This window comes from Pseudoalteromonas sp. D15MCD-2 (assembly GCF_038562745.1).
In the GTDB taxonomy this organism is placed as follows: Bacteria; Pseudomonadota; Gammaproteobacteria; order Enterobacterales; family Alteromonadaceae; genus Pseudoalteromonas.
Map to the genome: position 1 here is coordinate 2,855,001 of NZ_JBCFQE010000001.1, position 212,500 is coordinate 3,067,500.

The window sequence follows — 212,500 nt, forward strand, 5'->3', positions numbered from 1 at the left end:
TACGTTAATGATGGTCGCACAACCTGCAGAGGAAGTAGGCGGTGGTGCAAAAGCAATGCTTAAAGAAGGGCTTTTTACTAAGTACCCTACTCCAGACCATGTTATTGGTTTACATGTAAGTGCGAGTGTTCCTGCTGGTAAAGTTAGCATGAAAACTGAGTATACGATGGCAAGTGTTGACTCTGTTGATATTACTGTAAAGGGTAAAGGCGGTCACGGTGCCTATCCACATACAACAATAGACCCTGTTGTGATTGCTTCACGTATTGTATTGGCACTGCAAACTATTACTAGTCGCGAATTGTCACCACTTGAACCGTCAGTGGTCACTGTTGGCTCAATTCATGGTGGCTCTAAACACAATGTCATTTCTGATGAAGTAAAACTACAGCTCACACTTCGCAGTTATAACCCTGAAGTACGTTTGCAACAAATCGCGGCGATTAAACGAATTTCTAAAGGTATCGCATTAAGTGCTGGCCTTGATGAAAGCTTAGCGCCTGAAGTATATGTACATGAAGATGAGTCAATTCCTTCGACTTACAATAACCCTGCACAAACCAATGTAGTGCGTTCAGCAATTGCTAATGCTATTGGTGAAGACAATGTTCTTGAAACTGAAGCTGTAATGGCTGGCGAAGACTTTGGTCTATACGGTCGTACAGAGCAGCACGTGCCAATTACTTTGTTTTGGTTAGGCGGTGTTGAACCGAGTCAATATGATGCAGCAATGCAATCTGGCGCAACATTACCTTCTTTACACTCAAGCAAGTTTGCACCTGATTACAAGAAGGCTCTTCCTACAGGGATTACAGCGATGAGTAATGCTGCGGTTGCCCTATTCAACAAAAAATAGTTTAGGCTGACTTAGCTCTAGGCTTAGTTTTTCTTTTAAAACGTCGCTTTTGCGGCGTTTTTGGTAACTGAGCAAAGACTTGGCTGTCGCACTGCTTGGCTTGCTCAACTAAAGCATGTAACTCTGCCAACAATGGCGTTAAAAATTGCTGATAACTCATGTGTTGCTCAGCTATATTCCCTAACGATGCTTCCCACTTAGCTGTTAAGTCAGGGCTAGCAAGCTGCTCTGGTAATGTACTTATAAGAGCTTTGCCTGTTGCGGTAGCTAGAATGTTTTTACCCTGACGCTCTAAAAAGCGTCGTTTAAATAAAAGCTCAAGAATACCAGCCCTTGTAGCCTCAGTGCCTAAGCCATCAGTTTCTTTGAGGATCTTTTTAATTTCTGGGTCTTTCACATAGCGGCTGATGCCTGTCATAGCACTCAATAAGGTAGCATCAGTAAAATGCGCTGGCGGTGTCGTCATTTTGTCTACCACTTCACCTTGATTGCAATGTAGCGGCTGACCTTTTTCAAGTGGCGGTAAGGTTTGCTCATCTTTTAACTCTGTTTTGCCCATTAATGTTTTAAAGCCTAAGCTAACATCTTGCTTAGCAGCAGCTTTAAAAAGCCCACCCGCAATTTCAACCGTTACTTTAGTTTCGTTAAATATATAGTCTGGATAAAACTGAATTAAATAATGACGGCAGATCAACCGATAGATTTTTTGTTCATCACTATTTAATGATGCTGAGCGAAGCTGTTTTTCGGTAGGAACAATAGCGTGGTGAGCTGCAACCTTGCTGTCATTAAAACATTTACTCCGCTTATTGGTATCAGCTTGCTTGCAAGCTTCACTTACTTGACCTTCATTATTAGTGATGGCGGCAATAATACTCGCTGCATCTTTATGATGCTCTTTTGGTAAATAGCGGTTATCTGAACGAGGGTACGTAATTAACTTATGACGCTCATACAAGCTTTGACAGGTATCTAGCACCTTTTGTGCTGGCATTGAAAACGCCTTTGCCGCATCAATTTGTAAAGCCGACAAGTTATAAGGCAGTGGCGCTTGTTGCTTTTTTTGCTTTTGTTCAAGCTCAACTACTTTCGCTGGCTGATTAGTTATGCGTGACACAACATTTTCAGCAAGCCCTCTATGTAATACCCGCCCTTCTTCATCTTGATAAGGTTCACATGCTTTACTTGGCTGCCACTTTGCAGAAAATACTTGCTGCTGCTGAGTTTCAAGATGAGCTAATACTTCATAAAAAGGTTTCGCTACAAAGTTAGCTATTTCATTATCACGATTTACAACTAGACCTAAAATAGGAGTTTGAACACGCCCAACAGATAACACATTACCAAACCCAGCTTTTTGCCCAGCAAGCGTATAAGCGCGAGTTAAATTCATGCCAAATAGCCAATCGGCACGTGAGCGAGCTAAAGCAGATACACTCAATGGAATAAAATCGCGATTCGATTTTAAATTATTCAGCGCTTTTTTAACTGCACCTAAGTTTAAGTCGCTGATCAAGAGTCGTTGAATTTGCTGTTTTTTAACTTGGCTAAGTTTAACCTGTTCGATCACTTCATCAACCAATAGCTGGCCTTCCCTATCAGGGTCGCCGGCATGAACAATTATATTTGCCTGCTTGATTAGCTTTTTTAATACAGTGAGTTGTTTACGTGTTTTTGATTTAGGCTTTAATTGCCACTGTTCAGGCACGATAGGTAAATGCTCAAACCGCCACTTTTTAAAACTTGCATCGTAGTCATCGGGTTCTGCTTGTTCAAGCAAATGACCAATACACCATGAGACACAATCACCATTACCTAGCTCTATATAGCCATCATGCTTTTTTTGTGGTTTTGGCAGTGCATCTGCAATGGCTCGCGCCAAGGATGGTTTTTCGGCAATGTAAAGTTTCATAACGCAACACTAAATACTGTTTTTATAAACAGTAGTCTAGCACAGGATTTTTAACGAAGAAACGCCTTATGCTTGCTGGCTTCGTCGAGTAAAGAGGTAGATAAGCGGTAGGTAACATACGACCACAGTACCAATATTGATTAGCGGTAGCAGGGTCTTGTACATGTAGGTGCTGTAAGACAAATCCCAAAGGTGGCGGTCAACTAAACGGAACAACTGTAGAATGGGCGCCATTATCACAACCAACTGCCCTAAAACACTTTGCCATAAGTAGACTTTATCTTTAATACCCAAGTAAGCAATGATTGCCATCCAAGCAATATCATTAAAAGCCCAGACTACATAGCGCCAGATATAGATATCATCAAACTCTCTTAAAGCAGAATAAATAAGAGTTCCATAAAGGAAAAAAGCAGCAGTAATGATAGAGAAATAAAAAGCGGGCCAATCTTTACGAAGGTAAAAAATAATAATAGCCGGGCTCAAAATGAACACCCAGCTATTGCTTAATATAACTCTAATTTCTACAAACCAATCAGGCAAAATGCAGTGCCTTAATCAGTTTTATCATCATCACCGCCATCACCATTGCCTGGCATATAGCTATATTTATCAACTTTTTTCATTTTTATACTCCATTACATGTGTTAATGAAGTTTCACTTTAATTGATTTATTGCCTTACATCAATAGGGTCAGACTCGTGTGCTTTACCTTGCATAATAGAGATTTCAACACGGCGATTACGCTTGCGATCTTCATCGGTCACATTCGGTACAAGAGGCCTTGTTTCTGCGTGACCTACCACCATCATACGAGATTTATCAAAACCGGGCGCTTTTTCCATTTCACTGGCAACTGCCACCGCACGTTTTGATGATAAATCCCAATTATTAGTATAAAGTTCATTCGATACTTGGAAGTCATCAGTGTGACCTGACACGGTTATTTCACCCGGCACATCTTTTAACAGCGTAGCAATATCACGAATAATAGGTTTAAATTTTGGCTGTAAAAAAGCACTACCTGATGGGAATGAGCCATTCTCACGGATACGAATAATAATTTGCTGGCCTAATGACTCGAGCTCAATCGCACCATCCATAATTTGCTGTTCTAGTTGCTGAGCAATTTTCTTCACAAGTTCATTTGTTTGTTCTTGATCAGCTGCTGAAATTGACTGTTCTAAAGCTTGTTGCTGAGCCGTACTTTGCGATTCACCACCTCGTTTATTACCGCGCTGTTCTTGTCGACCACCGGCAGAGCTTTCGTCGCCAGCCTGAAACTCAAGCATTTGTTGCGTCATTTCTACGGTTTGTTGTTGAATCGTTTCAATAGGTGTGGGTTCAGGTTTACCCGGAGTGAACTCCATGGCAATGACCGAGGTTCCCTTTGGAATATCTTTTACTTCAATTTTATTTTGTACACCGAAAGCAAACTTCATGGAGCCGGCAATTTGCTTAAACTTCAGTACGTCCATTTCTGAGAAAGCAAGCAAGAGTACAAAGAAGCACATTAATAATGACATTAAATCTGCGAAGGTTCCCATCCAGGCGGGTAAACCCGGTGGTGGACATTTGCACTCTTGATCTGACATGCCCTACTCCTCGGTATCAACTTTACGTTTTGATTCAGCTAAGTAGTTTTTCAAGATACCTTCAATTACTTTCGGGTTTTGACCATCTTGAATACCTAGTACCGCGTCGAGAATTAAACGTTGATTAAGCGCTTCCTCGTCTTTACGTAGCTCTAGTTTTACCTGAATTGGAATAGCAACAACGTTTGCTAAGAACGCACCATAGAGAGTAGTTAAAAGTGCAACCGCCATTGCAGGGCCGATTGCTTTTGGGTCATCCATGTTTGATAACATAGCAACCAAACCGATTAGCGTACCGATCATACCCATCGCAGGGGCAATATCGGCAAGTGATTTAAATAAACCAGCCCCTAGTTCATGACGGTTAGCTGTAAGAGAAATATCTTTTTGTAGGGTGGCACGAACAACATCAGCATCATGACCATCCACTAACATATCGACCCCTTTGCGCATAAAACCGTTGGGGATTTCGGCTTCTTCTAATGCTAAGAAACCACCTTTACGTGCTGAATCAGCTAATTCTACTGCTTTTTCAATTAATTCTTCTGGAGATTCGATTTTGAACATAAAGGCTTTTGCAGCGACTTTACCTATGCCCAAAAATTGCCCCATAGTGAAATTCGATAATACGATAAAAATCGAACCACCAAATACAATGACCACCGAAGGCGTGTTGTAAAACATTGCAACTTGGCCGTCACTACTTAACACCATCGACATAGCAATTAAGCCTATGGCACCAAGAATACCTATTATGGTTGCTAAATCCACATACCCCTCCAGAGGAACAATTACACGACACCCTCAGGTATCAAATTTTTATTATTAACTGCTTATCGGCAAGCAGTTGAAATACTTAAATCATTAAATGAATTAATTTTATTTTAATGTAAGATTTTTAAGCTACAAGTTTAAGCTGTATCTAAAACCGTAAAAATAGCATATTGAAAATGGATTATGCGTAAAAAAACACATCATTCTTTGACCTAGTTTAGCATTCCACCTAAAATTGGCCTCACTTTCTAACAGCTATCGAGGCCACAATGGCAACAAAGAAACCAGAAAACTTAAGCTTTGAAGAAGCGCTGGATGAATTATCTCAAATTGTTGCACAAATGGAGCAAGGTGAATTGTCACTAGAACAATCGCTAAAACAATTTGAACGCGGCATTGCACTGGCGAATGCTTCGTCTGGTAAGTTACAGCAAGCCGAACAAAAGGTTGCCATTTTAATGGGTAACGATAGCCAAGCTCCTCTTAGCAATTTTGATTCAAACTTGGACTAATTAAGTGCAATTAAAAGAACAACTACAACGCGCTCGTGAAGACGTTGAAGCACATTTAAATCGCTATTTCGAACTACCACTTAATACCGAAAAAACCATCAAAGAAGCCACCCATTACGGTGTTTTAAATGGTGGTAAGCGCTTACGTCCATACCTTGTATACGCAACGGGTCGAATGATGGGCGCAGACAAGACCGATCTTGATATTCTTGCTGCCGCTATTGAGTGTATTCATAGCTACTCTTTAGTCCATGATGACTTACCTGCCATGGATGATGATGACTTAAGACGTGGCCGCCCTACCTGTCATATTGTTTATGGCGAAGCGCAAGCCATACTCGCGGGCGATGCATTACAAACGCTGGCATTTGATTTAATTGCCAACCATCAATTTGCCGTTCCTGCGAGCCAGCAAGTAAAAATGATTGCCTCATTAAGCAAAGCCTCAGGTATTGAAGGTATGGTAGGTGGGCAAGCACTGGATATTGAAGCGACCGATAAAGAAATTACCGTTGCGCAGTTAGAGCGCATTCATCAGCTAAAAACGGGCGCCTTGCTTAATTGTGCTATTACACTCGGTGCATTGAGTGCAAAAAGCTGTGATGAACATACTCTCGCGCAATTAAACCTATTTGGCCAAGCAATAGGGCTAGCTTTTCAGGTACAAGACGATATCCTTGATGTAGAAGCTGATACTGAAACATTAGGTAAGCCACAAGGCTCAGATATTGCGGCTAATAAAGCAACTTACCCTGCTTTATTAGGTATGGCTGGTGCAAAGCAAAAAGCACAAGATTTACTAGCTCAAGCTCATCAAGCTCTTGAGGCAATTGATTACGACACCAGCGAACTGGCGAGCCTTGCTAGCTATATCGTTGAACGTAATTATTAATGCCTAAAAAAGAAAGACAAAATAACTAAAAAATCAGAGCAGCAATGGGCTATAATGCACTCTGGTTAGCGAAGGATGTATAAAAAATCATGACACTTGATAGTAGCAAGTATCCATTATTAAGTTTGGTTGACGAACCAGCACAGCTGCGTGATTTAGCGCAAGACAAGTTACCTGCGTTTAGTAAAGAGTTACGCGAATACCTACTTAATTCAGTTTCGCAAAGTAGTGGTCATCTAGCATCAGGTTTAGGCACTGTTGAACTAACCGTTGCGCTGCATTATGTTTATAACACTCCTGAAGATCGTTTAGTATGGGATGTGGGTCATCAAGCATATCCGCACAAAATCTTAACGGGTCGTCGTGACCAAATGCATACTATTCGTCAAAAAGACGGTTTGCACCCTTTCCCATACCGTGAAGAAAGCCCTTACGATACATTTAGTGTTGGCCATTCGAGCACCTCTATTTCAGCAGCCTTAGGCATGGCCATTGCTGCCGAAAAAGAAGGTAAAGATCGTAAAACAGTTGCTGTTATTGGCGATGGTGCGATCACTGCTGGTATGGCATTTGAAGCGATGAACCACATGGGTGATGTTAACCCTAACGTGTTAATTATCTTAAACGATAATGAAATGTCGATTTCAGAAAACGTAGGTGCACTAAACAATCACTTTGCCCGTATTTTATCTGGCAGCTTCTACACCAATATTCGTGAAGGCAGTAAAAAGCTTCTTTCTGGTTTACCGCCAGTGAAAGAACTTGCCAGCCGAATGGAAGAACATTTAAAAGGTATGGTCATTCCGGGCACTTTCTTTGAAGAGTTAGGCCTAAACTACATCGGCCCAATTGATGGCCACGATGTTAATATGATGGTTGATACCTTACGTAATATGCGCAACCTTAAAGGCCCGCAATTACTACATATTAAAACGCAAAAAGGTAAAGGTTATAAGCCTGCTGAAGCAGATCCAATTGGCTACCACGGCGTACCAAAATTTGATCCGAGCATGTCGAAATTACCAAAATCAAAACCGGGCGCTGCCACATTCTCAAATGTGTTCGGTGACTGGTTATGCGATATGGCAGCTCAAGACGACAAGCTAATGGCAATTACCCCTGCCATGCGTGAAGGCTCAGGCATGGTACGTTTTTCTAAAGAGTACCCAGCGCAATACTTTGATGTAGCAATTGCTGAGCAACATGCTGTAACGCTTGCAGCTGGTCTTGCTTGTGATGGGTTGAAGCCTGTTGTTGCTATTTATTCAAGCTTTTTACAACGTGCGTACGACCAACTTATCCACGATGTAGCATTACAAAACTTACCTGTTCTATTTGCTATTGACCGTGCCGGTATTGTTGGTGCTGATGGTGAAACTCACCAAGGCGCCTATGACTTAAGCTTTATGCGCTGTATTCCTAACATGATTATCATGGCGCCTAGCGACACTAACGAGTGCCGCCAAATGCTTTACACTGGCTACCAATGCAATCAACCTGTTGCTGTTCGTTACCCACGTGGTAGTGCCGGTAATTGTGAGGTTGAATCAACCATGAGTGCAATTGAAATTGGTAAAGCGCGTAATATCAAACAAGGTAATAAAGTGGCCATATTGTCGTTTGGTACGCTGCTAGAGAACGCCAAGGTAGCTGCAGAAGAGCTTAACGCAACAGTGATTGATATGCGCTTTATTAAGCCTCTTGATACTGACGCTATCAGTGAATTACTCGGCAGTCATGATGTCATTGTTACCCTAGAAGACAACGCCATTGCAGGCGGTGCGGGTTCTGCTGTAAATGAATACTTAGCTGCAATCAAAGCGGATGTGACTATCTTAAATTTAGGTATTCCAGATGAGTTCATTAAGCATGGTACGCAAGATGAAATGCACGCCGAAATGGGCCTAGATGCAAGTGGTATCTTAACTAGCATCAAAGAGTTCATGGCTTAAGCCAAACAGCATTCACAAAAAAGGAGCCTTAAGGCTCCTTTTTTAATACCAATAGAAACGCTAACGCATCCAAATTTTAATATCGGCTAAGCCATTAGCTTGAAGTGCACTAAGCTGCTGATCAACATTGTGGCTCTGCTCGAATTCAAAGGCATCTAATTGCTCGTCAAAGGTAATGTTTGCTACACCATCACCACCGCGCTTTTTAACTTGATGCAATGCAATATCAGCAAGGTTAACTGAGGTTTCCCAACCAATAACTTGGCCACCTAATAAAGGTAAAGGATAGAAAGACCAGCCAACCGACGCAGTAATCGTGGTCGATTCTCCATTCGGTAATCTAAATGGGTTTGCTGCAATTGCTTCACATAAATCGGCCACATAATTGTCTATTGCTGTGCGTTTGAAATCACGTAGTAAGAGTAAAAACTCATCGCCACTCCAGCGTGCAACATAGTCAGAACCTTGAGTACGACTATTCAATAAAGTCGCCATTTGCTGTAAGCAGCTATCGCCGGCAAGCGGGCCATATGCATCATTAATGCGACTGAAGTTATCAAAGTTAATTATCAATAGCACGAGCGACTTACCCTGCGCTTGCAATGATTGCGAGTTACGCTGGAAGTGTTCGATATCTTTAGGGAGCTGATCAAACAAGAAGCGGCGGCTACGTAGGCCTGTAAGCTCATCTGAGTGACTAACTAACTTAAGCTGTGAGTTCACTTGGTTAAGTTTATCGTTAGCTTCTCGAAGCTCTACGGTACGTTCTGTTACTAAGCTTTCAAGGGCTAATTGCTTACGTTTCTCTTGCGCTCTAAATACCCAAAATACAAGGTAGAACAGTAAAATAAAGCTACTAGTGATCAAGAGTCTAAAATAAATAGTCTCATCAAAACGGCGCGGCACTACAAAGCTGTACTCAGTACGACGTGCTTTTTGCCAATCTTCACCACGGCGTTTTGCTTCAAGTTGGAATAAAAACGAACCCGGCGGTAAGTTGGTATAGATTGCCTCACGACGAGTATTGGCATAACGCCAGTCACTGTCTAAGCCACTTAAACGGTAACGGAACTCAATACTTGAAGGAGCATAATAATCAATCGCAGTGTATTTTAACGTTACATCGCGTTCATCAATTTGCAGCTCTGGTTTATTACCTAAAGTTGCGGTACTTAAATGACGAAGCGGCGTGATCAAGCTTTCAATGCGAGGCTTAAGAGCTTGAACACCAAAAAGCTCAACGCTCTTTGGTATTTCTACCACACCTTGTAGGCTTGGGTACCAAATAGAGTTACCGGTATCTGCTACAGCGTCATGACCCAGACCAGCACAACACTGACTTGCTTTACCATCAAGTTGACGGTCGAACGATGAGATCACTTGTTCTACTTTTAAGCTCTCGATATCAGTACCAAACTGCTCTACTGGCATGCGGTATACACCTTTCATGGTACTAACCCAGATACGTTTTAATTGCTTATCGTAAACAAGACTAAAAATAGAGCCATACGGCAGACCATCTGTCGCATCTAACTGACGCCACTGACCTTTGGTACTGCGATAAAATAAACCATCGTTAAGTGAGCCAATTAATATCCCCACCCCTTCAATATTCAAAATACTAGTAACGTAGGCACTTTCTAAGCTGGTTTGGTCGCCAATTTTTTCAATCCCGCGGTCGGTAAAGTAATAAGCCCCTTTACTGGTGCCAATTAAGCCAAAGTTTTGCTCATCCAGAACATAGGTAATAAATTTACTGCTTAAGAATGCATTGTATGCAAAGGGTGTTAAACCACCGTAGCTTAAGCGGTACATACCACGGCCAGTACCGAGCCAAAAACCGCCTTTGCTAGAACGGCTAATTGCGAATACTGGGTTATCGCGCAGCGCTCGCCCCGGTACCGTATACAAGTTTTGATTTTCGTAATAAAACACACCGCGGCCTGTTGCGATGTACAAACGATCACCATCAAATTGTAAGTCGTGCACTGCAGCTAGACCAAACTGGTTACTCGGAATTTGATTTACAAAATTCTTGTTGTAATCAAAGTAGCCAACACCGCTGCGGTTAGCCACCCATAGTTTGCCATCAGGTGCTTGGCTAATCGCCATCACCGCTTCGGTCATATTTGAGATAGCTGAGTGACGTTCAATACGTCCTTCGTGAGCAAGCCATAAGCCTTCACTGAAACTTGCCAGCCAAATATTATTTTGATTGTCACGGAAAATATCGGCAAACCAAATGCTTTGATCGAGCTGGCTTGGCTCAACCCATTGCCAATCCCCTGAATTATCACGAAATAACAGTCGGCCATAGGTCGAAATCCAAAGCGCCCCATCTGAGTCGCTCATAAACTTATAAACGGCAGAGTTACTGGCATTTGGCAGTGGGAATGGGCGCAGCTCGTCATCTAAATCAAGAAAGTAAGCACCCAGCTCTGAAGCTAGGTATAAGTTCCCTTCAAGCCAAGCCATATCATGAATAATGGTTTGTGCTAAACGCTCAGGTAATGAAACTTTGGCAGTCAGCTCTAATCGTAACTTTGCAAAGTCAGAAGAGGTATTGGTTAAACGCAATAAATGACGCTCATTGACCAGCCAAATGCCTTCTGGCGACAACGCCATTTGGCTCACTGAACCAACAATTTGCGTAATTGCTGTGGCATTAGATACAGGTACAATTAACGCTGAGTTTTGATTGAGTGTGACTTGATTTCGAGCAACGTAATAAAGGCCATTCGCTGCAATCCATATACTGCCTTTGGAGTCTTCAAGAATATCGCGAACCGGACCTTTGACGTTAAAGGTTTGCGACATCATGGTTTTAGGATCAAGTGTTACCAAGCCATTTTTGGTACCAACCCAAAGTAACCCAGTACTATCGACTAATAGCTTATTAATACCATTACTTGGTAGGAAATCGCTGTTTTGCGTATTGAAGTTAGTGAAGGTGTTACCATCAAAGCGGCTTAAGCCAAACTGAGTACCTAGCCACATATAACCTTGCTCATCTTGAGCAATGCTTTTTAAAGATTGCGATGGCAAGCCATTTTGGATGTTCCACTGTTTGACGACATAGTCAGTAATAGATGCAAACGCAGACGTGCTGCAAAGCATCAACAAACAGACAACTAGAAATCGCATCATATACTTGCCACCAAGTAACACTTAACTCATCGTTTAAAAAGGCAAATAGCCTGCTTTAAACAAGGCTTGAACACAAATTAATGAAAATATACCTGCTAAAATATCATCAGCCATGATGCCCAAGCCACCGTGTAAACGTCTATCTAGAATTCGGATAGGGCCTGGTTTAGCGATATCAAAAAAGCGGAACAATAAAAAACCAACCAACAGTGACTGCCAACTCAGTGCAGCACCAATCATGGTGATATAATAACCAGCAACTTCATCCCAAACAATGGCTGGATGATCATGTACCCCTAAGTCATCTGCTGTTTTACCACATGCCCAAATACCAAATACACTGATCACGATGGCAAACACAATCTGTAACCACAGTGGAAAGTACATAGTAGTAAAAATAAATGGCAAGGCAGCAAAGGTACCAAAGGTGCCAGGTGCTTTAGGGGCAAGGCCTAAGCCAAAACCCAAACCAAAAAATTGGTGTGGGCGTTTTAAATTGAATAATCGGTTACTGCTCAAACCGGCTCCTTCGTAAAGTGCTGAAAGCCCTTACCTTGATAATTAAATTGCTCACCATCAAGTAATAGCTCAATCTCACCTTCGCCACTTTTAATTTGACCTACACAACTTGCTTCAACACCATATTGGCGTAGCTTCATATCAACCATGCTTTTATTGCTTTCTGGCACAGTAAACAGCAGCTCGTAGTCGTCACCGTAATTTAAGATATAGTCAAATTGCTCTGCTCGTGGAATCGACGAGTTTAATGCATCAGAAACAGGCACTTTATCAACATTGATCACCGCACTAACTTGCGATAGCGCTAAAATATGGCCCAAGTCAGCTAATAAGCCATCGGAAATATCAATTGCTGCAGAGGCAGCGCCTCGCAGAACCTGACCAGCTGCAACACGTGGAGTCGGATAATCAAAGCGATTATTTAAATAGCTTAAGTGTTCAGGGGCGATATCGAGGCCTTGTTTACGGGCTTCAATGGCTACACCAGCATCTCCTAATGGACCTGTTACATAAATCCAATCGCCAACTTTAGCACCGCTACGGCGCAGTGCTTTGCCTTCAGGCACGATGCCTTTAGCACAAATCGTAATAGTTAAAGGGCCTTGAGTGGTATCACCACCAATGATTTGCACATTGAAGTACTCTGCAATTTCATGCATGCCTTCAGTGAACTCTTCAAGCCACTCGATATTTGCTTCAGGCAACGTAAGGCCTACCGAAATCCACGTAGGTTCAGCGCCCATTGCCGCAAGGTCACTTAAGTTAACAGCTAAAGCTCGATGCCCAAGGGCACGCGCAGAGATGTCATCAAAAAAGTGTACGCCCGCAACTAAGGTGTCTGTTGTTACCGCCAATTGACAGTTTTCAGGCACAGTTACTAAGGCACAATCGTCACCAATACCTAGGTTCACATCACGGCGAATAATGCCACGCCCCTTAAAGTAACGATTGATTAGTTCAAATTCCTTCATACACAAAAAAGCCGGCCCAAGCCGGCTCTCCTTTACGGGGTTACTTACTTACGCAGTTCTTTCACTGCTTTATCAAGTACACCGTTGACAAACTTATGGCTGTCTTCAGCACCAAACATCTTAGCAAGCTCAATGCCTTCATTGATTGCCACTTTGTAAGGTACGTCTTCACGGAATTTCAGCTCATAGCCAGACAGACGTAAAATTGCTTTTTCGACCATGTCTAACTCATCAGCTGGGCGTGCTAAATGTGGTGCAACGATTTCATCTAATTGCTTACAGTTAACAACAACACCGCGTGCTAGGTCTTTGAAATATTCGACGTCGATCTTAGTCACATCATTTTCAATTAACATTTGCTGTTCAATATCAGCAATTGGGTTACCGCTTAACTGCCAAGAGTATACGGCTTGAAGTGCTAAGATACGTGCTTTACGTCTTGCTGCTGGTTTCACAGAGATTCCTTAAACTTAAATTTTGTCTAACACATTAACCATTTCAAGCGCACCTAAAGCAGCTTCGCCGCCTTTGTTACCCATTTTGGTACCTGCGCGCTCAATTGCTTGCTCAATGCTTTCAGTGGTTAATACGCCAAATGCAACCGGGATATCATACTCAAGAGATACTTGCGCAAGACCTTTGTTTGATTCGCCAGCGACTAAATCAAAGTGTGGTGTACCACCTCTGATCACTACGCCTAGAGCGATGATTGCATCGTGTTCTTTCTTTGCTGCAACGCGTTTCGCTGCTAAAGGTAATTCAACGGCACCTGGTACGTAAACAACTGTAATGTCGTCTTCAGATACGCCACCTGTGCGCTTAAGCTCATCAACAGCACCTGCTAATAGGCTGCTACCAATAAAGTCATTAAAGCGAGAAATGACAATGGCAAATTTTTTGCCCGGTGCGTATTTGTTACCTTCAATAATTTTCATTTAATAACCCTAAAAAATAAGTTTAAGCGGTTGCGATTGCGCAAAAATTACGGCGCATAATACCACAAAAATATAAAAGTAGCCTAGTAAATCTGTTTTCCCTAATTAAGAGCTAGGCTCAACGTAGTCAACCACTTCTAAGTGGAAACCAGATAACGCATGGTACTTCTTAGGACGGCTCATTAAGCGCATCTTTTCAATACCTAAATCAGCCAAAATCTGCGAGCCCACACCCACAGTACGCGATGTACCTTGGAATTTACGATGACTCACATTTTCGCCAGCATCTTCAGCGGCAAAGGCTTTAACGGTTGCTTCTAGGTCTTCAGTTGATTCTTGTTTACCCAAGATAACCAGCACACCGTTGTGCTCAGCGATATAAGCCATCGCATCTGATAAGCCCCAGCTACGATCAGCACTTCTATCTGATAATAGAATATCGTTAAAGGTACTTTGTAAGTGAACACGTACTAACGTTGGCTCGTCTTTCGATACTTCACCTTTTTGTAAAACATAGTGAAGCTGACCATCAATGGTGTCTTTGTAGGTCACTAAATCAAACTCACCGTGATCTGTTGGCAGTTTACATTTAGCAACGCGCTCAATGGTGGTTTCGTTTAGGTTTCGGTATTCGATTAAATCTGCAATGGTGCCAATCTTTAAGTCATGCTCTTTAGCAAATACTTCAAGATCAGGGCGACGCGCCATGGTGCCATCTGGGTTTAAGATTTCAACAATCACAGATGACGCCTCAAGACCCGCTAAACGCGCTAAATCACAACCTGCTTCAGTATGACCTGCACGTGTTAACACGCCACCAGGCTGCGCCATAATTGGGAAAATATGCCCTGGCTGTACGATATCGCTCGGCACGGCACCTTTAGCGATTGCGGCTTGAACGGTACGTGCACGGTCGGCCGCTGAAATACCTGTAGTTACACCTTTCGCCGCTTCAATCGACATAGTGAAGTTAGTTGAAAAAGCTGCACCGTTATTTTTCACCATCAGTGGTAATTCTAACTGCTGACAACGCTCTTGTGTCATTGTTAAACAAATTAAACCACGGCCATGTGTTGCCATAAAGTTGATAGCATCAGCACTAATGTGCTCTGCTGCGATGATTAAATCGCCTTCATTTTCTCGGTCTTCATCGTCCATTAAAATAACCATTTTACCGGCTTTAATGTCATCGATAATTTCTTGCGCGCTGTGTAAATTCATAATGTGCCCATGAGAGTATGATTAATAGTGACGTATCTTTGCTTATTTAATAAAGCCAGCTTGTGCTAGCAAGCTCATTGATATGTCTGAACGGGAAGGTTGTTCAGCCCCTTTAATTAGGCGCTCTAAATAGCGAGCAATCTGGTCAACTTCTAAGTTCACCTGAGTCCCCACCTGAAATTCTGCAATCGTTGTTTGCTCTGCAGTATGCGGAACAATCGTCAGCTTAAAGCGATTTTGCTCAACCTCGTTGACGGTTAGGCTAATGCCATCAATACACACAGAACCTTTGTACGGAATGTACTTCATTAAATCATTGTCTGTGCTTAACCAGTACTCGGTTGCACGAGCATTGGGACTAATACTTTCGACAGTCGCAATACCATCAACATGCCCTGACACTAAGTGCCCTCCTAAGCGAGAAACCGGTTGCATGGCTTTTTCGAGGTTAACTGTTTGACCTTTTTTATAATGTGCAAACCCAGTTAAGCTAATTGTTTCGTTTGATAAGTCAGCACTAAAACCATCGCTATGTTTAGCGACAACCGTTAAACACACACCATTGGTGGCAATACTGTCACCGAGCTTGACGTCTTTCATATCCAAATTAGCGCTTTGAATACGAATAGCTAGATCACCTTGCTTTTGTGTTAGTTCAACAATTTTACCTGTTGCTTCAATAATTCCAGTAAACATAGTGCTACTCTTTATTTTCAATGTCTGTGGCTTGCTTTGCTTTTATCGCTGTTAAGCGAATATCGTCGCCAATCACCACTGTATCAGTAAAGTTCAGTTCAGTGATATCATTCATCATGGTGACTTCTGCAAAGTTTAGTAAGCTTTTGCCCATATCACCTATTAACTTAGGGGCAATATAAACAATGTATTCGTCAATTAAATCTTGCTCTGCGAACACCCCAGCAAGGGTTGCCCCCGCTTCGAGCCAAATATGATTAAATTGTAGTTCAGCAAGACGCTTTAAAACCGCCGATAAATCAACTTTATTGTTAATTGCTGGTACTACTTCGTGTTTAACAAAGTGAGGCCATTTGGTGTGATTATCAAGCGAAGTGGTAAAAATTATCACCGGGCTCTCGATGCTGAATAACGCAAGCTCAGGCGTTAACCTGTTTTGTGAGTCAATAATGATTCGGGTTGGTTGGCGCAAAGGCAAAGAGGTTGGCATGGTAAATGGCAACTCATCAACACGAACATTAAGTTTGGCATTATCAGTAATAACGGTGTCTGCACCGGTTAAGATAGCACAGCTTTGCGCACGAAATGCTTGCACATCTTGGCGCGCCTTAGGGCCTGTTATCCATTTACTTTGGCCGTTATTTAGCGCAGTTTTACCATCTAAACTACATGCCATTTTACAAGTCACATATGGCAATCCAGTTTCCATACGCTTTAAAAAGCCTTTATTTAAATCGCGCGCTTGTTGTTCAAGTAAACCTGATGCAACGCTAATACCGGCGTCAGCTAAAATTTGTAGGCCGCGACCACTCACCGCAGGGTTTGGGTCAACCATAGCGGCAATCACCTTGCTAACACCCGCGGCTTTTAAACCTTCGGCACAAGGTGGAGTTCGTCCATAATGACTACATGGCTCTAAAGTCACATATGCAGTGGCGCCTTTCGCGTTGTCGCCAGCTACAGCCAAGGCATTCACTTCAGCATGGCCCTGCCCTGCTAATTGATGAAACCCTTCACCGACTATTTCGCCATCTTTAACCAAAACACAGCCAACATTCGGGTTTGGCGTCGTAGTAAAACGACCTAGTTTAGCAAGCTCAATGGCACGCTCCATATAAGCCGTATCAAGCTCTGTAAACGACATGATTAATCACCTAAACGAGCGATTTCTTCACCAAACTCGCGAATATCTTCAAATGAACGATAAACCGATGCAAAGCGCACATAGGCTACTTTGTCGAGTTTCTTTAGTGACTCCATGATGCATTCGCCAATTAAATGGCTAGAGATTTCACGCTCACCCGTAGCACGAAGTTGAGATTTAATGATGTTAACGACTTCGTCGACCTGCTCAGTGCTCACTGGGCGTTTCTCTAAAGCGCGATGCAAGCCATTCAGTAACTTGTCTTCATTGAATGGTTCACGGCTACCGTCTTGCTTGATGACTCTTGGCATCACAAGTTCAGCGCCCTCAAAGGTGGTAAAGCGCTCATGGCATTCGTTACATTCACGTCGACGTCTCACTTGGTGACCACCGCCAACTAGTCGAGAATCAATTACTTTAGTATCTTTTGCGGTGCAAAAAGGGCAATGCATAGGGTTCAACTTCCGTTTATAAAAAACAAAAAAAGGCCGCTTAGTAAGCGGCCTTTATAATAGCAAAAAACAACGCTATTGTTATCTTAATTACGGTTTAACTAGTAATTAAGCGTAAACTGGTAATTTTTTACAGATAGCTTTAACTTTCTCTTTTACTTCTGCTTGTACAGACTCATCGTTGATGTTGTCTAGTACGTCACAGATCCAGCCAGCAAGCTCTTTTGACTCAGCTTCTTTGAAACCACGGCGAGTAATAGCCGGAGAACCAATACGAAGACCAGACGTTACAAACGGTGAACGAGGGTCGTTTGGTACTGAGTTTTTGTTTACAGTGATGTTTGCGTTACCTAGTGCAGCGTCAGCATCTTTACCTGTGATATCTTTATCGATTAGGTCAAGAAGGAATAAGTGGTTGTCTGTTTTACCAGAAACAACTTTATAGCCACGCTCTTGCAGTACTTCAACCATTGCTTGTGCGTTCTTAACAACTTGTGCTTGGTACGCTTTGAATTCTGGTTGTAATGCTTCTTTGAAAGCAACCGCTTTAGCAGCGATGATGTGACATAAAGGACCACCTTGACCGCCAGGGAAAACAGCGCTGTTTAGCTTTTTGTAGATCTCTTCATCACCACATGCAGAAACGATTAGACCGCCACGAGGACCTGCTAATGTTTTGTGAGTTGTTGTTGTAACAACGTGTGCGTGAGGGATTGGGCTTGGGTATACACCAGCCGCGATAAGACCAGCAACGTGAGCCATATCTACGAATAAGTATGCACCTACTTTATCAGCGATTTCACGGAATTTAGCCCAGTCAACAACGCCTGAGTATGCAGAGAAACCAGCGATGATCATTTTTGGCTTGTGCTCTAATGCAAGTGCTTCAACTTGAGCATAATCAATTTCGCCTGTTTCGTCGTTTAGGCCGTATTGAATTGCATTGTACGTTTTACCAGAAAAGTTAACGTGTGAGCCGTGAGTTAAGTGACCACCATGAGCTAAGCTCATACCTAGTACTGTATCGTGCGGCTGAAGAAGAGCTTGGAAAACAGCTGCGTTTGCTTGTGAACCCGCATGTGGTTGAACGTTAGCGTAATCTGTGCCGAATAATTCGTTTGCACGGTCAATTGCTAATTGCTCAACAACGTCAACATGCTCACAACCGCCATAGTAACGTTTGCCTGGGTAACCTTCAGCATATTTGTTGGTAAGCTGAGAACCCTGCGCTTCAAGTACGCGTGGGCTACAGTAGTTTTCAGACGCGATCAGTTCGATGTGCTCTTCTTGACGAGCCGTCTCTTTATTGATGGCTGCAAATAACTCTGGATCGAAATCCGAAATATTCATGCTACGTTCTAACATGGGGTCTCCTAAGGCAACGTGTATGGTGTTTTTTAAAGGCTGTATTGTACGCTTAAAACGCACTTTTGCCTATCTTGTAAAGATGAACATATTTAAACAGGGATTGAATTTATTTCACAGTGTTTTAATAATGATATTTTTTTATTGATACATAACAAAAATTTATAAATTTAAAATATTTCATAGATATTTAAAATGTTACTTAAACAAAAATCGCTCTGTTAAATTGCGTTTTTATTAGGGCAAACTAAGCTTATAAGACTGGTCAATATCAAGGATGGTATAAGTACATGTTAGCTAAACCAATATACGAATTAGTCCCCTACGGATACTTTTTTCTCGGCATCAGTTGTATCACATTAGCCAATAATTATGTGCCTACATTAATCGGTGTAATCTTATTTTTATTAGGTGCTAACATTTGGCGGATGCGTTCTGAAGCCAGAAGAACCGATCATTCAAGCCAGCGAGTCAAGCAAAGAAAACGTCGCTATTACTATGAATTTAAACCTTTTATCATTTTTATTTCGGCATTCACCTTGATGCAATGGACGCAAAATGAACTCGTTTCGGTGATCAGTATTTTGCTGTGTATCTCGGCAGGGGTCATTCTAAGCATGCGGATTTTAAACCGTCATAGCCATTCGTTACTTCATTGAGGGCTTTATTAAAAGACTGCATAAAAAAGAGCGGCTTAGCCGCTCTATAATCAAGGTTATGCTAATTTATTTAACAGCTCAGTTCGAAGCAATTGATAATCAAAGTTAATATCTTCAGCCAAACACTCATTTGCTAGCGCATCAGCAAGTGGTTTCGGCATAGGTAGTTCGATGTCTAAAATTTCTTCTACACTGTCTTTAAATTTTGCTGGGTGTGCAGTCGCTAAAAAGATACCTGCACTGCCATCTGCTAGATTTTCTTTCAAGCCTTGATAAGCAATTGCAGTATGAGGCTCTGCGATGTAACCCGTTTGATGAATTTTTTTCATCACCTCTTTTGTTTCTTCTTCGCCAACACAGCTTGAATAAAAATCATCATAGCTAAACCATTTGTTATCCAACATAAACTGAACACGTGGCCAGTTATTTGGTTTACTCACATCCATGGCGTTCGATAACGACTCAAGTGTGTCATTCGGCGCCCACTCTTTGCTTTGTAAGAAACGTGGCACCGTGTCGTTTTGGTTAGTTGTAGCACTTAGTTTCGCTACTGGCATACCAAGCACAGCACCGATCATCGCAGCGCACACATTACCAAAGTTACCACTTGGTACTGAGATATGCGCTTTACTACGCTGCTCTTTAGGTAATTGAGCAATGGCTTCAAAGTAATAGCAAACCTGTGCAACTAAACGACTGATGTTGATTGAATTAGCAGAATTTAGACCTAGCTTTTGTTTAACTTCATCGTCTAAGAAAGCTTGCTTTACCATGCTTTGGCAATCATCAAAGCTACCATCAACAGCATAGCAGTGAATGTTATTGCCTAATGTTGTAAATAGCTTTTGCTGCGCTAGTGAAATTTTACCTTTCGGGTATAAAATCACGACATCGATATTTGGCTTATTATAAAATGCATGGGCAACCGCAGCCCCCGTGTCGCCCGATGTTGCAGTTAAAATTGTTACTTTTTCGCCTTGGTTAAATTGTGCAAGACACTCAGCCATAAAACGGCCACCAAAGTCTTTAAACGCAAGCGTTGGACCATGAAATAGCTCTAAGCAATAAATATCTTTTTCTACTTCAACCAGTTTCACATCAAAGTTAAAAGCATTTTGTACCATCTGTGCAACGGTATCGGCAGGTAGTTCATCGCCAATTAGGTGCGATAAAATCTTGCTGCTACGACTAACAAAGTCTAAATCAAGTAACGCATCAATGTCTTGAATTGGCGAAAGGCTTTCTGGGAAGAATACCCCTTGGTTACGTCCTAACCCCGTTTTTACCGCTTCAACAAACGACACCTGTTGTGTTTCATCTTTTAAATTATGTAATTGCATGTTTATTCCTTAAATTCTTTAAAGCTGTCGTGTGCCAAGCTGATCAAGTTTACAGATGTGGCTGAAACCTTGTTCATTTACGTAATTATCATTCAGCCAAGCTGCACACTTTTGAGCAGCTTCAAGACTCTTACACACGGTAAATAATGTTGGGCCAGCACCAGAAATACTGATAATCTCTGCGCCAAGCTCTGGCAAGGCACTTTTAGCTTCAGCAAAACCTTGGATTAATGGTGCGCGATGTGGCTCAGCGATTTCATCTGTCATAATTGATAACGCAGCATCAAAGCGACCAGTAAGCAATAAGCTGCTAAATGCAGACAGTCGCTGTGCAAACTCAACACTGTCGTGCATTGATAATTGCGCTGGCAATACCGAACGCGCTTTTGCAGTATTCAGTGAAAAACCTGGAAAAGCTGCTACGTAATACCATTGATTATCAACGGGTAACGAAATTGACTTGTTCGGAATCAGTTCACCAGTTAATTGCAAACCACCTAAATAACAGGGTGTGATGTTATCGTAATGACGGCCGCCACTAACAATGGCTTCAAAATCAGCCATCAACTCGATAAGTTGCTCTTGAGATAAGTTGGTTTCGGCAAATTTATCAAGGGCAGCAAATGCTGCCACCACAGAACAAGCACTTGAACCTAAACCTGAGCCAATTGGTAGGTTCTTTTTAAGCTCAAGTTTTACCGCTGGCATAGCCGGCGCAACGTGTTCTTTAAAATGAATTAAACATTGATAAGCCAAGTTTTCTTCAGCATTAGCAGGCAGTTTATGGGCATAGTCGCCAGAGCAGACAAAAGTATCTTGCTCAGCGGCACTCACCTCTACAACATCGCCTAATAAAGTGCCATCGATAGGTGCCAGCGCAGCACCTAGTGCATCAAAGCCGACAGCAAAATTCCCGATTGAAGCGGGTGCATATACACGGATCATGACCAGCTCCTAACGTGTTAATGTTTTTAAGATATCAGCAAATACGCCTGCAGCCGTTACTTCAGCACCTGCGCCATAACCACGAATCACAAACGGACGTGGTTGATAATATTGACTTAAGATTGCCAATGCATTTTCACCGTCACGGATATCGTAAAGAGCATGGCTACTATCTACGGCTTCAATGCCTACTTTACATTGACCGTTTTCAATAGTGCCCACATAACGAAGTACTTTACCTTCACTTGCAGCACTTTGAATGCGGTCGTTAAACTGTGCATCAAGTGATGGTAGTTTTGCCATGAAATCTGCTACAGAATCATCTTCTGCAAACCCTTTTGGTAAAACTGATTCAACTTCAATATCGCTTAGTTCTAACTCAAGACCCGATTCACGAGCAATGATCAGTAGTTTTCGAGCAACATCAGTGCCTGATAAATCATCACGTGGATCTGGCTCTGTAAAACCACTTTCTTTTGCTTTTAACGTTGCTTCGCTAAGAGATAAACCATCTTGTAGCGCACCAAACATATACGATAATGAACCCGACAAGATACCGCTGAACTTAATAAGCTCATCACCGGCACCAAATAGTGATTTCAAGTTATCAAGTACTGGTAAGCCTGCACCTACGTTTGTTTCGTATAAAAACTTACGGTTATTCTTTTGTGTTGCTGCTACTAAATCTTGGTAGTAAGCATACGAGCTAGTATTGGCTTTTTTGTTTGCCGCAACCACATGGAAACCGGCATTCAAGAAATCAACATATTGCGCAGCAAGCTTATCGGCTGAGCTACAATCTACGATCACAGGGTTAATTAAATGGTTTTGTTTAACAAATTGCTCAACCAGATTTAAATCAAATGCTTGTTCTGACTCGGCTAGTTTGTCTTGCCAGCCATCAAAAGCGATGCCTTCGCTATCTAGATAAAGCTGTCTTGAGTTAGCAACACCGTACAAGTTCAGCTTGATGTTACGTTTTTCAAGCCATGCTTGCTGACGCTCTAACTGCTGAATAAGCTCTTGGCCCACTAAGCCACAGCCAAGCAAAAACACATCGATTGAAGGAATGTGAGTAAAGAAGTTCTCATGGCACACTTTTACTGCGTCGTTGCATAGTTCACCGTCGATAACCGCTGAAATGGCGCTTTCAGTCGAATCTTGTGCAATGGCAACAATGTTAACCTGCGCTTGAGCTAATGAAGCAAAGAACTTAGCCGCTAAACCTTTGTGCGCACGCATGTTATCGCCAACTAGAGTAACAATCGCAAGGTTACGCTGCACTTGTACTGGTTCGATTAAGCCGGCTTGTGATTCTAATTCGAAAGCAGTTTGTAATGCTTCTAAAGCAAGAGATAGGTCACTCTCATGCACACAGAAACTGATGCTAAATTCACACGAAGATTGAGTGATTAGTACAATTGAAACATTGTCGTGCGCCAGTGCATTAAATACTTTTGACGCCATGCCAACTTTGCCTTTCATACCTGGGCCAGACACCGTTAACATAGCGAGGTTTTGTAAACTTGATAATGCTTTAACTGGATCGTTCGACACACTGTCGTTACTGATCACAGAACCTTCTGCACGTGGGTTATGAGTATTTTTGATCTCGCACGGCACACCCGCTTTGGCACAAGGTAAAATCGTTTTCGGGTGCAATACTTTCGCACCAAAGTAAGACAGCTCCATTGCTTCTTTATAAGATAACGAATCAACCTTAGATGCTTTTTTGATATAACGCGGGTCTGCATTGTAAACACCGTCAACATCAGTCCAGATTTGGCATACTTCAGCTTCTAGGCATGCTGCCGCAATAGCTGCTGAGTAATCGGAACCATTGCGACCAAGTGTTGTTAGCTCACCTTGCTCATTGGCAGCAGTAAAACCCGGCATGATATAAATAGTGCTCGGTGCCGCTTTTAATGCTGCTTGAAAACGTAACTTACTTGCAGCCAAGTCAGCTTCAGCATCAATATAGCCACCCACTGAAGCTATGCAATCTGTCGCTTCTAAATAACGAGCATTACTTTCTTTAAGCATACACTCCATTAAGGCTACACTTACGCGCTCACCAAAACTGATTGCATAAGCACGTACTTGGTCTGGGCAGCACTTTAAAAGTGCAACACCATCTAGTTTATTCTTAAGTTCGCTCAAATCAGGCCAACTTGCTACCTGACCAAAGTCAGCTTCAACAGCAGCTTTTAGTTGTTCACAGCGCGCAACCAATGCTTGCCATAACTCACTAAAATCTTGTCCCTGCTCTGCAGCGCTTGCTAATGCTACTAATGAATCTGTCATACCACCCGGTGCTGACAGTACTAACAGCATTTCATCGCGTAATTCTTCTTTGACTAACTGAGCTACCTGTTGCAAACATGCGTAGTCGGCCAAGGACGACCCACCAAATTTTAATACTCGCATTATTTATGTTTCCTCATTCCATAAACGAAAAAGGCCTGTGTTCTAGTGAACACAGGCCTATAATTTTGTTGCACCGACCTATGCCACTATCCCGTAAGGATGATGGTTGTAATAATAATGGTCGTTGCGCGATTAAATGTTTTCATAGCCTGTAGACTGCCTTAAATATAGCCAGCCTGTCAACCCTTAAAGAAAAGATAAATTATGCGTTTGTGTTATATAAAAGATTAGTGAATACCAAATTTATGCAAAGTTGCTTTTAGTCGCACAAGATCTATCGGTTTATCAATGAAGTCAATAGCACCCAATTTTACTACTCTTTGTTTCATTTCAGCCTGAATATCAGCCGAAATTACTATAACAAAGCACTCAATTTTCTCTGCTTTGATCGTTTCGAGCACTGCAACACCATCCAATTCTGGCATGGTTAAATCTAAGCACAATAGATCAAAGTTTTGCTCGCGCAATAAGGCAAGAGCTTCGCGGCCATTTGTGGCTTGTTGAACATCTGCATCCAAGCAATCCCCTAAACAGCGTACTACCTGCTTTCGGGCAATATTTGAATCATCACAGACCAGTACTGAAAAATTAGGATTATTCATGAAATAAAAATCTTCGCTGTAGCAAATACAACATCAAAAAAGGCTAAATTAAAGATGGAATAAATTTATAACACACTTTTTCAAGCGCAGTAAGGGCAAGTTTTTTCAAAATTTACTAACAATTTATAAATGTTCCAGTAAAAAAGGATATATTTATTTCTTTTTAACCATTTATTAGCTAACTTTAGAACTAGCTGAATGTATTACAATTGTCACCAAGGAGCTATGGATATTCCATGCTACAAAAAAGCCTGTCCAAAGAATTATTAACAAATGTACTCTCAGTCTACTTTTTACTTACTTTTGTAGTGACCTGTGGACAAGTTATTGCTGAGTACGTTAATACCAAAGATTATATTCGCGACGAGTTAACGACTTTACAAAAAACATTTAGCCGTAGTTTAACCCGCGCTATTTGGGAACTGAACGATAAACAAACCATCACCACGGCTGAGGGCTTACTGGCAATCCCTATGATCGAGGGTATTATTGTGCGTGATGATAGCGGCGAGGTACTCTCTCAGTTAGGTCGCTCGTTAGATATTCACGAGCTATACAGTCAACAGTTAGTGCAAGAAGAAGCGATTATCGAAGATACGCCATCAGGCTTATTCGGTTACACATTCCCACTCATTTTTGAATTTTCGGGTAAAACAACCCAAGTAGGTGATGTAACCCTGTTCTCAAGTCGTGAAGTGGTATTTAGCCGCATCATGATTTCTATCTACTTTTTAATTGGTAATGCAATGATCAAAACCACCTTTTTGATCATTCTTTTCTTACTTGCATTTAGAAAGCGCTTAACCGAGCCATTGGCACAATTCACAGAACAAATTGAAGATCTTGAACTAAACGACCTAGAAGGCCGCCATATCGAGATCAAAACTGTTGAGCACAACGAATTAAAAGTAATGGAAGAGTCTTTCAACCGCTTAATAGATAAGGTAGTACTTTACCGTGAAGAGCTCGAACATACGCAAAAAGAGCTTTTAATAAGCAACGAAAAGCTCGACCAACATAACTTACAGTTAGAGCAAGAAGTAGCGCGCAAAACATCAAACCTAAGCCAAGCGATGATGGACTTGCAGCAACAAAAATACGAGCTTGAAAAACAAAAGCTGACACTAACTGAAGAAATTGATTTACGTAAACAAACTGAACAAGAGCTCATTACCAAGCAAACTGAATTACAACGCTACCTTGATGAACTAAATATGGCGCAAGAGCGCTTAGTTGGCTCAGAAAAAATGGCAGCATTAGGTGGCTTAGTGGCGGGTATTACTCATGATGTTAATACACCTATTGGGATTGGTGTTACCGCAACGTCATTTTTACAAGAACGCTTGGACCAAATTGAAGCGGCATATAAAGAAAAAACCCTATCGCCAAAAGCGCTTGAAGAGTTTATTAATGACGCCAAGCAAAGTACTAGCCTACTCACTAGTAACCTAGACCGAGCTTCTGAGCTGGTTGCAAGCTTTAAGCAAATTGCAGTGGACCAAGCCAGTGAAGCGGTACGTACCATTAACTTTAAAGAGTATTTAGGTGAAGTGATCCGCTCACTCCATCCAAAGCTAAAGAAAACATCGCATCATATTAATTTAGATTGCCCTGATGATTTAACACTTAACCTGCCTGCGGGTGCGATTAGTCAAATTTTCACAAACTTGATTATGAACTCACTCATTCATGGTTTCGAAGGGATTGAAAGTGGCATCATTGATATTGTTATCAAAGAAGAAGATGACGAAGTCGTTATCGACTTTAAAGACAATGGTAATGGCGTATCAAAAGAGCAGTTAGAAAAGCTATTCGACCCATTCTTTACAACCAAGCGCGACCAAGGCGGCAGTGGCTTAGGCACACATATTACTTTTAACCTCGTTAAACAAACCCTAAGTGGCGATATTGAGGTATCTAGCGAAGTCGGTAAAGGCTTGCACTACCATATTAGTTTTCCGAAAAACATGCCAAAACCACTTTCAATGTTTAACTCATAAGCAATTAGCGTTGATGCCGAAATGATTCATTTCGGCATCAGTTTTTTATTGCTATGATTGGGCAAATTTATTGAAAGGATTAGCCTAATTATGTGGTTTAGTAACCTTATCTGTTACCGTTTTAAACAAGACGTTTCATACTCTCAAGAAGACTTCGACAAAGCCCTAGAACAAGACTTGTTCCGCTCATGTACAGGCCAAGAGCTTTCAACATTTGGTTGGACAAAAGCCTTTGGTAAGCATGGTCAAACCCTATCTCATTTCTCTCAAGACAGCATTTTAGTATGTGCTAAACGTGAAGAAAAAGTACTGCCAGCTGCCGTTATCAACGAATTAGTTGCAGAGAAAGTTGAGCAAATCGAAGCGGAAGAAAACCGTCCAGTAAAGAAAAAAGAAAAAGACGAACTAAAAGAAAATATTCTGCACACTTTACTGCCTCAAGCATTCAAAAAATCGAGCCTACAGTTTGCGTTTATTGATCAAAAGAATGGCTGGGTTGTGGTTAACAGCGCAAGCTTTAATAAAGCAGAAGAGCTTTTAGCCCTATTACGTAAATCACTTGGCACGTTACCTGTCGTACCTGCATTTGCGAATTACGATTTAGATGTATTTTTAACTGACTGGTTAACTAATTTCAGTACCCCTGAAGGCTTTTCTATCGGTAATGATGCAGAGCTTGAAGAAGCCGATGACAGTGGCGCTCAGGTTAAATTAAAAGGCCATGACTTATCATGCGACGAAGTAAAGTCACACTTAGAAAATGGTAAGCGCGTAACTAAGCTGGCTCTTGATTGGCAAGAACGCGTTAAGTTCATGCTTCAAAACGATGGTTCAATTAAGCGTTTAAGCTACTCAGAAACATTAAAAGAAGAAAACGCCGACATTCCAAAAGAAGATATGGCAGTAAAACTTGATGCTGACTTTATCTTAGCGTCAGAAGAAATTAAACAGCTGCTAGAAGAGCTAACTCAAGGCTTAGGCGACGCAGAAGATTTATAAATTTAACCCAGATAATGGTTAACATTAAAAGCGCGACTTAGTCGCGCTTTTTGTTGCTGTTATTCAGTAAAAATCGCTTTTACTTCGTTAAGCATATCGTTATATTCATCGTCACTGAACATATCAAGTGATTCAATCACGCCTTTGTCAATGTAAGTTTGCAATGCCGCAGACTTATCAGAAACCTGTAAGATCCCTTCTAAAATCGCGCCAATACGAATGAAGTCAACATAGCAAATATGTTCTGGACGATAGTTTGGATTTGCCCAGCTTTCAGCTACTTCTACAAACTCATCAGTGAAGCCCCAAGCTCGCATAATTGCGCCACCTACTTTACCACCCAGCTTTTGAATGGCATGAGCAAGGAAGCTTGGGTTTGCGAACACCTCAGGGTGCTTTTCAGCTTCTGTTAAAATGGGCAGTACGCCAATGTTATAAACTAATGCCGCTAAGGTAATTGTGTCGCGATTAAGCGAGGTTTGCTTATTTCTGCGTAAGAAGAAATCCATTAAGGTAATTGAGTGGCACGCTACTTTAAGGGTTTTTTGCCATGCCTTGTCCATATAGCCTTTGATAAGCTCATTATGCGATACAAACAGCTGTTCCATTGCCATTGCAGTTGCAATGTTCTTAATTTGACGTAGGCCAATTCGTGTTACAGCTTGGTGTAGATTTGTAACTTTAACTGAGCGCCCCATAAATGCACTGTTGGCGACTTTGATCATTCGTGCTGATAATGCCGGATCATGAGAGATGACATCTGCCATATCCATCAAGTTTACCTCGGGGTTATCCGCGGCTTGCCTTACCTTCACTGCAACTTCTGGTAAGGTAGGTAACACTAAAGTGTCATTATTTATTCTGTCGACCAATATGGTCAGTAATGCATTTTCTGTTGACATATGTGTGCCATCCTCTTGGGTTAGCCCGCCCAAACAAAGACAGACTAATGACTGACATTATTAGATTAGTTATAGTTTTAGTATTGTCTAACTTAGCGCTAAAGTTAAGAAATTCACAGAAATTATCTATTTTTTATATTTTTTAACTTCTTAACTCATAAATAAATATTGCTTCTAGTGCTGTAAACTTGCCATATATATGTCAGGTTTGCTTTAATGCATAGACTTTTTGTTTTCTAAGCAATGACTCTCACTTTTTTAACGGGCAAAAAAATGACATTAAATAAAATTAGCCAAGCACTTATCTTATCAGGTGCTGTTTTCCTTGGTGCATGTTCTGACCAGCAAGCTACCACTTCTCAAACTAAGCCTGCTGCAGAGCAAACAAAGCAAACTACTGAACAAAACAATCCACAACTTATCAATGCTGAGAAAAGCCGCTTAGACATTTACACTGACTTTACGCTTACTTCTGATCTTAGCCACTTAAGCGATAACCAGAAGCAAATGATTGGCAAGTTAATCGATGCTTCAAAAATCATGGATGAGCTATTTTGGCGCCAAGCATTTGGTGAGAGCAAAGACGCTTTCTTAGCAAAAATTAATGATGAAAAAGTTCAGAAGTTTGCAGATATCAACTACGGCCCTTGGGATCGCTTAAACGGTGACCAAGTATTCTTGTCAGGCTATGAAGAAAAGCCTTTAGGCGCTGAATTTTACCCGAGCGATATCACTAAAGAAGAATTAAACAACGCAACCGTGGATGACAAAACCGGTCTTTACTCGGTAATCAAGCGCGATGAAAAAGGCCTTCTTTATAGCGTGGCTTACTCAGTTGAGTACGCACAAGAACTAGAAAAAGCAGCTAATTTATTACGCGAAGCAAGTAAACTGGCTGATGATAAAGAATTTGCTAACTACCTAAGCATGCGCGCAGACGCACTAGTAAGTGATGATTTCCAACCATCTGATTTTGCATGGATGGATATGAAAAATAACCCAATTGACGTGGTTATTGGCCCTATCGAAACCTATGAAGATCAATTATTTGGCTACCGTGCAGCGTATGAATCTTATGTACTAATTAAAGATTTAGCATGGAGCGAGCGTTTAGCTAAATTTGCCGCTTTCTTACCTGAGCTACAAAAAGGTTTACCTGTAGACGAAAAATACAAACAAGAAGTCCCTGGTTCTGATGCTGACCTAAATGCTTACGATGTTGTTTATTACGCAGGCCACTCAAATGCAGGTAGTAAAACAATTGCTATCAACCTACCAAATGATGAGCAAGTACAACTGGAAAAAGGCACACGTCGATTACAGCTTAAAAACGCAATGCGCGCTAAATTCGATAAAATCTTAGTGCCAATTTCAGAGCAGCTAATTGTTCCTGAGCAGCGTAAACACATTACCTTTGATGCTTTCTTCGCAAACACAATGTTCCACGAAGTAGCGCACGGTTTAGGTATTAAAAACACCATTACTGGTAAAGGAACTGTTCGCCAATCATTGCAAGAGCATGCAAGTGCCCTTGAAGAAGGTAAAGCGGATATCTTAGGTCTTTACATGGTTGAACAATTGCTTAAGAAAGGCGAGATCACAGAGGGCACATTAGAAGATTACTACATCACTTTTATGGCTGGTATCTTCCGCTCAGTGCGTTTTGGTGCATCAAGCGCACACGGTAAAGCGAACATGATCCGCTTTAACTTCTTCGCTGAAGAAGGTGCATTCTCTAAAAATGCTGACGGCTTATACAGCGTTAACATGGAGAAAATGAGCCAAGCAATGGAGAAACTATCTAACCTAATCCTTACTATTCAAGGTGACGGTGATTACCAAAAAGTTGATCAGCTAATCGCAACTCATGGCGAAATCAAAGCTGAACTAGCTAAAGACTTAGAAAAACTAAGCCAAGCTAATATCCCTGTTGATGTTACTTTCAAACAAGGTAAAGAAGTATTAGGTCTTTAAGCCTTATTCTCCTTTAATAAAAAAACGCTGCAATTGCAGCGTTTTTTATTGCCTGAAGTCGAGTAAATCACGACTAGTGTGCAACGAAGTTCAAACCATATTTGGAGTTTAGTTCTACAATATCCCCGTTGATCAGCATTTTTTGAAACTCGGCATTAAAAGCATCAATAAATTCATCGAGTTCGCGTTGTTTACTAAAGCCATAGTAGCCCTGATTAACCGTCACCGGCGGCGATAACATAATCACTTTATCTGCAATAGCTAAACTGTCGATGACAGGCTTTGCTGCCCGAGGGTGGGTGAGAATTAAGTCAACTCGGTTATACATCAGCTGTAAAAAACTAGCCCGCACATTGCCCACTTCAGATAGCGATAAATTTGCCTCGTTACGTTTAAATTCAGGGCCATAGTTCCAGCCTCGAATGGTACCAATAATATCTTTTCGTAAACTAGCAAAATTACCAACCCAGGTCACATCATTGTTCTTTTTGGTATATAAAACAATCGGGTCTTCGTAAAAGGGCAAGTCACTAAATTGCATATACTGCTGACGCATAGGGGATTTGTAAGGACCGATAATGGCATCAGCGTGACCTTGCTCTACCATTTTTAGAGCGCGTTTTAGTGGCATGATATCTATAACCAACTCATGCCCTAAACGCCTGCAAATTTCGTGTGCGATATCGGCACCTAAGCCGACCACTGTGCCTTGTTGGTCTTGCTCTAAAATCGCTGGAAAGTGACTACCAACAAAGTAATAACTTTTTGCTAAACAAGAAAAAGAGCTCAGAATAAGCAACACGGCAAACACTGTGTGTTTCATTTATTCCGTACCCCTTCGCGCATCATCCATTTTAGCTTAGTCCAATCTTAGTAGAACAAACAGTTTAAAAGTGCGCTTTTAATACGGCAATTTGTTCGTCTGTATAAGGCACTGCAGGTAATTTCCCCCAGATTGGTGTTGGCCAAGCTGCATCAGTTGTAAAACGCGCAATATGATGAACATGTAATTGCGGTACCATATTCCCTAGTGCTGCTACATTGAGTTTGTCTGGGTTGAATACCTGTTGTAATAATTTACTCAGTTTGCCCGACTCTTGTAATAAGGTAATTTGTAGCTCTTCAGAAAGGTCGATTATCTCTTTAACGCCAGCGACTCTTGGCACTAAAATAAACCAAGGATATTGGCTATCATTCATCAGCAATACTTTACACAATGGCCAATCAGCAAGCTCAATGCAGTCGCGTTGTAGTTCTGGGGCCAAAGAAAACGGCGTATCAGTATTTTTCATCAATAAATCCTTTGATATTGGGTAAACAACCCCTACTTTATAGCATTTTGTTGCAGTTGCCTAAGCTTACCATTACCATCGTGGCAGTTTTTATTCGAGCGAAGGTACTCCTGTGCTAAAAAAAATTAAATCTCTCTCACTTGCTTTGCCAGTGGTGGCAACAGCATTCAGTGTGACCGCTGAACCTCTTACTCTTGAGCGTATTTTTGACGATCCAAGCTTAGCAGGCAAAGCGCCTGTACAACTTAAATTCTCTCCAGACGGAAGTCGTGTTACTTACCTGCAAGGTAAAACCGATGATTACAACCGTTACGACTTATGGGAATACAACTTAAAAGATAACAAAAACCGCTTATTAGTTGACTCTGCTGCGCTATTTTCTGGTCCAGAAAACTTATCTGACGAAGAAAAAGCACGCCGTGAGCGCCAGCGTATTTTTGGTAAAGGGATCTTAGAATATAAATGGTCTAAAGATGGTAAAGCGCTTTTATTCCCACTTAATGGCGACCTTTACTATTATGAGCTTGCTTCAGCTAAAAGCCGCAAATTAACCGACACAGAAGCATTTGAAACCGATGCACGTTTCTCACCTAAAGGGCACTTTGTGTCGTTTATTCGTGAGCAAAACTTGTATGCACTTAACTTAAAAACGGGTCAAGAAATCCAATTAAGTAAAGATGGTGGCGGCGTTATTAAAAACGGTATGGCCGAATTTGTTGCGCAAGAAGAAATGGGCCGTATGACTGGCTACTGGTGGTCTGGTGATGAGTCTAAAATCGCTTATACCCGTGTTGATGAAAGCCCAGTAAAAGAAGCGATCCGTAATGAGATTTACGCGGATGAAGTAAAGCTATTTAATCAACGCTACCCGTTTACAGGTACCGACAACGTTAAAATTCAGTTAGGTGTTGTAAGCATCAACAATCAAAAAACTGACTGGGTTGATTTAGGCGACGAGCAAGATATTTATATCGCTCGCGCAAAATGGTTAAAAGATAACAAAACACTTTCTTATCAGTGGCAAGACCGCTCGCAACATAACTTAGAGTTACGTTTTTATAATAGCGACACTAAAAAACAAACGGTTGCCCTAACAGAAACCAGTGATACTTGGATTAACCTGCACTTTGATTTGCAGTTCTTAAACGATAAAAAACATTTTGTTTGGGCATCTGAGCGCGACGGTTTTAAACACCTTTATTTATACCGCACAAATGGTGAAATGATCCGTCAAATCACCCAAGGTGAATGGGTTGTAGATAGCTTAAAAGGTATCGACGAGAAAAAAGGCATCGTTTATTTTGCAGGTCGCAAAGATACAGCACTTGAGAGCCACCTTTACAGCGTACCGCTATTCAAAAAAGGCGAAATTAAACGCGTAACAGAGCTAGGTGCTTACCACAATGTGGTGATTGCTAAAGATAACAAAACCTTTATCGATAACAGCTCATCAGTGAATAAGCCTGGTTCTGCGGCATTACGTAAAATTAATGGCGAATTTATCACTTGGCTTGAAGAAAACAAGTTAGATAAGTCACATCCATTAACGCCTTACCTAGCTGATTTGATCACGCCTGAATACGGCACGTTAAAGGCTGAAGACGGACAAATCATGCATTACCGTTTATTCAAGCCAACTAATTACCAAGATGGTAAAAAGCATCCAGTTATTGTTAACGTGTATGGCGGCCCTCATGCTCAGCGCGTAACGAACAGCTGGCGTAGTAAAAACTTATACTTCCAGTACATGGCACAACAAGGCTATGTTATTTTCCAACTTGATAACCGTGGTTCATACAACCGTGGTAAAAAGTTTGAAGACGTGATTTATAAGCACTTAGGTGTTGCTGAAGTGGCAGACCAAATCAAGGGGGTTGAGTTCTTACGTACCCTTGATTACGTTGACCCTGAACGTATTGGTATTTATGGCCACAGCTACGGTGGTTACATGGCGCTTATGACTATGTTTAAAGCGGGCGACTACTTCAAAGCCGGTGTTTCTGGTGCGCCAGTAACTGATTGGGCACTTTACGATACTCACTACACTGAGCGTTATGTAGGTCACCCTGCAACTAACGCGAAAGGTTACGAAGCAAGTGCAGTTTTCCCATATGCCGAAGGCTTAAAAGGCCCACTGATGATTTACCACGGTATGGCAGATGATAACGTGTTATTCACTCACGCCACAAAGTTATTCAAACAACTGCAAGATCAAGAAAAGCAGTTCGAAATGATGACTTACCCGGGTTCAAAACACAGTTTACGTGGCAAGAGCGTACAAACGCACTTACACCAAACCATCACAAGTTTCTTCAACCGACACTTTAACGTTGAGTAATCACGTTTAATTTCGGTGACTTAGACTAAAGGCTGATTGTTAAATCAGCCTTTTTTTTGTCTCAATGTATTCTACTATTTAACTAGATTTTCGACCTATTTTAGCTACGCTTAATACATTGCTCCTATGAGCATGACGAAGGAATACACATGAATTTACGCCGTTTTACAATTTTTCAGCGCCTCGCCATGTTAGTGAGTGTGGTCGTGATAGGGCTGATATTTTTGAGCGTCTCGAGCTTAACGCAGCAATACAGCTCGCTAAAGCAAGAGCAATACATTAAGACCCAAAACCTTGTTGAGTCTGCTTACTCTATTATTGAGCATAATTATGAGTTGTTTGAGCAAGGTAAGTTGAGTGAGCAACAAGCCAAACAAGCAGCCCTCGAAACAATTTCTGCACTTCGTTACGACAACAGCAATTACTTTTGGATCAACGATTATCAACCCGTGATGGTCATGCACCCATTTAAGCCCGAATTAAATGGTAAATCGCTAGCGGGCAGTAAAGATCCAGATGGCGTGTTGTTATTTGTCGATATGGTTAATATCGTCAAAAAACAAGGTGAAGGCTTTATTCCCTACAAGTGGCCAAAGCCAGGTAAAGATAAGCCTGTTGATAAAATTGCCTACGTAAAAGGCTTTGATAAATGGCAATGGATTGTAGGTTCTGGTGTCTATATTGATACTATTGAAGAGGCATTCTCTTCGCTACGTAACCATGTGATTATTACCGCGGTAGTGATCATTGCCCTACTGGTTGCGCTAAGCTACCTAATTGCCAATAGCATTCTTCGCCCGACCCAACTTGCCGCAAACATGATGAAAGACATCTCGCAAGGGGAAGGCGATTTAACCCAAAAGCTTGATGAAAATGGTAATGATGAAGTATCTCGTCTATCGCGCTACTTTAACTTGTACACCGCAAAAATGCGTGAGTCACTCAAACATGTTGCCCACAATGCAGAGCAAGTAAATCAGTTTGCCCATAGCGTTGATGATGCGAGTAAAACAAATCACTCTTTTATTGAGCTACAGAACGACAGCTCGACTCAAGTTGCAACCGCAATGGAACAGATGACTCATCAAATTCACGATGTTAGTCAAAATGCCGACCAAGCAGAACATGCCGCCAATGAAGCGGCGCAAAATGCCGAAGCGGGCAAGCAGGTTCTCAACAAGACCATCACCGCCATTGAGACCCTGTCGCATAATATTGAACAAGTGAGTAAGGTAACGGCGGATCTTGCTGCAGAGAGTAACAACATAGGCTCAGTACTTGATGTTATCCGTAGCATTGCTGAGCAGACCAACTTACTGGCACTCAATGCTGCCATTGAAGCGGCTCGTGCTGGTGAACAAGGGCGAGGCTTTGCCGTAGTGGCTGACGAAGTGCGTACATTAGCAAGCCGTACAGGTAAAAGTACCGACGAAATTCAAGCCATGATCAGTAAACTACAAACCGGCGCACAAGCTGCTGTTGATGCTGTATCGGCAAGCCAACAGTTATCAACTGAAACGGTTTCACAAGCAGGTGAAGCAAATAGCTCGCTGAGTGAGATTGAGCGACTTGTCTCTATTATTAAAGATATGAACAGCCAAATCGCCCGCGCTACCGAGCAACAAACTAGCGCAGCAGATGAGGTTAATTTACGGATTAATGAGCTTTCACAATCAACTGAGCAATCACTGTCGAATACCGAAGGGCTTTCGACCGCCAGTGAAAACTTAAAGCAAAGCTCACAAGCGTTAAGTGATGTCGTTAACCGCTTCAAGCTCGATTAACGCCACAAAAAAGCCCCGCACTGCTGTGCGGGGCTTTTCAAACTAAAAACTTATAGCTTTTAGCTTATAAACAATAACGAGCGAATAAGCTGCTTACTGTTGCTGCGGTAGGCTTACCATGTTGCCAATCACCGCCTTCTACGCCGCTACCTGCGATGTCCATATGAACATACGGTAATGGTTGCGCTGATTCAGTACCATGTTTATCTAAACCACCTACAATCGCTAAGAATGCCATTGGGAACTGGTGACCACGAGCTGTCACTGCAGAAGCAGCATTGTTACTTGATAAAACATCGTCAGCTAACGTGCGAGGACGAATGAAGTCATAATCTTCACGACGGCTACGAGATACTTCGGCGCCATCTGCCCATAAATCGCCTAAGTCAGCAATTTGGCGCGAAATTTTCGCTTCGCGAGCTGGACCATTTTCAACATACGCACTGTAAGGACCCATCGCACGTGCTGCGTGGCCTGTTAGTGTTGCAACAGTGAATAGCTCTGGATTCACTTCGTTTAAAGCACGATCTTTCATTTCGCTTAATAGGTCACCCATTGCTAAACGGCCTTCAGCATCGGTATTACCGATACGTACACGTACACCTTCACGGCTGGTAATGATTTCATCAGGAACAAAACAATCAGAACCAATTGAGTTACGAACTACGGCTAAGTAAGCAATCACTTTTACGCCTTTTGGTGCAAAGTCAGCCACTGATTTCATAAAGCCAGCAACAGAAGCTGCACCGCCTTTATCGCGGCTCATACCTGCCATAAAGCCACCCACTTTAAGGTCTGCACCACCGGTATCGTAAACTAAACCTTTACCAACAAACATTAAGGTACGCTCAACGTCGCCTTCAGGCACGTATTCTAGTTTCACAACACGTGGGTGATGACGCTCAACAGCGTAAGATGCGCGCGCTACGGTGCTCATCATTGGGTAATCTTTATCGATAGTGTTGATATCTGAAATCACTTCAACAGACACCTTGCTACCCGCAAATAACTCAACGCAGTAATCAGCAAAACGTGGTGGTGCCATACGCTCAGGTTCTGTACCACATAAATCACGTGCAGCGTATTGACCCGCAGCAATAGCATTAAGCGCTTTGCTCATTGCCTCATCTGCACCCACTAGGCTAATTTGGCTAATTGGTTCAATCGCTTGGCCGTGGAACTCACGTGCCTCAAGTGGTTGCCAAAGCGCTTGGCAAGCACCTAAATAAGCCACTTCAAGGGCATGCTTGTAACGGCTATCTTGATTTACGTTAGCAAGTAAAATTGCAGGCTGAGTGCTACCCGATGCTTTCGCCTCTAGTACACCTTGCTTCGCTGCATCAAAGTAACGACGTACATCATCATAATCACGATTTAGAGGGCCTGTAGGCGCTAAAATAACGCGTTTAGAATCAATAACAAGTAATGTCACTTGTTTGCCAATACGTGCGTCTACAGCTTGTTGAGCGCTAATAGCTTGGCTTAAGCTTGCATCTGCTAAAGAAGAAAAATCATCACCGATAATAATCAATGCATCGTGATTTGCATCCGCTAATTGCGGGGCTGCAACTGCATGAGGGTATGCCATAAAAAAGGTCCTGCTGTTAGAAACATAGGACCTTATTATCATTGATTTAGAGCGCTATTGCCAGCCAAGTAAGACAGCTTACGATATGGCTGGCAAGCTAAGTTTACTGCTCTGTAATGTGTGCTGAGTCTTTACGATGCTTAACAATCACAGACCAAGCTTCAAGCATAACCAGTACGCTCACAACCAGTACTAACAAATCAAGTGTCACCAGTAACCAGTTACCTTGTTGGTAGTACTCGCCCAGTTTAATAACCCCAGCAAAGAACGCCATAACTAATACAAAACTCATTGGGATCAAGGTGTATTTAGCTGGGCGATTCGCTTTAATTAGCATTACCGAGATAACCAGTAGGGTTAAGCTGGCTAAGATTTGGTTAGTCGAACCGAATAATGGCCAAATGATCATACCGCCGCTACCGTCAGCGCCACCAGCACCAAAGGCAAGCAGTAAACAGCTAAGCACTGCAATGAGTGTAGCTACAATACCATTACGAATGATGCTGATATTATAAATATCACCCCACTCTTGGATGATATAACGCTGCAGGCGTACGCCAGAGTCCATGGTAGTCCCCGCAAACAATACCACCATTACGGCAAGTAAGGTTGATGCCACCTCTTGTGAGATACCCCAGCCACTTTCAATTAAGTTAGCGCCACCATTAATAAAGGCACTCACACTACCGGCGCCTAAGTGACTGTAAATTTCGTGCCATTCTTCAGGTGATACTGCAAGTGCAACACCACTTACTGCAACTAGTGTAATAAGCGCAAGCATACCTTCACCTACCGCACCTAAGTAACCCACAAAGCGACCATCAGTTTCTTTGTTCAACTGCTTAGAGCTGGTACCTGAAGACACAATACCGTGGAAACCCGATACCGCACCACAGGCTATGGTCACAAATAGCAATGGAATAATACTTGGTGTATCTACCGCAGTTTGAGTATTAAACGCAGGGGCTGTGATATCCGGCATTGACACAAACACCGCACCATAAAGCAGTACTAATCCCACTAATAACTGCATACCGTTGATGAAATCGCGAGGCTGTAACAGCATCCACACAGGCAATAATGAAGCAATGGCTGCGTAGATAAATAAGATGATGATCCAGTTCGCATTCGCACTTAGACCAAACATTTCATCTGGTAATGAAATTGGCATACCACTACCAAGGTAAATGGTGTAATAAAGAATTCCCACACCAACTAAACAAAGCGGAATTAACGACACTTTACGGCGTAGTAACTGGCCAATAACTAAGGCCACAACAATCGCTGACCAAGCAGGGAATACCGCGTTAGGTTGCGATACAAATGATTTGGCAATCACCACACCAAATACCGCATTCACCATCAACAATACTAAGAACACCACAATCATAAATAATGCACGGGTGCGTTTACCAATTACGCTTTCAGACAAAGCGCCCATTGATTTGCCTTTGTTACGCGCACTGGCCCATAGAGCGCCCATGTCGTGAACACCAGCAAAAAAGATAGTACCAAATACCACCCACAGTACCGCAGGCACCCAGCCCCAATATACGGCAATGGCAGGGCCAACAATTGGCGCAGCACCTGCAACAGAGGTGAAATGGTGGCCCCATAACACAACTTTGTTAGTTGGCACATAATCCACACCATCCTCAAGTTCATGAGCGGGTGTGACAAAATTATCATCCATTTTAAATATTTTTTCGGCGATGAATTTCGAATAAAAGAACCATCCGAACAACATACCGACTATTCCGAGCAGCACGATTACGACCGATTGCATAGTCATCTCTCTTATTAAGTTATAATGTTGTCTAAGGTGTTGAACTAGGCAGGCCTAGCACCCCAACTAGACACTAACAAACTTTCAAGCACCAAGGTGTTAACCTTTAGTCTAATATACTTAGCTGAAAATGCTCGTGAGCCTGACTCTTTATTCCGACACCTATTCCTAACAGGCGTACGGGCTGGTTGTTACCGCGCTCATAAGCTTTACTCATTAACTCAGTAAAAATGCGTTCGTCTAATTGATGGTGGCTTTGATCGGCACTGGTCACGACAAAATTGGCAAACTTGACCTTCACAGATAACTTATTGATGCGGTTGTTTAATTGCTGTTTATCAAGACGGCGAGTTAATTCATCCATCAAGCGGGGTAACTGGCTTAAACACTCATCTAAATTATTTTTGTTGTATTCATAGGTGTGCTCAACACTGAGCGACTTTCGTACTCGCTCAGTTGACACTTTGCCAACGTACTCGCCTGCACACTTTTGATATAAAGACACGCCAAAATTACCAATATGCTGCTGCATCCAATTTACCCCTTTCGCGCGCACATCAGCCCCTGTGTAAAGCCCTTTAAGTTGCAGCTTTTCTAATGTCACCTTGCCAACGCCAGGGATTTTGCCAAGCGGTAAACTCGCCAAAAAGTCATCAACTTGATCGGGCAATACCACAAACTGACCATTAGGCTTGTTTTCATCGCTGGCAATTTTGGCAATAAACTTAATTGGCGCGACGCCTGCTGAGGCTGTTAGTCCGGTGGTGTCATAGATTTCTTGGCGGATTTGCTCCGCCATCAGTGTTGCACTGCCTTTGCACGCAGTACTGTCGGTTACATCAAGGTAGGCTTCATCTAACGATAACGGCTCAATAAGGTCGGTGTACTTTGCAAAAATGGCGCGAATTTGCGTGGAGATTTCTTTATAAACCTGCATTCGTCCGGGAACGATAACCAGATCGGGGCACAGTTGTTTGGCGTGATAGTTCGACATCGCCGAGCGCACACCATATTTACGGGCAATATAATTAGCAGTTGAAAGCACCCCGCGACGACTATTACCACCTATAGCCAGTGGCACATTGGCAAGCGCGGGGTTATCACGCATCTCAACGGCTGCATAAAAGCAGTCCATATCGATGTGAATGAATTTTTTCATCAGGAATACAACAACTGTTTATATATACAGTTATTATATTTAAACTTCCTGAGAGTGCAAGCTAAGAGGTTTGGCTTGTTTGTTGGTTTGGTTTTTTACGGCTAATAAGCCGTGAACCAAATAACCAAAACGCGGCTTCGAATAACAAGCCCACGACAATTAAAGCGATAAATCCTGACATTGTGCCCATGCTATAACAGAGCAAAGCTAGAGCTAGCAAGATGAAAAGTGCAATCCACTTTATCACCCTCAAGGTTAGTTGCTGCATAATTAAGGTCCTTTAATGTGTGTTCATTTTGCTCACACTTTACGTAAGCGTGAACTTATAAATCTAGCACAATCTACTGAGTTTTCTAATTTCCTTGAGCTAAAAGCAGCATATTGCTAACCTAAGTTTTCTCACAATCAACGAAGATTTACTATGCAATCGTTTATAGAACAACACCCTATCAGAACAAAAATTAATGTTGCATGGGGTGAAATGGATGCCCTGCAGCACGTCAATAATGTGGTGTATTTTCGCTACTTTGAAACAGCCCGTATCGATTTCTTTACTCAACTGGGTTTCCTTAAAGATTTACAAGTAACAGGTGTTGGTCCGGTGATCAGCGAAAACAATGCCCGCTATAAACGCCCTGTAACATTTCCTGATACTGTGCATGTTGGTGTAAAGATTAGTGACATTGAACAAGATCGTTTTATGATGCATTACACTGTATTTAGTGAAAGCCAGGACGCAGTAACAACCATTGGCTCATCACAAGTGGTTATGTTTAATTTTAAAACGGGTAAAAAAGCTCAGTTAAATAATGAGTTATTAACTGCACTTAGAGCCCATTCTAGCGATTAACAAGGATCTATTATGCTTTATAGCCCACTTGGTCGAAGTGGTATTGAAGTATCTCGTGTCTGCTTAGGTAGCATGACATGGGGTATGCAAAACAACCAAGCCGATGCCGATGAACAAATCGCCTATGCATTAGATAAAGGCGTTAACTTTATTGATACTGCCGAAATGTATGCCGTTCCCCCTTCTCCAGACACCTACGGTAAGACAGAAGAGATCATCGGTAATTGGTTAGCGCGTAATAAAGACAAACGCGATGATCTTGTCATTGCCACTAAAATTGCGGGTAACGGCTTACCTTGGGTACGCGATGCAGGCGATATTACTCGCCAAGCAGTGGTTGAAGCCGTTGATGCATCTCTTAAGCGCTTACAAACTGATGTTATCGATTTATACCAATTACATTGGCCTAACCGTACATCACCACACTTTGGTAAACAGTGGCCAGGTAAAGTGTGCTTCTCTGAGACTGATACTGAGCAAAATATTGCTGGCATGTTAGATATTCTTGAAGGTCTGAATGACTGTATCAAGGCTGGTAAAATTAAGCACTGTGGTTTATCAGACGATACACCTTGGGGCATCAGCCAGTACCTGCGCTTAAGTGAGCAGCATAACCTTCCGCGCATGGTATCGATTCAAAACGAATTTAGTTTATTGCACGCCAAAGATTGGCCCTATTTGATTGAACAATGTATTCATGAAGATATTGCTTACCTACCTTGGTCACCGCTAGGTGGCGGCATGCTAAGTGGTAAGTACTTAAATGGTGCTCGCCCTGAAGGTAGCCGTTGGACGCTAGTGCAGCGTAATGGCCTATTTAGAGACACAGCACAATCACGTGCTGCGATTGCTGAATATGTTGAAATTGCTAACGCCTTTAATTTAACACCTTCACAACTTGCATTGGCTTGGTGTGATCAAGTGGATGGAGTAAGCTCAACAATTATTGGGGCAACATCAATGGCGCAGTTAAAAGAAAATATCGATGCTTTCTCAGTGCAATTAAGCGATGAAGCCAACGATAAAATCGCTGACGTATTTACCCGCTATCCTATGCCTTTCTAGTTAATCTTCGAAAGTATAAGTGAGTCTACCCTCAGTAGGCTCACTAACACTAATTCATCATTTTTCCGTTCCACCTACAAGTTTACCCATACTTTGGTGTATAGTTATTCATAACATTTCACTATGTAGGTTGTTAATGAGTAAATACATAAAACAAGTATTATGTGTGGTTGCAGGGATGTTGCTAGCCCCAATTACTCATGCCTCCGACCAGCTCTCTATTACCTGGCTTGAAAATGATGGTAAGCCATTCTTTATCGAGAAAAGTAGCACCACCTCTCATGGTGGGCTATGCAATGAAATTACCGATATGTTGATTGAAGCATTACCTGACATTAACCACAGCAAAGTGATGTTGCCGCAAAAACGTGGCAGTAAATATCTCGATGACGGACATATGGCATGCTATGCATGTATGATCCATCGTGATAAAAAAACCAACCGTGCTACTTACTCAATCCCAACCACAGTGTACCCCCCGTTTAGCGTATTAAGTACCGAAGAAAAAACACTAAAAATTAAGCAAAAACACGGTAATCCTGTATCACTGATTTCTTTATTCACAGATGCCAACTTTATTTATGGTCAAAACGATGCACGTAAATTTGGCAGTAAATTGGATAAGATAGCGAAAAATACCAAGCTTTACGAAAGTGCAGCACTAAGTGGTAATGGCAGTAGTCCAAATTTTGCTTTGCTATCACAGCTAGAGCATGGCTACATTGATTACACCATTGATTACCCATTTGTAGCTGATTATTACAACCAACAACACCAAAAGAATATTCAAAAGCTTACTATTGTTAACCCAGCCCAGAATGTGGTTTTTGGTGCCATAGGCTGCTCGACAAGCGCACCTAATAATTATGCCGAAAAAGTGCTAGCAGAAATTAATGAAGCACTGAAAAACAAGGTATTACCAAGTGAGAGATACCAGCAAAGCCAACGAGTTTGGCTCAAACAAAGCTTTCCTGAGTTTTCATCGTATTATCAGCGCTACATTTTAGACCCGCTTAAAGAGCCTGCCATTGATGAGATAACAACTCCTGCTGACCATCCATAAGTGTTACAGCAAAGGTTGAATTAGCGACAACCTTCCCTACTCCTTCAGGCGTGCCAGTCATAATGATGTCGCCATCTTCTAGGTCCATAAATTCACTGATTTCAGCTAAGATTTGCTCTGCGTTATGCAGCATTAACTTTGTATCGCCTAGTTGGGTGTCTTTACCATCAATCTTTAGACTAAATTGATAGTGTAAGTTGGAATTAACGACAACAAACTCAGTAAAAAGCGCAGAACCATTAAATGCTTTTGCGCGCTCCCAAGGTAGGCCTTTTTCTTTAAGCGTGCTTTGTAGGCCTCGCTTGGTTAAATCAAGCCCAAGCCCGACCGCAGCCAGTTGCTTATTTTTAACTAAAAAACAAAGCTCAGTTTCGAAGTGGAGTGCCTCACCTAAGTGTTCACTATTGAGGGAATCGGTGATAGCACTATTTGGTTTTGCAAACAGCACCATACTTGTAGGCGTTTCGTTGTTAAGCTCTGCAATATGCGCTGCATAATTACGGCCAACACAAATGATTTTGCTTGGGGTAAACAGACCTTCATTCCATTTCACTGATTGCACGAAAATACCTCTTGTTTTAACAAATGTAAAAAACTCTCATTTTCTAATTTTAGCTGAAAGACGTTGCTTTTGTACCTAAAAAAATAGAAAGTTTTTGATGAAATATTTCCCATAATAACATAAACATAGATATTACCTCTGATCTTGAACCGTTATTTATGTTGACGATTGTTTTACTTTCTAATAACTTAATGTAAGCGGTTACATTTATAAAATCGGGTTCGGCGATTTTTTTTGAAAGAAAATGTAAGCGCTTACAAAAATAGACAACAACATAAAATAAAACCAAATCTGGAGATTTGCATGAACCACACACTTTTCAAGAAAAAGCAGCTTGCTATTAGCCTGTCTATGGCAATGGGTCTAAGCGCGCTAGTTCCTCACTCAGCTGTCGCCGAAGAACAGCCCGACAAAGCAAGTGATATTGAAGTAATACAAGTATCAGGTATTCGCGGAAGCCTAGTAAAATCAATGGATATCAAACGTCAATCTGCGGGTGTTGTAGATGCAATTACCTCTGAAGACATTGGTAAATTCCCTGATACCAACCTAGCTGAATCTTTACAACGTATTACCGGTGTGTCTATTGACCGTAGTAATGGTGAAGGTAGCAAAATTACGGTTCGTGGTTTTGGTCCTGAATTTAACTTAGTAACCCTTAACAATCGCCAAATGCCAACAACTGGCGGTCGTTCATTTGATTTTGGCGACATCGCAACAGAAAGTGTAAGCGGTGTTGAAGTATATAAAACAGCGCGTTCTGATATCCCTAGCGGTGGTATTGGTGCAACAGTTAATATCACCACAGCTAAACCTCTTTCTAACCCTGGTTTACACGCTTCGATTGGTGCAAAAGCAGTTCACGACACATCAAACGAAACAGGTGATGATGTAACGCCTGAGTTATCAGGTATCTACAGCAATACATTCAACGATGACAAATTCGGTATTTTAATTTCAGGCTCAGTTCAAGAGCGTGACAACCGCGAACAATCAATGGCGGTTGATAACTGGATCCCAAATGTTGATATTTCATCGTCTCCTGATTTAGCACTGACAGATAACAACCAACGCGCTGATGGCGCAACCTGGTATCCGCAAAATGCTGGTTATGCATTTTCAGACAATTCACGTAAACGTACCAATGGTCAACTTGTGCTGCAATACGCACCGAATGACCGCATTACTGCAACCGTTGATTACACTTACTCAAAGCTAGAGTTTGAAAAAGATGGCCGTAGCTTTGGTGTGTGGTTCAACAATGGTGGTAATGTTAGTGCAGCAACTATCAATGAAAACGGTACTTACACGCAAGTAACTGAAATTGGTGGTGACTACTCAACAAACTTAAACCGCGGTGCAACAACTAACGAAAATAAATCACTTGGTTTAAACATTGATTGGCAGGTAACAGACAATTTAAACATCGAGTTTGATGCTCACAACTCATCAGCTGAAAGTGCCGGTGTGGGTATCGGCCATGATGCGTTTATGATTATTGGTAACACATCATGTTCATGGTGTGAGAACCCAACAGTTAATATCGACGAAAAAATGGCTGACTTCAGCAAAGGCGAAATTCCGCTTATCGATATGACATTAACCAATGGCCAAGCAGAAATTTTACCGAGCGACATGGGGACCCTTTTCGCCGGTGTAAACAAAGACACTAACACCAACGATCTTGACCAATATCAGCTAAAAGGTACGTGGTATAACGAAGACAGCGGCGCCCTATCAAGCATTAACTTTGGCGTATCACACACAAAAATTGATTTCCGTACAACAACAGCCTACTCAGGTCAGCTTGCTGCTGGTTGGTGGTTAAACTCTGCGGATTGGTACGATGACAGCATGTTCACTCGTGTCGATAGCTCAGGTTTACTTGATGGCTTCTCTGGTGGTGGTAGTGATAAGCTATTGAATTACTACTACGATGCTGATTTTGATGACATTGTCGCGATTGCCGAAAGTATTGACTGTGATCACCCAGATGGCGGTATTGGCGCATGTAGCTGGCCTGCTGATGTAAACGGCATGGTGCAAGCGGGTCCAATCGATGACGATCACCGTGTAAGCGAAGAAACAACTGCGGTATACGCACAAGCTAACTTCGAAACAGAATTTAACGGTATGCCAGTGAACATCACTGCGGGTTTACGTTACGAATCAACAGATGTTACAGCAAACAGCTTAGAGCGTCCTGCTGTTGCAATGGAGTGGGTTAACGGTAACGAATGGTCTTACATTTACGCTGATGAACGTTCATTCTCAAACGGTGAAGGTAGCAGCAAAGAGTTTTTACCTAGCATTGATATGAACATCGAAGTAGTTGAAGACGTTATTGCACGTTTCTCTTACAGCCGCAGCCTTGCTCGTCCTCCTGTTGGCGCGCTTCGCTCAACAACGTCATTCTTAGGTAACCCGAAAGTGGGTCAACGTAAAGTGGCTGTGGGTAACCCGAACTTAAAACCTTATACTTCAGATAATATCGACCTGTCACTTGAATACTACTACGGTGAAGGCAGCTATGTGTCTGCTGGTTACTACCGTAAGCAAGTTGATAACTTCCTTGTAAATATCACAACCGAAGAAACGATTGACGGTATTACAGACCCATTTATTGGTGATCGTGCAGAGCAAGCGCGTGAAGATTTAGCAGCAGCGGGTGAGCAACCATCTGACCAAGCTATTCACGATAAGATCAACGAAAACCAAGGCACAGAAGAAGGCACGCCTATCGTTGGTAACGATACAGATCCACTGGCAAGCTTCTTCGTATCGCGTGATAACAACGTTGAAACAGCAAACCTATGGGGCTGGGAACTAGCAGCGCAACATATGTTTGGTGAAACAGGCTTTGGTATTGCCGCTAACGCGACATTCGTATTTGGTGATGTTGAAGCAGACCGAGATGCTATCGGCTATCAATTTGCCCTACCGGGTTTAAGTGATTCAGCTAACTTCTCTGCGATTTATGATTTAAATGGTTTATCGGCTCGTATTTCTTATAACTGGCGTGATGAGTTCTTAACTGGCTTTGACCAACATGCTTCACCTATCTTTACTGAGTCTTATGGCCAGTGGGATATCAACGTGAACTATTCTGTTAATGAGAACCTAACGGTGTTTGTTGAAGGTCTAAACCTGACTGATGAAACGCAACGTACTTACGTTCGTTACTCTGAGCAGCTGTTACGTGCAAACCAATACGGTGCGCGCTACAACATCGGCTTCCGCTACTCGTTCTAGCATTTTGTTGTCAAAAAAAGCCGCTCAACAGCGGCTTTTTTTTTCGTATTTATGCTAGTTTGTCTACATAGCATTTGAGATGGCCTTAAACATGCAAAAGAATGAAGTAAAAAAAGTCGTCATTTTAGGTGGTGGAACTGCAGGTTGGTTGTCTGCAGGTTTAATTGCTGCCCAGCCCCATTTAACTCACAACGCACAGATCACCCTGATTGAGTCGCCCGATATTGCCACCATTGGTGTCGGTGAAGGTACTTGGCCAACCATGCGACAAACCTTAAAAACCATCGGCATTAGCGAAAGTGAATTTATTCAACGCTGTGATGCATCTTTTAAACAAGGCTCACGCTTTGATGGCTGGTGCGACGATGAAGGCGACGCACATTATTACCACCCGTTCAGCTTACCGGTGGCATATCAGCAATTAAATATTGCACCTTACTGGTTTGCCAACAAAGATGCCGTGAGTTTCAGCCACGCAGTGGCAAGCCAAACCTACTTATGCGATCACCATAAAGCACCGAAAAACCACTTGCATAGCGCCTATCAAGGTGAAGCAAACTATGGCTATCATTTAGATGCCGGTAAGTTTGCCATGCTGCTACAACAGCACTGCACGACCAATCTAAACGTTGAGCATATAGTCAGTCATGTTGAAAGTATCAATAGTGATGAAGATGGCTATATTAGTTCATTGCAAACCCGCGATCATGGCACTATTGCGGGTGATTTATTTATTGATTGCTCTGGCACCCACGCAAAGCTGTTACATCAACATTACGGGATAGAGCTAATTGAGCAACACGATGTGTTATTTAACGATCGAGCCGTTGCCGTACAGGTGCCCTATTTAAACCCGCAGCAAGAGCTCCTTTCTTATACCAAAGCCACTGCGCAAGATGCCGGTTGGATTTGGGATATCGGCTTACAAAGCCGCCGTGGTCTAGGTATGGTGTACTCAAGTCGTTTTGCCAGCAGCGAAGATGCGAAACAAGCGCTTAGCCACTACATTGCAAAAACCCAGCCCGGCACCGCGCAAAATGAACTGACATTTCGTGAAATCAGTTTTACGCCCGGCTATAGACGCCGTTTTTGGTATAAAAACTGTTTAGCTATTGGTATGTCTGCAGGCTTTATTGAACCACTTGAAGCCTCAGCGTTAGTCATGGTGGAGCTTGGCCTGAATAACTTACTTGCTAATTTCCCAACACATCGTGCTGCAATGCCGACACTGGCAAAGCGGTTTGATGAGCAGTGCCATTATCGCTGGCAACGTATCATTGAATTTTTAAAGCTGCATTATGTGTTGTCAAAGCGCACTAGCCCCTATTGGCAAGCCCATAAAGAGGCAAACTCAATCCCTCTGCAACTTCAAGAAAACTTAGCACTTTGGCAATATCAAAGTCCGTGGTTAAACGACTTTGACCGCGCTCAAGAGGTCTTCTCTGCAGCCAGTTACCAGTATGTACTTTATGGAATGAAGCAATTGCCACAATTTCCTGTACTTGCAATGCCAGCGGCAATTATTGAGCATTTTAGTGCTAACCAACAACAAGCCAAACGCGGATTACAACAACTACCCACTAACCGCGAGCTGTTAAATCATATTCAGCAATTTGGTATACAACCTATTTAATCTCAGTATTAGGAGGCCCAATGGCCAATCATGTCTTACTTGATAACATCAGCCATAAAGACCTAAAAGTGATCACCACACGCGGTGCTAACTGGGGCGACAATATTAGCTGCGCTACCGTATTTCCAAGTGAGTTTGCTAAAGTTCAAGCAAATCAACCTATCGTATTTCGTAAGCACCCGCAAACAGGTCAATTCGAAGCCCTCGCTTTATTTGGTTTTGAAAATGGCGAGAACTTGCTGCTAAACGAGCAAGGCGAATTACAACTGAGTTACTTACCACTAAGTATGCAGCGCCAGCCATTTTTAATTGGCCAACAAACCCAGTATAACAATGGTATTCCTGAGCAATCTCTGGTGGTACATATTGATTTAGACAGCCCACGCATAAGTACACGTGATGGCGAAGCCATTTTCCTTGAACATGGTGGAAATAGCGAATACTTAAATCATATTGCTCAAGTACTTAACGCATTACATCAAGAACACCAAACAATTAATCAGTTTTTTGAGCGTTTGCTTAGCGTTAATCTACTCGAAGCTTTTAGTCTTGAATATGCAGATAAAAATGGCGAAAAAGTCACAGTGAGCGGCTTTTATACCATTAACCAACAGGTACTCAATGGCTTAACCGCTGAACAACTTAAGCAGTTACAACAGCAAGGTGACCTACAAGCTGTTTATATGGTGCTGGCATCAATGGAGCACATTCCTCATTTGCTTAATAAAAAATGGGCTCAACAGTAATGTTTGCGGCTGCACCAATAAAAGAATGCCAGGCTTCAAGCATTACTGATCTAAAAGCGTTTTTAGCTGAGCTAACTGAGCCACTGGTCATCAGAGATCTCTGCGCTAATTGGCCCCAAGTCATTGCCGCTAAACAAGGTTCTAAAAACGCCTTAGACTATCTTTTAGGGCTTGCTAATACCGCCCCAGTACGCAGTTTTAGCAGCCAAGCAATTCATCAGGGACGCTATTTTTATAACGCTGATTTCTCGGGGCTTAATTTTTCACAGCACGCCGATAACCTACTTTCTGTGCTGCAAAAATTAGCACTAACACTCACACAAACCGACAGTGATTCACTGTATATGGGCTCTACTGCTGTGGAGTATTGCGCTCCGAGCTTTAGTGTTGAAAACCCATTAACAGTGACCGACTATAACTGCCTAACCAGCCTCTGGGTGGGAAATCATAGTCAGATTGCGGCTCACTATGACAACGCCGATAACCTAGCTTGTGTTGCTGCAGGTGAGCGTACGTTTACTCTATTGCCAACTGATCAGGTCAATAATCTTTACGTTGGTCCACTCGAATTTACACCCGCTGGGCAAGCGGTTAGCTTGGTTGATTTTAATAACCCCGATTTCAGCCGCTTTCCACGCTTTAAAGAGGCTATAGCAAAGACGCAATCGGCAACTCTTGGCCCTGGCGATGCTATTTATATTCCAGCGCTTTGGTGGCATCAGGTTAGCGCAACCAGTCCGTTTAATGTGTTGGTGAACTATTGGTGGCGACAGGCCCCAGAGTATTTAGCAAACCCATTTGATGCCATGCTGCACAGTATGCTGGCAATTAAGGACTTGCCAAACGAGCATAAACAGAAATGGCAGCAACTCTTTAATCATTATGTGTTTGCTGATGATGTGGATTTAGCAAGCCACGTTGCTGAGCCTGCGCAAGGGATATTAGCGGATATCGACGAACTAACAGCCAGAAGAATAAGACAGCTATTACTACAAAAGCTCAACCGATAGAATGAACCAAAAGCCAGCGGATGCAACGAGTTCGGCGAAGCATCTGCAGGCTCTTGGTTCATAATTCACTTATAGCAATCCGCTTAATTAAGTACTATTGCGGATTGGTCTTACCCTTTATTTGTACTGCTGATGGCTGCTTTGTTGCACAGCCGATACCTGTCTCACTATTTTTACTACATTGAAAAACACGTACGTAATCCACCAGCATTTGCTTAGGATAACCGGAAAAATCAACGCCTTTATCATTCACATTTGCTGGCCAGTTTCCGCCTACTGCAAAGTTAAGCAGTAAATGAAAACGCTGATCAAACGGAGCAAAGCCGGTATTTTCTATAAACGAGCCGTCTTGTTGTTGTGATGTTGAATACCACTGGTCGTGGCGAAATGTCGCATAGTGAACATCATCAACATACCAACGAATTTCATCTTGCTGCCATTCAAGGGCATAAACATGAAAGTTATCAGCCGGGTTATTAGCTTCGCTGAAACGGTACGGCGTACCGCTGTAAACATTTTTGGGTGCAGGACCACCGTAATGCAAGGTGCCGTGTACCCGCGTTTCAAGGCTGCCAGCTGGCGCTGTTTTGTCATCAGTGAGAGTCTTTAAATTAACTGCTTCCATGATGTCTATTTCGCCTGATGATGCCCAGCGACCATAACGCCAATCAGTCGGTAACATCCAAATTGCTGGCCACGCACCTTGCCCTGCTGGTAATTTAGCGCGAATTTCAAAACGCCCGTATCGCCAATCAGCTAAGTTTTTAGTGCGTAAACGTGCAGAAGTGAACGGCTGAGTCGCTTGTTTTTCTCGCTCAGCATCGCTACTCACTTCATCGCTATTATGCAATGGCCCAGTGTATTGCTCTTGGCGAGCAACAATATGCAATATGCCATCTTTAACAAAACTGTTTTCGCTACGCGCGGTATAGCATTGCAGCTCATCATTACCGCCACCTCGACAATTTACTTCGTGTTGCCACTTAGTTAGGTCGAGATCATTTTGCGAAAATTCGTCTTGCCAAACTAACTGCCAGCCTTCTCCTAGGCTGGCTTTGACAGGCGCTGGGGTTTGCTGACAGGCACTAAGCGCACCTGTTAGCAAAATAACAGCATACGATTTTACAGACATGAGACTGTTGCGTCCTCGGTGTGCGCGCTCGTTACTGATAGTTTAGCAATTGAGACTTGCCATGAACCTTCAGTGGCTAATTGCCAAGGCGAGAATACTTGCCCAAGCTGCACACCTTGCTCTGCAAAGCAGCTCAAATCCACGGTTAGCGTTTGCCAATCATTTGCTGCTTTAAGCTGTTTGCTAATATCAAATTGGCCGTCACAGTTTTCACCACATTGCATACCCAGCATTAGCGGCGCATCAGCAGCTTGGTCTACCTTAATTTGCATTTGCAGTTGACCCGCTTTTTCAACGTATGAACGTAAATCCGATGGGAACGCCGCCATTAAACGAACCGCAGCCGCTTCTTTACCGTTAAAAGTGATTGCACGCGCATCTTCTTGCACGTCTTTATCAAAGGTTTTTACGCTAACAGCGTTAAGTGCTGCACGGCTACTGGTCATGGCTTGTTGCTCAGAACCACTTTGTAGTTGCAGTGACCACGGTGCTTTTACGGCACGTTCAAATAGTACTAAGTCTTCTAATTTAGAGGCAACTTGTGATTTTTCGCTTAAGTCATCTGCTAATGTATTTTTATCTTGGTAAGTTAAACCAAAGCCATAAGGTAATAGTGGTGCGTAATCTTTATCACCACGGTTTTGGTTACCTACAGGGTTATTTGGCCATGAGAACGATAACTTACCTTTAAAGTCATGATTGATAGAACCATCTTGCTTTTTAAAAATAACATCGCTGATTGCATCACCTTCACTGCCTGGTAACCAAGTTGCGACAAACGCATCACTGGCATTCAGCTCTGCATTCACCCACATTGGGCGACCACTAATAAATAGTGACACCACAGGAATATCAGCATCTTTTAGCTTTTTAAGCAGGGCTAAATCAGTTTTATTACCGCGTTGGTATTCAAGGTTATCTAAATCACCATTACCTTCTGCATAAGGCTGCTCACCGAACACCACAATCGCTACATCTGGCTTAGTTTCAAATTCGCCATTCACATTGTATTGAACCTGACCACCGGCTTGCTCAACGGTATTTTTGATACCATCAAAAATTGAAGAGCCACCAGGGAAGTCGCTATTTTCGTTGCCTGTACCCTGCCAAGTGATTGTCCAACCACCTGACTGCATACCAATGTTATCAGCACCTTGACCGGCAACTAATACGTTTGAATTTGCTGATAGCGGTAACAACTGTTGTTTATTTTTCAGAAGAACCAGTGATTCACGGACTGCCTGTTTTGCAACTGCGCGATGTTCTGCACTACCAATGATCTCCGTTTTACCTGACAGCGGACGCTTAGCGGGGCTTGGCTTATCAAACAAACCTGCGCGCATTTTTACACGTAAGATACGTGTTACTGCATCATCGATGCGGCTTTGAGCAATTTCGCCACTTTTAACTTGTTTGATAAGGTTTTCGTAAAGAGGTTTCCATGCATCTGTTGGCACCATGTACACATCAAGACCGGCATTTGCTGCTTGCGCGCAGTTGCCATTAGTACAACCCGGAATTTGACCATGGCCGTTCCAGTCACCAACAACAAAACCATCAAAGCCCATTTTGCCTTTTAGTACGTCGGTAAGAAGATATTTGCTGCCATGAATTTTTTCACCGTTCCAGCTGTTAAATGACGCCATTACAGTTTGTGCTCCAGCACTTAAGCCGCCTACATAACCTTGCGCATGAATATCAAATAACTCTTGCTCAGATGCTGTGTTATTACCTTGGTCATCACCGCCTTCTGTGCCGCCATCACCTAAAAAGTGCTTAACGGTACTTATCACACGCTTATCAGATAAAAAGTCGTCATCAACTGCACCTTGCAATCCTTTAACAATGGCTGCCGAATATGCTTTCACAATTTCAGGATCTTCAGAATAACCTTCATAAGTACGGCCCCAACGGTCGTCACGAACAACCGCAACCGTAGGCGCGAATACCCAATCGATGCCTGTTACCATCACTTCTTGCGCAGTAGCGGCGGCAATTTTTTCGATTAACTCAGGGTTGTTTGTTGCACCTAAACCAATGTTATGAGGGAATAGTGTCGCACCAATAACATTATTGTGACCATGCACGGCATCGGTGCCCCACATAGTCGGAATTGAGCTACCATCGAGCGAGTCATCAATTGAGGCTTGATACATTTTTTCAGCAAGATCAATCCAATCTGCAGCACTGGCATGTTTATCATTATTTGGGAATGCGCCACCGCCATTGAGGTAAGAACCAAAGCCGTATTTACGCATATCTTCAACAGTAATATCTCGGATTTCTGGCTGGATCATTTGCGCAATCTTTTGCTCAAGGGTCATATTTGCCAGCATGTTTGCAATTTTTGCTTCCATCTCTGGATTTGCAGCAATACCCGTTTCAATGTTTGGCCAAATTTCTTGCTCAGCGTTCACGTTGGTCACCTTATCTTGCCCAGTGCAAGCTGTCATGCAGGCGCCTGCCATCATTAACGAGAAGAGTGTGAATGTTTTTTTCAATTTCATTTTTACACCTATGAAGATTGCTGAGTCTGAGTCGATACTTTTGAGCCAACCAGCGCAAAGTAAGTAATATATAAATAACAGGCGATAGGTAAGAATAACGCCATTTGTACGCCAATAGAATCGGCTAACACACCTTGTAGTAATGGAATAATTGCACCACCTACAATCGCTAAACATAAAATACCAGAACCTTTTGATGTGTACTTACCAAGGCCGTGTAAAGCAAGGCTGAAAATGGTTGGGAACATAATCGAGTTACATAAACCCACAAGCAGAATTGCCCACATAGCCAGGCTGCCCTCTCCAGTCATAGCAATCACAACCAGTAAAACAGCCAATAAGCCATGACATGCTAACACCTTACCTGCATTAAATTTTTGCATTACCACTGCGCCAATAAAACGGCCCACCATGGCTCCTGCAAAATAGTAGCTAATATAATGAGCGGCTTCGTTTTCTGGTAAACCCGCAATGTTATCTAGGGTCAAAAAGCCGACTAAAAAGCTACCAATTGCCACCTCTGCGCCTACATACACAAAAATACCAACAGCACCGAGAATTAGGTGGCGATAGCGCCAAACACTGCCTAAATCAACAAAGTCTTCTAAATCTTGGTGTGCGGCTTCGCTATCACTTTCTTTACCTAATTTTGGCAATTTTAAAAACGCAAAGATAACGGCAAGCACAAGTAAGGTTAACGACAACATTAAATAAGGGAGTTTCACTTCCTCTGCTGTAGCTTGGCTAATTTCAGATAGAATTAACCAACCACCAAAAATTGGCGCGACTGTTGTTCCTAAAGAATTAAAAGCCTGCGTCATAGTCAAACGCGAGGACGCTGTTTTTTGTGGACCAAGAACACTTACATAAGGGTTAGCAGATACTTGCAAAATCGTGATACCCGAGGCAAGTACAAACAAAGCCAGTAAAAATAACTCATACACATGAGCAACAGCAGCTGGGTAAAACAGCGCGCAACCAATGGCTGCAACCACTAAGCCAACCACAATACCAAATTGGTAGCCAATACGACTGACCAACTTACCAGCGGGGATCGACATCACAAAATACGCACCAAAGAAGCAAAATTGAATGAGCATAGCCTGCGTATAGTTAAGTGAAAACATACCTTTTAAATAAGGGATTAAAATGTCATTCAGACAGGTGATGAATCCCCACATAAAAAATAATGTGGTCAATGATGCCAGCGCAAAGTGCTGCTTAGGCATATCTGCTTGGCTTGCAGCAGCCGACACAGGGGTTGAAACATGAGCCATAATTTTTCTTCTCTAGTTAATTATATTTATCAGTTTGTTACAGCAACGTTTGGTACTTAATCACTAACAACAAATAGCGAAATATGTTGCAACATTAAATGTAAGCGCTTACATTTATAACATATAAATCATATTTAGCAATTTATTTGCAGAAAAATTGTAAGCGCTTACAGTTGAGCCTAAGCTCTAATTAGCCAAGCCTTACACTTAACCCGAAGGACGAGTATCAACTGTGTATAAATCAATTTCACTGTTACCAGATTCATCTTTACTCAAGCCCGAGTTCACGTTCGGTGTGGCAACAGCCTCATTCCAGATTGAAGGGGCACGCGATAAGCGCCTCGATTGCATCTGGGATACATTTTGCGAAAAGCCTGGCACCATTGCAGATAACAGCCATGGCGATGTAGCTTGTGATCATGTTGCACGCTGGCAACAAGATATCGAGATGATTGCAGATTTGGCTGTCGATGCTTACCGCTTATCTATTTCGTGGCCGAGAGTCATGCAGCAAGATGGCTCGGTTAACGAGCAAGGTATGGCATTTTACGCTCAGCTATTATCGGCGTTAAAAGCACGTAATATTAAGACCTACGTCACCTTATATCACTGGGATTTACCTCAATACCTTGAAGATAATGGCGGTTGGTTAAACCGCGATACGGCCTATAAATTCAAAGAATATACCGAGCTTGTTACTCAACATTTAGGCCATTTGGTTGATTCATTCGCCACCTTGAACGAACCATTTTGTAGTGCTTATTTAGGTTATGAGGTGGGTGTACATGCACCTGGCATAAAATCACAACAAGCTGGCCGACAAGCAGCGCACCACTTATTACTTGCCCACGGCCTTGCTATGCAAGTATTACGTAAAAACTGCCCTGACACAGAAGCGGGTATCGTATTAAACTTCAGTCCAACTTATCCTTTAACCGCCGATGATAAAAAAGCCGCTGAGCTTGCTGATCAATACCATAATCAATGGTATATCAAAGCGGTTTTAGAAGGTGCTTACCCATCGTTACTGGATGATTTAGCAGATGAAGTTAAACCAATTATAATTGCTGGCGATATGGCGATTATTAATCAAGCTGTCGACTTTATTGGCGTTAACTATTATACCCGCATACACTACAAAAATACCGCTGATGGCTGGTTTGAAGAAGCAAACCTTACGGATGTTCGCGTCACCGATATGGGCTGGGAAGTTTACCCACAAGGTTTAACTGAGCTTTTGGTATCACTTCATCAGCAATATGATTTACCAAAAATGTATATTACCGAAAATGGCGCAGCCATGGCCGATACGTTAGAAAATGGTGAAGTGAACGATATAGAACGAGTAGATTATTATCACACTCACTTAAATGCGGTATGTGATGCAATTCGCCAAGGCGTCGATATTCAAGGCTACTTTGCGTGGAGCTTAATGGACAACTTTGAATGGGCGTATGGCTACGAAAAGCGCTTTGGGTTAGTTTATATTGACTATCAAAGCCAACAACGCATTTTAAAAGAAAGCGCAAAACAATATCGCGCGCTGCTCAAACAGCGATAAAAATAACAACAATCGAGAACACACATGCTGACAAAAAGAGAAAAAATAGCCTACGGATTAGGCGACACAGCAAGTAATATCATCTTTCAAACGGTGATGTTATTTTTAACTTTTTTCTATACTGATATTTTTGGTATTTCACCCGCGATTGTTGGCACCTTGTTTTTGGTGGTGAGAATCGTTGACGCAATTACCGACCCATTAATGGGAGCTTTAACTGATTCAACCCGCACTAAGTGGGGAAGCTATCGCCCCTATTTGCTTTGGCTTGCTATACCATTTGGGGTGATCAGCATGATCACCTTCACCACACCAGACCTACCAGAGTCAGGCAAAGTCATTTACGCCTTTGTCACTTACACTTTGCTGATGCTAGTTTACACCGCGATTAATATTCCTTACTCAGCGTTAGGTGGGGTATTAAGTGGCGACCCGAAAGAGCGAGTATCCATTCAATCTTATCGATTTGTGTTTGGTATGCTGGGCGGCTTAATTGTCAGTGCCTGTACTTTACCTTTGGTAAACTGGCTTGGCAAAGGTGATAACGCTACGGGCTACCAACTCACGATGGCCCTGATGAGCGGCTTAGGTGTGATCTTATTCTTAATTTGTTTTCGCTTTACCAAAGAGCGCGTAGCGGCGCATAACAGCTCATCGTTGAGCTGGAAAACCCGCATGAACACGCTATGGCAAAATGGCCCATTTAAAGTATTGTGCTTTGCTGCATTTATGCTGTTAACCAGTATGGTACTGCGCACTACCCTTGCCATTTACTATGTAAAATATGTACTTGGTGAAGCCGAGCTGGTCACCTACTTTGTTACCATCGGCATGATAGGTAATATTTTGGGCTGTGCCTGTGCAAACCCACTCAGCAAACGTGTTGATAAGAAAACCGCCTATATTCGTTTACAATATATCTCTGCAGCTATTAGTTGCGTGGCATTTTGGTTGCCGGGCGAACAGCTGATACTTGCCTTTGCGGTGTATTTTTTATGGTGTTTCTTCACGCAAATGGCAACCCCGCTACTGTGGGCAAAAATGGCCGACACCATAGATTACGGGCAATGGAAAACCGGTGAAAGGCTAACAGGCCTAGTCTACGCAAGCGTGGTCTTTTTTATTAAGCTTGGTCTTGCCCTTGGCGGTGCCATTGCAGGTTGGTTACTGGCATTTTATGGCTATGAAGCTAATACCGAACTCAGTGAACACACGCTTTCAGGTATCTTAATTTCGTTTACCCTTTACCCAGCAATAGGTAGTATGCTTGTCGCTTTCATAATGAAAAGGTATATTCTGGATAACCAAACGGTTGAGCAGATCAGTGCCGATTTATCGTCAAAGCAGCATCCATAATTTTGTTTAAAAAGGAATAACATGGCCACCATTTACGAGGTGTCGAAACTTGCAGGTGTTTCTCTTGCAACCGTTTCACGAGTAATGAACAACAATGCAAATGTCAGTGATGCAACACGTAAAAAAGTCACTGCCGCAATGGATGAACTTGGCTATCGACCTAACTCAATTGCTCAGTCATTGGCATCAAATTGCTCGAACAGTGTTGGCCTACTGGTCTCTGAATTACAGGGTCCGTTTTACGGGCCTATGATGAGCGGCATTGAAAATACCTTTCGTAACCAAGGCAAACATCTGATTATTGCTGCGGGTCACAGTGATGAAGAACGCGAAAAACAAGGGATTGAATTTTTAATTAGCCGTAACTGCGATGGCCTTATTTTGCATGTTGAAGCGGTCAGCGACGACTACCTTATAAAACTCAGTAAAGGTCGCACGCCGTTTGTTTTGATCAACCGCTATATCAGCGAACTCAGTGACCGCTGTATTTTGCTTAACAACATTAAAGGTGGCTATTTAGCGGCGAAGCATGTGTTAGAGCAAGGTCATAAAAATATTGCCTACATCAGCGGGCCGCTTTGGAAACAAGATGCCAAAGACCGTCTAGAAGGACATAAACAGGCCCTTGCTGAGTTTAATCTTGAGTTTGATGAAAACCTATTATTCCAAGGTGACTTCATGGAAGCGAGTGGTTACGAAGGTTTAAAAGCACTTCATCAACAAACGCATCCATTCACAGCGCTCATCTGTGCCAATGATGAAATGGCTGTAGGCGCAATGGCTAGCGCGCGGGATTTAGGGTTAACTTTACCTAAGCAATTGTCGATTATGGGTTACGATAACGTATTTTTCACCCGTCACGTTTACCCACAATTGAGCACCGTTAATTACCCAATAGATGAGATGGGTCGCATGGCAGCAGATTGGGTGTTAAATCATGTTTATCAAAAACAAACCCCACCACTACAAACGCTATTTGAACCAGAGCTGATAGTTAGACATTCAATTAGCCGCCAATCAGCTCAGATAACAAGCCAAGGTTAATCGGCTTTAATAACACTTGTTCAATCTCAAGTTGTTCAATTTTTTCTGGCTCTGGCTCTGCGCCACTAACAATGACAAGATTTAAGTCAGGGTGGCGCTGCTTTATCTCATGGGCTAAATCAAGCCCTTCACCATCCGGCAAATGCATATCGAGTAACACTTTAGCAAAGTTTTGATCGTCACTCAGGGTCGCAAGACATGCAGCACAACTTGGCGCTATAACAGTTTCAACACCTAAGCTTTCAAGCAATAACTGAGTGATTTGCGCCGCATCACTGTCGTCCTCAACCAATAAATAGCGTGTACTCTGTAATGTCACTTCAGGACTGTCGTCTTGCTCAACCACAGGTGCAGTATTGCCTTCGCAAATGTAATGATTGAGCACTTGGTAAAGCAGCCCAGAATCAACCGGTTTTGCAATCATATCGTTAAAACCAAGCGCGCTTAACTCAGTTTTCACCCCTTTCATGGTGGCGGCTGTAAGTGCAATAATCGGCCCTTGATAGCCCATTTTACGTAGCTCTATAGTGGCCTCTTTTCCGCCCATAACCGGCATATGCAAATCAATAAATACAATATCAAAAGGCTTACCCGCTTGCTCTGCATTAGCTACTTTTTCAATCGCTTGTTTACCGTGTTCTGCATACTCCACTTCTGCGCCAGTGCTGGTGATCATATGGCCAACGAGATTACGTAAATCTTTTAGGTCGTCCACCACTAATACTCGCCCTGTGGTTTTTAACGTTGCTAGTTTTTGCTGGCAATCGGGGTTTGAATCAAAGCGCAGCACTTGGCGTTCAATATCTCGAATATTGCCAGGGTAAATCGAAAGAGTAAATTCAGAGCCCACCCCTTGCGTTGATTCAAGTTCAATAGAACCTTGCATACGACTAAGTAACTCTGAACAAATAGCAAGGCCCAATCCTGCTCCACCGACATCTCGTGATTCTACATCGGCAATTTGTTCAAATGGTTTAAAAATCAGTGCTTGTTTTTCAGCTGGAATACCAAGGCCTGTGTCTTTAATACTAAAAAACAGCATTTCTCGTTCATTAACCCAAGCAGTCCAAGCTCGCACTGTGATCTCGCCTTGGTTGGTAAACTTGATTGCGTTGTTGATGATGTTAATGAGGATTTGGCGTAACCGTGTAGCGTCTGTGTTTATAACTAAAGGCAGAGCTTGCTGCGACTCAAACTTAAGAGTTAAGCCTTTATCAAGCGCAGAAACGCGCATTAAGGTATAGACGTCAGCCATTAGGCTATCTAAGTTAACATCACTGCAATTGAGCTCCAGTTTATCGGCAGCAATCTTTGATAGGTCGAGCACATCATTTAGCAAACTCAGTAAGTGTTTACCATTTCGGTAAATCACACCCAACTCATTTTGAGCATGCTGATTTTTATCACTTTGCATGAGTAACTCAGTGTAACCCAAGATAGAAGACAGAGGTGTACGTAACTCATGACTCAAATGGGCCAAAAAGCGGTCTTTAGATCGGTTTTCGGCTTCTGCTTTTAAGCGTTCAACACGCTCATCTTCAACATCTCGGCGAGCTAAAGCGTAGCGTATAGCACGGGCAAAGCGGCTAGAGTTCATCTCGCTTTTAACCAGATAATCAACCGCACCGGCATCGAGCGCTGCAGAATCGAGAGCTTCATCTGATTGCCCGGTAAGCATGATAATCGGGCCGCGAAAGCCATTTGCCACAGCCCGTTTTAGTACTTCGAGGCCATCTGATGCGCCTAAGCGATAATCTAACAAACAAATATCATGTTTGTTTTCGCTAAGCTCACTAATGGCCTCTTCAGGGCAACTTAACCACTCAACATCGAATGTATGGGAACCTAATTGGTCTAGGTAGTCGCAAGTAAGAATATAATCGTCTTCGTCGTCTTCTACTAAGAGTAATCGGGTTACCTTGTCTAACATTCTTATTCCTTATTCCAATTAGCTTAATTAAGTATTTATGCGAATTGGACTTAATCGTTCTGTGAGGGTGGTAGCTCTACAAACTCTACCCAGTATTTCCCTAGTGTTTGCATTAACTCAACTAAACCTTCAAAAGTAACCGGTTTAGTGATGTATGATGCAGCGCCCAAGTCGTAGCCTTTAACCATATCTTCTTCTTGTTTTGATGTGGTTAAAATCACTACTGGAATACCCTTTAAGTTAGGGTTGGCTTTGATGGCTTGTAATGCTTCTCGGCCATCCATACGCGGCATATTTAAATCGAGTAAAATCAAGCCCGGACGAGGCGAGTTTTCTTTTTCACTAAATTTGCCTTTACGCTCAAGGTATTCAAGCAACTCTACACCGTCTTCAACAAAAAACAGCTCGTTCAATACACGGCTTTCGGCCAATGCATCTTGGGTTAATAAACGATCATCTTCGTCGTCATCAGCCATTAAAATGGTAATTGGTTTAACTTTATTAAGTGGCATTACGCCTCTCCTTGTAATGTGAAAAGCGATGCTTCCACGGGTAGTTTAAGGGTGAAGCTTGCACCCTCACCAACGCGACTGCTTGCGGTTATTTCTCCGCCATGACGCTCAACAATACGACGACAAACCGATAAACCTATGCCTGTGCCTTTATATTGAGAACGACCATGCAGTCGCTGAAACGGAACAAATATTTTTTCAAGATACTCTTCAGAAAAGCCGATGCCGTTATCTGAAATGGTAATAACTTCCCACTCCACATCACTATTGTGAGCTTCGCTAAATTCTGACGTTCGCTGGTATATAATATCAATCACAGGCGCAACATTCTCACGTCTAAACTTCACCGCATTTGAAAGAATATTTAAGAACAATTGCAGCATTTGGCTTGGATCGGCTTGAATATGCGGTAAAGTATCAAGATTAACCGTAGTTTCAGATTCTTTTATCGCAATTTCAAGATCATCAAGAACTTCTGCAACAACTTCATTTAAATCAGTATCAGTAAAATCTTTACCACGGGTGGTTACGCGTGAGAACTCAAGCAGGTCATTGATTAAATTAGACATACGCTGAGCCGCATTTTTCATCCGGCTAATATAGTCGATGCCTTTTTCACCTAGTTCATCTTTGAACATCTTTTCAAGGCGGTCACTGAAGGCTTGGATCTTACGCAGTGGCTCTTGTAAATCATGACTTGCAACAAAAGCAAAGTCTTCAAGCTCTCTGTTTGAGCGGCTTAGCTCATCAGAATAGATAGTTAGCTCTTGCGTACGTTCTGCAACTTTTGCCGCTAGATTCTCGTTTTGATTTTCAAGCTCAGCTCTGTATTTAGCTTGGTTACGTAAGTTGATACGTGTTAATACAAACATACCTATAATCAATAAGGTACTGGTCACAGCCGTAATAGCAAATGTAATCTTCGCTTCGTTTTTGATTTGCGAGAGCTTTGCAAACTGCTCTATCTTAAAGTTAAGCTCTCGCATTTGTATTTCATCAACTGCTGTACGAATATCTTTATATAAATCGCGACCTTGGTCAGTTAATAACAAGCGGCGAGCTTTAACGTCTTTATTTGCAAGGGCCAGGTCGGTGGTTTTAGTCATTACCGCCACTTTGTCGTTTACCAAATGTATTAAACGAGCAATGCGGTCTGCTTGACCTTCAATTTCTGAATGCAAACTTTTCACAAGCATGATCTGCGCTTGCATTGAAGCGATTGCATCATTGTAAGGGAGTAAATAATCTTCTCGGTCACTAAGTAAATAACCACGCTGACCTGACTCGGCTTGAACTACAGACAAGTGTAGTCGCTCTATCGCAGTATTCAGTGAATTGGTGTTATCAAGACTACTTTGTGTTTCGGTGAGTGAGCGAATGCTATTAAGAGCTAAAAACGCATTAGCCACCACGATACAGAGCACCACGGCTATAAAGCCTGCCCAATTGACCGCTATCTTTCCTTTTTGTTTTTGCATTTGCTTCCTAATCTATGAGTGCTTAATCTGCAGCGTGAGTGTCACTTATTTCTTGTAAGTGCTCACTACACTGCTGACAATTAGCTATTATTTTATTTAATGCCTCTAATGCTTTTTGTTTTGGCATATCATTTTCTAATACGAGCTTAACTAACTCTGCATTCATTGAGATACGGTTCAGCGGCGCACGGGCATCGTGCACCATTTTTCGTAAAGACTCGTTATTATTCATAGCTATCCTTTTATTTGTATTCGCCAATGCCTCCATAAGCATTTAAACGGTTATAAAGTGTTTTCGTACTGATCCCCAGCATTTGTGCTGCAATCGTCTTGTTACCTTGTACTTTATCTAAAGTAGCGTGGATCAATTCTTTTTCAACTTCTTCAATGGTTTGCCCTGCAACAACTTGGTTTGCTTGGCTCTCTTTATTCACTTTAGAGAATGGCGACTCTAGCGATTCAGGTAAAGTAATAGCTGTGCCTTTAGGGTCACTCATAATAAAGGCGCGGTGAATAGCGTGGCGAAGCTCACGCACGTTACCTGGCCAATCATGGGCTTCAAGCTCTTTGATTTGCACCGCTTGCCATTTAAAGTCGGTGCCGTTTTCTTCATTAAGCTGCTCTAAAAAGGCATTGGCAAGCAGTGGAATATCTTCTTTGCGCTCACGAAGCGGTGGAATATCAATGGGGAATACCGCTAAACGAAAGTAAATGTCTTCACGTATAACATTGTTTTGCGCAAGATCGGTCAAGGTGCGGTTGGTTGCAGAAATAACACGGCAATTTACTGCTTGCTCTTTTGTGCCACCCACTCGGGTTACTTTTTTGCTTTCAAGTACACGTAGTAAGTTTGGCTGCATATCAATTGGCATTTCAGTTACTTCATCTAAAAACAAAGTACCACCAGCAGCTTGTTCAAACACACCCTCTTTACGCGCAATAGCCCCTGTAAACGCGCCCTTTTCATGACCAAAAAGCTCGCTACCAATCAGCTCTTTTGAAAATGCACCACAGTTAGTTGCCACTAAAGGGCCATCACACTCAGTCGCATTGTGTATCGCCTGCGCCACCACTTCTTTACCGGCACCACTTTCACCCATCAACATTACATTGGCAGAAGTGGCTGCAACACGTTCAATCATAGTGTAAAGCTTTTGCATCACCTCAGATTCACCTATTAGAGTGCCGAAGTGGCGTTTAATCGCTGGCGTTGCTTTTTTCTTAGGGGCTGCTTTTTTAGGGTTAAGTACACGCTCAATGTCTTCGCGTTGCAGTGGCTTAACTAGGTGGCCAACATTTGGCTCACACATTTCAGCCAACTTACCTTTTACTGAAGGGTGACCTGAAATTAACGTAACACGAGGCGATTGACCGATAGCTTTTAAGTGCTCTAGTAAATGAAGGCCGCTGCCATCTGGCAACATAAAATCTAAAAAGACATGATCAAACGTGTTGTTTTCAAACCATTGCTCAGCTTCAGCAAGGTTCGCTGCGGTATTTATATTGTGCCCTAGGAACTCAACTATATGACAAACTACATCGCTAAATTCACTGTCATCATCAACTAAAAGTACGTTCAACATATTAATTTCCTAAGCTTTTTCTACCATTCTACGCAAAGTTTTTTCGAAAATAAAACTAAACGTTAGATACCTAAATAGTTCTTAATTCCAATTATCTTACCTTATTAGTTTCAATTTGGGGTAAGCATAATGAATTAAATGCGAAAAAAAGGTTATTATGGCACGTTCAATATTAAGCTAAGCTGTACTTGCATTAATTTAAAGTTGTAATCCTATGAAGTTATTAAGAAAAGTAATTCACCCAAGTTTAAGTAATGACTATGGAACGGTGTTCATTCGTCACACTGCCCGCGCCATTGTTTTAAAAGGTGAACAAATACTACTTTTATATACCGCCCGTTATGATGACTATAGCCTACCTGGCGGTGGCGTTGATGAAGGCGAAAGCATTGAGCAAGGACTCCTGCGAGAGTTACATGAAGAAACGGGTGCACTACAAATTCAAATAAAGCAGCCATTAGGATTATACGAAGAAATCAGGCCTTGGTATAAAGACGACTTTGATTGTGTTCATATCAAATCCTATTGCTACTTCTGTGAAATTAGCGATGAATTTGCAGACCCTAAAATGGAGCATTACGAAGTGCAAAATGGCATGCACCCTAAGTGGGTGAATATTTTTGATGCCATCGCACACAACGAAACCACCACGGCAATGAGTGAAAAACAGGGACTATCGATTCAGCGCGAGACCTTTTTATTAAAGCTCATTGCTGACATTCTTTAAGTTATTTTACATTACTTTACGCAACCATCAGATATTGTGGCAGTCTATACTTATAGTTAAAGCCAATTATGAGAGTAAACCATGAGTAAGGTAGCCCCCCTTTCAAAACCAACCATCCTTTTACATTGGACCGTTGCCATTTTGTTTATCGGCGTATTCGCGATGGGCATTTATGTTGCTGATTTTGCCGAGCCACCCGCTAAATTTACTTATATGGGTTGGCATAAATCAATGGGCTTAGTGGTATTAGTTTTTGCCATTGCAAGGCTTATTTGGCGTATTAAAGAAGGTGCATTACCCGCGACATCTGCAATGCCTAAATGGCAAACAGCGATTGCTCACCTCACTCATGGCTTATTATTACTTGCAACTCTAGCTATGCCGTTATCTGGTTTTATCATGAGCTATGCGGGTGGTCGTGCAATTAGCTTCTTTGAGTTTGAGCTATTGAGCGCACCAGAGAAAACACCTTGGCTTGCTGATGCAGGCAGCTTTGTGCATCACAGTTCAGTGCTTATTATCGTGGTGATTTTAGCCTTACACATTGCCGCAGCACTTAAACACCAGTTTGTTGACAAAGATGGCATGCTTAGTCGCATGCTAGGTAAGTCTTAAATCAAATTTAAGCGGGCTTAGGGTGAGCATAAAAACGCCATAAGCCCACTAAATTACTTATTAAAAATACCGTTTCCATTACCACTGCTAGTGGTGAAAAAACCAAAGTGTTATGGGCTATCCAACCAATCGTGCCAACAATCATCAGTATGCGTAAGGTAAAATCTTTGCCTTGGAATGAAGCATAAGTTTGCAGTAACGTTGCCGACAGCGCGATAAAGCTAACCCAGCTTTGCCAAGTAAATAGTACTGCGCTAATACTCAAAAGTATAAAAGCTATCATCACCCAGGTTTTGCGGGCAAAAATACAATAGCCATAACGTAGTGCTGCAATCAGCATTAAGCTCGCTGCACTGAAGTTATCGAGCAGCATAAAGTGCACAGATGTCAGTAGAACCGAGCTAAACAAACAAGCTAAAATTGCCTGCCTTTGTTTAAACTGAAATGAAGCCAAATCGAGTAATGTGGCAATGGCAACTAAGCACTGAGATAAAATAAACATAACGACTCCTGAAAAATCAACAGTGTAATGTTCACTATTTTGCTGCGCCTTAACTTAAGTTAAGACGCCGTCTAATTCGCGATAAAGAAATCGCAGAGATCCCTAAATACATTGCAATCTCGTTTAAACTCAGTTGTTCAAGCCAATGCGGCTTTTGTTCTAGTAAATATTGGTAACGCTGCTCAGGGGTATTGAGTAATAAAAACGCTTCTTTTGCTTCTTTAAACAATAATTGCTGACTAATTAACTGATGTTTTATTGCTTGCCAGTCGGCACTATCAAGTAAAGCCAAAGGCACCTTAATAAGCTCAGCATCACGTATTACTTTTAGCTGATAAAGCGCTGGGGTTTTAATTAACCAGTTACCATAAAGCAGTGCAAATTCATCTTGAAAGTAAAACTCTTTACACTTTTGCGTACCCTGCGAGGATGCATGAAATGCCCCAAGCACCCCAGATATAATTAAGTAACCTGCATCTTGTTCGTCGCCTTGCTGCAATAAAACATCACCTTTAGCGTACCGCTTTATAGCGCATTGCCCTGCAAGTTTGTTACGAAATTCACCGGCTAGCTGATGATAACTATCACCGAGCGGAAGTAACTGGGTATCAGTCAAGACTGCCAACCTTGCATTAGTAATTCAGTAATTTGCTGGGCGTTAACCCCTTCTCGAACCACAAAGCGCTCACCACACCAAAGCGGAGAAAAACCACTGTCGCCTTTAGTCTCTGCTTTTGCACGTAATGCCGTCATCGCAATCGATGCATATGGAAAGGGCGGCGCTTGCTCTGGCATCGCCCCTAACTCTTGCATCACTCTGTTGCGTATTCCTCGTGCTGGGCGACCAGAGAATAAGGTTGTCAATTCTGTTGAGTCTGGCTTAGCCGTTTTTAATACTTCACGATGTAAAGCACTTGTTGTCGCTTCTTCGCAAAGTAAATAAGCGCTCCCCACCTGCACAGCAGATACATCTAATGCTTGGTACTGAGCTACATCTTCAGCTGAGCAAATTCCACCTGCTGCAATAACCGGTATTTCAAGCTCTACACATTCTCGCACTAATTGCGCTGTGGTTGGTTGCAGCGATAAATCCATCGATAAAAAATGACCTCGGTGACCACCAGCTTCAATCCCTTGTGCAATAACCGCATCGGCACCATTTGCTTGTAACCAGCGCGCTTCGTCAAGCGTTGTGGCTGATGAAAAAACAGCCCCACCCCACGCTTTAATCTGAGAAACAATCTCTTTACTGGGCAGACCGAAGTGAAAACTCACAACAGCGGGCTTATAAGGCGCGATAATATCGATCACTTGTTGATTAATTGGCTGGCGTGAAGCGTTACGGGTAAATTGTGAGGCATCGACAGCAAACTCATCAAAATAAGGCTCAAGCACATTATGCCAAGCAGTTTGCTGAGCCAGTGTATAGTCAGGTGTTTGATGACAAAAGAAATTAAGGTTGTACGGCTTATCAGTATGCTGACTAATGTAATCAAGCTCTGAGGCAAGCTGCTCAGCCGAGAGCATAGCGCAAGGCAACGAACCAAGCCCCCCAGCTTCACACACAGCCACTGTCAGTTTGGCGTTTTGCACACCCGCCATTGGCGCTTGAATAATCGCAAGCTCGGTATTTAACACAGAATTTGTCATTACGTATTCCTTGTAAGTTTTGCAGCCTGTTGCAGTTTTTACAGAAAAAAAAGTGTCTAGCCAAGTTCAAATTAAATAAAATAGAATTAAATCAGATAGCTAGAGCAGCGAAAAATAGGTATTAGCCTTGCAAACCTTTTCCTACAATTTTGTAAGGAGATAATGATGACTGATACTGTTACTACAATCAATCCAGCCAATGAGCAAACCTTAAATACGTATAATTTATTATCATTGCAACAAGCACAGAGTGAAGTTGACCAATGTCATCAAGCTTTTTTAAAGTGGCGCACAACATCCCATGAACAGCGCGCTAAATTACTCAATCAACTTGCACAAGTGATTGAGTCTAATCAACAAGAATTAGCGCAATTGATGACCGATGAAATGGGCAAGTTATATCAGCAAGGTCTACAAGAAGTTGAACTTTGCGCTGCAATTTGTCGCTATACCGCAGAGCAAGGGCCAAAAGTGCTTGCTGATGAAAGCCGTGATATGCAAGACGGCCGTGCAATTATTAGCTACCAACCAATCGGTGTCGTTTTAGGTATCCAACCTTGGAACTTCCCGCTTTATCAAGTCATTCGCTACGCTTGCGCGAATATCATGGCGGGCAATACTACAGTGCTAAAACATGCTGGTAATGTATTTGGCATGGCTGAAAAAATTGAGCAGTTATTTACTCAAGCAGGCTTTGATGACTATTGCTTTAAAAACTTACTGATTGACGGAAAAACCGCAAGCAAACTGATTGAGCACTCAGCTATTCGAGGTGTGACATTTACTGGTAGCGACGAAACAGGCAAAAAAGTTGCTGAGCTTGCAGGTAAACAGGTTAAGAAAACGGTACTTGAGCTTGGCAGTAACGATGCCTATGTTGTACTTGATGATGCTGACTTAAATACGGCGATTACCGCATGTACACAAGGGCGTTTGATCAATAACGGGCAAACCTGTGTTGCCGCAAAACGCTTTATTGTGGTTGATGCTTTATACGATGATTTTAAAGCCTTAATTAAAGATCAATTTGAACAAGTTGTTCTTGGTGACCCGAATGATGAAAAAACCACGCTCGGTCCAATGGCCCGTAAAGATTTGCGCGATAAACTTCATCAGCAAGTGACTGATTCAGTCAATGCAGGTGCGAGCATTGTTACTGGCGGTAAAGTTGCTGAGCACACAGGCTTTTATTACACCCCGACTCTACTTGAAAACATTAAACCGGGCATGCCCGCCTATGATGATGAATTATTTGGACCTGTAGCATCGCTTATCAGGGCAAAAGATAATGATGAGGCAATGCAAATTGCTAATGACTCTCGCTATGGTCTTGGTGGCGGTATTTTCTCAAAAGACGAACAAGCAGCTATTGAGCTTGCAAAGCATCATTTTGATACCGGTATGGTGAATATTAATGGTTATGGCCTTGCGCAACCGAACTTACCATTTGGTGGTGTAAAAGACAGTGGCTATGGCCGTGAACACGGCGGCTTTGGGCTACGTGAATTTGTTAATATCAAAACCATTATGGTCAACGACTAACCACAAAAAAAGGGCTCATTAGAGCCCTTTCTTATATCTAATTGTCCGCCCTGAATAAGGTTATCACTTGTTAAACATTGGCACTTGCTGCTTAGACGCTGCTGGCATTTTTAACTCATCCACTGCTTTTTCTTTATCAATCTGCTCTTGTTGTTTTTGATTGTCAGAATCGGGGTTATAAACAAGTTCAGTAAGTAGTGCAAAATGATCTGAGCCATATTTTGCCAAACGCTCAATACGCTTAACGCTAAACTCATTACTATGAAAAAGGTGATCAAGCGGCCAGCGCATAAAGAAATAACTGGCATGAAACGTATTAAAAAAGCCGCGACCTTTACGTGGATCTAACAAACCACTGATACGCATAAACAAGCGGGTACTACGCGACCATGCAACATCATTTAGATCTCCTGCAACAATACAAGGTCGCTGTCTGTTTTTAAGTGCTTTAGCTAAAATTATCAGCTCAGTATCACGCGGTCGTGAGCTATCTTCTTCTGTGGGGCTCGGAGGAGCAGGATGAATAAAGTGCCCTTGTACTTCTGCGCCATCTGCATCTTCAAACAAAATATGAATTGAGGGGATGTCGCTTTCGATAAGCTCACAAACTTGCTGTTGTTTAATTTTGAACTTGCTGTACAAGTGCATGCCATAACGATTATCTTTTGGGCAGTAGACACGATATGGGTACTCTTTTTCTAAACTGCTCAGTTTATTTTGCCAAGTTTGATCAGACTCTAACGTAATGAGGAAATCAGGTTGGTGCGTTTTGACTAAGCCAATTAGTTTGGCATATTCGGTGTTCGACATCAGTACATTTGCCGACATAATACGAATACTGTGCTTATCGCTTTTATTGCTTGAGGCAACTTCCTTATTAGCTAGTCTTGTGTAAGGATAAATCCAGCCAACTTGTAAAAGCAGCACGATGATACTCGCCAGAGCACAACCAATATAAAGCATTGATCCCGTACGACTGATTAAATAGCTTGCAGCAATTAAACTCGCACAAGCAAGGTAAACCACTTGCAAGCGTACAAAGTCACAACTGCGAATTAAATAATGTTGGGAATATGAAAATGGCAAGATTGAGACCACTAGCAGCATGGCCAATAGTGAACTCAATCCATAAGTCATGATCGATTCAAGCAAAATTAGCGACTCAAAATAGAAATAATTTCTCGGGTATCTTCCACTAAACGCACGACAGTATCGTCGACTTGAATTGAAATTAGACCATCTCTGTCTCGTGATTTAATCACTTTACCGCGGCGGTAAATATCACGGTCAAGAATATCGCCTTTGCGTAATTTCTTCTGCCAACCGGGTGGTAAATCACCACCATTATCAAGTTTCTTTTCAAGGCCAGGTGGCAGACTTTTACCTTTGTCCTTATCCTTGTCTTTTGCAAGTGCGCCAGCCGTCACTAGGCTTAAACCAATCACTGCAACTGTTAACAATGCTTTCATACGAGTGCTCCTTTTGTTAGTCCTAGTTAAGCGTAGCAAGTTTTTCTGAACTGGGTATGAAACAGCTAAAAAAAGCCGCTAAGCGGCTTTTGACAGGATTAACGATGGCGAGTAACGATTGATAAAATCTCTCGCGTATCGTGTACTAGATGAATAAGGCGGTCGTCGATTTCGATGGCAATAATGCCATTTCGGTCGCGACGTTTAATCACTCGACCATGGCGATATATATCTCGGTCAAGAATATCACCATGGTGATAACGCTTATACCAACCTGGTGGTAAGCCACCACCATGCCCTACTTTTTTGTATAAACCGGGTGGTAAATCACGGTAGCTGTAATGGTCGTATCTATCGTAACGATCATATCTGTCATGATGGTGATGTTTGTGGTGTTTTTTATGCTTTTTATGCTTTTTACGTTCGTGTTTATGTTCGTATCTATCATGGTCACGATCATGTTTCGCGTTTGCTTCCATAGGTATCAAACTCAAACCTAAAACGGCAACTGAGATAGTAAGTAATTTATTCATAATAGAGACCCTCAACGTTTGCTCTTGGTAAAAAGCCTAACGTTTTAGCCTGAATCATAGATGAAGGGTTACAATTTAAAAACGTAACTACTTATATACCCAAACCACCTCAAGATGCGAGTTTCAGTTGGAATTAAAAGCGATTTAGGCAAGGCATTGATTGCAAGTAATAGTGGTTCTATTGTTAAAATCAATAACGCAGTATAAATCGCTTTTAAACCAACCCTTTGGGCGCTTCACAGGCACTTACTCTCATCGTTGTTACTTCTTAAAAGGGGATGCCATTCTTGCAAAGTAACGCCTTGATATTAAGCACCTGTGAAACGCTGAATTCTGCATCTTGAGGTGGCTTGGGTATATATCAACACATTAGAAAGCCAACCTTTACATTTCTTTAAACTACTTTGGCACTATTTACGAAAAACCGAGTCTGAGTTACAGTTCCGTTTGGGCGTCTGTCGTTATATTTGCAACATAAACAAACGCTTCTTCACAACATAATAAGGATAATTTATGAATGTACTAAAATGGTGTTTGGTCATTAGCATTACTGCACTAACGGGTTGTAGTGCCATGATGAGCCAATATGGTAATCAAAAAACGCAATCAAGTTCATTGGTTGAGTACCTTTACCCAGACCAGCAAGACAGAGCAGCCCATCAAGCAACGATCCCAACTTTGAACTTACCTGCTACTGTAGGGATTGCCTTTATTCCTAACAAGTACAATGATGGCTTACACCACGGTGACGAAGTGGCACTGCTGAACAAAGTTAAAAAGCAGTTTATGCAATATGACTATATTGACCGCATTGAAGTGATCCCAAGTACTTATTTAAAAGGCGGCGAAGGATTTACCGCATTAGAGCAAGTATCACGATTATATGATGTGGATATTATGGCCCTTGTTTCGTACGACCAAGTGTCGCAAAGCTTAGAAAATAACGCCGCTTTTTTATATCTAACGATTGTTGGTTTATATGTGATTCCGGGCAATGAAAACTCAGTACAAACCTTTGTAGATACCGCCGTATTTGATGTAAAAAGCCGAAAAATGCTGTTTCGCGCTCCAGGTATACATAAAGCAGAGCAACGCAGCACAGCGATTGGCATCGATGAAGTCGCTAAAGAGCAATCGCTGGCAAGCTTTAATGGCGCTGTTGATGACATGATCACAAATCTAGATACTGAATTGGCGCAATTTAAAACCCGCGTTAAAGAAGAAAAAGTAGCTAATGTCACGCACAGAAACGGCAGTAGCGGCAGTAGCTTGTTCTGGTTAGTTGCAGCACTGGCTGGTTTTGCCGTACATCGCCGTAGCGCATAACAGACAAAGTTATTAATCGCGAAAGCTTTTACCCATCCTAAAAAGCAGTTACCCTTTGGTTTTTGTTGTACCTAACCAAAGGGTTTTCATGAAGTTGTCGATACTCTCAGTGCTTGTGAGCACCTCATTGTTTAACCATCAAGCTTTCGCTAATAATGAGCTAGAACATATTACAACGACCGCCTCGCGCAGCGAAGTGTTGGCAGATCCTTTGCCTGTTGTGGTCAGCAGTATTTCACAAAAGCAACTGGCGCTTATCGCTCCTACCCATATTGAACAAGCCCTTAAGCAAGTGGCCGGTGCTAATCTTCAACACGGTAATGGCCAGGAGTATTTACCCGCTTTACGTTCACCTGTACTTTCTGGCGCAGGTGCCTGCGGTGGCTTACTTACTGCTGAAGATGGTATTCCACTTCGCGCAGCTGGTTTTTGCAACATCAATGAGTTATTCGAAGCTCACACTGAAATGGCTGAACGTATCGAAGTACTGAAAGGCCCGGGCTCTGCCCTTTATGGTTCAAATGCAGTGCATGGTGTAGTCAACGTGATCACGCCAGATACAACCTATGACCACAACCAACTTGGTTTTGATTACGGCTCGTTTGGCTACACTCGCTACAAACTTGGTACGGGCCGTGACTTTGGCCAGCAAGGTTTAGGCATTAATGCCACGATCACCCGAGATACGGGTTATCGTGATGACGAAAGTGTTGATCAAGAAAAGCTATCACTGCGTCACCGTTTTGATGGCGAAAAACTAAGTGTAAATACAGGCCTGACTTACACCCATTTAGATCAACAAACGGCTGGCTACATCGAAGGCTTTGAAAGCTATAAGGATGAGCAAATAACTCAGTCTAATTTTGATCCTGATGCATTTCGTAAAGCTCGCTCTTTGCGTGTTTGGTCCAAGCTAAATTGGACACAAGATGAGGCTAACAGCTTTACCCTAACGCCTTATATCCGCGATCAAAACATGACCTTCTTTAAGCACTTTTTACCGGGTACTCCCCTTGAAGAAAATGCTCAGCAAGGTGTTGGCCTTCAATCAAGCTGGCAGCATAAGTTAACAGGCTCTAGCCTCTTAACAGTTGGCTTTGATGGTGAGCTTACGGATGCTGATTTTTTACAATATCAGGATAGCCCAACTGAAGGCTCAGCGTTTTTAGTCGCCACCGTGCCACAAGGCAAACATTATGATTATCAAGTAACAAGCACCCTATTAGCACCGTTTGTGAATCTTGATTGGCAACTTGATGAGTTACTCATCAGCCTTGGTGGTCGATACGAGCGTATGCGTTATGACTACGACAACCATATGTTGGCTGGTCGCACAAAAGAAGATGGTACAGCATGCGCAATGGGCGGATGCCGCTATTCTCGACCAGGCAGCGGCGAAAATCGCTTTACTAACTTTTCGCCTAAGCTTGGTTTAAGCTATCAATATGCTGAAAACCAGTTTATATATGCCAATGCTTCAGAAGGTTATCGAGCACCGCAAGCGGCAGAGCTTTATCAGTTACAACGCGAACAAAATGTCGCAGATCTTAAATCTGAAACAGCTAAAAACCTAGAGCTTGGTTTAAAAGGCCAACAAGCTAAGCTGCATTATGTAGTTAGTATTTATGCAATGAACAAAAAGAACACGATTTTCCGCGACAGTGATTTTTATTACGTCAATGATGGCCAAACCCAGCACCGTGGTGTTGAGCTAGAGTTAGCTTATGCCATTACGCCAAGCTTATCGATGCAGTTAGCCGCGAGCCACGCCAAGCATACATACAGTTATGACCAATTACTCAGTGGGGTTAATATCAATGGCAACCTCATTGATACTGCACCGCGTAACATCGCTAACTTACAACTACTTTGGCAAGCAAACGACATCACGCGTGTTGGGCTTGAGCTACATACCACCAGCAGCTACTTTACTGATCCTGAAAACCAGCATAGCTACGAAGGTCACTCATTAGTAAACTTAAGAGCGGCGTGGCAGCTATCAGCTAACTTTACTGTGACTGCACGTATAAACAATTTAACCGACGAACGTTATGCAGAGCGCGCTGACTACACAACATTTAGTGGCGATCGCTACTTTCCGGGTAGACCGCGCAACGCCATGTTATCAGCAAGTTATCAGTTTTAAATAACCGCATTATTTGGTGAGCTATCTCATAGTTCACCCACGCTGTTTAGTGTTTTGGTATGATAAATGTACCTATTGCTATAGTTCCTAAACAGCGTGTCATCTTCTCAAAATCTAATTCGTAACCTTCTTTTAGTGCTGGGCATTTTTCTTATTGCAGCCAGTTTGCGAGCCCCTATCACTGGTATTGCTCCAGTACTTGAACAGATCATTGATCAATTTAAGTTAAATGCATCACAAGCAGGCATGTTGACGACTTTACCTTTAATTGCATTTGCTATTGCTTCACCTATGGCAGCAAGCCTTGCTAAAAAATGTGGCCTTGAAGTATCACTTTTCATTGCCCTTGTATTAATAGGCATAGGGGTTGTCTCTCGTGTTATTGATTCTGCCACCGTATTATTTATTGGCACTGCAGTGATTGGTGTCGGTATCGCGATTGGTAATGTGTTATTGCCAAGCCTGATAAAACGAGACTTTCCACACAAAGTGGCAGTAATGACGTCTAGTTATGTTTTGGCAATGGGCATATTTGGTGGCAGCTATTCAGCACTCATCATTCCGCTGGCTGAGTATAAAGAACTTGGTTGGCAATTGGCGCTTGCCAGTTATGCCTTATTGGTTGTGCTAGCTATTGTGGTGTGGTTACCACAACTTAAGCAACATACCATGCCAAAACAGGCATCCGTTTCAAACAGTACACAAAGCAAAATTTGGCACTCTGCACTTGCTTGGCAAATTACGTTATTGCTCGGCTTTAACTCATTTTTCACTTATATCATGCTAGGTTGGCTACCTAGCATTTTAATAGAAGGCGGCCACAGTGCGCAGCACGCGGGTGCTTTGCAAGGCGCCTTTCAAGTAGCCTCAGCGCTACCAGGTATTGTGCTTATTCCACTACTTGCCAAATTAAAAGATCAACGCATCTTAACCCTAAGCTTGGCATTACTTGGCGCGCTTTGTTCTGTTGGATTATTAGTTGCGCCTAGCTTTGCGATGCTTTGGTCAGTCACCTTAGGTTTTTGCTCAGGTGCCTGTTTTATATTGGGCTTATCATTTGTAAGCCTGCGCACTCATGACTCAATGCAAGCTGCAGCGTTATCGGGTATGGCACAATGTATCGGGTATTTATTGGCTGCAACAGGCCCTATTATTGCGGGCGCCTTACATAGTTATTTTAATAACTGGGCAGGAGCACTTTGGCTGTGTATTGCATCTAGCCTGTTGTGTGCTTTATTTGGTTACTTAAGCGGCCGAAATATCACCATCGACCAACAAGAGAAATAAAACCGCAGCTACTTAGGTGCGGTTTCAAAGGCACTCATATTACTTAGGTTATCTAGCCAAGGTTTATATGAGCGATACCAAATATGCGCTTTTGGAATAAGCTCATCAGCTTGCTCTACGGCGCCAATACGTAAGCCATAAATACGCTCGCCAGCTCCTACAGAAGTCGCGTACAAGGCTGTACCACAGTTACCACAAAACCCTTGCGCACGCTGATTACCACTCTCGGCAATTTTTATATATTCTTTTGGCTCAGCACCTGTAAAAGTAACCCCATCAGGCACAGACACAACAACAGTACGAAATGGCGCACCCGAGATAATTTGACAGTCAGTGCAGTGACAGTTAATCACTTTATTTTCATCCACTTCTGCGTGATAAGTTACCTCACCACAATGACAACGACCAGTGACCTTCATATTAAACTCCTTGTTGAGATGATTGCCCTTTTACAGGGTAATGATTAGCCTGTTTTAAGCTTTGTAAGTCATTAAAACGTACCCCGTGCTGGGCCATAATAGGACGTATTTTTTTGCTGATCAATTGTCTAATGTAAAAGGGCTGATTCGGCACAAAATGATGGATTGTATGGGTTCGGCCAAAATCAAAACAAAATAGCTGAAACGGTAAAAACCAGCGGCTGGTGATCACATGTGTTTGCTCAAGCAAATTATTTACACCGCCATAGTAATGCATTGAAGATGTCACTAAGTTAAGAGAACTAGAACGAATAATATTAGGCACGATAAGTACCACCATTAAAAACTCTGCCATCGCCAATAACTCAGCTCCCCAATCTGGCAATGTAAATGGCTGCAAAAACTGCACAGCGTAATAAGCAATTACCCCATAAAGAATCGCAAAATATGCGGTTGCAATCGGAAAGCCCGCATTAAATACCCGTAAAAACTTAAAACCGCTAATTTCTTTACTAAATCGCTTGGTATTAACTAGCAAACCTAGCAAGCCATCAGTGATGACCAAGGCTCTCAAAAATGGCGATTTAATGCCATTGCCCACCAAACGCTCTTCTAAGTCTTGCGACGTGCCAGATACTTTATGGTGATGTAAATGAATCTTTCTGCGATACCAAGGATTAACCGTATTTGGCCGCATAAGCCACACGGTTAACATCATAAAGTTATGTATAAAAGGACGATTACTAAAGTACTGCTTGTGGATAAGGTCATGCTCAAGCTCATGCGATACCGAGGTAATAAAGGCAACCAGAATGATACACAGCCACGAGGGAATAACCGCTAAGTAATAAAGTGTTGCAACACCGATTAGTGAGCACAACGACACCAGCAGAATAAACATCGCAAGTGTATTTTGCTGGTTGAGTATAGGGAAACGCGCTCTAAGCGACTGCTCTTCGGCCTTAATGGCTGTAACAATCGCCTTTATGTTTTGCTTTGCGGTTAATTCTGACATCACAAGCTTTGCTAACTGTTTGATGTCAAAATCATACAGTAATTACCTACTGCTCTCGAGAAAATTGCGTTAAAAATGGAATTACATCATTTGCTGGCAATGGTTTAGAAAAGTAATAGCCTTGTATATAGTCACAACCGGCTTCGGTTAGCACAGCCAATTGCTCGCGCTCTTCAACCCCTTCAGCAACGACTTTAATACCCAAAACACGACTCATTTGGATAATCGATTTAACCAGCGCTTCGTCGCCTAAATCAACATGTACTTCATCAATAAATGACTTATCAAGTTTAAGTACATCAACCGGAAAACGACGCAAGTAGCTAAGAGACGAATAACCCGTACCAAAATCATCTAGCGAAATTAAACACCCAGCTTGCTTCAACTGCGTAAGCACGTCTAGGTGGTTGGTATTTTCTGGCGCTAAAACACTCTCGGTTAATTCAAATGAAATTTGCGATGGCTTAACCCCTTGGCTTTTAATGGTTTCAAGCCATGCATTACGCTCTGGATTAAACTCAGTAAACTCAAATAAAGAACGGTTTACGTTAAAAACTAAGTTTTCATATCCTTGTGCTTCTAACGCTTTTATTTGCTGACAGGTTTTAATCAACACAAGCTCACCGAGAGGAATAATCACCCGCGACTCTTCTGCAAGCGGAATAAACTCGGCAGGTGATACCCATTGTCCTTGGTTGTTCCAACGCACTAAACTTTCGAATTTAGCGACCGTGTTATTTTCAATATCAATAATAGGTTGAAAATACACTTCAATATCGTTGTTCTTCACGGCTTGTGTAAGCTGCTCAACCAGTAAGTTGTGCTTTTTAACCTTGTTATCCATCTCTTTGCAGAAAAACAGATATTCATCGCCTGTTTGTTTTGCATTTAAGGTGGCAAGCTCAGCTTGGCGAACTAAGCGACGGGCTATTTTTTCGATTTTTTCTTGTGAAGTCGCCGTTCCAGTTTGCTCAAATTGACTAATGCCCAGCGTAACTGAAACCTGCTGACTAATGCCGCCTATAGAAACAGGCTCAACAAGTAACGCGGTAATTTGCTTGCAAACATGCTCAAGTTCACTGACATGCTGATAAGTTTGTAAGATAGCAAAACTATCACCATCGATACGCGAAAAAGCAGATTCTTTGAAGCTACCGTCGAGGCGTTCTGCAAGCTCACATAAAACCTTATCACCAAAGGTTAAGCCATAAACGGTATTGATATCTTGAAACTTATCAACATCAAAGTAGATCACGGCTAGGTTAGTATTTGCATCGTCTTGGTACGACAAAGACGATATTAGCTTGCACAAATACTCTTTAAAGTAAAAACGGTTAGTTAAGCCGGTAAGTTGGTCGTGGTTTGCGTGAAAATAAATTTTCTCCTCGGCTTCTTTTTTCTCGGTGATATCCAAAATAAACGCCACATAGCAATCTTCACCATTATTTTGCATTTTGGTTATCGATAAAAACTGCGTGTACAACTTACCTTGTTTGGTTTTATTGGTGATTTCACCAGACCACTTTCCCTCAGTATTAATTTGGTGCCACATTGCTTTATAAAAATGCGGGTCATACTTGTTTGAGCTTAAAATTTTTGGATTTTGCCCTAAGACTTCATCCAACGAATAACCCGTCATTTTAGTAAATGCGGTATTCGCGTAGGTAATATGTACATTGTGGTCGCAAATAAAAATCGCTTCGTGACTTTGCTCAATCAGTTGGTTTGAGAAATCTAATTTAGCAATAAAACGGTCTTTTTCGATTTCACGCTGGATAAGGCCAGTAAAGAGCGAAAAGAACGATTCAATCTGTAGTGCATCGCCTATTTCATGCTGAAATAGCGCGACAAGGATAGTATCGGTTTTGCCCGAAATACTTTGTAGTGGAACACCCACATAGGCTTCGATGCCCATATCGACAAGTAGCTGATCATGTGGGAATAGCTGCTGAACACCCGAGCTGTAACTTGAAATACAGCCACAACTAACATCATTACATGGCGTACTACGAATATCGTAGCTGATATTTTCAATGATTTCGTCATGCGCAGCCAAAGCGATGGTCGTCGCATGCAAAGTTGACTCATCAACTTGAGCTAAAAAAACATGAGAAGCACCAAGCACTTCTGATAAAGACAGGCATATTGCATTATAAAAGTTCTCACTTTTAAGATTTGAAATGCTTTCAACAATACGCTTTAAGTCGTATGTACCCACGCTAAGCTACCTTACCCGATAATGTGCACTAAGTGATTGACTTCACTTATACTTAAGGCCACAAATTGTATTATAAGATGTATTCAAACACCATCGTACTCTAGTCTTAAATGATTAATTTTCAACCAAATAAACACACATTTTTCAGGGTTATTTGTAGATTAAGCATAGTTTGAACTTGACCGCTTATAAATAGAACAAAAGTTGCTTTAATAGAGCCTGAATTGGTACTTAGATTTGAGTTATAGGTGTTAGGCTCTGGGTGCTAGGTGCTAGGTGCTAGGTGCTAGGTGCTAGGTGCTAGGTGCTAGGTGCTAGGTGCTAGGCAAAATGTACCCGTAGGAATGGCTTTAGTCATGAATTATGTTTTTCAGCATTGCTGGTTCGGTTTTCTTGGTTCGGCAGTAAACTGCCTCCTACAATGCTTTTACGAATTGAATTGCTGAGGATGGTTTCAAAACACAATAACCGCACCGTTCGGCTAAAAACTGATAGCTGATAGCTGAACTTTTAATTAACTCTGAATATAGAATTGAGTTGTAGGCTTTAGGTGCTAGGAAAATGTACCCGTAGGAATGGCTTTAGCCATGAATTATATTTTTCAGCATTGCTGGTTCGGCAGTAAACTACCTCCTACAATGCTTTTACGAATTAAATTGCTAAGGGTGGTTTCAAAACCCAACAACCGCACCGCTCTAGCTAAAAACTGACAGCTGATAGCTGATGGCTGGGGTTTTTCAGGCATAAAAAAAACCCAGCAAATCTGCTGGGGTCATAAAAGTGGTACCAGTAGGCGGACTTTTACTTATTCCAGTGTCACGCCCTGCGTGGCGCTCAAGTCCGCTAACTACTATTTTCAGGCATAAAAAAACCCTAACCAATTGGCTAGGGTTAAAAAGTGGTACCAGTAGGCGGACTTTTACTTATTCCAGTGCCACGCCCTGCGTGGCGCTCAAGTCCGCTAACTACTTTTTTCAGGCATAAAAAAACCCTAACCAATTGGCTAGGGTTCAAAAGTGGTACCAGTAGGCGGACTTGAACCGCCACGCCCGAAGGCAACGGATTTTGAATCCGTCATGTCTACCAATTCCATCATACTGGCTTCATTTTTCTTTAACCTTCTAAACACGAGAAGATAAAGAAAAACCACTTTAGAGCAAGAGCTTTTTTAATTGCTTTTGTCTCTATGCCAAGCATTATACAAAGAATGGGTAAGGCGGCAAGCGTTTTGTGCGGCGCCAGTGCTCAACCGCACAATAATTAAACAAGTTGTTAACTTTAGAGTTTTGGCATCATTCGCGAAACAATCGCCTGACAATCGATATCATGACTCAGGCAGCCGTACTGACTAAACCCTGCACCACTTAAACGACTTTTTACAAACGCATCGGCAATAAGTGACTCGCCAAATTGTAATAGTGTTGCTGCTTGCCAAAGTAGCGCGAGCTTCTCAATTATGCGCCGAGCATGCATTTCGAGGTTTGCAGTATCTGTAAGCATACCTTTAAGCTCATCGAGTTTTATCGCAAAATCAGGGTGCAAACTGCGCGCTTTTTCAAGCTCATTAATAAGCACCTCAAGTGATTCTGGTTCACGGCTAAACACGCGTAAAAGATCAAGGCATTGCACATTACCAGAGCCTTCCCAGATAGAGTTTACCGGTGCTTCTTTATAAAGTCGGCTGGTAATGTTGTCTTGAACATAACCCACACCACCAATACATTCCATAGCCTCATAAGTGTGCTGCACTGCCCGCTTACAGATCCAATATTTACCGATTGCTGTGGCACTGCGTATTAATGCCACCTCATTACTATTATCTTGTTTATCAAGGGCATGGGCAATACGCATTGAAATGGCGAGTGCAGCTTCGGCCTCGATAGCTAAATCAGCCAATACATTGAGCATGAGCGGCTGTTGATGCAAGTTTTTACCAAATACACTGCGCCCAGATGTATGCCAAATTGCTTCTTTTATTGCTTGTAACATCAGCGAGCTTGAACCCAACATGCAGTCATAACGGGTTAAAGCAACCATTTGAATAATAGTGGCAATGCCTCGCCCCGGCTCACCGAGTAACCAACCATGTGCACCTCTAAATTCAATTTCAGAACTCGCATTTGATTGATTCCCCAATTTACTTTTTAAGCGCTGAATATACATGGCATTTTTCTCGCCAGATTCGAGCCAGCGCGGCACTAAAAAGCAAGATAACTGCTTGTCATCTGTATTAGCGAGTACCAAAAAGGCGTCGCTCATAGGCGCTGAGCAAAACCATTTGTGGCCGGTTAAAGCATATAATTGCCCTGCACCACTTTCATTGATGGCGTCTGCTTTGGTGGTGTTCGCCCGAACATCAGAGCCGCCTTGTTTTTCGGTCATCGCCATACCTATGGTGACACCTTTTTTCTCGGTCCAAGGCTTATTATCTGAATCGTAATGATTTGCCAGTATTTTAGGTAGCCACATAGCCGCTACATTTTCTTGACTCGCAATGGCAGGCACACTGGCAAAGGTCATGGTTAATGGGCAGCCGGAGCCCGGATCAGCATGATTGTGCAGCACCGCCATAACGGCTCTTACAACATGGCTACCGGCTTTTTGTTGCTGCCAAGGCAATGCGCAGTGCCCTTGCTCTATAGCGTGCTGCATTAGCTGATGGTAACTTGGATGATAGTCAACTTGGTCTATGCGCTCGCCAAAGCGGCTGTGAGTGGTTAATTCTGGTAAGTGTTTGTTTGCTAAAAACCCTGCTTGCAGTAATGCTCCACCCACTTGCTCCCCAAACGCTGTTAAGTGCGCAGTTCCCCATTGTCCTGTAAAACGATTTTGCCAATATTGAAGTACCGTGTCGGCCTCATAGGTGTTGTAGTTTTCAAGTGGTTTGGGTTGATTAAATACTTGGTGGGTTTCGCTTTGAGAAACGGCCATAATTGTGTGCTCATTTTTTATTATTTTCTCAACTATAGCAGGTCAGACCTGTTTGTCGACTTGCTAAACAGCCGTTAAGTATTTCTTGTTTGCGAAGGACTTTGCTAAACTACTGCGCAATTTAATTGGACGAGATTGTTTATGTCAGCTGAGTTTCCACGTGCCGGTTTCTGGCGCCGCTTTGCCTCTTTAATCTACGATACCTTGGTTATCATTGCCTTTGCGATGCTGACAACCGTACTGTATTTGTTAGCTGTTCAAGGGCTAATTTCTTTAGACTTACTAAGTATTGGTGACGCTGAAGATGTATCTGCTTTCATTCAAAATTCACCATTATTGTATGGCATTCGTAGTGTGTTATTGGTGATAGTGAGTGTTAGTTTCTTTAGCTATTTTTGGGCTAAGAGCGGTCAAACTATTGGTATGCGTGCATGGCGTTTAAAGGTGCAAACTCTCGATGGTCATTTAATTAGCTGGCATCAAGGCGCACTTAGAGCCATTACTGCACTATTAGGTTTAGGTAACTTAGTGGTGTTGGTCGATTTTAAAAATAAGCGTGCCTTGCAAGATTACATCGCAAAAACTGAAGTGATCACCCTCACCAAAGAAGAAAATAAACGTATTTATCGCTCACTTGATTAAGTGATTAAGCTACACATCAAGCACAAAAAAGCGTGGCTCAACCCACGCTTTTTTTATGCTTTTTAAACGAGCATTACACTCGTTTATTCAATAAATAAGTCGCAAAGCCAATAAACAGCAGGCTTGGTAATACGGCACCAACCACAGCTGGAATTTGGTAAACCATCACCACAGGACCAAATATCTCATTGGTTAAGTGGAAAGTAATACCGGTTATAACACCCATGATGATACGTGCGCCCATAGTTACTGTGCGAAGCGGGCCGAATATAAACGATAAAGCAACTAACAACATAACGGCGATAGATACTGGCTGCATGATCTTACGCCAAAGCGCTAGCTCATAAGTGCTGGTGTCTTGCTCATTTTGCTGCAAATAACCTAAATATGACCAAAGCCCAGTAAACGACAGCGCTTCGGGCTTAACCGACACCACTCCTAATTTTTCGGCGGTCAGCTGCGAGTCGTAAAACTCTTCTTTATGCTGCTCAGTATTGATCTGCTCTGGCGTGATCATTACTTTATTTACATCACGAAGTAACCAACCATCTTTACGGTTTATTGCCTCTTCTGCCTTGGTAATTTGAGTAAGTTGTAACGATTTATCAAAGTGATACATATGCACGCCACGTAAAGTGCCTTGCTGATCGACATCTTCAATATTAATGAAGTTGCTACCATCTTTCGCCCACACACCTTGCTTAGCATTAAATACATCACCACCATAAATCGCTTGGTTACGTATTTCTTTTGCTTTGAGCTGTGCTTCTGGGGCACCCCATTCACCTAGCGCCATCATACAAATCGCCATAAACATCGCGGTTTTCATGACTGATGCAATAATTTGCAGGCGTGACATACCCGCCGCTTGCATAACGACCAGCTCACTGTTTGAGGCCAATGCACCTAAACCTGTTAAGCCACCAATCAAGGCTGCCATTGGGAAGAAGATAACTAAATCACCCGGCATGCTATACAGGGTGTAAATCAGCGCAGTTGCAATATCATAGCTACCACGGCCAACTGATTTTAACTGCTCAATAAACTTAATGAGGGTACTAATACCTACCAGCACCATTAATGCAAAACCGGTGGTTTGAATTATGCTGCGACCTAAATACCAGTCGAGTGTTTTCATCATGCGTTTAACTCCCGCTTAGTCACAACTGCCTTTAACCATGCGCCGAGCGGACGACCTTTAATAATCAAGAAACCACCAATAAACAAGGCTGATAAATGGATCCACCATAAGCCAATTGAAGGTGGAATTTTACCATCTTCAACAGCAAACTTAGCTGCATTCAATAAAATGAAGTACCCTAAATACAAGCTGATTGCAGGCACTAATTTAGCGAATTTACCTTGGCGCGGATTCACCACACTCAGAGGTACTGCAAGTAAAGTTAATAATGGAATTGAAAGCGGAATAGCTAAACGCCACTGCCACTGCGCAATAGCTTCAGAGGTTTTCATTTTGAATAAATCAAACGTTGGTATAGCTTCTAATTTACGACGCTGGTGCTCAATTTCTTGATCTTGAATTTGTACACTGTAACCATCGAACTCTGTTAGGTTTAACGCAGCAGACTCGCCATCTGTTTCGTAGCGCTTACCATCGTTAAGAACAAGTTGCTGCTCACCGTTATCTTGCTCAATCACCACACCACGCTCTGCATACACTAAACGGGCTAAGTCACCTTTTTCACGATCTGGTAGCTGTGCAACAAATACCTTGTGTAGCTCTTTTCCGCTATTTTCAATATTGTGAATAAAAACAACCGCTTTTTCGTTACCCGTTTGCTGAAAACGCCCTGCACGTAGTGCCGATAAGCCGGCATCAGCTTTGGCTTGCTCTTTTAATTGATATTCTTGCTCACTGGCCCATGGCGCAACATAAAGAGTAAGCGCACCGGCTAAAATAGCCATCGCAGTACTTGAGATAAGGGTTACCCGAACCACATACCACTCACTGACACCACAGGCTTTGAAAACTGTCATTTCGCTGTCTGCATAAATGCGACTGTAGGCCAAAATAATCCCTAAGAAAATACTCAAAGGTAAGATAAGTGAAGCAAGTTGAGGAAGTTTTAGTGCAATCATCGAAAGCACAAGTTTAGCTGGAAGACCCCCTTCTGAGGCGTCTCCTAAAATAACAACAAACTTTTGAGACACAAAAATAGTCATCAAAGTTAAAAATACGGCGACCTGCGACTTGAAGACTTCAGTGGTCAAATAACGAAAAATTAGCAATGCTCGCCCCTGTTAAACATCGAGTTTCACTGGAATAGTAAGGAATTTTGAGTAAACTAGTTATTTTACTCACTTTATTATATGCCATCAAAGTTAAATATCATACCTAGCAAGAACATATAATCTTGCATAAATGGTGCAGATGGCGTCTATTATGTGATATTGATATTCACATTAAGATAAAGTTCAAAAACACATAAATAGAGTCATAGTTTATGTACTAAGATTAGTGCTATTAAACTAAAAAATGTAAGAAAGGACTCGAAAAAGAATTTCTTACCCTTATAAACTAAGGTTATACGACTCAATATCAGGAGTAACAATGGAATTTAGCGTAAAAAGTGGTAGTCCAGAAAAGCAACGTAGCGCATGTATTGTAGTAGGCGTTTATGAGCCACGTCGTTTATCCCCCATTGGTGAACAATTAGATAAAATCAGTGACGGTTATATCTCAAACTTACTACGCCGTGGTGACCTTGAAGGTAAACCTGGCCAAGTATTGCTATTGCATCATGTACCTAATGTACTGAGCGAGCGTGTACTACTAGTAGGTTGTGGTAAAGAGCGTGAGCTTGATGACAAACAATATAAACAAATCATCTCAAAAACGATTAACACGCTAAACGAAACAGGTTCGATGGAAGCGGTATGCTTTTTAACTGAGCAACACGTTAAAAGCCGTGACACTTATTGGAAAGTACGCCAAGCAGTTGAAACAACTCAAGACTGCTTGTACACCTTCAATCAACTGAAAAGCAAAAAGAGCGACCCACGTCGCCCACTACGTAAAATTGTTTTCAACGTACCAACGCGTCGCGAGTTAACCATTGGCGAAAGTGCAATTGAGCATGGCTTAGCCATCGCTGCAGGTAGCAAGTTATGTAAAGATGTTGCCAACATGCCGCCAAATATCTGTAACCCTGCTTATTTAGGTGAGCAAGCTCAAGAAATTGCTGATAACTTCGATAATGTAAGCGTTGATATTATCGGCGAAGAAAAAATGGCAGAACTGGGCATGAATTCATACCTAGCAGTTGGCCGTGGTAGTGCTAATGAATCGGTTATGTCAGTGATCAACTATCAAGGTGGCGACAAAGACCAAGCGCCAATCGTGTTAGTGGGTAAAGGCTTAACCTTTGACTCAGGTGGTATTTCGATCAAACCAGGCGAGGCCATGGATGAAATGAAATACGACATGGGTGGTGCAGCAGGTGTTATTGGTACTATGCGCGCTTTAGTGCAAATGCAATTACCAATTAACGTTGTCGGTGTTTTAGCGGGTTGTGAAAACATGCCAGGCTCAAACGCTTATCGCCCGGGTGATATCTTAACAACTATGTCGGGGCAAACAGTAGAAGTGTTAAATACCGACGCTGAAGGCCGTTTAGTACTGTGTGATGCACTCACTTATGTTGAGCGCTTTGAACCTGATACCGTTGTCGACGTAGCAACACTGACTGGTGCGTGTATTATCGCGCTGGGTTCACATGCCACAGGTTTACTATCAAACCACAACCCACTGGCCCATGACCTACTAAAAGCGTCTGAGCAAAGTGGCGACCGCGCATGGCAGTTACCTTTATGGGATGACTATCAAGAGCAACTTGAAAGCCCATTCGCTGATTTCACCAACTTAGGTGGCCGTGCCGCAGGCACCATTACAGCGGCATGCTTCTTATCTAAATTCACCAAAAAATATAACTGGGCGCATTTGGATATCGCAGGTACGGCATGGCGCAGCGGTGGTAAAAACAAAGGTGCAACCGGTCGTCCGGTACCTATGTTGACTCAGTATTTACTAAACCGCGCAGGCGTGAGTGAAGCAAGTCACGATTAAGCCTTATCGCAAGCTTAAAACTATCCCTAAATAAGGCGCCAAATGGCGCCTTATTAATTGAAGCAATTCGCGTTCTATGTCAAAATCCCTGCTTTGATCTGTGTATCTGTGGGGACGAAAGTCACTATGAATATGAACGCACAATTTTACGTTCTAAAACAAGATGATAGTGCCCACCAAACGGCTGGCGCTGTTTTCGATCTGGCAGCTAAAATTGCTGCGGATCAGTATCGTCTAGGTCATCGCGTATTTATTTACGCTGATAACACCGACACGGCCCACACAATCGACGACATCATTTGGTCATTTGAACCAGATAGTTTTGTACCTCACAACTTACAAGGTGAAGGCCCTAAAGGTGGCGCTCCGGTTGAAATTGGTATGACTCCACCTGTCGGCAACAGAAAAATATTAATCAACTTAGCTGAACACCTACCGGATTTTATCCGCCGTTTTCAGCAGGTTTATGATTTCGTACCCGTTGAGCCAAATGCTAAACAAGCCGCCCGTGAGCGGTTTAAAAAGCTTCGCCAACTGGGCGCCCATATTGCAACGCAAGAAATTGACATTTAAGCATTTATTTAAGGTTCTGTGTAATGGATAAAACCTATAATCCGCAAGATATTGAACAGTCTTTATACCAAGGCTGGGAAGAAAATGGCTACTTTAAACCGTCTGGCCAAGGTGACGCATACTCAATTATGATCCCGCCACCAAACGTCACGGGTAGCTTACACATGGGCCACGCATTCCAAGATACCATCATGGATACGCTAACGCGTTTAAAGCGTATGCAAGGCAACAACACTTTATGGCAAGTAGGTACTGACCACGCGGGTATCGCAACGCAAATGCTTGTTGAGCGTAAGCTTGCAGCTGAAGAAGGTAAAACACGTCACGACCTTGGCCGTGAAGCATTTATCGATAAAATCTGGGAGTGGAAAAACCACTCTGGTGGCACGATCACTAAACAATTACGTCGTTTAGGCGCTTCTGTAGATTGGGACCGTGAGCGTTTCACTATGGACGAAGGCCTTTCTGAAGCGGTTAAAGAAGTATTCGTACGTCTTCACAAAGAAGATTTAATCTACCGTGGTAAGCGCCTAGTTAACTGGGATCCTAAGCTACACACTGCGATTTCTGATCTTGAAGTTGAAAACAAAGACAAACAAGGTCACATGTGGAACCTACGTTACCCACTTGCTGATGGCGTAAAAACCAAAGATGGTAAAGACTACATCATTGTTGCGACAACACGTCCTGAAACAATGCTAGGTGATTCAGGTGTTGCTGTTAACCCTGATGATGAGCGTTACCAAGATCTGATCGGTAAAGAAATTTTACTGCCTATCGTAAACCGCCGTATTCCAATTGTTGCCGATGAGCATGCAGACATGGAAAAAGGCACAGGTTGTGTGAAAATCACGCCTGCCCACGACTTTAACGATAACGAAGTAGGTAAACGTCACCAACTACCAATGATCAACATCTTCAATAAAGATGCTGCGGTATTAAGCGAAGGTGAAAGCTACACATTCGACGGTAAAGAGCTTAAATTAGATGCGCCAATTCCTGAACGCCTACATGGCCTTGACCGCTTTGATGCACGAAAAGCGATTGTGAGCGAATTTGAAGAACTTGGTCTATTAGAAAAAATTGAAGATCATAGCCTAACGGTACCTTACGGTGACCGTTCTGGCGTAGTGATTGAGCCACTTCTTACTGATCAGTGGTACGTGCGCGTAGCACCACTTGCTGAGCCTGCAAAAGAAGCCGTTAAAAATGGCGACATTAAGTTCGTGCCTCAACAATACGAGAACATGTACTTCTCGTGGATGAACGACGTACAAGACTGGTGTATTTCACGTCAGCTTTGGTGGGGTCACCGCATCCCAGCTTGGTACGACAACGAAGGCAACGTTTACGTTGGTCGTGACGAAGCTGAAGTACGCCGCGATAACAACCTTGCTGATGATGTTGCACTTAAGCAAGACGAAGACGTTTTAGATACCTGGTTCTCATCTGCGCTTTGGACTTTCTCAACGCAAGGTTGGCCGGCAAACACTGATGATTTAAAAACGTTCCACCCGTCTGACGTATTGGTAACAGGTTTCGATATCATCTTCTTCTGGGTTGCTCGTATGATCATGATGACCATGCACTTCATCAAAGATGAAGACGGCAAGCCACAAGTACCATTTAAAACCGTTTACGTAACTGGCCTTATCCGCGATGAAAACGGCGATAAGATGTCTAAATCGAAAGGTAATGTACTTGATCCTATCGACATGATTGACGGTATCGATCTTGAAAGCCTAGTTGAAAAGCGCACTGGTAACATGATGCAGCCACAACTAGCGAAGAAGATTGAGAAGAACACTCGTAAAACATTCGAAAACGGTATCGAAGCACACGGTACAGACGCACTGCGTTTCACCCTTGCAGCAATGGCTTCAACGGGTCGTGATATCAACTGGGATATGAACCGTCTTGAAGGTTACCGTAACTTCTGTAACAAACTATGGAACGCAAGTCGTTACGTATTAATGAATACAGAAGAGCAAGACTGTGGTTTCGCTACAGATGCTGAGAAACAGTATTCACTCGCTGATCGTTGGATTTTAGGCCAGTTTGAAGCAACTGTTAAAACCTATACTGAGCATCTAGAAAACTACCGTTTTGACCTAGCCGCAAACACTATTTATGAGTTCACTTGGAACCAATTCTGTGACTGGTACCTAGAGCTTACTAAACCAGTATTGTTTAAAGGCAACGAAGCACAGCAACGTGGCACTCGTCATACCTTAATCACGGTATTAGAAAGCCTACTTCGCTTAATGCACCCGTTAATGCCATACATCACAGAAACGATTTGGCAACGTGTTGCACCACTTGCAGGTATCGAAACTGCGGGCACTAGCATCATGGTTCAAGGTTTCCCTGTATACAATGAAGCAAATGTTGATAGCCAAGCGATGGACGACCTAGAGTGGGTTAAACAATTCATTCTTGCTATTCGTAACATCCGTGGTGAAATGGATATCAGCCCAAGCAAACCATTATCGGTATTGCTTGCTAATGCGTCTGACGAAGACAAACGCCGCTTAACGGAAAACGAAGCTTTCTTAGCGTCTCTTGCTAAGCTTGAAGAGTTCACGCTTCTTGATAGCAAAGACGAAGCACCTGCGTGTGCAACATCGTATGTTGGTAACCTTGAGATCATGATCCCAATGGCTGGCCTAATCGATGTTGAAGCTGAACTAGCTCGTATCGCGAAGCAGCTTGAAAAAGCAGAGAAAGGCTTAGCTCAAGTTAATAACAAATTAGCTAACGAGAAGTTCGTAAATAACGCGCCAGAAGCCGTGCTTGCTAAAGAGCATGCTAAGCTGGCTGAGTTTACAGATGCGAAAGACAAACTATTAGCGCAAAAAGCGAAAATCGAAAGTCTATAACAGCATATATAAAGCGCGATTTATTCGCGCTTACAAAAAAGCCGCGCTATAACATTGTTATAGCGCGGCTTTTTAATGCTCTGTAGCAGCGACTTTACGTCGCGTCAAAATTAAAATTTGTAGTTGTACTGAGCACCAATTAGAACTGCGTGACCTTTTGATTCATATTCCCATGAAACATCTTGGCCTAAAGAAGCAGCTAGGCTGTCTTTTTCAGAGAAGTTTTGTGTTTTACCACGAAGGATACTTACACCTAAGTCAACATTTGAGTTTTCGCTGAATGCGTAGTTACCACCAAACGAGAACCAGAAACGATCTGTATCAGGGATAGAGATTGAAAGGTGTGATTGGTCTGCTGGTGACTCATCGTATGCAATACCTGCACGAAGTAAAAGTGCATCGCTGTACTGGTAGTCAGTACCGATAGAGTAACGCATTGAATCTGAGAAGTTCTCTTCTTTAGAGAATACAGGCGTTTCAAGGCTTGGTGTATAAGCTTCTAATTTTTGGAAGCTATCCCAACCAGTCCATAAGATGCTGTAGTGTACGCCTAGCTTCTTATCCAGTTGATGTGAACCAGAAAATTCAGCAATTGCTGGTAAAGTCAATTTTAACTCACCCGGTACTGTAGTACCCGCTAAACCGCCAACTGCAGCTGGAAGTTGGTTTGAGTACTCGCCTTCAAAGTCGATATCTGTTTCGCTGCGGTAGTTAAAACCAAAACGGTTGTTTTCGTCTAACTGATACATCGCACCAATGTTCCAACCAAAGCCGTAGTCGTCACCTTCAAGGTGAGCAATTTGCGTGCTAGCTGGTAAACCAAATGGATTAGTACCTGCATTACGAACAACTTTTGCATCAGCATAAACATAGTTTAAACCAAGACCTAAGCTGAACTGTTCGTTGATTTTATATGAAGCGCTAGCATTCATGTTAACTGTTACGATTTCAGTTTCACCTGCAATAGAGCCTGCCGCGTAGTCATCTTTAAACTCAGTTGAAAGACCGAAGTTTGAAAAAGCACCAAAGCCTAAAGACACTTTATCGTTTAAAGGCATTGTGAAGTAACCTGCAGGGATAAATGCAGATGGTGCGATGCTATCGTCATCGATAGAGCTTTCATCTAAGCCGTATGCAGCACTTTCGCCTTTTAAACTTACATCTGGAATTACAGCAATACCTGCTACTGAGATTTGCTTGTCTTTGAATAAAGACATAAGTGCAGGGTTACGAGCAACAACTGATGCGTCATCTGCAACAGCTGCTTCACCAGCGTATGCGCGACCTAAACCTGAAACGTTTTGCTCTGCTAATTGGAAAGCTGCAGCGAAGCTGTCAGCAGAAACAACAGCAAGTGATGCTGCAATTAGTGTTTTAGTGAACTTCATAAATCTGTGTCCTCTTGCAAACTTGTGCGAAAGCTAATCCAACAATGAGGGCAACCTATTAGTTAAGCATAAAAGATTAGCGCTGTATGTTGGTATTAGATGTTTTATTCTAATGATTACAAACTTTCGAACATTACCTTAATTAAGATCAAAAAACTGTAATTTTTCGTTAGAAATAGGTAAAAAACCCGCATTTTAACAACAAGACAACAACTTATTAAAACTCATCAGAGCTCTGATTACAAAAGCAACAAACAGTAGTAATTATCATTTGCATTGACATCTATTTCTTGTCCCTTTAGACTAAAAATAAAGGTTTTACTGTTGAGTTTGAGTATGGAAATCGCATTGATTATTGCGGCACTGATGTTATGTGGTGTGAGTGTTCATTATTTTTGTAAAGCAAACTATTGCGCGTGCACTAAAGCGGGTGATTGCGATAACCCAGTCAATCACTATTGGCTAGGCGCCATGCTGAGTGCTGTTTTATCACTACTGTTATGTTGTGTGGCCTTACATGTAGAAAAAGGCACATTGCTGTGGTTGGTATTAATGACGAGTTGTTTTAGTGGTGCATTTATATCAGCAAAACGCAGTGCCAAAAAACGCTGTGTTAAGTCTAAACAAGCAGATGCTCTTTTAACAAACGAGCCAAATTAAGCTGATAATCTAGAGGCTTAATACTCGCAATAATTTTTAGTTCTTTTTCTACGCTTAAATCGACATCTTTGGCAGTAATATGATGCTTATGCTTGGCATTATAGAAGATCTTTATTTTCGGCTTAATTGGGTTTTCGTGGTTACCTTCCATCACTAACGCCAAGCGCTCATTATTCAACTTCACAATCGTTCCAACAGGGTGCACCCCTAGGCATTTAATAAAGCGTTGCACCAACTCAGAGTCAAACAATTGCTTATTGGCAAGTAAATAACGCAGCGCTGAGATTGGCTCTTCTCCCATTTGATGCGGCCTGTCTGCTGTCATAGCATCATAAACATCGACGATTGCCATCATACGGGCTGCACGGCTCAGCTTTTCAGCTGCAATACCGCGAGGGTAACCTGTACCATCTAAACGCTCATGGTGATTCACTATCATATCGAGCATTAACGGCGTAATGCCCTTTTCACCTTTCACTAAACCTAAACTCTGCGCCACATGCTTTTTAACAACTTGCATTTCGTTGTCGTTCAAGGCACTTGGTTTAGACAATACACCTTGTGGCATTTTCGCCTGACCGATATCGTGCATCAATGCACCCATTGCCAGCTCTTTAATTGTCTTTTCTTTGTAACCTAGGTACTTAGCAAACACACTCACCAAAATAGCGGTGTTGATCATGTGCCGCCAGTTATAAATATGTTTATCTTTAAGGCGAGTTAAAATAGTTAAGGCATTGTGATTACGAAATACCGAGCTGACTATATCAACGGCGATATCATCAAGCACAGCGACATTCACCTTTAAACCCGATGTGATATCTGAGTAGAAACCTTGCAATTTTCGGCTGTGCTGCTCGTAATGCACGCTGGCTTTTAGAAACTCTTGTTGAACCGTTATCCCTTGTGGTGCTTCGTTAGCTGCAGGCTTTTGTTCAACCTTAGGTTTAGCCGGTTCAGGCTTTGGTTGGTATTTTTTAGGGAGTGCAACATCGCTTTGTGTAAAGTCGATGAGTAGCTCTTCAACCCCCTCAGAGATAAGGCGTTGAATAATCGTTTTATCACGCACTAAACCACGTGTTTTGATCTTAATACTATTTACATGCTCTTGTTGCTTACTGACACTGTCAACAAACATCCCTGGTACAAGTTCGGCAATGGGTAAGGTAATAAGCATATGTGAGCTTAGCGCATAAAAACATCGAGTTTTTTATTATCGCTAATTGATTACAAATGTCTATAGATTGGGTAGCGAATACGAAATAGGTATTAGGGAAGAGTTAGAAAGGGGAAAGTTAGAAAGGGGAAAGCTAGAAAGGGGAAAGTTAGAAAGGGGAAAGTTAGAAAGGGGAAAGTTTCTAGGGGAAAGTTAGAAAGAGTAAAGCTAGAATCGCTTAGCTAACGACTCAAGAAACTCGCTAACTTTACTCTTGAAACTTGCTAACTTCCCATCCCTAGCAACTCGCTAACTTTACTCCTGAAAGTAAGTACCCCAGCCGTCGTATTCAACGTCGGTTTGCTGAGCAAGCGCTTCTAGCTTGTCTACGTCTTCCATAATCGCTTCTACTTCAAGTTCACACTCAACAACCACGTCAAAGCTCCACACTTTCTCGCCGTCTTCTAGCTCAAGTTCTGCAGGTTCTTCAACATCGTAACCTAGTTTAAAAGCGGCTAAAGCGGCTTGCTCTAACTTTTCAAAATTTTCGCTAACAAAGTGGTGTTCCACTTCATAAAGTACTTCAGGATCTGAGCCATCTTCAAGTAATGAAGTAACGATGTCTTCAGTAATTTCGCGCCAATTTTCCATTATTTGTTTCTCACTTGAGCATCTAATTCAGTTATTTTAGCAGCCATAATCTGATGAACATGTGAAGCATGGTCACGAGCAGATACGTCTTTATCAAGATAAATCGGCGCTAACATTTCGAGGTAAATTGTACCATTATCCCAGCGATTTAGCTTAATAGTTTTGTGCGTTGTACTCATACAAACAGGCACAACTGGCACATCAGCACTCATTGCTGTGTGAAATGCCCCAGTTTTGAAGGGTAATAAACCACGACCATAGCTTCGCGTGCCCTCAGGAAACATCCAAACCGATAGACCTTTTTGTTTTATTTTCTCAGCTGATTTAGAAATTGTACCTGCCGCTTTTGAGCGGTTAGCACGGTCAATTAAGATATTTCCCGATAACCAATAAAGTTGACCAAAAAATGGGATCCATTTGAGGCTTTTCTTACCTAGGCTTACGCAATTCTCTGGCACCATGGCAGGTAAAGTGAATAGGTCATAGTTATTTTGATGATTTGCTACATAGACAGCAGGACCAATATTTTTTGGAGCCTCGTGATATTTAAGCTCTAGTTTGACACCTAAAATTTTAGCTACCTTGCAAAACCAACCCGAAATAATATGCACGTTATTAGTATGAAACGGCTTAACGATGCATAAAAGCAGCCCAAAAACACAGCTCAAAACAATGAATAACGCCATGAAAATTATGCGAAAAATAGCTAACAAACGAATTCTCCTCGTACTAATCAGCGCGCATTATAACGTGAAAAATACCATTTCCATAGCTTTAAGCGCACATGTGTACGCTTAAAATTTCATAACGTTTTAACAATAAAAAAGGCCTGCAATTGCAGACCTTTTATTTTTTACTCTGTTACTTCGCTTGGCGACTCATCACTATCATCTGTTTGAGTCACTTCGACTACAGCTTCATCAACACGCTGTAAGCCACGCGGTAATTTATTACCTCGTCTACCACGTTCACCATGATAATGCTCAAGATCAGCCGGTTTAAGTGTCAGTTTTCGTTTCCCTGCATGCAGGGTTACGCTACTGCCCGCAGGCACCACAGCCAGTACTTTTACAAACTCTTCTCGGGCTTGTACTTTCGCACTTGGGATAGAAATAATCTTATTTCCTTTACCCTTACTAAGCTTAGGTAAATCACGCAGTGGGAATAACAACATGCGGCCTTCATTAGAAATTGCCATACAGTAATCTGTTGCTACATCAGTTACTCTAATTGGCGCGAGTAATTCACCGCCTTTAGGAACACTGACCAGCGCTTTACCGTTTTTATTTTTACTCACCAGATCTTTAAAGTCGCTTATAAAGCCATAACCTGCATCTGAGGCCATTAACAACACTTGGTTGTCTTCTGCCATCACCACATGCTCAAAGTTGGCTCCTGCGCTTAAGTTAAAGCGCCCTGTCATTGGCTCACCTTGGCTTCGAGCTGAAGGTAAACTGTGTGCATCAGTAGCAAAAGCACGACCACTTGAGTCTAAGAACACTGCAGGTTGATTGCTCTTACCGCGCGCTGAGGCTTTATAGCTGTCGCCTGACTTGTAACTTAGCCCTTCAACATCTAAATCATGGCCTTTGCCAACACGTGCCCAACCTTTTTCAGATAACACAACGGTCACTGACTCTGAAGGGATAAGGTCTTTTTCACTTAACGCTTTTGCTTCTAAACGTTCAACAACTGGTGAGCGACGATCATCGCCATACATTTCAGCCGCTTCTTGGATTTCTTTTTTCATCAAGGTCGACATACGACGTTCTGAACCAAGCGTTTGCTCTAGCTTGTCACGCTCAAGGGCAAGTTCATCCTGCTCACCTTTAATCTTGAACTCTTCAAGTTTTGCTAAATGACGTAGTTTTAACTCTAAAATCGCTTCCGCTTGAATATCAGTTAAACCAAAACGCTCCATTAATACAGGCTTTGGTTTATCTTCAGTACGGATAATTTCGATAACTTCATCAATATTTAAAAAGGCCGTTAATAAACCTTCTAAAATATGTAAGCGAGCTAATACTTTATCTAAACGGTGCTGTAAGCGGCGGCGAACTGTTTCACGGCGGAACGTTAACCACTCGGTTAAAATACTACGTAAATCTTTAACTTGCGGACGACCATCAAGGCCAAGCATGTTTAAGTTTACGCGGTAGTTCTTTTCTAAATCTGTGGTTGCAAATAGGTGCGCCATTAGTGGCTCAGCTTTAATGCGGTTTGAACGCGGTACAATCACGATACGAGTTGGGTTTTCGTGATCAGATTCGTCACGTAAATCAGCAACCATTGGCAACTTTTTAGCATTCATCTGCGCTGCAATTTGCTCAAGTACTTTTGCACCTGAACACTGATGAGGCAGCGCGGTGATCACTATGTCACCTTGCTCTTCAGTGTAAATTGCACGCATCTTGATAGAACCACGTCCGGTTTGATAAATCTTACGAATATCGTCTTTTGGTGTGATGATTTCAGCTTCTGTTGGGTAGTCAGGCGCATGCACTAACTCAAGCAACTCTTCGATTTCTGTCTTTGGCTTATCAAGTAATAGACAACAGGCACTGGCAACTTCACGCACATTGTGTGGTGGAATATCGGTTGCCATACCTACCGCAATCCCCGTTACACCATTAAGTAAGATGTGTGGTAAACGCGCAGGTAACACCATTGGCTCATCAAGTGTACCGTCAAAGTTTGCGGTCCAATCTACAGTGCCTTGACCCAGCTCTTTTAGCAGAACTTCTGAGAACTTAGATAAACGCGCTTCGGTGTAACGCATTGCAGCAAATGATTTAGGATCATCGGCAGCCCCCCAGTTACCTTGACCGTCCACCAGCGGGTAGCGGTAAGAAAACGGCTGCGCCATTAACACCATCGCTTCGTAACAAGCACTATCGCCATGGGGGTGGTATTTACCCAGTACATCACCCACGGTACGGGCTGATTTTTTATATTTTGCTTGCGCCGATAGCCCCAGCTCGCTCATTGCATAGATGATACGACGCTGTACAGGCTTAAGACCATCACCTACATGAGGTAAAGCACGGTCCATGATGACGTACATTGAGTAGTTTAAGTAGGCGTCTTCAGTAAAGCGCCCCATTGTTTGTTGTTCTACGCCTTGCATCAGCAAGGTATCTGTATCACTCATTAACGCTTACCTATTTTTTCTTAGCACTAACGCGATAGATCACATTAGCAAAGTCGTCTGAGATCAATAAGCTGCCATCTGCAAGCTCTGCAAATGCAACTGGGCGACCAAATGTTTCTTCGTTTTGCATAAAGCCTGTGATGAACGGGGTGTACTTAGTAATACGACCTTGTTCAACATTCGCTAGCATCACTTTATAGCCTGATTTTTTACTACGGTTCCACGAACCATGCTCAGCAACAAAAAGCTGCTCTTTGTATTTAGCAGGAAACTGCTTACCGTTATAAAAATGAATACCTAGAGGAGCAACATGAGCACCAAGTGCAAGGGCTGGCGATTTATAGTCAGCAATACTTTTACCTTTGCCAAACTCAGGATCTAAAATCGCACCAGCGTGAACATAAGGGAAACCATAATGCGCGCCCTCTTCACCTTCACCAACACGGTTAATTTCGCATGGTGGCATGTCATCGCCCATCATGTCACGGCCGTTATCACTAAACCAAAATGCATTCGTTGTAGGGTGATAATCAAAACCAACTGAGTTACGAACACCTTTGGCGATGGTTTTAATTTCTTTTGTATCCACATCTAACGAGAAGATACGGCCGTATTTGTCGTCTTCCGCACAAATGTTACATGGCACACCCACTGGCACAATTAGCTCACCGGTTGGCGCAAAACTAATAAACTTCCAACCATGGTGACGATCAGTTGGAAACTTGTCGTATACCACGTCAAATTTAGGATCTTTTAGGTTTTTGTCTACGTCTTTAAAACGAATGATACGTGACACTTCAGCCACATATAAATCACCATCTTTAATCGCTAAACCTGATGGCATTTCAAGGCCAGTAGCAATGACAATCTTTTTATCTGCAACACCATCACTGTTGTGGTCAATCAGTGCATAAACATTACCTGCTTTACGCGAACCTGCGTAAACAATGCCTCTTTTTGATACCGCAATTTGACGCGCGTTTTCAACATCATCGGCAAACAGGCTTATAGAAAAGCCATCAGCAACTGTTAATTTATCGAGAATATCTTTTGCCATTACAGGCGCTGATAACAAGCTCAGCGATAATAATGAGGTCAGTAGTTTTTTCATTTTTGTCTTGCCCTTTAATTCTTTGCTAGCAACTAAGTTGCTACACCCTTTATTAAACTTCTGCGCGGTTACCGTGATCTTCTAACCATTGGCGACGGTCTGACGAACGTTTCTTCGCAAGTAACATATCCATCATTTCCATGGTTTGTTCTTCTTCGTCTAAAGTTAGTTGCACTAAACGACGCGTATTAGGATCCATGGTGGTTTCGCGTAATTGTAACGGGTTCATTTCACCTAACCCTTTGAAGCGTTGAACATTAACCTTACCGCGTTTTTTCTCAGCTTCAATGCGCGCTAAAATACCGTTCTTTTCGTCTTCATCAAGGGCGTAGTAAACCTCTTTACCAATGTCGATACGAAATAGCGGCGGCATAGCTACATACACATGGCCTTGTTTGATAAGCGATGGAAAGTGACGAACAAAAAGCGCACAAAGCAAGGTAGCAATGTGCAATCCATCCGAGTCAGCATCGGCCAAGATACAAATTTTGTTATAACGCAGACCAGATAAATCACTTGAATCAGGGTCAATACCCAAAGCGACAGAAATATCATGCACCTCTTGCGATGCTAAAATCTGCCCAGATTCAACTTCCCAGGTATTTAAGATTTTACCGCGCAGCGGCATGATTGCTTGGAATTCACGGTCGCGCGCTTGTTTTGCTGAACCACCCGCTGAGTCACCCTCTACTAAAAACAGTTCAGTACGGTCATTATCTTGGGCGCTACAGTCAGTTAATTTACCCGGTAATGCAGGGCCTGAGGTAACACGCTTACGCACGACTTTTTTAGCAGCACGTAAACGGCGCTGCGCATTTGAGATACATAACTCAGCTAATAATTCTGCCGTTTCTGTATGCTCGTTTAACCATAAACTAAATGAGTCTTTCACTACACCAGATACAAACGCAGCACATGAGCGAGATGAAAGCTTTTCTTTTGTTTGGCCTGCAAATTGTGGGTCTTGCATTTTAACCGATAATACGTAGCTACAGCGCTCCCAAATATCATCTGGCGTTAGCTTTACACCGCGTGGTAGTAAGTTTCTGAATTCACAGAATTCACGCATTGCTTCAAGCAAGCCTTGGCGTAAACCATTAACATGCGTACCGCCTTGCGCTGTAGGAATTAAGTTTACATAACTTTCAGCGATTGATTCACCGCCTTCAGGTAGCCATACAACAGCCCAGTCAGCGCCTTCTGTTGAACTTGAAAAGTCACCAATAAACGGCTCTTTTGGTAATACTTCAAAACCTTTAACTGCTTCAACTAGGTAATCTTTTAAGCCAGTTTCGTAATACCATTCTTGGCTTTCTTTGGTTTGCTTATTAGTAAACTTAATGCGCAGGCCTGGGCATAATACCGCTTTGGCTTTTAATAAGTGATTAAGCTTAGTGATAGAAAAGTTAGCTGAGTCAAAATAGCTAGCATCAGGCCAAAAACGCACGGTTGTACCTGTGTTACGTTTACCTACAGTGCCAATGACGTTTAAGTCTTCAACCTTGTCACCGTTTTCAAAGGCCATACGAAATTGCTGCGCATCACGGCGCACAGTGACTTCAACACGAGTCGATAGCGCATTTACAACCGAAATACCTACCCCGTGTAAACCACCCGAAAACTGATAGTTTTTATTAGAGAACTTACCACCGGCGTGCAGCTTGGTAAAAATAAGTTCCACACCAGGAATACCTTCCTCAGGGTGAATATCAATCGGCATACCACGGCCATCATCGATAACCTCAAGGGAGTTATCTTCATGAAGGATGACATCTATTTTAGTGGCATGACCTGCCATTGCTTCATCGACACTGTTATCGATAACTTCTTGACCTAAATGATTAGGTCGAACCGTGTCGGTATACATACCTGGGCGGCGTTTTACGGGCTCTAATCCGTTTAAGACTTCAATTGCTTCGGCGTTATAATTTTGCTGACTCATAGTTTTTATATCTTTTATGCGCTTAGCTATGTTTTACGTGATTTTAAGAAAATCTACAATACTTGCAAAGGTTTGTTCGAAGCCGATAAAACTATGATCGCCTCCAAATTCAACGTGTTGCTTACACTGAGAATAATATTTAACCGCCTGCTGAAACGGCAGTACTTCATCGCCCGTTTGCTGTAGCAAATAAATCAATGAAGGGGTGTCTAATTGCGGCAAATATAAGCTGCGCAATGCATCCATGTGACGAGTATCAAGTTCATAATGACTATCTTGATACTGGTTATAATTTTCCCCTAAATAATTATCGAGTAACTCAAATGGGCGAACCGCAGGGTTAATGACCACTGCAGGGATCGAATAACGTTGCGACAAATAGGTCGCATAAAAACCGCCTAATGAACTACCTAGTAATACAGTATCATCATTTAGCAGTTGTTCTAATTGTAAAATTGCATGTAATGGCTCATGAGTTAATCGCGGCACCTGATAATCAACATCAAATTGCGCCATGTGCTCACCAAAACGAACGGCTTTATAAGACTTCTCTGAGCTATTAAAGCCATGAATATAAATTACTCGTTTAGCCATACTACATCCGTGCTTAACAGTAAGTTTTGTTGCTCATCAATTATTAAGTCGATGATTCGAAATGCGGGGCCCAAATCCTCTTGCTGCCACGCCATAGTGTGTTTGGTAAACTGTATTGAGCTGGCCGGTGTCGCATACACACTAAGATTACGGTAGGTTTGCGTGTACTCATGATGCACATGACCATGAAATACCCCCACACACTGCTCAGTATTAACACAGGTATTTAAAAACTGCGGGCCATTTTCTAGCATATGTTTATCTAGGTAGGCTTGAATAGGCAGCGGGTTATGATGACAAAGCACCACGCTAGGTACCTGCCCTACCGCTTGGCTTAATTCATCTAAATGCGTTTGTGTTACCCAACCTGCTGGCGTCGGGCCTTTTGAGTTTGCCAACAGCAGCTGCCCACCTAAAAAGGTAATGCGTTTATTGTTTAAAATTTGCGGGCTTGTAAGCTTTTCATACTCGGCAAGTTCATCATGATTCCCCGGCAACCAAAACACCGGACAACTCAGCGCTGAGTCTGCTATTAATTTAGCAAAAAGCTGGTAAGATTCAGTGCTGTGATCTTGTGTTAAATCACCACCAAATACCACACAATCCACATCGAGCTCAGCAATAGCCTGTAAACAGCGCCCAAAATACGCTGCCGTATTCACGTTAAAGTATTCACCCGTTGTGTCTTTTGATAAGTGGCAATCAGTGATATGGGCAACTTTCAGTGCTGTTTTATCAAAATGGTAGGCGTTACTAAACCAAGCCATTATTTACATCCCAATTTAAAACTGCTCGGCCGTTTTCAACACAAGCCACCAGCCAGTCATATAAGAAGGCGTTAAGTTGATATTTTTCATCTTTTTGATGCATATTCGGATTCGGGTAAGCATAGGAAGGCTTGATGCGCTGATGAAAATCATGATGCACAATTTCAGCGACTTTCGCATCATGATACATACGTACCGTTAAATACAAAGGCTTAACCGAAGGCAAATTACCGGCTTCTTGTTTGATAGAAATATCTGTGGTGTATTTTGCTGTATCGTCAACTTTAACCGCAAAAGTGCTGTGCCCTAATTGTACCTTTCGCTCCTGACCTATACGGCGCTCATTAGGTAATAGCTTGAGCGCACGCACGTAATTATGCTCACACAAAGTTAAGTACTTAGGTAAGCTTTGAATATAACGCTGCTGGGCACTGACGTACGACAAAATAATCCCCTATGAGTTTTTCCAATCAGACAGTATACGTTGCTTATTCAGTGCTAACCACTGTAATGAGATAACTGTCGCTGCATTGTCTATTTCACCCTGTTCTAGACGCAGCATAGCTTCATCGTATGACATTACATGGGTTTTGATATCTTCATCTTCATTATCAAGGCCAAAAATACCGCCTTGATACCCTGCTAAGTCAGTGCGCGCTAAATATAAATACAAACGCTCAGTGGTGCCGCCGGGGCTTGAAAGATACGACATCATAAATTCTAGCTCGTTAAGCTCAATACCGGCTTCTTCGAATGCTTCGCGCTTAGCTACATCTTCATAATCAGTACTGCCATCTGCCATGCCTGCAATACACTCAAGTAACCAAGGTGACTGCTTTGATGCGAGCGCTCCGATTCTGATTTGTTCGATTAATAAAACTTGGTCAGTCTTAGGGTCATAAGGAAGTACAGCAACAGCATGGCCACGCTCTAAAATTTCGCGTTTAACTTCTACTGATTTACCACCCGCAAACAAGGCATGATGAAAGCGATAAGTATTAATTTTAAAGAAACCATCATAAACACGCTCAATCGGCTTTAACTCTATGTCATCATGATTAAATTGTGAGATTGCTGATATTTTCATTCACTATTTCCTTTGCGTTTTAAGTAAATGTTACGGCCAATTATATTCTGTTACACTTGGACATGCAGATTTACGTAATTTTTTTTTGGTTATTCATTAAAAAAGAGTACCATGGTCACAGTACAAAATTGTCTAAGGACTGAACGAACAATGAAAAAAACACTACTCGCTGCGCTGATCGGGTTTTCAAGCGCACTGACTGCAACAGCTAGTTACGCTGAAGACTTACTACAAGTTTACGAAATTGCGACAGCAAACGATCCTACCGTACTTAAAGCAAAAGCCCAAGCAGATGCACAAGCCTATGAGAGCGATCGCGCGTTAAGTGCACTATTACCACAAATTGGTTTAAGCCTTGGTTACCAATCAACCAAATCAGATCTTTACGAGGGTAATGATGCTACGGGTTATGCAGGTTATGACTATGATCCTGATGAATTTAGCCGTGGTATTAGCTTAAACCAAACGCTGTTTGATTTAGGTGCATGGAATTCACTCGGTATTGCAGATAAACAAGCATTACAAGCAAACGCTCAGTATGATTTTGCACGCCAAGACTTAATTGTTCGTGTTGCTGAAGGTTACTTCAACGTACTAAGCGCAATCGATAACCTTGAGTTTGTTCAAGCAGAAAAACGTGCCATCGAGCGCCAATTACAACAAACTAAAGAGCGTTATGCAGTAGGTTTAACAGCTATCACTGACGTACACGAAGCGCAAGCTCAGTACGATAACTCTGTAGCACAAGAAATCGTTGCTAAGAACAGTGTTGAAACAGCGCGTGAGCAACTTCGCGAAATCACTGGTAAATACCACGCGAAATTAGACATGTTGAATACTGAAACGTTTTCAACTGTTGCACCTAAAAAGCAGTCAACTGACTACATTGAAATTGCAAAAGACCAAAACTTAAATCTGCAAGTTTCAAAAGTAACGGTTGATATTGCTAAAGATCAAATCGATTTAGCAAAAGCAGGTCACTATCCGAAGCTAACATTAAGTGCTTCATACGGTGACAGCCTAACTGATCTAAACAGCAACTCACACCAGCCACGCGAAGATAGTACAAGTATTGGTGTTAACTTCAGCCTACCTATCTACTCAGGTGGTGCAACAACAGCAGCGACAGATCAAGCACGCGCTTTCTATGTTGCGGCAAGTGAAGATTTAGAAGCAAGCTTACGTGCAGTAACTCGTTCGGTTATCACATCGTACAACCAAGTAGTGTCTGACATTGCTACTTATAAAGCGCTACAACAAGCTGTTGTTTCTGCTGAAAGTGCGCTTAAAGCAACTGAAGCAGGCTTTGAAGTTGGTACACGTACTATCGTAGACGTACTGATCAGCACGCAAAACCTTTACAATGCAAAAAGTAATTTAGCAAACGTTCGTTACCGCTATGTTGTTTCAACACTTCGCTTGAAACAAGCTGCTGGTACACTAACTAGCGAAGACCTTGTTGCAATTAACCAAGGTTTAAAAGAAATCTAAGCATTTCTTCTATAAAGTCCTTATTGTAAAGCCAGCCTCGTGCTGGCTTTTTTGTGTTTTTAAGGACATACAGTTAAACTAGCTTTTTTATTTTTAGAGATTTTTTTGTGGTTAGTTCATCTCCTTTTAAAGCGTCTTTTTTAGGCCCTCGTTACTGGTTAACTTGGATTGGCGTGTTCTTTTTATATCTTATCTCTTGGTTACCACATAAATTACAACTAGCGCTTGGAAAACTGCTTGGCCGTTTAGTACACCGTTTTATGAAACGTCGTCGCCATATTGCTGAGGTAAACATTCGTTTATGTTTTCCTGATATGCCAGAGCATGAACAACGCGAACTAGTTCGAAAGAATATGGAAAATACCGGTATTGCAATGATGGAAACCGGCATGGCTTGGTGGTGGCCCCAGTGGCGAATCAATAAAGTGTTTGGTTCTGTTAAAGGCCTAGAGCACTTTGAAAAAGCTCAGCAATCAGGTAAAGGTGTGCTGTTGCTTGTGCCACACTTTTTACACCTAGAAATGGCGAGCCGTATTATGGGTGTTAAACACCAAGGTATTGGCTTTTATCGCCCGCATAACAACCCTTTAATGGAATATTTCACGACTAACGGTCGTCTTCGTTCTAACGAATACTTAATTGGCAAAAAAGATGTTAAAGGCTTGCTGCAAGCGCTTAAAAATAAAAAGGTTTGCTACTATTTGCCAGATCAAGATTACGGCCGTAACCGCTGCGAATTTGCGCCTTTTTATGCGGTAAAAGAAGCAGCAACAACAACAGGAACGCTGTTATTTTCAAGTAGCCGTAACTGCGAAACAGTAAGCTTAACGAGCCGTCGTGATGAAGAGGGTCGCTACCATCTAGAGGTATTACCTGCACTTGAAAACTTCCCAAGTGGCGATGACCTTGCAGACGTTACCCACGTAAATCAGCGTATGGAACAAGCTATCGATTTAGCGCCTGAGCAGTATATGTGGCTTCACCGTCGCTTTAAAACTCGCCCTGATAAGAATGCACCTTCTTATTACAAGTAGAGTGACATTTTACCGTTTGTATGGTTTTATAAAGCTAATCAACAACAAGAGTATTAGAAATGTGGTTTTGGGTTAAGCATTTATCATTAGCTGTTATTTTGATTGCTGCTGCTATTTACTTTTTATTTGGTAGTGGTCCAGTAATGGACATTAAAGATACCAAAAATGCTGCAGCGCAAGGATTATCGCGCTTTTATGCGGCGCTACGTAACCAAGTAAATAACAAGAATAATGAGCGCGATAAATACGTTCTTAAATTACCTACGCCAGAAACCAGCTTAGATGTCGCACTTTTTGAACGCGAAAAAGTCGTAGAGCCTTCATCACCTAACTGGACTGGTGATATTCAACCGCGCCGCTTTGAAAATGGTAACACCTTAAAAGATGTACTCTCTGACTATGCTCGTCACGAAGATATCGTACTGTACTGGTATTTAAGCAAAGACTATGTTGTAAAAGATCATTTTCGCGTTGATAGTAACTTTGTCTCAACCCTTTATCAGGTTGGCCGCGCCATCAACGATGATTTCGAAAATGAGGTTTACACCTATTTTTGCTTTAAGCAAAGAGCCGCAGTTATCACTGAGCTGCCCTCTGCTTATGTGCGCGAAAACTGCCGTCGCTTAAAAAGCTAAAACACCTGTTGCCACGCCTGACTTACTAATTCGATGTGCTGAGTTAACTCAGCACGTTGCGCACAACGCCCTTGCTGATTCAAACTCATTACATGATAACGTGAACGATAGGCAATATACGCAGCCACTAATTCTTGCTGCATTTGCTCAGTAATACAGCCTAAACGTGCAGCATCAGCTAAAATACGCACATTGTCAGACCAGGTCGTTAGCTCAGAGTGCTGCATTGCATTATTCAGCACCAGATACTGAGTGATAAACTCAATATCTGTAATACCGCCCCTATCTTGCTTTAAATCAAACAGATCATCATTACCTTTAGCAAGGTGAGCGCGCATTTTTTCACGCATCTCAACCACATCAGTCTTAAGCTTCTCATTATCGCGGGCTTGGCACAAAACGTCTTTGCGGATTTGTGCAAAACGCTCTCGCAACGAATCTTGCCCATAAATCATGCGTGAACGAACCAAAGCTTGATGTTCCCAGGTCCATGCTTGAGTTTGCTGATAGTGGTAGTAACTTTCTAAATTAATAGCTAGTAAACCCGATGCCCCTTCAGGACGTAAACGAGTATCAAGCTCATACAATATGCCTGACGCAGTTCGGGTGTTGAATAGATGCATTAAGCGCTGCGCAAGCTTTAAGTAAAACTGACGGGAATCAATCGACTTATCACCATCGGTATAACTGCTACCATCGTGGTTATGCACAAATACCAGATCTAAGTCTGAATCGTAGCCAACTTCAAAGCCGCCAGTTTTGCCGTAAGCAATAACCGCAAAGCCCTTTTCTTGATCTGAGGTATTCGCTGGCCGACCAAAGCGCTCAACACATGCATGCCATGCAATATTGACCGCTTGCTCTACAATAGCCTCAGCAAGTGCAGTAAGGTGATCGCTTACCTTCATCACACTCAGTACACCGGTTGCATCGGCTGCAGCAATGCGTAACTGATGCGTTTGTTTAAACTGACGAAGTGCTTCCATTTGCAGCTCTAAGTCGCCATGCTCTATACGCAAGAAATATTGCCTAATTTCATCTTTGTAAGCAGATAAAGGCGTCGGTTTATAAAGCACCTGGGGGTCAATCAGCTCATCAAGTAAAATTGGGTAACGAGAGATATGCTCGCCAATCCATTTACTATGACAGCAAAGTGCCACCAGTTGATTTAAGGCACCTGGGTTTTCATATAACAGCTCTAGGTAGGCAGTTCGTGAGATAATCTTGTTCAGCACTTGGCAGATCATGGTAAAAGCGTCGCTACTGGCTTTTGTAACTGTTAGCTGTTTAAGTAAAAGCGGCATTAATTTATCGAGGATATCACGACCTCGACTGCCAATTTTCGCCTTAGTTAAGCGCGCTTTAAAATCTTCAAGTGCCGCTTGCCAGTCAAGATTTGGCTCACACATCAGGCTAACATCTGTCATTTCCCAAGCGCTAATGTACTCACTTTCACACGGTTCTGCCGTTTCGCTTTCAAAGCCAATCACTTGTTCGAACTCACCATGGACTTGAGACATGGTCTGCTCAATGCTAGTTAAACACTGATCAAAATCATCTTTATTGAGCAAATAGCATAAACGCTGCTGGTTTAACTCGTCATCAGGTAAGGTTTGCGTTTGCTTATCGTCGAAAATCTGTAGGTACTGCTCAATTTGACGTAAGTCTAAATAGTTTTGTGTTAATAACTCAGCTTCTTTATTCGACATCACTTGGTTGTTAACCAGCTCTTTTAAAGCAACCAGTAATGACTGAGTTTGTAGGTTCGCTTCACGGCCGCCTCGAACCATTTGCAGCGCTTGTACTACAAACTCTACTTCTCGAATGCCGCCAGCACCTAATTTGATATTGTTTGTAAGGCGCTTTCGGCGTACCTCTTGAGCAATCATTTGCTTCATCTTGCGCAGCGATTCAATCACCGAAAAATCAATATAGCGGCGGTACACAAACGGCCTTAGCAATTCATAAAACTCATCCCAATACCTATTTTCTGTGCCAATTAATCGCCCTTTTAGCATGGCGTAGCGTTCCCACTCACGTCCTTGCTCTTGGTAATAATCTTCCATTGCATGAAAACTCATTACCAAAGGCCCACTTTCACCAAATGGGCGCAGGCGCATATCAACCCGAAACACTTGGCCATTTACCGTGGTTTGGTTAAGCGCCATAATTAGCTTTTGCGCCACTTTGGTATAAAACACTTGCGCTTCAATGGAGCGGCGCCCCCCTTGTGTTGCAACATCGCGAGGGTAAGAAAAAATTAAATCTATGTCAGATGAGTAGTTAAGCTCTCCCCCACCAAGTTTGCCCATACCTAAAACTAACATTGGCATTGCATTATCGTCATCATCAAGCGGCATGCCACTGACTTTTGCGACCTGCGCAAAGGCCCACTGATTGGCACTATCGATAAGCTGGTTTGCAAGGGCCGAGATATAAGCGATGCTATCGGCAATTGGGTTTGCACAGCACAAATCAAGAAAAGCCACTTTCAACCAGTATTTTTCTCGATACAAACGTAACTTTGCCAGCGCAGCATTGTCATCCAGTTCATTGATTTCAGAATTACTTAACGGAGCTTCAACTGCACGATTAGCAAGCTCCTTATCATCAAGTAACCAGTCTTTTAAATCAGGCTGAGATTGTAAGCAGTTCCACGCAAAGTCACTTAAAGACAGCAAGTTAATAATCTTTTGTTGCTCAGTTTGCCCCTCATACAAGCTCGCGAAGCGGGTTTGGCCTAACTGATGAAGTGACTCGGGAAGCGCGTGTAAATTACTCATTAAATACTCTCTTTTAACTTGCCAATAACCGTACTAGAATGATTATCAAAGAATTATTTAGCAGGGACCTGCATGTCATATTTATCACTATCTAACACTAGTTTAGTCGCGATTGCTATTAGTTTCGCTGTAATTTGCGTCACTATAGTACTGCTACGTATTCTAACGCAAATCAAAGCAAAACAAGCGCTTAAAGAAGAGCTTGCGCAACATGATAACTTTGCCATGGGGATCAGCTTTGCCAGCGAAATTATGGTCGTTATAGCCACTATCGCTTATATATTTGATGAAATTAGCTTAAGTGCAGCCCAATCTAACCCGCTAAAAGTACTTTTACTCATTGTGCTGTTGTTTGCCTTTATAAAAATAGGCCATTTAATTCATCGTAAATGGATTTTGCATCGCTTTAATGAAGAAGCAGCCATTCTAAAGCAAAATGTCTGCGCTGCTTTAGTTGATTCAGGCATGTTAATCGCAAACTGCATTATCGCTCTTGGCCTTTATAACTGGTGCCATACCCAAGGTTACAGCAGCTTATTGATCGCCACTGTGAGCTTTTTTGTGCTGCAAGGTATGTTTGCCCTTGATAGTAAAATTCGTGAATATCGCTTTGCAAAAGCCAACCAAGGTGCATCACTACAAAGTAACTTTAACCTTGAAAATACCTCTATTGGCATTCGCTACGCGGGTAAGTCTATCGGCCTAGCACTTGCGGGCTATGCTGGTCTTGCCAGTGCATCATTTATTAGTGGTAAGATGGTAGAAAATTTATTCACTCTAGTATCTCATTGCGGTGCAATGTGGGTATTGTTATATATTTTGAGCTACATTATTAAATATATCTCTCTACCTAATATCGACACATCGTTAGAAGTAGATCACCAAGATAACATTGGCATAGCCTGTATAGAGTTTGCCGTTTTCGGTGCAATAGGCTATTTACTAATAAGTATGTTTTCAATTTGATACGGAAGTATTTGAATCGTGAGGCATTATGCCCTTTAAAGTTAATAATTATTTATTAGTTGATATAGATGATGAGTTTAGCCGCGCATTTGCTCAGCACTACTTTGCAAATGCCGAAAATTCGACTCTAGTTGTGGCTGGTGCTAATAGCCGCCATATGGTTAAACTCATGTTTGATCAACTCGTTAAGGATTATTGCTATTGCGATTTTAGTAATGAAATTAGTGTCTCAGAACTCGCCAGCTATTTACATGAACACCACGATATTCAAGGTGTACTGATTAATCAGACTGACTATCAACTGGCGAATGATGCACAAAAATTTATTTATAACTCACTTCACAAAATACGTTACTTAGTGCAACAAGATGGACATAGTTTTAGTTTTACACCTTGTCCGGATGCTGCTCACATTAACCACCTTTCTTGCCAGTCTGAGATTGCCGAAACCACTGCACATGTTTTAAGTGCCAAAGACGAATTTAAATAACAAATAAATAATTGCACCTAAGCCGCTGTATACTTACCATATTGCTAAATTTATTGATAAGTGACAGCCATGCGAGTTCCACATATTTACCAACCTTCAGCGATTTCTTTAAACACCCCAGTAGCACTTGATGATGATGCAGCAGGTCATGTTGGCCGTGTATTGCGTATGCAAGTCGGTGATAAGGTTTCGATTTTTAATGGTGAAGGAGGTGAATACCTCAGTAAAATTATTGAAGTCAGCAAAAAAAATGTCGTCGTTGAGCCTCAAGAGTTTGTTGATCATGATGTTGAATCGCCTTTAAAAATTCACTTGGGCCAAGGCATTTCTCGTGGCGATAAAATGGATTTCACTATTCAAAAATCTGTTGAACTGGGTATCACAGAAATCACCCCAATTTTTAGCCAACGTTGTGGCGTAAAACTAAGTGGTGACAGACTGCAGAAAAAACATCAACAATGGCAAAAAATTGCAATTGCTGCCGCAGAACAATCAGGCCGTAATTTTGTGCCTGTTGTACACCCTCCTATCGATATAAAAGACTGGCTTGAACAAGCAAGTGATGCGATTAAACTTACTTTGCACCCGCGTGCTGAGCACAGTATTAAAACTATTCAAGTACCAAACGAAGGAGTGCGCTTTTTAGTCGGCCCAGAAGGTGGATTTACCGATGCAGAAATTGACATTGCTAAACAGCAAAACTTTGTTGATATTCGCTTAGGCCCACGTGTTCTGCGAACAGAAACAGCCGCTCTGACGGTATTGAGCGCATTACAATTACAGTTTGGCGATTTAGCGAATTGAAAACCGTAAAAATACCCATATATCAAAGTAACAAAACATAGTATGGCATACGATTCTAAGGCAAAAATATGGCAATTAAGCTAGGCATAATCTCTGATCCAATTAGTGGCTTTAATATTAAAAAAGACACTGGCTTTGCAATGATGATGGAAGCGCAACAGCGCGGTTACGAAATTTACTACATGGAAATGGATGACCTTTCTCTACGTCAAGGTCAAGGCTTTGCAACAGCCGCCAAAGCCCGTGTGTTTGATGATGTAAATCACTGGTATGAATTAGAAGAAAAAGCCACCATTGCTTTAGCAGATTTAGACGTTATTTTAATGCGTAAAGATCCGCCTTTTGATACTGAGTACATCTACGCTACCTATATTTTAGAGCGTGCTGAGCAAGCTGGCACGCTTATAATCAATAAGCCGCAAAGCTTACGCGATGCTAACGAAAAGCTATTCACAGCTTGGTTTAGCGAACATACGCCAGATACTTTAGTAACACGTAGCCAAGCAGACATTCGTGCATTTTTAGCTGAGCATAAAGATATTATTTTAAAACCGCTAGATGGTATGGGTGGTGCATCTATCTTTAGAGTTAAAGAAGATGATGCCAATATTGGTGTGATCTGCGAAACGCTAACCGAACATGGTAGTCGTTTTGCAATGGCACAAAACTATATTCCTGAAATCAAGCAAGGCGATAAACGCGTACTTGTGGTTGATGGTGAAGTAATGCCGTATTGCCTAGCTCGTATTCCACAAAATGGCGAAACGCGCGGTAACTTGGCAGCAGGTGGTAGAGGTGAAGCACGCCCGATTAGCGATTCAGACCGTAAAATTGCAGAGGCTGTAGCACCTACGCTGAAAGAAAAAGGCCTTATTTTTGTTGGTCTAGATATCATTGGCGACCGTTTAACTGAAATCAATGTCACTGCGCCAACGTGTGTAAAAGAGATTGAAGCCGCTTATGACATTTCAATCACTGGTCACTTATTTGATGCCATTGAAAGAAAACTGAGCCATACTTAAATTAAACAACAAAAGGGGCGACCTATGCAGTCATTAGAGAATCACTTCTTAATCGCAATGCCGAGCATGCAAGACCCTTTTTTTAAGCGTGCTGTCACTTACATTTGTGAGCACAATCAAGATGGTGCGATGGGCTTGGTAATTAACCAGCCTATCAATATCACCGTGGGCGAGCTACTCGATAAAATCGAAATTGATAACGACAAAAGCAAGCAAGCTGCAGGTTTAGCTGTGTACGCAGGCGGACCTGTAAAAACCGATCGCGGATTTGTTTTGCACTCACCAAAGCCAGGTTATGCAGCGAGTCAAAAACTTAGTAGTGATATTATGATCACCACTTCAAAAGATGTGTTAGCAAGCCTAACCACGAGTGAAGCACCTGAACAATTTATTATCACACTGGGTTATGCTGGTTGGGATCAAGGGCAGCTAGAGCAAGAACTGCTAGAGAATTCATGGTTAATTATCAAAGCAGATCCTGAGATCATCTTTAACACACCCGTTGAAAAACGCTGGGAAAAAGCCGTTTCTATGCTGGGTTTTGATATCGGGCAATTAAGCTCTGAAGCTGGCCACGCCTAACATTTATAAATTTTAAGACTATGACAAAACGAACTTTTAAGCCACTCGGTGAACGCACCGTAATGGGTTTTGACTTTGGCACCAAAAGTATTGGTATTGCCATTGGTCAAGAGCTCACAGGAACAGCATCAAGCTTACAAGCTGTAAAAGCGAGAGATGGGATCCCTGATTGGCAACTTATTAAAAAACAAGTGGATGAGTGGCAACCTGATTTAATGGTGGTTGGTTTACCGCTTAATATGGATGGCACCAATCAAGAAGTTACTTTTAAAGCTAAGAAGTTCGCAAACCGCTTACACAACCACTTTGCTATACCGGTTGAAACGCAGGATGAACGACTAACAACAGCAGATGCCAAAGCCCGTTTATTTGAACAAGGTGGCTACCGAAACCTTGGTAAAGGTAATGTGGATAATATGTCAGCGGTGATCATCTTAGAAAGCTTTTTTGAGCAGTTTTATGGCGACTAAGGCGCTTTATTAATCACCGTATAGTTGTTTAAATCTGGAATGAAGCCTGCCTCTCGGTAGGCTTTTTCAATTGCGCCTGTTTTACGAAGCTGCGCAAGCCCTTTTTGAATTGCAACAAAGGCCGCTTTTCCATCGGGGTGACTCTTCGAAATAATAAAATGACGGCTATCATTAAGCTGGAGCACTAGGTTTGGCACAGCTACCAGTTCAATGTTTTCTAATATGTAGCGATTATTGAGGCTAGGCATTAAGGGCATCATCATAAAATCAACCCACTGCATCGATACAGTGCGGACTTGCCCAAGCCACTCATCTTCTCTGAGCAACTCTTTTAAGGGCAGAGCAGATAACGTTTGCCAATCGGTTTGCCAGCGTGGCGTTGACACTGCGGTTAATTGTTTAAAGTCAGCAAGCTGTTTTACTTGCTGCACTTTCTTATTGTTCGGTGAAGTGAATATACCCGCAAAATACTCACCATCTCTAATCACAGGATCAGAGATATATACCGACTCAACTAGCTGCTTTGCATCAACAGACCAAACACTATCGAAGCTTAATAGTAGCTGGCCATCTTCTAACAGCTTGGTATTGCGATAATTAACATTGCCTTTGTGATAACGAAATGGCTTGGTAAAACCGCCTAAACTCAATGCTTGTTGAGCTATGATCATATCGACCACATCACGGCGAATGTAAGCACCACTGAAGTCTTTAACTTCAAGAGGTTTGCGACCATTCAAAAAGCGACTGTAATCGTCATAAACATCATCGCGAATAAAAATAACCACACTTTTATTATCATTGCCATATACCTGAAAGGTACTCAGCAATAAAAATAACCAACCGATTAAATTTACTCGCAAACACATTTATTCGTCACTCTTTCCATCAAGACCATCGATAGTCACGCCTTGTAAGAAGCCCGCACCACTTTGTTCATTGTTTTGCAGCTTAATCATTAGGCGTAAGTCATTTGGCGAGTCAGCATGGTGTAACGCATCAGCGTAGTTAATACGGCGCTGTTTATAAAGCTCAAATAAGGCTTGGTCAAAGGTCTGCATGCCCATTTCTTTCGATTTAGCCATGGTTTCTTTGATAGAGCCAATATCACCACGCTTGATGAGCTCTGCCACCATAGGTGAATTAAGCAAAATCTCGATAGCAGCAACACGCCCTTCCCCATCGGAAGTTGGCACCAACTGCTGAGCAACAATGGCGCGAAGGTTAAGTGCTAAGTCGTACTTTAACTTATCGTGCTTTTCTTTTGGTACTAAGTGCATGATACGGTCAATGGCTTGGTTGGCATTATTCGCATGCAGTGTCGCCACACACAAGTGACCCGTCTCGGCAAAGCTGAGTGCGTATTCCATGGTTTCTTGTGAACGGATCTCACCAATTAAGATCACATCAGGTGCTTGACGTAACGAGCTTTTTAGAGCTGATTCAAAGCTTTCTGTATCTAAGCCTACTTCACGTTGGGTAATGATACTTTTACGATGTTCGTGAACAAACTCTATAGGATCTTCAATAGTAAGAATATGACCACGTTGATTGCGGTTACGATAACCTAAAAGCGCAGCGAGCGAGGTTGATTTACCCGTGCCTGTACCACCTACAAACAGCACTAAACCACGTTTTGCCATAATCACGTCGGTTAATGTTGATGGCAAACCTAGTTCGTTGACATCTGGGATTTGCGTCACGATACGGCGAATAACCATACCCGCTCTATCACGCTGCCAAAAGGCAGAAACACGGAAACGGCCTTCATCAGTCGCAATTGCAAAGTTACACTCTTTACTGTCATGAAATTCTTTGCGCTGTTTGTCGTTCATTGCTGACTCGACCAAAGCGAGTGAATCCTCATCAGAGAGCTTCTCATCGCTTAAAGGTATTAATTCACCGTTTACTTTTGCACTGACAGGCAGCTGGCTCGAAACAAACAAGTCTGAGCCTTTTTTGTCGATCATAACTTGTAAAAAATGATTTAAAGGTAAAGACATTTTAAATAGCTCCGTTAACCACCAAATTGGGTTTTATCTTGCGCTTTAGCTCGCGCATCATTGGTTGTAATAATGCCGTAGTTAACTAAGTTTGCTAAACATTGATCCATGGTCTGCATACCATGCGATGCACCGGTTTGAATTGATGAATACATTTGTGCAATTTTATCTTCACGGATCAGATTTCGAATTGCAGGAATACCTATCATGATCTCGTGAGCTGCAACTCGGCCACCGCCCACTTTTTTTAGTAAAGTTTGCGAGATTACGGCACGTAATGATTCTGACAACATTGAACGTACCATGTCTTTTTCTTCACCTGGGAATACGTCAATGATACGGTCAATGGTTTTTGGTGCTGATGTGGTATGCAAGGTACCAAACACCAAGTGACCTGTTTCTGCTGCGGTCATCGCTAAGCGAATCGTTTCAAGGTCACGCAGCTCACCCACTAAGATTACATCCGGATCTTCACGTAGTGCACTTCTAAGTGCATTAGAGAAGCTATGCGTATCACGGTGAACTTCACGCTGGTTAATAAGGCTCAGCTTATTCTCATGTACGAATTCGATTGGATCTTCAATAGTTAAAATATGGTGATGCTTATTTTGGTTAATATAATCAACCATCGCCGCTAATGTGGTTGATTTACCCGACCCCGTTGGCCCGGTGACTAGCACCAAACCACGAGGATTATCGGAAATGGTTTTAAAAATATCAGGCGCACCTAAATCATCCAGTGTTAAAACATCACTTGGGATAGTACGAAACACCGCCGCAGGGCCACGGTTTGAGTTAAATGCGTTAACACGAAAACGCGCAAGGTTTGGTACTTCGAAAGAAAAATCCACTTCGAGATTTTGTTCGTAGTCCTTACGCTGATTATCGTTCATAATATCGTATACCAGACTATTTACATCTTTTTGTTCTAATGCTGGAATATTAATACGACGCACATCACCATCAACACGTATCATAGGTGATACGCCTGATGACAAGTGTAAATCCGAGGCTTTGTGTTGCACACTAAAGGCCAATAATTCGGTAATATCCATTTATGACTCCACAACCAACTGATAATTATATGGTTACAATAGCAGAACGACTTACATCCGCCTACGCAAGAATTGCTCAAGCTGCAAAAAATAATCACCGCGATGAGCAATCAATCAACCTATTGGCTGTTTCAAAAACAAAACCTGCCGACGATATTATTGCTGCCTATAAGCATGGTCAACGCCAGTTTGGCGAATCATACGTTCAAGAAGCGGTAACAAAAGTCACAGCATTGGCTGATTATAAAGACATTGTTTGGCACTTTATCGGCCCTATTCAATCAAATAAAAGTGCCCAAGTAGCCACGCATTTTGATTGGGTACAAAGTGTTGACCGCACTAAAATTGCAAAACGCCTTAATGAGCAACGACCAGCCGACAAAGCCCCGCTCAATGTATTAATTCAAGTTAATATTAGTTTAGAAGAGGCTAAGTCAGGCTGCCACCCAGACGAGCTAATGGCATTGGCCGAATTCGTCAATCAATGTCCTAATTTATGCCTGCGCGGTGTGATGGCGATTCCTGCCAAAACCGATGATGCCCAGCTACAATTACAATATTTTGAGCAATTAAGCGCTTGCTTTGATAAACTAAAGGCCCAATATCCCCAAGTAGACACCTTGTCGATGGGTATGAGTAATGATGTTGAAGCGGCGATTGCAGCAGGTTCAACCATGGTACGCATTGGCACGGATATATTTGGCCAACGAAATTAAAAGGTGATAACAGACATATGTCAGACAAAAAAATCGCATTTATAGGCACGGGTAACATGAGCTACGCCATCATTGGCGGCATGGTAAAGAACGGTTTTGCAGCAAAAAACATCATTGCAACCAATCGCAACCAAGAAAAATTAGCTAAGGTTGCTGCTGATTTCGGGGTGCAAACTACCGCGGATAACAACGCGGCACTTCGCGATGCAGATGTGATTGTCTTATCTGTTAAACCACAAATGATGGGCGATCTTTGCCAATCATTCCAAGATTCAGGCGTTGATTTTAGCGACAAGCTATTTATTTCAGTGGCCGCTGGCCTTACCGTTAGCCGTTTACGTGAAATGTTAGGTCAAGATGTGAAAATGGTGCGTTGTATGCCAAATACACCATCATTACTAGGCCGTGGTGTTTCTGGTCTATATGGCGCGGATGAAACCGCTGAAGAGCACGAGTTTGTACAACAAGTTTTTGAGTGTACAGGCATTGTTGTTTGGGTTGAGCAAGAGTCACAAATCAACGACATCATTGCTGTTACAGGCTCATCACCTGCTTACTTCTTCTTATTTATGGAAGCTATTGAAGAAAAAGCGAAAGCACTTGGCTTTAGTGATGAAGATGCGCGCCGTTTAGTGCAACAAACCGCACTGGGTGCTGCCGAAATGGCTCTTTCGCAACCAGACATCAGTATTTCTCAGCTACGTGCAAACGTAACCTCTAAAGGGGGTACGACTCACGAAGCTGTTGAGCATCTTAAATCACAAGGTTTAGTCGGCACAGTTGCAGATGCAATGGACGCCTGTATTGCTCGCGCTGAAGCGATGGAAAAAGAACTTTAAGCTTACTTTTTGAAGGTAAAACTATGCAAGCCATGCACTTTTTAGTTGGGATTATTTTTGATCTCTTTTTAATGGTGGTCCTTTTACGCTTTTGGTTACAAGCGGCAAAAGCTGACTTTTACAACCCTATGAGCCAGTTTGTGGTGAAAGCCACTTCGTTCGCAGTGAACCCACTTCGTAAAATCATCCCAGGAGTGGGTGGCTTTGATATTGCTTCGTTAGTGCTTGCTTATTTAGTTGCTGTAGCAAAACTCAGTGTTATTTTTCTGATGTTTTATAACGCTTGGGCGCCAGGTCCGGTATTTATTCAAGCGTTAATTACGGTAGTTAAAGAAGGCCTAAACTTACTATTTTGGGTATTAATTATTCGTGCTTTACTAAGTTGGGTAAGCCAAGGTTACAACCCTATTGAGGCTGTATTCCACCAGCTAACTGAGCCGATGTTACGTCCCATTCGTAAGGTTATCCCACCACTAGGTGGTCTAGACCTATCAATCTTAGTGTTGATTATTGGTCTACAGTTTTTACAGTTTTTAGTAATGGATTTAATTGGCTAAGCGTTTAACGTTAAGCAGTAAGGGGCCGAAAGGCCTCTTTTGTTAAGTGAGATATACCATGAAGCAATTTATTTATTTTTCTTTGATTGTATTGAGTTTATTTACAACCTTTGCCAAAGCTGATGAACAAGCAGGCGCCCAGTACAAGGTTCTTGGCCCTTGGGAAGTTCATTACATTGCATTTCCATCGACTTTTATTCAGCCAAACATTGCTAAAAACTATGATTTAGAGCGTAGCCCTAGCAAAGGGATTATTAATATTTCGGTATTAAAAAACAGCGATAAAACAGCGCAGACTGCAACTTTAACTGGCACTGCACGTAACCTACTTGGTAATAAAAAACAGCTTACATTTAAAGAAGTTGTTGAAGGCGATGCGATTTATTACCTCGCGCAAATCGATTACAGCAACGAAGAAATTTACCGTTTTGATATCGAAATTAATCAAAATGGCAAAGTACAAACGCTGAAGTTTCAGCAAAAATTTTACGTAGATTAGTAGACCTATGAACAACACCTTGGTTTTAGCCACGGGTAACCCTGGCAAAGTAAAAGAGCTGGCAAGTATGCTCAGCCCACTTAATATTAACGTAGTTCCACAAAGCGATTTTCAAGTGCCAGACGTGCCAGAAACAGGCACAACATTTGTTGAAAACGCCATTATTAAAGCGCGCCATGCAGCAAAGATCACAGGCTTGCCTGCCATTGCTGATGACTCAGGTCTTGAAGTAGACGGTCTAAATGGTGCACCAGGAGTGTACTCTGCACGTTTTGCCGGAGCGGGTGCCAGCGATCAAGATAATATCGATAAGCTACTGAAAGAGCTTGCTGATAACCCAGTTCGCAGTGCGCGTTTTTGGTGTGTGTTAGTATTAATGCGCCATGCTGACGACCCTACACCACTTATTTGTAGTGCTAGCTGGGAAGGCGAAATCACTTATAGCCAAGATGGTCAAGGTGGTTTTGGTTATGATCCTGTTTTTTACGTACCGTCTGAGCAACGCACTAGCGCTCAGTTAACTAAAGAGCAAAAAAATGCCCTTAGCCATCGCGGCCAAGCTTTAAAACAACTACTTGCGCAATTGCAGCAAAAAGGCGGCCTGTGAGTTTACCGCCTTTAAGTTTATATGTGCACGTGCCTTGGTGCGTGCAAAAGTGCCCATACTGTGACTTTAATAGCCATGGCCAAAAAGGCACGATCCCCGAAAAAGAATACGTTCAACATCTTATTGATGATCTCAAGGCCGATTTGCACTTAGTGCAAGGGCGTAAAATCCACAGCATTTTTATTGGCGGCGGCACCCCAAGCTTATTAACCGGTGACGCATATACTCGCCTACTTGGTGAAGTCGACAAATTAATTGGCCTAACTGATGACTGTGAAATTACCCTAGAGGCAAACCCAGGTACCGTCGAAACAGGTCGCTTTAAAGAATATGTTGCCGCTGGCATCAATCGTATTTCGATTGGCGTGCAAAGCATGCAAAACGACAAGCTAAAAGCCCTTGGCCGTATTCATGGTGCTGATGAAGCAAGTTATGCGGCTAAACAGGCGCATCAAGCAGGGCTAAACAGCTTTAACCTTGATTTAATGCATGGCTTACCAGGGCAATCTGTTGCAGACGCCTTAAGCGACCTTGAAAAAATTATCGCCCTTAATCCACCTCATATCTCGTGGTATCAGCTAACAATTGAGCCAAATACTCAGTTTGCTTCTAAGCCACCGACCTTACCTCATGACGACACCCTTTGGGATATTCAAGAACAAGGTCAAGCGTTACTCGCAGCAGCAGGTTATGAGCAATACGAGATCTCAGGCTACGCGAAGCCCGGCTACCAATGCCGTCATAACTTGAATTATTGGCGATTTGGCGATTATCTCGGTATCGGCTGCGGTGCCCATGGTAAAATTACTGATGAAAATAAACTCATCACCCGTACGGTGAAAGTAAAACACCCTCGAGGTTATATGGATCTTGCCAAACCGTATTTATACGAACAATGGCAAGTAGCAGAAGACGACTTAGCTTTTGAATTCTTTATGAATCGTTTTCGTTTAGTCGAACCCTGCCCCAAAGCTGATTTACCTTTGCTTACAAGTTTGTCACTGCAAAGTCAGGAACAAGCCTTGACTGATGCAATTGCAAAAGGCTTACTAATTGATGATAAAGATAACTGGCAGGTAAGCCCAAAAGGCCACCGCTTTTTAAATGACCTGCTAGAATTATTCGTTTAAGAATTATAATTAAATTTCTAACAACTACAAAGGAACGATAATGCGTAAACTGACCTTCATCGCTGCGGCGGTAAGTGTTGCATTACTTGGCGGCTGCCAACAAATGCAAGAGCAACCGAAGCCTGCACCAAGTGTACAAAGCCAACCTGTACAAAGTGAAATCGATAAAGCTAATGCCTTCTTCGAAGATACTTTTAACCGTGATGTAATGAAAAGCCCGATCTATCAAACATACATGGGCATCAAAAAAGATTACGACAAATGGGACGATGGCAGCGAAGAGCGCGTTTTAGAAGACTTTGAACAAACTAAAGCTGACCTAGTTGCGCTTAACGCAATTAACCGTGACCTATTAGATGACGCAACAAAAGTAAGCTACGACCTTAAAAAGCAAGATTTAGAAAACGAAATTGCTGATTTCAAATGGCGTCATTACAACTACCCTGTGAACCAAATGTTTGGTGTTCACTCGATGATCCCTGCGTTTTTAATCAACCAACATCAAATTGCCGATGTATCTGATGCTAAAGCGTATATCTCACGTTTAAATGGTGTTACAACGGTTATTGATCAGCTAATCAAAGACCTTGAAGTACGAGCAGATAAAGGCATTATCGCGCCTAAGTTTGTTTTCCCACACGTGATTGATTCAAGCAATAATATCTTACGCGGCGCACCATTCCATGATGGTGAAGACTCAACGTTACTTGCCGACTTTAAACGAAAAGTTAATGCATTAGAGATTGCCGATAGCGAAAAATCTGCACTTATCAGCGACGCTGAAAAAGCCTTAAAAGCAGCAGTAAAACCTTCTTACACTAAGCTAATTAACTTCTTAGCTCAGTTAGAAAAACGCGCTGATGACCGTGATGGTGCTTGGAAATTCCCTGACGGTGAAGCGTTCTACAATAATGCTTTAGCGCGTACCACAACGACTGATTTAACAGCGAAAGAAATCCACACAATTGGTTTAGCTGAAGTCGCGCGTATTCACGACGAAATGCGTGAAATTAAGGACAAAGTAGGCTTTAAAGGTGACCTTAAAGCATTCATGCAATTCATGAAAACTGATAAGCAGTTCTACTACCCTAACACGGCTGAAGGTAAACAACGTTACCTTGATGAGGCAACAGCGCTTATCGATAACATGAAATCTCGTCTAGACGAGCTATTCATTGTTAAGCCAAAAGCTGACCTTAAAGTGAAAGCTGTTGAAGCATTCCGTGAAAAAGCTGCAGGTAAAGCGTTCTACCAACAACCTGCACCAGATGGCTCACGCCCAGGCATTTATTACGCAAACCTTTACGACATGGAAGCAATGCCAACATACCAAATGGAAGCACTTGCGTACCACGAAGGTATTCCTGGTCACCACATGCAAATTGCTATCGCGCAAGAGCTTGAAGATGTACCTAAGTTCCGTAAGTTTGGCGGCTACACAGCGTATGTTGAAGGCTGGGGTTTATACTCAGAGCTAGTACCAAAAGAAATGGGCTTATACGAAGACCCATATTCAGATTTTGGTCGTCTTGCGATGGAATTATGGCGTGCATGTCGCCTAGTAGTAGATACAGGTATCCACGCTATGAAGTGGACACGTCAAGAAGGTATCGACTACTACGTAAATAACACACCAAATGCGACGTCTGATGGCGTTAAAATGGTTGAGCGTCACATTGTAATGCCTTCACAAGCAACGGCATACAAAGTGGGCATGCTGAAAATTTTAGAGCTTCGTGAAGCAGCTAAAGAAAAACTAGGCGATAAATTCGATATTCGTGAATTCCACGATGTAGTACTTAAAAATGGTGCAGTACCATTAAATGTACTAGAGAAGTTTGTTGACCAATGGGTTGCTAAAAAACAAGCAGCCTAACCAATAAAGACTTGAAAAAGGCCGCTCAGCGGCCTTTTTTATTTATTTAAACAACTAGTTGAGCTATAAATGTATAAATAATAAAAAACGAGTATCTCCATGCAAAGCGCGATTGAGCAATTGAACAGCCGGCTTCAACATCATCAGTTAAAAGAACTCATTGCCGATTACCAAAGTTTATCGGGAGTGTTGCAAGCGGCACAATTACAGCACATTTATCAATTAGCTTGCAGTAGTGAAGTTAAATACTTGTTTTTACAAAATGTGGCAGCGCATTTACTCGAAGCAAGCCCGCTGCCAAGTGAAGCTGTAGCCTTAATTGATGATATCGATAAACTGAGCTTTTTCACGCCTGGTCTTAAGTTTCAAAATGCTTTTTGTGTAACAGACAATCAGGGCAATACCTTACTACATCATTTATTTACGCAGTGTCAGGCTGATAACCTACCCTTTAATTACTTGCGTTCGTTAATGTTATTTGAAAGCAACGAAAGCTTAGGCATAGCGTTAAAAACATTAAATAAACAGCAGCTCACTCCTATTGGTTGCTTTATAGCGCAAAACAGCACGACCCAAATGCTAGCCAAACATGAGTTCTCTGCGCTATTAGCCATGATGGAAGTCGACCAAAGCCACAGCCCTAGCGCAGTCAGCGCCTTAATAAATACCCTTAAGCAATTTTATGGTGCCAATCAACCAACGAATAGCGACAGTAAAGTGCTGCTTTGCGCGGCCTATTTGCAAGTGCCAACGGCGCAGTTATTAAACGCGCTCAATCAATAACTCCATGAATAAGGATGTTGTTAAAGCGTTTTTATCGCTCAGTAGTTTTACCGCCCTTAACCATGGTAGCCGTATTGTGCTTACCTTGTGCCTTGCAAGGTTATTAAGTACTGATGAGTTTGGTACTTTCGCCGCGTTACTCGCACTGTGTGAAATTCTGTTATTACCCGCGAGTATGGGTTTTGCATCATCTTTAATGCGTATTAGCTACCCGCTCTACAAAGCTCAGCAACATGACTTACTACGCGGCTTAAAACATGTTTATTTAGCTGCATCGTGTTTATTCGGGGTGATTTTTGTCGCTGCTGTGGTGATTAGCTTTCAGGCTATTTCACCGCACCAAAGCGCTCAAGAGCATGTGGTCTATTTACTATTACTGGTGCCGATTGGCGCCATTATGCAAAGCCAATCGGCTTTTTTAGTGGCTTTGAATAAACCAAAAATTGGCCTAGTAACACAGCAATGTATTTTTGAATTGCTAACCGCGGGGTTTTGCTTTTTCGTGTACTTGATACGTGGCGATTTATCTTTAGTCGAGATTTGTATCTTGTTGTTTTGTAGCATCTTGTGCGTAGTCATTTATCAATATTGGTTAATCAAGAAAATGCTCGTCGCAAGTACAGCCCGATACCAAACCAAGCAATGGTGTAAAGACTCCTTGATCATGCTCGCCAGTGGCGCAGGCACCGTATTAGTAGCAAAACTTGATGTCTTACTGGTGCATCACTGGTTTGGTGCACAAGGCGTGAGTATCTTCTTCCCTGCGGTAGTGATTGCTGGCTTACTGACTATTTTAGGCAATGCCGCCAACCAATATTTAAAACCCATTTTAATGGCAGATGAAACGACCGAGCAGCAACTTAGCGAATTAATGAAAGTGGTATGGCGTTTTAACTTTGCCGCTATTTTGCTACTTGCCCTGCTCGCAAAGCCACTACTCACTCTCTATGGCGAAAGCCAATTGCAGGAAGGGTTTTGGATTTTAATGCTGCTGTTACTCGGGCAACTGTTATTACCAGCAAGAATTTTAGCCAGTAGTATGATCAAATTAAAAGGCAACCCGCTTATTAACTTGTACGTATTACTTGGCGCAACCAGTGTCACGGTTTTAATGGCAATACTGTTAAAAGATCAGTTTGGCTTATTGGGGGTGGCTGTGGCATTTAGTGGTGGCTTTATGCTTGGAGCGCTTTGCCGCATGGTAATTGTATGCACACGCATGCGGCTGCCTTTATCTGTGGTATTGGGTTTAGTCAGATAGATAATATTCAACACTGGTAACAACACGCACTTTTTTCAGCTGAGGTGTGTTTGAATCTCTATCAGAAATTGAAAACTGCCCCTGACGTGCTGTTTTAATTTTACCTAATTTAGACTGTGAATCTTTGGCAAATTTCATTGCCACTTCACGGGCTTTTTCAGTTGCTTCTTGAATCATATTTGGCTTAATTTCATTTAAACCATTAAATAAATATTGAATACGCGTTTCGTAATTGTCTTGTACTATCGCTATGCCTTGCTTGGCTAATTGGCTTACTGCGCCTAACGCATGTTGCACTTTTTCGATGTCATTTGAATAAACAATGACATTATTACGGGCAATATAACGAAACTGCTGATTCTCGCCGCCATATTCGCGGGCTTGTTTATCAATAATTGACTGACTACCAAGACTAATTTCTTCATCACTAAAGCCATGTAGCTTTAAAAAGGCGACGACTGCATCGCTTTTCTCTTCAACCCGACCCACTAATTTTTCAAGGTTGTTATCGGCATCAGAAAACTGCAATGGCCAAATTACGGTGTCGGCAGGCACTTCCATTTCAGCTAACCCTTTAACGTGAACAGTGCGCTCCATGCCTTTCACATCAAGGGCTGCACTTTTCAAAATAAAACCTAATCCGAGCAAACCAACCGCCAATGCACACGCTGCAATAACGATATTAAATGGTTGCGCTTTATTCATGCTTTTCTCCTTGATGTAGGTCACTGTTTTTGACTCGAAAAGTAGTTATAAACAGGTTATCTTATGAGTATAACTTTTAATACTTTAGAAGCGTGTCGATTCTAGTTTGGGTGTATTAAACTTAACAGACCCTGAAGTTTTAACAAACAGCGCAAGCGAAGGAAACAGCATGAGCGTTAAACGTATTAGCCAATTTTTTAACCCTAAATCAGTCGCGGTCATTGGCGCCTCAAATTCCCCTAACCGAGCGGGCTTTGTGGTTATGCGCAACCTTTTACAAGGGGGCTTTAAAGGCCCAATCATGCCTGTTAGTTTAAATCACAGCGCTGTACACGGCGTACTAGCCTATCCGAGCATTGCTGCACTTCCAAAAGTACCTGATCTTGCGGTTATTTGTACTAATAAAAACACCTTAATCAACATCATTAACGAGCTTGGGGAGCTTGGCTGTAAACATGCAGTGGTGATTGCAGCCGGCTTAAACGCCGACCAAAAGTACGCATTAAAAGAAGCAGCTGCTGAGGCAAATGTCTCTTTACTTGGGCCTAATTGTTTGGGCTTACTTATTCCTCATATTGGCTTAAATGCTAGTTTTTCGCATACAGTTGCAAGCCCCGGAAAGCTCGCCTTTGTATCGCAATCAGCGGCTGTTTGCTCAACGATTCTTGATTGGGCGAAGAACAAAGAGATTGGCTTTTCATATTTTGTGTCTGTAGGTGATTGCCTTGATATCGACTTTGATGAGTTACTCGACTTTTTAGGTCGCGATGCTAAAACCAAGGCTATCTTGTTGTATATCGATAATATTGAAGATATTCGCAGCTTTATTTCCGCAGCGCGAGCTGCTGCGTTTAGCAAACCTGTCATTGCCATTAAAACCGGTAAAACCAGCGCCGGTGCCCTTGCTGCAGAAATACACACTGGTGGCAAACAAAGCTCTGATGCGGTCTATGATGCGTTGTTTCAGCGTGCGGGTATGCTAAGGGTAAACGACTTACGAGAGCTTTTTGCAGCAACACAAACGCTGGCAATGCACCCCAAACTACTTAAAGTCGAACAACTGACTATTTTAACCAATGGCGGCGGCCCAGGTGTTATGGCTGTGGATACGCTCTTGCAAAGCTCAGGAAAACTAGCAGAGCTTAGCGACGAGACCAGAGCTGCGCTTAATAAAGTGATTCCGCAATCAGAGATGACCTCGAATCCGGTCGATATTTTTGGTGACTCAGCACCAAGGCGCTATCAACAAGCCTTAGAAATTTTACTGCAAGCCAAAGAAGTTAAAAACCTGCTGATCATTCATACCCCTTCAGCGCTTGCACCGAGTGAAGACTATGCAGAGATCATTGTTGAAACCTTAGAAAAAATCCCGAAGATGGCTCGCCCTTATGTTATGACAAACTTTATGGGTGAAGATGCCGCGTATACCGCGCGAAAGGTCTGCGCTAATAATGCCATTCCGACCTACCGTACACCTGAAGGTGCGGTTGGTGCCTTTATGCACTTGGTAAGTTATCGCCGTAACCAAAAACATTTAACGCAAACGCCAGAATCGAACACCGATGATGCAAAGATAAATAAAGACGCAGCACGCACAGTCGTAAATGAGTTTTTAGCCGAAGAGCAAAGCTATTTATCAACCCATGAAGCAAGCCAAATACTCACTCATTATGGTATTGATTGTATTCAAACTGAGGTTGCTTACACACCAACAGAAGCCAAAGAGCAAGCCATTGAGCTAGGTTTTCCTGTAGCGTTAAAACTAATAAGCCCAAGTATTCCTTCTAAATCAGAAGTCGGTGGTGTGGTCCTTAATTTAAATGATGCACAAGAAGTTGAGCAAACAGCCTTTGCCATGCTGCTACGAATCAAAAACACCTACCCTGACGCCCATATTGAAGGCTTTTCATTGCAAAAGATGGCGCCGCGAGCAGGTGCTAATGAGCTACGAATCGCTATTAAAACAGAGCCGAACTTTGGCCCAGTGATCTTACTGGGTGAAGCAGGCACCGGACTTGAATTCGCTCAAGCTGCAGTGGCATTACCACCACTGAATATGAACTTGGCAAAATACCTGATTGCTGCGGCGCACGATAAAGGCGTACTTAAAGACCGCGTACTACCAGAAAAGGTCGATAAATACCGTTTATGTGCCCTACTCACCCGCATCTCGCAGCTTGTTATCGACCAACCTGACATTACCAGTGTTGAGCTAAACCCTATTTTAGCCAGCAACGGGCAGTTTTTAGTCCTTGATGCGACTATCGGCCTTAGCCGTTACAAAGCAAAAGCGAATCGTAAACGCTTGTGTATTCGCCCCTACCCGATTGAATTGGTTAAAGAAGTAACCCTTAAAAACAATACCCAAGCACAGCTAAGACCAATTAAACCGGAAGATGAGCAAGCTCACTTAGAGTTTGATCAATCATTAAGTAAAGAAGACAGATATAAACGCTTCTTCGGTGAATTACCGCAATTTAACCATGATCAGCTCGCGAAAATGACGCAAATTGATTATGACCGAGAAATGGCGTTTATTGTCAGCCAAGAGCAAAATGGTTCAGCCTGTACATTAGGGGTGTCTCGTGTACTTATGGATCCAGACAAACTCGATGCTGAGTTTGCAATTGTGGTGCGCTCTGATTGCCAAGGTTTAGGACTTGGCACAATATTAATGAATGCGGCAATTGAGCATTGTAAAAACCAAGGCGTAAAACAAATTGCTGGTATTACCTTGCCAGAAAACACCGGCATGATTGAACTGGCACGAAAACTCGGGTTTAAGATCACCCGCGACTTTGAAGAAGGCAGCATTAATATGGTGCTAAAACTTAACTAAAAACTGGATCATTATTTTGCATCGTTTAAGAAATTACACTGCACGAGTTTTTGAAGGTAACGGTAAATATCGACGTATAGGACGCGCTCTCGACGTGTTTTTAATGTCGTTGATCATGATTAATGTGGTGGCGATTGTGTTGGAGTCAGTCGGCCCTTTAGCAAAGCAATATCATCACGAATTTTTAATGATTGAGCTGATTTCTGTCGGTATCTTTACCTTAGAATATGTGCTCAGGCTTTGGTGCTGTGTTGATAAAAGCGTGCATAAAGAAAGTACACTAACAAATTCAAAAATTCGCATTAAGTATTTCTTTTCGCCCATGGCGCTGATTGATCTTATAGCGATTTTACCCACCATTCTGATGGTCTTTGTGAGTGTTGATTTACGCTTCTTACGAGTGCTTAGGTTAATGCGTATCTTTAAGCTGACGCGCTATTCAAGGGCAATGCAGCTGCTATTAAACTCGTTCAAAGAAGAAAGCAGCTCACTGCTTGCGGCTTTTTTTATTATGGCCGTAGTGCTGATCATTGCTTCATGCGGTATTTACTTAATTGAACACGATGTACAGCCAGATAAATTTGGCTCTATCCCTGCTGCAATGTGGTGGGCAATGGTGACATTAACAACCGTTGGTTATGGCGATGTCGTGCCTGTGACTCCCCTTGGTCGCTTATTTGGTGGTGCTATTACACTGGTAAGTATGGGCATGGTGGCTATTCCAACTGGTTTGTTGGCCTCAAGCTTTTCTGAGCAGTTACGTAAACGCAGACAAGTGTTTACCGATGCAGTGCATGAAGCCGTTGAAGATGGGCACTTATCGCCTGTTGAAGAAGAGCACTTAGAAAACTTACGGTATAAACTGGGTTTAAGTCAGCAAGAGGCGAATAAAGCGATTCATAACGAGCTTAAAAACCGCAATCGCAATCTGTATTGCCGCCACTGTGGTAAACGCCAAGATTAACGAAAAGGGTAAAGTTTTCGCTTTACCCTGAAAATTCATCATCCCACTGGGTATCTAAAAGCGCCTTCACCTCATCACCTGCCACAGGTTTGCTAAACAGGTAACCTTGGAAATACTCACAGCCTAAAGAGCGTAAGAACTGCAATTGCGTGCGGTTCTCAACCCCTTCTGCTACACACTCTTTACCCAAGCTTTTTGCCAGAGTAAGCGTTGAATTGATAATCGCTTCATCACCTTTATCAATACCAATGTCATTAACAAAGCTTTTGTCTATTTTCAGCACATCAACCGGAAAACGTTTCAAATAGGTCAGTGACGCATAACCCGTTCCAAAGTCATCCATATAAATACGACAGCCTAAGGCTTTGAGTTTTTCCATACTTTGCTGCGCTTTATCAGAGTCATGCATCATCACTGATTCGGTGATTTCAAACACTAATGCGCTCGCAGGAACTTTAATTGCGCTTATTGATTGATGTATTTTCTCAACCAGATTTTCGCTTTCAAAATCTAGGGCTGAGAGATTAATAGAAATATATAAATCAGGATGCGTGGTACGCCATTGGCGCAGCTCAATCAATGCTCTTGATAAAGTTTGCAGCATAATTTTGGTAATTAGCCCGGAGCTTTCTGCTGCATTTGCAAAGTCTTCTGGTTTATATTCATCATTACTCGGCCAACGTAACAACACTTCAAGCCCCGCCACTTGGCGAGTCTCTGCGCTCACGATTGGCTGATAAAAATTACAAAACTCATGTTCTTGGTAAGCTTTACTTAACTGTGATTCAAGATGCAAAGTACGCTGCACTTGTAAGTTCATTTCTTGCTTATAGAACTGATAACAGCCTTCGACATGACTTTTCGCGTGGTACAGTGCCACATTAGAGGCTTTTAATAAGGCTTTGGTGTCCTTTGCATCATCAGGGTAAACAGCAACACCAACACTAAGGTTCACTTTTACAGCTTGCTGGCTAAGTTCAATATGGGTATCGACACAATCCATCACTTTTGCACATAACAGCAGTAACTCATCAAGCTGTTTAAAATCTTCGGCAAGGATCACAAACTCGTCACCATCGAAACGAGCCACGCTATCTTGTGGACGCAACACGTGTTTTAAACGTTTAGCAACACGCTTAATTAATTCATCAGACTCTTCACGGCCTAGCGAATCATTAAAGTGCTTAAAGCGCTTAATATTAACGTTTAATAACGCCACTTTTGTTTGATGGTAATCAGCTTGTTCAATAGCGTGAACGACTCGGTCGTTGAACAAGGTTTTATTTGGCAGCCCCGTCAAAGCATCGTAGTTGGCCAGTAGATGCAGCTCGTTTTCAGCCAGCTTTTGCGCGCTAATATCAGTAACTATAATCACATAGCTATCAAGTTGGCGATTATTGCCTGCAACCGCACTTATTTTTATTAATACTTGGCGCTTTTCACCGCCAGCAACTTCAACAACATCTTCGGCTGAAAAGTGCTCACCCGACTCAAGCTTTTGCATAATGCGTAAGTAATGGATACGAGTTGATATAGGCATACCAAGTGTGAGCGAGCGACTAGAGCGAGGCTCTGCTGGAAAACCAAAAGCATCTTGGAATGACTTATTGGTAGCGCGAATACGCAGATTCTTATCTAAGATGAACACCCAGTCGCGAGTTTGTTCAAACGCTGCACCAAACAAGCGGGCATTTTCTTCAAATACCAGTTCACGGGTCATATTTGTGTAGGTGCCCGCTACTTTTTCAGGGGCGCTGTCTTGCCACTCAACTACTTTGCCAAAGTCTTTATACCAGCGCCAATTACCATCGGCATGACGCAGTCTGTAAGTGCAATTGAAATAGCCTTTTTGTGTAGATAAAAACTCTAACCACTCTAACCGGAAAGTTTGCTTATCATGAGGGTGAATCTTTGCTAAATAATCATCTAGATTAACGCTGTCTGTTTCATAACCTAACTCATTTTTAAGACGCGGTTGATAAATAATCGGGCTTTGCGATGACCAATCCCATACTCCAGAATGGCTGCCTTCAAGAGCAAGCTTCAATCGTGCTTCACTCTCTTTACTCTCTTTATGGGCGGCTAGTAATATTTGTTGCATACGGTTACGCCTAAACACCCAAGCAGCAACAAACAGTGCAACCAAAATCACATATAAAACAATAAAGTGAGGTGCACGCCAAGGTGGGTATTTCACTTCGATATTCAAAATAGCGGGCGGCGTTAACTCTCCGGTTAATGGATCTTTTGCCCATACCTTAAGGTGGTATTTTCCTGCACTGAGTTTTGGGAAGAGTACTCGGTTGTTATTGCGGGTATAAGTTTTTTGACCATCACCTAGCTGGTATTCATAAATGATACGTTCTTGATAGTTAAATGCCATCGCAGAAAAGGCAACTTCAAGGCCTATATCATCATGCTCAAGAACGACACTATCGATAGGCTGTTTTAGCTCAGCGGGTAAATCGCGCGACATCAAATCAAGGTTAGTAATATTTACGTGATCAATTAAAGCTTGCTGATAGTGGTTATCCATAGGGTAAAAATAGGTAAAGCCTTTTAGCGTACCATAGACAATTTGCCCTGACTCAAGCTTAGTAAAAGCTCCGCTATTAAACTCGGTTGAGAATAACCCTTCTGAGCCAGTAAATTGCTGAAAATGTAAATTATCAGGGTTCAGTCGCCAAAGTCCTTTGTGACTACTCATCCATATCATACCTGCTTCATCAAGCACCATGTCATATAACAAGGTACCTAACTTATTTTTCTCAAGGTCGATGGTATAAATATGCTCGTAAGTGCTGGCGTCTAAGCCGATTAGGCCAAAGTTTGAAAGCGATAACCACAACACATTGTTGTTATCTATGATGTAAGACATCACATTCACAGCAACATTTTCATGTTGTTCAGGTACTTTATATATCGTCGACAGCTCGTATGTATCAGGGTCAACTTGATACAGAATACCCGCGTTATAAAATAACGGCGCTTTTGGGTTTGACGACAACGCAGGTAAAAATCCGTAGGCTAAAAACGGCTCAAACTCATCAAACTTGCCGCCTAGTCGGGTCACTTTTTGGCTATCGATATTATAAACAAACATGCCGTAATCAGGGTGAACATAGTAAAGATCCCCCGATGGCATCAACAATATGCCATGCACCCAATCGTTAATTAAAACTTGGTTCTCGGGATTTGCGGCTTTGACTGGGGTGGCCTGCCCGGTTTTCGGATCAAAGCTTAAAATACCGCGATTAGTGTGCAGCCATAACTTATCTTTGTAGGGCATGATTTGGTAAATACTGAATTCAGTAGTAATCAGGTCAACCTGATAATCTTTTAAAAACACTTCACTTTCGTAGGTTTCTAAATCAACCGCTGTTAAACCATTATGGGTGGCAAGCCAGAGACGATTTTGAAACTCAGTGATACTCCAAATTGAATGATGAGATAGCCCATCGCCTGTTAATGAGTTGGCTGTTACATTGATAAAATCGTAATTGTCGTATGACTGATAAAACGCCCCATCATTTTTGGTTGCCAGCCACATTCCACCTGAGCGGTCTTTCACAATATCAATAATGCTGGTGTCAGCTAGTGTGTAACCACTTTCTTTTAGGCGCATATTCTTAGCTAACTCACCCGTTTCAGGGTTATATTCAAATAACCCTTTATCAGTGCCAAGCGTAATAGAGTTAGCCTCAGGTATAATCTTCCAAATATTTAATTCACTAATGAGTGTTTTATTTTTAAAGGCGATGTCTGGAGTCTCGAACATTGCTTTTAAATTGCTAATATCAACCTGATAAAGACCTCTAACAGCGCCCACTAGCAACGTTTGTTCATTGATAATAGCGAACGATTTCACATAATTTTGATAAATATGACTTGGCTCATTTTGGAGATGTTCAAGTTTACGGACTTTTCCTGATGCCAGCTCATAGACATAAGCACCATTACTGGTGCCCATAAAAATATAACCTTGGTACGCGAAAAGCTCTCGAATAACACTGCTTTTAACTCGCTCAGGAATTTCAAAAATAGAGGTGATTTTTTTCGTTTCTAAGTCTAGTTTGGCAAAATCCCAGCCTCGCCCTAGCCAAAGTGTTTTGTCATCAACAGCTACCATGCTAAACACCGACTCAATAAAAATTTGCTCTTCAGTGGTTGGTTTAGCAATAAACTGCTGATAAGTATCGGAAGTGGGATCATAGCGGAATAAACCCGCTTGTAGTGAAGCTATCCAGATATAGCCTTGTGGATCTTGGTAAATACGGTCAATGATGGCATCTTCAAGCTCACCATTAGGGCCTTTGATATGAACCACCTGATAACCGTCGTAGCGATTGAGGCCACCTTCAGTCGATAACCACAAGTAGCCACTGTTATCGATAAGCATAGTGTTTACATAACTTTGCGATAAGCCTTCACTGGTTGATAAACGTTTTACCTGCGAGATAGCGGGATGGCTAAACAAGCCACAGGTCAAAATAAAAAATAACGCTATACTGGAGAAGAACTTAGTCATTGACGTTCCAAATTGCTAACTTGGCACTGTGTCACGCGTAAAGTGCATCGCAACTACGTTTCGATGCGCATATACCTCAAACAACGATTGCAAAGAATTGGGTAATGTTAATGCATAGTTAAACCCATTTTGTAGATAAAAATCAATCAGATTTTGGTACACGAAGGTAAAAACTGTCCCTTTTTGTGCGGCGGTGACAGCCGCAAGTAATTGTGAGGCAATTTTTTGACCCCGCCATACTTCATCAACATAAAGGGTAGACAAAAATAACAGCCCAGCTTGGTTTTGAACTCGGCAAGCGGCAATTATTTCTGTTTCTTTGTAAGCAACCCATACTTGGTCAGCTTTGCTCGCTCGGCCGCGAGCCTTGTGTTTATCATAAAATTTGTTTACTAACGGCGTTTTAATTGGCTCAAGTAAACAAAATCTAAACGCAGCCATGGTTAGCTCATTAGCGAAAGGTAATGCTCAAACTGCTGCTTTAAGAACGCTTGCTCAGATATTGGACGAGTATTTATTGCAGTGTAAACACCTTCGCGGGTGTTCTTACCACGCTTTATTTGATAAGCCCAAAAAGACGCTTCGTAATCCAATTGAATTTGATATTTTTGCTCTCGTGGCAATTTACATAGATTGAAACTCATACTTTCTCAGCAATAAATTTTTGATTTCACAAGTATAACAAAATTAACAGGCTTTAATCCCTTTTATTAGCTTAAAAAGCCCAGGGATAAGCTTGATTTTGGAAACACATATCAGTAAATTAACGAGCAATTTATGTACGCAAGGAACGCACGTTGTCGAAGTATCTGAGTCACAGATTTGCCTTATTTTTGCTGTTTTTTTGCTTCTCAAGTAGTGCCAGCACTAATTTACTGATCTTTAATCGCCCCGCCGATACACCACAAGCTCGCTATGTTATTGATTTAATGAAAATGGCATACAAAGAAATTGGCTATGAGATCCATATAATCGATTTTAATCATCAAAATGCGCTGGTTGCTGCAAACCAGGGTGTGCTCGATGGGCAACTAGGGCGCATTGCCGATGTTAAAGACGATTATCCTAATTTATTGAAAGTAGACTATGCGCTTTTTGATTTTAATCTAGTGCTACTGAAAAACTGCCGACAATGCCAATATGAACAGCTTAAATCGTTAGCAATTCAGTCAAGCTACCCAGCGGCTCAGAGTTATATCGATAACCACCCATTTGCAGGCGATGTGATCAAGGTTAGAAATGTCACTGCGCAGCTTAATTTACTCACGCAAAAACGTGTTGAAGGGACAATATTACTAGACTTTTTATTGTCGACTAAGCATCCGGGGTTTGATCAAACAGCCTTTCATAAACAGGTTTTAATGCCGATGCAGAGCTTTCACTTTGTGCATAAACGGCATAAAGCGATAATTCCGCAACTGACTAAAGTACTTAAAAAGCTTGATGAAAACGGCACGGTGCAATTTTTAAAATCGAAATACAACCTCAGTAAATTTTAAAAATCAAAACCGCCTTGCTCAGGATTTGTTTGTTGCTGCTCTGCCTGCTGTTTTTTCTGAAGATAACGTTTATAACGCTGTTGGCATAAGCTAATGACTTTACGTTTTTCTGCATTGGTAAACTTATTCCAATAAAAACGCTCATCACGACTGCGGTAGCAACCTTTACAATAGCCTCGGTTATTAACTTGGCATATCCCTTTGCAAGGGCTTGGAATTTCAAATATTTCAATTTGTTGCATCACAAATGCCGGTTAATAAAGAATATTAAAAGTATAGCCTGAAAATTAACCATAAAAAAAGCCACTTTAAAAAGTGGCTTCTTAAACTAATACCAATTCGCTTAATTAAGTAGTTTATTTTGAGGCAAGAAAACCTTGTTGATAACAAGGAAAAAATTTCGTTATTTAGTTGTTCTAAATGAGAAATTTTTAACGCAGGTAGCGACAGGTTTAATCCCTCAAAATGATTAAGTATTATTGCGGATTGGTATAATTGTATCGCTTACTCAGATTCGCTTGTGGCAAGTTCTGCTTTACGATGAAAAGGTTTAGCATACATAGCTAATACCAAAGGTTTTAGCTCCTCTGGCACTTTTGCTAGTCGCTCGTTAAATGCAGCAGCATCTTTTTCGTCAATCACAGCTTGCGTACAACCACCCGCTATGTAGTTACCAGGGTGTAAGAAAAACGAATCAACAATTTGCTGATCAATGGTTTTTGCAAGCTCTTCAGGCGATTCGCAGCCCGATTCAATTGGTTCGCCAAACGCTAAATGTACATGCCCTTTAGCTGTACTAAAACCTTCAACAATACTAGCAATATCTTCACCTTGCTGTTTCACATACTGACCATGTTGCTGTTTATGATAAAGCTCTTTCGCTTTTGCAATCGCGCATGGCTCGTATTGATAAGAGATAGACACTGGCACAATTTTTAATTCGCGTACGTACTCAGCAAATTCTTTTTTCTGCTTACGACCTTGTAACTGCAACATTTTAAGTAAGGCAGGATCTGTTTGATCAAAACCGTCTTTTGCTCGGCCTTCTTTTTGCGCTATCCAAATTGAGTGGCCTTCAGCAAGTGAGTCATAGATATAAGCAGACAGCTGCGACAATGCTTTAAGCATCTCTTTTGGAGCTTTCGCTGAGCGCTTTACAATAAAGCTCTTGTTTAAACGCATTAACTCAGTGATATAAGGAATTTGCAGCAAGTTATCACCAATTGCGATGCGAACTGTCGGCATGTTGTGTTTGAACAAGCCCCAGTTCACAAGTGCAGGATCAAGCACAATATCGCGGTGATTCGAAATAAATAAGTAGGCTTGTTTTGGGTCTAGTTTATCGATGCCCGAAAACGTCACTTCTGAAGTCGTACGGGTGATTAGTTTATTTAAATAATCAGCCACTTCGTGCTGAACTTGCTCAACCGATGCGGTGTTGCCCCACTTTTTACGCAGCTGACTGCGCACTAATGGGCGAGTAATAAATGGGAAGTTCGATAAAAAGCGCGGTAGGTTATACTTAGCGATTACATCTACAAAGGCATTATCAGCAATCAAACGCGCTACTGAATCAGCTACTTCATCATCATTGTAAGGTCTTATGTCGGCGTATTTATCCACACTTTCACTCATTAAAAACTACTTAAGTTAAAAAACGGCACGCTCAGCGTGCCGTTAAAAATAATTGGCGGATTATAACTCAGGCAATTTTAAATGCGAACCGAGACGCGATAGTTAACCAAATTAAATGCCAATTAATGTAGAAAATATATATCTATAACAAATAATTAAGCAATGCTCTTACCAGTTTGCGACGCCTTTTTTAATACCTTTTTTAGCAGTAATCTAAGCATTAAAATTGCCAACACAATACCTGCCACAAGGCTTAACCAATGTGGTAGAACTTCATGCTCTTCGCCCATCATCGGCGCCACCACAAAACCATATTGCGCCACTAAATAATCGGTTAAAAAGCCAAATGCCAGCGCCGTGCCAATCACCCCTATTAAGTAGGCAAATACCGCACGCTTGCCAAGCTCTTTTCCAACCACACCAAGCGTTGCAATGTTGGTTGCCGGCCCTGCCAACATAAATACCAACACCGCCCCTGGAGACACACCACTGAGTAATAAGCCTGCCGCAATAGGTGTCGATGCAGTAGCACAAATATACATAGGAATACTGATTAAAATAACCACCAGCATCGCAAGAATGCCATTACCCCACTGGCTTAAAAAAGATTCTGGTACATAAGTTTGTACTAGAGCAGCAAAGAATAAACCGATCATTAGCCAAATCATGGTGTCTTCAAGCAGCTTGTTGCAACTAAAGCTCACCGCGCGTTTCAGTTTGCTAAAACGACTTTCAACGGCTTTAGTTGACTGCTCAGTGCTGCAACAGCTTTTCTGCGAAGGTGGTGCTTTTTCAGTTGCGCTACTGTGTTGCGGCTCCTGTGTTGGTTGCGATTCCTTGCTACTACAACAACTTGTTGTTTTAGCAGGCTCAAGTTCTTGAGGTGATTGCTTACTACAACTTTGTGCGGGCTTAGGAGGCGCTTCTTTACTGCAACAGCTTGATGTGGTCACAGGTTCAGGCTGTTTACTGCTACAACAAGATGTTGATTCTGAGTCTTTTTCATCTGATGCTGTGTTTTGATGCTGATGAAGTTCACTGTCTTTCCCCACTAATACACCGGCCACAATGGCACTGCACACGGCGGCAATAGGACGTATCACCGCCATAAATGGACCTAGCAACACATAAGATACCGAAACTGAATCGACCCCAGTTTCAGGGGTTGAAACTAAAAATGCTGTGGTAGCACTTTTTGACGCCCCAGCCCTTCTCAAACCAATGGCCGCAGGGATCACACCACATGAGCACAAGGGCATTGGGGCACCAATAAAGGCTGCTTTAACTGTGGTCCATAACCCTTCTTTGCCTAAATGCCGGTTAAGAAAGTTAGCAGGCAAATACACATTGAGAAGACCAGCTATGAATAAGCCCAGCATTAACCAAGGCGCTGAAAGCAAAAACAAATGCCAAAAATTATTGAGTAAGTCCATCGATATCCTCCAGCGTTGTTAGTATTGAGCAGTTTTCAGCAGGCTCTTCTCCGCCACAACATTTATCTGCCAATAATGAAAGTGAGTCATAAAAGCGAGTAAGCTCTGCAATTCGCTGTGCAACGAGATCACGTTTTTGTATCGTCATCTCTTTAACTTCATGACAAGAATGCTGATCTTTATGAAACTTAATTTGCAGTAGCTCTTTGATCTCAGCCAGACTAAAGCCAACATTCTTTGCTCTGAGAATAAACGCCATTTGTTTATAGTCATTCTCAGAATAAAAACGATATCCCACGTCTGAACGCGAACTAGGCGTTAACAAACCATGCTTTTCGTAGTACCGTAGCGTATCTGTTGAGACACCCAACTGACGGGCAAACTCACCTATTTTCATCACCGTCTCCATTGTGAAGCGTTTATTTATTATGCTCACTATAAACCTTGGAGTACACCCCAAGGTCAAGCAATAAATTAAAAAAGGAAAGCACATGAATATTACTGTCCTTGATGCAGCGACATTAGCCAACACTTCGTTAGATGCCTTAGCGCAATTAGGTAAATTAACCTGTTACGATTTAACCGCTAAAGAACAGGTTGTTGAGCGCTGCCAAGATGCCGATATCGTTATCAGTAATAAAGTGGTGATTGATCAAAACGCCATGAGCAAATTAACTAATTTAAAATTAATATGTGTTGCAGCGACAGGGACTAACAACATTGATTTAAGTGCAGCCAAAGAACATAACATCGCAGTGACAAATGTAGCGGGCTATTCAACACCGAGTGTGGTGCAGCATACCTTTACTCTCATCACTAATTTACTGGGCAATACTCACAGATACATTAATGATTGCCAGCAAGGCTTATGGCAGCAAAGCCCTATGTTTTGCCGTTTAGATTACAGCTTTAATGAAATTGCCGGCAAAACACTGGCTATTGTTGGCTATGGCTCACTGGGTAAAGCCGTTGCCGATGTAGCACGCGCCTTTGGTGCCAATGTCATCATTAGTGAACGAAAAGGCCAAACGCCTCGTGAAGGTCGTGTTAGTTTCAATGATGCCCTAACCACAGCCGATATCATTAGTGTTCACTGCCCGCTTACTGATGAAACGCGCAACCAAATCGCTGCGGCAGAATTAAGCATGATGAAACCGTCAGCTATCATCATTAACACTGCTCGTGGTGGGATCATCAATGAAGCCGATTTAGCTGACGCATTAGCTAATAATGTCATAGCCGGAGCTGGTGTTGATGTACTCAGTAAAGAACCCGCAGAGCAAGAAAACCCGCTGGCACTATACAAAGGTGCAAACTTATTACTTACTCCACACATTGCATGGGCGAGCCAAGAATCTATTGTGCGCTTAGTTAACGAAATTGCGTTAAATATCCAAGCATTTAATCTAGGCGAAACACGTAACAGGTTGGTCTAAACCGCAATTTATTAGTCAATAGAGCTAAGTAATTAGTAATTTATTACTTAGCCTACTGACGATAAACGACATAACCTATTGATAAAATAGAAATTTAAAAGTTTGGCAAGCCGTTTGCTATCAAAGGGTAACTATAAAACAATTTCTTCGGGATAAAATAACATGAAAAAAGCACTTCTTATTGCCGCGCTAACTGCTCCATTTTTAACTGGTTGTGTCATTGCTGTTTCTGACGGTGAAGCCGACACACATTGGGCTGGTAACTCTTCTAGCTGGCAAAAACAGCATAAAAATAACCGTGAAGTGATTTCTAACCTTGCATTAGATACGAGCTACCAAACTGTATTAAATAAACTAAATACACCTAACTTTACCGAGTTATTAAAGCAAGGTGATGATGTTTACCAAGTATTATTCTATGCAACGCATAGTATTCACTCTGATGGCAAGATGACTAAAGACGAGTGTACGCCACTCGTATTTAAAAATGATAAGTTAATTGGCGTGGGTGATACGATTTATAAATCACTTAGCAATGGTTAATAAATAGTTTGAAACGGATGAGTAGGCTTTGCCTACTCATGTTCATTTACTGCGATCATTCTCGATACTATCTGATCTCGCCCGGCATCTTTAGCCTGATAAAGACCTAAATCAGCTTCTTCAAGTAAGGTTTGTTCTGCATAAACCTGACCATTTTCTGTGGTCGCAATACCAATACTAATTGTGACATGGTCGGCATTTAGCGACGCTTTGTGTGGGATGTTTAAATCATTCACCGCATTGCGCAGTTTATTTGCAAACGACATAGCCTCTTTAGCTGAAGTATTGGGCAACACCGCAGCAAACTCTTCACCACCATAACGAGCAACAAAGTCACTGCCTCGTTCACACGCCCCAACTAAGGCATGAGCAATTTGTTTTAAGCAATCATCACCTGCTCGGTGACCATAGCAATCGTTGTAACGCTTGAAGTGATCAACATCCATCAATAACACAGATAGCGGGGTTTGATCTCGACGGCAACGACGCCACTCTCGCGCTAAATTTTCATCTAAATAACGTCGGTTTGGGATCTCTGTTAAGCCATCAATTGAGGCGAGCATTTCGAGTAAGTCATTTTTTTGTTTGATCAGCAGCTGATTACGCACTCGAGCACGCACGATAGCAGCACTAAATGGTTTAGTGATGTAGTCCATCGCGCCTAATTCAAGGCCCTTCGCTTCGTCATCATGGCTGGTATTGGCAGAAATAAATATTACAGGCAGCATACTGGTAGTCGCGCTTTCTTTTAACTTAGTAAGCACTTCGTAGCCGTCAATGCCGGGCATTACAATATCCAAGATCAACAAATCAACAGTTTGCGTTTTTAAAAACGTCAGTGCTTTTTCGCCACTCTCAACACAAAAAACATCATAGTCTTGCTGCAATGTTTTCTCTAATACCAAGCGGTTTAACGGATCGTCATCAACAATCAGTACCTTGGCTCTTTTCAACATCAGTAGATCCTTGTTCTATGATAAATGCGATGACCTGTTTTATTTGCCATTGCAACTCATCATTTAATTGTTCGGGCAGTTCGCCATCTGCTTTAAGCCTAGCTTCACATTGCTGAGCGCACGCTGACAATCGCTTAAAACCGAGATTTCCGGCTGACCCTTTTACATTATGAACCACACGGACCAACTCATCGGTAGTTTTTAATGTAGAGATTTGTAATAACTGCTCTGCTGCCATAGTCGCAAACTTCGACAACATAGTTAATACTAACTTAGTATTGTTTGCAAACTGAGACAGTATAAAAGCTTGATCAAAAAAGACTTCTTTTGTGTTATCGAGTTCACTCATTGCTAAAAACAACTTACTAGCAACAATCGGTTTAGTTAAATGCTTATTCATACCCGCCGCGATTGAATGCTCAATATCTTCGCTTTCACTGTGTGCAGTGAGTGCGTAAATCGGCATTTGTTCTTTGGTGAATGACTGACGAATAATACGCGTTGCCTGACAACCATCCATTTCTGGCATCTGAATATCCATAAAAATGAGATCGGGCCTTAAGCTATTTGCCAGTTCAATGCCTTTTTCACCACTGTGTGCACACACAACGGTGACATCAATTTGCTCTAAAATACTTTTAATAATGCTTAAATTAAGCGGGTTATCATCCACAGCCAGCACTAACATGCCAGATAAATCAGTACTAGAAGGCAATGAAACCAGTTCTTTTTTCACAGGCTCCGCGGCTTTATCTAGCTGTAAGCAAAAGCAAAATTCACTGCCTTTACCTTTTTCGCTTTCCAGCTTAATTTCGCCTCCCATTAGCGCAACTTCGTACTTAACAATCGCTAAGCCTAAGCCAACGCCCTGATGAGAGCGCGTTAATGATTCATCACCTTGAGTAAATGCATCAAATAAGCGGCTTTGATCTGCCTTGCTAATACCAATGCCCGTGTCTTTAACAGTAAAGCAAATGAGTTGCTGCTCAGCTGACTCTTCCACCAGCATTAAGTTTAATGTCACTGTGCCTTGTTCGGTGAATTTGGCAGCGTTGGTCAGTAAATTAGCCAGTACTTGCTGCAAGCAAATTTGATCACCCACTAAGTTATCGCTAATGCTTTTATCGCATTCGACTTTAAACTCGATATCTTTATTTGCGCATAAAGGGGCTGTTATTCCCTGACAGTAGTCGATTAAATCAGGCACACTAAAAGGGGCTTTATTAAGTTGTACTTGCGAGCTTTCAGCGCGGGCAAAGTCAAGCATACGATTTAGTAAAGTAAGCAAGCTATTGGCTGCTGATTTTGCTTGTTCGGCATGATTACGCTGCGGCTGTGTTAAACCTTGCAATGCAATCACGTCAATTAAGCCTAGTACAGCATTGAGTGGTGTGCGTATTTCATGACTAAGGTTTGCAATGAAGCGACTCTTAGCTAATGTTGCCCGTTCAGCGTCATCTTTTGCTTTTACTAAGTCCGTCACATCCTGTACATGAACAACATAATAATCAGGTGTTTGCTCAGCATTCCAAACTAATGACACACTAATTTGTAGCCAGCGTTGTAGATCTTGCTGCTCAAGACTAAAGTGATAAACTTTTTTCTTCTCATGCAACAGCTCTGTCAGGGTATTTTTTAATGTCTGATAAGACGTCTCAGCAAATAAGTCTATTAATTTGAGGTCATTGGCGTTTTCAATTGCAAAGATTTTACGTGCCGCTTTATTTGCTTGCAGCACCTGATCGTCAAGCGATACCAACAGCACCCCATTAGCAGCATATTCCATGGCACTGCGTAATTTTGCTTCGGAGCTTTGTAATGCATTGAGCGCATTATGCTGCTCCGTAATATCACGGCCAATTGCCATAGTGCCAAGAAATTGCTGATGCTCGTTATAAAATGGCACGATGCTAAATAGATAACTGTTATCTTCTGTGGTCAATCTTTTTTGATAAGCTTGGCGGTCTTTGAGTACTTGCTTTTCAAGCTCGTTTAACTCACCGTTATCATCACTAATATCACATATTTGCTGCCCTACTAACTTCTCTTGTGGCAAGCCGATATAGCGCTCATACGCCTTATTACAGCCTAAAAACGAGCCATCAATATTCTTAAAATAAATTAGGTCAGGTACGTTATTGAGCATGGTATTTAATAGCGCTAAATGACGCTCTTTCGCATCAATACTACGACGCAATTGTTTTGACTTTACCTGTACTTGCGAATCAAGCGCTTTATTTGCCTCTTGTAACGACTGAACGAGCTCTTCATTACGGCTAAACACCTTTTTCACACGGCTGAACCAAGGCTGCCAATCAACAGGAATACGATAATGAACTAACGCTTGTTTGCCTTCATCATGCTGCTCAAGATAATTCATTAAGTGCGTCATTGGTTTTACAAAAATGCGCTGACTCAACCAAAAAACAGCGCTGAACATCATCACTAAAAACACACTCAAAAATGCGAATTCTAAAAAAATGTCGTAGCCTACAGGTTCACTCAGGGCTTGCTTTGATTCATAGAAACGAGTGTAAATAGGTAAGTTTGTTGCTTCTTGCACTAAATGACTGTGGTTATTCTTGCTCATATCTATCGCGACATTCGGCCAATGCTCGCTGGCACTTATGGCTGTATTAGGCTCTGTCTTTGAGCTGGCAATGACTTGGTTATCTTGGTTTATAAAAATATACTCACCATAGTTAGGCGCTATTTTTTTTAACCAGTTAGAAATTGCTTTAAGGTCATAAATCAACACAATGTAATCACGACTATTAGCGGCTCGTTGCTTGCCAATAGCAAAGTAGGCATGGCCATTAATCGTCAATACAGAGCTCGAAGCAAGCTTGTTGCTATTGATTGATAAAGGTCGAAATTTGTTATCTAACACACTGGTCAGAAATTCACTTTTTGCTGTGTTACGGCGCTTAATATAAACAAAGCCTTGCTCATTAACATAAGCAACCGCTTCTAAAGATTGAATAAGCGACAGCGTGGTATTAAACGAGGGACCGAGGGCAATAACTCGTCGCCATTGATTAATTGCGTAAGCGGTTGAGGCAAACTTTCCTTGCCCGACTATCTCCCCCACTCCATCGCCCACACTTTGGTAGTAATAGTGATCGTATTGATTCACATTGCGTGCCCAACTAGGATCAAAATCATAAGAAAGTGGCTGCTCATATAGCTTGAACATGGTGTCTATAAGGCCATCTGCGGCACGCATAGCATGGCTAAGCTGAGCTGAAATATTATTAAAACCGTTTTGCCTGCTTTCTATCGCCCGCTCAAGTTTTAAATTATATAAGTGTAAACACAAAAAAAACGCCACCAGCAGCGGCACAATAAGTGCCACTGCCAAAGAGCGATAATAATGCTTTAACGGTAAAAAATTCACTGGCTTATAAGTACCTTACCTCGATAACAGCTAGGTTAACGAGGCATAGGAATACTGGCAAGTTATAAATTTTCTTCAGCAAAGCTGGCTAAGCGGCTACGTACCACACCGTTTAAATTAACGGTAGCACTGCCCTGAAAATCTTTAAAACGTTCAACAATATAGGTTAAGCCTGAGGTAACTGGCGTGAGGTAGTTACTATCAATTTGCGCCAAGTTACCTGAGCAAATGAGTTTAGTGCCTTCACCGCAGCGAGTAATAATGGTTTTCAGCTGTGAAGCGGTTAAGTTTTGACTTTCATCCAAAATAACAACCGCGTTTTGAATACTACGGCCGCGCATAAAGTTTACTGATTTAAACTGTACGTTGGCTTTTTCCATAATGTAATTACGACTCGAAATTGGATTTTCATCTCCTTTATGCAGCACTTCTAAGGTATCGGTAATAGCAGCTAACCACGGCGCCATTTTCTCTTCTTCAGTGCCAGGTAAAAAGCCAATTGATTCAGCAATTTCTGGGGTATTGCGAGTAACAATCACTTTATCGTAAATACCTTTTTCTATAATCATTTCGAGGGCACTAGCAAGAGCGAGCAAGGTTTTACCACAGCCGGCAGGACCAGTTAAAATCACCAATTCAATACTTGGGTCAAGTAGCGCATCAAGTGCCATCCCTTGATAAACATTTTTTGGCTTAACGCCCCAAGCGGTATGGCTCATCAAGCGCTCAACACTAATATCCTTTAAAGTAATTTGTTTATCATCGTAGCTTGTTACTCGAGCCGCAAAGTGGTCGCTTTCATCTAAAATATATTCATTACAGAACACATCGCTAATCGTGCTTTTAGCCACATGATGATAGGTATCTCGGCCTTGCTGCTCTGTTTCGCATTCTCCAACCTGTTGCCAAAAATCACCTTCAATTTTTTTATAGCCGCTAGTAAGCAACGCTATGTCGTCAATTAATTGGTCTGTTCTGTAATCTTCAACAAATTTAAGCCCTGCCCCTTTCGCTTTTAGGCGCATATTGATGTCTTTAGTGACAAGCACCACTTTGCTATCGCTGTGTTGCTTCTGTAAATGAACAGCACAATTGATGATGCGGTGGTCGTTTTCGTTGCCCGGTAACCCCGAAATACTGTCTGCAAATAAATGGTCATTAACGATAATTAAGCGGCCACGAGATTCTGATTTAGCCTTTTTGTTACTAGGAAGCGCGACACCCTGCAACATTTGCTCTGGCGAAGCGTCCTTTAACACTTCATCTAAACCACGAATAGCAACACGGGCGTCACGGCTAACGTCATGTTTCCTATCTTTAATGTGGTCGAGCTCTTCTAATACTGTCATGGGGATAACAACATCATGTTCTTGGAAAGATAAATAAGCGAGGGGTTCGTGGAGTAATACATTAGTATCGAGCACATACATTTTACTATCAAGGTTCGAAGCTTTTTCCATAGCACTTTCCTTACGTTTTATGATTTTTATGCTATACCCAATAAACTAAACAAGCGGCGGATGAAGCTATGGTTTATTCGTCAGGTATATACTCAGTTTAGTCTATTTACGACAAAAGTCCTTTTTATGACAAACAAATATACAATTATTTAACTGGTTAAAATACATACAATTTTTACCGTTAATAATGGCTTAAAAAGGTTGACTAAATTTAATTGTGTGCGGCGAGTTTACTGCCTTGAAGTAGCATGGCGTTACAGGTAACATAGCCGCCTTTTTTCTTCATAGACGAGACATACATGAATTTTTCCTTAGGTCAGCGTTGGATCAGTGATACTGAGTCAGATTTAGGATTAGGCACCGTTGTTGCCCTTGAAGGCCGTCAGGTCAGCATTTTATTTCCAGCCAGTGGAGAAAACAGAGTTTATTCTTTAACAGAAGCACCTGTTACTCGTGTCGCATTTAATCCAGGTGATATTATTCGCAGCGTTGAAGAGTGGGAATTAGAAGTCGAGTCTGTTGAAGAGCAAGGCGAGTTACTATGCTATCACGGCATTCGCGTTGATAATGGTGAAAAAGCGCAGTTAAAAGAAACCTTTTTAGATCACTTTATCAAATTCAATAAACCACAAGACCGTTTATTTGCAGGTCAAGTGGACCGTTTTGACCGCTACACGCTTCGCTACCAAACTTGGCTGCACCAGTTTGAGCGCCAACAATCCCCTTTAAAAGGTTTAATTGGTCAGCGCGCAAACCTTATTCCACATCAGCTTTACATTGCACAAGAAGTGGGTAAACGTTTTGCACCACGCGTATTACTTTCTGACGAAGTGGGTTTAGGTAAAACCATTGAAGCAGGTATGATTTTACATCAACAAATCATCAGTGGCCGTGCTAGCCGCGTATTGATTGTTGTGCCTGAAAACTTACAGCATCAGTGGTTAGTAGAAATGCTACGCCGCTTTAACTTACGTTTTTCAATCTTTGATGAAGAACGTTGTGATGAAGCATTCGCAGACTCTCCAAACGTATTCGAAACAGAACAGTTAGTACTTACTAGCCTTGAGTTCTTAAGCAAGAAAAAGCGCTGGTTTGAGCAAGCAACCCTAGCTGATTGGGATTTATTGGTTGTTGATGAAGCGCACCATTTAAGTATCAATAATGGTAAGCCAAGCACTGAATACCAACGCATGGCAGAGTTAAGCCAAGACATTCCGGGCCTTATCTTATTAACTGCAACGCCAGATCAACTTGGTCACCGCAGTCACTTTGCCCGCTTACAATTACTCGACCCAGATCGTTTCTACGACTACGATGCGTTTGTTGAAGAAGAAAGTAACTACAAAGAAGTTGCTGAAGCTGCTAATCAATTACTAGGTGAAAAAGGCCTTGATGATGCATCTCGTGCAACATTAAAAGAGCTATTAAAAGAAACCGACATTACTGACCTTTTAGCGAAAGCGGAGCAAGGTGATGAAACGGCGCGCAACGAAATTTTATCAATGCTGCTGGACCGCCATGGTACGGGTCGTATTTTATTTAGAAATAGCCGCAGCGGTATTGATGGTTACCCAAGCCGTAAGCTTCATGCATACCCTATGGCAATGCCTAAACAATATAAAACGGCGATGTCGGTACTGGGTAACATGGGCGGCATTCAAAATGCTGAACTAACGGCACTTCGCGCTCTATTCCCTGAAAAGATCTTTCAAGAGTTTGAAGGTGAAAATGCCAGCTGGGGCGCATTTGACCCACGTGTTGATTGGTTAATCGAAACTTTAAAAACCCTTAAACACGAAAAAGTACTGCTTATCTGTGCTAAAGCAGAAACCGCACTTAGCCTAGAACAGATTTTACGTGAGCGTGAAGCAATTAAAGCCTCTGTTTTCCATGAAGGCATGTCGATTGTTGAACGTGACCGTGCAGCGGCTTACTTTGCCGACGAGTACGACAGCGCGCAAATTCTACTTTGTTCTGAAATTGGTTCTGAAGGTCGTAACTTCCAATTCTCGCATCACCTAGTATTGTTTGATTTACCACTTAATCCAGACTTACTTGAGCAACGTATAGGTCGTCTTGACCGTATTGGTCAAACTCAAGACGTAAACATTCACGTGCCGTATTTTGAAAACACCGCACAAGAAGTGTTACTTCGTTGGTACAACGAAGGCTTAGATGCGTTTGAAACAACATCGACAACAGGGCAAATGCTGTATAAAGAGTATGGCGAAGAACTACTTGAGTTTATCGGTGCACACAATTGCGACGAAGAAGAGCTAGACCCACTACTAGAACAAGTTGCTGGTCAAAATGCCAAGCTTCGTAAGCAAATGGAAAGTGGTCGTGACCGTTTATTAGAGCTGCACTCAAGTGGCCAAGGCCGAGCAGAAAGTCTTGTTGCTGATATCGAAGAATTAGACGACCAATTCACGCTGCCAAGCTATATGATCAATGTTTTCGACACCTTTGGTGTAAGCCAAGAAGATAAAGGTGAAAATACCATTATCTTGAAACCAACTGAGCACATGCTAAATCCATCTTTCCCATGCTTAAAAGATGATGGCATCACAGTAACGTTTGATCGCAGCACCTCGCTTTCGCAAGAAGACGCCCATTTCATCAGCTGGGACCACCCTATGGTGCAAGGCAGCTTAGACATGATTTGTGATGATGACTTTGGTACTGCCTCTGTGGCGTTACTGAAAAACAAAAAGCTACCTGCTGGTACCTTCTTTGTTGAGCTTATTTTCATTGCGGAGGCGATGGCGCCTAAAGCACTTCAGGTTGGCCGCTTCTTGCCACCAACGCCTATTCGTATCTTATTAGATAAGGGTAGTAACAATCTGGCTGATAATGTTGCTTTTGATGCTTTCAATCAGCAGTTGTCTGCGGTTGGTCGCCAAACGGCAAGTAAATTAGCCAGCGCGCTACAAAGTGCCATTCACCCAATGATCACCAGCGCACAAGGCATGGCACAAACCAAGCTAGAAGCACTGCGTGCTGAATCACTAGAGAAAATGCAAACTGCCCTTGGTGAAGAGCAAGCTCGTTTAACGGCACTTAAGCAGATCAACCCGAATATTCGTGATGAAGAGCTTAGCTTCTTTGATAAACAGCGTAGCGAACTCACGACTTACATCGAAAAAGCCCAAGTTAAACTGGATGCAATTCGTTTAATTGTCGTTTCGCACTAACGTTAAATAGCTAAACTCAAACTACAAACGCGATGTGCTTTCACATCGCGTTTTTTATACAAAAAACACCACTAGGGTAATAATTACGGCCAATGCCGCTAGCTTGCAAAATAACTTAGCTAAGCTTTTGTTTCTTTTTATTAAATCGTCTTTGTAAGCTTGCTTCAAATATACTGCTTGTAGGTCTGAAAAGCCTTTACAATGCGGACACTCTGGCTCAAGGTCATTAACTTCTAAGCCACAACGTGTACAAGGTTTACTGCGAATTAAACCGAGGCGAAACATTCACTTGTCCTTTTATTTAAACTCCATAGCTGAATTTACTGTATCTTAGCTGCTACTCGAAAACCAGCACTGGCATTGTGTATGCGCTCATACTCCTTTAAAATAGCGCACTTGCATATCATCGAGGCTGGCTGTGTTACTCAATTATAATCCCCCAATGACACCTTATTTAAGTATTGTTTATCAAGACGATGACTTGCTTATTGTGAATAAACCAAGTGGTTTACTTACTGTGCCGGGAAAAGATCCAAAACACGCCGACTGCCTTATTGCTCGCATTAATCGCGTTTTTCCAACGGCAAAAATTGTTCATCGCCTTGATATGGCGACCTCTGGCATTATTTGTTTAGCTATGCACAAAGAAGCGCATCGTAATTTAAGCATTCAGTTTCAAGATAGAAAAACTGCAAAACGCTACATTGCTCGTGTATTTGGTAAGCTTGAGCAAGAAACTGGATCGGTAGATTTACCACTTATTTGTGATTGGCCGAACCGACCAAAGCAAATGGTTGATCACGATAATGGCAAACCGTCATTAACCCATTTTAAAATGCTTGAATATGAACAGAATGCAACTCGTGTTGAGCTTACCCCTATTACTGGGCGTTCTCACCAACTACGTGTGCATATGCTGTCATTGGGTCACCCTATTTTAGGCGATAAGTTGTATGCTCACCCCGAGGCATTCGCCATGGCCCCTCGCTTACAACTGCATGCTGAAATGCTAACCTTAGCTCACCCAGCCAGCGGTGAAACATTGATTTTTGAAGCCGCTCCTGAGTTTTAAGACAATTCGCTAAATATTTAATAAATACTGCCGATAGTTAATCAATAACTGATTTAATTAAAGACTCAGGTAATATCGGCATGAATTTAAAACCCGCACATAGCTTACTTTACGCAGCCTGTTTTGCGTTGATGGGCAATGTGAACGCTGCCGATTTTATTAAACCTACCCCTTGGTCAAGTTTGGTCACTAACGATATACAACGCTTTTTACCTAGCGATGAAGTACGCACTCTGCTTGCTGGTGAAGATGAGTTCATTAGCTTATATCGTCAATCGATGGCAGCGAGCCAACGCGGCATTGTGCTAATCATTCCTGATTGGCAACACTTACCCACTAATAATGCTGGTATTAACTTTTTGCGCAAGCAGTTAAACGAAATTGGCTATGCAACCCTTGCCATGACCATGCCTGACATTGATTGGCATCCTGTCGATATGGCAACGCCCGAGTCACCTGAGAGCTCTGAATCTGAGTCAACAACACAAAGTAATGAACAAGGCGATGAGCTAGCAGCTTCTGCTCCACCAGCCCAAACACAACAAGCGCCTCACTTTGTTACGGGTGAGCCCAATATCAGTGAAGCCGTGCTTGATGATTACAAATTAAAGCTAATTGCCAGATTCAATGCCTTGTATAACAGTGCAATGGATGAAGGCGGCAATATTATTGTGGTGGCACAAGGTGCCAGTGCGGGGCTATTGATAGAGCATTATGCTAGCTTTCCAAATAACGAACTAAACGCTTTTATTAGCCTAGGTAGCTATTTACCTAACAGTGTTCGTAACCAGCATCTCAATGCCACGCTTTCGACTATCAGCCCACCGTTACTGGATATTTTTTACAGCGAGGGTAACCCTGACACCCTGCAAAGTGTTAAAGACAGAAAACGCTGGGTAAGAAAACACGCTAAATATGACTACCGACAAAGAGAGTTATTTGGTGTGCCTTCAGAGCCTGAGCAGCACCAGCGGCTGCTTAAAGAGGTAGACGGCTTTTTACGCCGCCTTTTTTAAATACTCATAAGCCGCTTGAATATCTTGGCTTTTCTTTACCGCAACTTCCATCATGTGTTTTGGTAAACCTTGCGATACCAGCTTATCGGGGTGATGCTGAGCCATGAGCTTTCGATAGGCTACTTTAATATCTCTCGAAGAAGCATCACTGTTTAAGCCTAATAGAGCCAACGCTTGGGCGCGGTTCATACCATTATTCGGTGGCACACTGTGCCCTCTTTGTTCACTATGACTGCTGCGATTTTGCTGGCTTTGTTGACGCTGCTGTTCATAAAAACGCTGTTGTTGCTGACGAAATGCAAATTCGGCTTGGTAGCGTTTTAATAAAAATGCGAACTGAGTACGTGAAATACCTAACTGCTTGCTCACCTCTTGCAATAGCTGCTTTTCTTGCTCTGCAAGGTGGCCATCTGAAAAGGCCATTTGAATTTGTATTTCGAGGAACAGTTGCAATAAATCATGGCGTCGAGCAAAGCGCTCTTTAAAGTCATGAACGGTTTCTTTTAATGAAAAGTCGCTTTCTTTACCACTACGAAAGGCATCTTGTGCTTCTCTGCGCTCATCACCTGATAGGCCCATTTCGTCCATAAACAAACTTGCAGCACGAATATGCGTTTCACTAACGCGACCATTCGATTTGGCGATATGCCCCATCACCGCAAAACAGCTAGAAAAGAAAAGTGCTTGGCGCTCGTTAATATCATCGCCTTTAAACAAACCAGAAAAACCACCTGCTTTATCAAAGTCTTGTTTTAAGCTGCGATCGAACATATGGCCTAGGTATAGGCCCAGTAAGGCTCCTATAAATTTGCCAAACATAAAGCCAAAACAAAAACCGAGTACTTTTCCCCACATAATTTGGCAAACCTCTGTTGTTATTACAAAGCGAAACGCTGATTGATTTCGTCGAGCCTGGCTGGTGTGCCAATGTCATCCCATTGCCCCAAATAAAGCTCAGTCGTAACTTGATGTTCACTGAGCTTTTCTCGCAAAATGGGCCCAAGTGGACGAATACCTGCGCTGAGACCTTTAAAGAAATCAGCATGATAGCGACTTATACCGGAAAAAGTATACTTTTGACTATCTGGGCTTAGGTGACTCAGTGCAAAATCACCATCAGGGTTATGCGCGGGATTTTCAACAAGTACAATATGCGCCTCCCCTGCTTGCAGATGAAGCTGCATCAACGAAGTCACATCATAATCAGTAAACACATCACCATTGATGACAATAAATTGCTCACCCAATAACGGCAATGCTTGAATGATGCCCCCGGCGGTTTCAAGCCCCCCAGCCTGCTCTTGGCTATAAGTGATCGATACACCAAACTGCGAACCATCAGCAAAATACTCTGTTATTTTGTCACCTTGCCAGGCAAGGTTAATGACAATATCGGTAATGCCTGCTTGGCGTAAGTTATTAATATGATGCTCTAATAATGGCTTGCCGTTAATCTTTAGCATCGGCTTTGGCATCGTTTCTGTTAGCGGCATCATGCGTTTACCACGGCCCGCCGCTAGGATCATTGCTTTCATTTGGACTCTTTCGTTAATCGCAGCTTAGTCTGTGGAATAATAGTCTGCTCTATCCACTGGCCAAGGGCTGTTAACTCTGGGTATTCTTTACTGACATTACTAATGTATGTAAGGGTTGGCAGCACATTATTCAAATAACCAGACTTACCGTCACGTAATTTTAAGCGGCAAAATATACCTGCAGCTTTTAAATGACGCTGCACGCCGGTTAAGTCAAACCAGCGCTTAAACATCTCAAATGAGGTGTCTTGCAATAGCTGTTGCTCGCTGAATTCGTCATAAGCGTAATGTAAAAGGTAATCTAGCTCTTGCTCTGGTAACTTGAAATAGCAATCCCTTAATAACGACACAAGGTCATAACACACTGGCCCTTGTACCGCATCTTGATAATCGATAATTGCCCATTGCTGCCCCGTGCGCATAATATTGCGGCTATGGAAGTCTCGGTGCACTGTAACAATTGGTTGTTCAAGGGCATTGTTAACTAATAACTCACAAGCCTGTTGCCACATTTGCTGCTCATCAGCAGAAAGTTGCTCACCAATAAAGTTATCGACTAACCAATCTCTAAAAATGCTCAGTTCAAATTGTAAAAACTCGCCATCAAATACTTTCATGTATTGGGCTGGCGGGATTTGCGCCCATTGTGCACTTAACTTTATTAGATGTTTGTAGTGTAAAGTGCGGTCTTCGTCGCCCAGTAAATCAGCCAAATGAGTATTGCCTAAATCACTCAGCAAGAAGAAGCCTTGCTTTTCATCTGCTTGAAGAATTTTTGGTAATTTAAAGCCATGCTGAGAAAACACTTTATTGAGTTCTATATAAGGCGTGTTATCTAATTTATCTGGATCTGAGTCCATGACAATATAGCTCTGATCACTTGTATTTACGCGGAAATAACGGCGAAAACTCGCATCCCCTGTGATGGCGGCTAATTGATATTCATCCTCTTTAAAATGAGGATTCAAAAACTGCTGTAAACTTTTATAACGATTCATTTAGTAAGATATCTATTTTTCACTAAGTCAATTACTGTATTTGCCATTGTTTTCCTTTATTATGTCTAGCTTATATCCAACCAAAGAGCATTAAGGTCATTAAATGAGCAAAACCTGGGGCATAATGATGCTAAGCGTACTTAGCGCACCATCGTTCGCCGAAACTGAACTGACACACAATTTTTGTGGCACTTCAATGCAAACCAGAGCTTGGCAACCGCTCCCTGGCCTTGAACTTAATATGATCGATATCAAATCCGATGATATTGAACTATTGGGTACCCAAAGCGCAGAATTTACCGGTAATGTAGATATTAACACCCTAACGATGAATTTGTCCGCACAAAGTGCACTGATTGACAAACAACGTGGGTTACTTAATGCAACCGGCCCTATCGTTTATCGCGATAAAGTAAGCCAAATTAATAGTTCTGGGCTCAATGCGGATTTAAATAATTCTGAATTAAGCTTGCTTGGTGCTGATTATAAGCTCACCGACCAACTTGGTCATGGTGGCGCAGAAAAACTAACAGTCAACGAGTCTGGCCTAAACCTGATGAACGCAAGCTTTACTACCTGTCCGGGCGAAACACCGGTGTGGGCAATTGAAGCCGACGAAATTGACTTATCAAGCGAAGATGGCTGGGGCGAGACCCACAATACCGTATTACGGGTATTTGATACGCCAGTTCTGTATGTTCCTTATTTTACGTTTCCGTTAGATGACCGTCGTAAATCAGGTTTATTAACGCCTAACTTCTCTAGTTCAGGCCGCTACGGTATTGAAACTATCACTCCGTATTACTGGAATATTGCTCCAAATTACGACGCCACCATTACGCCTCGCTACATGTCTAAACGCGGTTTGCAAATGATTGGTGAGTTTCGTTATTTAACTGAGCAAAACAACGGTCTCATTGCCGTTGAGTACCTAGATAAAGATGATGAAGAGCCAAATGTTGACTCTCGTTATCTATTCCATTGGCAGCAGCAAAGCTACTTTGGTGAGAACTGGCGCGGTAATATCGATATTACTAACGTTAGTGATGATAATTACTTAACCGATTTAAATTCTGGCTACGCGACTCGCACAGATACTCAGTTATACCGTACAGGTTCACTCACCCACTTAGGTGACACTTGGCGCACCAATATTAAGCTACAGAGTTTTGAAGTACTTGGTGATCACCGCGAATCGTATGCGGCACTGCCACAAATTAGTTTTTCGCAAACTGATGCGTATGATTTTTATGGTGTTGATTTAACCCTTGATGGTGAGCTTAGTTATTTCACGAATGATGATGCCGTCATTGATGAAGCAAGCCGTGTTCACATAGAACCTAAAGCAAGCTTTGGTTATCAGGAATACGCATGGTCATTTTTATCTGAGTTCAGCGTATTACATACTGAATATAACCAGCATGGCGATTTAGCAGGGACAGACTACGACGAAAAAGTCACCCGTACCCTGCCAAAAGTGCGTTTATACAGCCAATTAAATTTTGAACGTGATACTGCGTTTTTCTTCAAAGATGGTATTCAAACTCTTGAGCCACAAATTCAGTACTTGTATACGCCAAATAAAGACCAATCAAATATTGGCCTTTACGATACGGCAAAATTACAAGATGACTTTTTTGGTTTATTTAGAGACCGTCGTTTCTCAAGTATCGACCGTATTGCTACTGCGAACCAATTTACGTTAGGTGCGACTACTCGCTTATTTAGCAATGAAAACGAAGAAGTATTTAATTTCAGCGCAGGCCAAATCTTCTATTTAAGTGATGATGCCAAGCCTACATCACAAGGTATTAATGTTGATACTAACTACAATGCCTTGTTCGCAGCGCAAACCATGTTACATTGGCACCGTCGCTGGTATCTATCAGGTGGTATTCAATACGACACTGATGGTAAAGAAATTATTCAATCAAATATCACCTTAGATTATAAAGGTGACGATAAACAGCTCGTGCAATTGAACCATCGCTATGCAAATGATGTCTCAGGCAATACAATCGAGCAAGTTGGTCTATTTACCAGCATTCCGCTATCGCAAGATTGGCAGTTTGTTGGCAGCTATCACCGCGATTTAGAAAGTGGTCGTAGCATTGAGGTTTTCAGCGGTCTTCAGTATGAATCGTGCTGTTGGGCGTTTCAAATCACAGGCCGTCGTCAAATCGAAACTGATTTAAACCAGGCGATTGGTCAAGAGCAAGCAACCTTTGATACCAGTATTGGCTTCAATATCGTATTAAAAGGGCTTGGTAGTAAAAGCCGTTATGATGCACAAAAATTATTACAACAAGGTATTTTTGGCTATCGTAGACCGTATTTTCTTAATAACTAGTACCGCAGTACTATTAGCAAGAGTATTAGAAAAAGTATGAATTTAAAAAAATTATTTGCATCTGCATTATTAACAGTTGGCCTTTGCCAAAGCGTTTTCGCAAAACCTGTCGAAATTGACAAAGTCGTTGGTGTAGTTAACCAAGGTGTTATTTTACAAAGTGAAGTAGACACCATTATCAATCGCGTAAAAACTCAAGCGCAAGAGCAAGGTCAGCAATTACCTTCTGATGATACGCTTCGCATTCAAGCAATCGAGCGTTTAGTAAACCAAACTCTGATGATGCAACTTGCTGAGCGCATGGGTTTAGAAATCTCTGACTCTCAGTTAGACCAAACACTTGAAAATATGGCTCGTGAGCAAGGCGGTACAATCGCTGATTTACGTCGCACTATAGAGGCATCAGGCGAGAGCTACCCAGCATACCGTGAAGAAATTCGTAAAGAAATCACCACGCAACAAGTAATGCGTGCGAACGTTGACCGCCGTATTTACATTAGCCCACAAGAAATCGATAACCTTCTTAAAATCATGGAAACTCAAGGCAAGAATGCCGAAGAGTATGATATTGGTCATATCTTGATTGATATCCCAAGTGATGCAACAGCTGATGAAATCACCAGTGCTAAAACACGTGCAGATAAAGTTATCGAGTTTTTAAAAGAAGGCAAAGAGTTCAAGCGTATCGCTATTTCATCTTCTAGCGGTTCAAAAGCCCTTGAAGGTGGTCAGCTAGGTTGGATGAGCATCAACGAAATGCCATCACTATTTGCAGAAGCGGTAAAAGGCCATAAAAAAGACGATATCGTTGGCCCGCTTCGTTCAGGTGCTGGTTTCCACATCATTAAAGTGCAAGATGTTCGTGGTCGCCAAGTTGTTGAAACAACAGAGGTTCGTTCACGTCACATCTTAATTAAGCCTTCTATCATCTTAAGCGAAGAAAAAGCGCGTGACATGCTAAAAGGTTTTGCTAAAGAGCTACGTGAAGGTAAAGCTGACTTTGGTGAACTTGCTAAAGAATACTCTGAAGACCCGGGTTCTGCATTAAAAGGGGGTGAGTACGATTGGACTGATCCAAGCACCTATGTACCAGAATTTAAAAATACCCTGCTTTCTCTAGATAAAAATGAAATCAGTGAGCCATTCAGAACACAGTTTGGTTGGCACATTGTACAGCTACTTGATAAGCGTGTAGCTGATAAAACAGAGCAAGCTAAGCGTAACCGCGCTCACCAACTACTGTTTAATCGTAAATTTAAAGAAGAAAGTTTCAACTGGCAGCAAGAAATGCGTGAACAAGCGCACGTTGATATTTTCCCAACAGAATAAAAATTATGACCATTAGAATTGCAATTACCCCAGGTGAGCCAGCCGGTATTGGCCCTGATTTACTTATCAAGTTAGCCCAGCACCAGTGGGATGCCCAACTGGTGGTGATTGCTGATGGCGCGCTGTTAAAACAGCGCGCTAAATTGCTTGGTTTAGATATTAATTTAATTGACTTCGATGACAGCCAAGCCCCAAGCATTGCCCCTGCAGGCAGCGTTTACTTACATCAAGTAGATTTAGGCTCTGACGTTGAAGTGGGCGTACTTAATGACGCCAATGGTCAATACGTGCTGGATACACTACGTATCGCCAGTGAAAAAAATATGGATGGTACCTTTGCCGCTGTTGTTACAGGCCCTGTGCATAAGGGGATTATCAACAAAGCAGGTATCTCATTCAGCGGCCACACTGAGTATTTTGCACAGCAATCGAATACTGCCGATGTAGTGATGTTGTTAGCTACAAAAGGCTTACGCGTGGCGCTTGTTACAACGCATATACCGCTTGCTTATGTATCGCGCGCAATCACCGTTGAGCGTTTAAGTAAAGTTGCCACTATTTTAAACCATGACTTACAAACTAAGTTTGGTATTGAAAAACCGCGTATCCTCGTCTGTGGTCTAAATCCACATGCTGGCGAAGATGGTCATTTAGGCACTGAAGAAATTGATACCATAGCGCCAACTTTAGAGCTGTTAAATAATCAAGGCATGAACTTAATTGGACCATTGCCTGCTGACACCTTGTTCCAAGATAAATACCTTTCGCAAGCAGATGCAGTGCTTGCAATGTATCACGATCAGGGATTACCTGTGCTAAAATACAAAGGTTTCGGCAATTCGGTCAACATCACCCTTGGCCTGCCATTTATTCGCACCTCTGTAGATCACGGTACGGCTCTCGATTTAGCCGGCACAGGTACTGCTGATGTAGGTAGTTTTGAATTAGCGATCCGCGAAGCAATTAAGCTCGCCCATGAAAAAGCACAGAATCAATGACAGATAAAGTACATTTAGGACACCGCGCGCGTAAGCGTTTTGGTCAAAACTTTTTAAACGATGACATGATCATCGACAAAATCGTCACGGCTATCGATCCTAAACCTGAAGACAATTTAGTAGAAATCGGCCCGGGTCTTGGTGCAATCACTGAGCCAGTCGCTGATTTAAGTGGCCACCTAACAGTTGTTGAGCTAGATAAAGACTTAGCAGAACGTTTAACGAGCCACCCATTCTTAGGGCCAAAGTTAACAGTGCATCAAGGCGATGCAATGAAATTCGATTTTAGCTCTTTGATCAAGTCTGACGAAAAGTTAAAGATTTTTGGTAACTTACCATACAACGTTTCGACTCCGCTGCTATTCCATTTATTTGAGTTCGCAGATAACGTAGAGCACATGCACTTTATGCTGCAAAAAGAAGTGGTCAAACGTATGGTCGCAGGCCCGGGCAGTAAAGCATTTGGTCGCTTAAGTGTAATGACGCAATATTACTGTCACGCAATGCCAGTGATTGATGTGCCGCCAGAGTGCTTTAAACCAGCACCTAAAGTAGATTCAGCGGTTATTCGCTTGATCCCTAAAAAGCCTGAGCAACGTTCAGCTAAAAGCACGAAGTTACTAAACACGGTATGTTTAGAAGCCTTTAATCAACGCCGTAAGACTCTGCGTAATAGTTTATCTAACTTACTTACAGCTGAAGAACTAACAAGCATCGGCATTGATATCACTCTGCGTGCTGAAAGCCTGTCTTTACAACAATTTATTGATATAGCTAATTGGATTTATGACAACAAGCAGTAATTTAGGTTCTCCAATTAAGGTGTCGGTTGAGACCTTCTATGTAGAAGGTCAATCAGAGCCTGAACAAGATAAATACGTTTTTGCTTACTCAATCACCATAAAAAACCACAGTTTATGCAGTGCTAAGCTATTGAGTCGTTACTGGTTAATTACCGATGCCAACGGTAAAGAAGTGGAAGTACAAGGTGAAGGGGTTGTGGGTGAAACACCTACCATTGCCCCAGGTGAAAGCTACAAATACACCAGTGGTGCAGTGCTTGATACTCCTGTTGGGACGATGCAAGGCCATTACACCATGCGTAACGAATTTGGCACTGAGTTTGAAGCGCCAATCGAGGTGTTTCGTTTAGCTCGTCCAAACATATTGCATTAGGTAATAATGGCTAACTACGCAATTGGTGACTTACAAGGCTGTTATAGTGAATTTGATGCGTTACTAAAACGTGTCAACTTCAACCCAAGCCAAGATCACCTTTACTTAGTTGGCGATATTGTTGCTCGAGGCCCTGATTCACTCGCTTGCCTCGAGCGCCTTCATACTATGCAAGGCAGTGTAACTATTACTCTTGGTAATCATGATTTACACCTAATTGCTTGTCATTATCTAAATAAACCAGCAAATCCAAAAGATAAGCTTGCTGGTGTTTTTGACAGCCCAAAGCTCCCTGAATATATTCACTTTTTGCAACAACAACCATTAGCGATTTGGCTTGAACGCTATGACATGCTGATAAGCCATGCTGGCTTAAATCCAAATTGGTCAATAAAAAAAGCATTAAAACGCGCTCGCTTTGCCGAAAGTTGCTACCAAGGTAGTGATGCCTATCATTACTTTGCCAATATGTATGAACCCCACCCATTAGAATGGCAATCAACGCTACCTAACGAGGCTAAATTTCGTTATATCGTTAATTACTTCACGCGCATGCGCTTCGTTAATTTGCTTGGTGAACTCGATTTCAGCAATAAAACCAGCATTAGTGAAGATAGCTCAATAATCCCTTGGTTTGAGCATCCGAGTATAAGTAAGCTCAAGCAACAGATCACATTTGGTCATTGGGCTGCTTTAGAAGGTAAAGTTAAAGCCGAAAATATTCATGCCCTCGACACTGGCTGTGTATGGGGAGGCGCGATGACCCTCATGGAACTCAGCAAAAAAGACTGTTTTGTCGAAAAATCCCACTCTTTTATCTAAATAAACTGAAAAATAGCTGAACATCTGTTAGATTTATAACAATTAAAGTTAATTTAATTTTAAGCTAATTAAATTTAAATACTTAACTAATTGGCAACCTTGCCGATAAGTGTTGATTAGTACTATTTTCTGGAATTACATATGAACTTGACCGTTAGACAGCGTATTTGGGGTGGCTTTATTGTTATTACGTTACTCCTGCTATTTATTGGTGGTAACTCGTTGATCAGAATTACCAACATTGATCAATCGACACAGCGAGTTAATCAGCTGTCATTACCGGCCCTCGACAAAAGTTATGAGTTGCAGGTTGAATTCATCCTGATGAGTAAATCAGCGCAAGCTAGTTTTTACACTACATCACAAGATGAATTAGCAACTATTCGCAAGAACTTTACCGAACAGAAAAAGCGTTACGATAGCTCTTATCAAGACCTACAACAAATAGTGAGTAACGACCCTAAATTAAAACAAAGCAGTCAAGAAGTTGAGCAAACTTATAAGCGCTTTGCCAAGTCTGTCGATAACCTTTTTAAGGATAAACAAACTCAACTTGAACTTAACAATACGCTGCGCACCCAGCTTGAAGATATTGAGATCAGCGCAGAAGATGCTAACTCTGTTGTGCTTGACATCATTGATATTGATGGTCTTGAAGAGAACCATTCACGTGCCTACCAAGCTGCTAACAACATGGAAAACAACTTCCAGTCGGTAGTGACTAACAGTACCGATATGCTAACGGTTAAAACTCTTAACACGTTAGATATCGTGAAAAACGAACAAGTTTATTACTTAGAAGAAGTTGAGCGCAGCCTTGGCCTTATTCGCCCAGCTATCATTGAAAGTAATGCTGATTTATATAATGACCTAAACAGTTATGTTGAAAACCTTGTAAATAACGTACGTGGCAACAACAGCCTATCAGCAAATAAAAAGCGTTTAATTGATGCAATTGCACAAACTCAAGCTGAACTTGCAAATGCAGAGAAATCAACGACTGAAGCCCTAAAACAACTTAAAGAGCTTGTTGACCAAGCAACTGTACTTGCTTTTGACTTACAGCAAGATGTAAGTGGTAACGTATCTACAGCAACCATCTGGACTTGGATTGCCATGGTTATCGCCACTTTAATTGCAATTGCTGTTGCAGCAATTACTGTTAGCCGTATTACTAAACCACTTTCTGAAGTAAACCGTATTCTTGATATTGTTGCTAGCGGCGATATGACTCAACGCCTAGACGACTCTGCTAAAGACGAGTTTGGTGAGCTATCACGTAGTTGTAATACGCTAATCGAAAGTTTACGTACGCTTATTCAAGGCATTATCTCTCGCTCTACACAGCTTGCAGCTGCATCTGAAGAAACTTCAGCAATCACTGAAGAATCAAGCCAAGCTATTCGTAATCAACAAGCGCAAGTAGAACAAGCTGCTACAGCAACCACGGAAATGAGCAGCACATCACAAGCGGTAAGCAGCAGTGCTCAACAGGCACTTAGTGAAATCAAGAACGCAGATAAAGAAGCTGACCGTGTTAAAGGTATTTCTTCGCAAAACAAAGCGACTATTGAACAACTTGCTCGTGAAGTTGATGATGCATCACAAGTTATCAATAAGCTACACAAAGATAGCGCATCAATTGGTGGCATCTTAGATGTTATTCGTGGCATTGCAGAGCAAACTAACCTACTTGCACTGAATGCTGCAATTGAAGCAGCCCGTGCCGGTGAACAAGGTCGAGGCTTCGCTGTTGTAGCTGACGAAGTACGCTCTCTAGCGAGTAAGACTCAAGAATCGACGCAAGAGATCCAAGCTATGATTGAATCGCTTCAGGTTGGTGCAGAGGCTGCTGTATCGGCAATGTCGAAAGGTAAGCAACAGGCTGAGTCTTGTGTTGAGCAATCAGACCTTGCCAACACAGCCCTTGACTCAATCACAGCAGCCGTTGCACAAGCGCATAATGTAAGTGAAGAGATCTCGACAGCCGCTCACGAACAGCAACAAGTATCGCAAGAAATTAGTGAACGCTTAGAGTCAATTGTGGCAATTGCAGAGCAAACAGCTGAGGGCGCAAACCAAACCAATATTTCAAGTTCAGAAGTTGCTAAGTTAGCCGAAGAACTACGTTTATCGGTAGACGCGTTTAAAGTTTAAGAAGCTGTAAACGAGTTACGAGTTAACAAAGATAGAAGCCGTGTTTGTGAAAACAAACACGGTTTTTTGTATGTATTCACTTTATAAGGTGTTATTCAGGCACAAAAAAACCGCAACGAGTGCGGTTTCTTAAATTCTATTGGCGTTTCAATTAAAGGCCTGCGCGGTCTTTAATAACAGCGATTAGTGGAGAACCACCGTGGCCGTTTGATTCTGCCCATGCGATGTCTGCACCGTCTGCTAAAGAGCTTTTAGATAAGTTCTTAACGATGTATTCACCAGCATCCGCAGCGCCGCTTTCAATTGCATGACGAAGCATATTGTTGCCGTTACATTTTACAGCATCAAAGATGTTACGAATTTTCACACGTGAGCTTTTAAGCTTACTACGTAAACGGTTTTTATCATCAGCTGCGATGTACTCACAGATAGAAACCGCTAATTGATCATCAGCTTTTGCTGGTGCTGTATACGCAACTGACGCTGAAACAACAGCCGCTGCAAGTAACATATTTGGTAACTTCATCATATTTTGCCCTTATGTAATACTTTCTTCTTACCAAGATTGTGTAATATTGTACCAACTAATTAATTTTACCGCAATAATGTTACGAGTTTTTATACAGGGTTACAAAAGTATACGAGTAAGGGTTTTTGTTATCAGGCTGATGCTTTTCTTGCTCGGCAACTGTCCAATTAGCAACACTTTCGTAATCTGGAAACTGCGTATCACCGGCCACTTCAAGGTCGATGAATGTTAAGTATAGACGATCTGCTTGAGATAGAAATTGTTCGTATATATTTCCGCCACCTATAATCATTACTTCTTCAACATCAGCAACCAATTCCAGCGCAGCCTCTGGTGAAGTAACCACCTCAATACCTTCAGCTGTGTAATCAGCATTACGCGTGATAATAATATTTTGACGACCTGGTAAAGGCCGACCTATTGATTCAAATGTTTTACGGCCCATGATCACAGGCTTTGCCATGGTTACTTTTTTAAAGTGTTGCAGATCGGCGGGTAAATGCCATGGCATTTGGTTGTCTTGGCCAATTACTCGGTTATTTGCCATAGCAGCAATCATTGAAATTTTCACACTAAACCTTAATACTTTTTTCTTATTAATAAAAAAGGAGCGCATGGCTCCTTTTCAGTTTTAAAATTTTATCGCTGGTAGATAACTTCTACATCGTAGTCATCATCATCCCAGTCGTCATCCCAATCATCATCGTCTTGAGATGTTGCTTTCTGATGATAAGTATCCCACTTAAACTCAACTTCTTCTTTCTCTTCTTCAGCGAATTTCTCTTTCGGCATACTATCAAGTAGCGCCATGATATCATGACATAGTGCTTGGGTATTTTGCTTATTTGCAGCAGAGATACGGTAAACATTAACCTCTTCACCTAGCTCTTCGGCAATTTCATTACACAGCGCTTCAGCTTCATCTTCTGGTAATAGGTCAATTTTGTTAAATACTAACCAGCGCGGCTTTTCAGCAAGCTTAGGACTATATTGGTGTAGCTCATTAATAATCGCAAAGGCATTATCAACCGGATTTGTGCCATCAACAGGCATAACATCAATGATATGCAGTAATACACGACAACGCTCTAAGTGCTTTAAGAAGCGAATACCAAGGCCTGCACCATCTGAAGCCCCTTCGATTAGACCTGGAATATCAGCAATTACAAATGACTTATTCGCATCTGGGCGTACTACACCAAGATTAGGAATAAGCGTCGTAAACGGGTAATCTGCCACTTTTGGTTTAGCTGCAGAAACACTGCGGATAAACGTTGATTTACCAGCATTTGGTAAACCAAGTAAGCCAACATCAGCAAGTAGCATTAGCTCTAAGCGTAAGCTGCGAACTTCACCAGGTGTACCTAGTGTTTTTTGACGTGGCGCACGGTTTGTACTTGATTTAAAACGTGCGTTCCCCAAGCCATGGAAACCACCTTTTGCAACAACAACCTTTTGACCATGCTGGGTCAAATCACCTAATGACTCTTCAGTATCAACATCAATGATACGTGTACCAACAGGCACCTTAAGCGTTAAATCAGCGCCTTTTTTACCAGTCATGTTGCGGCTTTGGCCATTTGTGCCGCGCTCTGCTTTATGAAAACGCTCAAATTGGTAATCAATTAACGTATTTAAGTTTTCATCGGCTTGTAGATAAACGCTGCCGCCATCGCCGCCGTCGCCGCCATCAGGACCGCCATCTGGTACATATTTTTCACGTCGGAAAGATACGACACCGCTGCCGCCATCACCCGCGTCACAACGAATTTCTACTTCATCTACAAACTTCATGATTACTCACTTTAAGATTGGCTTGTTAATAACTCTATTATATACCTAAGTGCCTTATTCAGCACCCAATGCCAAGGCGCTTAGGTATATATTTATGAGCCTTAAAACAAAAAACCCCGCAAAGGCGGGGTTTTTCAAATATCGAGATGATTACTCAGCTACGATATTTACGTATTTACGGTTTAAAGGACCTTTCTGTTCGAATTGAACTTTACCATCTGCTTTTGCGAAGATAGTGTGGTCTTTACCGATACCTACGTTTGCGCCAGCGTGGAAACGAGTACCACGTTGACGAACAATGATGCTACCCGCTAGAACTGATTCGCCACCAAAACGCTTAACACCTAGGCGTTTGCTTTCTGAATCGCGACCGTTACGAGTACTACCAGCTGCTTTTTTATGTGCCATTTCTCAGTACCTCTAATTAAGCGCTAATGCCAGTGATTTTAACTTCAGTGAACCATTGACGATGGCCCATTTGCTTACGAGAATGCTTACGACGTCTAAATTTAACAATCTTAACTTTCTCACCGCGACCGTGTGAAACAACCTCAGCTGTTACTTTACCACCGTTTACGAACGGTACACCGATCTCGATTTTCTCACCATCAGCAACTAAAAGTACTGAATCAAATTCAACTGCTGCACCAGTTTCAACGTCTAATTTCTCAAGACGAATTGTTTGACCTTCAGTCACACGGTGCTGTTTACCACCACTTTGGAAAACCGCGTACATAATTAACTCCGTCTGTGCGCCCTCAAATCGACGCAACTAAAATATTCTTCAATAGGGCGCGAAGTTTACGCTAATGTGCAAAAACTAGCAAGCCTCTTTTTCGATAAAATGAATAAAAAATAGCTGCATTGAGAGCAATTCAATATTTTCCCCTATTCTATCCTAAAAACACCACATGCCAAGCGGTTTTTACGATCTCATGACAATTAAATTACGCTAATAATACGCACCTTGAAAATTCAAAAAGCTGATCACTTATTAATCAAGACTATAAATTTATCTTGGCTAAATTGATCTCAAATAAAAAACTTTACAGTGTTTTTTTACTGAATCATCACAAAATATCGAGCAAGCGCTTTTTTTGTTGTACAATCAGCCCCGTATACCCATAAATATTGGCTCGGAGATCAATGGATATAAAAGCTATCCAGACGTTAATCGAAAATGAAATGGATGACGTCAATCAACTTATACATGCCCAAATGCGCTCAGATGTCGCATTGGTTAACCAACTCGGTTTATACATAGTAAACAGTGGCGGTAAACGCGTTCGTCCTATGTTGGCCATTTTAGCGGCAAAAGCACTTGGTTATGAGGGCAAAGACCATATTACGCTTGCCACTATCATCGAATTTATTCATACCGCAACTTTATTGCATGACGACGTTGTCGACGAGTCACATTTGCGCCGTGGTACGCCTACAGCCAACGCAGAGTTTGGTAATGCAGCGAGCGTTTTGGTGGGTGACTTTATCTATACACGTTCATTTCAGCTTATGGTTGGCCTAGGTAAAATGCCAATCATGCAAATTTTAGCTGATGCAACCAATGTCATCGCTGAAGGTGAAGTATTACAGCTAATGAATTGTAATGACCCTGACACGACAGAACAAAGCTATATGCAGGTTATTTACAGCAAAACGGCAAAATTGTTCGAAGCTGCAACCGGCCTTGCTGCAATTATTACCGAGCAAGACGAACAAACCCTTGAAGCATTAAACTTATACGGTATGCATCTTGGCACTGCATTCCAATTAGTGGATGATGTTCTAGATTACAATGCTGATGCCGAGCAACTTGGTAAAAACATTGGCGATGATTTAGCTGAAGGTAAACCTACCCTACCGCTTATCTACGCAATGCAAAAAGGCACACCAGAGCAAGTTAAGCTAGTACGCGAAGCAATTGAACTTGGTAATGGTATGGAGCACTTAGAGAGCATTCTAGCGGCATTAGCTGACACTAAGGCCCTTGAGTTTGCAATGCAAAAAGCTGAGCAAGAAGCTGACAAAGCAATTGCTTGTATTGCGTTCTTACCAGATACACCGTACAAACAAGCCTTAGAGAGTTTGGCCCGTATCGCCGTTGCCCGCGATCACTAAACGCTATTTATTCGAGCCATTAAAAAAGCCTGCATTTGCAGGCTTTTTTGTTTTCGGCGATTTAAAAAATCGCCTATCATCTGTCGGAATTAACCGTTGATGAAATCAACACCTTCTTGGATGTCTTTGTTAAGTGTAGCTAGCATGTCGTTTTTAGCTTGCTCTTCGAATGCACTTAACTCACCGTAAGAAAGGATTTCTTCAACGCCGTTTTTACCTAGACGAACTGGGTGTGCGAAGTATGCTGCGTCACCGTTTTCAACTGCAACGTATGCGTAATCAACTACTTCTTCACCTTGTAAGCCTTTAACTAAAGACATACAGAAGCGTGCTGCAGCAGCACCCATTGAAAGAGTCGCTGAACCGCCACCCGCTTTAGCGTTAACAACTTCAGTACCAGCGTTTTGGATACGTGGAGTTAATGCTGCAACTTCTTCGTCAGTGAAAGTAACACCTTCAACTTGAGATAGAAGAGGAAGAATTGTAGTACCTGAGTGACCGCCGATCACTGGAACTTTAACATCAGTTGCGCTTAAACCTTTAAGTTCAGCAACAAATGCTTCTGAACGGATCACGTCAAGCGTTGTGATACCGAATACACGGTTAGCATCGTAAGTACCCGCTTTTTTGAATACTTCAGCAACGATTGGCACAGTGCCGTTTACTGGGTTAGTGATGATACCTACTAACGCTTTAGGACAGTTTTTAACGATGCCTTCAGCTAATGTTTTGATGATACCTGCGTTTACGTTGAAAAGGTCCGCACGGTCCATGCCTGGCTTACGTGGCATACCCGCTGGGATAAGAACGATATCACAACCAGCTAATGCTGCGTCTAGGCTGTCAGCACCAAAGCCTTCAACTTTAACGTCTGTTGGGATGTGAGAAAGATCAACCGCTACACCAGGAACAACAGGGGCAACATCGTATAACGATAATTCAGAACCTGCAGGTAAACTTGTTTTTAATAATAAAGACAATGCTTGGCCGATACCGCCAGCTGCGCCTAAAACAGCAACTTTCATTGGAATTCTCCGTAATTTGAGGTAGGAAATATTTGTGGCCCTAAAGATAATGAAATTAGCGACTAAAAACAAATTTATCCTGCTTATTTCGCGTATAATTTCGACCATAGTTGTAAACTTGGCTGTAAAGACACAGCATTTTGGACGACTTTGTAAACTAATACTGCATAAATATGCAGAGTTGTGTAGAATTACCTTACATTTTATGAATAAAGAAACGGCAACATGCAACCACAAGACAAACAAGAAGCACTGATCAAAGCGTTTAAAGCGCTATTAAAAGAAGAAAACTTCGGCTCACAAGGTGAGATTGTCGAAGCATTAAAAGAGCAAGGCTTTGATAATATTAGTCAAAGTAAAGTCTCTCGCATGTTAAGCAAGTTCGGTGCAGTACGTACTCGTAATGCAAAACAAGAAATGGTCTATTGTTTACCGGCTGAAATGGGTGTGCCAACAGCGAAAAGCCCACTGCGTCAGCTTGTTATTGATATTATGCATAACGAAATGATGATTATTATTCGCACCAGTCCAGGCGCAGCACAATTAATTGCTCGTTTACTTGATTCACTCGGTAAAGCAGATGGCGTACTAGGTACCATTGCAGGCGACGACACTATTTTTATCGCCCCTGCGAAGATTTCTGAAATCGATGTAACGCTTGATCGCGTACGCACTTTATTCGATACCGTTTAAAGTTGCTTTAAGAAGTTTACAGACGGGGCGAAAAACGCAGATCCCATATCGGCTTGAGTAAAATCGAGCCAATGATCATAGCAATCGCCCTGCCCCAAGCGACTCTTTAATACCTGCTCAAACGCATCCCCTTGCGCAGCACACGAAACCATTAAAATTCCCTGCTTATGCACATCACCAAATGGCATGCTTTGGTTTAGCAAAAGTGGCTGGCCATGCTCATCTTTTAATTCACTACGAACCGCATGACTGGTTTCTACAGCAGGCACAATCAAGGTATTATCTAGACGCGTGCGCCCCATGATTTGCTCTTGCTCAGACAACGATAAATGCTGCCAGACACTCAAATCATGCACAAAGCGCTGAACATGAATATAACTGCCTTGGTCTTCAAAATGACCCGGTTTATCGATAAGTGCTGTACTACGTTTTTGACGGCCATGGGGTGTATCGCCTGCATAAATGAAGCCGTTAAAATCACGTCCATCTAAAAACCGAAAATTACGGACCTGCTCCACCAGCTCAACATCCGGTGTTAATAATTTTAGAATTTGCAGAGCAAATAGATGGTTTACATCTTCACGGTCTGAACGAATTTGCACAAACAAGTCAAATGGCTGCGCACTAATCACATGCTCACTATGAGTCACATTCGGAAAGCTTTGCAATTGGCTAGGGATAAACTCGGGCAGAATATGCGGCCAATACTGAGCGCCAAGGGCAACCACACACGATAGCATGGCTTCTGAGAACTGATCAGCAAACTCATCTTGAATGACGCTAACGCGTTTTAGTTTTTTACGTAATGACTCATCATGGCCATCGTAAACATTAAAAAACAGGTGCAAACCATGTAAGTTTGCTTCAGCACAAATCCCAGATTGCGCTTGCGCCATAGTGAATCCTTAGCTTCTCGTTATTTGCACAAAGCCAAGGATTCAAGATTGTTATTTATTACTAATCATGAAAAAAATTGACTGTGTGCGGCATTATTTTTATTTTTACAGGCTGCTCAACAGCTAACACGCGGTCTTGCTCTGCAGCAACTTCACACTCTTGCCCTGCAATATTGATACGATAAACATAACGCGTACCGATAAAGCGCCTGTGCAAGATAGTTAAACTGTTTGCGTCACTGTGCGCAGCTTCACACAACTGAATATGATGCGGCCTTATATACACTTGGCCTTGCTGACAATCTGCATTGTTCGCCGTCAAAGAGTGAACCACACCAAACGCCGTCTCATATTCAGTTGGCGTTAATACTTTTGCCGTTAAGTATATGCCCGTACCAAGAAACTCTGCAACCACCTTTGAGTTAGGTTGGCTAAATAACTGCTCAGGAGAGCCTTGTTGGGCGATTTTTCCACCATGCATAACCGCAAGCGTGTCGGCAAACGCGAAAGCTTCTTCCTTCGAGTGAGTAACAAATACCGCAGAAACCTGCTGATCTTTAATAATGCGACGTATATCGGCAATAAGCTCAAAACGCACTTGTGTATCAATATTCGAAAATGGCTCATCAAGTAGTAATAAACTTGGTTTGTAAGCAAGTGCACGGGCTATTGCCACTCGTTGCTGCTGTCCACCAGAAAGCTGATGCGGATATCGCTGTGCACAACCATCGAGTTTAACAAGGCTAAGCATTTCATCTACACGCTCGCGCTTTTGCGCTTTACTCATATTGCTTAGGCCAAACGCAATGTTGTCGCTTACCGTTAAATGAGGAAACAACGCATAGTCTTGGAACATCATGCCAATATTACGTCTTTCCGGTGCAACAAACAGCCCACTATCGTTAACCACTTTTGAATCAATACTCATATAGCCTTGCTCAGGCTGTAAAATCCCGGCAATTGCCTTTAAGGTAGTAGTTTTGCCGCAGCCACTTGCGCCAAGCAAACAGACGATTTCATCTTGTTCAACATTGAGGTTTAGTTCACTCAACACCTGAGTCGCATTGTACTGATAAGCTAAGTCTTTAATTATCAAATGACTCATGAGTGATTTTGCTCCATCGAACGATTAACGAAATACAAAGGGATTAACCCAACTAACACGATAAACAAGGCTGAAATTGACGCAAGCTCCAATTGCTCATCACTAACATATTGAAAAACATGAGTTGCCAGGGTTTCAAAATTAAAAGGTCTGAGTAATAAAGCCGCAGGTAACTCTTTCATGCATTCAATAAACACTAACAAGCCAGCTGTTAGAATGCCGCGTTTTAATAGCGGTAAATGTACTCGCCAAAGGGTTTGTAAGGGCCCTTTGCCCATTGATTGACTGGCCATATCTAGCGATGGGCTAATACGTAAAAAACTGCTTTCAAGCGCGCCATTCGCAATCGCATAAAAACGAACAACATAAGCAAAAATCATCGCAAATAAAGTGCCGCTCAAAAGTAATCCTGGTGATAAACCAAAAGGCTCAAGCCAATTGTTTAACGCATCATCCAGCTGAGTTAATGGTAGTAATACGGCAATAGCTAACACAGTACCAGGTAAGGCGTAGCCAGTACTTGCTAAACGTCCTGGGATCAAAGGGTAAGCTTGTTTCGCAATGCGCTGATAAAACAATACCAATAAGCTCAATAGGATAGTTGCAATGCTCACCACAACAGCCACTTTAAAACTTTGCCAAGCGTAATTAAAAAATGCCCCATTCCATGCTTCATCTGCATAGACAATGGCGTATTTAACTAACACCCCAACCGGTAGGATAAAAGCCAATACCAGCACAACTGTGCAAGCCAAGCTTGCAGCCCATGCGGCACTGCCTTTTAAGCGATACAAGGTTGCACTGTTAACGCTTGACTGACGTTCATACACAGCTTGATTGCGACGACTAAAGCGTTCAACCATAATGGTTAAAAACAAAATCAATAACATGATACCTGAAATTTTCGCCGCTGCCGTTAATGAGTAATAGCCAAGCCACGTATCGTATACAGCGGTAGTGAGCGTACTTACAGCAAAGTAATTGACGGTAGCAAAATCAGCCATGGCCTCCATACTGATTAATGTAACCCCTGCCACAATCGCCCCACGACCAAGAGGCAAACTAACGCGTAAAAAGCTTTGTAATGGTGATAGACCCATCAGCTGACTAGCTTGTACTAGTTTAAAAGACTGCTCTCTGAGTGCCGTTTTAAAAATAAGGAATAAGTAAGGATAGAGTACCAAGGCAATCATAATAATAGCCCCAGATAATGTACGAATATCAAAAAACCAGTAATCGTCTGGTGACTGCCAACCAAACCAGTCTCGAAGGGCGATTTGTACTGGCCCAGCGTAATCTAGTAAGTCAGTATACACATAGGCGATTAGATAAGTTGGCATTGCTAATGGCAGCATTAATGCCCATTCAAATTGCTTACGCCCAGGAAACTCACAATATGCAGTTAACCAAGCTAACGGCAATGCTATTACACAGCTCAGCAGCCCTACCCCTGCAATGAGTATGAGAGTATTACGGGTATAATCCCACAGCACAGTATCGAAAAGGTGCTGAAATACATCTGAATCTCCTTGCAGAGATTCAAATAGTAAAAAGCCTAATGGCGTAACAAGCAACAGGCCAATAAGCCAGGCTATAAGCTGCCAACGCGACAGCGAAAACTTCACATGCATAAGTGGATTAATACCAGATAAAATAAAAGCTGTTAAAAAACAGCTTTTATAAAAATGTGTTACGAGAAATATCCTCGTTATAAATCAAACTTTACTTCGTCAATCAGCTTCAGTGCCACAGGGCGATATTTGCTGATCTCATCAAGAGGAAGGCTATCTTCTTTAAACTCACCCCATGATGCAACCATCTCAGATAATGCAACCCCTTGCTTTACAGGGTATTCCATATTAACTGAAGCATACATATTTTGCGCCTTATTGTCGGTCATATACTCAACCAGTTTCAAGGCATTTTCAGGGTTTTTAGCATAACGGGTCATAACAACGCCCGATACATTGATATGAGAGCCACGGTTTGTTTGGTTAGGGAAGTTAATATAAACCGCTTCAGCCCATGATTTTTGCTGCTCATCTTGCATCATTTTGCCAAAATAATAGCTGTTGCCTAACGCCAGATCGCATAAACCTTCTTTTACGGCTTTGACTTGCGCTCTGTCATTACCTTGCGGCTTACGTGCTAAATTGGCTTTTACGCCCTCAAGCCATTGCTTAGTTTTTGCTTCGCCATGGTGAGCAACCATAGAAGCAACTAAACCTAAATTGTAAGGGTGTTTACCAGATCGAGTGCAGATCTTACCTTTGTATTTTGGATCGGCTAAATCCTCGTAAGTTAATTCAGCAAGTGCACCAACACGCTCTTTTGCAGAGTAAACATTACGTACACGTTTAGTAAGTGCTATCCATTGACCGTCGGCATCACGAAAAGTGCTTGGCACATTCGCATTAACCACATCACTATTAATTGATTGCGTTAAGCCTAAATCTTCTAATTGAATCAGCGCACTAAAATTTGAGGTTAATACTAAATCAGCCTTACTGTGCTTACCTTCACGCTTTACACGCTCAATCAAACCTTTTTTGGCAAAAACCACATTAGTTTTAATACCTGTTTGCTTAGTGAAATCATCCAAAATAGGCTGAATTAAGAATGGTTGACGAAACGAGTAAATATTTACTACATCTGCAGCGAATATAGGCGCGCTTAATAATGCGCTAAGTAATACTAAGGCTGTTTTCTTCATTTTATAGCACCTAAATAGTAACAATTATCAAAATATTTTACCTAGAGTTAAGGCAAAGTGCACCCGTTTAAACTTATATTTCAATCAACCTAACTGCCATTTAGGAATTTGCATGTAAGACATATCTCACCCACATGGCAGTTATTGAGTAAAAACCACCAGCAAACACTGCACAAAACAATATAAGCACCTGAAATACAACAACATCTTTTAAATGACAATAAAATAACCAGCAGATTAAGTAAGATTTTGACCTACTCAGCTTCGCCCATTTCTCTATAATTACTTACATCAACTAAGCAAGAAGCTTAATGAGTAGATGGATAAGGAAGCATTACTCATAATACCGCGGAATAAGGTTCATTAGGAGAATAAGGAATCAAGGACAGGCTCAGGAAGAGTAACGCAATGGAGTGACAACCTACGGACAACATCAGGATGATGTGGAATGGCATGACAACAGGACGTTGTTATACAGGAAGTTCAAAAAGTGGAATAAAGGACAGGCCGTTAGGGCATCGCAATGGATTTGCAAACAAAGGGATAGTGTCAGGATGGCACGTAAGGGAGTGGTAAAGTAATTACCAGCATGGATGTAAAGGACTAACAAGGAAACAAGGCGGGATTGCCTTATATTGCACAGAACCAATAAGTAAAGTGTAATCGCATGGATTGGCAAAGTTTAGGGAGTTGATTAGATTCAATTGCAGGATGCAAAAAATTAAGAAGATTCCGCAAGCGCGACTAGAGATAGTACGCGCTTTTCTTTTGCCTAAAATTTAGTAAAGAGTTATTGCTCTGGGCGTCCCTTATTACGCTTACCTAGCAGATAAGCATCTCTAAACTTAATAAAATGTTGCTCAAGCTTTTGTGTAGCATCTTCTTCACCTGCAAGGGCAAGTACCATAATAGCCACCTCTGCGGTGCCTAACTGATGCTCATGCGGGGCAACACGTAATCGATAATCAGATAGCTTTTCAGGCGTAATTGAAAGCACAGGAAAATTATCTAGATAAGGGCTTTTACGGATCATTTTCTTTGCTTCGCGCCAAGTCCCATCTAAAAAGATAAACAATGGACGCTTACCTTCAATAGGAGTTACTTCGGTGATCACGCGCTCTTCGTCGTCAACATCGCTGGCAGGAAAAATAACCATTGGCTGATACTGAGGATTTGCCAACAAGCTTAATAAGGCTTCATCTGGATTTGTTCTATCCCACTTAAAGGCATGGTTATCTGGCACGATTTCAGCAATTAAACGGCCAGTATTTGACGGCTTAAAACTCTCATTATGGTACATAAGTAAACAGACCGCGGCATCACACTGAGCTTGCTCAACGCCTTCACAAATACAATAGTGTTCCGCTAATAAACAACGCTCACAACGCGTTAGCTTTGCTCCTCGCGCTTTAAATTCACGACGAGACTCAGTCATTTGCTGAGCACGAAGCATTAACACTGAATTATTTGAGATAGTAGCCACTGTGTATTTACCAGATAATTAAACGGCGCGTATTGTAGCTAAAAATATGGGGAATAGATATTAATCTAAGTGGTTAGTGGTTAGTGGTTAGTGGTTAGTGGTTAGTGGTTAGTGGTTAGTGGTTAGTGGTTAGTGGTTAGTGGTTAGTGGTTAAACAAGTATAATTCATTTCATGTATGACACGCTTTTGTTCAATTACAAAAAATAAAACCACTCTCTCGATCAACTAACGTCTGACATCTGATATCTAACCTCTAAAAAGCTTATTGTTAAAAACAAAAAACCCAGCCGGGGCTGGGTTTTTAAAAAGATTAGTCAAAAGAACTTACTTCTTTTTAACTGCTTTTTTGTTTGGAAGGTCAGTGATTGAACCTTCGAAGATTTCAGCAGCTAGACCGATTGATTCGTTTAATGTTGGGTGAGCGTGAATAGTTAACGCTAGGTCTTCACCGTCTGCGCCCATTTCAACTGCTAAGCCGATTTCACCAAGCATTTCACCTGCGTTGATACCAACCATAGCACCACCGATAACACGACCTGAGTCTTTATCGAAGATTAGCTTAGTTTGACCTTCAGTACGTGCTGAAGCAATTGCACGGCCAGAAGCAGCCCAAGGGAATACAGCAGTTTCGATGCTTAAGCCTTGCTCTTTTGCTTCTTTCTCAGTTACACCAACCCATGCGATTTCTGGATCTGTGTATGCGATTGAAGGAATGCACTTAGGATCGAAGAAGTGTTTCTGACCAGAGATAACTTCTGCAGCAACGTGAGCTTCGTGAACCGCTTTGTGCGCAAGCATTGGTTGACCAACGATATCACCGATAGCGAAGATGTGATCAACGTTTGTTTTAAGCTGCTTATCAACATTGATGAAACCGCGCTCATCAACGTTAACGCCTGCTTTATCAGCGTCAAGTAATTTACCGTTAGGTGTACGACCAACAGCAACAAGTACTTTATCGTAACGTACTGCGTCAGCTGGTGCGTTTTTGCCTTCGAATGAAACGTATAGACCGTCTTCTTTCGCTTCAACGCCAACAACTTTAGTAGAAAGCATTACATTGAACTTGTTCTTAACGTATTTTTGGTAGATCTTGATAACGTCTTTATCAGCTGCTGGTACTAATTGATCAGCAAACTCAACTACGTCGATTTCAGAACCTAGTGCACGGTATACAGTACCCATTTCAAGACCGATGATACCACCACCTAAAACTAGTAGCTTCTCAGGAACGTCTTTAAGCTCTAGCGCACCAGTTGAGTCAATTACACGGTCATCTTCAGGGATGAAAGGTAAGTTAACAGGTTGAGAACCCGCTGCAATAATAGCATTGTCAAAAGTGATTGTTGTTGTACCGTCTTCACCTTCAACAGCAAGTGTGTTGCTGCCAGTGAATTTACCGTAGCCGCTAACTACTTTCACTTTACGCATTTTAGCCATGCCGTCTAAGCCGCCAGTTAGTTGACCGATTACAGACTCTTTCCAATCACGGATTTTGTCTAGGTCGATTTCAGGCTTGCCAAAAGTAACGCCGTGAGATGACATTTCAGCTGCGTCATCAATCACTTTAGCTACGTGTAAAAGTGCTTTTGAAGGAATACAACCCACATTTAGACATACACCGCCTAATGTGTTGCGAGATTCTACCAATGTAACTTCTAAGCCCAAGTCAGCAGCACGGAAAGCCGCAGAATAACCACCAGGACCACCGCCTAGTACAACAACTTGAGTTTTTAATTCGTTGCTCATGCTATTACCTTAAATGTTTGAACGGGACACTGCCCCTAAGTTTAACTGCCATGTTTCTGCAAGGCAGAAAGGGAGAGCAGATATCTATACCAAGATTGTTCTATGGCAAAGATTGTATCATTGCCAATGGTAAAAATCCCAGCAAAAAACAACTTGCTGGGATTTGATTCTTATAAATTATGAGACGATTACATCACCAATTGACGAATATCGCTCATGTAGCTTGCTAGCGTCACAGTAAAGCGTGCTGCTAGTGCACCGTCAATAACCCTATGGTCGTATGACATTGATAATGGAACCATTAATTTAGGTTCAAACTCTTTGCCATTCCACTTAGGTTTCATTTCTGACTTAGATACACCCAAGATAGCAACTTCTGGTGCATTCACAATTGGCGTGAACGCTGTACCACCGATACCACCAAGGCTTGAGATTGTGAAACAACCGCCTTGCATATCAGATGAAGTTAGCTTGCCGTCACGTGCTTTCTTAGAAATATCCATTAACTCACGAGAAAGTTCAATGATGCCTTTCTTATCAACATCTTTGAACACTGGAACAACTAGACCATTTGGCGTATCAACTGCAACACCGATATTGATGTATTTCTTCAAGATTAAGCTTTCGCCGTCTTCAGACAGTGAAGAGTTAAACGTTGGGAATTCAGCTAATGCTTTCGCCGCTGCTTTCATCACAAATACAAGAGGTGTGATTTTAACACCCAGCTTTTTCTTCTCAGCAAGCGCATTTTGCTCTTTACGGAATGCTTCAAGGCTTGTGATATCAGCTTCGTCAAACTGTGTAACATGCGGGATTTGCACCCAGTTACGATGTAAGTTAGCACCTGATAACTTCTGGATACGAGAAAGTTTCTTCTCTTCGATTTCACCAAACTTAGCAAAATCAACCTTAGGCCAAGGGATAAGACCTAACTCACCGCCACCAGCATTACCTTTACCTGAAGACAGCTGACCTGACTCAACTTTCTTCACAAGGTCTTTCACGTAGTTTTGTACGTCTTCTTTCACAACACGATTCTTACGACCCGTGCCTTTTACGTTTGCTAGGTTAATACCAAACTCACGCGCTAAACGACGAACAACAGGCGATGCATGTGCATACGCTTTGTTATCTGCAAAACCTTCGTTGCTTGCAGGTGCTGATGCTGGCTTTTCAGGTGCAGGCGCTGCTTCAGCTTTTGCAGGAGCAGGAGCAGGTGCCGCTGCTGCTAGTGCACTACCCGCTACTTCAAATACAAAGACAAGTGAGCCAGTTGATACTTTATCCCCAGCAGCTACTTTGATTTCTTTAACAGTACCAGCAAATGGTGCAGGTACTTCCATTGATGCTTTATCGCCTTCAACGTTTAAGATTGATTGATCTTCTTCAACCTTGTCGCCTACAGCAACCATCACTTCGGTTACTTCAACTTCGTCACCACCGATATCAGGCACGTTAACTTCTTTAGTGCTTGATGCCGCTGCTGCCGGCGCTGCTTCAGCTGGTGCTGATTCTGCAGCAGGCGCTTCTGAACCGCTTGAAGCTGTTTCAAAAACGAAGATTAGAGAGCCCGTTTTCACTTTATCGCCAGTCGCAATTTTGATCTCTTTAACCGTACCCGCGATTGGAGCAGGTACTTCCATTGATGCTTTATCGCCTTCAACGCTTAATAAAGATTGCTCTTCTTCAACCGTGTCACCTACCGCAACCATGATTTCAGTTACTTCAACTTCATCATCGCCGATATCTGGCACAGTTACTTCCTGCACAGCAGAAGCTGCAGGCGCAGCTGCTGGAGCTGGCGCATCTTCTTTAGCCTCTGCAGGAGCCGCAGCTTGTTCTTCACCTTCGAAGATCATGATAAGTGAACCCGTCGTTACCGTATCACCTTCAGCTACTTTAATTTCTTTAACCGTACCTGCTTGTGCAGCAGGTACTTCCATTGATGCTTTGTCGCCTTCAACCGTTAATAACGATTGGTCAACCTCAACCTTATCACCAACGCTAACAAGGATTTCGGTTACTTCAACTTCATCGCCACCGATATCTGGTACATTAATTTCAATACTCATTGGAACCTCTTATGCGTATAGCGGGTTAACTTTGTTTGTGTCGATGTCGAATTTCTTGATTGCTTCAACAACTACTGACTTCTCAACTTCACCACGTTTAGCAAGCTCAGATAGTGTTGCAACCACAACATAACCAGCATTCACTTCGAAGTGACGACGTAAGTTTTCACGGCTATCAGAACGACCGTAACCATCAGTACCTAACACTTTGTAGTTGCTGCTTGGTACGAATGAACGAACTTGTTCTGCGTAGTTCTTCATGTAGTCTGTTGCTGCAACAGTCACGGCATCAGTTAATGCGTCCGTGATGTAAGCAGTCTTTTGCTCTGCTTCTGGATTAAGCATGTTGAAACGCTCAGCGTCTTGACCGTCACGAGTTAACTCATTGAATGACGTTACAGAGAATACATCTGAACCAATACCATACTCTTCGCTCAGGATTTGTGCCGCTTTACGCACTTCAATCATGATAGTACCTGAACCTAGTAACTGTACTTTCGCTTTATCGCCAGCCACAGTTTCAAGCTTATAGATACCTTTACGAATACCTTCTTCAGCGCCTTCTGGCATTGCCGGTTGATGGTAGTTTTCGTTCATTAGCGTTAGGTAATAGAACACGTTTTCTTGGTCTTCACCGTACATGCGACGGATACCGTCTTGCATGATTACCGCTACTTCGTATGCGAATGTCGGATCATAAGAAATACAGTTAGGAACCGTGTTAGCAAGAATGTGGCTGTGACCATCTTCGTGCTGTAAACCTTCACCGTTTAGTGTAGTACGACCTGCCGTAGCACCTAGTAAGAAACCACGTGCTTGTTGGTCACCGGCCATCCACGCCATATCACCTACACGTTGGAAACCAAACATTGAGTAGTAGATGTAGAATGGGATCATTGGTAAATCGTTAGTGCTGTATGATGTTGCAGCAGCAACCCATGATGACATTGCACCTAACTCGTTGATACCTTCTTGTAGTACCTGACCTGATGTTGCTTCTTTATAGTAAGAAACGATGTCACGGTCTTGCGGCGTGTAGTTTTGGCCATGTGGGTTATAAATACCGATTTGACGGAATAAACCTTCCATACCAAATGTACGCGCTTCATCAGCGATGATAGGAACGATGTTTTTACCAATGCCTTTGTCTTTTAGTAACACGTTAAGTGCACGTACAAAGCCCATTGTTGTAGAGATGTCACGTTTTTGCTCTTCAAGTAGTGGCTTAAACGCGTCAACTTCTGGCAATATTAAGCTTTCAGAAAACTTAGGAATACGCTTAGGTGTGTAACCTTGAAGCGCTTCACGGCGAGCGTGAAGATACTTGTACTCTTCAGAACCCTCTTCAAGAGTAAGATATGGTAAGTCTTTAATTTCTTCATCAGAAACTAAATCTTGTAGACCTAAACGTGAACGTAGGTGCTCAACATGAGTCATGTCCATTTTCTTAACTTGGTGCGCGATGTTTTTACCTTCAGCCGCTTCACCCATGCCGTAACCTTTTACAGTTTTAGCTAGGATCACAGTAGGACGATCTTTGGTTTCTTCCGCTTTTTTGAATGCAGCGTAAAGTTTTGAAGGCTCATGGCCACCACGCTTAAGTGCGAAGATTTCTTCATCAGTCATATCAGCAACAAGTGCTGCTGTTTCTGGGTAACGACCGAAGAAGTGCTCACGAACATATGCACCGTCTTTTGCTTTATATGTTTGGTAATCACCGTCAATCGTTTCGTTCATTAACTGCAGTAATTTACCTGATGTATCTTTAGCAAGTAGGATATCCCAACCACTACCCCATACAACTTTAATCACGTTCCAGCCTGCACCTTTGAATAGGCCTTCAAGCTCTTGAATGATCTTACCGTTACCCATTACTGGGCCATCTAAACGCTGTAAGTTACAGTTGATTAGGTAACATAAGTTATCTAGCTTCTCACGCGCAGCGAATGAGATTGCACCACGTGATTCTGGCTCATCCATTTCACCATCGCCTAAGAAAGCGTATACACGTTGGTTTTTAGTGTCTTTTAAGCCACGACCGTCTAGGTATTTTAAGAAACGAGCTTGGTAGATTGATGCAATTGGACCAAGACCCATTGATACCGTAGGGAACTGCCAGAATTCAGGCATTAACTTAGGGTGTGGGTATGAAGGAAGACCTTTACCATCAACTTCTTGACGGAAGTTGTCAAGCTGCTCAGCTGTTAAACGACCTTCAACAAATGCACGTGCATAGATACCTGGAGAAATGTGACCTTGGTAATAAACTAAATCACCACCATCTACATCGTTTGGTGCTTTGAAGAAGTGGTTAAAACATACTTCATAGAATGCAGCTGAAGACTGGTAAGAAGCCATATGGCCGCCTAAGTCTAGATCTTTTTTCGACGCTCGTAATACGATCATGATCGCATTCCAACGAATGATTGAACGGATACGACGCTCAATGTTTACGTCACCTGGGTAAGCAGGTTCTTGATCTACCGGGATGGTATTAACGTAGTTAGTGGTTGTGCCAGTAGGCATATCAACACCGTCTAAACGGGCTTGCTCTAACACTTGCTCAAGTAAGAATTGAGCACGTTCAACACCTTCTTCGCGCACAACAGACTCAAGGGCTTGTAACCACTCTTGTGTTTCTAGCGCGTCTACGTCAATTTTATTGACTTCAGACATATGGAGGTTTCCTTATGTTTAAAATACTAATTATTTTAATAAATCTTAAAATTAAGTAGTTAACTAAACTTAGCTAATCACTTGCTTAATGTTGTTTGGTGCGTCTTAAACTACGTTCAATCCGCGAATGCTCTTTGCCAGCCTCAAGTAAGGCTTCTTCGATAAAGGCTAAGTGAGCATTACTAGCAAGACGTGCTTGCTCTGGGTTTCCTTCAATAACCGCATCCATCAACAGTCGTCTATGTTCTGCGAGCTGCTGGCTGATCTGTGGTTTTTTTAACAGTACAGTTAAATTCTGTAATACATTTTGCTCTAGCAAGGCCTGCATACCACGTACTAAATGTAGCAGTACAACGTTATGAGACGCTTCTGCCACACTAAAATGAAATGCATTAATTGCTTTTGCTTTTTGCACAATGTCGTCATTAACGAGCGCAATGTTGTCAAAACTTTGTTTTACTTTTCTGAAGTCATTCGTTGTGCCGCGCATAGCTGCATAATATGCTGCAATTCCTTCAAGGGCATGACGAAATTCGAGTAAATCAAATTGTGACTCTGGATGCTTACTAATCAAATCAAAAAGCGGATCAGTGAGCCCCTCTTCAAGCTGATTTTTTACGAACGTTCCACCACCTTGGCGACGCGTTACTAACCCCTTAGCTTCTAGCTTTTGAATTGCCTCACGCAGTGAAGGTCTCGATACTTCAAATTGTTTCGCTAACTCACGCTCAGGAGGCAGCTTTTCGCCTGGCGCCAACGACCCCTCAAGAATCATATTCTCAAGTTGTTGTAAAATTACATCAGATAATTTTGCTGCTTTAATCTTTAAAGACATTTATTAACGTCCGCATTGTTATGCGCTAACCCCATAAATATCGGGTATTTAGCCTTGTGCTTTGACCAAAAAGGTAAATTGGTCATACCAAATTTGTCGCATACGTTATCAAAAACCCGTATTTCTGTCAATTTCACTACGTTCAGCGCCTAGTTACACCCTAACGTAATTCGTCTAAAGATTAAACAGTATGGATTAAAGTGGCTTTTTCTGAAGGAAAAAACAATAAAAAATAAATGGTCAGACCAGATTAAACGGCAGAACTTTTAGTGGTCAGGTATTAGATGTTAGATGAATTGAGTAGCTTTGTAGCAGCGGTTTACCCCGCATCGTTGAATTGAATGCTGAAAAATATTCGAAGTAGGATGCTCTTCAGTGCTGAAAAATTAAAACTCAATCAAAGTGCAACAGCAGAGATTCATGACTAGTAACTTTCCTACAAGCTTTACTCTTGAAACTTGCTAACTCAAACACATTCCCGGCTAAAGCCAGTCCTACATCTCGTAACTTGCTAACTTTACACGCTACGCCAAACCACCAAATAAAGTAAGTGCTGCGATGATCACTAAAAAGAATAATACATTTCTTTTTACAAGTTTCATCATACAGGTGGCTTCATAAGTACAGCCAAAATGTTGCTGCTCAATTTGCTCAGCGGCAAGTGCAGTTTGCGTAACTACTTTTCGGTTACTCACTGAAAAGTCGAGCACATACTTGAGCCAACAACTGGTACCTTTATTAAAGTTACCAATCACTAAATAACCAAAGCTTGCAACCCGAGCTGGTAACCAATCGAGCCAAAACAGTAAGCTATGTACTAGTTTAAAACGCTTAGCATAGGCAACACTGTGATCATCCCTTACTTTGTCAGCAAAAGTACGAACTAATGCGTAAAGCACCGCGCCAGGCACACCTAAAACCACAAACCAAAAAATAACTGCACAATAAAAGCGAAAATTTAACCAAGCTAAAGTTTGGCCAAAAGTCTCACCATGAGGGTCATCTTCTGTCTTCTTTTGGCCCATTTGTAACGCAAATAGGGTTGCCGCTTCTTGATCGTTGCGGGTTAACGCATTTAAGTAAGACTTATATAAAGCACGTTGCTTAGCACAACCAAAACACACCAGCAGCACAGCAACATTCACAGCTAGTTGCCAAATAATAAAATCAGAGAGTTGATAAACTAAACCTGCGGCAACGACAGGCAGCATTAACCAAATCAAAAAACCAATTGGCGAATTAAATAAGCCTTTTTCTGAGAGTTGTTTTTGCGAGTGCTTAAGGTAGGTATTGGCATAAAAACCGATTTGCCAGTAGTTAGCTCGAGCCCCTAAACGCTCAATTACCAAAGCAATAATTATTGAAATTAAGATCATGCTTTTACCTATATCCTTTAACTAAAACACTAAATCAAAATAGTATTGCCAATCAAAACTCGCACCAGGGTCAGTTTTTCTGCCCGGTGCAATATCACAGTGGCCTACAATGCGTGAACGGTTTATCTCAGGGTACTTTGCCATCAACGCCATAGTCACTAAGTGTAATGCATTATACTGGGCTTGGGTATACGCTTGGTTGTCGGTACCTTCAAGCTCAATGCCCACGCTAAAATCATTACAGCGCTCTCTGCCTTCAAACGTTGAGATACCGGCGTGCCAAGCCCTTTTCTCAAAAGGCACGTACTGAATAATTTCACCGGTACGACGAATAAAGCAATGCGCAGACACTCTTAAGCCTTTTAAATCAGTAAAGCTTTCGTGCGCCGTACAATCAATTGCCCCCATGAACAAATCATCAACATAAGGCGTTGCGAACTGCCCAGCAGGCAATGAAATATTATGAATAACAAGTAATGACACCTCGCCCTCAGGGCGCTCATCGTAATGTGTACAGGGCCTTTGTAACACATTGTTTAATTGGCCCAATTCATTTATATGCATATTAAAAACTAACGATGACAATAAAGTTAAATAGTGTAAAGGGTTAAAATCTCAGGGTCTAGTTGCTTTGATTCAATCACTTAAAGTAAGAGAAAGGATACTTTAATGTGGCCGATCTTTGTCTTCTATTAAGGGGTTAAACATAGTAAAATTTCGCCAATTTATTAATAAACAATGAGCTTTCGACATGTCAGTCCCTCACACTTTAATTAGCCAGCTGGTAAAACTCGCCCTTGATGAAGATTTAGATTACCAAAGCGCAAATGACGGTGATATTACCGCGCAACTAATTCCAGAAAACGAGCTAGCCGATGCCAAAGTAATTACTCGTGAAGACTGTGTGTTTTGTGGTAAAGACATTATTTTAGAAGTATTTAAGCAAGTCGACCCTAATGTAAACGTTGAAGTACTCGTAAATGACGGCGACAAAGTAGCGGCAAATAGTACACTATTTACAGCATCAGGCTCAGCTCGCGCAATTTTAACTGCAGAGCGCACTGCTCTTAACTTTGTACAAACACTCTCAGGTACAGCAACAACAACAGCTCATTATGTAAAAGAGCTTGAAGGAACCACCACTCAGCTACTCGACACGCGTAAAACAATTCCAGGTTTACGTGCGCTACAAAAATACGCTGTGAACTGTGGTGGTGGCGCGAATCATCGCATCGGCCTTTTTGATGCGTTCCTAATTAAAGAAAACCACATTGCAGCCTGTGGTGGTATTGATAAAGCAGTCGCTCAAGCTAAAGTAAACCACCCGACTAAACCAGTTGAAGTAGAAGTAGAATCACTTGATGAGCTTGAACAAGCGATCACAGCTGGCGCTGATATCATCATGCTTGATAACTTTACTGTAGAGCAAATTCAACAAGCAGTTGTGCTAACAGACAAGCGAGCAAAGCTTGAGGTATCAGGCAACATGACTCTTGAAACTTTAAAAGCCTATTCACAGGCCGGTGTTGACTTTATTTCAAGTGGTGCACTTACAAAAAATTTACAATCAATCGATCTTTCAATGCGATTTAACGGCTAAAATTTCTCTTGTACGTATTTAATGTTTTACCTAATTCGTTGACAAGAAAATAAAAAAAGCATTAAATACGTAAAAAGCCTGAATAGATAACAAAAAATCAATATCTTTTCAGCGCTTTTGACTATTTTGTATACGCACGTCCTGAACCTACACAAGATTGCAATCAATTCAATAAGTTCCTGCAAGGATGCGGTGTCTATAAATAGTACAAATATGTGTAACTAAGCTTATTTTACATCAAACAAAGGTAGGAAAGTTCTGAAAAACTACTTACTGAACAGGAAAATAGCTTCCAAAAACATTTATTGATGCTAAAGTAAATTTATACACGCTTAACAAGTAAAGTTTTTGCTGCTTTGTTAACATTTAAAGGTTAATAAAAGTAGTTTTAAGTAAAACTGTAAGATTTATCCTGTAAATTGAGCACTGTTTTACAACGCTGAAGTTACAGCTAAACTTACTAAATCATCATATCCTTTAGGAGAGGAACAAATGACACAACAAAAGCAACAGGGTTTCACCCTTATTGAATTAATGATTGTGGTTGCAATCATCGGTATATTGGCAGCGGTAGCACTGCCTGCTTATCAAGATTACACAAAACGCGCACACGTTAGTGAAGGTATTACACTTGGCGCTTCGGCAAAAGCAGCTGTAACTGAATATTATGTTTCTCAAGCAGCTCTACCAACAACAAACACAGCAGCTGGTTTACCAGCAGCTTCAAATATCACTGGTAATGCAGTCAATTCAGTAGCAGTTGGTGCGTCTGGTATTATTACTATTACTTATAATGATAAAGTAGCCTCTGGAACAACAATTATCCTAACCCCTACAGTAGACAATACTAAAGGGTCAATCACATGGACTTGTACTGCAGGTACTGTTGACGACAAATATAAACCAGCAAACTGTCGTTAATAACTTAATTTATATGGAAACATAAAGCCTCAGCAATTTACTGAGGCTTTTATTTAAATGAAAAATTATAAAAAAAATATACTAATTAGCTTTTCAATCGCTTTACTAACACTCGCAAATCTAATTTTCAACTCAGTTTCTTTATCAGAGCACAGTGTCAATACTGAAATTACAAAAATAGTTTATAACGCTATTACTACACCTAGGTTTCTTTTTGAGCTCTTGATCGCTTTATTCACATTAGTATTACTTCATATTTTGTTAGCTACATTCGCTACACTCATCATTACTAAATTTGCAAAAGTACCATTCATTACTCTATTAACTTGGTTAATTATATGCAGCTCAATATTAATAGGAAATAGCACACTATACCCCTTATCTTCATTTTCAATTGGAACAAACATCCCTGATTTATTATTCCCAATAACATTAGCTATTTTTCTAACTTTGTTGCTTTTATCAATTAGAAACTTAAGAAACACTTATAAAATCACTTTATTATCAATATTGATATTATTCTCTTTCTTTGAATTTGAAAGCGTAAATAATAAAGTTCATAATGAACCTGCTGAACACCCTAATATAATAGTCATAGGAGTAGATTCTTTACGCCCTGACTTTATATCTCCTGCTTTAACACCTTTTATATGGTCTCAAATAAACAAGAATGGCAAAATTAACAATGTAACTACCCCTAATGCAAGAACATTTCCATCATGGTTTTCAATTCTATCAGGAAAGCTGCCGATCAACACTGGCGCACGTTTTAACCTTACAGAAGAGAAAACTCTGGTAAAGACTGGCATGCTTCAATGGGTATTAAAAAGTCAAGGATATACAACTATATACGCCCAAGATGAAAGAAGGTTCAATAATATAGATCAGTCATATGGCTTTGAAACAATAATAGGTCCACCAGCAAATGCCGCTGAGTTTATTTTAGCAAACTTAGCAAATTTACCTCAGATGGCATTAGCTAGTAACGTTTCACTAATAAATGAAATATTCCCTTATATAAAAGCGAATAGAGCTGCCTATGTTACATATGAGCCAAGCGACTTCAATAATAAGATAAAAAAACAAATCAGTATAAGTTCTTCTCCAATATTTTTGGCGACTCATTTTACATTACCTCACTACCCATTTAAAATTAGGGTTCCATTATTCTTGCCTAATGAACAGTTAAATCCTGATGATCCATATACTTATTTATATAAGTCAATGCTTAGAGAAGCAGATTTACAGGTTTCAAGCTTAGTCAATGATCTTGATGAAGCAGGCTACTTAGATAATGCAATAGTGATCTTTTTATCTGACCATGGCGAAAGTTTCGAGCATCCATCTGATGGCCCTAAAAATGCTATACCTGAATCAAACTTCATTACTAACAGTCAAGGACATGGTACAAATGTTCTGTCGAATTCACAATTTGAAGTCCTTCTTTCAATTGCTACATTTGGCAAAGCGAAAGAATGTGATCAGATATTTACTGGTAATGATGATTACAACTATAGTTTAATTGATATAAAGCCTTCTCTGATGAAATGCTTACAACTTGATAATGATAGTGATGGTATGTCTATTGATGAAGTACCATCTAATAGACCCGTATATAGCGAAAGCTCAATTAATCCAATTGTAACTTCTAATAAAATTATTGATGAACTACAAACTATTGCTAATGGTATTTATTTCTATAAGATTAACTCTGATGGTAAATTAATAGTGAAACCTGAAATCTATCCTAAAGCACTAGAAAGCAAACAAAGAAGCATCATTAAAGGTGACTACAAATTGGCTACCTTCCCAAGTATGATGGACGATTTAATAATTGTTGATTTGAAGAATAATAAATGGTTTCCTGCTTCTCATTTTGAAAATAAAGATATAATAAAATCTATGTTTTTAGCTTTGTGTCTACAATTTAAAAAGGATGCTATTAATGGTGTCTTTAAACAATGCGAGAACCCCCATGAGTTTCTCAAGCAAATTAATATTGATTAGACTTAAAGGTTGTCAATAAAATGAATAATCCTAAAAGTACAGCAACCCAAGACACCTTTGAATGGGTTGGTGTTAATGCTAGAGGTAAAAAGCTTGAAGGTGAACTTTCTGGGCAAAGTATTGCTTTAGTAAAAGCTCAATTGCGTAAGCAAGGAATAACACCGTCAAAGGTCAAACGAAAGGCTAAACCTTTATTCGGTATAAAGTCTGTTCAAAAAATTACACCAAAAGATGTAGCCTTAATTACACGACAGATTGCAACCATGTTGATGGCAGGTGTTCCCCTCATTCAAACTATTGAGATGATAGGAAGTGGTACAAAAAATAAAAGTGTCGAAAAATTAATGGAAGGTATAGGCGATGAGGTAAAAGCGGGTGTGCCTCTTTCTCAAGCGCTTCGAAAACACCCACGCTATTTTGATGATTTATATTGCGATTTAGTGGCCTCAGGTGAGCAATCGGGCGCACTTGATAAAATATTTGACCGAGTAGCACTTTATAAAGAAAAAGCTGAAGCACTCAAATCAAAAATTAAAAAAGCCATGTTTTACCCGATTGCAGTTTTGGTTGTTGCGGTCATTGTAACTTCAATTTTGCTTATCTTCGTTGTGCCGCAATTCCAAGATATTTTTAATGGCTTTGGAGCTGAGCTTCCTGGGTTTACCTTAATGGTGATTGGTATTTCTGAGTTTATGCAGGAATATTGGTGGATAATTCTGATTGCTGTTATCGCAACTGGTTTTGCATATAAAGAAGCCCTCCTTAAGAGTAAAAAACTCAGAGATGCTAACGATAGAGCGATATTAAAACTGCCTGTTATTGGTATGATTTTGAATAAAGCAGCGGTTGCGCGCTATGCTCGCACTTTATCAACTACTTTTGCTGCTGGTGTCCCCCTCGTTGATGCACTCGACTCAGCTGCGGGTGCTTCTGGTAATGCTGTGTATCGTTATGCGATTTTAGAAATCAAAGCCGAGGTCAGTTCTGGTAATTTAATGAACTGGGCGATGCGCAATACTAAAATCTTCCCTGATATGGTCGTTCAAATGGTTGCTATTGGTGAAGAGTCGGGTTCACTTGATGGTATGCTTGCTAAAGTAGCAACGATATATGAACAAGAAGTTGATGATGCCGTTGATGGTTTATCAAGCTTACTTGAGCCCCTTATCATGGCGGTTTTAGGTGTGCTTGTTGGTGGGTTAATTGTTGCTATGTACTTGCCTATATTCCAATTAGGTTCGGTGATTTAAACATAGCTGTAAGCTGTAAGCTGTAAGCTGTAAGCTGTAAGCTGTAAGCTGTAAGCTGTAAGCTGTAAGCTGTAAGCTGTAAGCTGTAAGCTGTAAGCTGTAAGCTGTAAGCTGTAAGCTGTAAGCTGTAAGCAAAACTATAAACGCTAGTTGATTGCTTGCTACATAAAATAAATAATAAAAACGCTTCAACACAGCGAAATAATATCGGCCTGCAAATGGCCAGAAGTTAGGTACTTTAATGGAAAACTTTTTTCTTGATATAACCACTGCGATGCAAAGTCAGCAGTGGTTTTATTTTTTGACGGTGGGCTTAGTAAGCCTGTGTATTGGTAGCTTTTTGAATGTGGTGATTTATCGTTTGCCACTGATGATGAAAAGAGAATGGCAAACTGAGTGCCGTATTGTATTGGCCGATGAGCTCAATTCAAAACAGCAAACAGAACAAGCTCCCTTTAATTTAGTAAAACCTAATTCAACTTGCCCTAAATGCAAAGCACCGATTAAAGCTTGGCAAAATATCCCTGTCTTAAGTTGGCTATTGCTTAAAGGTCGCTGTGCAAATTGTCAAACACCGATTTCTGTGCGCTACCCTATTGTTGAAATGCTTACAGCGGTTTTAAGTTTAATTGTTGCTGTCGTGTTTGGACCAACTAAGCTAGCTCTTCTTTATATATTGATTACTTGGGTGTTAGTCGCTTTAACCTTTATCGATATAGATCACATGTTACTGCCTGACCAACTCACTTTGCCACTCGTTTGGCTTGCGCTGATTGCGGCCACTATGGATATTACCATTGCACCGAGCGATGCCATTACCGGCGCTGCAGTTGGCTACCTAAGCTTATGGAGTGTCTATTGGTTGTTTAAGCTTGCTACAGGTAAAGAAGGCATGGGTTATGGCGACTTTAAGCTGTTAGCCGTGTTTGGTGCGCTACTTGGCTGGCAAGATATTTTAACTATCGTGCTGCTATCAAGTGTCGTCGGTGCCATCATCGGCATTTCGCAAATCATTATTCAAGGTAAAGACAAAACTACGCCAATCCCGTTTGGGCCTTATCTTGCCATCGCAGGATGGGTCACCTTACTATGGGGTGAGCAAATTAAAAGTTATTACTTTAACTATTTAGGTTACTAATTATGGCAAACTGGGTTTTAGGGCTAACCGGTGGTATTGGCTCAGGCAAAAGTGCAGTAAGCGCCATGTTTGAAGAGCTTGGTATTCAGGTGGTTGATGCCGATATAGTTGCCAGAGAAGTCGTCGAGCCTGGCTCTGTTGGCCTTACAAAAATTAAAGCACATTTTGGTGATGAGATACTCACGAGTAACGGCACGCTTGATCGCGCAAAACTAAGGGCTATTATCTTTGCCGATGAATCACAAAAGCAATGGCTAAATAACTTATTGCACCCACTTATTCGAGAAACAATGCTGAGCCAATTAAAGCTGGCCACCAGCCACTATGTCATATTAGTTGCTCCCTTACTTTTTGAAAATGGCTTAGAAAAATACTGCAACCATACCTTATTAATTGATGTTCCGGTCGATGTACAAATAACAAGAACTACAGCCCGTGATAATGTCTCTGTAGAATTAGCTAAGCAAATTATCGCTTCACAAATGAGCAGAGCTGATAAAAAACAAAAAGCGGGTGATATTTTGGATAACAACCGCCCTCTTGAAGAAGTAAAAGCTGATGTGCAAAAGCTGCACAAAAAGTACCTAATGCACTCTCACTAGGGTATTGATTTTATTTATAGATTCTCATGAATTTGAACCCATAAAAACCAATACAAAAGTACCAAAACACATTCTAAACAACTGAGTTTTAGGTTAATTTTTTTTGCAATTTTCCTAAAATCAGACAAGACTGATGTAATAGCCTTACTTTTTCTGTTAGATTGTGGCAATAAAGGATCAATCTAGGTGCGCAATGAATATAAACTCACCGCTACTTCGAAAATTTATTACACTCGGTCGCATTGATGCAGAGACCGTAAAATCAAAGCAGCGCGAATATAACTCTACTGCAGAGCTTATTTCTAAAACATGTGGAATGGCTGGCCATGAGCTCGCAGAGCAATGTACAGACCTTTTTCGTGTGCCTTATTTTGACATCAAAGACTTTGACGTTGCGAACATTAGCGAAGAACTAGTTAAAGATAAACTAATTCGTGAGCACCACATTTTACCTCTAGTTAAAAAGGGCCGTAAGCTCTACATTGCAGCCTCAGATCCAACCGACTACGGTGCCTTTGAAAACTTTGAATTTAGTACTGGCCTTTCATGCGAAGTGGTCGTTGTTGATTACACGCAACTTGAAAACAAAATTGAGCAATTACTTGATGCCGCAGGTGGCTTACATTTAAGTGAAGATGAGTTTAAAGAGCTTGGTGAGCTTGAAACAGAAGCCCCTCGCGATTTAGCCAGCAAAGATGAAGATAAAGACGATGCCCCTATTATCGTTTACATCAATAAAATTTTGATGGACGCAATTAAAAAAGGAGCCTCGGATCTACACTTTGAACCTTATGAACACCGCTACCGTGTGCGTTTTCGCATCGATGGTATTTTGCATGAAATGGCAAGTCCACCAAATAGCTTAGCGAGCCGTTTATCTGCACGTATCAAGGTTATGTCACGACTTGATATAGCAGAAAAACGTAAACCTCAAGACGGCCGTATTAAGCTTAAAATTACTGAACGTAAAAGTATCGACTTCCGTGTCAGTACCTTGCCTACCCTTTGGGGCGAGAAAATCGTAATGCGTATTCTCGACTCATCAAGTGCTATGCTAGGTATCGATGTGCTTGGTTATGAACCTGAGCAGAAAAAACTCTACATGGACGCACTTGAGCAACCACAAGGCATGATCTTAGTAACCGGTCCAACGGGCTCTGGTAAAACGGTATCACTTTATACGGGTTTGAATATTCTTAACCAGCCAGAGCGTAATATCAGTACCGCCGAAGATCCAGTAGAGATCAACCTTGAAGGGATTAACCAAGTACAAATTAATCCAAAGGCAGATATGACCTTTGCCAATGCATTAAAGGCTTTCTTACGACAAGATCCCGATGTCGTAATGGTTGGTGAGATCCGTGACCTTGAAACCGCTGAAATAGCAATTAAAGCGGCGCAAACAGGTCACTTGGTATTATCAACTCTGCATACAAACTCTGCACCAGAAACTCTTACTCGTCTTTTAAATATGGGTGTTCCTGCTTATAACGTAGCAAGTTCAATCAGCCTTATTATTGCGCAGCGTCTAGCAAGACGACTTTGCCCTAAGTGTAAAACACCAGAAAAACTACCTGATGAAGAATTGATTCGCCAAGGTTTTGATAAAGACAAGCTCAATGAGGTTCAGTTATTCGCACCAAAAGGATGCGATAGCTGTACTGAAGGCTATAAAGGTCGAGTTGGTATTTATGAGGTAATGCAAATTACCCCTGAAATAGCACAAATTATTATGCGTGGTGGTAACTCACTCGAAATCGCTGAAGTATCTCTGCGCTCAGGCTTTAATGATCTGCGTTTATCTGGCCTGAAAAAAGCCGCTGATGGCGTTACCTCTTTAGCAGAAATAAACCGAGTAACGAGTTTCTAAACAAATTCGTTACTGGATTATCAGCTAACTGTTCAGTAAGATCTGACAAAAGTGCTTATTTGAGAGTTATTCCATGCCAACAGTTGTAAACTGCCCAACATGCAAAGCCAAAGTTGAATGGTCAGAGCAAAGCCCGCATCGCCCATTTTGCTCAAAACGCTGCCAGCTAATTGATTTAGGCGAGTGGTCGTTTGAAAACAATAAAATTTCTAGCCCAATTAGCAATGCTAATGATTTGAGCCAAGATATGATTGAAGATATCGAAGCAATGCTGGCTAAAAACGATGATTCATTCTTTAAAGAATAAAGCGTCAAATACAAAAAATGCGGCAATTGCCGCATTTTTTAATATAACCTATCACTTCTAACCTTCAGAACGCTCAGCTTTGCGTTCGCCTCGATGACCATGGTGGCCCTTTTTGTAACCTTTTTTACGAAGATGCTTTTTAATCTCTTGATAGCTTTCACGCTGTTCTTCATTTAAAACCTGCCAAATCGCATGGTCAGATTTCATTTTTAGCATGGCAAACTGCTGGCCTTTTTCTTGGCGCGCTTTAATCAGCTCTAATGCTGCATTTTCGTCAAATGCTTTTGTTGCTAATAACGCATCCATTTTCTCTTTGTGTGCAGCACGAGCGGCTTTCATTGCATCTTTATCGCCACGCAGTGCTTCAAATTGTGTTTTCTGCTCGGCAAAAATCGCTTTAAGTTGCGTTTGCTGCTCTTCGGTAAGTTGTAATTTATCAATACCACGCTCAGAAAGTAAAAAACGAGCCTGTGGGTTCATACCACGGTTAAAGTCTCCTTTCGCCATTGCTGAAGTAGCACCTACACTGGCTGCTGCTAAACCACAAACAAGTACGAATTTAGAAAGCTTATTTGAAATAGTCATAATCATTACCTTTTGTTGGGTTGTGCTCTGTTGTCGTTTCCGACTGATGGGTTAACTATAACTAATTCAATGCAAAGGAACGCAAACCAGTGTAAAGGTTGTGTAAAGATTCACTTTTACACAATTTACTGAGTAAAATAACCTTAAAGAAATAAATAGCTAGGTGTCAGAATGAAACTATTAATGATCGACGACGATACAGGATTGTGCGAATTACTCAGCGAGTACTTATCAGCACAAGGTTTTACAGTAGAGTGTGTTCATGATGGCGCTGAAGGCCTAAAGCAAGCTATTAAGCATAACTATGAGCTAATATTGCTTGATGTGATGCTACCCTCTATGGATGGCTTTGAGGTGCTAAAGCAGTTAAGACAACATAAGCTTACTCCGGTGATCATGCTAACCGCGAAAGGCGAAGACTTTGATCGTATCTTTGGTTTAGAGCTAGGCGCAGATGATTATATTCCTAAGCCATTTAACCACAGAGAACTGCTAGCTCGCGTTAAAGCAATTACCCGTCGCATAGAACATATCAATAGCTTATCGAGCCAACAGACCAGCTCATTGAGTGTTAACAGCATCAATGTTAATTTCGCAACACGAGAAGCTTCTGTTAAAGATAATGTACTGAGCCTAACCGGCACTGAGTATGAGATCCTTGCCATGCTAGTGCAACATGCCGGTGAAGTGATCAGCAAAGAGCAAATAAGTGAGCAAGTATTAGGTAGACGCCTTGCTCCTTTTGACCGCTCAATCGATATGCATGTCAGCAACATCCGTAAAAAAATTGCAGAGCATGTTAGTAATGAACGGATCAAAACCATGCGTGGCAGTGGTTATGTATTAATACAAGGCGAATAATATGCAAACTCCAAGCTGGCTAAAGCATCCCCGCCATTATTTGTTTTTAAAAATATTTGCTTGGTTTTGGGTTACTGTCATAGCGACTATCACAATACTGGTGTTTTTAAGCCAGTTAACGAGCAATGTGGGCAATGACGACCTGCGTGGACCCATGCTGAAAAATCTTGAGTACACTGCTAAAAGTATTGAACGCATTGTTGCTAAACACGGAAAATCAACCCAAGAGGTTTTATCTCATCCGCGCTTATCAAAGCATAAATTACTGTACTTAAATGGTGAGGTTCATGGTGTTGAAATGCTTAGCGAACCTGTATCCAAAGACATTGATTTAAGCTTGCTGAACTTTACCAAATATATGCGTCCGCAAATTATTTTTACCGATGAATACCAAGCTTATGGGCCGGTAGCTTTGAATGTACCCGAAGGTAAATTTTATCTTTATGAAATCGATGAAAAACGCAAGAAACCGTTTTTTGTCAGCCTATGGCTAATGCCAGTTTGGCTCAAGCTGCTTATTGCTTTAATCGCCTCATTGATGTTGAGTTTCTTCTTTAGCCGTAACTTAATTGCACCTATTAATAGTTTAAAAGAAACCGCAAAAAAGCTTGCTCATGGCGATTTAACTGCCCGTGCCGATGTATCTCCTACTCGTCAAGATGAGTTAGGTGTACTTGGTCGTGACTTTAATACCATGGCAGTACAACTTGAGCAGCTTATTAGCGCTCAAAAACGACTGCTAGCAGATATTTCTCATGAACTACGTTCACCATTAACGCGCTTAAAAATGGCTACAGGCCTTGCACAAATGCAAGCCGATGATGCTCAACACGCTTATTTAGAGCGCATTGAAAAAGAGGCCAATCAGCTCGATAAAATGATTGCCGATGTACTTCAAGTTTCACGCTTAGAAGCCAAAAGCCAGACTCTGGCGTTGAGTACACAATCCTTACAAGTGATTGTTGATCATGTACTCAACGATGCTCAATTTGAGGCCAGGCAAAGTAATAAAGAGCTTATCGTAAATGGTACACTAACAGCCGATTTAAAATGCGATGAAACCTTAATAGCCAGCGCGCTTGAGAATGTACTTCGCAATGCCATTAAATACGCAGAACATTCAATCTCAATAGGCTTAGTTGAATCAGATGCTATCTACATCACTATTTGTGATGACGGTAAAGGGGTTGATGAAGCAAACCTAGCAAGGCTGTGTGAACCTTTCTTCCGTCAGGAGCATGCACGTGATAGAAGCACTGGCGGCACGGGCTTAGGTCTTGCTATTGCAAAGAATGCTATCTCAGCACATGATGGTACACTAACACTTGAAAACCAAGAACATGGCGGACTGTGCGTAAACATCCGCCTACCTTATAAGAGTGAGTAAATGTTTTATAGTAGCGAAGCAAGTCTTGTTAATAACCTACCTAATATTAATCAGTTTTTTTCTGAGCAATTACAGCAAGACTTTCTGAGCACCGCTCATGGCAAGCTTTATTACGGCTATGCAATTCCCCAACAAGCAAAAACGGCCATCGTTATCAGTACTGGCCGAATAGAGTCTTTAATTAAGTACAAAGAGTTGCTGTGGGAGCTATATCAAAATGGCTTTGCAGTTTTTAGTGTTGATCACCAAGGGCAAGGTCGCTCTTATCGTCATTTAAAAAACACTCATAAGGGTTTTGTAAACCGCTTTACTGACTACGCAGATGACTTTGCTGTATTTATAGAAAAAGTGGTGCATCAACACTGGCAAGGAAAGCAGGTTTTGCTTGGCCACTCTATGGGCAGTGCCATTGCCTATGATTACCTATCGCGCTATCAGCATCAATTTGCGGGTGCTTTTTTATCAGCGCCGATGTTTGATATCTATACCAAAGGCACGCCAAAGCCTGTAGCAAAACTGGCTGCTAAAATTGCATCCTTACTTGGTCTTGGCCGCAGCTACGCATTTGGCCAAAGCGATTATTTACCAGTCGACTTTGCAGCTAATGAACTAACCAGTAGTGAAATTCGATATAAACTGTTCAGAGAGCTTTATGCAGCAGAAGGTGATTTACAACTAGGTGGCGTAACCTATGGCTGGCTCAATGCATCGTTTGATTTTATTGCTTCTTTAGTCGATAAAAAAGTCGATATTCCTTTGTTTATCGCAAGCGCCGAGCAAGATACTGTGGTCGATAACGCTGCGCAATTTGCACTTACCCATAGGCAAAAGCAAGCACAACTAAAAAGCTATGCGGGCGCTCGCCACGAACTATTGTGTGAACGCGACGAGATCAGACAAACAATACTCAGCGATTTTTATCAATTTTGTGCAGAACTTTGACGTGTTTTGTTAACCACAGAAAGTGGGTCTAGGTGCATCAAAATATCCATTTCACAATCAAAATGCGTTTGAATTAACGCTTCTACTTCATCAGCAACTTGATGCGCTCTTATCAATGATAATGAGTCTTCCAGCTCTAAATGCATCTGAATAAACTTAATTTTACCACCTTGGCGGGTGCGAATATCATGGGCGCCAAATACGTCTTGATGGCTATTCACAATGGCCAGTATTTGTTGTTTTTCTTCATCTGGGAGCTCTTTATCCATTAAGTGATCAGCACTTTCGCGAGCAATATCCCAGCTGTTATAAAGTAAATAAACAGCCACCCCAATAGCAAATAATGGATCGGCATAAGCGACGCCGTACTTAGCTAACACAATTGCCAGTAATACCGCCAAGTTTAAGATTAAATCGCCTTTATAGTGAATTGAGTCTGCTTTAATGGCGATTGATTCGGTGTGATTAATCACCTTAGTTTGTACAAACACCACCACGAGCGTACAAACAATAGCGAAAATACTAACCCAAATACCAAGGTCTGAATGCTTTAAGGTTACCGGATTAAATAAGCGCTCAATGCCATGAAACGCTAAAAAGCAACCTGAGCCAGCTATAAAAGCGGCCTGTGCAAGCCCGGCTAATGCTTCGGCTTTTCCGTGACCAAAGCGATGGTCGTCATCAGCAGGGCGTAGTGCATAACCTAGCACTAAAAAACTCATCAGTGAGGCTGTGATATCCATTAACGAATCGGTCAATGAACCCAGCATTGACGCCGAGCCAGATGCAAGCCAAGCCCAGCTTTTTGCTGCGATCATTAAACTCACCATAACAATGGTGACTATACTGGCTGTTTTAACCCAAAACTCATAACTACGATGCTGCACAACAACTTACCTTTAGTGAGTAACTGTGTTGAGTATATCATCTTTTAATTCTAGTTCGTGTATACTCAGCAGCAGATCAAATCCTTATAAATGAGATTCACATGCTTGATATTGTGTTGTACCAACCAGAAATTCCACCAAACACGGGTAATATCATTCGCTTATGCGCAAACACAGGTTATGCGTTACACCTAATTGAACCCCTTGGTTTTGAGTGGGATGATAAACGCGTAAAACGTGCAGGTCTTGATTATCATGAGTTTAGCCATGTACAGCGCCATGCCTCGTTTGAAGCATATCTAGAAAAATGCCAACCGAAAAAAGTCTATGCTTGCACCACAAAGGGCAGTCAATTTCACCATCAAGCACAATACCAACCTGGTGATTGTTTAGTGTTTGGCCCTGAAACGCGTGGCTTACCTGATGAACTCATTCAATCGTTGCCGAAAGAGCAACGTGTACGCATTCCAATGCAAAAAGATAGCCGTAGTATGAACTTATCTAACTCAGTTGCTGTATTTGTTTATGAATCTTGGCGTCAGCTGGGGTTTGTGAACGGTCAATAACTCATTGAAAAAGCGCTTGTAATAAATATTTACTAATTGTTTAGCACGACCATTTTTTATGGACTAACCTAAATAGGTTAGTTTGTTCCTAAAGATGGATTTTAATGCGCTTTTTCGCCAGAGTATGCAGTATCATTTTGCTGATGCAGCACTTTTATAGTGCTGCTTCTGCTGCTGTGTCTAATCCCTCTATCTCGCAAGCCCCTAATACAACGCCCCTGTTACTACTGATCTTTTTAGCGATTGTCATCCTCATTGGTGCAGTCATTTACTATCAAAGAAACCAAAAGATGACGCTGATGGATGCCCTACTTTCCCAGTCTAAAGATGGCATTTGGGTCACCGATGAACAGTTTAGGATCATAGAAATCAATAACGCATTTAGTGAAATATCGGGTTATAAGAAAGCCGATGTACTTGGTAAAAAATTCAAAGCATTAACGCAAGCTGGTCGTGATACACAACTCGAAGAAATCATCCAACAAGAGCTGAGTAATGATGGTTATTGGTCTGGCGAAATTTGGAATTTACGCAAAGATGGGCAACCCTACGCCATTGATTTGTGTATTACAAAAGTGACCACACCACGCTTTGCAAAAAACTCTGTACGTTACGTTGGCATGTTTTCTGATGTCACTGCCCGTAAGAATAACGAGCGAACTATGCTCAAGCTCACGACCAAAGACAGTGTCACAGGCTTATCAAACCGCGCCATTTTTATAGAGTCCCTTGAAAAAGCAATCAATGCTTGTAACGACACTTACCCTAGTCTACTAATCATCTTTATCGACATAGACAATTTCAAAAAGATTAACGACTCCCTTGGTCACACAATTGGCGATGTACTACTAAAAGAAGTAGCCTGTCGTTTAACTGACTCTCTAAATTCAGGCTTTACCATTGCAAGACTCGGTGCAGATGAATTTGCGGTACTCGTGCCGCCCTACCTTTATTCTGGTCAAACCGTATTTTTTGCTAAAAAAACCGCAGACATCGTGCTTCAGCAGTTTAAAACCCCATTTATGTTAGATGGTTTTGAGACTTCACTATCTGCCTGTTGTGGTCTTGCTATCTACCCAGACAACGCCTACAACTGTGAATACTTAATGCGCAGCGCAAATAGTGCTTTGAATCATGCAAAAAAAATGGGCCGTAATACGTATCAATTTTTTGATAAAGACCGTCATACCCTCGACCCAACCGAATTAACCAAAGAGAGTGCTTTATTCAAAGCAATCACCAACAATGAGTTTGAGCTTTATTTTCAGCCTAAGTTTGATGCCCAGCATAATCAGTTATACGGCTTTGAAGCATTAGTTCGCTGGCCTCAAGAAGATGGCAGTGTTATTAACCCCGATGAGTTCATTCCGCTTGCCGAACAAAATGGTGCCATTATTCCGCTCACCCAATTACTGATGGAGCAGCTGCTTAATCAACTAGCCCAGTGGCGAAAACAAAACATTTCGTTTGGTAATGTCGCTATTAATATTTCAGCCTTACACTTTCAGCAAAGTAGCCTTATTGAAACACTCATCGACAACTTGGCTAAATTTGACGTTCCAGCACATTGCTTAGAACTCGAGATCACAGAAAGCGCCATGATGGATAATCCTGAATTTGCAGAGCAGCAAATGAAGCGCATTAAATCGATTGGTGTGCACATCGCGCTGGATGACTTTGGAACAGGTCATTCATCACTCAGTTACTTAAAGCGTTTTCCAATCGATACACTCAAAATCGACAAATCATTCGTTAAAGATATCGATAAAAACGACCAAGACCGTAATATCACCGCCACCATAGTGCGGCTAGCTAAGTATTTGGACATAAATGTGGTTGCTGAAGGAGTAGAAACTGAAGAGCAAGCCTACATGCTGCATATTATGGGTTGTCATTTTCAACAAGGTTACTATTACTGCAAGCCATTAAAAGCCAATCAAGTCAGCGAATTTATTAATGACACGCTAGAAAAGCAGCAATCTAGCTAGTGGTTGCAACGGTACATCAAATAAAAAACGCGATTAATAAATCGCGTTTTTTTTTAACAATGCACAATCTAAATTATTCAGATTTTTGCTCACGGCCAAGTAGTGCCATCGCAGCTTCTTTTACATCTTTATTTTCATAAAGTACTTGGTAAATTTGCTCCGTTATTGGCATTTCAATACCTGTGCGCTCAGCAAGTAAATACACTTCTTTGGTATTTCTATAGCCTTCAACAACCTGACCAATAGATTCAATTGCAGCTTCTACGCCTTCACCCTTGCCAAGAGCAAGACCAAAGCGACGGTTACGAGATTGGTTATCTGTACAGGTTAAGATTAAGTCACCGAGGCCAGCCATCCCCATAAAGGTATCTGAACGAGCACCTAATGCACACCCTAAACGGCACAGCTCAGCTAAACCGCGAGTGATTAAGGCAGTACGTGCGTTAGCACCAAAGCCAAAACCATCAGACATACCTGCGCCAATCGCAATCACATTTTTAACTGCGCCACCAAGCTGTATACCAATGAAGTCATCATTGTTATAAACCCTAAATGAGCGGCCACAGTGTAAAAGGTCAGCTAATTGCTTAGCGAAGTCTTTAGAGGTCGACGACACCGAAATAGCGGTTGGTAAGCCCATTGCCATTTCTTTTGCAAAAGTAGGTCCTGAAAGCACAGCCAGAGGAACATCATCGCCTAGCTCTTGTACCGCTACTTCTTGCAGTAAACGCCCTGTATTTGGCTCTAAACCTTTGGTAGCCCATGCAACTTCAGCACCTTCTGACAACCAAGGTTTGATTTTTTGCAGCGTGCCAGCAAAAGCATGACTCGGCACAACAACCAAAATGATCTTGCTTGCTTTAACTGCCGTTTCTAAATCTGCTTCTAGTTGGAGGGTTTCAGGAAAGCTAACATCCGGAACATAACGTTGATTCTTTCGCTCAGCTGCAAGCGTAGCAACGTCATCGCTATTGCGGCCCCACAAAGTCACTGGGTGGCCATTTCTGGCAAAGCAAATAGCAAGGGCGGTGCCATAAGACCCCGCCCCTAATACTGTAACAGCTGATTGTGCTGTACTCATAGCTTATGCGTCTGCAGTTGCCTGTTGGTCTTGAGCAGCACGTTGTTGCATGTATTGAGCAAATAGTGCGTCAAAGTTAACTGGCGCTAAGTTTAATTGTGGGAAAGTACCACGGTTAACTAGGTTTGATACTGCTTCACGTGCGTAAGGGAAAAGTACGTTCGGGCAGAAAGCACCTAACATGTGTGCAAGTTGAACTTCTTCAACTTCGCCAATTGTGAAAATACCCGCTTGTTGGATTTCACATAGGAATGCAGTTTCTTCACCGATTGAAGCTGTTACTGTTAAAGCAAGAACAACCTCAAACACGCCTTCTTCTAATTTGTTAGAACGAGTATCTAAGTCAAGCTTAACTTCAGGAGTCCACTCTTTTTGGAAAATAGCAGGTGAGTTAGGCGTCTCAAATGAAACATCTTTAGTATAGATGCGTTGGATTGAGAATTGAGCGCCGGCTTGTTCTGCTGCTGCGTTTTGATTTTCTTCGTTCATTGTAATTCCTAACTTGTATTCGTTTTTATATTTAAAGTTTATTAAGCGTTAAGCTTTGCGTCTAAAAGGCCTTGCGCTTCAATTGCCATCATGTCGTCACAACCGCCGATATGTTCATCATTAATGAAAATTTGCGGAACTGTGTAACCACCATTTGCTTTGTCGATCATTTCATCACGACGCTCAGGGTGAACACCAATATCGATATTCGTGTAGTCTACACCTTTACTGTCTAATAACGCCAAAGCACGTTGGCAGAATGGACAGTATGCTTTTGTGTAAAGAACAACATTACTCATAATAATTCCTCTATCGGGCAGTGAGCCTTATTAACGACCGGTCGTTGTAGGTAAGCTAGCTGATTGCCAAGCGCCCATACCGCCCGCTAATACATAAACACGCTCAAAACCTGCTTTATGCATTGCAGTTGCGATACCTGAGGCAGTCATGCCCGTGGTACATACTAGTATAATGGGTTTAGTCTTAAACTTTTCAAGGCTTGAAAAATCAGATTGCTTTGCTTTTTCTGGATTTAAGTGAGTTGCGCCTGCAATACGGCCAGAGTTAAACTCTTTTTGTGCACGTATATCAATCACTTGACCATCATCACGGTTAATTAGCAAGGTAAGTTGCTGTGGGTTGATTTGACGGATAGCCGAAAATTTACTTTTAAACCAACTGCTGATCAGCATAGCGACTAATGCTAACCAGATAATGCTCAAAACCGGATGATTTGAGATAAATTCAATATATTGATCCATGCGTTTTCCACTAAGAAATTTAGATACCACAGCGCATAGCCATGGGTTAATTAAAATTTGCCACGCAAGTATACGTGCTTGAATTGAAAATGCTAGGGCGTGAAATATTTTAATATGACATATTGATAGCTGATCAAAACCATAAAACACGGTATGCTAGTGATATATAAGTGCCAATCTTCAGGAGCTATAATGACAGAGCATAAAAAACCATTGGTATTAATGATCTTAGACGGTTGGGGATACCGTGAAGACACAGAAAGTAACGCCATACTTGCTGCTAATACCCCAGTACTCGACAACCTTTGGGCAACCCGCCCACATACATTAATTTCAGGTTCGGGACTTGATGTTGGTTTACCTGCAGGACAAATGGGTAACTCTGAAGTAGGTCACGTAAATTTAGGTGCTGGCCGTATCGTTTATCAAGACTTTACTCGCATCACAAAAGCCATTGATGATGGTGAGTTCGATAGCAACCCAGCGCTTGTTGATAATATCGACAAAGCTGTAAATGCAGGCAAAGCCGTGCATATTATGGGGCTTTTAAGCCCAGGTGGTGTTCATAGTCATGAAGACCACATTGTGGCAACGATTGAACTTGCTGCTAAGCGCGGTGCAAAAGAAGTTTACTTCCACGGTTTCTTAGACGGCCGTGACACACCGCCACGTAGTGCAAAAGCATCAATTGAGCGCATCGAAGCCTTATTTGCAGAACTTGGCTGTGGCCGTTTAGCGACGCTTGTTGGTCGTTACTATGCAATGGACCGCGATAACCGTTGGAATCGTGTCGAGCTTGCATATGATGTTATGGTTAGTGGCATTGCTGAATACAGCTACACTGACGGTGTAACCGCACTAGAAGCCGCATACGCACGTGACGAGAACGACGAGTTCGTAGCAGCAACAACTGTTGTGCCAGAAGGCCAAGCAGCTGCTGAGATCAATGACGGCGACACAGTTATCTTTGCTAACTTCAGAGCAGACCGAGCACGTGAAATGACTCGTGCCTTTGTTGATGCTGACTTCAGTGGTTTTGATAAGAAAAAATCACCACAGTTAAGCGCTTTTGTGATGATGACAGAGTACGCAGCAGACATTAAAGCGCCGATTGCGTTTGCCCCAGAGCCTTTAACAAATGTATTAGGCGAATGGTTAGAGAAGCAAGGTAAAACACAGCTACGTATTTCTGAAACAGAAAAATACGCACACGTGACCTTTTTCTTCAGCGGTGGCCGTGAAGATGAATTTGTTGGTGAGACTCGCGAACTAATTCCATCACCACAAGTTGCAACATACGATCTGCAACCAGAAATGAACTCTGAAATGCTGACCGATAAATTGGTTGAAGCAATCGCTAGCGGTAAATACGATGCCATCATCTGTAACTACCCTAACGGAGACATGGTAGGTCACTCAGGTGTATTCGAAGCAGCAGTGAAAGCATGTGAAGCAGTTGATCATTGTATTGGTCGTGTAGTTGCAGCACTTGAAGAACATGGTGGTGAAGCGCTTATTACAGCCGATCATGGTAATGCTGAACAAATGGCTAACCCAGCAACGGGCCAAGCACATACCGCACACACCAGTGAGCCAGTGCCATTTATCTATGTTGGCCGTGATGCAACACCACATGATGGTAAAACATTGAGTGACGTGGCTCCAACCATGCTTCACCTACTCGGCTTAGAGCAGCCAAGTGAAATGACTGGTAAACCAATCATGACGCTGAAATAAGCTATGAGTAAATGTATTAACCACTTCCTTAAAACTGGTTTAATACTGACTTCATTAGTAGCAACTTCGGTTGTTGCTAATGAAGATCAAACCAAAAAAGACTTATCAGACATTCAATCAGCTTTACAAAAAACAGAGGCTGAGCTTAAAGGTCAACGCAAGTCCATTGCCCAAATGCGCAAAGATCTGCGCGCCCATGAACTCGACATAGCTCAAAATGCAAAAGCATTAAACCTTGCCGCCCAATCTGTTAAAGAAAATGAGCAACAACAGCGAGAACAACAAGCTAAAGCCGAGCAACTTAAAGCCCAGCAAGCACAGCGCCAAACCTTATTAGCTGCACAACTAAAAAGCGCCTACATGGCGGGTAGCCATGACTACTCAAAAATGTTGCTTAACCAACAAGACACAGCCAAAATTGAGCGCACACTAAGTTATTATAATTATTTAAATAAAGCACGTATTGAGCAAATTGAAGAGCTCAAAGCACTACAGCAAGAAATTGCAGACAACCAAGCTCAGCTTGAAAAAACCAAACAACGTCTAGTTGCCTTATATGATGAGCAAAAAAGGCGCCAGCAAGCTCTAGTCAATGCACAACAAGAGCGTAAAACTAACCTCAATAAACTCCAGTCAGCGTTAAAAGAAACTAAAAGCTCTATTGATTACTTAAAAGAAAATGAGCAAACCCTGATCACCGCCATTGAAGAGCTTGAACAAGAGCGAAGTGAAAAGGTTGAATTACTAGGCTTACAAAGTAGTAAGGGCAAACTCGACTGGCCAACTAAAGGGGCATTACGCCACCGCTTTGGGCAACGCAAGCACGGCAACATAGATTGGAAAGGCGTACTTATCAGCGCTAAAGAAGGCAGTAATGTTAAAAGCGTACAGAACGGCCAAGTTGTTTACGCAGACTGGCTAAATGGCTTTGGCTGGGTTATCGCTATTGATCATGGCGATGGCTTTATGAGCTTATATGGTCACGCTCAAACTCTACTTCGCGATGTTGGCGACCTTGTTAGAGAAGGCGAAACAATTGCATTAGTCGGTCAAAGCGGCGGACAACCGGATCCTGGTCTATACTTTGAAATACGCCACAAAGGACGCGCAGTAAATCCTGTAAAATGGTGCAGACGCATTTAATTGATTAAATAGCTGCACTCTATGAGGAGCAGCTGATGCTAAACACAACTTACTCTTACAAAGCTCATTTTTCCCCAGCTAAGTTTTTTACTCAGCTGTCTTTTTTATTACTTGTCAGCTTGCTATGCCTGATACTGCAATCGTTTCAGGCTGTTGCAAAACCCTCGTTACAGTCACTACAGCATCAGCAACTAAACGAAATCCTATTTAATATCCATACATATTATGTTGATGATCTGAAACTACAAAACACATTTGTAACCCAGCCTGATAACTTACAAGTCGAAGCGTTATTCGAACGCCTTGATCCATATTCAAAATATCTGGATGAAACTGAGCTCGATGCTATCTTCAGTAGCACTAATGGTAGATACACAGGACTCGGTATCGAAGTAAAAGTTGAAGATGGTCGCGTGTATATTGTTAACACTATTAATAACTCACCTGCGGCGCTTGCGGGTCTTCAGGTAAATGATGAAGTTATTGCGATTAATCAACAACCTATTTTAGACAAAAGCATCGAAGAAGTGGCTAAATTAATTCGCCAAAGCGGTCAAAGTGCTGTCGATGTCGCTGTTAAAAGAGAGAAAGATACTGAGCTAAACTTCTCGATTAAGCGCCAACAAATCAACTTACAAAGCGTTCATGGCCATTTAGCAGATACAGGCGTTGCGCTTATCAGTATCAACTCATTCAATAACCACACATTACACGATGTTGCTCGGGAGCTTGCAAAAATGCAGGTCACCAATAGCTTCCCTCTTTCAGGTTTAATTATTGATTTACGCGATAACCCAGGCGGTACATTACAAGGGGCCATTGAAGTTGCAGATCTGTTTTTAGATAACGGCACCATAGTGTCAACCAAAGGCCGCTTTAATGAAGCTAATCAGAATTATAAAGCCCATAAAGGCGACATACTCAGTGGCGCTCCCATTGCTGTACTGATTAACGAAAACTCAGCCTCTGCCGCTGAAATACTTGCAGCAGCATTAAGAGATAATCAACGAGCGGTGCTAATTGGCGAAACTTCTTTTGGTAAGGGCTCAGTGCAATCGCTGATACCTTTAGGTAACGGTAATACCGCATTAAAACTGACTACAGCACGTTATTACACACCTGCGGGTCAATCTATCGATGGTAAAGGGATCACCCCAGATGTGAGTATTAATCAAACAATGCTTTCAGAAATTGACCAAGGCGTTATAATAAAAAACATCCAAGAATTGGCGCTTTTTAGCTCACTTCTAGATAGACAAGACAAAAAGCAACTTACAGCAAAGCAGCTCGTTATTATGCAGTAAGTAAATGCTCACAACGGATATAATAATTACAAAAAGTGAACTTAAAAACAGGCTTATTACTCGCCGTATGTTGCCTACCGCTATTCTGCCAAGCAAAGCAAATAGCCATAGTAATTGATGATATAGGCAATCATCAGCGAGATCTTGAAATATTAAACTTACCAGGGCAAGTGACCTTCTCAATCTTGCCCCATACACCCTATTCGCAAATATTTGCTGAACGCGCCAGTAGAACTCATAAAGAACTACTTTTACATGTACCAATGCAAGCGCTTGATAAAACTAAAGCACTTGGTCCGGGTGCACTCACTGATACTATGAGTAAGTCAGAGTTACAAACAACCCTTGGCCATGCATTAGCCTCTCTACCACAAGTAAAAGGGGTCAATAACCACATGGGCTCTGAGTTAACACAACTTACAGAGCCAATGAAATGGACGATGGAAATATTAAAGAAACGCGGTTTATACTTCTTAGATAGCCGTACAACGAGTCGAAGTGAAGCACAAAACGTTGCTAACCTCTATGGTGTGGCTAATGTATCTCGTCATGTTTTTCTTGATAACAATGTCACCCAAAGTCAGCTACAACATCAACTAGAAGAGCTAAAAAGCAAAGCTGAACACTTCAACTACGCAATCGCCATTGCCCACCCCTACCCAGAAACCGTTGCTTTTCTACAACAAGCCCTCCCTGAACTACAACAACAAGGCTTCGAACTTGTTCCCCTCTCACAACTAGTCGAAACAAAATACATTCAGCTTGCCAAAGCAGAGCAAAGACAAGGGGAATGAGTGTTATAAAAGTAAGTTAGCGAGGGGAAAGTTAGCAAAAGCTAAGTTAGCGAGTGGAAAGTTGAAAGAGTAAAGCTTGAGATCTGGCGTAGGTTGGCTAGAGCGAAGCGAAACCCAACACAGAGCTATCAGCTTTCAGCCGTCAGCGATCAGCCGCTCGTTGGAGGTGTTTGGTGCTGCGTCTACCTCTGCTGGAGGTTCTAGGTTCTAGGTTCTAGGTTCTAGGTTCTAGGTTCTAGGTTCTAGGTTCTAGGTTCTAGGTTCTAGGCAAAGTGTACTTGTAGGAATTACTTTAGCCATGAATATGTTTGTAAAGGTCTGAATTCGGCACTGAAGTACCTCCTACAGGGTTTGTTGCTGAGGGTGACTCAGTTACCTAACAACCCGGTAGATCAACTGACATCTAATATCTAACGTCTAACCTTCTCATCACGTAGGAATGGCTTTAGCCATGAATGTGTTTGTTCTGGTCTAAATTCGGCACTGAAGTGCCTCCTACGGGGTTTGTTGCTGAGGGAGTATCTGCACTAAACAACCCCACAGTTCAACTGACGGCTGACAGCTGACAGCTGACAGCTAAAACGCAAAAAAGCCCGACTCTTTCGAATCGGGCTTTCTCTAATTTGGAGCCTGGCGATGACCTACTTTCACATAGCAGCTGCTACACTATCATCGGCGCTGTTTCGTTTCACTACTGAGTTCGGCATGGGGTCAGGTGGGTCCAAAACGCTATTGTCACCAAGCAAAAGGCGTGGAAAGGATTCTCGACAAAGCGCGTAGCGCTTACGAGTCCTTTGCGCAAGGTGAACTGATTTCGCATTAAGCGTTGCGGTTCACCCTACATAAATTTGGAATTCTGATATCAAGTAAATGTCTACTTTAGTAACTTAACTTCTGTTCGTTACGCTGTCATAAAACGCGTTTGGCGTTGTATGGTTAAGCCTCACGGGTAATTAGTACAGGTTAGCTTAATGGCTCACACCACTTCCACATCCTGCCTATCAACGTTGTAGTCTTCAACGGCCCTTCAGAGACTTTAAAAGTCTAGTGAGAACTCATCTCGAGGCCTGCTTCGCGCTTAGATGCTTTCAGCGCTTATCAGTTCCGAACGTAGCTACCGGGCAGTGCCATTGGCATGACAACCCGAACACCAGCGGTTCGTTCACTCCGGTCCTCTCGTACTAGGAGCAACCCCTCTCAATTCTCAAACGCCCACGGCAGATAGGGACCGAACTGTCTCACGACGTTCTAAACCCAGCTCGCGTACCACTTTAAATGGCGAACAGCCATACCCTTGGGACCGACTTCAGCCCCAGGATGTGATGAGCCGACATCGAGGTGCCAAACACCGCCGTCGATATGAACTCTTGGGCGGTATCAGCCTGTTATCCCCGGAGTACCTTTTATCCGTTGAGCGATGGCCCTTCCATTCAGAACCACCGGATCACTATGACCTACTTTCGTACCTGCTCGACGTGTCTGTCTCGCAGTTAAGCTGGCTTCTACCATTACACTAACCGTACGATGTCCGACCGTACTTAGCCAACCTTCGTGCTCCTCCGTTACTCTTTGGGAGGAGACCGCCCCAGTCAAACTACCCACCAGGCACTGTCCGTAATCCCGATAAGGGACCAACGTTAGAACATCAACACTACAAGGGTGGTATTTCAAGGACGGCTCCACAAAAACTAGCGTTTCTGCTTCAAAGCCTCCCACCTATCCTACACATGTAGGGTCAATGTTCAGTGCCAAGCTGTAGTAAAGGTTCACGGGGTCTTTCCGTCTAGCCGCGGGTACACAGCATCTTCACTGCGATTTCAATTTCACTGAGTCTCGGGTGGAGACAGCGTGGCCATGGTTACACCATTCGTGCAGGTCGGAACTTACCCGACAAGGAATTTCGCTACCTTAGGACCGTTATAGTTACGGCCGCCGTTTACCGGGGCTTCGATCAAGAGCTTCGTCCGAAAACTAACCCCATCAATTAACCTTCCGGCACCGGGCAGGTGTCACACCGTATACGTCATCTTGCGATTTTGCACAGTGCTGTGTTTTTAATAAACAGTCCCAGCCACCTGGTCACTGCGGCTCCCGTCCGCTTAGAGAGCAAGTCTCATCACAGATAGGAGCGTACCTTCTCCCGAAGTTACGGTACAATTTTGCCTAGTTCCTTCACCCGAGTTCTCTCAAGCGCCTTAGTATTCTCTACCTGACCACCTGTGTCGGTTTGGGGTACGATTCGGTATAATCTGAAGCTTAGAGGCTTTTCCTGGAAGTATGGCATCAACAACTTCACACCCTTGGGTGCTCGTCTCGTGTCTCAGTCTTAAGAGTCCGGATTTTCCTAAACTCTCAACCTACTCACTTTCACATGGACAACCAACGCCATGCTTGTTTAGCCTGCTCCGTCCCCCCATCGCAATTATACCAAGTACGGGAATATTAACCCGTTTCCCATCGACTACGCCTTTCGGCCTCGCCTTAGGGGTCGACTTACCCTACCCTGATTAACATGGGATAGGAACCCTTGGTCTTCCGGCGTGCGGGTTTTTCACCCGCATTATCGTTACTCATGTCAGCATTCGCACTTCTGATACCTCCAGCATACCTCCCGGTACACCTTCAACGGCTTACAGAACGCTCCCCTACCACTCAAACAAAGTTTGAATCCGCAGCTTCGGTGCATAGTTTAGCCCCGTTACATCTTCCGCGCAGACCGACTCGACCAGTGAGCTATTACGCTTTCTTTAAAGGATGGCTGCTTCTAAGCCAACCTCCTGGCTGTCTGGGCCTTTCCACATCGTTTCCCACTTAACTATGACTTTGGGACCTTAGCTGGCGGTCTGGGTTGTTTCCCTCTTCACGACGGACGTTAGCACCCGCCGTGTGTCTCCCGGATAGTACTTTACGGTATTCGGAGTTTGCAAAGGGTTGGTAAGTCGGGATGACCCCCTAGCCTTAACAGTGCTCTACCCCCGTAAGTATTCGTCCGAGGCTCTACCTAAATAGATTTCGGGGAGAACCAGCTATCTCCCGGTTTGATTAGCCTTTCACTCCTAGCCACAGGTCATCCCCTAACTTTTCAACGTTAGTGGGTTCGGTCCTCCAGTTGATGTTACTCAACCTTCAACCTGCCCATGGCTAGATCACCGGGTTTCGGGTCTATACCTTGCAACTATACGCCCAGTTAAGACTCGGTTTC

General features: G+C 42.1%; 181 protein-coding genes, 1 tRNA gene and 2 rRNA genes (2 of these 184 only partly in view). 83 read left to right on the forward strand and 101 right to left on the reverse strand.

Annotated elements, in window-relative coordinates; translation table 11 throughout:
• Positions 1-856, forward strand: partial view of a M20 metallopeptidase family protein gene (locus tag AADY36_RS13165; RefSeq protein ID WP_054562653.1) — the 3' portion only. Its footprint begins 458 nt before the window's first position; only the last 856 of its 1,314 coding nucleotides appear in the window; its start codon lies off the left edge, out of view; it ends in the stop codon at positions 854-856.
• 1 nt (position 857) lies between these two features.
• Here the strand turns inward: AADY36_RS13165 and AADY36_RS13170 are convergent, their stop codons facing one another.
• The 4 genes from AADY36_RS13170 to pomA all read right to left on the reverse strand — a co-directional run bounded on the left by AADY36_RS13170 (position 858) and on the right by pomA (position 5,135).
• Positions 858-2,768: a DNA topoisomerase III gene (locus AADY36_RS13170; protein WP_342409064.1), complete on the reverse strand. Its 1,911-nt coding sequence runs from the start codon at positions 2,766-2,768 to the stop codon at positions 858-860.
• A 66-nt stretch (positions 2,769-2,834) separates the two neighbouring features.
• A complete protein-coding gene (locus AADY36_RS13175) occupies positions 2,835-3,311 on the reverse strand; it encodes a hypothetical protein (RefSeq protein WP_054562655.1) in 477 nt (158 codons plus the stop codon).
• 129 nt (positions 3,312-3,440) lie between these two features.
• A complete protein-coding gene (locus AADY36_RS13180) occupies positions 3,441-4,364 on the reverse strand; it encodes a flagellar motor protein MotB (RefSeq protein WP_054562656.1) in 924 nt (307 codons plus the stop codon).
• Between the two features lie 3 nt (positions 4,365-4,367).
• Positions 4,368-5,135 carry a flagellar motor protein PomA gene (gene pomA / locus AADY36_RS13185; protein WP_054552564.1) on the reverse strand — a complete coding sequence of 256 codons (768 nt, stop codon included), beginning with the start codon at positions 5,133-5,135 and terminating at the stop codon, positions 4,368-4,370.
• A 272-nt stretch (positions 5,136-5,407) separates the two neighbouring features.
• Between pomA and xseB the strand changes: the two genes are divergently transcribed.
• From xseB to dxs, 3 genes are all read left to right on the forward strand, one after another.
• Positions 5,408-5,650, forward strand: a complete 243-nt coding sequence (gene xseB, locus AADY36_RS13190) for an exodeoxyribonuclease VII small subunit (RefSeq protein WP_054552565.1) — start codon at positions 5,408-5,410, stop codon at positions 5,648-5,650.
• 4 nt (positions 5,651-5,654) lie between these two features.
• Positions 5,655-6,542, forward strand: coding sequence for a (2E,6E)-farnesyl diphosphate synthase (gene ispA / locus AADY36_RS13195; RefSeq protein WP_055021990.1), 888 nt, complete (start codon positions 5,655-5,657; stop codon positions 6,540-6,542).
• An 89-nt stretch (positions 6,543-6,631) separates the two neighbouring features.
• Positions 6,632-8,494, forward strand: a complete 1,863-nt coding sequence (gene dxs, locus AADY36_RS13200) for a 1-deoxy-D-xylulose-5-phosphate synthase (RefSeq protein WP_342409065.1) — start codon at positions 6,632-6,634, stop codon at positions 8,492-8,494.
• 60 nt (positions 8,495-8,554) lie between these two features.
• On the opposite strand, the gene AADY36_RS13205 is transcribed toward dxs, so the two are convergent.
• The 10 genes from AADY36_RS13205 to glyA all read right to left on the reverse strand — a co-directional run bounded on the left by AADY36_RS13205 (position 8,555) and on the right by glyA (position 18,944).
• Complete coding sequence (locus AADY36_RS13205; RefSeq protein ID WP_342409066.1) at positions 8,555-11,641, reverse strand: two-component regulator propeller domain-containing protein; 3,087 nt, start codon at positions 11,639-11,641, stop codon at positions 8,555-8,557.
• Between the two features lie 33 nt (positions 11,642-11,674).
• Complete coding sequence (locus AADY36_RS13210; RefSeq protein ID WP_054562659.1) at positions 11,675-12,160, reverse strand: phosphatidylglycerophosphatase A family protein; 486 nt, start codon at positions 12,158-12,160, stop codon at positions 11,675-11,677.
• Positions 12,157-13,131, reverse strand: coding sequence for a thiamine-phosphate kinase (gene thiL, locus AADY36_RS13215; RefSeq protein ID WP_054562660.1), 975 nt, complete (start codon positions 13,129-13,131; stop codon positions 12,157-12,159). The genes AADY36_RS13210 and thiL overlap by 4 nt, the downstream gene beginning before the upstream one ends.
• Positions 13,132-13,175: 44 nt before the next feature.
• Positions 13,176-13,586: a transcription antitermination factor NusB gene (gene nusB, locus AADY36_RS13220; protein WP_054552571.1), complete on the reverse strand. Its 411-nt coding sequence runs from the start codon at positions 13,584-13,586 to the stop codon at positions 13,176-13,178.
• A gap of 15 nt (positions 13,587-13,601) precedes the next feature.
• Positions 13,602-14,066 (reverse strand): 6,7-dimethyl-8-ribityllumazine synthase, encoded by a 465-nt coding sequence (gene ribH, locus AADY36_RS13225; RefSeq protein WP_054562661.1) that lies wholly within the window; start codon positions 14,064-14,066, stop codon positions 13,602-13,604.
• Between the two features lie 105 nt (positions 14,067-14,171).
• Complete coding sequence (gene ribBA / locus AADY36_RS13230; RefSeq protein ID WP_342409067.1) at positions 14,172-15,287, reverse strand: bifunctional 3,4-dihydroxy-2-butanone-4-phosphate synthase/GTP cyclohydrolase II; 1,116 nt, start codon at positions 15,285-15,287, stop codon at positions 14,172-14,174.
• A 42-nt stretch (positions 15,288-15,329) separates the two neighbouring features.
• Positions 15,330-15,983: a riboflavin synthase gene (locus AADY36_RS13235; RefSeq protein WP_274167407.1), complete on the reverse strand. Its 654-nt coding sequence runs from the start codon at positions 15,981-15,983 to the stop codon at positions 15,330-15,332.
• Positions 15,984-15,987: 4 nt separating this feature from the next.
• Entirely contained in the window at positions 15,988-17,127 is a 1,140-nt protein-coding gene (gene ribD / locus AADY36_RS13240) for a bifunctional diaminohydroxyphosphoribosylaminopyrimidine deaminase/5-amino-6-(5-phosphoribosylamino)uracil reductase RibD (protein ID WP_342409068.1), read from the reverse strand.
• A 2-nt stretch (positions 17,128-17,129) separates the two neighbouring features.
• Entirely contained in the window at positions 17,130-17,579 is a 450-nt protein-coding gene (nrdR, locus tag AADY36_RS13245; protein WP_054552576.1) for a transcriptional regulator NrdR, read from the reverse strand.
• Positions 17,580-17,687: 108 nt separating this feature from the next.
• Positions 17,688-18,944 (reverse strand): serine hydroxymethyltransferase, encoded by a 1,257-nt coding sequence (gene glyA, locus AADY36_RS13250; protein ID WP_054562665.1) that lies wholly within the window; start codon positions 18,942-18,944, stop codon positions 17,688-17,690.
• 290 nt (positions 18,945-19,234) lie between these two features.
• Between glyA and AADY36_RS13255 the strand changes: the two genes are divergently transcribed.
• Positions 19,235-19,603 (forward strand): hypothetical protein, encoded by a 369-nt coding sequence (locus AADY36_RS13255; RefSeq protein ID WP_130166844.1) that lies wholly within the window; start codon positions 19,235-19,237, stop codon positions 19,601-19,603.
• 56 nt (positions 19,604-19,659) lie between these two features.
• Here the strand turns inward: AADY36_RS13255 and thrC are convergent, their stop codons facing one another.
• From thrC to AADY36_RS13275, 4 genes are all read right to left on the reverse strand, one after another.
• Positions 19,660-20,943 (reverse strand): threonine synthase, encoded by a 1,284-nt coding sequence (gene thrC, locus AADY36_RS13260; protein ID WP_054562666.1) that lies wholly within the window; start codon positions 20,941-20,943, stop codon positions 19,660-19,662.
• 18 nt (positions 20,944-20,961) lie between these two features.
• On the reverse strand, positions 20,962-21,888 hold the full coding sequence (gene thrB, locus AADY36_RS13265; RefSeq protein WP_342409069.1) for a homoserine kinase: 927 nt from the start codon (positions 21,886-21,888) through the stop codon (positions 20,962-20,964).
• Positions 21,889-21,897: 9 nt separating this feature from the next.
• Positions 21,898-24,315: a bifunctional aspartate kinase/homoserine dehydrogenase I gene (thrA, locus tag AADY36_RS13270; protein ID WP_054562668.1), complete on the reverse strand. Its 2,418-nt coding sequence runs from the start codon at positions 24,313-24,315 to the stop codon at positions 21,898-21,900.
• A 227-nt stretch (positions 24,316-24,542) separates the two neighbouring features.
• A complete protein-coding gene (locus AADY36_RS13275; RefSeq protein WP_054562669.1) occupies positions 24,543-24,917 on the reverse strand; it encodes a response regulator in 375 nt (124 codons plus the stop codon).
• Between the two features lie 236 nt (positions 24,918-25,153).
• On the opposite strand from AADY36_RS13275, the gene AADY36_RS13280 reads away from it, so the two are divergent.
• Together AADY36_RS13280 and rdgC are read left to right on the forward strand one after the other, a co-directional pair.
• Entirely contained in the window at positions 25,154-26,917 is a 1,764-nt protein-coding gene (locus AADY36_RS13280) for a sensor histidine kinase (protein ID WP_054562670.1), read from the forward strand.
• 90 nt (positions 26,918-27,007) lie between these two features.
• Positions 27,008-27,916, forward strand: a complete 909-nt coding sequence (rdgC, locus tag AADY36_RS13285) for a recombination-associated protein RdgC (protein ID WP_054552583.1) — start codon at positions 27,008-27,010, stop codon at positions 27,914-27,916.
• A 59-nt stretch (positions 27,917-27,975) separates the two neighbouring features.
• On the opposite strand, the gene AADY36_RS13290 is transcribed toward rdgC, so the two are convergent.
• A complete protein-coding gene (locus AADY36_RS13290; RefSeq protein WP_054562671.1) occupies positions 27,976-28,818 on the reverse strand; it encodes an HDOD domain-containing protein in 843 nt (280 codons plus the stop codon).
• 273 nt (positions 28,819-29,091) lie between these two features.
• Here AADY36_RS13290 and AADY36_RS13295 point away from each other — a divergent pair, with 273 nt between their 5' ends.
• Positions 29,092-30,792: a dipeptidyl-peptidase 3 family protein gene (locus tag AADY36_RS13295; RefSeq protein ID WP_342409070.1), complete on the forward strand. Its 1,701-nt coding sequence runs from the start codon at positions 29,092-29,094 to the stop codon at positions 30,790-30,792.
• A 73-nt stretch (positions 30,793-30,865) separates the two neighbouring features.
• Here the strand turns inward: AADY36_RS13295 and AADY36_RS13300 are convergent, their stop codons facing one another.
• Together AADY36_RS13300 and AADY36_RS13305 are read right to left on the reverse strand one after the other, a co-directional pair.
• Positions 30,866-31,615, reverse strand: a complete 750-nt coding sequence (locus tag AADY36_RS13300) for a substrate-binding periplasmic protein (RefSeq protein ID WP_342409071.1) — start codon at positions 31,613-31,615, stop codon at positions 30,866-30,868.
• 64 nt (positions 31,616-31,679) lie between these two features.
• Positions 31,680-32,084 carry an HIT domain-containing protein gene (locus tag AADY36_RS13305; RefSeq protein WP_063702220.1) on the reverse strand — a complete coding sequence of 135 codons (405 nt, stop codon included), beginning with the start codon at positions 32,082-32,084 and terminating at the stop codon, positions 31,680-31,682.
• Positions 32,085-32,196: 112 nt separating this feature from the next.
• Here AADY36_RS13305 and AADY36_RS13310 point away from each other — a divergent pair, with 112 nt between their 5' ends.
• Together AADY36_RS13310 and AADY36_RS13315 are read left to right on the forward strand one after the other, a co-directional pair.
• Positions 32,197-34,422 carry a S9 family peptidase gene (locus AADY36_RS13310; RefSeq protein WP_287202002.1) on the forward strand — a complete coding sequence of 742 codons (2,226 nt, stop codon included), beginning with the start codon at positions 32,197-32,199 and terminating at the stop codon, positions 34,420-34,422.
• Between the two features lie 149 nt (positions 34,423-34,571).
• Positions 34,572-36,206 (forward strand): methyl-accepting chemotaxis protein, encoded by a 1,635-nt coding sequence (locus AADY36_RS13315; RefSeq protein WP_342409072.1) that lies wholly within the window; start codon positions 34,572-34,574, stop codon positions 36,204-36,206.
• A gap of 64 nt (positions 36,207-36,270) precedes the next feature.
• On the opposite strand, the gene AADY36_RS13320 is transcribed toward AADY36_RS13315, so the two are convergent.
• From AADY36_RS13320 to dinB, 3 genes are all read right to left on the reverse strand, one after another.
• Complete coding sequence (locus AADY36_RS13320) at positions 36,271-37,794, reverse strand: M17 family metallopeptidase (RefSeq protein ID WP_342409073.1); 1,524 nt, start codon at positions 37,792-37,794, stop codon at positions 36,271-36,273.
• A 103-nt stretch (positions 37,795-37,897) separates the two neighbouring features.
• On the reverse strand, positions 37,898-39,580 hold the full coding sequence (locus tag AADY36_RS13325) for a carbon starvation CstA family protein (RefSeq protein WP_054552592.1): 1,683 nt from the start codon (positions 39,578-39,580) through the stop codon (positions 37,898-37,900).
• A gap of 106 nt (positions 39,581-39,686) precedes the next feature.
• Positions 39,687-40,739, reverse strand: coding sequence for a DNA polymerase IV (gene dinB, locus AADY36_RS13330; RefSeq protein WP_063529048.1), 1,053 nt, complete (start codon positions 40,737-40,739; stop codon positions 39,687-39,689).
• 421 nt (positions 40,740-41,160) lie between these two features.
• On the opposite strand from dinB, the gene AADY36_RS13335 reads away from it, so the two are divergent.
• From AADY36_RS13335 to AADY36_RS13345, 3 genes are all read left to right on the forward strand, one after another.
• A complete protein-coding gene (locus AADY36_RS13335) occupies positions 41,161-41,589 on the forward strand; it encodes an acyl-CoA thioesterase (protein ID WP_342409074.1) in 429 nt (142 codons plus the stop codon).
• A 12-nt stretch (positions 41,590-41,601) separates the two neighbouring features.
• Positions 41,602-42,654 carry an aldo/keto reductase gene (locus AADY36_RS13340; protein ID WP_342409075.1) on the forward strand — a complete coding sequence of 351 codons (1,053 nt, stop codon included), beginning with the start codon at positions 41,602-41,604 and terminating at the stop codon, positions 42,652-42,654.
• Between the two features lie 136 nt (positions 42,655-42,790).
• Positions 42,791-43,717, forward strand: coding sequence for a hypothetical protein (locus tag AADY36_RS13345; protein ID WP_055022153.1), 927 nt, complete (start codon positions 42,791-42,793; stop codon positions 43,715-43,717).
• On the opposite strand, the gene AADY36_RS13350 is transcribed toward AADY36_RS13345, so the two are convergent.
• Positions 43,668-44,279 (reverse strand): fumarylacetoacetate hydrolase family protein, encoded by a 612-nt coding sequence (locus AADY36_RS13350; protein ID WP_055022154.1) that lies wholly within the window; start codon positions 44,277-44,279, stop codon positions 43,668-43,670. The two genes, AADY36_RS13345 and AADY36_RS13350, sit on opposite strands and share 50 nt — an antisense overlap.
• Before the next feature lie 303 nt (positions 44,280-44,582).
• On the opposite strand from AADY36_RS13350, the gene AADY36_RS13355 reads away from it, so the two are divergent.
• The 4 genes from AADY36_RS13355 to AADY36_RS13370 all read left to right on the forward strand — a co-directional run bounded on the left by AADY36_RS13355 (position 44,583) and on the right by AADY36_RS13370 (position 50,920).
• Positions 44,583-47,531, forward strand: coding sequence for a TonB-dependent receptor (locus AADY36_RS13355; RefSeq protein WP_054562683.1), 2,949 nt, complete (start codon positions 44,583-44,585; stop codon positions 47,529-47,531).
• 91 nt (positions 47,532-47,622) lie between these two features.
• Positions 47,623-49,164 carry a tryptophan halogenase family protein gene (locus AADY36_RS13360; protein ID WP_055197841.1) on the forward strand — a complete coding sequence of 514 codons (1,542 nt, stop codon included), beginning with the start codon at positions 47,623-47,625 and terminating at the stop codon, positions 49,162-49,164.
• Between the two features lie 20 nt (positions 49,165-49,184).
• Complete coding sequence (locus AADY36_RS13365; protein ID WP_055197729.1) at positions 49,185-49,910, forward strand: SapC family protein; 726 nt, start codon at positions 49,185-49,187, stop codon at positions 49,908-49,910.
• Positions 49,895-50,920, forward strand: a complete 1,026-nt coding sequence (locus tag AADY36_RS13370; protein WP_342409076.1) for a cupin-like domain-containing protein — start codon at positions 49,895-49,897, stop codon at positions 50,918-50,920. The genes AADY36_RS13365 and AADY36_RS13370 overlap by 16 nt, the downstream gene beginning before the upstream one ends.
• Before the next feature lie 94 nt (positions 50,921-51,014).
• On the opposite strand, the gene AADY36_RS13375 is transcribed toward AADY36_RS13370, so the two are convergent.
• Genes AADY36_RS13375 through AADY36_RS13385 form a run of 3 tightly spaced genes read right to left on the reverse strand, consistent with a single transcriptional unit; the run spans position 51,015 to position 55,836 of the window.
• Positions 51,015-52,052 carry a glycoside hydrolase family 16 protein gene (locus AADY36_RS13375; protein WP_342409077.1) on the reverse strand — a complete coding sequence of 346 codons (1,038 nt, stop codon included), beginning with the start codon at positions 52,050-52,052 and terminating at the stop codon, positions 51,015-51,017.
• Positions 52,043-54,520, reverse strand: a complete 2,478-nt coding sequence (locus AADY36_RS13380; RefSeq protein WP_446728743.1) for a glycoside hydrolase family 3 protein — start codon at positions 54,518-54,520, stop codon at positions 52,043-52,045. Before AADY36_RS13380 ends, AADY36_RS13375 begins: the two co-directional genes overlap by 10 nt.
• A gap of 47 nt (positions 54,521-54,567) precedes the next feature.
• Positions 54,568-55,836: a sugar MFS transporter gene (locus AADY36_RS13385; RefSeq protein WP_054562688.1), complete on the reverse strand. Its 1,269-nt coding sequence runs from the start codon at positions 55,834-55,836 to the stop codon at positions 54,568-54,570.
• 232 nt (positions 55,837-56,068) lie between these two features.
• Between AADY36_RS13385 and AADY36_RS13390 the strand changes: the two genes are divergently transcribed.
• Genes AADY36_RS13390 through AADY36_RS13400 form a run of 3 tightly spaced genes read left to right on the forward strand, consistent with a single transcriptional unit; the run spans position 56,069 to position 59,797 of the window.
• Positions 56,069-57,397: a GH1 family beta-glucosidase gene (locus AADY36_RS13390; protein WP_342409079.1), complete on the forward strand. Its 1,329-nt coding sequence runs from the start codon at positions 56,069-56,071 to the stop codon at positions 57,395-57,397.
• 24 nt (positions 57,398-57,421) lie between these two features.
• Complete coding sequence (locus AADY36_RS13395) at positions 57,422-58,753, forward strand: glycoside-pentoside-hexuronide (GPH):cation symporter (protein WP_250659949.1); 1,332 nt, start codon at positions 57,422-57,424, stop codon at positions 58,751-58,753.
• 21 nt (positions 58,754-58,774) lie between these two features.
• Entirely contained in the window at positions 58,775-59,797 is a 1,023-nt protein-coding gene (locus tag AADY36_RS13400; RefSeq protein ID WP_054562691.1) for a LacI family DNA-binding transcriptional regulator, read from the forward strand.
• On the opposite strand, the gene AADY36_RS13405 is transcribed toward AADY36_RS13400, so the two are convergent.
• The 5 genes from AADY36_RS13405 to AADY36_RS13425 are packed head-to-tail and all read right to left on the reverse strand — an operon-like array spanning position 59,760 to position 65,300.
• Positions 59,760-61,727, reverse strand: coding sequence for a response regulator (locus tag AADY36_RS13405; protein ID WP_055197718.1), 1,968 nt, complete (start codon positions 61,725-61,727; stop codon positions 59,760-59,762). The genes AADY36_RS13400 and AADY36_RS13405 overlap by 38 nt on opposite strands.
• A 50-nt stretch (positions 61,728-61,777) precedes the next feature.
• Positions 61,778-62,239: a response regulator gene (locus tag AADY36_RS13410; protein WP_054562693.1), complete on the reverse strand. Its 462-nt coding sequence runs from the start codon at positions 62,237-62,239 to the stop codon at positions 61,778-61,780.
• Positions 62,239-63,717 (reverse strand): sensor histidine kinase, encoded by a 1,479-nt coding sequence (locus tag AADY36_RS13415; protein WP_054562694.1) that lies wholly within the window; start codon positions 63,715-63,717, stop codon positions 62,239-62,241. The genes AADY36_RS13410 and AADY36_RS13415 overlap by 1 nt, the downstream gene beginning before the upstream one ends.
• A 22-nt stretch (positions 63,718-63,739) precedes the next feature.
• The gene (locus AADY36_RS13420) at positions 63,740-63,949 is read right to left on the reverse strand and encodes a histidine kinase (RefSeq protein WP_054562695.1); all 210 of its coding nucleotides are present in this window, start codon (positions 63,947-63,949) and stop codon (positions 63,740-63,742) included.
• A gap of 10 nt (positions 63,950-63,959) precedes the next feature.
• Positions 63,960-65,300, reverse strand: a complete 1,341-nt coding sequence (locus tag AADY36_RS13425) for a sigma-54-dependent transcriptional regulator (RefSeq protein ID WP_055197715.1) — start codon at positions 65,298-65,300, stop codon at positions 63,960-63,962.
• 214 nt (positions 65,301-65,514) lie between these two features.
• On the opposite strand from AADY36_RS13425, the gene AADY36_RS13430 reads away from it, so the two are divergent.
• Together AADY36_RS13430 and AADY36_RS13435 are read left to right on the forward strand one after the other, a co-directional pair.
• Complete coding sequence (locus tag AADY36_RS13430; protein WP_342409080.1) at positions 65,515-66,027, forward strand: NUDIX hydrolase; 513 nt, start codon at positions 65,515-65,517, stop codon at positions 66,025-66,027.
• A gap of 81 nt (positions 66,028-66,108) precedes the next feature.
• Positions 66,109-66,642: a cytochrome b gene (locus AADY36_RS13435; protein ID WP_054562698.1), complete on the forward strand. Its 534-nt coding sequence runs from the start codon at positions 66,109-66,111 to the stop codon at positions 66,640-66,642.
• 7 nt (positions 66,643-66,649) lie between these two features.
• Here AADY36_RS13435 and AADY36_RS13440 read toward each other — a convergent pair whose 3' ends face one another.
• From AADY36_RS13440 to AADY36_RS13450, 3 genes are read right to left on the reverse strand one after another with little or no spacing between them, the layout of a single operon-like run.
• Positions 66,650-67,144 (reverse strand): YgjV family protein, encoded by a 495-nt coding sequence (locus tag AADY36_RS13440; RefSeq protein WP_342409081.1) that lies wholly within the window; start codon positions 67,142-67,144, stop codon positions 66,650-66,652.
• A gap of 49 nt (positions 67,145-67,193) precedes the next feature.
• Positions 67,194-67,760: a Crp/Fnr family transcriptional regulator gene (locus AADY36_RS13445; protein WP_342409082.1), complete on the reverse strand. Its 567-nt coding sequence runs from the start codon at positions 67,758-67,760 to the stop codon at positions 67,194-67,196.
• Positions 67,757-68,794, reverse strand: coding sequence for an NAD(P)H-dependent flavin oxidoreductase (locus AADY36_RS13450; protein ID WP_342409083.1), 1,038 nt, complete (start codon positions 68,792-68,794; stop codon positions 67,757-67,759). Before AADY36_RS13450 ends, AADY36_RS13445 begins: the two co-directional genes overlap by 4 nt.
• A gap of 165 nt (positions 68,795-68,959) precedes the next feature.
• Between AADY36_RS13450 and AADY36_RS13455 the strand changes: the two genes are divergently transcribed.
• On the forward strand, positions 68,960-70,336 hold the full coding sequence (locus AADY36_RS13455; protein ID WP_342409279.1) for an NAD-dependent succinate-semialdehyde dehydrogenase: 1,377 nt from the start codon (positions 68,960-68,962) through the stop codon (positions 70,334-70,336).
• A 63-nt stretch (positions 70,337-70,399) separates the two neighbouring features.
• Here AADY36_RS13455 and AADY36_RS13460 read toward each other — a convergent pair whose 3' ends face one another.
• The 3 genes from AADY36_RS13460 to AADY36_RS13470 form a co-directional block, all read right to left on the reverse strand.
• Complete coding sequence (locus tag AADY36_RS13460) at positions 70,400-71,473, reverse strand: endonuclease/exonuclease/phosphatase family protein (RefSeq protein WP_342409084.1); 1,074 nt, start codon at positions 71,471-71,473, stop codon at positions 70,400-70,402.
• Between the two features lie 17 nt (positions 71,474-71,490).
• Entirely contained in the window at positions 71,491-71,805 is a 315-nt protein-coding gene (locus tag AADY36_RS13465; protein ID WP_054562704.1) for a hypothetical protein, read from the reverse strand.
• A 98-nt stretch (positions 71,806-71,903) separates the two neighbouring features.
• Complete coding sequence (locus tag AADY36_RS13470; protein ID WP_342409085.1) at positions 71,904-72,338, reverse strand: hypothetical protein; 435 nt, start codon at positions 72,336-72,338, stop codon at positions 71,904-71,906.
• 513 nt (positions 72,339-72,851) lie between these two features.
• Between AADY36_RS13470 and rhlP the strand changes: the two genes are divergently transcribed.
• The 3 genes from rhlP to AADY36_RS13485 all read left to right on the forward strand — a co-directional run bounded on the left by rhlP (position 72,852) and on the right by AADY36_RS13485 (position 77,097).
• The gene (rhlP, locus tag AADY36_RS13475) at positions 72,852-73,664 is read left to right on the forward strand and encodes a rhombotarget lipoprotein (RefSeq protein WP_054562706.1); all 813 of its coding nucleotides are present in this window, start codon (positions 72,852-72,854) and stop codon (positions 73,662-73,664) included.
• 88 nt (positions 73,665-73,752) lie between these two features.
• Positions 73,753-75,810 (forward strand): TonB-dependent receptor, encoded by a 2,058-nt coding sequence (locus AADY36_RS13480; RefSeq protein ID WP_342409086.1) that lies wholly within the window; start codon positions 73,753-73,755, stop codon positions 75,808-75,810.
• A 96-nt stretch (positions 75,811-75,906) separates the two neighbouring features.
• Positions 75,907-77,097: an MFS transporter gene (locus AADY36_RS13485; protein ID WP_055021204.1), complete on the forward strand. Its 1,191-nt coding sequence runs from the start codon at positions 75,907-75,909 to the stop codon at positions 77,095-77,097.
• A gap of 8 nt (positions 77,098-77,105) precedes the next feature.
• Here the strand turns inward: AADY36_RS13485 and AADY36_RS13490 are convergent, their stop codons facing one another.
• From AADY36_RS13490 to AADY36_RS13510, 5 genes are all read right to left on the reverse strand, one after another.
• Positions 77,106-77,516: a GFA family protein gene (locus AADY36_RS13490; RefSeq protein WP_055021203.1), complete on the reverse strand. Its 411-nt coding sequence runs from the start codon at positions 77,514-77,516 to the stop codon at positions 77,106-77,108.
• Position 77,517: 1 nt separating this feature from the next.
• Positions 77,518-78,531: a fatty acid desaturase gene (locus AADY36_RS13495; RefSeq protein ID WP_054562710.1), complete on the reverse strand. Its 1,014-nt coding sequence runs from the start codon at positions 78,529-78,531 to the stop codon at positions 77,518-77,520.
• 46 nt (positions 78,532-78,577) lie between these two features.
• A complete protein-coding gene (locus AADY36_RS13500; RefSeq protein WP_342409087.1) occupies positions 78,578-80,749 on the reverse strand; it encodes a putative bifunctional diguanylate cyclase/phosphodiesterase in 2,172 nt (723 codons plus the stop codon).
• A gap of 1,017 nt (positions 80,750-81,766) precedes the next feature.
• Positions 81,767-81,851: transfer RNA gene (locus AADY36_RS13505), tRNA-Leu, on the reverse strand.
• Between the two features lie 176 nt (positions 81,852-82,027).
• Positions 82,028-83,680: an acyl-CoA dehydrogenase family protein gene (locus AADY36_RS13510; protein ID WP_342409088.1), complete on the reverse strand. Its 1,653-nt coding sequence runs from the start codon at positions 83,678-83,680 to the stop codon at positions 82,028-82,030.
• A gap of 141 nt (positions 83,681-83,821) precedes the next feature.
• Between AADY36_RS13510 and AADY36_RS13515 the strand changes: the two genes are divergently transcribed.
• The gene (locus AADY36_RS13515) at positions 83,822-84,322 is read left to right on the forward strand and encodes an RDD family protein (RefSeq protein WP_054562713.1); all 501 of its coding nucleotides are present in this window, start codon (positions 83,822-83,824) and stop codon (positions 84,320-84,322) included.
• A gap of 73 nt (positions 84,323-84,395) precedes the next feature.
• On the opposite strand, the gene lptG is transcribed toward AADY36_RS13515, so the two are convergent.
• Together lptG and lptF are read right to left on the reverse strand one after the other, a co-directional pair.
• Positions 84,396-85,463 carry an LPS export ABC transporter permease LptG gene (gene lptG / locus AADY36_RS13520; RefSeq protein ID WP_055197694.1) on the reverse strand — a complete coding sequence of 356 codons (1,068 nt, stop codon included), beginning with the start codon at positions 85,461-85,463 and terminating at the stop codon, positions 84,396-84,398.
• A complete protein-coding gene (gene lptF, locus AADY36_RS13525; protein WP_054562715.1) occupies positions 85,460-86,572 on the reverse strand; it encodes an LPS export ABC transporter permease LptF in 1,113 nt (370 codons plus the stop codon). The genes lptG and lptF overlap by 4 nt, the downstream gene beginning before the upstream one ends.
• Positions 86,573-86,894: 322 nt before the next feature.
• On the opposite strand from lptF, the gene pepA reads away from it, so the two are divergent.
• The 3 genes from pepA to AADY36_RS13540 all read left to right on the forward strand — a co-directional run bounded on the left by pepA (position 86,895) and on the right by AADY36_RS13540 (position 91,861).
• Positions 86,895-88,409: a leucyl aminopeptidase gene (gene pepA, locus AADY36_RS13530; protein ID WP_054552638.1), complete on the forward strand. Its 1,515-nt coding sequence runs from the start codon at positions 86,895-86,897 to the stop codon at positions 88,407-88,409.
• A gap of 126 nt (positions 88,410-88,535) precedes the next feature.
• Complete coding sequence (locus AADY36_RS13535) at positions 88,536-88,982, forward strand: DNA polymerase III subunit chi (RefSeq protein ID WP_054562716.1); 447 nt, start codon at positions 88,536-88,538, stop codon at positions 88,980-88,982.
• A 23-nt stretch (positions 88,983-89,005) separates the two neighbouring features.
• Positions 89,006-91,861 (forward strand): valine--tRNA ligase, encoded by a 2,856-nt coding sequence (locus AADY36_RS13540; RefSeq protein WP_342409089.1) that lies wholly within the window; start codon positions 89,006-89,008, stop codon positions 91,859-91,861.
• A 110-nt stretch (positions 91,862-91,971) separates the two neighbouring features.
• Here the strand turns inward: AADY36_RS13540 and AADY36_RS13545 are convergent, their stop codons facing one another.
• Entirely contained in the window at positions 91,972-93,249 is a 1,278-nt protein-coding gene (locus tag AADY36_RS13545) for an outer membrane protein transport protein (protein WP_054562718.1), read from the reverse strand.
• Positions 93,250-93,585: 336 nt separating this feature from the next.
• On the opposite strand from AADY36_RS13545, the gene AADY36_RS13550 reads away from it, so the two are divergent.
• Entirely contained in the window at positions 93,586-93,909 is a 324-nt protein-coding gene (locus AADY36_RS13550) for a hypothetical protein (RefSeq protein WP_054562719.1), read from the forward strand.
• On the opposite strand, the gene AADY36_RS13555 is transcribed toward AADY36_RS13550, so the two are convergent.
• The 10 genes from AADY36_RS13555 to AADY36_RS13600 all read right to left on the reverse strand — a co-directional run bounded on the left by AADY36_RS13555 (position 93,869) and on the right by AADY36_RS13600 (position 104,368).
• Positions 93,869-95,086, reverse strand: coding sequence for an HD-GYP domain-containing protein (locus AADY36_RS13555; protein WP_055021199.1), 1,218 nt, complete (start codon positions 95,084-95,086; stop codon positions 93,869-93,871). The genes AADY36_RS13550 and AADY36_RS13555 overlap by 41 nt on opposite strands.
• 294 nt (positions 95,087-95,380) lie before the next feature.
• On the reverse strand, positions 95,381-95,716 hold the full coding sequence (gene rraB, locus AADY36_RS13560; RefSeq protein WP_054562721.1) for a ribonuclease E inhibitor RraB: 336 nt from the start codon (positions 95,714-95,716) through the stop codon (positions 95,381-95,383).
• On the reverse strand, positions 95,716-96,402 hold the full coding sequence (locus AADY36_RS13565) for a 1-acylglycerol-3-phosphate O-acyltransferase (protein WP_082401632.1): 687 nt from the start codon (positions 96,400-96,402) through the stop codon (positions 95,716-95,718). Before AADY36_RS13565 ends, rraB begins: the two co-directional genes overlap by 1 nt.
• Before the next feature lie 167 nt (positions 96,403-96,569).
• Positions 96,570-98,867 (reverse strand): DNA topoisomerase IV subunit A, encoded by a 2,298-nt coding sequence (gene parC / locus AADY36_RS13570; RefSeq protein ID WP_055021197.1) that lies wholly within the window; start codon positions 98,865-98,867, stop codon positions 96,570-96,572.
• A gap of 10 nt (positions 98,868-98,877) precedes the next feature.
• The gene (locus AADY36_RS13575; RefSeq protein WP_054562724.1) at positions 98,878-99,978 is read right to left on the reverse strand and encodes a PQQ-dependent sugar dehydrogenase; all 1,101 of its coding nucleotides are present in this window, start codon (positions 99,976-99,978) and stop codon (positions 98,878-98,880) included.
• 52 nt (positions 99,979-100,030) lie between these two features.
• On the reverse strand, positions 100,031-101,920 hold the full coding sequence (gene parE, locus AADY36_RS13580) for a DNA topoisomerase IV subunit B (protein ID WP_054552648.1): 1,890 nt from the start codon (positions 101,918-101,920) through the stop codon (positions 100,031-100,033).
• A gap of 33 nt (positions 101,921-101,953) precedes the next feature.
• On the reverse strand, positions 101,954-102,514 hold the full coding sequence (locus AADY36_RS13585; protein WP_342409090.1) for a YqiA/YcfP family alpha/beta fold hydrolase: 561 nt from the start codon (positions 102,512-102,514) through the stop codon (positions 101,954-101,956).
• On the reverse strand, positions 102,499-103,281 hold the full coding sequence (locus AADY36_RS13590; RefSeq protein ID WP_342409091.1) for a metallophosphoesterase: 783 nt from the start codon (positions 103,279-103,281) through the stop codon (positions 102,499-102,501). The genes AADY36_RS13585 and AADY36_RS13590 overlap by 16 nt, the downstream gene beginning before the upstream one ends.
• Positions 103,268-103,726: a DUF1249 domain-containing protein gene (locus AADY36_RS13595; protein WP_055021209.1), complete on the reverse strand. Its 459-nt coding sequence runs from the start codon at positions 103,724-103,726 to the stop codon at positions 103,268-103,270. The genes AADY36_RS13590 and AADY36_RS13595 overlap by 14 nt, the downstream gene beginning before the upstream one ends.
• Positions 103,727-103,735: 9 nt before the next feature.
• Entirely contained in the window at positions 103,736-104,368 is a 633-nt protein-coding gene (locus tag AADY36_RS13600) for an NUDIX domain-containing protein (RefSeq protein ID WP_054562728.1), read from the reverse strand.
• 150 nt (positions 104,369-104,518) lie between these two features.
• Between AADY36_RS13600 and tolC the strand changes: the two genes are divergently transcribed.
• The 3 genes from tolC (at position 104,519) to AADY36_RS13615 (ending at position 107,528) form a co-directional block, all read left to right on the forward strand.
• Complete coding sequence (gene tolC / locus AADY36_RS13605) at positions 104,519-105,859, forward strand: outer membrane channel protein TolC (RefSeq protein ID WP_055021194.1); 1,341 nt, start codon at positions 104,519-104,521, stop codon at positions 105,857-105,859.
• 107 nt (positions 105,860-105,966) lie between these two features.
• Positions 105,967-106,893: an LpxL/LpxP family Kdo(2)-lipid IV(A) lauroyl/palmitoleoyl acyltransferase gene (lpxL, locus tag AADY36_RS13610; protein ID WP_054562730.1), complete on the forward strand. Its 927-nt coding sequence runs from the start codon at positions 105,967-105,969 to the stop codon at positions 106,891-106,893.
• Between the two features lie 59 nt (positions 106,894-106,952).
• Positions 106,953-107,528 carry a TcpQ domain-containing protein gene (locus AADY36_RS13615; RefSeq protein WP_054562731.1) on the forward strand — a complete coding sequence of 192 codons (576 nt, stop codon included), beginning with the start codon at positions 106,953-106,955 and terminating at the stop codon, positions 107,526-107,528.
• Here AADY36_RS13615 and glnE read toward each other — a convergent pair.
• Positions 107,525-110,311, reverse strand: a complete 2,787-nt coding sequence (gene glnE / locus AADY36_RS13620) for a bifunctional [glutamate--ammonia ligase]-adenylyl-L-tyrosine phosphorylase/[glutamate--ammonia-ligase] adenylyltransferase (RefSeq protein ID WP_342409092.1) — start codon at positions 110,309-110,311, stop codon at positions 107,525-107,527. The two genes, AADY36_RS13615 and glnE, sit on opposite strands and share 4 nt — an antisense overlap.
• A 72-nt stretch (positions 110,312-110,383) precedes the next feature.
• Here glnE and AADY36_RS13625 point away from each other — a divergent pair, with 72 nt between their 5' ends.
• From AADY36_RS13625 to ruvX, 6 genes are all read left to right on the forward strand, one after another.
• Entirely contained in the window at positions 110,384-111,277 is an 894-nt protein-coding gene (locus AADY36_RS13625) for a DUF350 domain-containing protein (RefSeq protein ID WP_054562733.1), read from the forward strand.
• A gap of 28 nt (positions 111,278-111,305) precedes the next feature.
• Entirely contained in the window at positions 111,306-111,767 is a 462-nt protein-coding gene (locus AADY36_RS13630; protein ID WP_054562734.1) for a hypothetical protein, read from the forward strand.
• A 69-nt stretch (positions 111,768-111,836) separates the two neighbouring features.
• Positions 111,837-112,571, forward strand: coding sequence for a 16S rRNA (uracil(1498)-N(3))-methyltransferase (gene rsmE / locus AADY36_RS13635; RefSeq protein ID WP_055021192.1), 735 nt, complete (start codon positions 111,837-111,839; stop codon positions 112,569-112,571).
• 68 nt (positions 112,572-112,639) lie between these two features.
• Complete coding sequence (gshB, locus tag AADY36_RS13640; protein WP_054562736.1) at positions 112,640-113,593, forward strand: glutathione synthase; 954 nt, start codon at positions 112,640-112,642, stop codon at positions 113,591-113,593.
• Positions 113,594-113,617: 24 nt separating this feature from the next.
• Positions 113,618-114,175, forward strand: coding sequence for a YqgE/AlgH family protein (locus AADY36_RS13645; RefSeq protein WP_054562737.1), 558 nt, complete (start codon positions 113,618-113,620; stop codon positions 114,173-114,175).
• 20 nt (positions 114,176-114,195) lie between these two features.
• Positions 114,196-114,645, forward strand: a complete 450-nt coding sequence (ruvX, locus tag AADY36_RS13650; RefSeq protein ID WP_054562738.1) for a Holliday junction resolvase RuvX — start codon at positions 114,196-114,198, stop codon at positions 114,643-114,645.
• On the opposite strand, the gene AADY36_RS13655 is transcribed toward ruvX, so the two are convergent.
• Genes AADY36_RS13655 through AADY36_RS13665 form a run of 3 tightly spaced genes read right to left on the reverse strand, consistent with a single transcriptional unit; the run spans position 114,642 to position 117,703 of the window.
• Positions 114,642-115,514, reverse strand: a complete 873-nt coding sequence (locus AADY36_RS13655; protein ID WP_342409093.1) for a hypothetical protein — start codon at positions 115,512-115,514, stop codon at positions 114,642-114,644. The genes ruvX and AADY36_RS13655 overlap by 4 nt on opposite strands.
• On the reverse strand, positions 115,515-116,648 hold the full coding sequence (locus AADY36_RS13660; RefSeq protein ID WP_054562739.1) for a PilT/PilU family type 4a pilus ATPase: 1,134 nt from the start codon (positions 116,646-116,648) through the stop codon (positions 115,515-115,517).
• A 14-nt stretch (positions 116,649-116,662) separates the two neighbouring features.
• Positions 116,663-117,703, reverse strand: a complete 1,041-nt coding sequence (locus AADY36_RS13665) for a type IV pilus twitching motility protein PilT (protein ID WP_054562740.1) — start codon at positions 117,701-117,703, stop codon at positions 116,663-116,665.
• 2 nt (positions 117,704-117,705) lie between these two features.
• Between AADY36_RS13665 and AADY36_RS13670 the strand changes: the two genes are divergently transcribed.
• The 9 genes from AADY36_RS13670 (at position 117,706) to AADY36_RS13710 (ending at position 125,971) form a co-directional block, all read left to right on the forward strand.
• Entirely contained in the window at positions 117,706-118,419 is a 714-nt protein-coding gene (locus tag AADY36_RS13670) for a YggS family pyridoxal phosphate-dependent enzyme (RefSeq protein ID WP_054562741.1), read from the forward strand.
• 17 nt (positions 118,420-118,436) lie between these two features.
• Complete coding sequence (gene proC / locus AADY36_RS13675) at positions 118,437-119,258, forward strand: pyrroline-5-carboxylate reductase (protein ID WP_054562742.1); 822 nt, start codon at positions 118,437-118,439, stop codon at positions 119,256-119,258.
• A 23-nt stretch (positions 119,259-119,281) separates the two neighbouring features.
• The gene (locus AADY36_RS13680; protein ID WP_054562743.1) at positions 119,282-119,815 is read left to right on the forward strand and encodes a YggT family protein; all 534 of its coding nucleotides are present in this window, start codon (positions 119,282-119,284) and stop codon (positions 119,813-119,815) included.
• A 58-nt stretch (positions 119,816-119,873) separates the two neighbouring features.
• Entirely contained in the window at positions 119,874-120,314 is a 441-nt protein-coding gene (locus AADY36_RS13685) for a DUF4426 domain-containing protein (RefSeq protein ID WP_054562744.1), read from the forward strand.
• Between the two features lie 7 nt (positions 120,315-120,321).
• Positions 120,322-120,921 (forward strand): XTP/dITP diphosphatase, encoded by a 600-nt coding sequence (locus tag AADY36_RS13690; protein ID WP_342409094.1) that lies wholly within the window; start codon positions 120,322-120,324, stop codon positions 120,919-120,921.
• Positions 120,918-122,051, forward strand: coding sequence for a radical SAM family heme chaperone HemW (hemW, locus tag AADY36_RS13695; protein ID WP_055021187.1), 1,134 nt, complete (start codon positions 120,918-120,920; stop codon positions 122,049-122,051). The genes AADY36_RS13690 and hemW overlap by 4 nt, the downstream gene beginning before the upstream one ends.
• Positions 122,052-122,091: 40 nt before the next feature.
• Positions 122,092-123,927, forward strand: a complete 1,836-nt coding sequence (locus AADY36_RS13700; protein ID WP_054562747.1) for a DUF885 domain-containing protein — start codon at positions 122,092-122,094, stop codon at positions 123,925-123,927.
• 99 nt (positions 123,928-124,026) lie between these two features.
• On the forward strand, positions 124,027-124,710 hold the full coding sequence (locus AADY36_RS13705; protein WP_272982871.1) for a hypothetical protein: 684 nt from the start codon (positions 124,027-124,029) through the stop codon (positions 124,708-124,710).
• A 4-nt stretch (positions 124,711-124,714) separates the two neighbouring features.
• Entirely contained in the window at positions 124,715-125,971 is a 1,257-nt protein-coding gene (locus tag AADY36_RS13710) for a lipopolysaccharide biosynthesis protein (protein ID WP_342409095.1), read from the forward strand.
• On the opposite strand, the gene AADY36_RS13715 is transcribed toward AADY36_RS13710, so the two are convergent.
• A complete protein-coding gene (locus AADY36_RS13715) occupies positions 125,960-126,676 on the reverse strand; it encodes an SIMPL domain-containing protein (RefSeq protein WP_054562750.1) in 717 nt (238 codons plus the stop codon). The two genes, AADY36_RS13710 and AADY36_RS13715, sit on opposite strands and share 12 nt — an antisense overlap.
• 169 nt (positions 126,677-126,845) lie before the next feature.
• On the opposite strand from AADY36_RS13715, the gene AADY36_RS13720 reads away from it, so the two are divergent.
• Both AADY36_RS13720 and AADY36_RS13725 read left to right on the forward strand, forming a co-directional pair.
• Positions 126,846-129,515, forward strand: a complete 2,670-nt coding sequence (locus AADY36_RS13720; RefSeq protein ID WP_055021208.1) for a bifunctional acetate--CoA ligase family protein/GNAT family N-acetyltransferase — start codon at positions 126,846-126,848, stop codon at positions 129,513-129,515.
• Positions 129,516-129,525: 10 nt separating this feature from the next.
• A complete protein-coding gene (locus AADY36_RS13725) occupies positions 129,526-130,479 on the forward strand; it encodes an ion transporter (protein WP_054562751.1) in 954 nt (317 codons plus the stop codon).
• Positions 130,480-130,501: 22 nt separating this feature from the next.
• Here the strand turns inward: AADY36_RS13725 and AADY36_RS13730 are convergent, their stop codons facing one another.
• The 3 genes from AADY36_RS13730 to AADY36_RS13740 are packed head-to-tail and all read right to left on the reverse strand — an operon-like array spanning position 130,502 to position 135,651.
• A complete protein-coding gene (locus tag AADY36_RS13730; RefSeq protein ID WP_342409096.1) occupies positions 130,502-135,007 on the reverse strand; it encodes an EAL domain-containing protein in 4,506 nt (1,501 codons plus the stop codon).
• 15 nt (positions 135,008-135,022) lie between these two features.
• Entirely contained in the window at positions 135,023-135,448 is a 426-nt protein-coding gene (locus AADY36_RS13735) for a GNAT family N-acetyltransferase (protein WP_054562753.1), read from the reverse strand.
• Between the two features lie 2 nt (positions 135,449-135,450).
• A complete protein-coding gene (locus tag AADY36_RS13740) occupies positions 135,451-135,651 on the reverse strand; it encodes a DUF3283 family protein (RefSeq protein WP_285221922.1) in 201 nt (66 codons plus the stop codon).
• Positions 135,652-135,804: 153 nt separating this feature from the next.
• On the opposite strand from AADY36_RS13740, the gene AADY36_RS13745 reads away from it, so the two are divergent.
• Positions 135,805-136,506, forward strand: a complete 702-nt coding sequence (locus AADY36_RS13745; RefSeq protein ID WP_235575491.1) for a transporter substrate-binding domain-containing protein — start codon at positions 135,805-135,807, stop codon at positions 136,504-136,506.
• Here the strand turns inward: AADY36_RS13745 and AADY36_RS13750 are convergent.
• The 4 genes from AADY36_RS13750 to zntR form a co-directional block, all read right to left on the reverse strand.
• Entirely contained in the window at positions 136,503-136,748 is a 246-nt protein-coding gene (locus AADY36_RS13750; RefSeq protein WP_055197682.1) for a DUF1289 domain-containing protein, read from the reverse strand. The two genes, AADY36_RS13745 and AADY36_RS13750, sit on opposite strands and share 4 nt — an antisense overlap.
• 262 nt (positions 136,749-137,010) lie before the next feature.
• Entirely contained in the window at positions 137,011-138,141 is a 1,131-nt protein-coding gene (locus AADY36_RS13755; protein WP_054562756.1) for a 1-acyl-sn-glycerol-3-phosphate acyltransferase, read from the reverse strand.
• A 155-nt stretch (positions 138,142-138,296) separates the two neighbouring features.
• Positions 138,297-139,574 (reverse strand): SO_0444 family Cu/Zn efflux transporter, encoded by a 1,278-nt coding sequence (locus tag AADY36_RS13760; RefSeq protein ID WP_285221923.1) that lies wholly within the window; start codon positions 139,572-139,574, stop codon positions 138,297-138,299.
• Positions 139,558-139,971, reverse strand: coding sequence for a Zn(2+)-responsive transcriptional regulator (gene zntR, locus AADY36_RS13765; protein ID WP_082401639.1), 414 nt, complete (start codon positions 139,969-139,971; stop codon positions 139,558-139,560). The genes AADY36_RS13760 and zntR overlap by 17 nt, the downstream gene beginning before the upstream one ends.
• A gap of 94 nt (positions 139,972-140,065) precedes the next feature.
• On the opposite strand from zntR, the gene AADY36_RS13770 reads away from it, so the two are divergent.
• Positions 140,066-141,010 carry a D-2-hydroxyacid dehydrogenase gene (locus AADY36_RS13770; RefSeq protein WP_272982862.1) on the forward strand — a complete coding sequence of 315 codons (945 nt, stop codon included), beginning with the start codon at positions 140,066-140,068 and terminating at the stop codon, positions 141,008-141,010.
• A gap of 162 nt (positions 141,011-141,172) precedes the next feature.
• Positions 141,173-141,553, forward strand: coding sequence for a DUF3192 domain-containing protein (locus tag AADY36_RS13775; protein ID WP_054562759.1), 381 nt, complete (start codon positions 141,173-141,175; stop codon positions 141,551-141,553).
• A 32-nt stretch (positions 141,554-141,585) separates the two neighbouring features.
• Here AADY36_RS13775 and AADY36_RS13780 read toward each other — a convergent pair whose 3' ends face one another.
• The 3 genes from AADY36_RS13780 to AADY36_RS13790 form a co-directional block, all read right to left on the reverse strand.
• Positions 141,586-142,509 (reverse strand): GGDEF domain-containing response regulator, encoded by a 924-nt coding sequence (locus AADY36_RS13780; protein ID WP_054562760.1) that lies wholly within the window; start codon positions 142,507-142,509, stop codon positions 141,586-141,588.
• A complete protein-coding gene (locus AADY36_RS13785) occupies positions 142,478-145,906 on the reverse strand; it encodes a response regulator (RefSeq protein ID WP_054562761.1) in 3,429 nt (1,142 codons plus the stop codon). Before AADY36_RS13785 ends, AADY36_RS13780 begins: the two co-directional genes overlap by 32 nt.
• A gap of 62 nt (positions 145,907-145,968) precedes the next feature.
• Positions 145,969-147,366, reverse strand: coding sequence for a PhoH family protein (locus AADY36_RS13790; RefSeq protein ID WP_055197676.1), 1,398 nt, complete (start codon positions 147,364-147,366; stop codon positions 145,969-145,971).
• A gap of 299 nt (positions 147,367-147,665) precedes the next feature.
• Here AADY36_RS13790 and rapA point away from each other — a divergent pair, with 299 nt between their 5' ends.
• On the forward strand, positions 147,666-150,560 hold the full coding sequence (gene rapA / locus AADY36_RS13795; RefSeq protein WP_342409097.1) for an RNA polymerase-associated protein RapA: 2,895 nt from the start codon (positions 147,666-147,668) through the stop codon (positions 150,558-150,560).
• A gap of 54 nt (positions 150,561-150,614) precedes the next feature.
• Here rapA and AADY36_RS13800 read toward each other — a convergent pair whose 3' ends face one another.
• Complete coding sequence (locus AADY36_RS13800; protein ID WP_055197672.1) at positions 150,615-150,845, reverse strand: hypothetical protein; 231 nt, start codon at positions 150,843-150,845, stop codon at positions 150,615-150,617.
• 133 nt (positions 150,846-150,978) lie between these two features.
• Between AADY36_RS13800 and rluA the strand changes: the two genes are divergently transcribed.
• Together rluA and AADY36_RS13810 are read left to right on the forward strand one after the other, a co-directional pair.
• Positions 150,979-151,632 carry a bifunctional tRNA pseudouridine(32) synthase/23S rRNA pseudouridine(746) synthase RluA gene (rluA, locus tag AADY36_RS13805; protein WP_342409098.1) on the forward strand — a complete coding sequence of 218 codons (654 nt, stop codon included), beginning with the start codon at positions 150,979-150,981 and terminating at the stop codon, positions 151,630-151,632.
• Positions 151,633-151,712: 80 nt separating this feature from the next.
• Positions 151,713-152,648: a DUF3530 family protein gene (locus AADY36_RS13810; protein ID WP_342409099.1), complete on the forward strand. Its 936-nt coding sequence runs from the start codon at positions 151,713-151,715 to the stop codon at positions 152,646-152,648.
• Here the strand turns inward: AADY36_RS13810 and djlA are convergent.
• From djlA to AADY36_RS13825, 3 genes are read right to left on the reverse strand one after another with little or no spacing between them, the layout of a single operon-like run.
• Positions 152,631-153,503, reverse strand: coding sequence for a co-chaperone DjlA (gene djlA, locus AADY36_RS13815; RefSeq protein WP_055197666.1), 873 nt, complete (start codon positions 153,501-153,503; stop codon positions 152,631-152,633). The genes AADY36_RS13810 and djlA overlap by 18 nt on opposite strands.
• A gap of 23 nt (positions 153,504-153,526) precedes the next feature.
• The gene (gene murU, locus AADY36_RS13820; RefSeq protein WP_342409100.1) at positions 153,527-154,183 is read right to left on the reverse strand and encodes an N-acetylmuramate alpha-1-phosphate uridylyltransferase MurU; all 657 of its coding nucleotides are present in this window, start codon (positions 154,181-154,183) and stop codon (positions 153,527-153,529) included.
• Positions 154,180-155,181 carry an aminoglycoside phosphotransferase family protein gene (locus tag AADY36_RS13825; protein ID WP_342409101.1) on the reverse strand — a complete coding sequence of 334 codons (1,002 nt, stop codon included), beginning with the start codon at positions 155,179-155,181 and terminating at the stop codon, positions 154,180-154,182. Before AADY36_RS13825 ends, murU begins: the two co-directional genes overlap by 4 nt.
• A gap of 103 nt (positions 155,182-155,284) precedes the next feature.
• Between AADY36_RS13825 and lptD the strand changes: the two genes are divergently transcribed.
• The 7 genes from lptD (at position 155,285) to AADY36_RS13860 (ending at position 164,013) form a co-directional block, all read left to right on the forward strand.
• On the forward strand, positions 155,285-157,531 hold the full coding sequence (gene lptD, locus AADY36_RS13830) for an LPS assembly protein LptD (RefSeq protein WP_054562770.1): 2,247 nt from the start codon (positions 155,285-155,287) through the stop codon (positions 157,529-157,531).
• A gap of 36 nt (positions 157,532-157,567) precedes the next feature.
• The gene (gene surA, locus AADY36_RS13835; RefSeq protein WP_055021167.1) at positions 157,568-158,860 is read left to right on the forward strand and encodes a peptidylprolyl isomerase SurA; all 1,293 of its coding nucleotides are present in this window, start codon (positions 157,568-157,570) and stop codon (positions 158,858-158,860) included.
• 5 nt (positions 158,861-158,865) lie between these two features.
• Positions 158,866-159,858 (forward strand): 4-hydroxythreonine-4-phosphate dehydrogenase PdxA, encoded by a 993-nt coding sequence (gene pdxA / locus AADY36_RS13840; RefSeq protein ID WP_342409102.1) that lies wholly within the window; start codon positions 158,866-158,868, stop codon positions 159,856-159,858.
• Complete coding sequence (rsmA, locus tag AADY36_RS13845) at positions 159,855-160,661, forward strand: 16S rRNA (adenine(1518)-N(6)/adenine(1519)-N(6))-dimethyltransferase RsmA (RefSeq protein WP_054550997.1); 807 nt, start codon at positions 159,855-159,857, stop codon at positions 160,659-160,661. Before pdxA ends, rsmA begins: the two co-directional genes overlap by 4 nt.
• Entirely contained in the window at positions 160,645-161,034 is a 390-nt protein-coding gene (gene apaG / locus AADY36_RS13850; protein WP_054550996.1) for a Co2+/Mg2+ efflux protein ApaG, read from the forward strand. The genes rsmA and apaG overlap by 17 nt, the downstream gene beginning before the upstream one ends.
• 6 nt (positions 161,035-161,040) lie before the next feature.
• Positions 161,041-161,856 carry a symmetrical bis(5'-nucleosyl)-tetraphosphatase gene (locus AADY36_RS13855; RefSeq protein ID WP_055197656.1) on the forward strand — a complete coding sequence of 272 codons (816 nt, stop codon included), beginning with the start codon at positions 161,041-161,043 and terminating at the stop codon, positions 161,854-161,856.
• Positions 161,857-161,997: 141 nt separating this feature from the next.
• A complete protein-coding gene (locus AADY36_RS13860) occupies positions 161,998-164,013 on the forward strand; it encodes a methyl-accepting chemotaxis protein (protein ID WP_054562774.1) in 2,016 nt (671 codons plus the stop codon).
• A gap of 151 nt (positions 164,014-164,164) precedes the next feature.
• Here AADY36_RS13860 and AADY36_RS13865 read toward each other — a convergent pair whose 3' ends face one another.
• The 5 genes from AADY36_RS13865 to rplU form a co-directional block, all read right to left on the reverse strand.
• Positions 164,165-164,542, reverse strand: a complete 378-nt coding sequence (locus AADY36_RS13865) for a DUF3718 domain-containing protein (RefSeq protein ID WP_054562775.1) — start codon at positions 164,540-164,542, stop codon at positions 164,165-164,167.
• A gap of 79 nt (positions 164,543-164,621) precedes the next feature.
• Positions 164,622-165,101 (reverse strand): type 3 dihydrofolate reductase, encoded by a 480-nt coding sequence (gene folA / locus AADY36_RS13870; RefSeq protein WP_082401652.1) that lies wholly within the window; start codon positions 165,099-165,101, stop codon positions 164,622-164,624.
• An 80-nt stretch (positions 165,102-165,181) separates the two neighbouring features.
• Positions 165,182-166,336 carry an Obg family GTPase CgtA gene (gene cgtA / locus AADY36_RS13875; protein WP_054562776.1) on the reverse strand — a complete coding sequence of 385 codons (1,155 nt, stop codon included), beginning with the start codon at positions 166,334-166,336 and terminating at the stop codon, positions 165,182-165,184.
• A gap of 150 nt (positions 166,337-166,486) precedes the next feature.
• A complete protein-coding gene (gene rpmA / locus AADY36_RS13880; RefSeq protein WP_054551015.1) occupies positions 166,487-166,744 on the reverse strand; it encodes a 50S ribosomal protein L27 in 258 nt (85 codons plus the stop codon).
• Between the two features lie 16 nt (positions 166,745-166,760).
• Positions 166,761-167,072, reverse strand: coding sequence for a 50S ribosomal protein L21 (gene rplU / locus AADY36_RS13885; protein ID WP_036965957.1), 312 nt, complete (start codon positions 167,070-167,072; stop codon positions 166,761-166,763).
• A gap of 410 nt (positions 167,073-167,482) precedes the next feature.
• On the opposite strand from rplU, the gene ispB reads away from it, so the two are divergent.
• Positions 167,483-168,454, forward strand: a complete 972-nt coding sequence (gene ispB / locus AADY36_RS13890) for an octaprenyl diphosphate synthase (protein WP_248529289.1) — start codon at positions 167,483-167,485, stop codon at positions 168,452-168,454.
• 89 nt (positions 168,455-168,543) lie between these two features.
• Here the strand turns inward: ispB and mdh are convergent, their stop codons facing one another.
• Entirely contained in the window at positions 168,544-169,479 is a 936-nt protein-coding gene (mdh, locus tag AADY36_RS13895) for a malate dehydrogenase (RefSeq protein WP_054562778.1), read from the reverse strand.
• 225 nt (positions 169,480-169,704) lie between these two features.
• On the opposite strand from mdh, the gene argR reads away from it, so the two are divergent.
• A complete protein-coding gene (argR, locus tag AADY36_RS13900) occupies positions 169,705-170,172 on the forward strand; it encodes a transcriptional regulator ArgR (protein WP_054551012.1) in 468 nt (155 codons plus the stop codon).
• Here argR and AADY36_RS13905 read toward each other — a convergent pair.
• The 11 genes from AADY36_RS13905 to ampD form a co-directional block, all read right to left on the reverse strand.
• Positions 170,169-171,068 carry a Dyp-type peroxidase gene (locus AADY36_RS13905; protein ID WP_054562779.1) on the reverse strand — a complete coding sequence of 300 codons (900 nt, stop codon included), beginning with the start codon at positions 171,066-171,068 and terminating at the stop codon, positions 170,169-170,171. The genes argR and AADY36_RS13905 overlap by 4 nt on opposite strands.
• A gap of 61 nt (positions 171,069-171,129) precedes the next feature.
• Complete coding sequence (locus AADY36_RS13910) at positions 171,130-172,173, reverse strand: ABC transporter ATP-binding protein (protein ID WP_342409103.1); 1,044 nt, start codon at positions 172,171-172,173, stop codon at positions 171,130-171,132.
• Positions 172,170-173,804 carry an ABC transporter permease gene (locus AADY36_RS13915; RefSeq protein ID WP_055021164.1) on the reverse strand — a complete coding sequence of 545 codons (1,635 nt, stop codon included), beginning with the start codon at positions 173,802-173,804 and terminating at the stop codon, positions 172,170-172,172. Before AADY36_RS13915 ends, AADY36_RS13910 begins: the two co-directional genes overlap by 4 nt.
• Before the next feature lie 77 nt (positions 173,805-173,881).
• Positions 173,882-174,886 carry a Fe(3+) ABC transporter substrate-binding protein gene (locus tag AADY36_RS13920; RefSeq protein ID WP_055021163.1) on the reverse strand — a complete coding sequence of 335 codons (1,005 nt, stop codon included), beginning with the start codon at positions 174,884-174,886 and terminating at the stop codon, positions 173,882-173,884.
• Between the two features lie 790 nt (positions 174,887-175,676).
• A complete protein-coding gene (locus tag AADY36_RS13925) occupies positions 175,677-176,339 on the reverse strand; it encodes a tRNA-uridine aminocarboxypropyltransferase (RefSeq protein WP_055021207.1) in 663 nt (220 codons plus the stop codon).
• Between the two features lie 355 nt (positions 176,340-176,694).
• Positions 176,695-178,119, reverse strand: a complete 1,425-nt coding sequence (gene lpdA, locus AADY36_RS13930; RefSeq protein WP_054562783.1) for a dihydrolipoyl dehydrogenase — start codon at positions 178,117-178,119, stop codon at positions 176,695-176,697.
• Between the two features lie 188 nt (positions 178,120-178,307).
• Positions 178,308-180,191 (reverse strand): pyruvate dehydrogenase complex dihydrolipoyllysine-residue acetyltransferase, encoded by a 1,884-nt coding sequence (gene aceF, locus AADY36_RS13935; RefSeq protein ID WP_055022074.1) that lies wholly within the window; start codon positions 180,189-180,191, stop codon positions 178,308-178,310.
• A gap of 9 nt (positions 180,192-180,200) precedes the next feature.
• The gene (gene aceE, locus AADY36_RS13940; protein WP_055022075.1) at positions 180,201-182,867 is read right to left on the reverse strand and encodes a pyruvate dehydrogenase (acetyl-transferring), homodimeric type; all 2,667 of its coding nucleotides are present in this window, start codon (positions 182,865-182,867) and stop codon (positions 180,201-180,203) included.
• Positions 182,868-182,952: 85 nt separating this feature from the next.
• A complete protein-coding gene (gene pdhR, locus AADY36_RS13945; RefSeq protein WP_055022076.1) occupies positions 182,953-183,702 on the reverse strand; it encodes a pyruvate dehydrogenase complex transcriptional repressor PdhR in 750 nt (249 codons plus the stop codon).
• A gap of 524 nt (positions 183,703-184,226) precedes the next feature.
• Positions 184,227-185,078 carry a beta-lactamase regulator AmpE gene (gene ampE / locus AADY36_RS13950; protein WP_054562786.1) on the reverse strand — a complete coding sequence of 284 codons (852 nt, stop codon included), beginning with the start codon at positions 185,076-185,078 and terminating at the stop codon, positions 184,227-184,229.
• 21 nt (positions 185,079-185,099) lie between these two features.
• On the reverse strand, positions 185,100-185,642 hold the full coding sequence (gene ampD / locus AADY36_RS13955; RefSeq protein WP_054562787.1) for a 1,6-anhydro-N-acetylmuramyl-L-alanine amidase AmpD: 543 nt from the start codon (positions 185,640-185,642) through the stop codon (positions 185,100-185,102).
• Between the two features lie 187 nt (positions 185,643-185,829).
• On the opposite strand from ampD, the gene nadC reads away from it, so the two are divergent.
• From nadC to yacG, 8 genes are all read left to right on the forward strand, one after another.
• Positions 185,830-186,678: a carboxylating nicotinate-nucleotide diphosphorylase gene (gene nadC, locus AADY36_RS13960; RefSeq protein WP_055022077.1), complete on the forward strand. Its 849-nt coding sequence runs from the start codon at positions 185,830-185,832 to the stop codon at positions 186,676-186,678.
• A 492-nt stretch (positions 186,679-187,170) separates the two neighbouring features.
• Entirely contained in the window at positions 187,171-187,599 is a 429-nt protein-coding gene (locus tag AADY36_RS13965; RefSeq protein WP_055022078.1) for a pilin, read from the forward strand.
• Positions 187,600-187,656: 57 nt separating this feature from the next.
• Positions 187,657-189,606 (forward strand): sulfatase-like hydrolase/transferase, encoded by a 1,950-nt coding sequence (locus tag AADY36_RS13970; protein ID WP_082423012.1) that lies wholly within the window; start codon positions 187,657-187,659, stop codon positions 189,604-189,606.
• A 20-nt stretch (positions 189,607-189,626) separates the two neighbouring features.
• Positions 189,627-190,856 carry a type II secretion system F family protein gene (locus AADY36_RS13975; RefSeq protein WP_055022081.1) on the forward strand — a complete coding sequence of 410 codons (1,230 nt, stop codon included), beginning with the start codon at positions 189,627-189,629 and terminating at the stop codon, positions 190,854-190,856.
• A gap of 241 nt (positions 190,857-191,097) precedes the next feature.
• Positions 191,098-191,994: a prepilin peptidase gene (locus tag AADY36_RS13980; RefSeq protein WP_055022082.1), complete on the forward strand. Its 897-nt coding sequence runs from the start codon at positions 191,098-191,100 to the stop codon at positions 191,992-191,994.
• A gap of 2 nt (positions 191,995-191,996) precedes the next feature.
• Positions 191,997-192,596, forward strand: coding sequence for a dephospho-CoA kinase (gene coaE / locus AADY36_RS13985; RefSeq protein WP_055022083.1), 600 nt, complete (start codon positions 191,997-191,999; stop codon positions 192,594-192,596).
• 193 nt (positions 192,597-192,789) lie between these two features.
• A complete protein-coding gene (gene pilB, locus AADY36_RS13990) occupies positions 192,790-194,466 on the forward strand; it encodes a type IV-A pilus assembly ATPase PilB (RefSeq protein ID WP_055022084.1) in 1,677 nt (558 codons plus the stop codon).
• Positions 194,467-194,539: 73 nt separating this feature from the next.
• Positions 194,540-194,773: a DNA gyrase inhibitor YacG gene (yacG, locus tag AADY36_RS13995; RefSeq protein WP_054562797.1), complete on the forward strand. Its 234-nt coding sequence runs from the start codon at positions 194,540-194,542 to the stop codon at positions 194,771-194,773.
• 57 nt (positions 194,774-194,830) lie between these two features.
• Here the strand turns inward: yacG and AADY36_RS14000 are convergent, their stop codons facing one another.
• Positions 194,831-195,358 (reverse strand): Spy/CpxP family protein refolding chaperone, encoded by a 528-nt coding sequence (locus tag AADY36_RS14000; RefSeq protein ID WP_055022085.1) that lies wholly within the window; start codon positions 195,356-195,358, stop codon positions 194,831-194,833.
• A gap of 171 nt (positions 195,359-195,529) precedes the next feature.
• On the opposite strand from AADY36_RS14000, the gene AADY36_RS14005 reads away from it, so the two are divergent.
• The 3 genes from AADY36_RS14005 to AADY36_RS14015 are packed head-to-tail and all read left to right on the forward strand — an operon-like array spanning position 195,530 to position 198,548.
• Complete coding sequence (locus tag AADY36_RS14005) at positions 195,530-196,219, forward strand: response regulator (protein ID WP_054562799.1); 690 nt, start codon at positions 195,530-195,532, stop codon at positions 196,217-196,219.
• Between the two features lies 1 nt (position 196,220).
• Positions 196,221-197,606 carry an ATP-binding protein gene (locus tag AADY36_RS14010; RefSeq protein ID WP_082423013.1) on the forward strand — a complete coding sequence of 462 codons (1,386 nt, stop codon included), beginning with the start codon at positions 196,221-196,223 and terminating at the stop codon, positions 197,604-197,606.
• Positions 197,607-198,548: an alpha/beta fold hydrolase gene (locus AADY36_RS14015; protein ID WP_054562800.1), complete on the forward strand. Its 942-nt coding sequence runs from the start codon at positions 197,607-197,609 to the stop codon at positions 198,546-198,548.
• Here AADY36_RS14015 and AADY36_RS14020 read toward each other — a convergent pair.
• Positions 198,527-199,435, reverse strand: a complete 909-nt coding sequence (locus AADY36_RS14020) for a cation diffusion facilitator family transporter (protein WP_082401648.1) — start codon at positions 199,433-199,435, stop codon at positions 198,527-198,529. The genes AADY36_RS14015 and AADY36_RS14020 overlap by 22 nt on opposite strands.
• Positions 199,436-199,536: 101 nt before the next feature.
• Between AADY36_RS14020 and trmL the strand changes: the two genes are divergently transcribed.
• Both trmL and AADY36_RS14030 read left to right on the forward strand, forming a co-directional pair.
• Positions 199,537-200,001, forward strand: coding sequence for a tRNA (uridine(34)/cytosine(34)/5-carboxymethylaminomethyluridine(34)-2'-O)-methyltransferase TrmL (gene trmL / locus AADY36_RS14025; protein ID WP_054550977.1), 465 nt, complete (start codon positions 199,537-199,539; stop codon positions 199,999-200,001).
• 143 nt (positions 200,002-200,144) lie between these two features.
• Entirely contained in the window at positions 200,145-201,989 is a 1,845-nt protein-coding gene (locus AADY36_RS14030) for a putative bifunctional diguanylate cyclase/phosphodiesterase (RefSeq protein ID WP_342409104.1), read from the forward strand.
• Positions 201,990-202,062: 73 nt separating this feature from the next.
• Here the strand turns inward: AADY36_RS14030 and gpsA are convergent, their stop codons facing one another.
• From gpsA to AADY36_RS14050, 4 genes are read right to left on the reverse strand one after another with little or no spacing between them, the layout of a single operon-like run.
• Positions 202,063-203,070 (reverse strand): NAD(P)H-dependent glycerol-3-phosphate dehydrogenase, encoded by a 1,008-nt coding sequence (gene gpsA, locus AADY36_RS14035; protein WP_055022087.1) that lies wholly within the window; start codon positions 203,068-203,070, stop codon positions 202,063-202,065.
• Positions 203,071-203,073: 3 nt separating this feature from the next.
• Positions 203,074-203,559 (reverse strand): protein-export chaperone SecB, encoded by a 486-nt coding sequence (secB, locus tag AADY36_RS14040; protein ID WP_054550974.1) that lies wholly within the window; start codon positions 203,557-203,559, stop codon positions 203,074-203,076.
• 41 nt (positions 203,560-203,600) lie between these two features.
• Positions 203,601-203,858 (reverse strand): glutaredoxin 3, encoded by a 258-nt coding sequence (gene grxC, locus AADY36_RS14045; protein WP_054550973.1) that lies wholly within the window; start codon positions 203,856-203,858, stop codon positions 203,601-203,603.
• Positions 203,859-203,888: 30 nt separating this feature from the next.
• Positions 203,889-204,320: a rhodanese-like domain-containing protein gene (locus tag AADY36_RS14050; RefSeq protein WP_054562817.1), complete on the reverse strand. Its 432-nt coding sequence runs from the start codon at positions 204,318-204,320 to the stop codon at positions 203,889-203,891.
• Positions 204,321-204,512: 192 nt separating this feature from the next.
• On the opposite strand from AADY36_RS14050, the gene gpmM reads away from it, so the two are divergent.
• The 4 genes from gpmM to AADY36_RS14070 are packed head-to-tail and all read left to right on the forward strand — an operon-like array spanning position 204,513 to position 209,298.
• Entirely contained in the window at positions 204,513-206,057 is a 1,545-nt protein-coding gene (gene gpmM / locus AADY36_RS14055; RefSeq protein ID WP_054562803.1) for a 2,3-bisphosphoglycerate-independent phosphoglycerate mutase, read from the forward strand.
• A gap of 3 nt (positions 206,058-206,060) precedes the next feature.
• On the forward strand, positions 206,061-207,200 hold the full coding sequence (locus AADY36_RS14060) for a murein hydrolase activator EnvC family protein (RefSeq protein WP_054562804.1): 1,140 nt from the start codon (positions 206,061-206,063) through the stop codon (positions 207,198-207,200).
• Positions 207,201-207,235: 35 nt separating this feature from the next.
• Positions 207,236-208,504 (forward strand): S41 family peptidase, encoded by a 1,269-nt coding sequence (locus AADY36_RS14065; protein WP_055022088.1) that lies wholly within the window; start codon positions 207,236-207,238, stop codon positions 208,502-208,504.
• Between the two features lie 35 nt (positions 208,505-208,539).
• On the forward strand, positions 208,540-209,298 hold the full coding sequence (locus tag AADY36_RS14070) for a divergent polysaccharide deacetylase family protein (protein WP_054562806.1): 759 nt from the start codon (positions 208,540-208,542) through the stop codon (positions 209,296-209,298).
• Positions 209,299-209,926: 628 nt separating this feature from the next.
• On the opposite strand, the gene rrf is transcribed toward AADY36_RS14070, so the two are convergent.
• Together rrf and AADY36_RS14080 are read right to left on the reverse strand one after the other, a co-directional pair.
• Positions 209,927-210,041 (reverse strand): 5S ribosomal RNA (rrf, locus tag AADY36_RS14075).
• Positions 210,042-210,230: 189 nt separating this feature from the next.
• Positions 210,231-212,500: ribosomal RNA gene (locus tag AADY36_RS14080) — 23S ribosomal RNA — on the reverse strand; it runs 613 nt beyond the window's last position.

Excerpts from the sequence above, each read along its gene's own strand:
- AADY36_RS13730 (WP_342409096.1), bottom strand. The coding sequence starts at position 135,007 with ATGACTAAGTTCTTCTCCAGTATAGCGTTATTTTTTATTTTGACCTGT.
- AADY36_RS13340 (WP_342409075.1), top strand. The coding sequence starts at position 41,602 with ATGCTTTATAGCCCACTTGGTCGAAGTGGTATTGAAGTATCTCGTGTC.
- AADY36_RS13495 (WP_054562710.1), bottom strand. The coding sequence starts at position 78,531 with ATGTCAGAATTAACCGCAAAGCAAAACATAAAGGCGATTGTTACAGCC.
- rplU (WP_036965957.1), bottom strand. The coding sequence starts at position 167,072 with ATGTACGCGGTTTTCCAAAGTGGTGGTAAACAGCACCGTGTGACTGAA.
- djlA (WP_055197666.1), bottom strand. The coding sequence starts at position 153,503 with ATGTGGGGAAAAGTACTCGGTTTTTGTTTTGGCTTTATGTTTGGCAAA.
- ribD (WP_342409068.1), bottom strand. The coding sequence starts at position 17,127 with ATGTCGTTTACAGAGCTTGATACGGCTTATATGGAGCGTGCCATTGAG.
- AADY36_RS13515 (WP_054562713.1), top strand. The coding sequence starts at position 83,822 with ATGTCAGCTGAGTTTCCACGTGCCGGTTTCTGGCGCCGCTTTGCCTCT.
- AADY36_RS13615 (WP_054562731.1), top strand. The coding sequence starts at position 106,953 with ATGTGGTTTTGGGTTAAGCATTTATCATTAGCTGTTATTTTGATTGCT.
- AADY36_RS13410 (WP_054562693.1), bottom strand. The coding sequence starts at position 62,239 with ATGCCACTTAATAAAGTTAAACCAATTACCATTTTAATGGCTGATGAC.
- gshB (WP_054562736.1), top strand. The coding sequence starts at position 112,640 with ATGGCAATTAAGCTAGGCATAATCTCTGATCCAATTAGTGGCTTTAAT.
- AADY36_RS13660 (WP_054562739.1), bottom strand. The coding sequence starts at position 116,648 with ATGTCTTTACCTTTAAATCATTTTTTACAAGTTATGATCGACAAAAAA.
- AADY36_RS13420 (WP_054562695.1), bottom strand. The coding sequence starts at position 63,949 with ATGAATAATAACGAGTCTTTACGAAAAATGGTGCACGATGCCCGTGCG.
- coaE (WP_055022083.1), top strand. The coding sequence starts at position 191,997 with ATGGCAAACTGGGTTTTAGGGCTAACCGGTGGTATTGGCTCAGGCAAA.
- zntR (WP_082401639.1), bottom strand. The coding sequence starts at position 139,971 with ATGAAAATAGGTGAGTTTGCCCGTCAGTTGGGTGTCTCAACAGATACG.
- pilB (WP_055022084.1), top strand. The coding sequence starts at position 192,790 with ATGAATATAAACTCACCGCTACTTCGAAAATTTATTACACTCGGTCGC.
- AADY36_RS13625 (WP_054562733.1), top strand. The coding sequence starts at position 110,384 with ATGTCATATTTATCACTATCTAACACTAGTTTAGTCGCGATTGCTATT.
- AADY36_RS13590 (WP_342409091.1), bottom strand. The coding sequence starts at position 103,281 with ATGGCTTGGTTTAGTAACGCCTACCATTTTGATAAAACAGCACTGAAA.
- AADY36_RS13810 (WP_342409099.1), top strand. The coding sequence starts at position 151,713 with ATGAATTTAAAACCCGCACATAGCTTACTTTACGCAGCCTGTTTTGCG.
- thrC (WP_054562666.1), bottom strand. The coding sequence starts at position 20,943 with ATGCAATTACATAATTTAAAAGATGAAACACAACAGGTGTCGTTTGTT.
- AADY36_RS13385 (WP_054562688.1), bottom strand. The coding sequence starts at position 55,836 with ATGGCTCATGTTTCAACCCCTGTGTCGGCTGCTGCAAGCCAAGCAGAT.
- AADY36_RS13380 (WP_446728743.1), bottom strand. The coding sequence starts at position 54,520 with ATGGCAGGCGCCTGCATGACAGCTTGCACTGGGCAAGATAAGGTGACC.
- AADY36_RS13365 (WP_055197729.1), top strand. The coding sequence starts at position 49,185 with ATGGCCAATCATGTCTTACTTGATAACATCAGCCATAAAGACCTAAAA.
- AADY36_RS13720 (WP_055021208.1), top strand. The coding sequence starts at position 126,846 with ATGAGCGTTAAACGTATTAGCCAATTTTTTAACCCTAAATCAGTCGCG.
- lptG (WP_055197694.1), bottom strand. The coding sequence starts at position 85,463 with ATGATGAAAACACTCGACTGGTATTTAGGTCGCAGCATAATTCAAACC.
- thrA (WP_054562668.1), bottom strand. The coding sequence starts at position 24,315 with ATGCGAGTATTAAAATTTGGTGGGTCGTCCTTGGCCGACTACGCATGT.
- rhlP (WP_054562706.1), top strand. The coding sequence starts at position 72,852 with ATGAATGTACTAAAATGGTGTTTGGTCATTAGCATTACTGCACTAACG.
- AADY36_RS13655 (WP_342409093.1), bottom strand. The coding sequence starts at position 115,514 with ATGTGTTTGCGAGTAAATTTAATCGGTTGGTTATTTTTATTGCTGAGT.
- AADY36_RS13790 (WP_055197676.1), bottom strand. The coding sequence starts at position 147,366 with ATGGAAAAAGCTTCGAACCTTGATAGTAAAATGTATGTGCTCGATACT.
- AADY36_RS13700 (WP_054562747.1), top strand. The coding sequence starts at position 122,092 with ATGCGTAAACTGACCTTCATCGCTGCGGCGGTAAGTGTTGCATTACTT.
- AADY36_RS14010 (WP_082423013.1), top strand. The coding sequence starts at position 196,221 with ATGCAAACTCCAAGCTGGCTAAAGCATCCCCGCCATTATTTGTTTTTA.
- AADY36_RS13395 (WP_250659949.1), top strand. The coding sequence starts at position 57,422 with ATGCTGACAAAAAGAGAAAAAATAGCCTACGGATTAGGCGACACAGCA.
- AADY36_RS13565 (WP_082401632.1), bottom strand. The coding sequence starts at position 96,402 with ATGGCGTTATTCATTGTTTTGAGCTGTGTTTTTGGGCTGCTTTTATGC.
- pepA (WP_054552638.1), top strand. The coding sequence starts at position 86,895 with ATGGAATTTAGCGTAAAAAGTGGTAGTCCAGAAAAGCAACGTAGCGCA.
- AADY36_RS13540 (WP_342409089.1), top strand. The coding sequence starts at position 89,006 with ATGGATAAAACCTATAATCCGCAAGATATTGAACAGTCTTTATACCAA.
- AADY36_RS13295 (WP_342409070.1), top strand. The coding sequence starts at position 29,092 with ATGACATTAAATAAAATTAGCCAAGCACTTATCTTATCAGGTGCTGTT.
- pdxA (WP_342409102.1), top strand. The coding sequence starts at position 158,866 with ATGACCATTAGAATTGCAATTACCCCAGGTGAGCCAGCCGGTATTGGC.
- rdgC (WP_054552583.1), top strand. The coding sequence starts at position 27,008 with ATGTGGTTTAGTAACCTTATCTGTTACCGTTTTAAACAAGACGTTTCA.
- AADY36_RS13915 (WP_055021164.1), bottom strand. The coding sequence starts at position 173,804 with ATGCATGTGAAGTTTTCGCTGTCGCGTTGGCAGCTTATAGCCTGGCTT.
- AADY36_RS13925 (WP_055021207.1), bottom strand. The coding sequence starts at position 176,339 with ATGCTTCGTGCTCAGCAAATGACTGAGTCTCGTCGTGAATTTAAAGCG.
- apaG (WP_054550996.1), top strand. The coding sequence starts at position 160,645 with ATGACAACAAGCAGTAATTTAGGTTCTCCAATTAAGGTGTCGGTTGAG.
- AADY36_RS13920 (WP_055021163.1), bottom strand. The coding sequence starts at position 174,886 with ATGAAGAAAACAGCCTTAGTATTACTTAGCGCATTATTAAGCGCGCCT.
- AADY36_RS13455 (WP_342409279.1), top strand. The coding sequence starts at position 68,960 with ATGACTGATACTGTTACTACAATCAATCCAGCCAATGAGCAAACCTTA.
- dxs (WP_342409065.1), top strand. The coding sequence starts at position 6,632 with ATGACACTTGATAGTAGCAAGTATCCATTATTAAGTTTGGTTGACGAA.
- AADY36_RS13575 (WP_054562724.1), bottom strand. The coding sequence starts at position 99,978 with ATGAAAAAACTACTGACCTCATTATTATCGCTGAGCTTGTTATCAGCG.
- AADY36_RS13860 (WP_054562774.1), top strand. The coding sequence starts at position 161,998 with ATGAACTTGACCGTTAGACAGCGTATTTGGGGTGGCTTTATTGTTATT.
- AADY36_RS13740 (WP_285221922.1), bottom strand. The coding sequence starts at position 135,651 with ATGAGTTTCAATCTATGTAAATTGCCACGAGAGCAAAAATATCAAATT.
- AADY36_RS14050 (WP_054562817.1), bottom strand. The coding sequence starts at position 204,320 with ATGGATCAATATATTGAATTTATCTCAAATCATCCGGTTTTGAGCATT.
- AADY36_RS13710 (WP_342409095.1), top strand. The coding sequence starts at position 124,715 with ATGAATAAGGATGTTGTTAAAGCGTTTTTATCGCTCAGTAGTTTTACC.
- AADY36_RS13670 (WP_054562741.1), top strand. The coding sequence starts at position 117,706 with ATGACTCCACAACCAACTGATAATTATATGGTTACAATAGCAGAACGA.
- rsmA (WP_054550997.1), top strand. The coding sequence starts at position 159,855 with ATGACAGATAAAGTACATTTAGGACACCGCGCGCGTAAGCGTTTTGGT.
- AADY36_RS13280 (WP_054562670.1), top strand. The coding sequence starts at position 25,154 with ATGCTACAAAAAAGCCTGTCCAAAGAATTATTAACAAATGTACTCTCA.
- AADY36_RS13430 (WP_342409080.1), top strand. The coding sequence starts at position 65,515 with ATGAAGTTATTAAGAAAAGTAATTCACCCAAGTTTAAGTAATGACTAT.
- AADY36_RS13780 (WP_054562760.1), bottom strand. The coding sequence starts at position 142,509 with ATGTTGAAAAGAGCCAAGGTACTGATTGTTGATGACGATCCGTTAAAC.
- glnE (WP_342409092.1), bottom strand. The coding sequence starts at position 110,311 with ATGAGTAATTTACACGCGCTTCCCGAGTCACTTCATCAGTTAGGCCAA.
- parC (WP_055021197.1), bottom strand. The coding sequence starts at position 98,867 with ATGAGTGATACAGATACCTTGCTGATGCAAGGCGTAGAACAACAAACA.
- AADY36_RS13585 (WP_342409090.1), bottom strand. The coding sequence starts at position 102,514 with ATGGCTAAACGAGTAATTTATATTCATGGCTTTAATAGCTCAGAGAAG.
- aceF (WP_055022074.1), bottom strand. The coding sequence starts at position 180,191 with ATGAGTATTGAAATTAATGTACCAGATATCGGTGGCGATGAAGTTGAA.
- AADY36_RS13290 (WP_054562671.1), bottom strand. The coding sequence starts at position 28,818 with ATGTCAACAGAAAATGCATTACTGACCATATTGGTCGACAGAATAAAT.
- AADY36_RS13910 (WP_342409103.1), bottom strand. The coding sequence starts at position 172,173 with ATGAGTCATTTGATAATTAAAGACTTAGCTTATCAGTACAATGCGACT.
- AADY36_RS13865 (WP_054562775.1), bottom strand. The coding sequence starts at position 164,542 with ATGATGAAGTTACCAAATATGTTACTTGCAGCGGCTGTTGTTTCAGCG.
- AADY36_RS13415 (WP_054562694.1), bottom strand. The coding sequence starts at position 63,717 with ATGCAAAAACAAAAAGGAAAGATAGCGGTCAATTGGGCAGGCTTTATA.
- AADY36_RS13555 (WP_055021199.1), bottom strand. The coding sequence starts at position 95,086 with ATGCTTATTACCTTACCCATTGCCGAACTTGTACCAGGGATGTTTGTT.
- nrdR (WP_054552576.1), bottom strand. The coding sequence starts at position 17,579 with ATGCATTGCCCTTTTTGCACCGCAAAAGATACTAAAGTAATTGATTCT.
- AADY36_RS13905 (WP_054562779.1), bottom strand. The coding sequence starts at position 171,068 with ATGGCGCAAGCGCAATCTGGGATTTGTGCTGAAGCAAACTTACATGGT.
- AADY36_RS13315 (WP_342409072.1), top strand. The coding sequence starts at position 34,572 with ATGAATTTACGCCGTTTTACAATTTTTCAGCGCCTCGCCATGTTAGTG.
- aceE (WP_055022075.1), bottom strand. The coding sequence starts at position 182,867 with ATGTCTGAAGTCAATAAAATTGACGTAGACGCGCTAGAAACACAAGAG.
- ispB (WP_248529289.1), top strand. The coding sequence starts at position 167,483 with ATGGATATAAAAGCTATCCAGACGTTAATCGAAAATGAAATGGATGAC.
- AADY36_RS13320 (WP_342409073.1), bottom strand. The coding sequence starts at position 37,794 with ATGGCATACCCTCATGCAGTTGCAGCCCCGCAATTAGCGGATGCAAAT.
- AADY36_RS13490 (WP_055021203.1), bottom strand. The coding sequence starts at position 77,516 with ATGAAGGTCACTGGTCGTTGTCATTGTGGTGAGGTAACTTATCACGCA.
- AADY36_RS13825 (WP_342409101.1), bottom strand. The coding sequence starts at position 155,181 with ATGAATCGTTATAAAAGTTTACAGCAGTTTTTGAATCCTCATTTTAAA.
- AADY36_RS13550 (WP_054562719.1), top strand. The coding sequence starts at position 93,586 with ATGGAAATCGCATTGATTATTGCGGCACTGATGTTATGTGGTGTGAGT.
- AADY36_RS13355 (WP_054562683.1), top strand. The coding sequence starts at position 44,583 with ATGAACCACACACTTTTCAAGAAAAAGCAGCTTGCTATTAGCCTGTCT.
- AADY36_RS13755 (WP_054562756.1), bottom strand. The coding sequence starts at position 138,141 with ATGAGTGAAAGTGTGGATAAATACGCCGACATAAGACCTTACAATGAT.
- AADY36_RS13470 (WP_342409085.1), bottom strand. The coding sequence starts at position 72,338 with ATGAATAAATTACTTACTATCTCAGTTGCCGTTTTAGGTTTGAGTTTG.
- AADY36_RS13600 (WP_054562728.1), bottom strand. The coding sequence starts at position 104,368 with ATGAAAATATCAGCAATCTCACAATTTAATCATGATGACATAGAGTTA.
- AADY36_RS13535 (WP_054562716.1), top strand. The coding sequence starts at position 88,536 with ATGAATATGAACGCACAATTTTACGTTCTAAAACAAGATGATAGTGCC.
- AADY36_RS13255 (WP_130166844.1), top strand. The coding sequence starts at position 19,235 with ATGTTAGCTAAACCAATATACGAATTAGTCCCCTACGGATACTTTTTT.
- AADY36_RS13760 (WP_285221923.1), bottom strand. The coding sequence starts at position 139,574 with ATGGACTTACTCAATAATTTTTGGCATTTGTTTTTGCTTTCAGCGCCT.
- thiL (WP_054562660.1), bottom strand. The coding sequence starts at position 13,131 with ATGAAGGAATTTGAACTAATCAATCGTTACTTTAAGGGGCGTGGCATT.
- AADY36_RS13375 (WP_342409077.1), bottom strand. The coding sequence starts at position 52,052 with ATGTCTGTAAAATCGTATGCTGTTATTTTGCTAACAGGTGCGCTTAGT.
- mdh (WP_054562778.1), bottom strand. The coding sequence starts at position 169,479 with ATGAAAGTTGCTGTTTTAGGCGCAGCTGGCGGTATCGGCCAAGCATTG.
- AADY36_RS13975 (WP_055022081.1), top strand. The coding sequence starts at position 189,627 with ATGAATAATCCTAAAAGTACAGCAACCCAAGACACCTTTGAATGGGTT.
- AADY36_RS13510 (WP_342409088.1), bottom strand. The coding sequence starts at position 83,680 with ATGGCCGTTTCTCAAAGCGAAACCCACCAAGTATTTAATCAACCCAAA.
- AADY36_RS13460 (WP_342409084.1), bottom strand. The coding sequence starts at position 71,473 with ATGACTTATGGATTGAGTTCACTATTGGCCATGCTGCTAGTGGTCTCA.
- AADY36_RS13770 (WP_272982862.1), top strand. The coding sequence starts at position 140,066 with ATGAATATTACTGTCCTTGATGCAGCGACATTAGCCAACACTTCGTTA.
- lptD (WP_054562770.1), top strand. The coding sequence starts at position 155,285 with ATGAGCAAAACCTGGGGCATAATGATGCTAAGCGTACTTAGCGCACCA.
- AADY36_RS14030 (WP_342409104.1), top strand. The coding sequence starts at position 200,145 with ATGCAGCACTTTTATAGTGCTGCTTCTGCTGCTGTGTCTAATCCCTCT.
- yacG (WP_054562797.1), top strand. The coding sequence starts at position 194,540 with ATGCCAACAGTTGTAAACTGCCCAACATGCAAAGCCAAAGTTGAATGG.
- AADY36_RS13180 (WP_054562656.1), bottom strand. The coding sequence starts at position 4,364 with ATGTCAGATCAAGAGTGCAAATGTCCACCACCGGGTTTACCCGCCTGG.
- AADY36_RS13170 (WP_342409064.1), bottom strand. The coding sequence starts at position 2,768 with ATGAAACTTTACATTGCCGAAAAACCATCCTTGGCGCGAGCCATTGCA.
- ampE (WP_054562786.1), bottom strand. The coding sequence starts at position 185,078 with ATGATCTTAATTTCAATAATTATTGCTTTGGTAATTGAGCGTTTAGGG.
- AADY36_RS13305 (WP_063702220.1), bottom strand. The coding sequence starts at position 32,084 with ATGAAAAATACTGATACGCCGTTTTCTTTGGCCCCAGAACTACAACGC.
- ampD (WP_054562787.1), bottom strand. The coding sequence starts at position 185,642 with ATGCATATAAATGAATTGGGCCAATTAAACAATGTGTTACAAAGGCCC.
- rapA (WP_342409097.1), top strand. The coding sequence starts at position 147,666 with ATGAATTTTTCCTTAGGTCAGCGTTGGATCAGTGATACTGAGTCAGAT.
- AADY36_RS13425 (WP_055197715.1), bottom strand. The coding sequence starts at position 65,300 with ATGTTGAACGTACTTTTAGTTGATGATGACAGTGAATTTAGCGATGTA.
- dinB (WP_063529048.1), bottom strand. The coding sequence starts at position 40,739 with ATGAAAAAATTCATTCACATCGATATGGACTGCTTTTATGCAGCCGTT.
- cgtA (WP_054562776.1), bottom strand. The coding sequence starts at position 166,336 with ATGAAGTTTGTAGATGAAGTAGAAATTCGTTGTGACGCGGGTGATGGC.
- AADY36_RS13715 (WP_054562750.1), bottom strand. The coding sequence starts at position 126,676 with ATGAATAAAGCGCAACCATTTAATATCGTTATTGCAGCGTGTGCATTG.
- ruvX (WP_054562738.1), top strand. The coding sequence starts at position 114,196 with ATGACAAAACGAACTTTTAAGCCACTCGGTGAACGCACCGTAATGGGT.
- AADY36_RS13735 (WP_054562753.1), bottom strand. The coding sequence starts at position 135,448 with ATGGCTGCGTTTAGATTTTGTTTACTTGAGCCAATTAAAACGCCGTTA.
- AADY36_RS13855 (WP_055197656.1), top strand. The coding sequence starts at position 161,041 with ATGGCTAACTACGCAATTGGTGACTTACAAGGCTGTTATAGTGAATTT.
- AADY36_RS13690 (WP_342409094.1), top strand. The coding sequence starts at position 120,322 with ATGAACAACACCTTGGTTTTAGCCACGGGTAACCCTGGCAAAGTAAAA.
- xseB (WP_054552565.1), top strand. The coding sequence starts at position 5,408 with ATGGCAACAAAGAAACCAGAAAACTTAAGCTTTGAAGAAGCGCTGGAT.
- tolC (WP_055021194.1), top strand. The coding sequence starts at position 104,519 with ATGAAAAAAACACTACTCGCTGCGCTGATCGGGTTTTCAAGCGCACTG.
- AADY36_RS13750 (WP_055197682.1), bottom strand. The coding sequence starts at position 136,748 with ATGCAACAAATTGAAATATTTGAAATTCCAAGCCCTTGCAAAGGGATA.
- AADY36_RS13800 (WP_055197672.1), bottom strand. The coding sequence starts at position 150,845 with ATGTTTCGCCTCGGTTTAATTCGCAGTAAACCTTGTACACGTTGTGGC.
- AADY36_RS14060 (WP_054562804.1), top strand. The coding sequence starts at position 206,061 with ATGAGTAAATGTATTAACCACTTCCTTAAAACTGGTTTAATACTGACT.
- glyA (WP_054562665.1), bottom strand. The coding sequence starts at position 18,944 with ATGTTAGAACGTAGCATGAATATTTCGGATTTCGATCCAGAGTTATTT.
- rpmA (WP_054551015.1), bottom strand. The coding sequence starts at position 166,744 with ATGGCACATAAAAAAGCAGCTGGTAGTACTCGTAACGGTCGCGATTCA.
- rsmE (WP_055021192.1), top strand. The coding sequence starts at position 111,837 with ATGCGAGTTCCACATATTTACCAACCTTCAGCGATTTCTTTAAACACC.
- trmL (WP_054550977.1), top strand. The coding sequence starts at position 199,537 with ATGCTTGATATTGTGTTGTACCAACCAGAAATTCCACCAAACACGGGT.
- AADY36_RS13275 (WP_054562669.1), bottom strand. The coding sequence starts at position 24,917 with ATGAATAATCCTAATTTTTCAGTACTGGTCTGTGATGATTCAAATATT.
- AADY36_RS13775 (WP_054562759.1), top strand. The coding sequence starts at position 141,173 with ATGAAAAAAGCACTTCTTATTGCCGCGCTAACTGCTCCATTTTTAACT.
- AADY36_RS13325 (WP_054552592.1), bottom strand. The coding sequence starts at position 39,580 with ATGCAATCGGTCGTAATCGTGCTGCTCGGAATAGTCGGTATGTTGTTC.
- AADY36_RS14015 (WP_054562800.1), top strand. The coding sequence starts at position 197,607 with ATGTTTTATAGTAGCGAAGCAAGTCTTGTTAATAACCTACCTAATATT.
- murU (WP_342409100.1), bottom strand. The coding sequence starts at position 154,183 with ATGAAAGCAATGATCCTAGCGGCGGGCCGTGGTAAACGCATGATGCCG.
- AADY36_RS14000 (WP_055022085.1), bottom strand. The coding sequence starts at position 195,358 with ATGACTATTTCAAATAAGCTTTCTAAATTCGTACTTGTTTGTGGTTTA.
- AADY36_RS13235 (WP_274167407.1), bottom strand. The coding sequence starts at position 15,983 with ATGTTTACTGGAATTATTGAAGCAACAGGTAAAATTGTTGAACTAACA.
- parE (WP_054552648.1), bottom strand. The coding sequence starts at position 101,920 with ATGAGTCAGCAAAATTATAACGCCGAAGCAATTGAAGTCTTAAACGGA.
- AADY36_RS13705 (WP_272982871.1), top strand. The coding sequence starts at position 124,027 with ATGCAAAGCGCGATTGAGCAATTGAACAGCCGGCTTCAACATCATCAG.
- AADY36_RS13370 (WP_342409076.1), top strand. The coding sequence starts at position 49,895 with ATGGGCTCAACAGTAATGTTTGCGGCTGCACCAATAAAAGAATGCCAG.
- AADY36_RS13300 (WP_342409071.1), bottom strand. The coding sequence starts at position 31,615 with ATGAAACACACAGTGTTTGCCGTGTTGCTTATTCTGAGCTCTTTTTCT.
- AADY36_RS13450 (WP_342409083.1), bottom strand. The coding sequence starts at position 68,794 with ATGACAAATTCTGTGTTAAATACCGAGCTTGCGATTATTCAAGCGCCA.
- AADY36_RS13335 (WP_342409074.1), top strand. The coding sequence starts at position 41,161 with ATGCAATCGTTTATAGAACAACACCCTATCAGAACAAAAATTAATGTT.
- AADY36_RS13360 (WP_055197841.1), top strand. The coding sequence starts at position 47,623 with ATGCAAAAGAATGAAGTAAAAAAAGTCGTCATTTTAGGTGGTGGAACT.
- nadC (WP_055022077.1), top strand. The coding sequence starts at position 185,830 with ATGTCAGTCCCTCACACTTTAATTAGCCAGCTGGTAAAACTCGCCCTT.
- AADY36_RS13980 (WP_055022082.1), top strand. The coding sequence starts at position 191,098 with ATGGAAAACTTTTTTCTTGATATAACCACTGCGATGCAAAGTCAGCAG.
- AADY36_RS13480 (WP_342409086.1), top strand. The coding sequence starts at position 73,753 with ATGAAGTTGTCGATACTCTCAGTGCTTGTGAGCACCTCATTGTTTAAC.
- AADY36_RS13345 (WP_055022153.1), top strand. The coding sequence starts at position 42,791 with ATGAGTAAATACATAAAACAAGTATTATGTGTGGTTGCAGGGATGTTG.
- AADY36_RS13965 (WP_055022078.1), top strand. The coding sequence starts at position 187,171 with ATGACACAACAAAAGCAACAGGGTTTCACCCTTATTGAATTAATGATT.
- rraB (WP_054562721.1), bottom strand. The coding sequence starts at position 95,716 with ATGGAAAATTGGCGCGAAATTACTGAAGACATCGTTACTTCATTACTT.
- folA (WP_082401652.1), bottom strand. The coding sequence starts at position 165,101 with ATGATTGCTGCTATGGCAAATAACCGAGTAATTGGCCAAGACAACCAA.
- secB (WP_054550974.1), bottom strand. The coding sequence starts at position 203,559 with ATGAACGAAGAAAATCAAAACGCAGCAGCAGAACAAGCCGGCGCTCAA.
- AADY36_RS13680 (WP_054562743.1), top strand. The coding sequence starts at position 119,282 with ATGCAAGCCATGCACTTTTTAGTTGGGATTATTTTTGATCTCTTTTTA.
- AADY36_RS14005 (WP_054562799.1), top strand. The coding sequence starts at position 195,530 with ATGAAACTATTAATGATCGACGACGATACAGGATTGTGCGAATTACTC.
- AADY36_RS13685 (WP_054562744.1), top strand. The coding sequence starts at position 119,874 with ATGAAGCAATTTATTTATTTTTCTTTGATTGTATTGAGTTTATTTACA.
- thrB (WP_342409069.1), bottom strand. The coding sequence starts at position 21,888 with ATGATCCGTGTATATGCACCCGCTTCAATCGGGAATTTTGCTGTCGGC.
- AADY36_RS13435 (WP_054562698.1), top strand. The coding sequence starts at position 66,109 with ATGAGTAAGGTAGCCCCCCTTTCAAAACCAACCATCCTTTTACATTGG.
- AADY36_RS13970 (WP_082423012.1), top strand. The coding sequence starts at position 187,657 with ATGAAAAATTATAAAAAAAATATACTAATTAGCTTTTCAATCGCTTTA.
- argR (WP_054551012.1), top strand. The coding sequence starts at position 169,705 with ATGCAACCACAAGACAAACAAGAAGCACTGATCAAAGCGTTTAAAGCG.
- AADY36_RS14065 (WP_055022088.1), top strand. The coding sequence starts at position 207,236 with ATGCTAAACACAACTTACTCTTACAAAGCTCATTTTTCCCCAGCTAAG.
- AADY36_RS13630 (WP_054562734.1), top strand. The coding sequence starts at position 111,306 with ATGCCCTTTAAAGTTAATAATTATTTATTAGTTGATATAGATGATGAG.
- AADY36_RS13440 (WP_342409081.1), bottom strand. The coding sequence starts at position 67,144 with ATGTTTATTTTATCTCAGTGCTTAGTTGCCATTGCCACATTACTCGAT.
- ribH (WP_054562661.1), bottom strand. The coding sequence starts at position 14,066 with ATGAAAATTATTGAAGGTAACAAATACGCACCGGGCAAAAAATTTGCC.
- ribBA (WP_342409067.1), bottom strand. The coding sequence starts at position 15,287 with ATGAATTTACACAGCGCGCAAGAAATTATCGATGACATTAAAGCCGGT.
- gpsA (WP_055022087.1), bottom strand. The coding sequence starts at position 203,070 with ATGAGTACAGCACAATCAGCTGTTACAGTATTAGGGGCGGGGTCTTAT.
- AADY36_RS13465 (WP_054562704.1), bottom strand. The coding sequence starts at position 71,805 with ATGAAAGCATTGTTAACAGTTGCAGTGATTGGTTTAAGCCTAGTGACG.
- AADY36_RS13545 (WP_054562718.1), bottom strand. The coding sequence starts at position 93,249 with ATGAAGTTCACTAAAACACTAATTGCAGCATCACTTGCTGTTGTTTCT.
- AADY36_RS13665 (WP_054562740.1), bottom strand. The coding sequence starts at position 117,703 with ATGGATATTACCGAATTATTGGCCTTTAGTGTGCAACACAAAGCCTCG.
- AADY36_RS13400 (WP_054562691.1), top strand. The coding sequence starts at position 58,775 with ATGGCCACCATTTACGAGGTGTCGAAACTTGCAGGTGTTTCTCTTGCA.
- grxC (WP_054550973.1), bottom strand. The coding sequence starts at position 203,858 with ATGAGTAATGTTGTTCTTTACACAAAAGCATACTGTCCATTCTGCCAA.
- gpmM (WP_054562803.1), top strand. The coding sequence starts at position 204,513 with ATGACAGAGCATAAAAAACCATTGGTATTAATGATCTTAGACGGTTGG.
- surA (WP_055021167.1), top strand. The coding sequence starts at position 157,568 with ATGAATTTAAAAAAATTATTTGCATCTGCATTATTAACAGTTGGCCTT.
- AADY36_RS13405 (WP_055197718.1), bottom strand. The coding sequence starts at position 61,727 with ATGTTAGACAAGGTAACCCGATTACTCTTAGTAGAAGACGACGAAGAC.
- AADY36_RS13645 (WP_054562737.1), top strand. The coding sequence starts at position 113,618 with ATGCAGTCATTAGAGAATCACTTCTTAATCGCAATGCCGAGCATGCAA.
- AADY36_RS13205 (WP_342409066.1), bottom strand. The coding sequence starts at position 11,641 with ATGATGCGATTTCTAGTTGTCTGTTTGTTGATGCTTTGCAGCACGTCT.
- pdhR (WP_055022076.1), bottom strand. The coding sequence starts at position 183,702 with ATGTCTTTAAAGATTAAAGCAGCAAAATTATCTGATGTAATTTTACAA.
- lpdA (WP_054562783.1), bottom strand. The coding sequence starts at position 178,119 with ATGAGCAACGAATTAAAAACTCAAGTTGTTGTACTAGGCGGTGGTCCT.
- proC (WP_054562742.1), top strand. The coding sequence starts at position 118,437 with ATGTCAGACAAAAAAATCGCATTTATAGGCACGGGTAACATGAGCTAC.